This window comes from Pectobacterium sp. CHL-2024 (assembly GCF_044751765.1).
In the GTDB taxonomy this organism is placed as follows: domain Bacteria; phylum Pseudomonadota; class Gammaproteobacteria; order Enterobacterales; family Enterobacteriaceae; genus Pectobacterium; species Pectobacterium brasiliense.
Window position 1 is genome coordinate 1 of sequence record NZ_JBIXKO010000005.1, and the last position, 230686, is coordinate 230686.

General features: G+C 52.3%; 202 protein-coding genes and 3 pseudogenes. 119 read left to right on the top strand and 86 right to left on the bottom strand.

Translation table 11 applies throughout. The annotated features are described in order from the left end of the window. Positions 1-324: 324 nt before the first annotated feature. The 7 genes from rbsR to ACIPUG_RS09875 all read right to left on the bottom strand — a co-directional run bounded on the left by rbsR (position 325) and on the right by ACIPUG_RS09875 (position 6743). Entirely contained in the window at positions 325-1320 is a 996-nt protein-coding gene (rbsR, locus tag ACIPUG_RS09845; RefSeq protein ID WP_039281232.1) for a ribose operon transcriptional repressor RbsR, read from the bottom strand. A 3-nt stretch (positions 1321-1323) separates the two neighbouring features. Continuing rightward, entirely contained in the window at positions 1324-2250 is a 927-nt protein-coding gene (gene rbsK, locus ACIPUG_RS09850) for a ribokinase (protein WP_400338293.1), read from the bottom strand. A 71-nt stretch (positions 2251-2321) separates the two neighbouring features. Then, complete coding sequence (gene rbsB / locus ACIPUG_RS09855; protein WP_005976509.1) at positions 2322-3209, bottom strand: ribose ABC transporter substrate-binding protein RbsB; 888 nt, start codon at positions 3207-3209, stop codon at positions 2322-2324. A gap of 25 nt (positions 3210-3234) precedes the next feature. Continuing rightward, positions 3235-4203 (bottom strand): ribose ABC transporter permease, encoded by a 969-nt coding sequence (rbsC, locus tag ACIPUG_RS09860; RefSeq protein ID WP_014917165.1) that lies wholly within the window; start codon positions 4201-4203, stop codon positions 3235-3237. A gap of 7 nt (positions 4204-4210) precedes the next feature. Beyond that, complete coding sequence (rbsA, locus tag ACIPUG_RS09865; RefSeq protein WP_039465707.1) at positions 4211-5716, bottom strand: ribose ABC transporter ATP-binding protein RbsA; 1506 nt, start codon at positions 5714-5716, stop codon at positions 4211-4213. 7 nt (positions 5717-5723) lie between these two features. After that, positions 5724-6143, bottom strand: coding sequence for a D-ribose pyranase (rbsD, locus tag ACIPUG_RS09870; RefSeq protein ID WP_010300118.1), 420 nt, complete (start codon positions 6141-6143; stop codon positions 5724-5726). A gap of 204 nt (positions 6144-6347) precedes the next feature. Beyond that, positions 6348-6743 carry a YgiW/YdeI family stress tolerance OB fold protein gene (locus tag ACIPUG_RS09875; protein WP_400338295.1) on the bottom strand — a complete coding sequence of 132 codons (396 nt, stop codon included), beginning with the start codon at positions 6741-6743 and terminating at the stop codon, positions 6348-6350. A 243-nt stretch (positions 6744-6986) separates the two neighbouring features. Here ACIPUG_RS09875 and qseB point away from each other — a divergent pair, with 243 nt between their 5' ends. Both qseB and qseC read left to right on the top strand, forming a co-directional pair. Then, entirely contained in the window at positions 6987-7649 is a 663-nt protein-coding gene (gene qseB, locus ACIPUG_RS09880) for a quorum sensing response regulator transcription factor QseB (protein WP_400338296.1), read from the top strand. Then, on the top strand, positions 7646-9004 hold the full coding sequence (gene qseC / locus ACIPUG_RS09885; RefSeq protein WP_400338298.1) for a quorum sensing histidine kinase QseC: 1359 nt from the start codon (positions 7646-7648) through the stop codon (positions 9002-9004). Before qseB ends, qseC begins: the two co-directional genes overlap by 4 nt. A gap of 124 nt (positions 9005-9128) precedes the next feature. On the opposite strand, the gene kup is transcribed toward qseC, so the two are convergent. Next, the gene (kup, locus tag ACIPUG_RS09890) at positions 9129-10997 is read right to left on the bottom strand and encodes a low affinity potassium transporter Kup (RefSeq protein WP_039465695.1); all 1869 of its coding nucleotides are present in this window, start codon (positions 10995-10997) and stop codon (positions 9129-9131) included. A 352-nt stretch (positions 10998-11349) separates the two neighbouring features. On the opposite strand from kup, the gene ravA reads away from it, so the two are divergent. Together ravA and viaA are read left to right on the top strand one after the other, a co-directional pair. After that, positions 11350-12849 carry an ATPase RavA gene (gene ravA / locus ACIPUG_RS09895; protein WP_039281250.1) on the top strand — a complete coding sequence of 500 codons (1500 nt, stop codon included), beginning with the start codon at positions 11350-11352 and terminating at the stop codon, positions 12847-12849. A gap of 6 nt (positions 12850-12855) precedes the next feature. After that, on the top strand, positions 12856-14334 hold the full coding sequence (gene viaA, locus ACIPUG_RS09900) for an ATPase RavA stimulator ViaA (RefSeq protein WP_400338299.1): 1479 nt from the start codon (positions 12856-12858) through the stop codon (positions 14332-14334). On the opposite strand, the gene asnA is transcribed toward viaA, so the two are convergent. After that, on the bottom strand, positions 14331-15323 hold the full coding sequence (asnA, locus tag ACIPUG_RS09905; protein WP_400338300.1) for an aspartate--ammonia ligase: 993 nt from the start codon (positions 15321-15323) through the stop codon (positions 14331-14333). The two genes, viaA and asnA, sit on opposite strands and share 4 nt — an antisense overlap. Before the next feature lie 152 nt (positions 15324-15475). On the opposite strand from asnA, the gene asnC reads away from it, so the two are divergent. The 13 genes from asnC (at position 15476) to ACIPUG_RS09970 (ending at position 26978) form a co-directional block, all read left to right on the top strand. Beyond that, positions 15476-15937 (top strand): transcriptional regulator AsnC, encoded by a 462-nt coding sequence (asnC, locus tag ACIPUG_RS09910; protein ID WP_010300103.1) that lies wholly within the window; start codon positions 15476-15478, stop codon positions 15935-15937. A gap of 89 nt (positions 15938-16026) precedes the next feature. Beyond that, positions 16027-16470, top strand: coding sequence for an FMN-binding protein MioC (gene mioC, locus ACIPUG_RS09915; RefSeq protein WP_400338301.1), 444 nt, complete (start codon positions 16027-16029; stop codon positions 16468-16470). Positions 16471-16860: 390 nt separating this feature from the next. Beyond that, positions 16861-18750 carry a tRNA uridine-5-carboxymethylaminomethyl(34) synthesis enzyme MnmG gene (mnmG, locus tag ACIPUG_RS09920; protein ID WP_010681469.1) on the top strand — a complete coding sequence of 630 codons (1890 nt, stop codon included), beginning with the start codon at positions 16861-16863 and terminating at the stop codon, positions 18748-18750. 82 nt (positions 18751-18832) lie between these two features. After that, positions 18833-19453: a 16S rRNA (guanine(527)-N(7))-methyltransferase RsmG gene (gene rsmG, locus ACIPUG_RS09925; RefSeq protein ID WP_010681468.1), complete on the top strand. Its 621-nt coding sequence runs from the start codon at positions 18833-18835 to the stop codon at positions 19451-19453. Between the two features lie 623 nt (positions 19454-20076). After that, the gene (gene atpI / locus ACIPUG_RS09930) at positions 20077-20460 is read left to right on the top strand and encodes a F0F1 ATP synthase subunit I (RefSeq protein WP_014917154.1); all 384 of its coding nucleotides are present in this window, start codon (positions 20077-20079) and stop codon (positions 20458-20460) included. Positions 20461-20482: 22 nt separating this feature from the next. Further along, positions 20483-21283, top strand: a complete 801-nt coding sequence (gene atpB / locus ACIPUG_RS09935; protein WP_010681467.1) for a F0F1 ATP synthase subunit A — start codon at positions 20483-20485, stop codon at positions 21281-21283. Between the two features lie 49 nt (positions 21284-21332). Beyond that, on the top strand, positions 21333-21572 hold the full coding sequence (gene atpE / locus ACIPUG_RS09940; protein WP_005976545.1) for a F0F1 ATP synthase subunit C: 240 nt from the start codon (positions 21333-21335) through the stop codon (positions 21570-21572). Positions 21573-21635: 63 nt separating this feature from the next. After that, a complete protein-coding gene (atpF, locus tag ACIPUG_RS09945) occupies positions 21636-22106 on the top strand; it encodes a F0F1 ATP synthase subunit B (RefSeq protein WP_010681466.1) in 471 nt (156 codons plus the stop codon). 14 nt (positions 22107-22120) lie between these two features. Further along, positions 22121-22654, top strand: a complete 534-nt coding sequence (gene atpH / locus ACIPUG_RS09950; protein WP_039281270.1) for a F0F1 ATP synthase subunit delta — start codon at positions 22121-22123, stop codon at positions 22652-22654. A gap of 12 nt (positions 22655-22666) precedes the next feature. Next, positions 22667-24208 (top strand): F0F1 ATP synthase subunit alpha, encoded by a 1542-nt coding sequence (gene atpA / locus ACIPUG_RS09955; RefSeq protein WP_005976551.1) that lies wholly within the window; start codon positions 22667-22669, stop codon positions 24206-24208. A 52-nt stretch (positions 24209-24260) separates the two neighbouring features. Continuing rightward, positions 24261-25124: a F0F1 ATP synthase subunit gamma gene (gene atpG / locus ACIPUG_RS09960; RefSeq protein WP_005976554.1), complete on the top strand. Its 864-nt coding sequence runs from the start codon at positions 24261-24263 to the stop codon at positions 25122-25124. Positions 25125-25156: 32 nt separating this feature from the next. Then, entirely contained in the window at positions 25157-26539 is a 1383-nt protein-coding gene (gene atpD, locus ACIPUG_RS09965; RefSeq protein WP_014917152.1) for a F0F1 ATP synthase subunit beta, read from the top strand. Positions 26540-26558: 19 nt separating this feature from the next. Continuing rightward, positions 26559-26978, top strand: coding sequence for a F0F1 ATP synthase subunit epsilon (locus tag ACIPUG_RS09970; protein WP_010300077.1), 420 nt, complete (start codon positions 26559-26561; stop codon positions 26976-26978). A gap of 168 nt (positions 26979-27146) precedes the next feature. On the opposite strand, the gene pelX is transcribed toward ACIPUG_RS09970, so the two are convergent. Further along, the gene (pelX, locus tag ACIPUG_RS09975) at positions 27147-29381 is read right to left on the bottom strand and encodes a pectate disaccharide-lyase PelX (protein ID WP_400338303.1); all 2235 of its coding nucleotides are present in this window, start codon (positions 29379-29381) and stop codon (positions 27147-27149) included. A 324-nt stretch (positions 29382-29705) separates the two neighbouring features. On the opposite strand from pelX, the gene glmU reads away from it, so the two are divergent. The 8 genes from glmU (at position 29706) to phoU (ending at position 39556) form a co-directional block, all read left to right on the top strand. After that, complete coding sequence (glmU, locus tag ACIPUG_RS09980; RefSeq protein ID WP_400338305.1) at positions 29706-31076, top strand: bifunctional UDP-N-acetylglucosamine diphosphorylase/glucosamine-1-phosphate N-acetyltransferase GlmU; 1371 nt, start codon at positions 29706-29708, stop codon at positions 31074-31076. 188 nt (positions 31077-31264) lie between these two features. Beyond that, positions 31265-33097, top strand: coding sequence for a glutamine--fructose-6-phosphate transaminase (isomerizing) (gene glmS, locus ACIPUG_RS09985; RefSeq protein WP_014917149.1), 1833 nt, complete (start codon positions 31265-31267; stop codon positions 33095-33097). Between the two features lie 166 nt (positions 33098-33263). Continuing rightward, positions 33264-34691: a DUF4026 domain-containing protein gene (locus tag ACIPUG_RS09990; RefSeq protein WP_039320213.1), complete on the top strand. Its 1428-nt coding sequence runs from the start codon at positions 33264-33266 to the stop codon at positions 34689-34691. Positions 34692-34902: 211 nt separating this feature from the next. Further along, positions 34903-35943 (top strand): phosphate ABC transporter substrate-binding protein PstS, encoded by a 1041-nt coding sequence (gene pstS, locus ACIPUG_RS09995; RefSeq protein ID WP_039281335.1) that lies wholly within the window; start codon positions 34903-34905, stop codon positions 35941-35943. Between the two features lie 162 nt (positions 35944-36105). Beyond that, entirely contained in the window at positions 36106-37065 is a 960-nt protein-coding gene (gene pstC, locus ACIPUG_RS10000) for a phosphate ABC transporter permease PstC (RefSeq protein ID WP_010300064.1), read from the top strand. Continuing rightward, on the top strand, positions 37065-37952 hold the full coding sequence (gene pstA / locus ACIPUG_RS10005; protein WP_010681438.1) for a phosphate ABC transporter permease PstA: 888 nt from the start codon (positions 37065-37067) through the stop codon (positions 37950-37952). Before pstC ends, pstA begins: the two co-directional genes overlap by 1 nt. Before the next feature lie 86 nt (positions 37953-38038). Beyond that, entirely contained in the window at positions 38039-38812 is a 774-nt protein-coding gene (pstB, locus tag ACIPUG_RS10010) for a phosphate ABC transporter ATP-binding protein PstB (RefSeq protein ID WP_400338306.1), read from the top strand. 12 nt (positions 38813-38824) lie between these two features. Next, positions 38825-39556, top strand: coding sequence for a phosphate signaling complex protein PhoU (gene phoU / locus ACIPUG_RS10015; protein WP_039487837.1), 732 nt, complete (start codon positions 38825-38827; stop codon positions 39554-39556). 44 nt (positions 39557-39600) lie between these two features. Here the strand turns inward: phoU and ACIPUG_RS10020 are convergent, their stop codons facing one another. Beyond that, entirely contained in the window at positions 39601-40167 is a 567-nt protein-coding gene (locus tag ACIPUG_RS10020; RefSeq protein ID WP_400338307.1) for a helix-turn-helix domain-containing protein, read from the bottom strand. A gap of 91 nt (positions 40168-40258) precedes the next feature. Between ACIPUG_RS10020 and ACIPUG_RS10025 the strand changes: the two genes are divergently transcribed. The 4 genes from ACIPUG_RS10025 to ACIPUG_RS10040 all read left to right on the top strand — a co-directional run bounded on the left by ACIPUG_RS10025 (position 40259) and on the right by ACIPUG_RS10040 (position 43979). Then, positions 40259-41443, top strand: coding sequence for a benzoate/H(+) symporter BenE family transporter (locus ACIPUG_RS10025; protein ID WP_400338308.1), 1185 nt, complete (start codon positions 40259-40261; stop codon positions 41441-41443). Positions 41444-41570: 127 nt separating this feature from the next. Further along, entirely contained in the window at positions 41571-42407 is an 837-nt protein-coding gene (locus ACIPUG_RS10030) for an ABC transporter substrate-binding protein (protein WP_014917144.1), read from the top strand. 98 nt (positions 42408-42505) lie between these two features. Then, complete coding sequence (locus ACIPUG_RS10035) at positions 42506-43249, top strand: amino acid ABC transporter permease (protein ID WP_205534275.1); 744 nt, start codon at positions 42506-42508, stop codon at positions 43247-43249. A 1-nt stretch (position 43250) separates the two neighbouring features. Then, positions 43251-43979: an amino acid ABC transporter permease gene (locus tag ACIPUG_RS10040; protein ID WP_400338310.1), complete on the top strand. Its 729-nt coding sequence runs from the start codon at positions 43251-43253 to the stop codon at positions 43977-43979. Between the two features lie 78 nt (positions 43980-44057). On the opposite strand, the gene yieH is transcribed toward ACIPUG_RS10040, so the two are convergent. Continuing rightward, the gene (yieH, locus tag ACIPUG_RS10045) at positions 44058-44723 is read right to left on the bottom strand and encodes a 6-phosphogluconate phosphatase (RefSeq protein WP_010681428.1); all 666 of its coding nucleotides are present in this window, start codon (positions 44721-44723) and stop codon (positions 44058-44060) included. A gap of 245 nt (positions 44724-44968) precedes the next feature. Between yieH and ACIPUG_RS10050 the strand changes: the two genes are divergently transcribed. Beyond that, positions 44969-46306, top strand: a complete 1338-nt coding sequence (locus ACIPUG_RS10050; protein WP_400338311.1) for an NCS2 family permease — start codon at positions 44969-44971, stop codon at positions 46304-46306. 55 nt (positions 46307-46361) lie between these two features. On the opposite strand, the gene ACIPUG_RS10055 is transcribed toward ACIPUG_RS10050, so the two are convergent. The 3 genes from ACIPUG_RS10055 to aegA form a co-directional block, all read right to left on the bottom strand. Beyond that, the gene (locus ACIPUG_RS10055) at positions 46362-47105 is read right to left on the bottom strand and encodes a 4'-phosphopantetheinyl transferase superfamily protein (RefSeq protein WP_010681426.1); all 744 of its coding nucleotides are present in this window, start codon (positions 47103-47105) and stop codon (positions 46362-46364) included. A gap of 189 nt (positions 47106-47294) precedes the next feature. Further along, positions 47295-47816: a 4Fe-4S dicluster domain-containing protein gene (locus tag ACIPUG_RS10060; protein ID WP_039281361.1), complete on the bottom strand. Its 522-nt coding sequence runs from the start codon at positions 47814-47816 to the stop codon at positions 47295-47297. After that, positions 47813-49837 (bottom strand): formate-dependent uric acid utilization protein AegA, encoded by a 2025-nt coding sequence (gene aegA, locus ACIPUG_RS10065; protein ID WP_205534277.1) that lies wholly within the window; start codon positions 49835-49837, stop codon positions 47813-47815. The genes ACIPUG_RS10060 and aegA overlap by 4 nt, the downstream gene beginning before the upstream one ends. Positions 49838-50263: 426 nt before the next feature. On the opposite strand from aegA, the gene ACIPUG_RS10070 reads away from it, so the two are divergent. From ACIPUG_RS10070 to ACIPUG_RS10080, 3 genes are read left to right on the top strand one after another with little or no spacing between them, the layout of a single operon-like run. Next, positions 50264-50935, top strand: a complete 672-nt coding sequence (locus ACIPUG_RS10070) for a CsgG/HfaB family protein (RefSeq protein WP_014917138.1) — start codon at positions 50264-50266, stop codon at positions 50933-50935. Between the two features lie 18 nt (positions 50936-50953). Further along, positions 50954-51313 (top strand): DUF4810 domain-containing protein, encoded by a 360-nt coding sequence (locus tag ACIPUG_RS10075; protein WP_010281265.1) that lies wholly within the window; start codon positions 50954-50956, stop codon positions 51311-51313. Then, entirely contained in the window at positions 51310-51969 is a 660-nt protein-coding gene (locus tag ACIPUG_RS10080; protein WP_014917137.1) for a DUF799 domain-containing protein, read from the top strand. The genes ACIPUG_RS10075 and ACIPUG_RS10080 overlap by 4 nt, the downstream gene beginning before the upstream one ends. Before the next feature lie 122 nt (positions 51970-52091). On the opposite strand, the gene ACIPUG_RS10085 is transcribed toward ACIPUG_RS10080, so the two are convergent. Further along, complete coding sequence (locus ACIPUG_RS10085) at positions 52092-53594, bottom strand: MFS transporter (RefSeq protein WP_104209571.1); 1503 nt, start codon at positions 53592-53594, stop codon at positions 52092-52094. Positions 53595-53697: 103 nt separating this feature from the next. Here ACIPUG_RS10085 and ACIPUG_RS10090 point away from each other — a divergent pair, with 103 nt between their 5' ends. After that, positions 53698-54249, top strand: a complete 552-nt coding sequence (locus ACIPUG_RS10090; protein ID WP_180789441.1) for a TetR/AcrR family transcriptional regulator — start codon at positions 53698-53700, stop codon at positions 54247-54249. A 30-nt stretch (positions 54250-54279) separates the two neighbouring features. On the opposite strand, the gene ACIPUG_RS10095 is transcribed toward ACIPUG_RS10090, so the two are convergent. Then, positions 54280-54690, bottom strand: coding sequence for a helix-turn-helix domain-containing protein (locus ACIPUG_RS10095; RefSeq protein WP_164671217.1), 411 nt, complete (start codon positions 54688-54690; stop codon positions 54280-54282). A 127-nt stretch (positions 54691-54817) separates the two neighbouring features. Here ACIPUG_RS10095 and ACIPUG_RS10100 point away from each other — a divergent pair, with 127 nt between their 5' ends. From ACIPUG_RS10100 to ACIPUG_RS10115, 4 genes and pseudogenes are all read left to right on the top strand, one after another. After that, positions 54818-55669, top strand: a complete 852-nt coding sequence (locus ACIPUG_RS10100; RefSeq protein WP_400338313.1) for an SDR family oxidoreductase — start codon at positions 54818-54820, stop codon at positions 55667-55669. Between the two features lie 179 nt (positions 55670-55848). After that, positions 55849-56064, top strand: a pseudogene (locus tag ACIPUG_RS10105) (alpha/beta hydrolase); the annotation flags it as partial. 195 nt (positions 56065-56259) lie between these two features. After that, positions 56260-56526 carry a helix-turn-helix domain-containing protein gene (locus ACIPUG_RS10110; protein WP_014917131.1) on the top strand — a complete coding sequence of 89 codons (267 nt, stop codon included), beginning with the start codon at positions 56260-56262 and terminating at the stop codon, positions 56524-56526. Then, positions 56526-57845, top strand: a complete 1320-nt coding sequence (locus tag ACIPUG_RS10115; protein WP_400338314.1) for a type II toxin-antitoxin system HipA family toxin — start codon at positions 56526-56528, stop codon at positions 57843-57845. The genes ACIPUG_RS10110 and ACIPUG_RS10115 overlap by 1 nt, the downstream gene beginning before the upstream one ends. A gap of 32 nt (positions 57846-57877) precedes the next feature. Here the strand turns inward: ACIPUG_RS10115 and mnmE are convergent, their stop codons facing one another. From mnmE to rpmH, 5 genes are all read right to left on the bottom strand, one after another. Beyond that, a complete protein-coding gene (gene mnmE / locus ACIPUG_RS10120) occupies positions 57878-59242 on the bottom strand; it encodes a tRNA modification GTPase (protein WP_400338316.1) in 1365 nt (454 codons plus the stop codon). A gap of 129 nt (positions 59243-59371) precedes the next feature. Next, positions 59372-61006 carry a membrane protein insertase YidC gene (gene yidC / locus ACIPUG_RS10125; protein WP_039281389.1) on the bottom strand — a complete coding sequence of 545 codons (1635 nt, stop codon included), beginning with the start codon at positions 61004-61006 and terminating at the stop codon, positions 59372-59374. Between the two features lie 2 nt (positions 61007-61008). Further along, positions 61009-61266, bottom strand: coding sequence for a membrane protein insertion efficiency factor YidD (gene yidD / locus ACIPUG_RS10130; RefSeq protein ID WP_010281237.1), 258 nt, complete (start codon positions 61264-61266; stop codon positions 61009-61011). Next, positions 61230-61589 carry a ribonuclease P protein component gene (gene rnpA / locus ACIPUG_RS10135; protein WP_010281235.1) on the bottom strand — a complete coding sequence of 120 codons (360 nt, stop codon included), beginning with the start codon at positions 61587-61589 and terminating at the stop codon, positions 61230-61232. Before rnpA ends, yidD begins: the two co-directional genes overlap by 37 nt. 18 nt (positions 61590-61607) lie before the next feature. Further along, positions 61608-61748, bottom strand: a complete 141-nt coding sequence (gene rpmH / locus ACIPUG_RS10140) for a 50S ribosomal protein L34 (protein ID WP_005976668.1) — start codon at positions 61746-61748, stop codon at positions 61608-61610. Between the two features lie 675 nt (positions 61749-62423). Here rpmH and dnaA point away from each other — a divergent pair. The 4 genes from dnaA to gyrB are packed head-to-tail and all read left to right on the top strand — an operon-like array spanning position 62424 to position 68497. Continuing rightward, positions 62424-63821, top strand: a complete 1398-nt coding sequence (gene dnaA / locus ACIPUG_RS10145; protein ID WP_010281224.1) for a chromosomal replication initiator protein DnaA — start codon at positions 62424-62426, stop codon at positions 63819-63821. A gap of 4 nt (positions 63822-63825) precedes the next feature. Further along, the gene (gene dnaN, locus ACIPUG_RS10150) at positions 63826-64926 is read left to right on the top strand and encodes a DNA polymerase III subunit beta (RefSeq protein WP_005976672.1); all 1101 of its coding nucleotides are present in this window, start codon (positions 63826-63828) and stop codon (positions 64924-64926) included. A gap of 49 nt (positions 64927-64975) precedes the next feature. After that, positions 64976-66061, top strand: coding sequence for a DNA replication/repair protein RecF (gene recF, locus ACIPUG_RS10155; protein ID WP_014917126.1), 1086 nt, complete (start codon positions 64976-64978; stop codon positions 66059-66061). A gap of 18 nt (positions 66062-66079) precedes the next feature. Further along, positions 66080-68497, top strand: a complete 2418-nt coding sequence (gyrB, locus tag ACIPUG_RS10160) for a DNA topoisomerase (ATP-hydrolyzing) subunit B (protein WP_039502498.1) — start codon at positions 66080-66082, stop codon at positions 68495-68497. A gap of 266 nt (positions 68498-68763) precedes the next feature. Here the strand turns inward: gyrB and ACIPUG_RS10165 are convergent, their stop codons facing one another. After that, on the bottom strand, positions 68764-69954 hold the full coding sequence (locus ACIPUG_RS10165) for an MFS transporter (RefSeq protein ID WP_400338318.1): 1191 nt from the start codon (positions 69952-69954) through the stop codon (positions 68764-68766). 164 nt (positions 69955-70118) lie between these two features. Between ACIPUG_RS10165 and ACIPUG_RS10170 the strand changes: the two genes are divergently transcribed. Then, entirely contained in the window at positions 70119-70487 is a 369-nt protein-coding gene (locus ACIPUG_RS10170; protein WP_039281397.1) for a GFA family protein, read from the top strand. 50 nt (positions 70488-70537) lie between these two features. On the opposite strand, the gene ACIPUG_RS10175 is transcribed toward ACIPUG_RS10170, so the two are convergent. Together ACIPUG_RS10175 and ACIPUG_RS10180 are read right to left on the bottom strand one after the other, a co-directional pair. After that, positions 70538-72541 carry a methyl-accepting chemotaxis protein gene (locus ACIPUG_RS10175; protein ID WP_400338320.1) on the bottom strand — a complete coding sequence of 668 codons (2004 nt, stop codon included), beginning with the start codon at positions 72539-72541 and terminating at the stop codon, positions 70538-70540. 462 nt (positions 72542-73003) lie between these two features. Then, the gene (locus ACIPUG_RS10180; protein WP_400338407.1) at positions 73004-74017 is read right to left on the bottom strand and encodes a LacI family DNA-binding transcriptional regulator; all 1014 of its coding nucleotides are present in this window, start codon (positions 74015-74017) and stop codon (positions 73004-73006) included. 211 nt (positions 74018-74228) lie between these two features. Here ACIPUG_RS10180 and ACIPUG_RS10185 point away from each other — a divergent pair, with 211 nt between their 5' ends. The 5 genes from ACIPUG_RS10185 to yidA all read left to right on the top strand — a co-directional run bounded on the left by ACIPUG_RS10185 (position 74229) and on the right by yidA (position 78783). After that, entirely contained in the window at positions 74229-74534 is a 306-nt protein-coding gene (locus ACIPUG_RS10185) for a PTS sugar transporter subunit IIB (RefSeq protein ID WP_039281404.1), read from the top strand. A 16-nt stretch (positions 74535-74550) separates the two neighbouring features. Further along, positions 74551-75864: a PTS sugar transporter subunit IIC gene (locus ACIPUG_RS10190; protein WP_400338321.1), complete on the top strand. Its 1314-nt coding sequence runs from the start codon at positions 74551-74553 to the stop codon at positions 75862-75864. Continuing rightward, positions 75854-76195, top strand: a complete 342-nt coding sequence (locus ACIPUG_RS10195) for a PTS lactose/cellobiose transporter subunit IIA (protein WP_400338409.1) — start codon at positions 75854-75856, stop codon at positions 76193-76195. The genes ACIPUG_RS10190 and ACIPUG_RS10195 overlap by 11 nt, the downstream gene beginning before the upstream one ends. 49 nt (positions 76196-76244) lie before the next feature. Further along, positions 76245-77687 carry a 6-phospho-beta-glucosidase gene (locus tag ACIPUG_RS10200; RefSeq protein WP_400338322.1) on the top strand — a complete coding sequence of 481 codons (1443 nt, stop codon included), beginning with the start codon at positions 76245-76247 and terminating at the stop codon, positions 77685-77687. Between the two features lie 280 nt (positions 77688-77967). Next, positions 77968-78783, top strand: coding sequence for a sugar-phosphatase (yidA, locus tag ACIPUG_RS10205; protein ID WP_039281418.1), 816 nt, complete (start codon positions 77968-77970; stop codon positions 78781-78783). Positions 78784-78849: 66 nt separating this feature from the next. Here yidA and ACIPUG_RS10210 read toward each other — a convergent pair whose 3' ends face one another. Genes ACIPUG_RS10210 through ACIPUG_RS10220 form a run of 3 tightly spaced genes read right to left on the bottom strand, consistent with a single transcriptional unit; the run spans position 78850 to position 81997 of the window. Next, a complete protein-coding gene (locus ACIPUG_RS10210) occupies positions 78850-80091 on the bottom strand; it encodes a type II restriction endonuclease (protein ID WP_320743028.1) in 1242 nt (413 codons plus the stop codon). After that, positions 80084-80557: a very short patch repair endonuclease gene (locus tag ACIPUG_RS10215; RefSeq protein WP_039511574.1), complete on the bottom strand. Its 474-nt coding sequence runs from the start codon at positions 80555-80557 to the stop codon at positions 80084-80086. Before ACIPUG_RS10215 ends, ACIPUG_RS10210 begins: the two co-directional genes overlap by 8 nt. 9 nt (positions 80558-80566) lie before the next feature. Beyond that, the gene (locus ACIPUG_RS10220) at positions 80567-81997 is read right to left on the bottom strand and encodes a DNA cytosine methyltransferase (RefSeq protein WP_400338325.1); all 1431 of its coding nucleotides are present in this window, start codon (positions 81995-81997) and stop codon (positions 80567-80569) included. A 253-nt stretch (positions 81998-82250) separates the two neighbouring features. On the opposite strand from ACIPUG_RS10220, the gene ACIPUG_RS10225 reads away from it, so the two are divergent. Next, a complete protein-coding gene (locus ACIPUG_RS10225) occupies positions 82251-82646 on the top strand; it encodes a hypothetical protein (protein WP_039557604.1) in 396 nt (131 codons plus the stop codon). Between the two features lie 141 nt (positions 82647-82787). Here ACIPUG_RS10225 and ACIPUG_RS10230 read toward each other — a convergent pair whose 3' ends face one another. Beyond that, entirely contained in the window at positions 82788-83684 is an 897-nt protein-coding gene (locus ACIPUG_RS10230) for a LysR family transcriptional regulator (RefSeq protein ID WP_039502489.1), read from the bottom strand. 142 nt (positions 83685-83826) lie between these two features. On the opposite strand from ACIPUG_RS10230, the gene ACIPUG_RS10235 reads away from it, so the two are divergent. The 7 genes from ACIPUG_RS10235 (at position 83827) to ACIPUG_RS10265 (ending at position 92090) form a co-directional block, all read left to right on the top strand. Beyond that, positions 83827-85377, top strand: coding sequence for an ABC transporter substrate-binding protein (locus tag ACIPUG_RS10235; protein WP_014917115.1), 1551 nt, complete (start codon positions 83827-83829; stop codon positions 85375-85377). A gap of 71 nt (positions 85378-85448) precedes the next feature. After that, positions 85449-86333, top strand: coding sequence for a dihydrodipicolinate synthase family protein (locus tag ACIPUG_RS10240; RefSeq protein ID WP_400338327.1), 885 nt, complete (start codon positions 85449-85451; stop codon positions 86331-86333). A 103-nt stretch (positions 86334-86436) separates the two neighbouring features. Next, positions 86437-87390 (top strand): nucleoside hydrolase, encoded by a 954-nt coding sequence (locus ACIPUG_RS10245; protein ID WP_400338328.1) that lies wholly within the window; start codon positions 86437-86439, stop codon positions 87388-87390. A gap of 1 nt (position 87391) precedes the next feature. Next, entirely contained in the window at positions 87392-88369 is a 978-nt protein-coding gene (locus tag ACIPUG_RS10250; protein WP_039521338.1) for a nucleoside hydrolase, read from the top strand. Continuing rightward, positions 88369-89346 (top strand): ABC transporter permease, encoded by a 978-nt coding sequence (locus ACIPUG_RS10255; protein ID WP_010296900.1) that lies wholly within the window; start codon positions 88369-88371, stop codon positions 89344-89346. The genes ACIPUG_RS10250 and ACIPUG_RS10255 overlap by 1 nt, the downstream gene beginning before the upstream one ends. Beyond that, the gene (locus ACIPUG_RS10260; RefSeq protein ID WP_039275990.1) at positions 89343-90251 is read left to right on the top strand and encodes an ABC transporter permease; all 909 of its coding nucleotides are present in this window, start codon (positions 89343-89345) and stop codon (positions 90249-90251) included. The genes ACIPUG_RS10255 and ACIPUG_RS10260 overlap by 4 nt, the downstream gene beginning before the upstream one ends. A gap of 39 nt (positions 90252-90290) precedes the next feature. After that, positions 90291-92090: an ABC transporter ATP-binding protein gene (locus ACIPUG_RS10265; RefSeq protein WP_193397252.1), complete on the top strand. Its 1800-nt coding sequence runs from the start codon at positions 90291-90293 to the stop codon at positions 92088-92090. A gap of 36 nt (positions 92091-92126) precedes the next feature. Here the strand turns inward: ACIPUG_RS10265 and ACIPUG_RS10270 are convergent, their stop codons facing one another. Both ACIPUG_RS10270 and ACIPUG_RS10275 read right to left on the bottom strand, forming a co-directional pair. Further along, positions 92127-92426, bottom strand: coding sequence for a helix-turn-helix domain-containing protein (locus tag ACIPUG_RS10270; protein ID WP_010281167.1), 300 nt, complete (start codon positions 92424-92426; stop codon positions 92127-92129). Continuing rightward, the gene (locus ACIPUG_RS10275; protein WP_205534288.1) at positions 92413-92799 is read right to left on the bottom strand and encodes a type II toxin-antitoxin system RelE/ParE family toxin; all 387 of its coding nucleotides are present in this window, start codon (positions 92797-92799) and stop codon (positions 92413-92415) included. The genes ACIPUG_RS10270 and ACIPUG_RS10275 overlap by 14 nt, the downstream gene beginning before the upstream one ends. Positions 92800-93120: 321 nt before the next feature. On the opposite strand from ACIPUG_RS10275, the gene dgoR reads away from it, so the two are divergent. From dgoR to ACIPUG_RS10300, 5 genes are all read left to right on the top strand, one after another. Then, positions 93121-93819: a D-galactonate utilization transcriptional regulator DgoR gene (dgoR, locus tag ACIPUG_RS10280; protein WP_005976717.1), complete on the top strand. Its 699-nt coding sequence runs from the start codon at positions 93121-93123 to the stop codon at positions 93817-93819. Continuing rightward, positions 93816-94712 carry a 2-dehydro-3-deoxygalactonokinase gene (locus ACIPUG_RS10285; RefSeq protein WP_400338330.1) on the top strand — a complete coding sequence of 299 codons (897 nt, stop codon included), beginning with the start codon at positions 93816-93818 and terminating at the stop codon, positions 94710-94712. Before dgoR ends, ACIPUG_RS10285 begins: the two co-directional genes overlap by 4 nt. Next, a complete protein-coding gene (locus tag ACIPUG_RS10290; protein ID WP_400338331.1) occupies positions 94696-95313 on the top strand; it encodes a 2-dehydro-3-deoxy-6-phosphogalactonate aldolase in 618 nt (205 codons plus the stop codon). The genes ACIPUG_RS10285 and ACIPUG_RS10290 overlap by 17 nt, the downstream gene beginning before the upstream one ends. Then, the gene (dgoD, locus tag ACIPUG_RS10295) at positions 95310-96458 is read left to right on the top strand and encodes a galactonate dehydratase (protein WP_010281150.1); all 1149 of its coding nucleotides are present in this window, start codon (positions 95310-95312) and stop codon (positions 96456-96458) included. Before ACIPUG_RS10290 ends, dgoD begins: the two co-directional genes overlap by 4 nt. Positions 96459-96854: 396 nt before the next feature. Further along, positions 96855-98144, top strand: coding sequence for an MFS transporter (locus ACIPUG_RS10300; protein WP_039551726.1), 1290 nt, complete (start codon positions 96855-96857; stop codon positions 98142-98144). Between the two features lie 105 nt (positions 98145-98249). Here ACIPUG_RS10300 and ACIPUG_RS10305 read toward each other — a convergent pair whose 3' ends face one another. From ACIPUG_RS10305 to ACIPUG_RS10325, 5 genes are all read right to left on the bottom strand, one after another. After that, positions 98250-98507: a YdgH/BhsA/McbA-like domain containing protein gene (locus ACIPUG_RS10305; RefSeq protein WP_180789431.1), complete on the bottom strand. Its 258-nt coding sequence runs from the start codon at positions 98505-98507 to the stop codon at positions 98250-98252. Between the two features lie 172 nt (positions 98508-98679). Further along, entirely contained in the window at positions 98680-99480 is an 801-nt protein-coding gene (ssuB, locus tag ACIPUG_RS10310; protein WP_039281457.1) for an aliphatic sulfonates ABC transporter ATP-binding protein, read from the bottom strand. Further along, a complete protein-coding gene (gene ssuC, locus ACIPUG_RS10315; RefSeq protein ID WP_039281460.1) occupies positions 99477-100271 on the bottom strand; it encodes an aliphatic sulfonate ABC transporter permease SsuC in 795 nt (264 codons plus the stop codon). The genes ssuB and ssuC overlap by 4 nt, the downstream gene beginning before the upstream one ends. A gap of 10 nt (positions 100272-100281) precedes the next feature. Beyond that, positions 100282-101424 (bottom strand): FMNH2-dependent alkanesulfonate monooxygenase, encoded by a 1143-nt coding sequence (gene ssuD / locus ACIPUG_RS10320; RefSeq protein WP_400338333.1) that lies wholly within the window; start codon positions 101422-101424, stop codon positions 100282-100284. Positions 101425-101481: 57 nt separating this feature from the next. Continuing rightward, on the bottom strand, positions 101482-102504 hold the full coding sequence (locus ACIPUG_RS10325; RefSeq protein ID WP_014917103.1) for a sulfonate ABC transporter substrate-binding protein: 1023 nt from the start codon (positions 102502-102504) through the stop codon (positions 101482-101484). Positions 102505-102789: 285 nt separating this feature from the next. Between ACIPUG_RS10325 and ACIPUG_RS10330 the strand changes: the two genes are divergently transcribed. Genes ACIPUG_RS10330 through ACIPUG_RS10345 form a run of 4 tightly spaced genes read left to right on the top strand, consistent with a single transcriptional unit; the run spans position 102790 to position 106003 of the window. Beyond that, entirely contained in the window at positions 102790-103008 is a 219-nt protein-coding gene (locus ACIPUG_RS10330; RefSeq protein WP_010281133.1) for a hypothetical protein, read from the top strand. Next, positions 102923-103246 (top strand): PTS sugar transporter subunit IIB, encoded by a 324-nt coding sequence (locus ACIPUG_RS10335; protein WP_039320155.1) that lies wholly within the window; start codon positions 102923-102925, stop codon positions 103244-103246. Before ACIPUG_RS10330 ends, ACIPUG_RS10335 begins: the two co-directional genes overlap by 86 nt. Continuing rightward, positions 103243-104565: a PTS cellobiose transporter subunit IIC gene (locus ACIPUG_RS10340; RefSeq protein ID WP_014917101.1), complete on the top strand. Its 1323-nt coding sequence runs from the start codon at positions 103243-103245 to the stop codon at positions 104563-104565. The genes ACIPUG_RS10335 and ACIPUG_RS10340 overlap by 4 nt, the downstream gene beginning before the upstream one ends. A gap of 25 nt (positions 104566-104590) precedes the next feature. After that, entirely contained in the window at positions 104591-106003 is a 1413-nt protein-coding gene (locus ACIPUG_RS10345) for a glycoside hydrolase family 1 protein (protein ID WP_040043795.1), read from the top strand. Between the two features lie 185 nt (positions 106004-106188). Here ACIPUG_RS10345 and ACIPUG_RS10350 read toward each other — a convergent pair whose 3' ends face one another. After that, the gene (locus tag ACIPUG_RS10350) at positions 106189-106446 is read right to left on the bottom strand and encodes a YdgH/BhsA/McbA-like domain containing protein (protein WP_039281473.1); all 258 of its coding nucleotides are present in this window, start codon (positions 106444-106446) and stop codon (positions 106189-106191) included. A gap of 236 nt (positions 106447-106682) precedes the next feature. Here ACIPUG_RS10350 and ACIPUG_RS10355 point away from each other — a divergent pair, with 236 nt between their 5' ends. After that, positions 106683-107963 carry a DUF3748 domain-containing protein gene (locus ACIPUG_RS10355; RefSeq protein WP_400338336.1) on the top strand — a complete coding sequence of 427 codons (1281 nt, stop codon included), beginning with the start codon at positions 106683-106685 and terminating at the stop codon, positions 107961-107963. A 35-nt stretch (positions 107964-107998) separates the two neighbouring features. Here the strand turns inward: ACIPUG_RS10355 and ACIPUG_RS10360 are convergent, their stop codons facing one another. Further along, positions 107999-108355, bottom strand: coding sequence for a YceK/YidQ family lipoprotein (locus ACIPUG_RS10360; protein WP_014917098.1), 357 nt, complete (start codon positions 108353-108355; stop codon positions 107999-108001). 267 nt (positions 108356-108622) lie between these two features. Here ACIPUG_RS10360 and ibpA point away from each other — a divergent pair, with 267 nt between their 5' ends. The 3 genes from ibpA (at position 108623) to ACIPUG_RS10375 (ending at position 111489) form a co-directional block, all read left to right on the top strand. Beyond that, positions 108623-109036, top strand: coding sequence for a small heat shock chaperone IbpA (gene ibpA, locus ACIPUG_RS10365; RefSeq protein WP_014917097.1), 414 nt, complete (start codon positions 108623-108625; stop codon positions 109034-109036). A 166-nt stretch (positions 109037-109202) separates the two neighbouring features. Then, positions 109203-109655 (top strand): small heat shock chaperone IbpB, encoded by a 453-nt coding sequence (gene ibpB / locus ACIPUG_RS10370; protein ID WP_010281114.1) that lies wholly within the window; start codon positions 109203-109205, stop codon positions 109653-109655. A gap of 175 nt (positions 109656-109830) precedes the next feature. Next, positions 109831-111489: a putative transporter gene (locus tag ACIPUG_RS10375; RefSeq protein WP_400338338.1), complete on the top strand. Its 1659-nt coding sequence runs from the start codon at positions 109831-109833 to the stop codon at positions 111487-111489. Positions 111490-111808: 319 nt separating this feature from the next. On the opposite strand, the gene ACIPUG_RS10380 is transcribed toward ACIPUG_RS10375, so the two are convergent. Continuing rightward, positions 111809-111973 carry a hypothetical protein gene (locus ACIPUG_RS10380; RefSeq protein ID WP_014917094.1) on the bottom strand — a complete coding sequence of 55 codons (165 nt, stop codon included), beginning with the start codon at positions 111971-111973 and terminating at the stop codon, positions 111809-111811. Between the two features lie 88 nt (positions 111974-112061). On the opposite strand from ACIPUG_RS10380, the gene ACIPUG_RS10385 reads away from it, so the two are divergent. The 5 genes from ACIPUG_RS10385 (at position 112062) to ACIPUG_RS10405 (ending at position 117651) form a co-directional block, all read left to right on the top strand. Continuing rightward, complete coding sequence (locus ACIPUG_RS10385; RefSeq protein WP_039276019.1) at positions 112062-113474, top strand: anion permease; 1413 nt, start codon at positions 112062-112064, stop codon at positions 113472-113474. A 188-nt stretch (positions 113475-113662) separates the two neighbouring features. Continuing rightward, positions 113663-115291 (top strand): sensor histidine kinase, encoded by a 1629-nt coding sequence (locus ACIPUG_RS10390; RefSeq protein ID WP_039465534.1) that lies wholly within the window; start codon positions 113663-113665, stop codon positions 115289-115291. Next, the gene (gene dcuR / locus ACIPUG_RS10395; protein WP_010281107.1) at positions 115284-116006 is read left to right on the top strand and encodes a two-component system response regulator DcuR; all 723 of its coding nucleotides are present in this window, start codon (positions 115284-115286) and stop codon (positions 116004-116006) included. Before ACIPUG_RS10390 ends, dcuR begins: the two co-directional genes overlap by 8 nt. A gap of 77 nt (positions 116007-116083) precedes the next feature. Next, positions 116084-116389 (top strand): hypothetical protein, encoded by a 306-nt coding sequence (locus tag ACIPUG_RS10400; RefSeq protein WP_240478582.1) that lies wholly within the window; start codon positions 116084-116086, stop codon positions 116387-116389. Between the two features lie 368 nt (positions 116390-116757). Beyond that, positions 116758-117651: a hypothetical protein gene (locus ACIPUG_RS10405; RefSeq protein ID WP_400338339.1), complete on the top strand. Its 894-nt coding sequence runs from the start codon at positions 116758-116760 to the stop codon at positions 117649-117651. A 406-nt stretch (positions 117652-118057) separates the two neighbouring features. Here ACIPUG_RS10405 and ACIPUG_RS10410 read toward each other — a convergent pair whose 3' ends face one another. Together ACIPUG_RS10410 and ACIPUG_RS10415 are read right to left on the bottom strand one after the other, a co-directional pair. Beyond that, entirely contained in the window at positions 118058-119401 is a 1344-nt protein-coding gene (locus tag ACIPUG_RS10410) for a 2-hydroxycarboxylate transporter family protein (RefSeq protein ID WP_400338341.1), read from the bottom strand. A gap of 595 nt (positions 119402-119996) precedes the next feature. Beyond that, a complete protein-coding gene (locus ACIPUG_RS10415) occupies positions 119997-120680 on the bottom strand; it encodes a hypothetical protein (protein WP_131548443.1) in 684 nt (227 codons plus the stop codon). A 906-nt stretch (positions 120681-121586) separates the two neighbouring features. Between ACIPUG_RS10415 and dppA the strand changes: the two genes are divergently transcribed. The 5 genes from dppA (at position 121587) to dppF (ending at position 127362) form a co-directional block, all read left to right on the top strand. Continuing rightward, positions 121587-123194, top strand: coding sequence for a dipeptide ABC transporter periplasmic-binding protein DppA (gene dppA, locus ACIPUG_RS10420; RefSeq protein ID WP_400338342.1), 1608 nt, complete (start codon positions 121587-121589; stop codon positions 123192-123194). Positions 123195-123425: 231 nt separating this feature from the next. Then, positions 123426-124445, top strand: a complete 1020-nt coding sequence (dppB, locus tag ACIPUG_RS10425; protein ID WP_010281089.1) for a dipeptide ABC transporter permease DppB — start codon at positions 123426-123428, stop codon at positions 124443-124445. Between the two features lie 13 nt (positions 124446-124458). Continuing rightward, complete coding sequence (gene dppC / locus ACIPUG_RS10430; RefSeq protein WP_400314919.1) at positions 124459-125361, top strand: dipeptide ABC transporter permease DppC; 903 nt, start codon at positions 124459-124461, stop codon at positions 125359-125361. Positions 125362-125374: 13 nt separating this feature from the next. Further along, the gene (gene dppD, locus ACIPUG_RS10435) at positions 125375-126355 is read left to right on the top strand and encodes a dipeptide ABC transporter ATP-binding protein (protein WP_014917083.1); all 981 of its coding nucleotides are present in this window, start codon (positions 125375-125377) and stop codon (positions 126353-126355) included. Next, on the top strand, positions 126352-127362 hold the full coding sequence (dppF, locus tag ACIPUG_RS10440) for a dipeptide ABC transporter ATP-binding subunit DppF (protein ID WP_010281080.1): 1011 nt from the start codon (positions 126352-126354) through the stop codon (positions 127360-127362). The genes dppD and dppF overlap by 4 nt, the downstream gene beginning before the upstream one ends. A gap of 60 nt (positions 127363-127422) precedes the next feature. Here dppF and ACIPUG_RS10445 read toward each other — a convergent pair. From ACIPUG_RS10445 to ACIPUG_RS10485, 9 genes and pseudogenes are all read right to left on the bottom strand, one after another. After that, positions 127423-127632 (bottom strand): annotated as a pseudogene (locus tag ACIPUG_RS10445) (RHS repeat-associated core domain-containing protein); the annotation flags it as partial. Between the two features lie 38 nt (positions 127633-127670). Then, positions 127671-128660, bottom strand: a complete 990-nt coding sequence (locus ACIPUG_RS10450) for a hypothetical protein (RefSeq protein WP_248721366.1) — start codon at positions 128658-128660, stop codon at positions 127671-127673. After that, positions 128657-129155, bottom strand: a pseudogene (locus ACIPUG_RS10455) (type IV secretion protein Rhs); the annotation flags it as partial. The gene ACIPUG_RS10450 and the pseudogene ACIPUG_RS10455, both read right to left, overlap by 4 nt. Positions 129156-129303: 148 nt before the next feature. Continuing rightward, positions 129304-129588: a hypothetical protein gene (locus tag ACIPUG_RS10460; protein WP_014917082.1), complete on the bottom strand. Its 285-nt coding sequence runs from the start codon at positions 129586-129588 to the stop codon at positions 129304-129306. Next, positions 129588-133784: an RHS repeat-associated core domain-containing protein gene (locus ACIPUG_RS10465; protein WP_400338344.1), complete on the bottom strand. Its 4197-nt coding sequence runs from the start codon at positions 133782-133784 to the stop codon at positions 129588-129590. Before ACIPUG_RS10465 ends, ACIPUG_RS10460 begins: the two co-directional genes overlap by 1 nt. Before the next feature lie 17 nt (positions 133785-133801). Continuing rightward, positions 133802-134242 (bottom strand): DcrB-related protein, encoded by a 441-nt coding sequence (locus ACIPUG_RS10470; RefSeq protein WP_400338346.1) that lies wholly within the window; start codon positions 134240-134242, stop codon positions 133802-133804. Between the two features lie 76 nt (positions 134243-134318). Beyond that, positions 134319-136178 (bottom strand): type VI secretion system tip protein VgrG, encoded by a 1860-nt coding sequence (locus tag ACIPUG_RS10475; RefSeq protein WP_039516791.1) that lies wholly within the window; start codon positions 136176-136178, stop codon positions 134319-134321. A gap of 90 nt (positions 136179-136268) precedes the next feature. Beyond that, positions 136269-136787, bottom strand: coding sequence for an Hcp family type VI secretion system effector (locus ACIPUG_RS10480; protein WP_012822145.1), 519 nt, complete (start codon positions 136785-136787; stop codon positions 136269-136271). A 538-nt stretch (positions 136788-137325) separates the two neighbouring features. Continuing rightward, a complete protein-coding gene (locus ACIPUG_RS10485) occupies positions 137326-138576 on the bottom strand; it encodes a valine--pyruvate transaminase (RefSeq protein ID WP_014917074.1) in 1251 nt (416 codons plus the stop codon). A gap of 392 nt (positions 138577-138968) precedes the next feature. On the opposite strand from ACIPUG_RS10485, the gene ACIPUG_RS10490 reads away from it, so the two are divergent. The 3 genes from ACIPUG_RS10490 to ggt all read left to right on the top strand — a co-directional run bounded on the left by ACIPUG_RS10490 (position 138969) and on the right by ggt (position 143242). Further along, positions 138969-140177: an aldose 1-epimerase family protein gene (locus ACIPUG_RS10490; RefSeq protein ID WP_400338348.1), complete on the top strand. Its 1209-nt coding sequence runs from the start codon at positions 138969-138971 to the stop codon at positions 140175-140177. 162 nt (positions 140178-140339) lie between these two features. Next, the gene (locus ACIPUG_RS10495) at positions 140340-141251 is read left to right on the top strand and encodes an EamA family transporter (RefSeq protein WP_400338349.1); all 912 of its coding nucleotides are present in this window, start codon (positions 140340-140342) and stop codon (positions 141249-141251) included. Between the two features lie 212 nt (positions 141252-141463). Further along, on the top strand, positions 141464-143242 hold the full coding sequence (gene ggt, locus ACIPUG_RS10500) for a gamma-glutamyltransferase (RefSeq protein WP_400338350.1): 1779 nt from the start codon (positions 141464-141466) through the stop codon (positions 143240-143242). 48 nt (positions 143243-143290) lie between these two features. Here the strand turns inward: ggt and imm2 are convergent, their stop codons facing one another. The 9 genes from imm2 to bcsR all read right to left on the bottom strand — a co-directional run bounded on the left by imm2 (position 143291) and on the right by bcsR (position 162730). After that, positions 143291-143674, bottom strand: coding sequence for an Imm2 family immunity protein (imm2, locus tag ACIPUG_RS10505; protein ID WP_400338352.1), 384 nt, complete (start codon positions 143672-143674; stop codon positions 143291-143293). After that, positions 143671-149019, bottom strand: a complete 5349-nt coding sequence (locus ACIPUG_RS10510) for a DUF637 domain-containing protein (protein WP_400338354.1) — start codon at positions 149017-149019, stop codon at positions 143671-143673. Before ACIPUG_RS10510 ends, imm2 begins: the two co-directional genes overlap by 4 nt. Positions 149020-149057: 38 nt before the next feature. Then, positions 149058-150740 carry a ShlB/FhaC/HecB family hemolysin secretion/activation protein gene (locus ACIPUG_RS10515; RefSeq protein WP_400338355.1) on the bottom strand — a complete coding sequence of 561 codons (1683 nt, stop codon included), beginning with the start codon at positions 150738-150740 and terminating at the stop codon, positions 149058-149060. A 258-nt stretch (positions 150741-150998) separates the two neighbouring features. After that, on the bottom strand, positions 150999-154568 hold the full coding sequence (gene bcsC / locus ACIPUG_RS10520; protein WP_400338410.1) for a cellulose synthase complex outer membrane protein BcsC: 3570 nt from the start codon (positions 154566-154568) through the stop codon (positions 150999-151001). A gap of 992 nt (positions 154569-155560) precedes the next feature. Further along, on the bottom strand, positions 155561-156676 hold the full coding sequence (gene bcsZ / locus ACIPUG_RS10525; RefSeq protein WP_039465496.1) for a cellulose synthase complex periplasmic endoglucanase BcsZ: 1116 nt from the start codon (positions 156674-156676) through the stop codon (positions 155561-155563). Between the two features lie 6 nt (positions 156677-156682). Next, complete coding sequence (gene bcsB / locus ACIPUG_RS10530; protein WP_400338357.1) at positions 156683-159010, bottom strand: cellulose biosynthesis cyclic di-GMP-binding regulatory protein BcsB; 2328 nt, start codon at positions 159008-159010, stop codon at positions 156683-156685. A 74-nt stretch (positions 159011-159084) separates the two neighbouring features. After that, positions 159085-161784, bottom strand: a complete 2700-nt coding sequence (bcsA, locus tag ACIPUG_RS10535; protein ID WP_400338359.1) for a UDP-forming cellulose synthase catalytic subunit — start codon at positions 161782-161784, stop codon at positions 159085-159087. After that, positions 161781-162518: a cellulose biosynthesis protein BcsQ gene (gene bcsQ, locus ACIPUG_RS10540; RefSeq protein WP_014917066.1), complete on the bottom strand. Its 738-nt coding sequence runs from the start codon at positions 162516-162518 to the stop codon at positions 161781-161783. Before bcsQ ends, bcsA begins: the two co-directional genes overlap by 4 nt. A 2-nt stretch (positions 162519-162520) precedes the next feature. Next, entirely contained in the window at positions 162521-162730 is a 210-nt protein-coding gene (gene bcsR, locus ACIPUG_RS10545; RefSeq protein WP_014917065.1) for a cellulose biosynthesis protein BcsR, read from the bottom strand. A 340-nt stretch (positions 162731-163070) separates the two neighbouring features. On the opposite strand from bcsR, the gene bcsE reads away from it, so the two are divergent. The 6 genes from bcsE to ACIPUG_RS10575 all read left to right on the top strand — a co-directional run bounded on the left by bcsE (position 163071) and on the right by ACIPUG_RS10575 (position 171541). Further along, positions 163071-164675, top strand: a complete 1605-nt coding sequence (gene bcsE, locus ACIPUG_RS10550) for a cellulose biosynthesis protein BcsE (RefSeq protein WP_400338360.1) — start codon at positions 163071-163073, stop codon at positions 164673-164675. Next, positions 164672-164890, top strand: a complete 219-nt coding sequence (gene bcsF, locus ACIPUG_RS10555; RefSeq protein WP_039465487.1) for a cellulose biosynthesis protein BcsF — start codon at positions 164672-164674, stop codon at positions 164888-164890. The genes bcsE and bcsF overlap by 4 nt, the downstream gene beginning before the upstream one ends. A 1-nt stretch (position 164891) precedes the next feature. Next, complete coding sequence (bcsG, locus tag ACIPUG_RS10560) at positions 164892-166550, top strand: cellulose biosynthesis protein BcsG (protein WP_400338362.1); 1659 nt, start codon at positions 164892-164894, stop codon at positions 166548-166550. A 368-nt stretch (positions 166551-166918) separates the two neighbouring features. After that, positions 166919-168070, top strand: coding sequence for a diguanylate cyclase domain-containing protein (locus tag ACIPUG_RS10565; protein WP_400338363.1), 1152 nt, complete (start codon positions 166919-166921; stop codon positions 168068-168070). Between the two features lie 319 nt (positions 168071-168389). Next, positions 168390-169682 carry a dicarboxylate/amino acid:cation symporter gene (locus ACIPUG_RS10570; protein WP_100017926.1) on the top strand — a complete coding sequence of 431 codons (1293 nt, stop codon included), beginning with the start codon at positions 168390-168392 and terminating at the stop codon, positions 169680-169682. 341 nt (positions 169683-170023) lie between these two features. Further along, complete coding sequence (locus ACIPUG_RS10575) at positions 170024-171541, top strand: M16 family metallopeptidase (protein ID WP_400338365.1); 1518 nt, start codon at positions 170024-170026, stop codon at positions 171539-171541. Between the two features lie 82 nt (positions 171542-171623). On the opposite strand, the gene ACIPUG_RS10580 is transcribed toward ACIPUG_RS10575, so the two are convergent. Continuing rightward, a complete protein-coding gene (locus tag ACIPUG_RS10580; protein WP_010681401.1) occupies positions 171624-172556 on the bottom strand; it encodes a sugar kinase in 933 nt (310 codons plus the stop codon). Positions 172557-172701: 145 nt separating this feature from the next. Continuing rightward, the gene (gene yhjD / locus ACIPUG_RS10585; protein WP_400338366.1) at positions 172702-173718 is read right to left on the bottom strand and encodes an inner membrane protein YhjD; all 1017 of its coding nucleotides are present in this window, start codon (positions 173716-173718) and stop codon (positions 172702-172704) included. A 118-nt stretch (positions 173719-173836) separates the two neighbouring features. Between yhjD and ACIPUG_RS10590 the strand changes: the two genes are divergently transcribed. After that, positions 173837-175033, top strand: a complete 1197-nt coding sequence (locus tag ACIPUG_RS10590; protein ID WP_400338368.1) for an MFS transporter — start codon at positions 173837-173839, stop codon at positions 175031-175033. 218 nt (positions 175034-175251) lie between these two features. Here ACIPUG_RS10590 and ACIPUG_RS10595 read toward each other — a convergent pair whose 3' ends face one another. Both ACIPUG_RS10595 and ACIPUG_RS10600 read right to left on the bottom strand, forming a co-directional pair. Then, the gene (locus tag ACIPUG_RS10595) at positions 175252-175818 is read right to left on the bottom strand and encodes a DcrB family lipoprotein (RefSeq protein ID WP_014917056.1); all 567 of its coding nucleotides are present in this window, start codon (positions 175816-175818) and stop codon (positions 175252-175254) included. A gap of 187 nt (positions 175819-176005) precedes the next feature. Further along, positions 176006-176683 (bottom strand): 7-cyano-7-deazaguanine/7-aminomethyl-7-deazaguanine transporter, encoded by a 678-nt coding sequence (locus tag ACIPUG_RS10600; RefSeq protein ID WP_039281561.1) that lies wholly within the window; start codon positions 176681-176683, stop codon positions 176006-176008. 216 nt (positions 176684-176899) lie between these two features. Between ACIPUG_RS10600 and tusA the strand changes: the two genes are divergently transcribed. Beyond that, entirely contained in the window at positions 176900-177142 is a 243-nt protein-coding gene (gene tusA / locus ACIPUG_RS10605) for a sulfurtransferase TusA (RefSeq protein ID WP_012772835.1), read from the top strand. A gap of 59 nt (positions 177143-177201) precedes the next feature. Here tusA and ACIPUG_RS10610 read toward each other — a convergent pair whose 3' ends face one another. Both ACIPUG_RS10610 and ACIPUG_RS10615 read right to left on the bottom strand, forming a co-directional pair. Next, positions 177202-179565, bottom strand: coding sequence for a zinc/cadmium/mercury/lead-transporting ATPase (locus tag ACIPUG_RS10610; RefSeq protein ID WP_400338370.1), 2364 nt, complete (start codon positions 179563-179565; stop codon positions 177202-177204). Positions 179566-179659: 94 nt separating this feature from the next. Continuing rightward, positions 179660-180289, bottom strand: coding sequence for a lysoplasmalogenase (locus tag ACIPUG_RS10615; protein ID WP_400338371.1), 630 nt, complete (start codon positions 180287-180289; stop codon positions 179660-179662). Between the two features lie 191 nt (positions 180290-180480). Between ACIPUG_RS10615 and ACIPUG_RS10620 the strand changes: the two genes are divergently transcribed. Then, the gene (locus ACIPUG_RS10620; RefSeq protein WP_010681394.1) at positions 180481-180801 is read left to right on the top strand and encodes a DUF1820 family protein; all 321 of its coding nucleotides are present in this window, start codon (positions 180481-180483) and stop codon (positions 180799-180801) included. Then, positions 180801-181160, top strand: a complete 360-nt coding sequence (locus tag ACIPUG_RS10625) for a DUF2500 domain-containing protein (RefSeq protein WP_010681393.1) — start codon at positions 180801-180803, stop codon at positions 181158-181160. The genes ACIPUG_RS10620 and ACIPUG_RS10625 overlap by 1 nt, the downstream gene beginning before the upstream one ends. A gap of 3 nt (positions 181161-181163) precedes the next feature. Here the strand turns inward: ACIPUG_RS10625 and ACIPUG_RS10630 are convergent, their stop codons facing one another. Together ACIPUG_RS10630 and rsmD are read right to left on the bottom strand one after the other, a co-directional pair. Then, positions 181164-181439 (bottom strand): DUF1145 family protein, encoded by a 276-nt coding sequence (locus ACIPUG_RS10630; protein ID WP_164671853.1) that lies wholly within the window; start codon positions 181437-181439, stop codon positions 181164-181166. Between the two features lie 29 nt (positions 181440-181468). Next, on the bottom strand, positions 181469-182044 hold the full coding sequence (rsmD, locus tag ACIPUG_RS10635; RefSeq protein WP_010306568.1) for a 16S rRNA (guanine(966)-N(2))-methyltransferase: 576 nt from the start codon (positions 182042-182044) through the stop codon (positions 181469-181471). Positions 182045-182392: 348 nt separating this feature from the next. On the opposite strand from rsmD, the gene ftsY reads away from it, so the two are divergent. The 4 genes from ftsY to rpoH all read left to right on the top strand — a co-directional run bounded on the left by ftsY (position 182393) and on the right by rpoH (position 186698). Next, a complete protein-coding gene (gene ftsY / locus ACIPUG_RS10640) occupies positions 182393-183850 on the top strand; it encodes a signal recognition particle-docking protein FtsY (RefSeq protein WP_400338373.1) in 1458 nt (485 codons plus the stop codon). A 5-nt stretch (positions 183851-183855) separates the two neighbouring features. Beyond that, on the top strand, positions 183856-184527 hold the full coding sequence (gene ftsE, locus ACIPUG_RS10645; RefSeq protein WP_039281573.1) for a cell division ATP-binding protein FtsE: 672 nt from the start codon (positions 183856-183858) through the stop codon (positions 184525-184527). Continuing rightward, entirely contained in the window at positions 184517-185485 is a 969-nt protein-coding gene (ftsX, locus tag ACIPUG_RS10650) for a permease-like cell division protein FtsX (RefSeq protein WP_039281575.1), read from the top strand. Before ftsE ends, ftsX begins: the two co-directional genes overlap by 11 nt. A 355-nt stretch (positions 185486-185840) precedes the next feature. Continuing rightward, positions 185841-186698, top strand: coding sequence for an RNA polymerase sigma factor RpoH (gene rpoH, locus ACIPUG_RS10655; RefSeq protein WP_010681389.1), 858 nt, complete (start codon positions 185841-185843; stop codon positions 186696-186698). A 64-nt stretch (positions 186699-186762) separates the two neighbouring features. On the opposite strand, the gene panM is transcribed toward rpoH, so the two are convergent. After that, positions 186763-187212, bottom strand: a complete 450-nt coding sequence (gene panM / locus ACIPUG_RS10660; protein WP_400338375.1) for an aspartate 1-decarboxylase autocleavage activator PanM — start codon at positions 187210-187212, stop codon at positions 186763-186765. 404 nt (positions 187213-187616) lie between these two features. Here panM and ACIPUG_RS10665 point away from each other — a divergent pair, with 404 nt between their 5' ends. The 6 genes from ACIPUG_RS10665 (at position 187617) to ACIPUG_RS10690 (ending at position 193778) form a co-directional block, all read left to right on the top strand. Further along, positions 187617-188729 carry a branched-chain amino acid ABC transporter substrate-binding protein gene (locus ACIPUG_RS10665; protein ID WP_014917048.1) on the top strand — a complete coding sequence of 371 codons (1113 nt, stop codon included), beginning with the start codon at positions 187617-187619 and terminating at the stop codon, positions 188727-188729. 157 nt (positions 188730-188886) lie between these two features. Beyond that, a complete protein-coding gene (livH, locus tag ACIPUG_RS10670) occupies positions 188887-189813 on the top strand; it encodes a high-affinity branched-chain amino acid ABC transporter permease LivH (protein ID WP_400338377.1) in 927 nt (308 codons plus the stop codon). Beyond that, positions 189810-191084: a high-affinity branched-chain amino acid ABC transporter permease LivM gene (locus ACIPUG_RS10675; RefSeq protein ID WP_203449792.1), complete on the top strand. Its 1275-nt coding sequence runs from the start codon at positions 189810-189812 to the stop codon at positions 191082-191084. Before livH ends, ACIPUG_RS10675 begins: the two co-directional genes overlap by 4 nt. Continuing rightward, positions 191081-191851 carry a high-affinity branched-chain amino acid ABC transporter ATP-binding protein LivG gene (gene livG / locus ACIPUG_RS10680; RefSeq protein ID WP_014917046.1) on the top strand — a complete coding sequence of 257 codons (771 nt, stop codon included), beginning with the start codon at positions 191081-191083 and terminating at the stop codon, positions 191849-191851. The genes ACIPUG_RS10675 and livG overlap by 4 nt, the downstream gene beginning before the upstream one ends. A gap of 5 nt (positions 191852-191856) precedes the next feature. Beyond that, positions 191857-192558: a high-affinity branched-chain amino acid ABC transporter ATP-binding protein LivF gene (gene livF, locus ACIPUG_RS10685; RefSeq protein WP_010306529.1), complete on the top strand. Its 702-nt coding sequence runs from the start codon at positions 191857-191859 to the stop codon at positions 192556-192558. A 29-nt stretch (positions 192559-192587) separates the two neighbouring features. Continuing rightward, positions 192588-193778: a PLP-dependent aminotransferase family protein gene (locus tag ACIPUG_RS10690; protein WP_039275915.1), complete on the top strand. Its 1191-nt coding sequence runs from the start codon at positions 192588-192590 to the stop codon at positions 193776-193778. 90 nt (positions 193779-193868) lie between these two features. Here ACIPUG_RS10690 and ACIPUG_RS10695 read toward each other — a convergent pair whose 3' ends face one another. The 9 genes from ACIPUG_RS10695 to ltnD all read right to left on the bottom strand — a co-directional run bounded on the left by ACIPUG_RS10695 (position 193869) and on the right by ltnD (position 207673). After that, positions 193869-195515 (bottom strand): methyl-accepting chemotaxis protein, encoded by a 1647-nt coding sequence (locus tag ACIPUG_RS10695; protein ID WP_400338379.1) that lies wholly within the window; start codon positions 195513-195515, stop codon positions 193869-193871. A gap of 591 nt (positions 195516-196106) precedes the next feature. After that, complete coding sequence (locus tag ACIPUG_RS10700) at positions 196107-197777, bottom strand: methyl-accepting chemotaxis protein (RefSeq protein WP_075277752.1); 1671 nt, start codon at positions 197775-197777, stop codon at positions 196107-196109. Between the two features lie 758 nt (positions 197778-198535). Continuing rightward, entirely contained in the window at positions 198536-200206 is a 1671-nt protein-coding gene (locus tag ACIPUG_RS10705; protein ID WP_400338381.1) for a methyl-accepting chemotaxis protein, read from the bottom strand. Positions 200207-200484: 278 nt separating this feature from the next. Beyond that, positions 200485-202164, bottom strand: coding sequence for a methyl-accepting chemotaxis protein (locus ACIPUG_RS10710; RefSeq protein WP_205544348.1), 1680 nt, complete (start codon positions 202162-202164; stop codon positions 200485-200487). Positions 202165-202475: 311 nt separating this feature from the next. Then, a complete protein-coding gene (locus ACIPUG_RS10715) occupies positions 202476-203834 on the bottom strand; it encodes a GntP family transporter (protein ID WP_400338383.1) in 1359 nt (452 codons plus the stop codon). Positions 203835-204018: 184 nt separating this feature from the next. Continuing rightward, positions 204019-204807 (bottom strand): 2-oxo-tetronate isomerase, encoded by a 789-nt coding sequence (gene otnI, locus ACIPUG_RS10720; protein ID WP_400338384.1) that lies wholly within the window; start codon positions 204805-204807, stop codon positions 204019-204021. 24 nt (positions 204808-204831) lie between these two features. Beyond that, positions 204832-205491, bottom strand: coding sequence for a 3-oxo-tetronate 4-phosphate decarboxylase (gene otnC / locus ACIPUG_RS10725; protein WP_039557563.1), 660 nt, complete (start codon positions 205489-205491; stop codon positions 204832-204834). Further along, positions 205488-206762 carry a 3-oxo-tetronate kinase gene (otnK, locus tag ACIPUG_RS10730; protein WP_205543777.1) on the bottom strand — a complete coding sequence of 425 codons (1275 nt, stop codon included), beginning with the start codon at positions 206760-206762 and terminating at the stop codon, positions 205488-205490. Before otnK ends, otnC begins: the two co-directional genes overlap by 4 nt. Continuing rightward, positions 206759-207673 carry an L-threonate dehydrogenase gene (gene ltnD / locus ACIPUG_RS10735; RefSeq protein WP_039551660.1) on the bottom strand — a complete coding sequence of 305 codons (915 nt, stop codon included), beginning with the start codon at positions 207671-207673 and terminating at the stop codon, positions 206759-206761. The genes otnK and ltnD overlap by 4 nt, the downstream gene beginning before the upstream one ends. Before the next feature lie 338 nt (positions 207674-208011). Here ltnD and ygbI point away from each other — a divergent pair, with 338 nt between their 5' ends. Together ygbI and ACIPUG_RS10745 are read left to right on the top strand one after the other, a co-directional pair. After that, positions 208012-208770 carry a DNA-binding transcriptional repressor YgbI gene (gene ygbI / locus ACIPUG_RS10740; RefSeq protein WP_039465435.1) on the top strand — a complete coding sequence of 253 codons (759 nt, stop codon included), beginning with the start codon at positions 208012-208014 and terminating at the stop codon, positions 208768-208770. Positions 208771-208991: 221 nt separating this feature from the next. Next, positions 208992-209390, top strand: a complete 399-nt coding sequence (locus ACIPUG_RS10745) for a hypothetical protein (protein WP_131591699.1) — start codon at positions 208992-208994, stop codon at positions 209388-209390. Here the strand turns inward: ACIPUG_RS10745 and ACIPUG_RS10750 are convergent. Further along, positions 209387-210235, bottom strand: coding sequence for a DUF4225 domain-containing protein (locus ACIPUG_RS10750; protein WP_039498223.1), 849 nt, complete (start codon positions 210233-210235; stop codon positions 209387-209389). The two genes, ACIPUG_RS10745 and ACIPUG_RS10750, sit on opposite strands and share 4 nt — an antisense overlap. A gap of 1 nt (position 210236) precedes the next feature. Next, positions 210237-210716, bottom strand: coding sequence for an Hcp family type VI secretion system effector (locus tag ACIPUG_RS10755; RefSeq protein WP_039511462.1), 480 nt, complete (start codon positions 210714-210716; stop codon positions 210237-210239). Between the two features lie 359 nt (positions 210717-211075). Between ACIPUG_RS10755 and ACIPUG_RS10760 the strand changes: the two genes are divergently transcribed. Then, complete coding sequence (locus ACIPUG_RS10760) at positions 211076-211492, top strand: hypothetical protein (protein ID WP_039499853.1); 417 nt, start codon at positions 211076-211078, stop codon at positions 211490-211492. 110 nt (positions 211493-211602) lie between these two features. Next, the gene (locus tag ACIPUG_RS10765) at positions 211603-211881 is read left to right on the top strand and encodes a DUF1778 domain-containing protein (protein ID WP_039465422.1); all 279 of its coding nucleotides are present in this window, start codon (positions 211603-211605) and stop codon (positions 211879-211881) included. 75 nt (positions 211882-211956) lie between these two features. Here ACIPUG_RS10765 and ACIPUG_RS10770 read toward each other — a convergent pair whose 3' ends face one another. Further along, positions 211957-212250: a type II toxin-antitoxin system RelE/ParE family toxin gene (locus ACIPUG_RS10770; RefSeq protein WP_012772866.1), complete on the bottom strand. Its 294-nt coding sequence runs from the start codon at positions 212248-212250 to the stop codon at positions 211957-211959. Then, the gene (locus tag ACIPUG_RS10775) at positions 212243-212485 is read right to left on the bottom strand and encodes a type II toxin-antitoxin system ParD family antitoxin (RefSeq protein ID WP_012772867.1); all 243 of its coding nucleotides are present in this window, start codon (positions 212483-212485) and stop codon (positions 212243-212245) included. Before ACIPUG_RS10775 ends, ACIPUG_RS10770 begins: the two co-directional genes overlap by 8 nt. 196 nt (positions 212486-212681) lie before the next feature. Between ACIPUG_RS10775 and ugpB the strand changes: the two genes are divergently transcribed. From ugpB to ACIPUG_RS10805, 6 genes are all read left to right on the top strand, one after another. Further along, positions 212682-214016 carry a sn-glycerol-3-phosphate ABC transporter substrate-binding protein UgpB gene (ugpB, locus tag ACIPUG_RS10780; RefSeq protein WP_039275837.1) on the top strand — a complete coding sequence of 445 codons (1335 nt, stop codon included), beginning with the start codon at positions 212682-212684 and terminating at the stop codon, positions 214014-214016. Between the two features lie 72 nt (positions 214017-214088). Then, positions 214089-214976 (top strand): sn-glycerol-3-phosphate ABC transporter permease UgpA, encoded by an 888-nt coding sequence (gene ugpA, locus ACIPUG_RS10785; RefSeq protein ID WP_010281599.1) that lies wholly within the window; start codon positions 214089-214091, stop codon positions 214974-214976. A gap of 25 nt (positions 214977-215001) precedes the next feature. Beyond that, a complete protein-coding gene (gene ugpE / locus ACIPUG_RS10790; protein ID WP_010281598.1) occupies positions 215002-215847 on the top strand; it encodes a sn-glycerol-3-phosphate ABC transporter permease UgpE in 846 nt (281 codons plus the stop codon). A gap of 25 nt (positions 215848-215872) precedes the next feature. After that, positions 215873-216946 (top strand): sn-glycerol-3-phosphate import ATP-binding protein UgpC, encoded by a 1074-nt coding sequence (locus ACIPUG_RS10795; protein WP_104209594.1) that lies wholly within the window; start codon positions 215873-215875, stop codon positions 216944-216946. Next, positions 216946-217695 carry a glycerophosphodiester phosphodiesterase gene (gene ugpQ, locus ACIPUG_RS10800; protein ID WP_400338388.1) on the top strand — a complete coding sequence of 250 codons (750 nt, stop codon included), beginning with the start codon at positions 216946-216948 and terminating at the stop codon, positions 217693-217695. Before ACIPUG_RS10795 ends, ugpQ begins: the two co-directional genes overlap by 1 nt. A 192-nt stretch (positions 217696-217887) precedes the next feature. After that, entirely contained in the window at positions 217888-218844 is a 957-nt protein-coding gene (locus ACIPUG_RS10805; protein ID WP_010303205.1) for an AEC family transporter, read from the top strand. 13 nt (positions 218845-218857) lie between these two features. Here the strand turns inward: ACIPUG_RS10805 and ACIPUG_RS10810 are convergent, their stop codons facing one another. Beyond that, positions 218858-219154: a hypothetical protein gene (locus ACIPUG_RS10810; protein ID WP_039465404.1), complete on the bottom strand. Its 297-nt coding sequence runs from the start codon at positions 219152-219154 to the stop codon at positions 218858-218860. Between the two features lie 310 nt (positions 219155-219464). Here ACIPUG_RS10810 and ACIPUG_RS10815 point away from each other — a divergent pair, with 310 nt between their 5' ends. After that, positions 219465-219929, top strand: coding sequence for a tRNA (cytidine(34)-2'-O)-methyltransferase (locus tag ACIPUG_RS10815; RefSeq protein ID WP_039465401.1), 465 nt, complete (start codon positions 219465-219467; stop codon positions 219927-219929). A gap of 10 nt (positions 219930-219939) precedes the next feature. On the opposite strand, the gene ACIPUG_RS10820 is transcribed toward ACIPUG_RS10815, so the two are convergent. The 4 genes from ACIPUG_RS10820 to cpxR form a co-directional block, all read right to left on the bottom strand. Beyond that, positions 219940-220740, bottom strand: a complete 801-nt coding sequence (locus tag ACIPUG_RS10820; RefSeq protein ID WP_080162907.1) for a DUF3142 domain-containing protein — start codon at positions 220738-220740, stop codon at positions 219940-219942. Further along, entirely contained in the window at positions 220710-222884 is a 2175-nt protein-coding gene (locus tag ACIPUG_RS10825) for a hypothetical protein (protein ID WP_039502368.1), read from the bottom strand. Before ACIPUG_RS10825 ends, ACIPUG_RS10820 begins: the two co-directional genes overlap by 31 nt. Positions 222885-223077: 193 nt before the next feature. Then, a complete protein-coding gene (cpxA, locus tag ACIPUG_RS10830) occupies positions 223078-224448 on the bottom strand; it encodes an envelope stress sensor histidine kinase CpxA (protein ID WP_010281575.1) in 1371 nt (456 codons plus the stop codon). After that, on the bottom strand, positions 224445-225143 hold the full coding sequence (cpxR, locus tag ACIPUG_RS10835) for an envelope stress response regulator transcription factor CpxR (RefSeq protein WP_010308725.1): 699 nt from the start codon (positions 225141-225143) through the stop codon (positions 224445-224447). The genes cpxA and cpxR overlap by 4 nt, the downstream gene beginning before the upstream one ends. A gap of 153 nt (positions 225144-225296) precedes the next feature. On the opposite strand from cpxR, the gene cpxP reads away from it, so the two are divergent. The 6 genes from cpxP to pfkA all read left to right on the top strand — a co-directional run bounded on the left by cpxP (position 225297) and on the right by pfkA (position 230409). After that, complete coding sequence (gene cpxP / locus ACIPUG_RS10840; protein ID WP_400338390.1) at positions 225297-225821, top strand: cell-envelope stress modulator CpxP; 525 nt, start codon at positions 225297-225299, stop codon at positions 225819-225821. A gap of 236 nt (positions 225822-226057) precedes the next feature. Beyond that, entirely contained in the window at positions 226058-226333 is a 276-nt protein-coding gene (locus ACIPUG_RS10845) for a type II toxin-antitoxin system HicA family toxin (protein ID WP_014917023.1), read from the top strand. After that, entirely contained in the window at positions 226330-226692 is a 363-nt protein-coding gene (locus tag ACIPUG_RS10850) for a type II toxin-antitoxin system HicB family antitoxin (protein WP_014917022.1), read from the top strand. The genes ACIPUG_RS10845 and ACIPUG_RS10850 overlap by 4 nt, the downstream gene beginning before the upstream one ends. Before the next feature lie 374 nt (positions 226693-227066). Next, positions 227067-228254, top strand: a complete 1188-nt coding sequence (locus ACIPUG_RS10855) for a sugar transporter (protein ID WP_014917021.1) — start codon at positions 227067-227069, stop codon at positions 228252-228254. An 82-nt stretch (positions 228255-228336) separates the two neighbouring features. Beyond that, positions 228337-229239, top strand: coding sequence for a CDF family cation-efflux transporter FieF (fieF, locus tag ACIPUG_RS10860; protein ID WP_039281625.1), 903 nt, complete (start codon positions 228337-228339; stop codon positions 229237-229239). Positions 229240-229446: 207 nt separating this feature from the next. Beyond that, positions 229447-230409 (top strand): 6-phosphofructokinase, encoded by a 963-nt coding sequence (gene pfkA, locus ACIPUG_RS10865; protein ID WP_400338392.1) that lies wholly within the window; start codon positions 229447-229449, stop codon positions 230407-230409. Positions 230410-230686 lie beyond the last annotated feature (277 nt).

Consider the following 230686-nt stretch of genomic DNA (forward strand, 5'->3'; position numbering starts at 1 on the left):
GTTAAGATACGGTCTTGTGAGTGCCCACACAGATTGTCTGATTAAATTGTTAAAGAGCAGTGCCACTTCATCGGTGGCGCGGGCTGCATATACTATGCTTTTCCGCTGTGAAGTCAAGTCATTACTGACCGCCTTCGGTGAATCTTTTTCCTGTCACCGCAACCGCGTGTCGCTGTTGCCGTGTCAGTGGAGGCGCATTATAGGGACTTCTCGGCGGCTGACAAGCGCTAAATGCAAAAAAATTACCGAGTGGGGATTTTTTCAGCAAAGCGAATTAAAAGACGCCGTTATGCCGGATTTTTCGCCGCTAATTGAGAGAAAACCTCATCGGACAGACTGGCGTACCATCAATTCCGGCGTCAACACCAATGCATTAGGTTCAGTATTGGGATGTTCCAGACGATACAAAAGTGTATCCACCGCCAATTCGCCGAGTTCATCTTTAGGTTGGTGAACGGTAGTGAGAGGTGGTGACATATAGCGAGCCAGTTCAATGTCATCGTAACCAATAACCGCCATGTCTTGCGGAATAGAAAGGCCAGCCTGATAAAGCGCATGGTAAACACCAACGGCCATCGCATCGTTACTGGTGAACACCGCTTCAGGTTTATCTTCCAGCGCTAACAACTGCTGCATAGCGCGATAGCCCGCCTCAAACTCAAAATCGCCGAAAATTTCATAGTCAGCGGGAATGAATAGCCCAGCGAGCTGCATTGCCTGTCGATAACCTTCTAATCGGTTATAGGCGGTGGTCTTGTCTTTCGGACCCGCGATGCAGGCTATCTTTTTATAGCCACGAGAAATGAGGTAATTGGTCGCGATCTCCCCACCGAGCAGAGAGTTATCTTTAATGACGTCCATGACGCCTTCAAAAGGTGCCCAATCCATCATAACCATAGGTATAGAAGGATAGCGGCTCATCATTTCGGGCAAAGGGCGATGGCTTTCGGTGCACATCAACAGTACGCCGTCGACCCGCTTTTGCAGCAGCGTTTCGAGACTATGGCTCATTCTGTCGCGATCGCCTTCGGTATTGCACAGAATCAGGCTATAGCCTCGCTCATAACAGCAGCGTTCTACGCCACGAACCACTTCGGCATAAAACGGGTTATTACTGGCAGTCAGCAACATGCCGATGGTACGGGTCTGGTTTATTTTCAGACTTCTGGCCAGCGCAGACGGCGCATAGTTGAGATCCTCAACGGCCTTCATCACTTTTTCGCGAATGGTGTCGCTGACAAAGCGATTGTTATTAATGACGTGAGATACGGTAGAAGTAGAAACGCCCGCAAGACGGGCGACATCTTTCATGGTGGCCAAAGATCACCCCTGGGTTTGCAAAAATGCGTCGATCTCTTCACGCCACGGGACAGAGGGCTGAGCGCCTCGCCGAGTAACGGCTATCGCAGCTGCCGCATGGGCAAATCTTACTGCGGAGGACATGGGCTTATTTTCCAGCAATGCAGTCACTAACGCACCGTTAAACGTGTCTCCGGCGGCGATAGTATCCACGGCTTTTACACGATATCCCGGAATGCGCTGCCCCTGACCGTTTTCACTTAACCATACGCCACGGCTACCCAATGTGATGAGAACCGTTTCAATGCCTTTATCGTGCAGAACCTGTGCTGCGCGAGCCGCATCGTCTTCCGTCTCAACGGTAATTCCCGTCAGGAACTGCGCTTCGGTTTCATTCGGCGTGATCATATTGACCAGCGATAGCAGTTCATCGGGCAGTTCACGGGCAGGGGCGGGGTTAAGAATCACTTTCGTTTGGTGTTCATGCGCCAGTTTAGCGGCCGCAATGACCGTTTCCAGCGGCGACTCAAGCTGCATAAGCAATGCTGAAGCATCAATAATGTGTTGCTGATGACGATGAAGATAATCAGGCATCACAGCAGCATTCGCGCCGGCATTAATCGCGATCATGTTCTCAGCGTCGGCGTTAACAAAAATCAGTGCAACGCCGGTTGTTTCCCCGGAGATAGCCTCAACGGCGGAAACATCGATATTGTCCTTGGATAGCTGCTGGCAAATACGGGTGCCGATATCATCTTCTCCAACGCAGGCAATAAAGGCGATGTCTGCACCGCTTCGACCAGCGGCAACGGCCTGATTGGCACCTTTCCCACCGAAAGCAACGCTATATTGCTCACCGATCACCGTTTCGCCTGGACGGGGAAATTGCTCAAGATTGAGAATATGGTCAGCATTAATACTGCCCAGCACCACCAGCTTACCCGTTTTCATTATGTCGAATCCCGCTACGTTAATAATGCGCCACCACAAACGGGTGGCGCGAGCCCTGCTTTATTCTTTAATTATTTTGCTACCAGCTTCAGGTCAACCGGAATGATGGCCTGCGTTTTTTCGCCTTTCAGCACTTTCGCCGCCGTTTCGATACCGATCACACCGATCTGATCAGGACGCTGAGCAACCGTCGCAGCCAGCTTGCCTGACTCAACGGCCTTCACGCCATCCTGAGTGCCGTCAAAGCCGACAACCAGCACATCTGTTTTACCTGCGGTTTGCAGTGCACGCAGAGCACCCAACGCCATTTCATCGTTCTGAGCAAATACGGCCTGAACATCAGGGTGCGCGGTCAGCAGGTTCTGCATCACGTTCAGTCCTTTAGTACGGTCGAAGTCAGCGGGTTGGCTGGCCAGCATAGCGAATTTATTTTTCTCAGCAGATTTCATGAAACCGGCCCCACGCTCGCGCGCGGCAGACGTTCCGGCGATGCCTTCCAGCTGAATCACTTTAGCGCCTTCACCCAATTTCTTGGCAATGAAGTCACCGGCAACTTTACCGCCGAAGGCGTTATCAGAAGCCACGTGGCTCACAACTTCACCACTGCTCGCAACGCGGTCCAGCGTAATAACAGGGATCTTGGCCTGGTTAGCCATTTTAATCGCATTACCTACTGCATCAGAATCGGTCGGGTTGATCAGCAGAACTTTGGTTCCACGTACCGTCAAATCCTGAACGTTAGCCAGTTCTTTTGCTGGGTTATTCTGGGAATCCAGCACAATCAGCTCGTAACCCAGTTTGTCAGCTTCTTTCTGTGCACCCTCTTTCATTGAAACAAAGAACGGGTTATTCAGCGTAGAAACCACCAGAGCAACCGTATCTTTGGCCAAGGCATTAGCACTGACAGTCGCGCTCAGCGCAACAGCGGAAACCAGAGTAGCCAGCTTTTTCATATTCATAACTCAATTCCTGTGTGAATGAAGGTTATTTACTGCTTTTGTTATCTACCAGAACCGCCAGCAAGATGACGACTGCTTTAACGATCATTTGGTAGTAAGAAGAAACACCTAATAAATTCAGTCCGTTGTTGAGGAAACCAAGGATAAGTGCGCCGATCAACGTACCAACGATACGCCCTTTTCCTCCAGCCAGACTGGTGCCGCCCAATACTACAGCCGCGATAGCATCCAGCTCATACCCTGTACCCGCCGTCGGCTGTGCAGAGGACAAACGTGCGACTTCGATAATTCCCGCCAGGGCAGACAACAGCCCACACAGGGAATAGACAATAATTTTGACTTTATCAACGCTGATACCGGACAAACGGGTGGCAGACTCGTTGCCGCCCAGCGCATAGATATAGCGCCCCAGACGCGTATGGTGCAACATATACCAGGCTGCCGCGAACACGATAGCCATGATCCAGATTGGCGTCGGAATCCCCAGCGGACGACCGATACCAAACCAGCCAAACGCATCTGCTACGTCGGAAAAACCGGTATTAACCGGGCTGCCGTTGGTATAAACCATCGTCACACCACGAAGTAACAGCATCATGACCAACGTGGCGATAAACGCCTGCACTTTGCCTTTAGATACAATAACCCCCGTACCCGCACCAATCAGCGCCCCCAGCGCCAGTGCGCCAAACACCGCCACCAGCGCATTGACTTCAAGCCCGACGATGGAAGCCGCTACGGCACCGGTCAATGCCAGCAGGGAACCCACTGACAAATCGATGCCCGAGGTCAGAATCACCAGCGTCATGCCGACGGCCATGATGGCGTTCACCGACGTCTGCTGGAGAATATTGAACAGGTTGTTCAGGGTAAAAAAGTTAGGGCTCATGGCGGAAACAACCGCAATCAGGATCAGGAGCGCGATCAGCGATTTCTGCTCCAGTAACCACTCTTTGCTGAACCAGCGTTTTGCCGCGATAGATTGAGAACTCATGTCTGACTTACTCCTGCTTTGCGCCGTATTGCTTACCAACGGCCGCGGCCATCAGTGCTTCCTGGGTAGCTTGCTCAATAGGGAAATCACCGCTCAAGCGCCCTTCATGCATCACAATGATGCGATCGCTCATTCCCAAGACTTCGGGCATTTCGGATGACACCAATATGATGCTCAGCCCTTCTTCTTTGAATTGATTGATTAACTGATAAATCTCTTTCTTCGCCCCGACATCGACGCCACGCGTCGGTTCATCGAGGATCAGGACATTTGGGCGCGTCATCAGGCCACGGGCAATCGCCACTTTCTGCTGATTACCGCCGGAAAGCAGGCCGATAGGCTGCTCCATCGAAGGCGTTTTCACGTTGAACAGGCGAATAAAGTCGGCAACGGTCAGTTGCTCTTCGGCATGTTTCAGACGACCGCCCGCATGGCTGAAATAGCGCAGTGCGGTTAAGGACATGTTTTCTTTTACTGACATGCCCAGCACCAGACCATCACGTTTGCGGTCTTCGGAAATGTAAACGATGCCGTTTGCCAGGCCATCCTGCGGTTTACGGGTCACTACGTCGCGGCCATCCAGCGTCACATTACCGCCAGTTCGCGGCAGTGCTCCGTAGAGAATCTTCATCAGTTCGGTACGGCCTGCGCCCATCAGCCCTGCGACGCCCAGAATTTCGCCTTTCCGCACCGTAAAGCTGACACTGTCGACGCCCGGCCCAGACAGATTCTGTACCTTAAGGCGAACCTCTCCCGGCACTTTATTCGAACGTGGGTACTGATCTTCCAGCTTACGACCGACCATCATTTCAATCAGCGTATCTTCCTCTAAATCACTGACCGGACGCTCGCCGATAAACTGCCCATCGCGGAACACGGTAATGTCATCGCAGATTTCAAAGATTTCTTTCAGACGGTGGGAAATATAGACAATGCCGCATCCCTGAGATTGCAGCTCTTTGATCACGCTGAATAACGAAGCGGTTTCAGTATCTGTCAGGGCATCGGTCGGTTCATCCATGATGATGACTTTCGATTCAAAGCTCAGCACCTTGGCAATTTCTACCATTTGCTGATCGCCAATCGATAAATCCCCGACCATACGACGGCTGTCATAGCGCAGATTAAGGCGTTTCAGCAGCTTATCGGCTTCCGCATACATCTTGTTCCAGTCGATACGACCGAAGCGGTTGGTAAATTCACGACCAAGGAAGATATTCTCGGCAATCGTGAGTTGGGGAATCAGGTTAAGTTCCTGATGGATAATACCGATACCTGCTTCCTGGGACGCTTTCGGCCCGCTGAAATCGACCTCTTTCCCCAGAAAATGAATGCTGCCAGCATCTTTACGATAGATCCCGGTCAGAACTTTCATCATGGTGGACTTGCCCGCACCGTTCTCGCCCACCAGCGCCATCACTTTTCCCGGATAGACTTTGAGTGCCGCACCGGAAAGCGCTTTAACGCCGGGAAAAGATTTCGTGATGCCTTGCAGTTGCAGTAAAGGTTGCATTGATGCCTCAGAACGTTACGCCAGCACAAAGGATGACATTGGCATACGGAGAGCACTCTCCGCTGCGAATGATGGCCCGGCTTTTGCCGCTTTGGGTTTTAAATTCTTCATGGCTCACATAGTGCAATGCAATTGAGTTTCCCTGGTGTTGTTCAAGTTGCTTCAATTGATCGAGTAATGCGTCATGGACTGCGGGGTTCTTTTCAATAATTTCTTCCGCCAGAATAGCGGCCTCGACCTGCATTTCGCTGGTGACAACGCTAACCACCTGCAAAAACGTCGGCACGTTATGCGTCAACGCCAGATCGATACGGGTCGTCGTTTCAGGAATTGGTAAACCGGCATCGCCAATCACAAGGCTATCGGTATGCCCCAGTCGAGAAATCACGGAAGAAATATCTGAATTCAATAATGCTGCTTTTTTCATCTTATCACCCCACCAGCGAAACGTTTCGCTAATAACATTCTAGAAAAAGAAGCAAGAAAGGCAATGAAGAGATAAAAAAAATGTGATCACCATCGAAACGTTTCGCTAACAAAAAAAGAAAGGTAACGAGAGGTCGTTATAGGAGGTTGATAAATAGAGAAATGGCGGGACAAAGCCCGCCAATAGGGAACAGAGGATAATGCGTTAGAGTTTACGAATCTGCTTCACATCTACCCCAACAGCGTTGAATTCTTTATCCAACTCGCCTGAAATTTCCACTTTATCGGTAGGTGAAACCATCTGGCCATTCCAGCGTTTGTGATCGATCTCGACTTCCATCGTGCCCGTTGAATCGCGGAACAGGTAGTTTTCATCGCCGAGCCGTTTTTCAATATTCCCTCTCAGCGTCACCCAACTGTCATCACGCAAATCTTTAGCTTTATCTACCGTGGTGAGGGAACTCTGCGAATCGGTAAATCCCCCTTGATGTGTACCAACGGCTGGTGTTTCCGGATTGACAAAACCACCGCCACTTTGTGCAGCAAATGCTGGTGCAGAAACCAGAGCGGTAATGGCGAGTAACGCAGCTGCTTTTTTCATATTTACCTTCCTTATTTGCCTGTCGTTTCGCAGTCAACCTGCGGGAGTAATCGGTCTTCGATAAGGATTAAAGCAAATCGTTCTTAACAGAATCTTAAGGAAGCAACTTTCGCATTGTTGTTTTTTTATATTGCCGGATATTGCCCAGTTTCAGTGATTTGGCCTGTACACACCGGCTCTCTATTTCGTATAAAACCGGAAAAGGCATAAGCGCAACAGCAGCGCATTCTCTGCGAGGCAGCCATGAGAATATTGTTAATCGAAGACGATCGCCTGATTGGTGACGGCCTGAAAGCGGGGTTGAACAAACTGGGCTTTAATATCGACTGGTTTATGGAAGGTAAAGCGGGTGCTGCGGCATTGAAGGCGGCACCCTATGATGCGGTGGTGCTCGATCTCAGCCTGCCGGGCATGGACGGAATGGATATTCTGCGCCAGTGGCGTCAGGCTGGGCATGACGAACCGGTACTGATTCTGACCGCCCGCGATGCGCTGGAACAACGTGTGGAAGGGCTACAGAAAGGAGCTGATGATTATTTATGTAAGCCCTTTGCGCTGACAGAAGTGGCCGCTCGCCTGCAGGCGCTGATTCGCCGTCGTCACGGCCAACTTCAACCGGTATTAACGCACGGTGCAGTTTCCCTTGAGCCGGGGTCGCGGAGCGTTACGCTTAACAACGAACCGCTAATACTAAAATCTCGCGAACTGGCGTTACTGGAACTGTTTTTGCTCAATCCGAACCGCATACTCACGCGCGCACAGTTGGAAGAAAAGCTCTATGGGTGGGACGATGATGTCTCCAGTAATGCGGTAGAAGTGCATATCCATCACCTGCGTAAAAAGCTGGGTAGCGGGTTTATCCGTACCGTGCATGGCGTTGGCTATATTCTGGGAGATGCGCCATGAACCGGCTCAGCCTGCGTTTACGCCTAATTGCAGGTTTTACACTGCTGACATTGATTTGCTGGGGCGTAGCCAGTCTGCTTTCGTGGTATCAAACACGCCATAATATCAATGAGCTATTTGATACCCAGCAAATGCTGTTTGCCAAACACCTGGCCACCATGAATCCTGATGAATTGCGAATCCAGTCAGTTTCTCTGCCCAAAACCAAAAGTCTGGTACATGAGAATCAGGGAAAGCAGGAAGATGATGCGCTGGCCTTCGCCATTTTTACCCGCGATGGGAAAATGGTGCTGAACGATGGTGATAACGGCAAGGATTTCATTTTTAACTATACGCGCAACGGCTTCACCGACGGCAGGTTACGCGATGACAATGACGCCTGGCGCATCGTCTGGCTGACGACAGCGGATAATCGCTACGTGATTGCTGTCGGGCAGGAGTGGGAATATCGTCAGGACATGACGCTGGATATTGTAAAAACCAACCTGATGCCCTGGCTGTTTGCCCTGCCTATCATGCTGGCGCTGCTGTTTTGGCTGGTCACGCGTGAGCTCTCACCGCTAAAACGCATTACCGCCGAGCTTCAACAGCGTTCACCTGACGAAAGTACGCCGCTGGCGACGCAGCACATCCCGCAAGAAGTTCGCCCGTTGGTCAACGCATTAAACCACCTGTTTTCCCGCATCAGCGACATGCTGGTTCGTGAACGCCGTTTTACCTCCGATGCGGCTCACGAATTGCGTAGCCCGCTGGCAGCGTTGAAAGTCCAAACCGAAGTCGCACAGCTGGCGCATGATGATGAAGCCATGCGGCACCATGCGCTGGTCAATCTGGATAAAGGCATCGATCGGGCCACACGGCTGGTGGATCAGCTCCTGACGCTGTCGCGGTTGGATGCCGAATCGTCTCCCGAAGGGATGCAGCCCGTCCAGTTCAATGAACTCCTGCAACAGGCGGTGATCGCGCATTACCACACAGCGCAAACCGCAGGTATAGAACTGACGCTGGATTTACCGGACACCCCGGTTATTAGGCAGGGTCACCCGCTGCTGCTGACTCTGCTGGTGCGCAATCTGCTGGATAATGCTATTCGCTACAGCCATGAGGGAGGAACGGTAAGTTTGACGCTGACAGAGCGCTGCTTTCAGGTTGCCGATAACGGACCGGGCATTAGTGAAGAGGCACTGGCAAGAATTGGCGAACGCTTTTATCGCCCGCCGGGGCAGGAGAAATCCGGCAGCGGTCTTGGGATTTCTATCGTCAACAACATCGCAAAACTGCACCACATGCGGGTCACATTCACCAACCAGCCCGAAGGCGGGTTGATTGTGTCGGTTAACTGGCAAAATAGTTAACGTACTAGCAGCAACTCGCTGCCTGTTATTAGGGAAACACGAGGATGAGGTTCCCGCAGGGATGCCTCGTGGTCGACCGTATATCTCGATCTTATCCCAACATAAGATCATCTATTCGGTTTACTTAAATCTCGACCTGTATCCCCAGCTCAATCAGCCTGTTTGGCGGTATTTCAAACTGATCCGCCGCCCTCAGCGCATTGCGGCTGAGCATCATGAATAGCTTACCGCGCAAACGCAGATACCACGGGCGCTCACCGATAATCAGCGATTCATTGGACATAAAGAAAGACGTTTCCATCATTTGGCAGGTTAACCCATCCTGCCAGCAGCGCTGAAAGACCTCTTCTACATCCGGTGTCTCACGCCAGCCATAGTTGGCAATCACGCGCCAGAACGTCGGCGAAAGCTGTTCGACCGTCACGCGGCGCGCGTTAAGCACATAGGGCGCATCCTCCGTTCGCATGGTCAACAGCACCACGCGCTCGTGCAGGATCTTATTGTGCTTAAGGTTATGCAGCAGCGCGAACGGAATCACCCGAGTCGCGCGCGAGAAATACACGGCAGTCCCCGGCACGCGCGTCGGCGGCGTTTTCTCCAGCGAGGCAATCATGGCATCCAGTGAGTTACCATGCTCATGCAACCGGCGCAGCAACCTGAAACGCTCGCTTTTCCACGTCGTCATGATAATAAACATCACCATGCCCAGCGCCAGCGGCAGCCAGCCGCCGGAGAGGATCTTGACCACGTTGGCCAAAAACATCGGCACGTCGATAACCAGTAAACCCGCCAGCAACACCCACGCCAGATAGCGATTCCAGAGCCAATTCTTCACCGCCACCGTACAGAACAGAATACTGGTAATCACCATCGTGCCCGTTACCGCAATCCCATAAGCCGCAGCCAGATTGCTTGAATGCTCAAAGCTGACAATCACGATGACAACGGCGATATAGAGCATCCAGTTAATGGCGGGGATATAGATCTGACCAGATTCCATATCTGACGTGTGTACGATACGCATCGGCGGCAAGTAGCCCAGTCGCACCGCCTGACGGGTCAGGGAGAAAACACCGGAAATGACGGCCTGCGAGGCAATGATTGTCGCCAGCGTAGCCAATATCATCAGTGGAATCAGCGCCCAGTCTGGCGCCAGCAGGAAAAAGGGGTTCTTGATGGCTTCCGGGTCTTTTAACAGCAGCGCACCCTGCCCGAAGTAATTTAACACCAGCGATGGCAGCACTACCGTAAACCAAGCCAGACGAATAGGGAATTTACCGAAGTGGCCCATATCGGCATACAGCGCCTCGACCCCAGTAATCGCCAGCACCACCGCCCCCAGCGCGAAGAACGACACCGCTTTATATTCGATAAAGAAGCGCACGGCGTACATCGGGTTCAACGCCTGCAAGACTTCCGGGTTAGCAATAATGCTGCGCGCGCCCAGTACGCCAAGCGTCAAAAACCAGATCAGCATCACGGGTGCAAACAGCTTGCCGACACTACCCGTACCGTGTTTTTGAATGATAAACAGTAATGTCAGAACGACAATCGAGAGCGGAACGATATAGCTGTCCATTGAAGGTGCGGCAATTTCCAACCCTTCCATCGCCGACATCACCGAAATAGCGGGTGTGATGACCACTTCCCCATAGAAGAAGCTGCCGCCAATCAACCCCATGATGACCAACACGGACGTCATGCGATCGGAAGTATTGCGCCCGGCTAACGACATGAGGGTGAGAATCCCACCTTCGCCTGCGTTATCAGCACGCATCACATAGGTCAGATATTTCAGCGAAACAACGAGGACCAACAGCCAAAAGATCAGTGAAAGAAAGCCAAAGACCGAATCAGGTTCGACCCCAAAACCAAACTGCCCTGATAAACATTCCCTTAACGTATAAAGAGGGCTGGTTCCTATATCTCCATAAACCACCCCGATGGCCGCCAGCGTGACAGCCGGAAGCGAACGTTTATGTTCTGAGCTCATATCTATCTTCTGTTGTTAATCAGTTCGCGAATGTTAATCAGTCCGCGAAGCGCGTCATTCACAGCAACTCGTCCAAGAGCGCACAGTATGCACAAATCAGGGTAAAAACCCATTTTTATTATGCGGTCACCTGTATAAGAAACATCCTGTAAAAGGTGGTTTATTGCTTACTTACCCCGTTAGGGTGAATAATCCGTAAAAGTATTCTAATAAAAAACTGTGATCTGCCGTTTATTATTACTATTACCTTTCTGAAAGTAGGGATTTTCTGAGCGTCCGCTTTCAGCGGGATCAATCGGGTTCAGAAATAAACGATTTCGGTGCATCACATCATGGGACTAACGGATTAATTATGCGTCAAACTGCGGCATTGGCTGAAAGAATTTCTCGTCTCAGTCATGCGCTAGAACACGGACTCTACGAAAGACAGCACACCATTCGTCTCTGTCTGCTGGCCGCACTAAGCGGGGAAAGTGTTTTCCTGCTGGGGCCGCCAGGTATAGCCAAAAGTATGATCGCTCGGCGTCTTAAATTCGCTTTTCGTCATGCGAACGCGTTCGAGTACCTGATGACTCGCTTTTCCACCCCAGAAGAGGTATTCGGTCCCCTTTCCATTCAGGCGTTAAAAGACGAAGGGCGCTATCAGCGTCTGACCGCTGGCTATCTGCCGGAAGCTGAAATCGTGTTTCTGGATGAGATCTGGAAAGCGGGTCCCGCCATTTTGAATACCCTGCTGACGGCCATTAACGAGCGGCGTTTCCGTAATGGCAACAGCGAAGACACGATCCCGATGCGCCTGCTGGTCGCCGCGTCGAATGAATTGCCGGAAGCGGATGGCGGTCTGGAAGCGCTCTACGACCGAATGCTCATTCGTCTGTGGCTCGATCGCGTGCAGGAAAAACAGAATTTCCGTGCGCTGCTCGTGAATAACAGCAGCGAACGCGATAACCCTGTTCCGCCCGCTCTTAGCGTCAGCGATGAAGAGTACCAACAGTGGCAGAAGGATATTGAGCACGTCGCGTTGCCAGAATTTGGCTTTGAGCTGATTTACACGCTGCGTCAGCAGCTTGATGCGCTGGAACAGGCTCCTTACATTTCCGATCGACGCTGGAAAAAAGCCCTGCGCCTGCTTCAGGCCAGCGCGTTTTTCTGCGGACGGGATGCCATTACGCCGGTTGATATCATTCTGTTGAAAGACTGTCTCTGGCATGACCAAAGCACGTTAACGCTTATCGAGCACCAGCTTGAATTACTGATTACTGAGCACGCCTACCAGCAGAAAAGCCTGCTGTTCCGCTTGCAGCAGGTGAACACCAGACGTCAGCAATACCAGCGTGAACAAAGCGAGTTACAGGCCTTTTCGGTGGAGAAACAGGGGCACTTCCTCGGCCGCAAATTCCATTACACCTTGCCTGACACAATCGCCGCTGAAACACTGGATCTGGTGCTGCAACGCCCGCTGATTCTGCACGATATTGAAGTCAACCACCTGATCATTGAGAAAAATGCTCTGCAAGGCTGGCTGCAAAAAGGGGGAGAAATCCGGGGCAAGCTCAACGGTATCGGCTTTACCCAACGTCTCGATCTGCTGGTGGACGATCGCCAACATCTGACGGTTCGTGATATCAGCCTGCAATCCTCTATTCTTTCTCTGCCGGAAAAGCGCGACATTGCGCTTCCTGCCGACATTATCGATGAGTATGAAAAGCTGAACATGCAGTTGCGCGAACAGCGCCGCTTATTCAGCCAGCATCAGCCTTGCCTGTTTGTCCCCAGTGAGTGGTTGGCCAAAATAGAAGCCAGCCTGCAACAGGTCGCTGAGCAGATCCAGCAATCAGAGCAACAGGACTAACGCCCGATGATCACGCTGGAATCACTGGAAATGCTGCTGTCTATCGATGAAAACGAGCTGCTGGACGATCTTATCGTCACACTGCTGGCGACGCCTCAGCTCGCTTTCTTCTTTGAAAAGTATCCCAGCCTGAAGTCCGCGTTACTCAACGACCTGCCTCACTGGAAAGAAACCTTAAAACAGCGCCTGCGTGCCACACAGGTACCGCCGGAGCTGGAAAAAGAATTTAGCTGCTACCAGCGTTCACAATCGATCGACAATCAGACTTTTCAGGCACGCCTGCCTGCGATTATGGATACGCTGAACAACGTGGAATCCCCCTTTCTGACACAGGCCTCACAGCTCATGGCTTCTCCAGAGCGAACCTTAGGGCAGAAGGTTACGAGCGGGCTTCACGCACTCTTTCTTCAGCGCTGGCGGCTAAGCCTCACTCTGCAAACTGTTTCACTGCATCAGCAATTGATGGATCAGGAGCGGGAAATCCTGCTGGATGAACTGCAACAACGCCTGACCCTCAGCGGCAAACTCGAACCTATTCTGGCCGAAAACGAAAATGCGGCCGGGCGGCTCTGGGATCTCAGCGCCGCGCAGCGTATTCACACCGATCCCCGTCCGTTACTGGATTTCGGCGCTTTCCTGCAACGCCAGCCTGCATTACAAAAACTGGCGGAACGCTTAGGGCGCAGTCGCGAAACCAAATCCATCCTCACGCAGGAAGCACCGAAAGAAGCCTTCCGGGTCAGAGTACGGGAACCCGCCACCGTGCCTGAGCAGGTGAGCGGCGTGCACCAGAGCGATGACATTTTGCGTTTGATGCCGACGGAGCTGGTCACGCTGGGTATTAGCGAACTGGAATATGAATTCTATCGTCGCCTGCTGGAACATCGGCTGCTGACCTATCGCTTACAGGGTGAGAGCTGGAGAGAGAAAATCACCGAGCGCCCCGTGGTACATCAGCAAAACGAACAGCAGCCACGTGGCCCCTTTATCGTCTGCGTCGATACGTCAGGCTCGATGGGCGGCTTTAATGAACGCTGTGCCAAAGCCTTCTGTCTGGCATTGATGCGCATCGCGCTCGCCGACAACCGTCGTTGCTACATCATGCTGTTTTCTACTGGCGTGGTGAAATATGAACTCACGTCTGCGGACGGCTTAGAGCAGGCGATACGTTTTCTCAGCCAGTCGTTTCGCGGCGGCACGGATATGAGCGCCTGTCTGTCAGCACTGTTGGATAAGATGGACGACGCACTCTGGCATGATGCCGATGCGGTGGTGATTTCGGATTTTATCGCCCAGCGGTTGCCGGATGAGGTGGTAAATAAGGTGAAAAGCCGCCAGAAGCAGCTACAGCATCGTTTCCATGCTGTAGCGATGTCCGATCATGGCAAACCCGGCATCATGCACATCTTTGACCATATCTGGCGCTTTGATACCGGGTTAAAAAGCCGCTTAGTGCGCCGTTGGCAGCACGGCAAGGCTTATTAAAGCAGGCCGGAAACTGACTCGCGCAGCGGCTGTGGCCATACACCGCACTGAACCTGACCAATGTGCGACAATTGCAGCAGCAGCATGACCAGACGAGACTGACCGATTCCCCCGCCGATCGTTTGCGGCATCTCACCGCGCAGCAGCGCCTGATGCCATTCCAGCTTCAGACGTTCTTCATCCTGCGTCAGCGCCAGCTGGCGTGTTAACGCTTCCGCATCGACACGGATGCCCATTGATGAAATCTCAAATGCATCGTTCAGAACCGGGTTCCACACAACAATATCGCCGTTCAGACCCGCCAGTTCCTGCTCGCCCGGCGTCGTCCAGTCATCATAATCCGGCGCACGCACATCGTGAGAGTGCCCGCTGGACAGCTTACCGCCAATCCCAATCAGGAAGACCGCACCCAGTTCTTTAGCAATAGCGCGTTCACGCCCTTTGGCATCCAGATCGGGGTAGCGCTGCAGCAACGTTTCGGTATGCACAAAATGAATCTGCTCTGGCAGGAAAGGCTGAATGCCAAACGCCTGATGTACCGCAGCTTCCGTTGCTTTAATGCCTTGATAAATAAGCGTCACGGTCGATTTCAGATACTCCGCATTACGCTCGCCATCTCCCATCACGCGCTCCCAGTCCCACTGATCGACATAGACCGAGTGGATCGGGCTCAAACGATCTTCGTCCGGGCGCAGTGCCTTCATGTGGGTATAGATGCCTTCACCGAAGCTAAAATCATACGCACCCAGCGTTTTACGTTTCCATTTCGCCAACGAGTGAACCACTTCAAATGTGGCATCTGGCAGGGCTTTAACCTTAACCTGCACCGCTTTTTCCGTACCGGACAAGTTATCCTGAGTGCCGTCGCCGATACGGCTGAGAATCGGTGCCTGGACTTCAATCAATCCCAAAAGCTGCTCCAGTTGGCTGGAGAAGAAAGACTTAACGAAGCTGATTTGCTGTTGTTTTTCGATGTACTGCTTTTTCATTGCCGCGTCTCTTATTCATCGTATTTAGTTATTCATTAAGCAATAAAAACTGCCAGTCATTCAATAATCTTATGGATAAATTGCACTTGTGCTTTTAATCCGTCATTTTAGAGCGGTATAAAATCATTATTCGCTAAAATAGGGGGCTCAAAGTGGCAGAAATTTATCAGATCGATAATCTCGATCGCGGCATTCTTTCCGCCTTAATGGAAAATGCGCGCACGCCTTATGCCGAACTGGCAAAACAGTTTTCCGTTAGTCCGGGGACGATCCACGTTCGAGTGGAGAAAATGAAACAGGCGGGCATCATTGTCGGTACGCGTCTGGACGTGAACCCAAAGCAGCTGGGCTATGACGTATGCTGTTTTATCGGCATCATTCTGAAAAGCGCCAAAGATTATCCCTCTGCGCTGGAGAAGTTGAACAATCTGGAAGAAGTGGTCGAGGCCTACTACACCACCGGGCATTACAGCATCTTTATTAAGGTCATGTGCCGCTCGATCGAGGCGCTGCAACATGTGCTTATCAACAAGATCCAAACAATTGATGAAATTCAGTCCACTGAAACGCTAATCTCCCTGCAGAACCCCATCATGCGGACGATCGCGCCGTAATGCTTTTTTCCTATACCCATATTATCCACAGGTAGATCCCAGCCAGATCACAGCGTACAATGTCCCGTCTTTTATCGGATGGGATCGCTATGGCAGACATTACCTTAATCAGTGGCAGTACCCTTGGCAGTGCCGAATATGTTGCAGAGCATTTGGCTGAACTGCTGGAGAAGGATGATTTTTCCACTGAAATTCTGCATGGCCCTACGCTTGATGCACTACCTGAAAGCGGTATATGGCTGGTGGTGACGTCTACACATGGTGCAGGAGAATTCCCTGACAACCTGAAAGCACTGTTTGAACAACTGGAACAGCAAAAGCCCGATCTTTCTCAGGTGAGTTTCGGTGCGGTGGGGATCGGTAGTAAAGAGTACGACACGTTCTGTGGCGCGATCCAAACAGCGGATCGTGTATTGGCTCAATTAGGTGCCAAACGGATCGGTGAAATCCTCAAGATCGACATCACCCAGCATCAGATTCCAGAAGATCCAGCAGAAGAATGGCTAGGATCGTGGGTTAATTTACTCAAATAAGATGAAATATTCGGCAGTTGAATGTGGATAACTATGCTTAATTCAGGTGTAAAAGCCGTAGTTATCCCAATAACAACCCAAGTATGTTTTTTGTCCTGTGCATAAACCCGCATTAAGATCCCAGCTTATACTGTCCAGGATCACCGATCATTCACAGGTAAGGATCAACGCCATTCTCTTGATCTTTAATATGAATAATCACTTATCCACACAACATGACGATCCTAATAAGAGATCTAATAAAGAGATCTTTAAATAAAAAGATCTTTCTTTAATTAACGAGGATCCAACGGACTTGGTCGTTGGCTCAAAGTTGAGTAGAATCCCCATCCCAGGGCAAATAACGATCGTTCGCCACTCATCATTCGCGATAATGCGAGGAGCAGTACCATGTTTTATCCAGATCCATTTGACGTCATCGTGATCGGTGGCGGTCATGCCGGAACAGAAGCAGCCATGGCTTCTGCCCGAATGGGCCAACAGACGCTTTTGCTTACACACAATATTGATACGCTGGGACAAATGTCTTGTAACCCGGCGATTGGCGGTATTGGAAAAGGTCATCTGGTTAAAGAGATCGATGCCATGGGAGGCTTGATGGCGCGTGCCGTCGATCAGGCTGGTATACAGTTTAGGATACTAAACAGCAGTAAAGGTCCGGCAGTCAGAGCAACGCGCGCACAGGCGGATCGCGTGCTCTATCGTCAGGCGGTTCGCACCGCACTGGAGAATCAGCCAAACCTGACGATCTTCCAACAGGCTGTTGACGATCTGATTGTGGAAAACGATCGCGTCGTCGGTGCTGTTACCCAGATGGGACTAAAATTCCGTGCAAAAGCCGTGGTGTTGACGGTAGGCACTTTCCTTGATGGCAAAATTCATATCGGGCTGGATAACTACAGCGGTGGCCGTGCAGGCGACCCGCCTTCTATTCCACTCGCACGTCGCCTGCGTGAACTGCCTCTGCGCGTCAACCGCCTTAAAACCGGTACGCCGCCACGTATTGACGCCAGAACGATCGATTTTAGCGTGCTGGCTCAACAGCACGGTGACAACCCGATGCCGGTTTTCTCGTTCCTGGGTAATGCGAGCCAGCATCCGGCGCAAATGCCGTGCTACATCACGCATACCAATGAGAAGACCCACGATGTGATCCGTAATAATCTGGATCGTAGCCCGATGTATGCCGGGATCATCGAAGGGATCGGCCCACGCTATTGCCCGTCGATCGAAGACAAAGTCATGCGCTTTGCCGATCGAAATACGCATCAGATCTTTCTTGAACCTGAAGGCCTGACCAGCAACGAAATTTATCCTAACGGGATCTCTACCAGTTTGCCGTTTGACGTCCAGTGGCAGATTGTTCGTTCAATGGCAGGGATGGAGAATGCGCGCATTGTTCGTCCTGGCTATGCGATTGAGTACGATTTCTTCGATCCTCGCGATCTGAAACCTACGCTGGAAAACAAATTTGTTCATGGCCTGTTCTTCGCTGGACAGATCAACGGAACAACTGGTTATGAAGAAGCGGCCGCACAGGGCATGCTGGCAGGGCTGAATGCAGCTCGACTGGCTGCCGATAAGGAAGGCTGGTCTCCACGACGCGATCAAGCTTATCTCGGCGTGCTGGTTGACGATCTCTGCACGCTGGGGACGAAAGAACCCTACCGTATGTTTACCTCACGCGCTGAATATCGTCTGATGTTGCGCGAGGATAACGCCGATCTGCGTTTGACTGAAATGGGTCGCGAGCTGGGGATGGTCGACGATCACCGCTGGGCACGTTTCAACGAGAAGCTCGAAAATATTGAGAAAGAGCGCCAGCGTCTGCGCGACATTCACGTTCACCCGCAATCTGAGCAGCTAGATCAGGTCAACTCACTGCTGAAAACGCCGTTGTCCCGTGAAGCGAACGGTGAAGAACTGCTGCGTCGCCCGGAAGTGGATTACGTTCAGCTTACTGCGCTACCGCTGTTTGCCCCAGGATTAACCGACGAACAGGCCGCAGAACAGGTTGAAATTCAGGTCAAATACGAAGGGTATATTGCTCGCCAGCAGGATGAAATCGAGAAACAGCAGCGTAATGAAAATGCACTGCTGCCTGCCGATCTGGATTACAAACAGGTGAGTGGATTGTCCAATGAGGTGATTGCCAAGCTGAACGATCATAAACCGTCGTCGATCGGTCAGGCTTCACGGATTTCTGGCATTACGCCTGCGGCGATCTCCATTCTGCTGATCTGGCTTAAAAAACAGGGTCTGCTGCGCCGTAGCGCCTGATTTAAGGTAAACTTATCCCCTAAATAGCCGGTTATCCGGCTATTTTTATTATTAACCTCATATTTTTCATCGGGATCTTATTGTGCGCAACACACTCGATAATCTGCTAAACGCGGCTGGCATTGTGATTTCAGATAAGCAAAAAAATCTTCTGATACAGTATGTTGATATGCTGAATAAGTGGAACAAAGCTTACAACCTGACGTCGGTACGCGATCCGCAGCAAATGCTTGTCCGCCACATCATGGACAGTATCGTGGTTGAGCCACATTTACACGGACAGCGTTTTATCGATGTGGGTACCGGACCTGGGTTGCCGGGAATTCCATTGGCAATTGTTCGCCCTGATTCGCATTTCACTTTGCTGGATAGCCTGGGTAAGCGTGTGCGCTTCCTGCGTCAGGTTCAGCATGAACTACAGCTTGAAAACATCACGCCAGTGCAGAGTCGCGTTGAGGCGTTTCCAGCAGAACCCCCTTTTGATGGGGTGATCAGTCGGGCATTTGCCTCTTTGCAGGACATGATTAGCTGGTGCAGCCATCTTCCGGCCAGACCGACAGGGCGGTTTTATGCTCTAAAAGGCGTACTTCCAGAGGATGAATTGTCATCCTTGCCACAAGATGTCCTATTAGATCAGGTTGTTCGCTTATCTGTTCCCGATCTGGAAGGTGAGCGCCATTTGGTCGTGCTTAAACCAAACTAATTTTGTTTTTTATCAAAAAAATTATAACTAAATATTGCATGTCAGGATGCCACCTCGTCTATCGGTGACATTGTTCTGGAACGCATCGCGATCACTGAAATTTTACATCTTCGTTTTTTCAGCGTTGTCCTTTTGCTTTCGCACTGAATAATAACGAGCGAAAATAAATCATCGGCATCAAAATTTAGTTATTTTTGTGTTAATTGAGTAAAAAAACGATATCAATAATGTCAATAGGTGGTTGAAACGTTGTTTATTGCGATTTTTGGATGGCGTTTTTATTAACTTATTGAAATTAAATAAAATAAATACGTTTTATTGCTAAGGACAAAAAAAGATACATCCTGTTGTAAATATTCGTAAGCCCTTTTATGTGAGTCATATCACAGATTGGAGGCCTTTAGAAATTAATGACACCAGACATGAGTCGCGAGGATTGTTAGTAAAAACGGGGCTTCAGAAAGAAATTTAAATAATTGTTCACCTTTTCGCTACTTATCGATTGAATTCGCAGGTATGACCCGTATAATTTGCTCGTTTTTTGCTGCTTGACTCAGTGGTGTAAAGGCAGTTTTATACGTCATTCGGTATACCTCTGAAAAGGTACGGAGAGAGCAAACGTCATGCCTGTATCCCTTTACAGCGGAAAAGTAGCCTTAAGGCTGCTGTTGTTACAGTTAGTGACTTTTGCTTTGTTGAGTGCTGTTTTCAGCCTCAATAGCGTCAACGCTGCTGCTTCTGCATTAGGCGGAGGATTGGCAGCCTGGTTACCGAATGTGTTGTTTGTGCTGTTTGCCTTGCGTCATCAGTCACACAAGCCTGCTGACGGGCGTGTGGCCTGGTCATTCGCGATTGGCGAGGCGCTTAAGGTATTTATCACCATTGCACTGTTAGTGGTGGCGTTAGGCGTGTTTAAAGCGGCATTCTTTCCGCTTGGCCTGACTTATTTATCGGTGCTGGTTATGCAGATCGTGGCACCGGCCGTAATTAATCGTTGCCGTAATTAACAACAAAAGGGTAAGAGACATCATGGCTGCTGGAGAAATCTCTACTCCGCAAGAGTATATCGGTCACCACTTGCAGCATTTGCAGGTCGGGACGGGTTTTTGGGCGATCAACGTCGATTCGATGTTTTTCTCCATCGCTCTTGGGGTCCTCTTTCTGGTTATCTTTCACCGCGTAGCGAAACGTGCGACCAGCGGTGTGCCAGGTAAGCTGCAAACGGCTGTCGAACTGATTATCGGTTTCGTTGATGGCACCGTACGCGATATGTTCCATGGCAAAAGCAAACTGATTGCTCCTCTGGCGCTGACCATTTTCGTCTGGGTTTTCCTGATGAACCTGATGGACCTGCTGCCTATCGATCTGTTGCCGCAAGCCTGGGCGGGCATTTATAGCTTGCTGGGATACGATCCGGCGCATGCTTATCTGCGTGCTGTGCCGACGGCCGACGTGAACATCACGCTGTCTATGGCGCTTGGGGTGTTTATTCTGGTTCTGTTCTACAGCATCAAAATGAAGGGGCTCGGTGGTTTTGTTAAAGAACTGACCATGCAACCGTTCAACCATCCAGTATTTATTCCTATCAACCTGATTCTTGAAGGTGTCAGCCTGCTGTCCAAACCTATTTCCTTAGGCTTGCGACTGTTTGGCAATATGTATGCGGGTGAGTTGATCTTCATCCTGATTGCCGGTCTGTTGCCGTGGTGGTCACAATGGCTGTTAAATGTGCCTTGGGCTATTTTCCACATTTTGATTATTACGCTTCAGGCTTTTATTTTCATGGTTCTGACGGTTGTTTATCTCTCGATGGCATCTGAAGAGCATTGATTTTCTTTCAACAAATAACGTTTTTAACTGAAACAAACTGGAGACTGTCATGGAAAACCTGAGTGTGGATCTGCTGTACATGGCTGCCGCGTTAATGATGGGTTTGGCGGCAATCGGTGCTGCGATCGGTATCGGCATTCTGGGTGGTAAATTCTTGGAAGGTGCTGCTCGTCAGCCTGACCTGATTCCTTTACTGCGTACACAGTTCTTTATCGTCATGGGTCTGGTTGACGCCATCCCGATGATCGCTGTTGGTCTGGGGCTGTATGTGATGTTTGCGGTGGCCTAAGCAGAATGTTTTCTGCTGAGGTTAAAACATCAACTTATTTAACTTTGAAAGAGGCATTGTGCTGTGAATATTAATGCAACAATCCTCGGCCAGGCCATTGCGTTCGTCCTGTTTGTCTGGTTCTGCATGAAGTATGTATGGCCGCCTATGATGGCAGCCATCGAGAAACGTCAAAAAGAAATTGCTGACGGTCTGGCTTCTGCTGAACGTGCCAAAAAAGATTTGAACTTGGCTCAGGCCAATGCGACAGATCAACTGAAGAAAGCCAAAGCGGATGCTCAGGTTATCATCGAGCAGGCGAACAAACGCCGTGCTCAGATCCTGGATGAGGCGAAAGCTGAAGCGGAAGCTGAACGTAACAAGATTGTGGCGCAGGCGCAGGCTGAAATCGAAGCCGAACGTAAACGTGCTCGTGAAGAGCTGCGTAAGCAAGTTGCCGTATTGGCGATTGCCGGTGCCGAGAAAATTATTGAACGTTCCGTGGATGAAGCTGCTAACAGCGACATCGTTGATAAACTGGTCGCTGAACTGTAAGGAGGGAGGGGCTGATGTCTGAATTTGTCACGGTAGCTCGCCCCTACGCCAAAGCAGCTTTTGACTTTGCGGTTGAGAATCAGGCCTTAGATCGCTGGCAGAACATGCTGGCGTTTTCGGCCGAAGTGGCGCGCAATGAGCAGATTGCCGAGTTGCTTTCTGGTGCGGTTGCACCGATTGAGCTGGCGAAAACATTTATTGCCGTTTGTGGTGATCAACTTGATGAAGCCGGTCAGAACCTGATTAGGGTGATGGCCGAAAACGGACGTTTACCAGTGCTTCCTGAAGTACTGGAACAATTTATTCAACTGCGGGCAACTCTGGAATCGACGGTTGACGTCGATGTGATTTCTGCCAGCACGTTGAGTGAGCAGCAGCAATCAAAGATCGCTGCCGCTATGGAAAAACGTCTGTCACGCAAAGTGAAGCTGAATTGCAAAATTGATAAGTCTGTCATGGCCGGCGTGGTTATCCGCGCGGGCGATATGGTGATAGATGGCAGCATTCGCGGTCGTCTGGAACGTCTGGCAGACGTCTTGCAGTCTTAAGGGGACTGGAGCATGCAACTGAATTCCACCGAAATCAGCGAACTGATCAAGCAGCGCATTGCTCAGTTCAATGTGGTGAGCGAAGCTCACAATGAAGGTACTATTGTTTCCGTCAGCGACGGAATCATCCGCGTCCACGGTCTGGCAGACGTGATGCAGGGAGAGATGATCTCTCTGCCGGGTAACCGTTATGCGATCGCACTGAACCTGGAGCGCGACTCCGTTGGTGCGGTAGTCATGGGTCCGTATGCGGATCTGGCTGAAGGCATGAAAGTAAAATGCACCGGCCGTATTCTTGAAGTTCCAGTTGGTCGCGGCCTGCTGGGTCGTGTGGTCAACACGCTGGGCGCACCGATTGACGGTAAAGGCGCACTGGATCACGACGGTTTCTCTGCGGTTGAAGCGATTGCGCCTGGCGTTATCGAACGTCAGTCCGTTGATGAGCCGGTACAAACGGGCTATAAGTCCGTTGACGCCATGATTCCAATCGGTCGTGGTCAGCGTGAGCTGATTATCGGTGACCGTCAGACGGGTAAAACCGCACTGGCCATCGACGCCATCATCAATCAGCGTGATTCCGGCATCAAATGTGTGTACGTCGCTATCGGCCAGAAAGCGTCCACGATTTCTAACGTGGTACGTAAACTGGAAGAGCACGGCGCACTGGAAAACACCATTGTTGTTGTTGCTACCGCGTCTGAGTCTGCTGCTCTGCAATATCTGGCACCGTATGCCGGCTGTGCGATGGGCGAGTACTTCCGTGACCGCGGTGAAGATGCGCTGATTATTTATGATGACCTGTCTAAACAGGCCGTTGCTTATCGTCAGATTTCTCTGCTGCTCCGTCGTCCGCCAGGTCGTGAAGCTTATCCTGGTGACGTTTTCTATCTCCACTCCCGTTTGCTGGAGCGTGCATCGCGCGTTAACGCCGATTACGTTGAAGCATTCACCAAGGGTGAAGTGAAAGGGAAAACCGGTTCGTTGACCGCTCTGCCGATCATCGAAACGCAAGCGGGTGACGTTTCTGCGTTCGTTCCAACCAACGTAATTTCTATTACCGATGGTCAGATCTTCCTGGAATCCAACCTGTTTAACGCCGGTATTCGTCCTGCGGTTAACCCAGGGATCTCCGTATCCCGTGTGGGTGGTGCAGCACAGACCAAGATCATGAAGAAACTGTCCGGTGGTATTCGTACCGCTCTGGCACAGTACCGTGAGCTGGCTGCATTCTCTCAGTTCGCTTCCGATCTTGATGATGCAACCCGTAAGCAGTTGAGCCACGGTCAGAAAGTGACCGAGCTGTTGAAGCAGAAACAGTATGCGCCGATGTCTGTCGCACAGCAGTCTCTGGTTCTGTTTGCGGCGGAACGTGGTTATCTGGAAGATGTTGAGCTGTCGAAAGTCGGTAGCTTTGAAGCGGCACTGTTGGCTTATGCTGACCGTGAGCATGGCGAACTTCTGCAACAAATCGACCAGACTGGCGCTTATAACGATGAGATCGAGGGCAAGTTTAAAGGCATCCTCGATACTTTTAAGGCAACCCAGTCCTGGTAACGCCCGGTGGCCTGCTGTAAAGCAGGCCGCAAGGCTTTGAGGAGAAGCAAAGATGGCCGGCGCAAAAGAGATACGTAGTAAGATCGCAAGCGTCCAAAATACGCAGAAGATCACCAAAGCAATGGAAATGGTCGCCGCTTCCAAAATGCGTAAATCGCAGGATCGTATGGCGGCCAGCCGTCCTTATGCGGAAACCATACGCAATGTGATTGGTCACCTTGCGTTAGGAAATCTGGAATATAAACACCCGTACCTGGAAGAACGCGACGTTAAGCGCGTTGGGTATCTGGTTGTGTCTACTGACCGTGGCCTGTGTGGTGGTTTGAACATTAACCTGTTCAAGAAACTGCTGGCTGATATGAAATCCTGGAGCGACAAAGGCGTTGAAACTGATTTAGCGCTGATTGGTTCCAAAGCGGTATCTTTCTTCGGTTCGGTAGGCGGAAACATTGTTGCTCAGGTTACCGGTATGGGGGATAACCCTTCCGTATCAGAATTGATCGGCCCGGTTAAAGTTATGCTGCAAGCCTATGACGAAGGTCGTCTGGACAAGCTGTATATCGTAAGCAACAAGTTTATTAATACCATGTCTCAGGAACCGCTTGTTGTTCAAGTGTTACCGTTACCGCCTTCGGATGACGGTGAGTTGAAGAAGAAAGCCTGGGATTACCTGTATGAACCCGATCCTAAGTCGCTGCTGGATACCCTGCTGCGCCGTTATGTAGAATCTCAGGTTTATCAGGGCGTCGTAGAAAATCTGGCTAGTGAGCAGGCCGCGCGAATGGTTGCGATGAAAGCCGCGACCGATAACGGCGGTAGCCTGATCAAAGAGCTGCAGTTGGTATACAACAAAGCTCGTCAGGCCAGCATCACCCAGGAACTCACCGAAATCGTCGGGGGAGCCTCCGCGGTTTAAAGCAGGTTTACGAATTACGTAGAGGATTCAAGATGGCTACTGGAAAGATTATCCAGGTAATCGGCGCCGTGGTGGACGTCGAGTTCCCGCAAGATGCCGTACCGAAGGTGTACGATGCGCTTGAGGTAGAGAACGGCGCTGAAAAACTGGTGCTGGAAGTGCAGCAGCAGTTGGGCGGCGGCATTGTTCGTTGTATCGCAATGGGTTCTTCTGACGGCCTGCGTCGCGGGTTGAACGTGAATAACCTGGACCACCCGATCGAAGTACCGGTAGGTAAAGCAACGCTGGGTCGTATCATGAACGTGTTGGGTGATCCCATCGACATGAAAGGCGACATCGGCGAAGAAGAGCGTTGGGCTATCCACCGTTCAGCTCCTAGCTATGAAGAGCTGTCAAACTCACAGGAACTGCTGGAAACCGGCATCAAGGTTATCGACCTGATGTGTCCGTTTGCCAAGGGCGGTAAAGTGGGTCTGTTCGGTGGTGCGGGCGTAGGTAAAACCGTAAACATGATGGAGCTGATCCGTAACATCGCGATCGAGCACTCCGGTTACTCCGTGTTTGCAGGCGTAGGTGAGCGTACCCGTGAAGGTAACGACTTCTACCACGAAATGACCGACTCCAACGTAATCGATAAAGTATCACTGGTGTATGGCCAGATGAACGAGCCGCCGGGTAACCGTCTGCGCGTAGCATTGACCGGTCTGACCATGGCGGAAAAATTCCGTGATGAAGGCCGTGACGTACTGCTGTTCGTCGATAACATCTACCGTTATACCTTGGCCGGTACGGAAGTATCCGCACTGCTGGGTCGTATGCCTTCTGCGGTAGGTTATCAGCCGACGCTGGCGGAAGAGATGGGCGTTCTGCAAGAACGTATCACCTCAACCAAAACCGGTTCTATCACCTCCGTTCAGGCCGTTTACGTTCCTGCGGATGACTTGACTGACCCGTCACCAGCCACCACCTTTGCTCACTTGGATGCAACCGTGGTACTGAGCCGTCAGATCGCTTCTCTGGGTATCTACCCGGCCGTTGACCCGCTGGACTCCACCAGCCGTCAGCTGGATCCGCTGGTTGTTGGTCAGGAACACTATGATGTTGCTCGTGGCGTGCAGTCTATTCTGCAACGTTACCAGGAACTGAAAGACATCATCGCGATTCTGGGTATGGACGAGCTGTCTGAAGAAGACAAGCTGGTGGTATCCCGTGCGCGTAAGATTCAGCGCTTCCTGTCTCAGCCGTTCTTCGTAGCGGAAGTATTTACCGGTTCTCCGGGCAAATACGTTGCCCTGAAAGACACCATCCGTGGCTTTAAAGGGATTATGGAAGGCGAATACGACCACCTGCCAGAGCAGGCGTTCTACATGGTTGGTTCCATTGACGAAGTCGTGGAAAAAGCCAAGAAACTGTAACGCCTTGTAGGAGGGTGACATGGCTATGACTTACCATCTGGATGTCGTGAGTGCAGAGCAGCAAATGTTCTCCGGTCTGGTGCAGAAGATCCAGGTAACGGGGAGCGAAGGCGAACTGGGTATTTATCCGGGACATGCCCCTCTGCTCACTGCCATTAAGCCGGGTATGATTCGTATCGTTAAGCAGCACGGTGAGGAAGAGTATATCTATCTTTCTGGCGGCGTCCTTGAGGTGCAGCCGAATATTGTCACCGTACTGTCTGATACCGCTATCCGTGGGCAGGATCTGGATGAAGCACGTGCGCTGGAAGCGAAACGCAAAGCTGAAGATCATATCCGCAATTCGCATGGCGATGTGGACTATGCTCAGGCTTCCGCAGAGCTGACTAAAGCGATTGCGAAGCTGCGTGTTATCGAGCTGACCAGAAAAGCGATGTAACAGATAAGCTTGCAATAATTGAAGGCCAGTCAGTTCACACTGACTGGCCTTTTTGCATTTAAGTCTATGTTACATATAAAAATGCCTGCGAAAGCAGTCATTAAGATCGCGGATAAATCCATTTACGCTTTGTCAGCCCCTACCTTGTTAGGCGGGGGCTTGAAGCCCTTATTTTTTCTTCAGGAAGTCGCCAAGTACCAGATTGCCTTTGGCATCACGCGTAAACGTCTCAGGAATGGCTACTGACACGAAATTATTTACGGTGATTTCCTTACCTTGCGCGTTAACCGAACGGTCGCCTTTGATGAAGTAGTTGGTGTTATCGATATTGCCGACAACCGCATCATCATATTTACCCGCTTTGGTTTTCAGCGAAATGTTGTTCTTGAAGACGCCTTGTTTTTCCGGACCAGAGTAAGGGCTTGGGCGGAAAATGAAGTTAAAGCGTTCGTTATCTAACGCGATGTTGTCTTCAACGATCAAGGCACCAGGGTTGAAGTTGTCAGTGAAACCATCAAGTTTGTTGCCCACAGCAATGCTGTTTTTAACCTGATGCGCTACTGGCTGGCCTTCACCACCCATTTTGAAACCGTTGCTGGTGTTGTTCATGGCAATTGAATTCTCGATCACCACAACGCCGTTTGCGCCGTCTTCAATTTTGTTAAACAGGTCGAAGCCATCATCGATGTTGTTGTGCGAGAACGCGCCGCGAATCACGTTGCCTTCACCCACACGCATTTTCACCGCGAAACCGTCGGCGTTAATTTTGCCTGGGTCCTGATTACTGTGAGATTCTGAATTCAGAATCAGGTTATGGCTAGCCCACAGCGGTCTGCCTACATCGGCCGTCGAAGTCACCTGAATACCGGTATCGTCAGCGTGGTGCGCCAGAACGCGTTCGATGGTGTTGTAGCTCCCCTCGATACGGAACGGTTTCTCTGTGATTTCAATCCCTTTAACATGCCAATGGCTTGCTTTCAGCTGTAGGCCATGAATCACGGCTTTATTGCCGACAGCAAACAGGTTCTTGACGGTTTTTTGCTGGCCGCTGGCGCTGACAGGGATTTCAGTTGCGCTGTAATCACCATCGTTGAGCCAGATTGTGCCACCAGCTGGCAGAGCGGCGACGGCGCTGGCTAAATCGATCGGTGCATTTTTACTGCCGTCATTGCTGGCTGAACCTTGTGGCGAAACATACAGATTTTTAGCGTCTGCGTAGGCCACTCTTTCAACCTTGAACGTGCTCTCTTTTACTGCTTTATCATCGCCTTCCGTAGGCTGGTAGGCAATCTTGAACTCAGCGCTATTACCGGCAATTTTCGCTGGCAGAGATAAGGTTTCTCCCGCTTTTACCTGCTTCGCTTCACCCAGAGGCTGACCGTTTTGCGACACCGCGATCGTGCCGGCGTAGTTGGCTCTGGCCTGAACCACATAGTGTTCGCTGGTGGTTTTAGGCGATGACATCACCTGGAGCAAAGGATCATAGGCCTTAGCCTTGAACTCCGGTGACGCTTTGGTTTGCGCCGGCGTGGTAGTCAACTGTGCATTGCTAACGGTGATTTTGGCGTTACGGGAAGCAAAGAAACCGACGTAGTAGTGGTCTTTATCCAGCTTGGTGACGACGTCCGCGCCTTTGACTTCTTTTGATACCCAGTTATCCGTGCCTTTCGGCGCATAAGAGGTAATAAAGCCGTCATTGGTACGTTCCAGTTTCAGACGGAACGTCGGCGTTTGCTCCAGATTCACATTTTCCTGGTAGCTGGTCTTGGTAATTTTCGCACCGGCATTGCCCCACGGCTGTGTGACGCCATTACGCAAAATAGCCTGCAGCTTAATTTCGGTATGAGACTTCTTATCCTGCGTCATGATGGCGTTCATCACCATGTTGGATGCCGCAGGGAACTCCTCATACCCTTCTTTCAGCGGTTCCTGACGCGGCACGCCAATAATATCGCGCACCAGAATCCCGGCTCCTTCCTGAGCCGCCGGCTTGGCACCGTTTTCTGGCCCAAACTGTTCCACGGTAATGTCAGACTGAAGCGTAAAATTCACATTCGCAGGCAGCTGCGTATAGAAGAACGTCAGTCCGTCATGGGTGTTGGCAATCTTTCCGCCACGACTTTCGATCGTGATAGGGGCGGACAAATCAGCGTTATCCCCCGGTGCTAATTTCTTGCCATTAATGGTGACGTCGTTAACACCAATCTTTTCCGGCAGGACATTGGATGAGAAGTTTACGTCTGTTGATTGACCAAAGGCGATGCCGTGCCAGACAGGGGGTGATTCTGTCGTGGCGTGTGTACTAAAGCTAAAGAGTAATGCATTCGTCAACGCGACGGCTGCGAGGCGTGAAGAACGGTGTTTCCGTAATGAATCACATTTTGGTGAAGAACAACGTTTCATTGTATCTCCTTCGTTATTGAATTATTCGCCCGCGTATATTGCTATAAATGAAACGCTGTTTCTTTTGTGTGTGTCACAAATGGAAATACTTAAAAACAAAGTCTGTTTTTTATGAAACCCTGTGTCATTTCTGTTTAGGTTGAGAGTATGGTGCTTGTATCTTCTTCTCGTGAACATTCGTCGTTTTTAGCGGGATTTTCAGAAAAAACTCACCAAAAAGTATCCGCGTTACGCAGTAGTTTCGGTAAACTCTGGTTATTCATGCTGTAACAGGCTGGTCATTTTATTCTTGCGGAGCGGTGGCTCCGTACTGTCAGGATACTTATGTCAAATAGTGCGATGAGTGTGGTGATCCTTGCTGCGGGTAAAGGAACCCGTATGTATTCCGACCTTCCCAAGGTGCTGCATAAACTGGCGGGTAAGCCGATGGTTCAGCACGTTATTGACGCTGCCATGACGACAGGCGCACAGCACGTTCATCTGGTCTATGGCCACGGCGGCGATTTGCTAAAACGTGAATTGGCCGATCCGGCGTTGAACTGGGTATTGCAGGCGGAACAGTTGGGAACCGGGCATGCGATGCAGCAAGCCGCGCCCCATTTTGCTGATGATGAAGATATTTTGATGTTGTATGGCGATGTGCCGCTGATTTCATCACAAACGCTGGGGCGTTTACGTGAGGCTAAGCCGCAGGGCGGTATCGGCCTGTTGACGGTGAAGCTGGACGATCCAACGGGCTATGGGCGAATTGTGCGTGAAAACGGTGCCGTAGTCGGGATCGTCGAGCACAAAGATGCCAGCGAAGAACAGCGCCAGATTGGCGAGATCAATACCGGCATTCTGATCGCGAACGGCAAAGATCTGAAGCGTTGGTTAAGCCAGTTGAATAACAACAACGCACAGGGCGAGTTTTACATCACCGACATTATTGCGATGGCAGCGGAAGAAGGTCAGCGTGTTGAAGCGGTCCATCCCGAGCGACTGAGTGAGGTTGAGGGCGTCAATAACCGTCTGCAACTGTCGGCGCTGGAGCGCGTTTATCAGCGTGAACAGTCAGATAAGCTGCTGCTGGCCGGTGTGATGCTGCTCGATCCGGCACGATTTGATCTGCGTGGCGAGCTGGCTCATGGTCGCGATGTGGTGATTGATGTCAATGTTGTCGTGGAAGGCAATGTTAAGCTAGGCAACCGGGTGAAAATCGGTGCTGGCTGCGTGATCAAAAACTGCATCATTGGCGATGACTGTGAGATCAGCCCTTATTCCGTGTTGGAAGATGCAGTGTTAGAAGCAGAGTGTACCGTTGGTCCATTTGCCCGCCTGCGTCCAGGCTCGGAACTGGCTGAGGGCGCGCATGTCGGCAACTTTGTCGAATTGAAAAAGGCGCGCTTAGGTAAAGGATCAAAAGCGGGTCACCTTAGCTATTTGGGTGATGCGGATATCGGTTCCGGTGTTAATATTGGCGCGGGAACGATCACCTGTAATTATGACGGCGCAAATAAACACAAAACGATTATTGGCGACGATGTATTTGTCGGCTCGCATAGTCAACTGGTGGCGCCCGTTAGCGTAGCCAGCGGTGCGACTATCGGGGCGGGAACGACCGTCACGCACGATGTGGCGGAGAATGAGCTGGTGGTCGGTCGCGTGAAACAGCGGCATATTTCCGGCTGGCAACGTCCGGTGAAAAAGAAATAGTCGTTGAGTAATATACCTCCGCTTATGGCGGAGGTTGTTTTGTCCTGTGTTTTAGTATCCCAGAGCACAGAACAAAACATAATAATCCCCAACTCTCTACAAGGCTCGGGGAACCCGGAAAAACCGGAACAATCAGGTCTAAGACATCCCTGGTGACACAATATGTCACTTTTATAGGAATACCATCGATGTGTGGAATTGTAGGCGCAGTTGCGCAACGTGATGTTGCTGAAATTTTGTTGGAAGGTTTACGCCGTCTTGAGTACCGCGGCTATGACTCTGCGGGCCTGGCGGTTGTTGACAGCGAAGGAAATGTCGCCCGTTTACGCCGTCTGGGGAAAGTGCAGGTGCTGTCTCAGGCAGCTGAAGAGCATGAACTGCACGGCGGTACCGGCATCGCCCATACCCGTTGGGCAACGCACGGTGAACCTTCTGAAGAGAACGCACACCCGCATGTTTCTGAACATATCACTATCGTTCATAACGGCATTATCGAAAACCACGAGCCGCTGCGTGAACTGCTGATCGGTCGCGGCTATCGCTTTGTTTCTGAAACCGATACGGAAGTGGTTGCCCATCTGGTTCATTTCGAACAGCAGCAGAATGGCGGAACGCTGGTTGACGTGGTTAAGCGTGTGATCCCACAGCTGCGCGGCGCGTATGGCATGGTGGTGTTGGATAACCGCGACCCAAGCGTATTGGTTGCCGCACGTTCTGGTAGTCCGCTGGTGATTGGCCGTGGTGTTGGTGAAAATTTCATCGCCTCCGATCAGCTGGCGCTGCTGCCAGTGACTCGCCGTTTCATGTTCCTGGAAGAAGGCGACATCGCGGAAATCACCCGTCGTGATGTGCGCGTGTTTGATAAATCCGGCCAGCTTGCCGCACGCGAAGAAATTGAATCAAAAGTGAATTACGATGCTGGTGATAAAGGCGCGTATCGTCACTACATGCAGAAAGAGATCTACGAACAGCCGATGGCGATCAAGAACACCCTTGAAGGGCGTTTCAGCCACGGCGAGATCAATCTGTCTGAGTTAGGCCCGAAAGCGGATGAGCTGCTGGCGAAGGTTGAACACGTTCAGATCATTGCCTGCGGTACATCCTATAACTCCGGTATGGTTTCTCGTTACTGGTTTGAATCACTGGCCGGTATTCCGTGCGACGTAGAGATTGCTTCCGAATTCCGCTATCGCAAGCCTGCCGTGCGTAAGAACAGCCTGATGATTACCCTGTCTCAATCAGGTGAAACAGCGGATACGCTGGCAGCACTGCGTTTGTCCAAAGAACTGGGCTATCTGGGATCGCTGGCTATCTGTAACGTCGCCGGTTCCTCGCTGGTGCGTGAATCCGATCTGGCGCTGATGACCAAAGCGGGCGTAGAGATTGGCGTGGCCTCGACTAAAGCCTTCACCACTCAGCTTACCGTTCTGCTGATGCTGGTGGCGCGTGTTGGCCGTCTGCGCGGTATGGATGCACAGATTGAGCATGACATCGTTCATGGTTTGCAGGCGCTGCCAGCGCGTATTGAGCAGATGCTGTCTCAGGACAAGCTCATCGAATCTCTGGCAGAAGGTTTCTCTGACAAGCACCATGCGCTGTTCCTCGGCCGTGGCGATCAGTATCCGATCGCGATGGAAGGCGCGCTGAAGCTGAAAGAGATCTCTTACATCCACGCGGAAGCCTATGCAGCAGGTGAGCTGAAGCATGGCCCGCTGGCGCTGATTGATGCGGATATGCCGGTTGTTGTGGTGGCACCGAACAACGAACTGTTGGAAAAATTGAAATCCAACATCGAAGAAGTGCGGGCACGCGGCGGCGAGCTGTATGTCTTCGCTGATGAAGATGCCGGTTTCACCAGCAGCGAGAATATGAAGATTATTCCACTGCCGCATATCGAAGAAGTGATTGCGCCAATCTTCTATACGGTGCCGTTGCAACTGCTGTCTTATCACGTCGCGCTGATTAAAGGCACCGATGTCGATCAGCCACGTAACCTGGCGAAATCCGTTACGGTAGAGTAATTTTTAAAAATGAAGGTAAATAGCCATCGTGTTATTTACCTTCATTTCTTTTCCCATTCTACTGCTTGTTTTTTATACCCATTCTTTTTGCGTCCTCCGCACTCTCCTCATAAAAATTTATTGGGTATAGTGGTTTACCCATATTGAATACTGACTTGTTCTTAATATGAATAACAAACAACAATACCTGGATATCGCGGAAGGGAAGGGGGAAAAAGTACCTTCAACGATGGTGGCCTTTTCCTCACGAGAGATGAACTATCCGCTGCTGGAAAGCTTGCTAGAGGCGCAGTCATTTTTCACCGATGGCGAAGTAAGTTATACCGAGCAGGGACAGGGCGGATTCTTTTATACCTGTCGTCATCACGATCGCGAGCTGACCTTTTATCTTGAGGTATCGGAGCGCGATCCCGAAAATAGCATCACGCCGATACATTCAACCGACCCGATTTCACCCGAGCTGTTGGCGCAGGCTAATGCGGCGACGCAGGAAGTGATGGTTGAGTGTATTTTTGGGCCAAATCCGCTGGAAGACTACGTTCATCAGCTTCGTTTATTAAGCGCTGTGGTACCGGATTTTCTCCTGGGCATCGATATTTCCGCTGCTGGTAACGTGTTTACCCGTGAATGGCTGAATTTTCAGTTGGAAGATGATGTCCTGCCGGAAATTGAATCGCTGTATACCATTCATGCCGTGTACGACACCGAGAACGATCCGCCAACGACATTCTGGTTTCACTCGCATGGTCTGGCGCGATGCGGCCTGACAGAGGCTGAATTAGTTATTCCCGAGACGCTCAGTTCGTATTATGGCATCCCGGATTTATTCAGAAGTTTTGTCAATAATGCCATTCAAAATCAGCAGATTACCTTTAACGAACCGATTCTGTGCGGGCAAACGGACAGCGGCTATGAATATCTGGTGGCGTTGCCGTTTGAAGAAGGGCTGCGGCATGTGAATCAATCCACGCCGATTGATCAACTGCGGCCTCTGGAAGATATGCGCTACGATCTGGAAGGGACGCCGGAAGGCGTGTTTCTGGGCGATCGCGCCGATCGGGATGACGTGCATCAGGAGCCTTCCTGTATGCTGTTTCGTACCAACGAAGAAAATCCGGTACTGCAAACGTTCTTTAAAGGATTTGATGAGCAGAATGCCATCATGTTCTGGCGCACGAATGCGGAAACGGCAGAAATGTCACGTAAGGCACAGCTGCGCTGGCGTTATTTCGTCAACATGTTTAAAAACTACCACGTGAGTGACGAACCGGCTAAACCGGGTTTTTTAGCTAAGCTACTAAAAAAAGCACCTAAACCTGTCGAAAGTGAATGGCGCTTTATGGTGAAGTTTGGCATTCCTCATGGCGAAGAGGGGGAAGAGCGCGAGCACATGTGGTTTATACCCGAAAAAATCGACGACACTGTAGTGACGGGAACATTAATCAATCATCCGTTCTACGTTGAGGATATGCAGGAAGGTGGTGTGTATTCCGTTGATATATCGCGGGTAACTGACTGGGCGATTTATTATCAGGGCGATAGCTATAAGCCTGATACGATTTACAAATTACTTAGCCATAGCCAGACTCACTGACCGATCTCCTGCACCAGTCAGAACGCCTGTTCTGGCTGGTGATGCCTGAATTTTCCTGCATTCTGCGTCATTGTCATAAAACTGTCATATTACGTACATTTTACTGTCACCAAACTGTCCTATTTTTCCTCCTGCGAACTACACTCTGATTTGATAACTCTGATTGATAACGGCTCCATGTCGACACGTCGATTATCCCACAGGAGGGATTATGAAACTGATGCGTACCACTCTTGCCAGTGTTGTTGCGGCAACCTTTTCTCTGACGGCATTTTCTGCTTTAGCTGCTGCTAACCTCACCGGTGCCGGTGCGACATTCCCTGCGCCTGTTTATGCCAAATGGGCTGACTCCTATCAAAAAGAAACCGGTAATAAAGTTAACTATCAAGGCATCGGTTCTTCTGGTGGTGTAAAACAGATTATCGCGAAAACAGTTGATTTCGGTGCTTCTGACGCCCCTCTGGCTGACGACAAATTAGCACAGGATGGTTTATTCCAGTTCCCAACCGTTATCGGTGGTGTGGTGCTGGCAGTGAACGTTCCTGGCATCAAATCTGGCGAATTGACGCTGGATGGTAAAACGCTGGGTGATATCTACCTGGGCAACATCAAAAAATGGAATGACCCGGCAATCACCAAGCTGAACCCGAATGCCAAACTGCCGGATCAGGACATCGCTGTGGTTCGTCGTGCTGACGGTTCTGGTACGTCTTTCGTGTTCACCAGCTACCTGGCAAAAGTGAACCCAGAGTGGAAAGAGAAGATTGGCGCAGGTTCTACCGTGAACTGGCCAACCGGTCTGGGCGGTAAAGGTAACGATGGTATCGCGGCGTTCGTACAGCGTCTGCCTGGTTCTATCGGTTACGTAGAATATGCGTATGCCAAGCAAAACAATCTGGCTTACACCAAACTGATTTCTGCCGATGGCAAAGCGGTTAGCCCGACTGGCGCCAGCTTCAGCAACGCGGCTAAAGAGATCGATTGGAGCAAGTCTTTCGCTCAGGATCTGACGAACCAGAAAGGCGCGGATGCGTGGCCGATCACCTCAACCACCTTCATCCTGGTTCACACCAAGCAGGAAAAACCTGAGCAGGGCGCTGAAGTGTTGAAATTCTTCGACTGGGCGTTCAAGAAAGGCGGCGAGCAAGCTGAAGCGCTGGATTACGCCACACTGCCAAAAGAAGTGGTTGAGCAAATCCGTGCTGCCTGGAAAACTCAGGTCAAAGACAGCAGCGGTAAAGCACTGTACTAATTATTGTATCGACACATCGTGTTGATAACCGGAGCCTGATGAGGCTGTCAGGTTCTGGGAAATACGTAGTGGAATAACAAGTCGTATCGGGGCGGAGAGGTGATAGCAACCTCTCTGCCTTCAATAGCTTATCAAATGTAGTTAAAACGAGAAGAGAGACGTATGGCGGAGTACAAGCCAACTATCAAAGCCCCGGGAAAGTATGGCGATATCCTCTTCAGCACGCTGGTAAAACTGGCGGCGCTGGTCACGCTACTGCTATTGGGTGGCATCATTGTTTCCCTGATTGTGGCGTCCTGGCCTAGCATCGAGAAGTTCGGTTTTGCCTTCTTGTGGACGAAAGAGTGGGATGCGCCCGCAGAGCAGTTTGGTGCACTGGTTCCGATTTACGGCACCATCGTTACCTCACTGATTGCACTGATTATTGCGATTCCGATTAGCTTCGGTATTGCGCTATTTCTGACAGAACTGGCACCAGCCTGGTTGAAACGTCCGCTTGGCGTGGCGATTGAATTGCTGGCGGCCATACCGAGTATTGTTTACGGCATGTGGGGGCTGTTCATTTTCGCTCCGCTGTTTGCCAAATACTTCCAACAGCCGGTAGGCAACGTCCTGTCTGGTATTCCTATTGTTGGCTCGCTGTTCTCCGGCCCGGCATTCGGGATCGGGATTCTGGCGGCCGGCGTCATTCTGGCCATCATGATTATCCCGTACATTGCGGCGGTGATGCGTGACGTGTTTGAGCAAACGCCGGTGATGATGAAAGAGTCCGCTTACGGCATTGGCTGTACGACGTGGGAAGTGATCTGGCGCATTGTGCTGCCTTACACCAAAAACGGCGTGATCGGCGGGGTGATGTTGGGACTGGGGCGCGCGTTGGGGGAAACCATGGCGGTGACCTTTATCATCGGTAACACCTACCAGCTCGACAGCGCGTCGCTATATATGCCTGGCAACAGTATTACCTCTGCGCTGGCGAACGAATTCGCCGAAGCGGAATCCGGTCTGCACACGGCGGCGCTGATGGAGCTGGGGCTGATTCTGTTTGTTATTACCTTTATTGTTCTGGCGTGTTCAAAGCTGATGGTTATGCGTCTGGCAAAAAATGAGGGGGCGCGCTAATGGCTACATTAGGCATAGAGCAAGAAGCCGCACTGGCACGCTCGCGGCGTAAAATGCAGGCCTGGCGTCGCCAGAAAAACCGCATTGCGCTGTTCTTATCCATGTCCACGATGGCATTTGGCCTGTTCTGGCTGGTCTGGATTCTGTTTTCGACCGTGACCCGAGGCGTGGATGGCATGTCTCTGGCGTTATTTACCGAAATGACGCCGCCACCGAATACGGCGGGTGGCGGGCTGGCGAATGCCATCGTCGGGAGCGGATTGCTGATTCTGTGGGCAACGCTGCTGGGGACGCCGCTGGGGATTATGGCGGGCATCTATCTGGCGGAATACGGTCGTAAATCTTGGATCGCCGAAGTGATTCGTTTCATCAACGACATTCTGCTGTCAGCACCGTCGATTGTGGTGGGTCTGTTTGTCTACACGCTTGTCGTAGCAAAGATGCAGCACTTCTCCGGCTGGGCGGGTGTGATTGCGCTGGCGCTGTTGCAGGTGCCGATTGTGATTCGTACCACCGAGAACATGCTAAAACTGGTGCCGGATAGCCTGCGTGAAGCGGCTTATGCGCTAGGTACGCCGAAATGGAAAATGATTTCTGCGATTACGCTGAAGGCATCGGTATCGGGCATCATCACCGGGGTGCTGCTGGCTATCGCGCGTATTGCCGGGGAAACCGCGCCGCTGCTGTTTACATCGCTGTCGAATCAGTTCTGGAGCACGGATCTGATGCATCCGATTGCTAACCTGCCGGTCACCATATTCAAGTTCGCCATGAGCCCGTTTGTGGAGTGGCAACAGCTGGCCTGGGCGGGTGTACTGCTGATTACGCTGTGTGTGCTGCTGCTGAATATTCTGGCGCGCGTTATTTTCTCTGCCAAGAAGCACTAATTCGCTAAGAAATAGTCGTTTTCTGAGAAACATTAAATAAATTCAAGGCGTTGCCAGGCAGCGCCAGGAAAAAGAGAGAAGTCTTGATGAGTATGGCTACTGAGACATCCAAAAAAATCCAGGTACGCGATCTGAATTTCTATTACGGAAAATTCCATGCGTTGAAAAACATTACGCTGGATATTGCCGCGAATCAGGTTACCGCGTTTATCGGCCCGTCCGGCTGTGGTAAATCCACGCTGCTGCGTACGCTGAATAAAATGTATCAGCTCTATCCTGAGCAGCGCGCCGAAGGCGATATCCTGCTGGATGGCAATAACATCCTGACGGATAAGCAAGATATCGCGCTGCTGCGCGCCAAAGTCGGCATGGTGTTCCAGAAACCGACGCCGTTCCCGATGTCCATTTACGACAACATCGCGTTTGGTGTGCGCCTGTTTGAAAAGCTGTCTCGTGCCGATATGGATGAGCGTGTCCAGTGGGCGCTGACCAAAGCCGCGCTGTGGCAAGAGACGAAAGATAAGCTGCACCAGAGCGGCTATAGCCTGTCCGGTGGTCAACAGCAGCGTTTGTGTATTGCGCGCGGTATCGCCATTCGCCCGGATGTCCTGCTGCTGGATGAACCGTGCTCCGCTCTCGACCCGATTTCTACCGGCCGTATTGAAGAGCTGATCTCCGAGCTGAAAAAAGACTACACCGTGGTCATCGTGACGCACAACATGCAGCAGGCGGCGCGTTGTTCAGATCATACGGCGTTTATGTATTTGGGTGAGCTGATTGAGTTCAGCGATACTGATACCCTGTTTACTGCCCCACGGCAGAAACAGACTGAAGATTACATCACCGGCCGTTACGGTTGATTAGGAAGCATCATGGATAATCTGAATCTGAACAAACACATTTCCGGTCAGTTTAACGCCGAACTGGAACACATCCGCACGCAGGTCCTGACCATGGGCGGGCTGGTGGAGCAACAGCTGAGTGACGCGATTACCGCGATGCATAACCAGGATGCGGAGCTGGCTCAGCAGGTTATTGAAGGCGATGCCAAAGTTAATCTGATGGAAGTGGCGATTGATGAGGCCTGCGTGCGCATTATTGCGAAGCGCCAACCTACCGCCAGCGATCTGCGTCTGGTGATGGCGATCATCAAAACCATCTCCGAGCTGGAACGTATCGGTGACGTAGCGGATAAAATCTGCCGCACCGCGCTGGAGAAGTTCTCCCATCAGCATCAGCCGCTGCTGGTGAGTCTGGAATCATTAGGACGCCACACCGTGCAGATGCTGCATGACGTGCTGGATGCGTTTGCCCGTATGGATCTGGACGAAGCGATTCGTATTTATCGCGAAGACAAAAAAGTGGATAAAGAGTACGAAGGGATTGTGCGTCAACTGATGACCCACATGATGGAAGATCCTCGCACCATCCCAAGCGTACTGACGGCGTTGTTCTGTGCCCGTTCTATCGAGCGTATCGGTGACCGTTGCCAGAACATCTGTGAATTTATCTTCTACTTCGTCAAAGGTCAGGATTTCCGCCACCTCGGCGGCGATGCGCTGGAAAAGCTGCTGGCGCAGAAAGATAAGAAAGAAGAAGAGTAAGCCCGTTCTTACGCTTATCGTGATAACGCCCTGCTTGCAGGGCGTTATTTTTTATCAGGATAGTGAATCAAATCGTGGAAGCGCGCTGTGGTATCGGCAGGGTTGTGGTAGCGGTGTTCTCTGTCGGCGGCAAAGCGTAGAGCATCACCGGCGGACAGCAAATGCGTCTGTCCATCAACGGTCATCTCCAGTTGTCCCTCCAGCACAATAATATGCTCGATCACCCCGTTTTCATGCGCCGATGAGGTGCTGCTGGCACCCGCCGCCAGCTCAATAACCAACATATCAAAACGCAGTTTTTCGTCGAAGGGGAAGAGGGGAACCACGTGCATTCCCGCCTCATTCTCCCTGAATGCCGAACCTGCCCCTGAGCGATAGGTCACGTCTTCATCTGCGAGCGTCGGTTCAATAAAGGTAGAGAACGCCACATTCATGCCGGTCGCAATTTTCCACAGCGTGGCGACCGTCGGGCTGGATTCACCGCGCTCGATCTGGCCGAGCATTGCTTTGCTCACACCCGTCTCTTCTGCCGCACGTGTGAGGCTCCAACCTTTCTCTTGTCTTAACGTTTTCAACGTATTGCCAATACGGCGGCTTAGCTCATCAGACATCAATATTGGCTCCTGCTTGTGCGTTATAGCGCACGCTGTTATGTTAACGCTTTCTGTGCGTTATAGCGCACGACAAGAGTGAAGGTATACCATGCCTGCGTCATTTGCGCTAAAAGATGTCACCTTTTCGACCCTCATCGCTGGTTTCGTTGCGGTGCTGGTGGGCTACACCAGTTCAGCCGCCATCATTTTTCAGGCAGCGGAAGCGGCGGGTGCCAGTGCGGTGCAGATCGGCGGCTGGTTAACCATGTTAGGGATTGCCCAAGGGCTGGCGTCGATTAGCCTGTCGCTATACTACCGTGCGCCGATACTGGCGGCCTGGTCAACGCCGGGGGCCGCGCTGCTGGTCACCAGCCTGCCGGGTACGTCGCTCAATGAAGCAATCGGCGTGTTCCTGTTTGCCTCAGCGCTTATCTTTATCTGTGGGATCACGGGTCTTTTTGCCCGCCTGATGAATGTGATTCCGCAGGCTATTTCTGCCGCGATGCTGGCGGGGATTTTGTTGCGCTTTGGCGCGGATGCCTTTCTTTCCCTGCAACAGGATTTCTGGCTGGCTTTTGCGATGTGCGTAACCTATTTGCTCAGCCGTCGGCTGCTGCCGCGCTTTGCCATTGTGCTGACACTGCTTGCTGGCCTGCTACTGGCTCTATTTCGTGGGCAAATTGCGGTTTCTGATTCGCCGCTGGTGTTCGCTGTACCGGAACTCATTACACCGCATTTTTCGTGGGCGTCTCTGCTGGGCGTTGGTATTCCGTTTTTCATTGTCACCATGGCATCGCAGAACGCACCGGGCGTTGCCACGCTGAAAGCGGCGGGCTATCAGGTTCCTATCTCACCGCTGATTACCGTTACCGCATTAATCGCGCTGGTTTTGACGCCGTTCGGTGGTTTTTCCGTGTGTATCGCCGCGATTACCGCCGCGATCTGCATGGGATCGGATGTGCATCCCGATCCGAAGAAACGCTACCTTGCCGCCGTCGCTGCCGGTGGCTTTTATCTGCTGGCGGGCGTTTTTGGCGGATCAATCGGTCAGCTTTTCACGGCGCTGCCGCAGCCGCTGATTCACGCTATCGCCGGTTTGGCGCTGCTCAGCACGATTTCAGGCAGCCTGTACCGCGCGTTGCTGGATGAAAAGCAGCGCGATGCTGCGGTCGTTACTTTCCTGATCACCGCCTCTGGGCTGACGCTGTGGGGCATTGGTGCGGCATTCTGGGGGCTAATTGGGGGGATGATGACCTGGTTTATTCTGTCAGCATACGCTGACAAGGTGCGTTGAATCGTCAGGATAATCTGCCAGAATAGCGAAGTAACATAAGGTTATATTATAGCTATTTATGTTATTTCCCGCGTTTTCGCCCTGCTGATAGCCTGCTGTTAATACAGCAATAATTAAGGGGCAGGGAATGAAAAAGCAGATTTTGACAGTGACTTTATTGGCCGGATTGGCTTCCATTTCTGGTGCTGCACAGGCCGATAAATTAGATGATATTCAGAAGGCGGGCGTGGTAAAAATTGCCGTCTTCGACAGCAATCCGCCGTTTGGCTATGTCGATCCGCAGAGCAAAAAGCTGGTGGGTTATGACGTAGATATCGCCGAGGCGATTGGTAAGGCGTTGGGCGTGAAGGTGGAGCTGCGCGCGACGAACCCAGCGAATCGTATTCCCCTGTTAAGTTCGCAGAAAGTCGATCTGATCGCCGCGAACTTCACCATTACCGATGAGCGTGCCAAGCAGGTTAACTTTAGTATTCCTTACTTCGCGACCGGGCAAAAATTTATCGCCCGTAAAGGCGTGCTGAAAACGCCGGAAGACATCAAAACGCTGCGTATTGGCGCGGATAAAGGCACCGTGCAGGAAATTACCCTACGCGAGCATTACCCGACGGCTAAAGTGATTTCCTACGACGATACGCCGCTGGCCTTCGCCGCGCTGCGTAACGGCAACGTTCAGGCCATCACGCAGGATGATGCCAAGCTTGTCGGCCTGCTGGCTAACGTGCCCGATGCACAGAAGGCTGAGTTTGAAATCTCTCCGTTCAGCATTACCAAAGAGTATCAGGGTGTTGGGATTCCGAAGGGCGAAGAGCGTCTGACGGCGAAAATTAACGACACGCTGATTAATCTGGAAAAACAGGGTGAAGCGAAGACGATTTACGATCGCTGGTTTGGGCCGAGCACTAAGTCATCCCAGCCGCGCGGCGATTTCACCTTTGCCCCGTTGGATCAACAACCTAAATCCTGATAGCTGACGCCTGGTGCTATGATCCCAGCCCTCTGCAATACAATGCAGAGGGCATTTCTATTTGTACTTCGTAATAATGACAAAGAGAGATAAAACGCATGGATACGGCGCTACAATCGCTTGAATCGTGGCTGTTGGCTCCTCAATACCTCATCTGGCTGTGGCACGGTTTCCTGATCACGCTGGGTATTTCCCTGAGTACGATCGTTCTGTCTACGGTGCTGGGCTTTCTGTTGGCGGCGGCCAGAGACAGCCAGATTCGGCTGCTGCGCGGCGTTGTGGTGGCCTATAGCTCGCTATTTCGTAATACGCCGCTGCTGGTGCAGCTGTTTTTCTGGTATTTCGGGGCCGGGCAGCTTTTTCCCTCAGCGATGATGCAATGGCTGAACACGCCTCATGCCATTTCGCTGCTGGGCATGACGTTAGCGTGGCCTTCTTTTGAGTTTCTGGCAGGCCTGGCAGGGCTGACGCTCTACTCCAGCGCGTTTATTGCGGAGGAAATTCGCGCTGGTGTTCGCGGCGTAGCACGCGGGCAGAAGTACGCGGCGCATGCTCTGGGGTTAACCGGCTGGCAATCTATGCGTTATGTGGTATTGCCGCAGGCGCTAAAAATCGCCCTGCCGCCGCTGCTTGGGCAGTACATGAATATCGTTAAGAACTCGTCGTTGACGATGGCGATTGGCGTCGCTGAATTGTCCTACGCGTCGCGTCAGGTGGAGACGGAAACCTTGCGCACGTTTCAGGCATTTGGCGTAGCGACGGTGTTGTACATCGTCATTATTGCGTTGATGGAAGGCTGGGGCATGTGGCGTCAGCAGCGTAGTCTGGCGGAGAGACACTAAGATGGATTTTACCGTTATCACCGATAACATCGACTATTTGATGTGGGGTACGTTCCCAGATGGCCCGCTGGGTGGCGCTGCGCTGACGCTGGTGATGAGCCTGCTTGCTGGCGTAGCCTCTGCCATTTTGGGGACGATTTTGGGCGTGGCGCTGGCGATGTCCCGGGGATGGGGGAGTGCGTTGTTGGCGATGGTGCTGGGGTTCTTCCGGGCGATTCCCGTCATCATGCTGATTTTCTGGACCTACTTTCTGCTGCCGATCGTTTTTGGCGTCGATATCCCTGAAATTACGACCGTGGTGTGCGCGCTGGCGCTGATCGCCTCGGCGTATCTCGCGCATGGCGTGAAGGCGGGCATTGTTGCTATTGGGCGCGGTCAGTGGCAGGCCGGACTCTCATTGGGCTTAAGCCGCTGGCAGGTACTGTGGCAGATTGTCCTGCCGCAGGCGCTGCGGATGATGGTGCCCTCTTTCATCAACCAATGGATTTCCCTGATTAAAGACACCTCACTGGCCTACATTGTTGGCGTCGGTGAACTGACGTTTCTCGCTACGCAGGTCAATAACCGCAGCATGGTCTACCCGATGGAAGTTTTCCTGTTTGTCGCGCTGGTCTACTTTGTGTTTTGTCTGTCGCTGGAGCTGCTGGCGAACGGGGTTAATTCCCGTTTTAGCCAGCAGGAAAAGCAGCCGAAGCGTCGTTTGCTGTGGTGGCGGAATAAGCCAGCTTGAGGATGCAGATTATCGACAAACTTATTTGCAGAACGAAAACGCCGGTCTTTTTCAGCAACCTTAAGTTCGCCTTTGCTACTACGCCGTGATATTCCAGCCTTTTTCGCGCCAGATTTGCGGTAGTTCGCGCATATCGTCAAACATCGTGACCAGCGGGTGATGAATCGGCTGATTATGGGGATCGGCGCAGTAATAGAACACCGGAATGCCCGCCGCGATGCCAGCCTGTACGCCAGCGGCGGAATCTTCAACCAGAATGCAGTGCTCGATAGGAAGCTGTAACTGCTCGGCGGCGTGATACAGCACTGCTGGATCGGGCTTCCATTTTTTCAGATCGTAGCCGCTGTAGAGATGGTCACCAAACAGATCGAGCATATGCGTCAGGCCGAGCGAATGCTGCATCTTGCTGACCGGACCATTGGACACCACGGCCATCGGGACAGTAATCGACTGCACTAATTCACGTGCACCCTCGATAGGTTGCAGGAATTCATCGAACAGACGTTTCACCTCTTGCCGGAAATGACGCTCCGCATCGTCTACCGACACGGTTAAGCCATGCTGCTGGCTGATGCGGGCAATAATCTCGTACAGCTTCACGCCCTTGTAGGTTTTTATCACCTCCTCCAGCGATAAGTTCACCCCATACGGGATGAAGATATTCACATAAGCCTGGCAACACAGCACTTCGCTATCAACCAGCGTGCCATCACAGTCGAAGAAGACGCATTCAATACGGGGCATGACCAATCCTTATCGATGAAATAAAAGATGAAGTTCTTACTTTAACCAATTGACCCAATATTGCGACCTATAAAGCCATTTTTAGCGCTATCTTGCGTAAGATCGGGGGGATTTAACCGAGAGAAAACGATGACGTTAATAGGTTCTTCTTATTCGATGAAAAAAAACGTGGGATCAACGTAAAAACGCCGCGTTTTGTTATAGGATACCCGACGACAGTTATTCCCTTCTTTGGATTGTTACTCATGAATAAATCACAACCCGGTCTTGCTACCGAGCAAGGCCTGCTGGAGCGCGTGTTTAAACTTAAACAACACGGCACGACAGCACGTACGGAAACGATTGCCGGTTTCACGACGTTTTTGACGATGGTTTACATCGTTTTTGTTAACCCGCAGATTCTGGGTGTGGCGGGGATGGATACCAAAGCGGTCTTTGTGACCACCTGTCTGATTGCGGCATTCGGCAGCATTTTGATGGGGCTGCTGGCTAACCTGCCTGTGGCGCTGGCTCCAGCAATGGGGCTGAATGCGTTTTTCGCTTTTGTCGTCGTCGGTGCGATGGGTCTGCCATGGCAGGTTGCGATGGGTGCTATTTTCTGGGGCGCAATCGGTTTCCTGTTGCTGACTATCTTCCAGATTCGCTATTGGATGATCGCCAATATCCCGCTTAGCCTGCGTTTGGGTATCGCCAGCGGTATCGGGTTGTTCATTGCCATGATGGGCCTGAAAAACGCCGGTATTATCGTTCCTAACCCTGAAACACTGGTGACGATTGGTAATCTGACGTCACACAGCGTGCTGTTGGGCGCTCTGGGCTTTTTCATTATTGTCGCACTAGCTTCACGTAATATTCACGCCGCGGTACTGACCTCCATCGTCGTGACCACCTCGATTGGCCTGCTGCTGGGCGATGTGACGTATTCTGGCGTGTTCTCCATGCCGCCGAGCGTCATGTCGGTGGTGGGTCAGGTTGATCTGGCCGGAGCGCTGAACCTCGGGATGTCTGGCATTATTTTCTCCTTCATGCTGGTTAACCTGTTTGACTCCTCCGGTACGCTGATTGGCGTGACGGATAAAGCCGGTCTGGTTGATGCGCGCGGTAAATTCCCACGCATGAAGCAGGCGCTGTATGTCGATAGCGTTAGCTCTGTGGCCGGTTCATTTATCGGGACATCCTCCGTTACCGCATATATTGAAAGCTCTTCTGGCGTGTCCGTGGGCGGACGTACCGGCCTGACGGCCGTGATTGTGGGTCTGCTGTTCCTGCTGGTCATCTTCCTGTCGCCGCTGGCGGGGATGGTGCCTGCCTATGCTGCCGCTGGTGCACTGATTTACGTGGGCGTATTGATGACGTCCAGTCTGGCACGCGTGAAGTGGGATGACTTGACGGAAGCCGTTCCGGCCTTTATTACCGCGGTGATGATGCCGTTCAGCTTCTCTATTACTGAAGGGATCGCGCTGGGCTTCATTTCTTACTGCGTGATGAAGCTGGCGACGGGCCGCTGGCGTGAAATCAGCCCTTGCGTGGTCGTGGTTGCGCTGTTGTTCCTGCTGAAAATCGTGTTTATCGACGGGCATTAATCTGTTCGTGGCTCCGGGGTTTTCCCGGAGCCTCAGCCTGCGACAAGGCGGTTGGCTACTGTGAGGCGGTAGAGGTGGCTTTTTCTATCGTATGGCTGGTTAATTTCATATAGCGTACAGACTGGCGCTGCTGCTGTAGAATTTCCCCCGACTTTCTCATGCCCGTTGCCGACGTGTATTTCCACATGATCAATCGGTTAAGTGTGGGGATATGGGCACAGGCCCAGGCAAGGTAATCATCAACATCGCTCATCACTTCTACGGCGGGGGTGCAGGTTGAACGCAGCCTGCCAGAGGCGGGGTGGAGTTTCAGGTTATTGGGAGGGTGGCTGTTCACGCCAGGGATCTTCATCAATGACTGGCGGATGGTGCACAGCTGCGTTGCTGCTTCCAGCGGATCGCGCTGCGCGTCGATCCACGCCTGTTCGGCCTGTGTCTGCGCCTGCATCTGTGGGACGACCTGATTTGTTGGCCTGACATGAACGATTTCGATATCCATACCGACGCTGCCTTCTTCGCTCAGGAGGATGGCGATAGTGTTGCCTGCATAGCCGATGCTGAAATTGGGCATATTGGGATCGGCAAAGTAAGGGCGTCCTTCAGGGGACACGAGTAGCGTGGGCAACAGCGGATAGCCGAAAAAATAGAACATCATCTCAGCCAGCAGCACTCGACTCTTCAGATAACGCTCGCGGCGTTTGGCTGAAAAACCTTGTGTTGATGAGATGAGCCTATCGGGCAGTCTTTGTAAGTCAGGAAGCGCTTCCGTGCTTGTCCACCTGACAAAATGGCAGGTCATTGTTCACTCCGTGATCGTGATAAAAGATGGGAACCTATCAGGCATTACCAATGCATATTATCAGACTAATATGTGATCTAAAGAAAAATCGATGGATAAATCGGCGATAATTATTAATTAGGCACACCGAATTTTCTGCATCGTATGTTTTGTGGCGATCCTTCCCTGTTCGCCACCCGCCAGTCTGTTTTAATGGCTCGGCCATCCCAGTGCGGAACGCCGCTGTTTTTCCAGCGTCTGCTTGCGCAACTCATCCGCTGTCACTAATCGCAGCGCCGATGTCGGACACACGCTGACGCAGGAAGGGCTCTGGGCGACATCCACGCATAAATCACATTTGTGAACCTCGCTTTGCGTGAGGTGCGCTTCCTCTTCGTCATTCGACGCTTTTGTCACCACATTGATGGCCCCGAAAGGACAGGCGACGACGCAGCTTTTGCAGCCGATGCAGCGGGACTGAATAACCTGAATGCTATCCCGATCGCGCACCAGCGCGTCATTCGGGCATACGCTGGCACAGGGGGCGTTCTCACACTGACGGCAAAGAACGGGAACGCTGACGCTGGCGCTTTTAACGACCTTCAGGCGGGGAAAGAAGTGAGAAGGCCGCAGCTGTGCACTTTGACCCCCGCTATGGGCTACCGCGCAGGCGATCTCACAGGTCCGGCAGCCGATACATTTTTCTGCTTCGGCGATAACAAATTGATTCATGAGCGGATCTCCTCGCGGGTTGCGTTCATTTCAGGGCGCTGCGGGTGTGCGGGAATGGCTCCCGTGATGGCGGTCAGCCCCATTGTCGCAATCATGCCCAATGCGGCTTTGCGCCCGTCGGCAATCGCGGTAACGACCAGATCGGCACCGCGTACGGCATCACCCCCGGCAAAAATACGCGGGTGGTTGGTCTGGCAAGGTATCTGACTATCAAGCGGGGCGGTGATGTATCCCCAGTTATCCAGACCGATGTCGGCGTCTTCCAGCCACGGCATGCTGTGTGACTGAAAGCCAAATGCCGTTATCACGGCTTCCGCGGGCTGCACGAATTCTGAACCGGGAATCGGGCGCGGGCGACGACGGCCGCTGGCGTCAGGTTCGCCCAGTTCGGTGCGAATCAGACTAATGCCGCACACTTCGCCCTGTTCATTGAGGCAGATTTTTTGCGGCTGGACGTTAAACAGGAACTCAACGCCTTCTTCGCGGGAGTTTTTCACCTCTTTTTTCGAGCCGGGCATGTTGGCTTCATCACGGCGATACGCGCAGGTTACTGATACCGCGCCTTGCCGAACGGATGTACGCAGGCAGTCCATCGCGGTATCGCCACCGCCGAGCACCACGACGCGTTTGCCTGCCATCGAGATATAAGGCTCATCCTCTAATTCCGGTAGCCCCATGACGTGTTTGGTATTTGCGATCAGAAACGGTAGCGCATCGAAGACGCCGGGAGCCTCTTCATTGTCAATATTGGCCTTCATGGAGCGGTAGGTGCCTACACCGAGGAACACGGTGTCATAGTCGTCCAGCAGCTGAGCCAGAGAAATATCTTTCCCCACTTCGGTATTCAGCCGGAATTCGATTCCCATAGCGCTGAACACTTCACGACGATGGATCAGGACGTCTTTATCCAGCTTGAATGACGGAATCCCGAACGTGAGCAGCCCACCAATTTCCGGGTGACGATCGAACACCACGGCCTGCACACCATTGCGGGCTAGCACATCGGCACAGGCTAGCCCTGCTGGGCCAGCACCGACGATCGCCGCACGTTTGCCGCTGGGAACAACATGCGTCATATCGGGCGACCAGCCCATTTCTATTGCAGTGTCGGTAATGTAGCGTTCAACGTTACCGATGGTAATCGCCCCGTACTCCTTGCCCAGCGTACAGGCTCCTTCGCATAGCCGATCCTGCGGGCACACTCGGCCACAGATTTCCGGCAGGCTGCTGGTTTGGTGCGACAGCTCTACTGCTTCAAGAATGCGCCCCTGTTTGGCCAGACTCAGCAGTTCGGGAATATTGTTATGCAGTGGGCAGGTCCACTCGCAGATTGCGCGTTTGCCGCAAGAAAGGCAGCGATCGGCCTGATCTTCTGTCTGCTGCATGGAGAAGCCATGATAGATTTCATCAAACGTGGAGGTTCTCTGGGTCAGCGGCTTTTTCTCGGCATCCCGGCGCGGCCAGTTTTTTCTTTTGCTGAGCGGATGGGTTGTCAGCGTTTTCAGCACGGGCGTTTCACGCTGCCAGTGAGCGGAGGAACGCAGCGCCATTGCCTGCTGTTTCTCCTGACGGCGAGCTGCTAACGTTTGCTCGCTGACGAGTTGTAAGGCCTGAGTTGGACAGGCTTCTACGCACGCTTGCCCTTCTGGACGATCGGCGCAGAGATCGCATTTGTGGGCGATGGCGCTGTTGTCTACAGGGCTTGTCACCATGGACATCGCACCGAACGGGCACGCCAGCACACAGCTTTTACAGCCAATGCACTTTTCCTGAACGAGCTGAATGCTATTGTCTTTTCTGATCAAGGCCTGCGTTGGACACACGCTGGCGCAGGGGGCATCTTCACAATGACGGCAGGTCACGGCAGCCCGCAGCGTTGGCGTATTGAATGCTTTTATTCTGGGCTGAAACACCGCTGCACTATCTGGATAGCGCTCGTCATTGTGTGAAATGACACAGGCGATTTCGCATGCATGGCACCCCATACAGTCTTGAGTACTGGCAATAACAAATCGGTTCATTACCTTTTCCCACTCTGGATCCCTCGATCGTGGCCTTTATCCTAATAGTTGGATAACCCCCTGACTTTGATATAGAGCAGGTAAAAAGTCGGTTAATGTTAAATCTCACACGTGTTACTAATAAAATTATTGAATCGTTTCAGTAGGTTGTAATGTTATGCGAAAGTAATGGTCTGGTTGCATATAACCTTGCTTTTTGTCTGGTTTACAGTGGTTTATCTCGGGTAAAAATTCTGGTTTTCATTATTTTTGTTAATTTCCTCATGAAATAACTCGTTACTTTTCCTTACGCCCCTCATAATGTTGGTCGCTATTTGCATGCATCAAAACAATGTTGCAGCTAAATAACGCGTTTACGGCATTTTCATTATGAATCAATAACAGAGCGTTGCTCAGGTTAATGGATTGTCACTAAGGGATAGTGTTATGAATAAAAAAGTCGTTCTTTGTTCTGTATTCATGTCAGCTGCGCTATTGAGCGGATGTGCCACAGAGTCTTCCCGTACCGTAGAAGCACAAAAAGTGACTTCTTACAGTACGCCTTATCAGGGCGTTCGCAGCCCGATTTCTGTCGGAAAATTTGAAAACCGCTCTAACTACATGAACGGTATTTTTTCTGATGGTGTTGACCGCTTAGGTAATCAATCCAAGACCATTCTTGTTAGCCATCTTCAGCAGAGTGGCCGCTTTAACGTGTTGGATCGCACCAATATGGAAGAGCTGAAAGCAGAAGCGGGTATTAAAGGGCAAACTCAGACGCTGAAAGGCGCTACCTATGTTGTTACCGGCGATGTGACCGAGTTTGGTCGCAAAGAAGTGGGTGACCACCAGCTGTGGGGCATCCTGGGCCGCGGTAAAACACAGGTTGCTTACGCAAAAACCACGTTGAACATCGTGAACGTGCAAACGTCTGAAGTGGTGTATTCCGTACAGGGTGCGGGTGAGTACACCTTGTCCAACCGTGAAATTATCGGTTTTGGCGGCACGGCCAGCTATGACTCGACGCTGAACGGCAAAGTGCTGGATTTGGCGATTCGTGAAGCCGTCAATAATCTGGTTGCAGGAATTGAAAGCGGTGCCTGGCGCCCAGCGAACTAATGGAATAGGAATATAACCATGTTATCTCATAAGAAAATTGTCCTGCTACTGGCAGCGACAGTATTAGCAGGCTGTGCGTCCCAGCCAAAAACGATTTACAGCTGGGATAAATACCAGCCGGCTCTTTATGATTATTATCAACAGGATAAAGTCGGTCCAGAGCAGCAGATTCTTGCTTTGAATGAATCTATCGAAAAAGCGAAAGCCGCCAATAAACCTGTCCCGCCGGGACTCTATGCTCAACTTGGGTTGCTGTACGCCAACACTGGCCGTGATAGCGAAGCTCGCCAACAGTTTGAAACTGAAAAAGCGAAATTCCCTGAATCAGCACCTTTTATGGACTTCCTGTTGAGTAAAAATAAAGGGAGCATTAAATGAATCGTTTCTTAGGATTATGTGGTCTGGTTTTTGCGCTGGTGCTGACCGGCTGTGCTAAACCCGTGCCTTATGACTACACGGCATTTAAGCAGAGCAAGCCTAAGTCCATTCTGGTATTGCCGCCGGTTAACCATTCCCCGGATGTGAAAGCGAGCTATAGCCTGCTTTCTCAGGTCACGTATCCGCTGGCGGAGTCGGGTTATTACGTCTTGCCTGTCGCTGTAGTGGACGAAACGTTCAAACAGAATGGTCTGTCGACCGCGGCGGATATTCATGCGCTGAGTACGGCGAAGCTGCATCAAATCTTTGGTGCTGATGCTGCGCTGTATTTGGACGTAAAAGAGTACGGCACGTCATACATCGTGATTAATAGCGAAACCCGCGTTTCTGCGGATGCGCGTCTGGTGGATCTGCGTACCGGAAAACTGTTGTGGAGCGGAAGCGCAACGGCGTCCAGCAACGAACAGCAGTCAAATTCTAACGGCGGCATCATCGGTATTCTGGTGCAGGCTGCGGTGAATCAAATTGCGGACACGATCTCCGACAAAGGCCACGATGTTGCTGGCGTGACCAGCACGCGCCTGCTGGCAGCGGGCCATTCACGCGGTATGCTGTACGGGCCTCGTTCACTGCAATACGGTAAAGAAACCTACTAAGTTTCTTGGTAGTACATCGTTACCTTGCAGTACGTCGTTATAGTGTAAGACGTCGCTACATCATCAACGCCGTTCGTGATTGAACGGCGTTTTTTATTGTCTGAACCGATGAGTCGGTGGTGCTATACATCAGCGGCCTGATGACGATGCTGTTTATTATGGCGTGTTGTCCAGACGAAGGCCGCGGTCAGCAGCAGGATCAGCGTGGCTGCGGCCAGCACAATGGAAAAACCTGAATCAAAGGCAGAATGAGCCTGTGTGGTAAGCATCTGCCGCATATTTTCCGGTAAGGATTCGGCAAAAATTAACGCTTCGTCCAGACTGTCATACGCGGTGTCCGGTGCAGCAAACCCAGCGGGCAGCATAAACGTTGCGGAATAAGCGAAAGACAGCAAGCTGCCCATCAGCGTCACGCCCGTAGCGCCCCCTAATTCATACGACACCTCTTCGATTGACGCCGCCATACCTGCTTTTGACGCTGGTGCAACCTGCATAATGGTGCTCGATGCGGCCGTCATGGTGGAGCCCACGCCTGCGCCAATAACGGTTAGGCTGATGATTTGTATAATGGTAGGCGCATTGTGCAGCAGCAGGTAGCTTCCCATTCCCAGCCCCGAAATCAACAGGCCAGCGGCTAGCATTGTCCCGCTATTCACGCGCGGCAGTATCTTTCCGGTTAACGGGCCAGAGATAAAAGACGCCAGCGACAGAGGCAAAATAAACAGCCCTGCCTGTAGCGGAGACAGCCCGACGACGAGCTGCAAGCGCTGGGTGAAAGCCAGCTCCATGCCGATCAAGGCGGCTGCGGCTACGATAGCGGCGGCCACGGCCGCGCTGAAAGGCGGCAGGCGGAAGAGAGAAAAATCGACCAGAGGATGCTTGCTGTTACGCTGACGCCGAACGAACAGAGTAATGAAAGCTACGCCGATGAGCAGAGCGATTAGCGCATCCTCATAAGATGGAACCCGCTTGCCCAGCTCTTTTATGGCATAGGTTACACCAATTAAACCCACCATAATTAATAGGGAACCGATGAAATCCCAGCGGTGGGAGGCGTTGCCCGGACGGTGTGGAATCACGGTGATTCCCATGATGAGCGCAAGCAAAACGACCGGTACGTTAATGAGGAAAACCGATCCCCACCAGAAATACTCAAGCAGTATCCCGCCCATCACGGGGCCAAACGCCGCGCCACCGGATGCCACCGCAGCCCAGATACCGATCGCCAGTGCGCGTTCCCGTTCATCAGTAAATGTCAGACGAATAATCGACAGTGTGGCGGGCATCATCATTGCGGCACCGACCGCGAGCAGCGCACGAGCAGCGATAAGCATACTGGGTGTGGGCGAATAAGCGGCAAACAGTGACGCCGCACCAAAGACCACCAGCCCGGAAATAAATAGAGGTTTATGGCCCAGCTTATCGCCCAACGTGCCCATCCCCAGCAGTAAACCGGAGGCCACCAGCGCATAGATATTAACGATCCATAGCTTTTCTGATGCTGTCGCGTGCAGGTCGTGAGTCAGTGTCGGGAGTGCGGTGTACAGCACCGTCATGTCGATAACAATCAGGAACAGTGCGCTGGAAACAATGGCCAGGATCAGCCACTTCTTTGGTGATTGCATAGCAGGATCTCTACCTTGAACTTCTATTTTTCGTCTGTTGGATAGCGTTCTGATGATATAGAATTGCTTTTTAAATACAAACGTATTTTAAATCGAGGAAGACATGGGGCGTCATAAGAGCATTAATCGTGCGTGCGTGTTGGATGCGGCGGAGCAGATTGTCCGCACGCAGGGAACGGCTGCACTGACTATCGATGCGGTCGCTAAAGCTGCGGGCGTGACAAAAGGCGGTATTCAGTCGAGTTTCGGGACGAAAGGCGAGCTGATTCACGCGATGTATCAGCGCTGGGAAGATGAGTTTGATGAGATGGCCGCCGTGTGCATCGGTACGGATGATAGTCGGGAAGCCAGAGTGCGTGCACACGTTGATATTACTTATCGGACGGATGCCGCAGAAGGAGATCGAGCGGCGGGCATGATGGCCTCGTTGTTGAATACGCCTGAGCACCTTGCTAGATCGCAGGCGTGGTACGACAGCCAGTTGGCTGGGCTTGACCTGAATTCGCAGGAAGGGCGAGATGCCCGGCTGGCGTTTCTGGCATCCGAAGGGGCATTCCTGCTGCGCTATTTTGGCTTTATGGCGGTCGATGACGAGACCTGGAAAGCCATTTTCTCTGATATTTCCCGCCTTCTACCCGATCGCACTGCTTCCTGAGTCAGAATCTCTTTTCAGAAGGTGCATTGATTATGGTTCGATGGATGATTGTTCGTCTGACTGTTGCGTCGCCATAATCTTGTCCAGATTCCCTTCGACCCATATCGCCAGCTCTTTTACCCGCACACCTACCTCTTTGCCTAATGGGGTGAGGCTATACTCAACGTGTGGCGGGACAACCGGATAGGCCGTTCGCAGGACAAAACCATCACTTTCCAACCATTGCAGGGTCTGCGCCAGCATGCGCTCGCTCACGCCGCCAATCCGTCGACGCAGTTGACTGAAGCGATGCGTATCATCAAGTAATGCGATCAGAATCAGTACGCCCCAGCGGCTGGTGACGTGGTTAAGTATCTGGCGAGAAGGACATTTTTCCGCGAAGACATTGCCAGTTGGCAGAATGGGCGGCAATAAATCGATGGGTGTTTTGGGTTGACTCACTATACTTACCTTTATGTATGTACTTACTTAAAGTTAGCTTTGCCGATATTATGCCAGCCACTACCCGTTAATAAAAGACGGTTAATAAAAGACAGTTAATAAAGACAGTCAATAAAAGGAGCTCAAGATGATTGCTATTACTGGTGCATCCGGCCAACTGGGCCGTTTGGTTATCGCACAACTGTTAGAGAAGGTTCCGGCGAGCGACATCGTGGCGCTGGTGCGTGATGTCAATAAAGTTGCCGATCTGTCTGCAAAAGGCGTGCAGGTGAAAGCCGCGGATTACAATCAGCCAGAAGCGCTGGCTTCCGCGCTTCAAGGCGTGGATAAGGTGCTGCTGATCTCTTCAAGCGAAGTGGGTCAGCGTGCGGTACAACACCGCAATGTCATCGATGCGGCGGTGAAAGCCGGTGTGAAGCTAGTGGCGTACACCAGCCTGCTGCACGCGGATAAGTCCCCTCTGGCACTGGCGGAAGAACACCGTCAAACGGAGACGTTGCTGAAGGATTCTGGTTTACCGCACGTCCTGCTGCGCAACGGCTGGTATACCGAAAACTACGCGGCCAGCATCCCTGCGGCGCTGGAACACGGTGTGTTTATCGGTAGCGCGGGCGAAGGCAAAATTACGTCTGCAACCCGTGAAGACTTCGCTGCCGCTGCGGTCGCGGTGCTGACGCAGGAAGGGCAGGCTGGTAAGGTTTACGAACTGGCTGGTGATGAGCCTTACACGCTGGCAGAGCTGGCGGCTGAAGTCAGTAAACAGTCTGGCAAAAATATCGGTTATCAAAATCTGTCCGAAGCGGAGTTTGCCGCTGCACTGGTTTCCGCTGGGCTGCCCGATGTTTTCGCGCAGATTATTGCGGATTCGGACACTGGTGCATCCAAAGGTGGTCTGTTTGATGGCGGTAAGCAACTGAGCCGCCTGATCGGTCGCCCAACCACGCCGCTGTCAGCCGTCGTGAAAGCGACGTTGAAATAACACTTAAAAAGTAACGCTTAAAAATCGGCTCAGAGATCATTCTGGGCCGCCATCGCTGTGAGTGGGCCTTTTGGTGCAGTGAAAGAGCAATCAAGCGGTTTATATGCGCAAACGCTTTTATCACGCTGGCGTACTTGCAATACCTCAGCGAACAGCGTTGAAAAGATGCGAAAAGTGGTACCTATGCGAGCGAAATTACTATCCCGACATTGGTCGTCACTGGTGAACAAGCTCATTCGCGCTATTTTGCTGAAGATGCCTACAAATTAGTCGGCAGCAAGCGTAAAGAACTGGTAGTGATACCGGGTTCCAATCACGTGGACCTGTACGACAATCAGGCAGGAAAAATACCGTTTGATAAGTTTGAGCAATTTTTCAAAACAAGCCTGCGGTAAATACCATCGAGGGTGAGAAAGCGTTAGCGCCAATAATCTCACCCCGCTATACACCGTGTTTCCCTACGGTTCTGTTTGCTGCTTACACGCTTTAGCAGGTAAATACACAATTAACGGCTGTAGCGTGTAATTATTGTTTTACCGGCTAAAGCGTGTAATATTTATTCTACCGCCTATAACCGGTAGGATAAGATGATGAAGATCACCAACAGCAAGCAGCTTAGCAGCTATCTGAAAGATGTTCGTATCACGCAGAAGCTTTCACAAGGGAAAGTGGCCAGTAAAGTGGGTATTCGCCAGGATACGGTATCCAGTTTCGAGCAACATCCTGATTCCACTAAGCTGGAAACCTTCTTTAAAATCCTGTCGGCATTGAATTTAGAACTTACCGTTACGCCCAGGAATGTGGACACCACCAATAACGAAGCCTCTGTTGCATCATCCTGGAAGGAAGAATGGTAATGGCTGCGCTCGATGTTTACATGAACGGCTATCGGGTGGGGATTCTGACCAAAACGGGCAGTGGGGCACATCATTTTTCCTATGATGCGAACTGGCTCGGATTGCCGGGGAGTCGCCCCATTTCGCTTTCTATGCCGCTACGTCATCAGCCCTATCAGGGCGATGAAGTTTATAACTTTTTCGACAATCTGTTGCCGGATAACCCGGATATCAGAAGACGAATTGTCGCCAGGCATCATACGGATTCCACCCAACCGTTTGATCTGCTGGCTAAAGTGGGGCAAGACAGTGTCGGTGCGTTGCAATTAGTGCCGCAGGGTACACCTGTGCACGATATAAAAAAGATCGAATATAAAACCTTATCCGAGCAGCAGCTTGAAAACATACTGACTGGATATCTGTCCGATGCCCCGCTGGGTATGATTGATACTGAAGACGATTTTCGTATCTCTATCGCAGGTGCACAGGAAAAGACGGCGTTGCTGTATCTGGATGATCGCTGGTGCCTACCTCTCAATGCCACACCAACTACCCACATCATCAAGCTACCGATTGGTAAAATCGAGAGTCACTCTTACTCAATTGATATGTCTGACAGCGTTGAAAATGAGTATCTGTGTTTGCTCATTGCCAAGGCATTTGGGCTGCCAGTGCCGCACTGTTTTATGATCAACGCTGGCAATATAAAGGCGTTAGTGGTGGAGCGTTTTGATCGTAAATACGCCTCGGATGTCAGTTGGATTATGCGGCTACCACAAGAGGATTTTTGTCAGGTATTAAACGTTCCTTCCGCACTGAAATATGAAAATCATGGTGGACCGGGTATTTCCGCCATTATGTCGTTTCTATTGGGTTCGGTTTATCCAGAAAGGGATCGTTATCGCTTTATGCAGGCTCAGGTACTGTTTTGGCTATTGGCTGCAACAGATGGTCATGCGAAAAATTTTTCCCTGTTTATTGAATCTGAGGGACGATATCGACTCACGCCTTTCTATGACATTCTCTCTATGTATCCGGCGATGGGCGGACGGGGAATTGACCGCAGAGAGGCCAAAATGGCGATGGGATTAACTGGCTCAAGAGGCAAGAAATATGCGATTGAGCAGATCTTTCCCCGACATTTTTTCCAGACGGCGAAGGTCGTTGGGTTTGCCAGAGAATCGATGGAAAACATTCTGGCGGAGTTTGCCCAGACCGTTGATACCGTCATGACGACTGTTGGAAGTCAACTGCCTGTGGATTTTCCTACTCATATCAGTGAGGCAATTCTGGCCGGATTGCAGGCCAGATCGAGACGGCTCATGAGCGGATGGGCATAATTTCCCCGATGAGTAATATCGGGGAGAGCGAATCACTTCCCAATACAAAAACTCGAGAAAATACGGCCTAGCAGGTCGTCAGAGGTGAACTCGCCAGTGATTTCACTCAGGGACTGCTGCGCCAGCCGCAGTTCTTCTGCCAGCAATTCGCCCGCGTAGGCGCTCACCAGCTGTTCTTTCCCTTGAATCAGATGCTGTGCCGCCATTTCGAGTGCTTGCAGATGGCGACGTCGGGCCAGAAAACCGCCTTCCGTGTTGCTGGTGAATCCCATGCTTTGCTTGAGGTGGTCGCGCAGCGTATCGATGCCTTCACCTGTACGGGCGGACAGTCGGATAAGTGAGTGAGTATTCACCTCTTCGATGCCGAGCATTTCACCAGTCACGTCGGCTTTGTTGCGTACCACGGTAATCGGCAGCGTTTTTGGCAGGCGCGCCATAAATTCTGGCCAGATTTGCTCAGGCTCAGTCGCCTGCGTGGTGGTGCCGTCTACCATGAACAGCACGCGATCGGCCTGTTCGATTTCCTGCCAGGCGCGCTCAATACCAATGCGTTCGACTTCATCGCTGGCATCGCGCAACCCAGCGGTGTCGATGATATGCAGCGGCATGCCGTCGATATGGATGTGTTCACGTAGTACGTCGCGTGTCGTTCCCGCGATATCCGTCACAATGGCGGCTTCACGACCGGCTAACGCATTGAGTAAGCTGGATTTACCGGCATTAGGTCGACCCGCAATCACGACCTTCATCCCTTCACGTAGCAGGCTACCCTGATGCGCTTCAGCTCGGACGGCATCCAGATCGGCCATCACGCCATTGAGCTGTGCTTCAATTTTGCCATCGGAGAGGAAATCGATCTCTTCATCCGGGAAGTCGATGGCAGCTTCGACGTAGATTCGCAGGTGAGTGAGTGCTTCCACTAACTGATTTATACGGGTGGAAAATACGCCTTGCAGAGAGTTCAGCGCTGAGCGGGCGGCCTGTTCTGAACTGGCGTCAATCAGATCGGCGATGGCTTCCGCCTGCGCGAGATCGAGTTTATCGTTCAGGAAGGCGCGTTCAGAGAATTCGCCAGGACGCGCAATGCGCACGGTAGATAGCGTCAGAATACGTTGCAGGAGCAAATCAAGAATAACCGGACCGCCGTGACCCTGAAGCTCCAGCACATCTTCACCAGTAAAGGAGTTCGGGCCGGGAAACCAGAGTGCGATACCCTGATCGAGCGTGGTGCCGTTGGCATCACGGAACGGCAGATAATCGGCGTGGCGCGGCTTGGGAAGTTTACCCAGAACGGCATGCGCCACGTCTGCGGCCGCCTGTCCTGAAATGCGTAAAATACCCACGCCTCCGCGTCCCGGTGGCGTGGCTTGGGCGACGATGGTGTCGGTATTACTCATGATGTTCTCTCTGCATTGATGCCTGTCTGGCAGGCTATTTTACGTATCGTTGGCTGATAAAACAGCCATTAAAAAAATAAGGCGGTCAATGACCGCCTTACGCTTTCTATCGGTTAGCCATCAACCGGATTATTTTTTCTCGCGGCTATGCAAGCCACGTTTTTCCAGACCGCGGTAGATCAACTGCTGCTGGAGAATGGTAACCAGGTTGCTGACGATGTAGTACATAACCAGACCTGACGGGAACCACAGGAAGAAGACCGTAAAGATGACCGGCATGTAGGTCATGATCTTCTGCTGCATTGGGTCGGTCACGGTGGTTGGCGACATCTTCTGGATGAAGAACATCGTCACGCCCATCAGGATCGGCAGAATGTAGTACGGGTCTTGTGCAGACAGGTCATGAATCCACAGCGCGAACGGCGCGTGACGCAGTTCAACGGAGCCCATCAGCATGTAATACAGTGCCAGGAAGATTGGCATCTGAATCAGCAGCGGGAAGCAGCCGCCCAGCGGGTTCACTTTCTCTGACTTGTACAGCGCCATCATTTCCTGACTCATGCGCTGTTTGTCATCACCAATACGTTCACGCATCGCTTGCAGTTTAGGCTGCAGCAAACGCATTTTCGCCATAGAGGTGTATTGCGCTTTCGTCAGCGGGTACATGATACCGCGCACGATAAAGGTAATGGCAATGATGGAGAAGCCCCAGTTGCCGATAAAGCTGTGCAGGAATTTCAGCAGCTTAAACAGCGGCTGAGAAATAAACCACAGCCAGCCGTAATCGACAGTCAGATCCAGATGCGGTGCGACAGCAGCCATCTTGTCCTGAATTTCCGGGCCGACCCACAGCGTGGTTTTCAGATCCTGTTGGCTACCTGCAGCAACCACAACCGGAGCGGATTTGAAGCCAATAGCGGCCTGACCGTTCCCCAGCTTACTGGTATAGAAGGTGTTAGCGCCTGCCGTCGTTGGGATCCATGCGGTTGCGAAGTACTGTTGCAGCATCGCTACCCAGCCACCGTTGGTGGTGATGTTCAGGTTTTCGTCCATGTCGCTGAAGCTGTACTTTTTGTACTTGTCTTCACTGGAAGAGAACGCCGCGCCACGATAAGTGTGCAGTGCAAAGTTGCTGCTGCCGGTATCGCGGTGCTTAGGTAATTCGATAGATTGCTTTAACTGACCGAACAACGTGAGTTCCAGAGGCTGAGCGCTGGTGTTGTTGACGCTATAGTCAACGTTCAGTGCATAGTCGCCACGTTTCAGAACAAACGTTTTGGTGTAGGTTACGCCGTCAGCCGCAGTGTATGTCATCGGGATGCGCAGTTCGTTCTGACCATCCGCCAGCTCGAAGCTGTCTTGCGTGGTGGTAAACAGCGGACGCGGGCCGTTAGCCGGGTTGTCCGGGCCGTTTTTGCCAGTCAAACCGCTCTGAGCCTGATAGACAAACTCGGATGTGGTTTCCAGCAGGTGGAAAGGTTTATCTGAACCCAATGTGTCCGGGTAAGCCAGCAGATGCGCTTGCTCGATGTCACCGCCACGCGTGTTGATTGTCAGCGACAGCACATCGGTTTTCACCGTGATCAGTTTGCCTTGACCGCTGGCGGGTACGCCCTGGTTGGTAGCATCACCGGTCACTGCGTTCGTCGCCTGCTGTATGGCCTGCGTGGTCGCTGGCGGATTTTTATCCGTCTCCCAAGCCTGCCAAAGCATAAAGGTTACGAATAGCAGAGCGATGAGAAGAAGATTGCGTTGCGAATCCATCGTTAATGTTCTCTGTTATTGTCGGTTTTTGGCGGTACGGGATCATCACCACCAGGGTTCAAAGGATGGCATTTTAATACGCGTTTAAGCGTCAACCAACAGCCTTTTATCATGCCGAACCTGCGTATTGCTTCAATACCGTATTGCGAGCACGTTGGCCGGAACCGACAATGCGGTCCGAGCAACGGGCTGATAACGAGTTGATAACCGCGTATCAACCCGATCAGGAGTCGGGAGCCAAACGACAATGCCGACGCCATAGTTTTTCCAATGCTTCCGTCAGGGTACGGTTATCCAGTTCAGACACCCCTTTTTTCACAAGCACCACAAAGTCCATTGAAGGCAATGAATGTTGGTGCAGGCGAAAGCTTTCGCGCGTCAGGCGTTTAATCCGATTGCGTTCATGAGCACGTTTTACATGCTTTTTGGCGACGGTAAGACCGATGCGGGGATGCCCCAGCGAGTTCAGGCGGCCGAGAATGGTGATGTGCGGCGTGCCAGCCCGTTGCGGTTGCTGGAAGACGAAAGTGAAATGACTGGGAGTTAACAAACGTAACTCCCTGGGAAATGCTAGCTTAACCACTCGGTGGGTTAGCTTTTATTACTTAGAAACAGACAGACGAGTACGGCCTTTCGCACGACGGCGGGCCAGAACTTGACGACCATTTTTGGTGGCCATACGAGCACGGAAACCATGGCTACGGTTACGCTTCAATACGGACGGTTGGAAAGTGCGTTTCATGGCGATTTCTACCTAAACTTGGAAAATTATAACTTCACAGTAAACGCGTTTGGCTGTTCGGCGTGAAAAAATGACCGACGCCTCAATCGCATATCACAGCTATATAACGGAAAGAGGCAGGATTGTAATAATTGTACAGTCCTGAGTCAATTAACATCACACTTAACACGCCAGCCATTCCGATTATTTTTGGAATTTCTGCCTGCCAGAGCACAGAAAAGGCGTAGACGCGCGGGCAGGGAATTATACGGACTCTGCTGTAAAGCGCAAGGATCCTCCAACGATCTGTCCGACAAGATCATGATCGATGTCACCGTAACGATCGTGCCTCCGAGGGTATGCTTGGGTGCGCTTCATCGCAGGCGGATAAAATGTGTGCTAGCCGTCCCTCTGCCGTGTCGCGGGGTGTTGCGATAAGAATAGCCTGTGGATAAAAAGGATCGAAACTGTGCAGAAGGGGAAGATCTCTTCGGAAGATTAGGTTATGATCCGCGGTTCCGTTAGCGATCCTTTTGACGGGATCGTCGGAGTAAACCGCCGCGCTACGTGGTGTGTCTGCTGTCTGTATTGTGAATGAAACAATCGTGGATGACGCAGGCGCCAAAAAATCATGAGTCACATAAATAACGTCTTATTCTTTTCTTTTTGATCGTTCTTGTTCGAGTGGAGTCCGCCGTGTCACTTTCGCTTTGGCAGCAGTGTCTTGCCCGTTTGCAGGATGAGTTACCTGCCACAGAATTCAGTATGTGGATACGCCCGTTGCAGGCGGAGCTGAGTGATAACACTCTGGCGCTCTACGCCCCCAATCGCTTTGTGCTGGATTGGGTTCGTGATAAATACTTAAATAATATCAATGTCCTGCTGAATGATTTCTGCGGGATGGATGCCCCTTTACTGCGTTTCGAGGTGGGGAGCAAACCGTTGGTTCAGGCAGTAAGCCAGCCGGCGCAGTCGCACCACAATCCTGTCAGCGTTGCGCGGCAACAGCCGGTGCGTTCGGCTCCAGTACGACCAAGTTGGGATAACTCGCCTGTACAGGCAGAGCATACCTACCGTTCGAATGTGAACCCCAAGCATACGTTTGATAACTTCGTTGAGGGTAAATCGAACCAGCTAGCCCGCGCAGCGGCACGTCAGGTGGCTGATAACCCCGGCGGCGCGTATAACCCGCTGTTTCTGTATGGCGGCACTGGCTTAGGTAAAACGCACTTATTGCACGCGGTGGGGAATGGCATCATTGCCCGCAAACCCAATGCGAAAGTGGTTTACATGCACTCCGAGCGTTTCGTGCAGGATATGGTGAAAGCGTTGCAGAATAATGCGATTGAAGAATTCAAACGCTACTACCGTTCTGTTGATGCGTTGCTTATCGATGATATTCAATTCTTTGCTAATAAAGAGCGCTCGCAGGAAGAGTTCTTTCATACCTTTAATGCGTTGCTGGAAGGCAACCAGCAAATCATCCTGACGTCTGACCGCTACCCGAAAGAGATTAACGGCGTGGAAGATCGCCTGAAATCCCGCTTTGGTTGGGGGTTAACGGTCGCGATTGAACCGCCAGAGCTGGAAACCCGCGTGGCGATTCTGATGAAGAAAGCGGATGAAAACGACATCCGTCTGCCTGGTGAAGTGGCGTTCTTTATTGCCAAACGCCTGCGTTCTAACGTGCGTGAGCTGGAAGGGGCATTGAACCGTGTTATTGCAAATGCCAATTTTACCGGCCGCTCGATTACCATTGATTTTGTGCGTGAGGCGCTGCGCGATCTGCTGGCGTTGCAGGAAAAACTGGTTACTATCGACAATATTCAAAAGACCGTGGCGGAATACTATAAAATCAAGGTAGCCGACCTGTTGTCTAAACGTCGTTCCCGCTCGGTGGCGCGTCCGCGCCAGATGGCGATGGCGTTGGCGAAAGAACTGACGAATCACAGCCTGCCGGAAATCGGCGATGCCTTTGGCGGGCGTGACCATACGACGGTGTTGCATGCCTGCCGCAAGATTGAGCAGTTGCGTGAAGAAAGCCACGACATCAAAGAAGATTTTTCCAATTTAATCAGAACTCTATCGTCATAACACTATGAAATTTATTGTTGAACGCGAACGTCTGTTAAAGCCATTACAACAGGTCAGCAGCCCGCTGGGCGGCCGACCGACTTTACCGATTCTGGGCAACCTGCTGATTCAGGTGACGGAAGGCGCGCTGTCGCTGACCGGTACCGATCTGGAAATGGAAATGGTGGCGAAGGTTGCGCTGACGCAGCCGCATGAGCCGGGTGCCACGACCGTCCCTGCTCGCAAACTGTTTGATATTTGCCGGGGGTTGCCGGAAGGCGCGGAAATCACGATTATGCTGGATGGCGATCGTATGCTGGTGCGCTCTGGCCGCAGCCGTTTCTCGCTGTCCACACTGCCCGCCGCGGATTTCCCTAATCTGGACGACTGGCAGAGCGAGGTTGAATTCTCGCTGCCGCAGGCGACGATGAAGCGTTTGATCGAAGCGACGCAGTTTTCGATGGCGCATCAGGATGTCCGTTACTACCTCAACGGTATGCTGTTTGAAACCGAAGGCGAAGAGCTGCGCACGGTCGCGACCGATGGTCACCGTCTGGCGGTTTGCTCTATGCCAGTTGGGCAATCTTTGCCTTCACATTCGGTGATAGTGCCGCGTAAAGGCGTGATGGAGTTGGTGCGTCTGCTGGATGGCGGTGATACCCCGCTGCAACTGCAAATCGGCAGCAACAATATTCGCGCGCATGTCGGCGACTTCATTTTCACGTCAAAGCTGGTTGATGGTCGTTTCCCGGATTATCGCCGCGTATTGCCGAAGAACCCGGATAAAACGCTGGAAGCCAGCTGCGATCTGCTCAAGCAGGCCTTCTCCCGTGCGGCGATTCTATCGAATGAAAAATTCCGCGGTGTGCGTCTGCATCTGATTCAGAATCAGCTCAAAATTACTGCTAACAACCCGGAGCAGGAAGAAGCGGAAGAGATTCTGGATGTGCAGTACGACGGCACCGAGATGGAAATTGGCTTTAACGTGAGCTACGTGCTGGATGTGCTGAACGCGCTGAAGTGCGAAGGGGTGCGTTTACTGCTGACCGACTCCGTTTCCAGCGTGCAGATCGAAGATAGCGCCAGCCGGGCGGCGGCCTATGTCGTCATGCCAATGCGGTTGTAGAATTATCGGGCAAGTTTACTTGCCCTTTCATCATTAAGATAACTGCAACATGGCTCTTACTCGTCTTCTCATCAAAGATTTCCGTAACATCGAGGCGGCCGATCTGGCGCTGGTTCCCGGCTTTAATTTTTTAGTGGGTGCCAACGGCAGCGGTAAAACCAGCGTGCTGGAAGCGATTTATACGCTAGGGCACGGGCGGGCGTTTCGTAGCATTCAGGCAGGGCGCGTGATTCGTCACGATCAGCCAGAATTTGTACTGCATGGTCGTATTGATGGTACGGAAACGGAGCGATCCGTTGGGTTAAGCAAAAACCGTCAGGGCGACAGCAAGGTACGGATTGACGGCAGCGACGGCCATAAAGTCGCGGAACTGGCGCAACTGCTACCGATACAGCTGATTACCCCAGAAGGATTTACCCTGCTCAACGGCGGCCCGAAATTTCGTCGCGCCTTTCTCGACTGGGGCTGCTTCCATAATGAACCCGGCTTTTTTGCGGCCTGGAGCAACATGAAGCGTTTGTTGCGCCAGCGTAATGCGGCGCTGCGTCAGGTGAGTCACTATGGGCAGCTTAGAGCCTGGGATCAGGAACTGGTGCCGCTGGCGGAACGTATCAGCGAATGGCGTGCGCAATACGCTGAGGCGATTGCCAATGATATCGCCACGACCTGTACGCAATTTTTGCCTGAATTTTCTCTCAGTTTCTCTTTCCAGCGCGGCTGGGATAAAGAAAGTGAGTATGCCGAACTGCTGGAACGGCAGTTCGAACGCGACCGTATGTTAGGTTATACGGCGCTGGGGCCGCATAAAGCCGACTTCCGCATCCGCGCCAGCGGCGTGGCGGTTGAGGACATGCTGTCCCGTGGTCAGCTCAAGCTGCTGATGTGTGCGCTGAGGCTGGCTCAGGGTGAATTTCTCACCCGTCAGAACGGACTGCGCTGTCTGTATCTGATCGATGATTTTGCTTCCGAACTGGATAGTACCCGCCGCCGTTTGCTAGCCGAACGGTTAAAAGCCACCCATGCACAGGTTTTTGTTAGCGCCGTCAGCGCTGAACAGATAGAGGACATGGTTGGTGAAAAGGGCAAGATGTTCCGCGTAGAACAGGGTAAAATAACGGTTCAATCACAGGACTAAAATGAGCGAGAAACGTTGATGTCGAATTCTTATGACTCCTCAAGTATCAAGGTATTGAAAGGGCTGGATGCGGTACGTAAACGCCCAGGTATGTATATCGGCGATACGGACGACGGTACCGGCCTGCATCACATGGTATTCGAGGTTGTGGACAACGCTATCGACGAAGCACTCGCTGGCTATTGTAAAGACATTATCATCACCATCCATGCTGATAACTCGGTATCGGTGCAGGATGATGGCCGTGGTATTCCGACCGGCATTCACGAAGAAGAAGGTATCTCCGCGGCTGAAGTCATCATGACCGTGCTGCACGCGGGTGGTAAGTTCGATGATAACTCGTATAAAGTCTCTGGCGGCCTGCACGGCGTAGGGGTTTCCGTGGTTAACGCCCTGTCGGAAAAACTGACTCTGGTTATTCACCGCGACGGGAAACTTCACGAGCAAACCTATAAACACGGCGTGGCACAGGCACCGCTGGCTGTTACGGGTGAAACCAACAGAACGGGTACGACGGTGCGCTTCTGGCCGAGCCATGAGACGTTCACCAACGTGGTGGAATTCGAGTATGAGATTCTGGCCAAGCGTCTGCGCGAGCTGTCGTTCCTGAACTCTGGTGTCTCCATCCGCTTGATCGACGAGCGTGAGAAAGATAAAGCCGATCATTACCATTATGACGGCGGCATCAAGGCGTTTGTTGATTACCTGAACCGTAACAAGACGCCAATTCACCCGAACGTGTTTTATTTCTCGACGGTGAAAGATGACATCGGCGTGGAAGTGGCATTGCAGTGGAACGACGGTTTCCAGGAAAACATTTACTGCTTTACCAACAACATTCCGCAGCGTGACGGTGGTACGCACCTGGCCGGTTTCCGTGCCGCGATGACCCGTACGCTGAATACCTACATGGATAAAGAAGGCTACAGCAAGAAAGCTAAAGTCAGCGCCACCGGTGACGATGCGCGTGAAGGGCTGATTGCCGTGGTTTCCGTGAAAGTGCCGGATCCGAAATTCTCCTCGCAGACCAAAGACAAGCTGGTTTCTTCCGAAGTGAAAACGGCGGTTGAATCGCTGATGAACGAGAAGCTGGTGGATTATCTGATGGAAAACCCATCGGATGCCAAAATTGTGGTCGGTAAAATTATTGATGCCGCACGTGCCCGTGAAGCGGCGCGTAAAGCGCGTGATATGACACGCCGTAAAGGTGCGCTCGACTTGGCTGGTCTGCCGGGCAAACTGGCGGACTGTCAAGAACGTGACCCCGCGCTGTCTGAACTGTACCTGGTGGAAGGGGACTCAGCGGGCGGCTCTGCCAAGCAGGGGCGTAACCGTAAGAACCAGGCGATTCTGCCGCTGAAAGGTAAAATCCTGAACGTTGAGAAAGCCCGTTTTGACAAGATGCTTTCCTCACAGGAAGTCGCGACGCTGATCACCGCGCTGGGCTGCGGCATTGGCCGTGATGAATATAACCCGGACAAACTGCGCTACCACAACATCATCATCATGACCGATGCTGACGTGGATGGTTCGCACATCCGTACCCTGTTGTTGACCTTCTTCTATCGTCAACTGCCTGAAATCGTTGAGCGTGGTCACGTGTATATTGCGCAGCCGCCGCTGTACAAGGTGAAAAAAGGCAAGCAGGAACAGTACATCAAAGATGATGAAGCGATGGACCAGTACCAGATCGCACTGGCGCTAGACGGCGCGACGCTGCACACCAATGCACAGGCTCCTGCGCTGGCGGGTGAACCGCTGGAGAAACTGGTTTCTGAACATTACGCCGTACAGAAGATGATTGGCCGCATGGAACGTCGCTTCCCGCGTGCGTTCTTGAACCGCCTGATCTATCAACCAACGTTGGCTGAAGCTGATTTGGGCGAGCGTGAAAAAGTACAGGCGTGGGCGGAATCGCTGGTTAGCAGCCTGAACGAAAACGAGATTCACGGCAGCACATACAGCTTTGTCATTCACCATGATGAAGAGCGCAGCGTATTTGAACCTGCACTGCGCGTGCGTACGCACGGTGTGGATACCGATTATCCGCTGGGCGCAGGCTTCGTAGCGGGTAGCGAATACCGCAAGTTGAATCAGCTGGGTGAAAAACTGCGTGGCCTGATTGAAGAAGATGCGTACATCGAACGTGGCGAGCGTCGTCAGCCAGTGGCCAGCTTTGAACAGGCGTTGGAGTGGCTGGTGAAAGAGTCCCGCCGTGGCCTGACCGTACAGCGCTATAAAGGTCTGGGTGAAATGAACCCGGATCAGCTGTGGGAAACCACGATGGATCCGACCAGCCGCCGCATGCTGCGCGTGACGGTGAAAGACGCCATTGCTGCCGATGAGCTGTTCACAACGCTGATGGGCGATGCGGTTGAACCACGCCGTGCATTTATCGAAGAGAACGCCCTGAAAGCGATGAATATCGATATCTGATTTAGATAGATTCTGACCGCTGATAAGTCTTTCTGAAGAGTGAAAACGGTGATAATGGAATAGAAGAGTAAAGCGTTTGCGCCATGGATGGCGCAATCCGAGCGCACAGGGATGTGTTTACAGCGTCTTTACGATCTATCCATTATCACCGCTCGATCGGTTTATCAGCAACCTGAGCCAGCTCCCTGCGGAGCTGGCTTTTTTTATGGCGAGCTTCCTGCCCGCCACCCTTTGGGCCGTCGCGAGCGACGTTGAAAAACGTTTTATCAGGCTAGTACACGGCGTTTGGCGCTGCGCATTTCCTGTAGCAGGGTGATGAAAGACGTGATCAGCATAAAGATGACGGCAGACCAGAAAATGGCGTGAGGATGGCCGTGATCCAGCAGCCAGCCGAACAGCACCGGTCCTGCGGCACCGCCAATGTTGAAACCGGTGGAGACAATCCCAAATACCCGTCCTTCTGCGCCCGGTGGTGACGCGGCGCGCACCAGCATATCCCGAGAAGGGGCGATCATGCCGGAGAGGAAGCCCGCGGCTGCCAACAACGGCACGAGCACAACGGTGGGTAAAGAATACATGGCAACGATACTGACCAGCACAGCGGTGACGGCCAACGCCGCCGTCGCCACCAGCCCGTGGCGTTTAGTTTTATCTGCCAGTGAGCCGCCAGCTAATACGCCAAAGGCGCTGGCGAACAGGAATGCGGTCAGCGCCACGTTAGCCTGTGACAGCGACAAATCATAGCCCGTGACTAACGCCGTCACCGAGAAGTTCTGGATTGAACCCGTACTTAAATTCAGCAGCAGGAACAGAATGAGCAGCGCTAGAATCGGCAGCGTGAAAACGGGGGCGCGCGATTTGCTCGGCTGGGTGCCTGTTGCTGCCGCAGGTTTCACCCGGATGGGCTCATCGCGATCGGTCAGAAGCAGCGGTATCGTTAGCAAGCCGAGGACGCCGGAAACGATGAATGCGCTATTGATGCCGGAAAAGGCGGCAACGGACAGCAAAATACCGGGCGCAATGGCCGTGCCCAGAAAGCCGGAAAACGTATGCACCGAGAACGCGCGGCCCATGCGTTTCTCATCAATCCCGCGCGACAGCAAGGCGTAATCCGCCGGATGGTAAACCGCGTTCGCTACCCCAGCGAGCCCCATCGCGGCGACCAGCCAAACGTAGCTGCCTGAAAAACCGAGCGAGAGAAAACAGAGGCTCCCGAGCGTGATCCCGGCGGTTAACGTGCGGCGCGCGCCGATGCGGTCCACCATAAAACCAATCGGTGTCTGCACGCAGGCGGAGACAATGTTGAATACGCTGAGTGCAAACCCAAGCTCGACAAAGCTGATATCACGCTGGGCTGACAGCAGCGGAATGAGCGCGGGCAGCACCATCATATGGAAATGACTTACCAGATGCGCTGATGAGATTTGCGCCAGTAGCGGTAGTTTTATGAATTTCATGTTGTTTTTGCAGCTTACAGGTCTGTAGATTTTATTATCGTGAGAGCTGGCGCAGGAACAGGGCGTCACTCCCTGGCAAATGGATCATAAGGTTAGCATATTACTTATATCATCTATGGCGAATATTGATACCCGCCTTTTCGGCAGAATAGGGAGAGAACGGCATGACGAGTAAATCGTATTTGGGTGGGTGTTTATGTGGTCAGATTCGGTTCAGAGCGACGGGTGAACCGGGCAATCCGCATGCCTGTTCCTGCACCTACTGTCAGCAGCATTCCGGTGCGCCAACGCTACTGTGGGTTGAGTTTCCCCGATCGGCAGTTGAGTGGATCGGTGAAGGTGGAGAGCCTGCGCGCTATCGATCCTCCGACTATTCCAGCCGGGCTTTTTGTCCGCACTGCGGCAGCACGCTGGGAGCGATTGATGATGAGCCGACCATTGCGCTGACGATTGGGAATTTTGATGAGAAAAACAGCCCAGAGCTGAAGCCAACGTCGCATTCGTTCGAGGATTGCTGTCCACGTTGGGAATAACGCACAGGCCGTTTCCGGCCCGTGCGGGGGGAGTTGGTGAAGAAGGGTAATTACGAGAGCTTAAATACCAGCACCGTTTGCGCGAGTTGTCTGGCTTGTTCTTCCAATGACGCCGCTGCTGCCGTGGCTTCCTGAACCAGCGCGGCGTTCTGCTGGGTGACGCCGTCCATCTCGTGAACCGCCTGCGTCACCTGGCTGATTCCGCGCGATTGTTCATCCGATGCTGAGACAATCTCGTCCATGATGTCTTTTACCGACGTGACTGCACTCAGCATTTCCTGCATGGTCTCACCGGCGTTCTGAACCAGCGTGACGCCGCTATCGACGCGGCTGGCGGATTCTGTAATCAGCGCGGTGATGTCTTTTACGGCACTGGCGCTGCGCTGAGCGAGGTTGCGCACCTCATTGGCAACAACGGCAAAACCGCGCCCTTGTTCGCCCGCTCTGGCGGCTTCTACCGCCGCGTTGAGTGCCAGAATATTGGTCTGGAACGCGATACCGTTGATGATGCTGGTAATGTCGGCAATCTTCTTCGAACTGTCGTCGATTTCACTCATAATGTGAACAACCTGACCGACTATTTTGTCGCCTTTCTGAGCGATCTGCGCGGCATTCTGCGCCAGCGTTGTGGCGTTATGGGCGTTATCCGCATTCTGTTTCACCGTCGCCGTAATCTGTTCCATGCTGGCGGCGGTTTCTTCCAGCGCTGCCGCCTGTTGCTCGGTACGGGAAGCCAGATCGGTGTTGCCAGCTGCAATTTCCGTCGCACCGTGGCTGACTGATTCGCTGGTGCTAATTAGCTGCTCGGCGATATCTCTCAACTGCGTCTGCATGGCATTCATGGCGTAAAAAATACTGCTGTCGTCCTTTGGTTGCACAGGGATGGTCTGTGTTAAATCCCCTTGTGCCACGGACAGAGCAATCTGCGCCGCCTGAGCGGGTTCGCCACCGATAGGGCGTGCAACTTTGCGGTTAAAGATGATGCCCAGCACGCCGGAAACCACCACGATGCTCAGTATCATAAGCAGCAGGCCCACGTTGCGTTGCTGCACCGTTTCCGCCATCACCACATTGACGGGTGCGGACAGGCCGAGCATCCAGGGTGTACCGGTATTGCCGATGGTGACTGGCACATACACGTTAAACGCCGGCGTGTTTAGCACGGCATTGTCACGTTCGATCTGATAAGACTGACCTGTGGTGACATGCTCAAGCAGCGTTGGGTCGTTTTCAATTTTCTTGGTTATCCGGGCTTTGTCAGGATGAGAAATGTAGGCACCGGTGTGGGACAGCAATTGGGCGTAGCCCGTGCCTTCATAGGGTTTGATGTTGTTGGTGAGCTGTTGCAGCGTATCCAGCGAAAAATCCGCGGTGACGGAGCCGTAAAATTTGTTGTTGATGATAATAGGCACGGCAATGGAGGTCAGCAGAACATCGACGCCGTTGTAGGGATAGCTATACGGTTCCAGAATCACCTCTTTCTGGAGTTTCTTCGGCAGTAGATAGTAATCGCCACTGCCGGGCGTTTCATAATCCAACAGAGTATGCAGAGCAACGTTGCCTGCGGTGTCGCGGTCAACGTAGCGGACGAAGCGACCTTGCGGATCCTGATCGGGTTGACCCGCGTACTCCCGATCTTTGCCGTCGAACGCATCAGGTTCCCACGCCAGCGACATCGAAAGAAAATCAGGATGGCTCTTCAGTGCATTTTTCAGCAGTGTCTCCGCGGTTTTTCGATCGGCGTTACCTGCTTCTTGCAGGCTGACAACGCTCTGCACCAAATTACGTGCCGCATGTAGCGCGACATCCAGTTTTTGCTGAATCAGGTAGCTGTTGGTATACGCCGTTTGCTCAAGATACTGCTGTGCGATGGTCTTTTGCTGCTGGCCAGATTGCCAAATCAGCAGGCCGATAGTGAGAATAAAACCGAGTGCGATAGTGGTGACGCCCGCCAGGAGCATCAGCATCCGTGTGCTGAGCTTTCTTTTGGATGCGGTTGGCGAGGTGTGAATGGATGAGTTGCTGTGGTTAACCGGTAACAGTGTTGTAGACATATGCGTAATATCCCCTGGGATATAAGCGCCGATACCCGTCATACTTCAAGCTGCATGTGCGTTGGCTGCGTTCAGTCACCCGAATCACTTACTTGAGTAAGCTCATCGGGATTCCCTCTCTTGCCGCGTTACGAGGTCCATAAATGAACCTCGCCCTAGCGGGCCAACGCTTTGCGTTGTTCAAAACGATAACGTTTTGTCCTGCAACCTGAATTATTTAGGGTATATAGGTGCTTTTTTATAAAAAGAATCAATCGATTGTCTTCCTTTCTGTTTTATGGTCATTCCCTTGCGCGACTCGTCATTATTTGTGATGTAAGTCACAAATAAATTATCGGCGAGAAACAATATGTCTTTAGGTTATTCACGAAAATGTCACAAATCAGCGAGGCATAAATTGGTATCGCTGTGAACGGACAGAACAGTGAGGTGAGGCATGGTGCCTCACCGCGTGAGCGAGGATTAGGCGGCAGGACCTTTGCTGACGGAATCGCGGATAATCAATTCGCCCTTGAAGGCTGGCGTAGGCGCGATGGTTTCACCTTCCAGTCGGTACAGCAGTTTCTCAAGGGTATAGCTGATCATCTCGGCGACGGGCACATGCACGGTAGTGAGGGGCGGGTAGAACCATGATGCCATCGGTAAATCATCGAACCCCAGCAGCGAGACATCCTGCGGAATCGCGAGGCCGTGTTCGCGTAGCGCTTTGGCCGCGCCAATCGCCATATCGTCATTGCTGGCGACGAGTGCGCTGAAGGTGGCAGACCGCTGAAGCAGGATTTGTGCCGCCGTATAGCCGCTGTCATGGGTCCAGTCACCTGGCGCAACCAGCCCGTCATTATAGGGAACCCCGTTTTCCTCCAGCGCCTGCCGGTAGCCCGCCAGTCGGCTTGTACCCGTGGGTGAGTTCGCCGATCCACAGACAAAGGCGATATCACGGTGGCCCTGTGCAATCAGGTAATTGACGGCATCATGGCAGTGCTGCTGGTGATTGGCGCAGATGCCATTATCGCCATGCTGATGCAGTGTGCGGTTCACAACCATGATCGGCTGATCGTGCTGTTCGATAATCTCTTCCAGTTCATTCGTAGAGAGAAAACGCGGATAGATAATGACGGCATCGCAGCGTAAATCGAGCAGGAACTGGATCGCTTCACGCTCTTCTTCCGCGCTGTGCTTGCCATCCGCCATGATGAGCTGCCGCCCGTATTTCTCCGTCATGGTTGCCGTTTGGAACAGCAATTCGCTGAAATAGGGGCCGCTGTACAGCGTGTTGGTCACAACCAAACCAATAATTTGCGATTTGCTCGTGGCGAGCTGGCGCGCCAGCAGGTTGGGCCGGTAGCCAATCTCTTCAATCGCCTGGAATACCCGATCCCGCGTGGTTTTACTGACGTAATTATTTCCTGTCAGCACGCGTGATACGGTGGCTTTGGAGACACCGGCTTTTTTCGCTACATCGAGCATGGTTACCATCGTACTTTCCCGTTCTCCTGTACTGCCTGATGTCGTCATTATAGGGAAAAATCCTCCTTTTTTATCACCAATAACAAGTGTAGGGATAAAAATATTCCCCGATTGCGCTATTTATGATCGCCTTCAAAAAATAGTAAAAACAATATGAAACCGGTTGCATATTATTTTGTGTCTTGCTTGAATAATAAAAAAACGGACGGTGAGGTGCAGTATGAATAAGATTTTACTCTGTTGCGCAGCAGGAATGTCTACCAGCATGCTGGTACAGCGGATGGAAAAGGTCGCCGAGAAAAATGCGATCGCTGTTGAGATAAAAGCCGTGGGTTTTGAAGAGTTTAATGAGCTAATTGATGAATATGATTGCTGCCTTCTGGGGCCGCAGATTAAGTATAAACTGCCTGAATTCAAGGTGATAGCTGACGAGAAAGCGAAGCCGATTGCTGTCATTAATATGATCGATTACGGCATGATGAATGGGGAAAAAGTCCTCAATGATGCCCTGGCGATGATCAATTAGTATAACGGGAGGAATAATGAGTAAATTAAGCGAGTCATTATTCAGCGTTATCGAAAACCGTATTAGTCCAATTGCGGCAAAACTCTCTAGTCAGCGCCATGTTGTAGCAATTAAAGATGGCTTCATTGCCTCTATGCCGTTTTTAATTGTCGGCTCTTTTATGATGTTATTTGCTCATCCACCTTTTAGCCCGAATAGTGAATGGGCTTTTGCGCAGTGGTGGCTGGGGATGGTGGAACGCCACGGCGAACAAATCATGATGCCCTATAACATGACGATGGGCATTATGGCGGTGTATATCACCAGCGCCATCGCTTATAACCTGGCACAGAGCTATAAAATGAACGGTTTTATGGCGGCCAGCCTGGCGCTGATGTCGTTTATGGTCGTTGCGGCGCCGCAAATCGACAAAAGCCTGCCGGTCGGGTCGCTGGGCGGCGAGGGGATTTTCACCGCGATTATCGTGGCGATCTATTCGACGGAGCTGATGCACTTTTTGCAGAAGCGCAATATTGGTATCCGCCTGCCGGAACAGGTGCCGCCGAAAATCCGCCAGTCTTTCGATCTGCTGATCCCGATTCTTGCCATCTTCCTGACGCTCTTCCCGCTTAGCCTGTTTATGCAGAGCCAGTTCGGCATGCTGTTACCGCAGGCGATTATGGCCGTCTTCGCGCCGATTATCTCGGCATCTGACTCGCTCCCCGCCATCCTGATCGCGGTGCTGCTCTGCCATCTGCTGTGGTTTGCCGGGATTCACGGTGCGGTTATTGTCGGCGGCATTTTGCAGGCGTTTTGGCTGACCAACTTAGGGATCAATCAGGAAGCGTTTAACGCGGGCGCACCGATCACCAAAATTTTTATTGAACCCTTCTGGCAGTTCTTCATTACGGTGGGCGGCTCGGGCGCGACCATGGGGCTGGTCTTCCTCTATCTACGTAGCCGTTCTGCTCACCTGCGCTCCATCGGCAAGTTGGCCGTGGTGCCAAGCATGTTCAACATCAACGAACCGGTGATTTTTGGTTCACCTATCGTGATGAATCCGCTGCTGTTTATCCCGTTTATTACCGCGCCGTTGGTGAATGCCACCCTTGCTTATATCGCATTAAAAACCGATTTGGTGCACCGCGTCATTTCTCTTGCACCCTGGACAACGCCGGGACCGATTGGCGCAGCCTGGTCTACGGGGTGGGATTGGCGTGCGGTGGTGCTGGTGGGGGTACTGATTGTCGTCTCGTCCTTAATCTATTACCCCTTCTTCAAAATGTATGAACGTCAGCTGGTCGCACAAGAAGTGGGGACAGCAGAGGAGGCAGTGAGTGATGCGCGATGAAACCATGCTTGATGAAACGACAGTAATGGAACTGATTATCTATGCGGGAGAGGCGCGTTCCAGCTCGATGGAAGCGCTGAGCGCCGCCAGAAAATACGAGTGGGACAGGGCTGAGGAACTGCTGAACACGGCTTCTGTGGCGGCGCGCAAAGCCCATCAAATCCAGACGTCCCTGATTGGTGCCGATGAGGGCAGCGGAAAAATCCCGGTCAACCTGATTCTGGTTCACGCGCAAGATCACCTGATGAACGCGATGCTATGCCGTGAGCTGGTGGAGGAGCTGATTCAACTGCATCGGGAAGTCTCCACCCTGAAACAATCTATCCATTAAACCGTTTGTAAATGAATAACGTGTAAACCTGAAATAAGAAGGAAATAAGATGTCTGCTCAACAATTACCGAAAGACTTTCTGTGGGGCGGCGCGGTAGCGGCGCATCAAGTTGAAGGTGGTTGGAATCAAGGCGGCAAAGGCGTCAGCATTTGTGATGTCCTGTCCGGCGGTGCTCACGGCGTTGACCGTGTGATTACCGATGGCGTACAGCCTGGTGTCAGTTATCCAAACCATCAGGCGGTGGAATTCTATTCCCACTATAAGCAGGATATCGCCCTGTTCGCCGAAATGGGCTTCAAATGCTTCCGCACCTCGATTGCCTGGACGCGTATTTTCCCCAATGGCGATGAGCTGGAGCCAAATGAAGCAGGCCTGCAATTCTATGACGACCTGTTTGATGAGCTGTTGAAATACAACATCGAGCCAGTGATTACGCTGTCTCACTTTGAAATGCCGCATCATCTGGTTAAGCAATACGGTGGCTGGCTGAACCGTAAAGTGGTGGATTTCTTTGTTCGCTACAGCGAAGTGGTCATGAAGCGTTACCAGTCCAAAGTGAAATACTGGATGACTTTCAATGAGATCAACAACCAGCGTAACTGGCAGTATCCGCTGTTTGGCTACTGCTGTTCCGGCGTGATTTTTACCGATCACGACAAGCCAGAGCAGGCGCTGTACCAAACGCTGCATCACCAGTTTGTCGCCAGTGCGAAAGTGGTGAAGCTGGGTCATGAGATTAACCCGAACTTCAAAATTGGCTGCATGCTGGCGCTGGTGCCGATCTACCCGTGGTCATGCCACCCGGATGACGTGATGTTTGCACAGGAAGCGATGCGTGAGCGTCACCTGTTCGGCGACGTGCAACTGCGTGGTTACTACCCGTCTTACATCCTGAAAGAGTGGGCGCGCAAAGGCTATCAGATTGATATGCAGCCGGAAGACGAACAGACGCTGCGCGAAGGCTGCACGGACTATCTGGGCTTCAGCTACTACATGAGCAGCGCGGTGCAGCTGGCGGCAAAAGGCCAGAAAAAAGAAGATTCAATTACGGGCTTCGACGGCGGCGTGAAGAACCCGCATGTGAAGGCATCGGAGTGGGGCTGGCAGATTGACCCGGTTGGTCTGCGCTATACGCTGAACAGCTTCTACGAGCGTTATCAGAAACCGATGTTCATCGTCGAAAACGGCTTTGGCGCGGTAGACAAGGTGGAAGCCGACGGCAGCATTAACGATGATTACCGCATCGAATACCTCAAAGCGCATATCGATCAGATGAAGAAAGCAGTCGTGGAAGATGGCGTGGAGCTGATGGGCTATACCCCGTGGGGCTGCATCGACTGCGTGTCGTTCACCACCGGTCAGTACAGCAAACGCTACGGTTTCATCTATGTGGATAAACACGATGATGGCACCGGTACCTTCAAGCGCTCGAAGAAAAAGAGCTTTGACTGGTATAAGAAGGTGATTTCCAGCAACGGCGCCGAACTATAACGGCGATTGCAGGAAACGTTGGCCACAGAGCCGTGCTTAAGCGCACGGCTTTTTACGTTATACCCGTCATACTTCAAGTTGCATGTGCGTTGGCTTCATTCGGTCACCCGAATCACTTACTTGAGTAAGCTCATCGGGATTCTCTCATTCGCCGCCTTCCTGAAACTCGAATTATTTAGGGTATATATGTAATACGCCTGTCACCCGGCTGTATTTCACTAACGACTTCATCGCTGAATCGCGTTAGCATGAAAACAGATAACTTGATGCTGGAAAAACTATGTCTGTAAAACTGATCGCTATTGATATGGACGGGACGTTGCTGACGCCCCAAAATCAAATTTCACCTGCGGTAAAAGCCGCGATTGCCGCTGCCAGAGAGAAAGGCGTGCAGGTGGTGTTGGCTACAGGTCGCCCTTACATTGGCGTCGAGCGCTACCTGATGGAGCTGGATTTGCAGCAGGAAGGCTGTTACTGCATCACCAATAACGGTGCGCTGGTGCAGCGTACGGTCAATGGTGACTGTGTGGCGCAAACGGCGCTGAGCTTCGATGATTATCTCTATTTCGAAGCGCTGGCCTGCAAACTGGGCGTCCATTTCCATGCGTTGGACTTCAATTTCGTCTATACCGCCAATAAAGACATCAGCCCTTACACCATCCACGAATCTCACCTGACCGGGATGCCGTTGAAGTATCGTGCAGTTGAAGAAATGGATCGCAGCCTGACGTTCCCGAAAGTGATGATGATTGATGAGCCAGAGATCTTGGATCGCGCCATCAGTCAGCTGCCACCGGAAGCCTTTGAACGCTATACCATCATGAAGAGCGCCGAATACTATCTGGAAATTCTGGATAAACGCGTCAACAAAGGTGAAGGCGTGAAGATGCTGGCGGAGCACCTCGGCATTCCACGCGAAAGCGTCATGACGCTGGGTGACCAGCAGAACGATTTGGCGATGATTCGCTATGCGGGCATCGGCGTCGCGATGGGCAACGCTATCGACGAAGTGAAAGAAGCCAGCCAGTTCGTCACCAAAACCAACATGGAAGACGGCGTCGCTTATGCGATCGAGAAATTTGTGCTGAATTCTTAGAGGTGATAGGAATATCGAAGAACTATAAGGCTACTTTTAACGTAGCCTTATAGGATGGTTATTATTTCAATTCATTGCTTGAATGTTTTTTACTTCAGCAATGAAATCTACAACACTTTGCAAATCGCTAATGAATGACACTGGATATACTGACTGAACAGAATAAGGAACAACTAACTGAAGTGATTTATTCTTCATTTCTGTCAACTGTTGCTCACTAATTCCTGGTTGTATAGTAATTAGATGCTTACGTCCGATCTTATCTCCTTCGGCCAGAACTTGTCTCCATCTATCCTTGCATGTTGTTTTAGCGCCAAGCAGTCTTAGTTTTTCCTGAGGGAAAAGTGGATCATGGTAAGCAGAAAAATCAGGAAAGAGAAAGTCTGGTTTAGATTTATTTTCAGTCGTATTTTTTGACGAACCTTGCTGAAACTTTAACCCATGCAGACTAAATAAATAGTTCAAATGGTTTTCAAACGCAAAGCCAACACGGGACTTGCGTCTATTTTGTACACTTAGGGAAAAATCAATAAAATCATCAACATTATCGCCATTTTCACCAAACCCCTGAGCAAGTTTTTTAGCTACCTCAAAACGTTCGTATGTTCTGAACAATTTTTCTTCTTGCTCCAGCCATAACATTAAGGTTTCATCAGGTTCATATAATGGTTCTCCTGGCGTTTGCTCCCTTGCTAAAGAAGAGAATTCTTTTGATTTTGGAAAGCCATTAGGAAAACGTCTCAGCAATATTTCGAGTAAGTTATCATTCTTGCTTTCTGACTCTTCAAGCTCTATTCCCAAATCTTCAAATAGCATTCTTACTGGAAGAATAAGAGACTTGCCTTCGATAGACGATTGAGAAAATTCACTACTAATATTATTAATTCCAAATAAAGTTTTTAGCTGGAATTCTATAGCAGAACCTGACGGAGTAATAATTATTAACAAATCTCCGTTAATTTTTTTGATAATAAGAAAGAAGTCCCCTTCATTCATCATTGAAGATACGGGATTGGTTTTATAATACATTCTATATTCTGGTTTTCTATTCTTTTGATTATGGCGAGTATCATACCATGTCAGCGTATCCTCGTAAGAAATAGGATCGCTTTCTTCACCTGATATATAAATAAGGTTGGCATTAAATAATATCTTTTCACCATTTTGGGGAACGGGAAGGTACCTGGCAAACCCTGCTTTTACTAACCCACCAATTTCGTGCTGATTAGATTTTTTAGAGTCAACATCGACAGCAGAAAGGTATTTAGCAACAGCGACTTCAAAATGGTTAGATAATTTTTCAAGCATTTTTATTATGTATCCCTTTAGTATCGATTTCTACTGAGCCACTTCCAGCACAAACCCACTCTTCTATCCTTTCTGAGAGATCTTGAATAGACAGTCTGTGTTTACCTTTTATAGCACATTCCCAAATAGTCATAATATGCCAGTTTTCATTCTTGAGTTCTTTGTGGATATTATTATCTCTGGTAACATTTTTTCCAATTTTCCCCATCCAAAATTCAGTTCTCGTTGCCGGAATTTTGAAAAGATAACACTCATGATGATGCCAAAAACATCCATGCGTAAAGATAATTTTTTTATACTCATCAATAACAAAGTCAGGCCTTCCAGGTAAATCCTTTACCTGTTTTCGAAACTTTAAGCCTAAGTCTTCAAGGATTTTTTCCAGTTTAACTTCAATGGCTGTATCACAGTTGCGGATCGCCTTCATATTTTTACTACGAATCGCAGGGTTATGAACATCAGCCATTTTTATACCTTACGCGACTTTTTTGCTGTTTTTTGACTTAATTGCATTCACAATATAAGGCTTTAGCAGTTTTGCAACGGCTGAAAAAACAGGAACAACGACAGAATTCCCAAACTGCCGATATGCCTGGGTATCTGATACAGGAATACAGAATGATTTTTCACCAGGAGACTCGAATCCCATTAAGCGAGCACATTCACGAGGGGTTAACCTTCTTGGCCTATTTTCCAGATTTTTTTCATTATCGAAATCTTCTTCTCCTAGCTCCCGATCCCATCCGCGGTCTATCAGTATTTCTGAGCCATCTTTGTGGTAACGAGCTGACAAAGTACGGGCGACACTATCTGGATTACTTGGTGATACCAAGCCAAACCCAAATCCATTTCCCTTGGCCTGATGTTTTTTTGCGTAATTATATAAATATTTCCACAAAGTAGGAGTAAGGATATATTTTTTATCAACATTTTCGTCGAGTAATTCTTTGATAGTTAATTTTTTATCTGGAAAGAATTGGTTAATTTCTTTCAGAGAAAATCCTTTGTGAATGTTGAGATCACGTCTAAATCCTACAAGAACAATGCGTTCTCTATGTTGGGGTAAGAAGTTCTTACCATCAATAACTTTAGGATCACTCGCTCCCGAATGTTCAGCGTCAGCAACCACATATCCCAGTTCATCCAGTGTTTGCATGATGACCCGAAATGTTTTTCCCTTATCATGGCTTTTCAGGTTTTTCACATTTTCTAATAAGAAAATAGGGGGTTTTTTGGCCGCAATAATTCTTGCAACATCAAAGAATAAAGTCCCTTGTGTGTCACATTCAAATCCATGGGCACGGCCTAAAGCGTTTTTCTTTGATACACCAGCAAGCGAAAAAGGCTGGCAAGGGAAACCCGCCAGTAATACATCATGGTCTGGGATTTCTCTATCTATGTTTTCATATGCTTCTTTTTCACTGACTGAAGAAGCATTGCTCAGTGTAATGTCTCTGATATCAGAGTTAAAAATATGACTTTCTGGGTCACAGTACCAATTCGCTTTGTAAGTTCTGGCTGCATTTTTGTCCCATTCACTGGTAAAAACACATTGCCCGCCAATATCTTCAAATCCTTTTCTTATCCCGCCTATACCAGCAAATAGATCGATAAACTGGAACGAATAGTCAGGATGATGGGCTGGGGGGGATGGGAGCAAACTGTTAAGCATTTTTACTTCCAGATCGGTCAATGGCTTTTGTGGCATTTTCCCGTTCAGCCAGCGATTTAGGGTTTCACGAGTCCATTCACTGTGACTAATAGCACGAAGCGCTTCAGAGACATGTTTTTGATCATAAATATCAACAAGTTTTTTGACCAGGTCTTTATCTTCCTTTCTTTTATGAAGCTGATCTTGCTCATTATCTTTAATTAATTTTTGTGCAATCAGTTCAACATTTTTCATTTTTAACACCATTTAAAAGGGAGATACTAGTGATAGAATATCACTAAATGGCACCATTATGAATGAAAAGTTTAAAGAAAATTACATCATGGTTGAAACTAGCTTTGTGCCTTAAAGTCATTTTCGAGCTAAACTCAATGGCAGATCGCATTAATGAAAAATTATTCTATTATTTCTTGATGTTAGTTTATTCGCAGTTACTATAATTCCTTTTATTAATGCCAGTTTTTACGGATTTTATAAGAGGTTATATATGTCAAAATCCCCTTTTTCTCTTGAAAGATCGTGCATCAAAACATTGTCAGCAGTAGAAGCAGAAAGAAATCGCTCAAATCAGCATGAATTTAATGGTGTTAGAGCATTGAAGAATCTTTTTGGATTAGAAAAATTTAAGCAAGATGCTTATTTTTCTATCCGAGGGGAGCGTATAAGTTGTATTAAACCAATAACCTGGTATGATGCCAGAGAAGAACACAGTACAAGAACGGAACATCGATTATATTTTAGCGGAAACATTGTAATGAACGAGGCTCAGGAAGGGGATAACATTGTAATCGGTTTTGATAATAGTGATAAAATCCATATAGTATTAATTAAAAGAAATACTCCCGAGCATAAGGGATCTATATCCAATTGGGAAGGGAAATAACTTTCTCTTTTGAATTAATCAAATCTTATGGCGCTATTTCTATTTTAAATAGAAACGCCGCTTTTTATTTTTTATAAATCCACTCCCCAGCAGTCATTATTCAATAAATACATTAATAAAAATAACGGCTTTGGCTGGAAATTATTTTAATTCCAGACTGCTCGCTATTTTTTCTTTCATAACCTGAGTGATGTGATTCACCACCTGGCTGCGGGGAATTTGCGGGGGATAAACCGCGCAATACGCCATTTTTATATCAGGATTGAAAGGCTTAACGATAACCGGCGAAGGGCTGTTCAGGGCGGTAATAAAATCCACCACGCCGATGCCGACGTTTCTTGATGCCAGCACGCAGCAGTTAGCCATTGAGGTTTCGATGGGGTTATGCAAATAGGTCTGCTCTTTTCTGGAGGAGATATCGAGCTGCGCCCGCAGCGGTGTGGTTCTTCCCGGCAGAATAGCGCGCGTACCGGCCAGGTCGGCAAGCGTAATTTCATCCGCCGTGGCAAGAGGGTGATCCACCGCTAACACCGCGACAGCACTGGCGTCCGCCAGTGGTTCAGCTTCCAGCCCTTTGATGCCTGGCTGGCCAAAAATAAAGCCGACGTCATACTGATTTTCAGAAATGGCGCTCGTAATATGGCTGCTGCTTTCGATGTCTAAAAACAGGGAAAGATCGGGGTATTTCTTGAGTAAAGTAGGGAGAACCTGATCTGAACAAAGAAACGAGAGCGCTTGAACGGCGGCGATGCGTAGCACGCTGCCCTTGGCGTGGCGAATTTCATCCGCAATCATCCCGATGTGATCCAACCCCAGATAAAGACGCTCGACTTCGCGATACAGCTTCATCGCCTCTGCGCGTGGAATCAGGCCGCGCCCGTCCCTATCGAACAGCTTAAGATTCAGTGCGTCTTCAAAGTCCTTAATCAGCCTGCTGACCGCAGGCTGGGTGATGTACATCATGTTGGCGGCAGCGGTGATGCCTCCGGTGAGGATGACTTTATGAAAGGCTTCAACCTGGCGGGGATTGATACGCATGCTCGTCACCTTAAAACATAACATTTGGTTATCAATTTAACACAAAATGCAATTTTTCATTATCCAATCTAGCGCATAGACTCACAATCATAAGATTTAATACACTTCATCAGTACTCAATCATGGAATAGAGGATTAGTGAATGAAGAAATCGACTCTGGCGTTATTGTTTACTGTTTTATTTTCATCTTCACCTTTGGTTTATAGCGCGGACCTGAATATCGGTTTGGCTTCCTCCACCACATCAATGGATCCGCAGTTTTATGTGAGTGGGGCGAATAGCGCAATGGCGCGCAATATTTTTGACGGTTTGGTTGTACAGGATGAAAAACAGCAGATTGCACCTGCCCTGGCAACCAGTTGGAAAGTGATTGACGACAAGACGTGGGAGTTTGTATTGCGTCCTGGCGTTAAGTTTCACGACGGCAGTGATTTTACGGCTAAAGATGTGATTGCCAGCATTAAGCGTGTTGCGCTGGCATCGAAAAACAGCCCTAGCTCTTACGCACCCTACGTCAGCGACATTGCTGAAGTAATAGAAGTGAATCCATTAACGGTGCGGATTAAGACAAAAGAGGCTTCGCCGCTGCTGCTGAATAATTTAAGTCGGGTTTCCATTTTGCCCGCCCGACTTGAGAACGTCCCAACGGAAACGTTGAATTCAGGAAAAGATGTGATTGGTACAGGGCCATTCAAATTTGTTTCCTGGGTGCCGGATGACCGGGTAGTCCTTAGTCGTAATGACGATTACTGGGGAGGAAAAGCAGAGTGGGACAACGTTACTGTCCGTGTATTTAAAAACAGTAGTGCACGTGTAGCAGCAGTATTATCCGGTGATGTGGACATGATTGAAAACGTTCCAACAGCCGACAGCAGTAATATTGAAAAAAATTCGCAGTTAAAAACGATTTCAACACCAGGGAATCGTGTTATTTACCTTCACATGGACCAGCAGCGAGATGAATCACCGTTCGCCAAAGGTCCTGATGGTAAAAACCCATTACTAAAAAAAGAAGTACGCCAGGCGATGTCTTTAGCTATTAATCGTCAGGCAATCGTCGACCGTGTGATGGAGGGGCAGGCTGTTGTTGCCTCTCAGCTTGTACCGAAGGGGTACCCAGGCTATTCCGCTTCCATTCCTGCGCCGGTTTATAATCCGGAGAAAGCCAAACAGGAACTGGCGGCGGCGGGTTACCCCGACGGCTTCACGTTGACCTTCCACGCGTCGAACGATCGCTATCCTAATGATTCTAAAATTGCTCAGGCCATTGGCCAAATGTTCACCCGTGCTGGTATCAAAACCGAGGTTGTTACGATGCCCGGCAGTGTGTACTTCTCACGTGCGTCTCGTCTCGAATTCAGTTTGATTATGGGCGGGGCCGCGATTGAAACCGGGGAAGCTTCTGGAGTATTGGGGCCATTGTTAGAAACCTTTGGCCCCAATGCAGGACAGGGTAATCGTGGTCGCTATTCCAATCCTGTCTTTGATAAAACGCTGAACGAAGCACGTGTCACGCTGGATGAAACCAAACGTGATGCGCTGCTGGCTGAGGCGATGAACATTGGCATGAACGATCTGGGCGTGATTCCAGTGATGTTCCTGTCCAACACCTGGGCGATGAAAAAGCAGTATACCTACGTAGGCCGTTCCGATGCCTACACGCTGCCATACTTCGTCCGTTCTGCGAAATAGTCACCTGTCATTTATGATTCAAATAAGGGGTGAGTATTCACCCCTTATCTATCCGTAACAAGGAGAGCGGAGTGAATACATTTAGCGGTGTTTTTCCCTATCTGGTGTCACCCGTCAGGCCCGATGGTCAGGTTGATAAGCCCGTTCTGGCGCAGCTCACTGAACATCTGATTCAATGCGGTGTACATGGCGTCGTGCCGTTAGGCAGCACCGGTGAATTTGCCTATCTCTCTGCGGCTCAGCGTCTGGATGTTGTCAAAACGGTGATCGAAACGACGGCGGGCCGTGTGCCGGTTATCGCTGGTGTCGCGTCGACAACCATTCAGGATGCCGTTGAGCAAACGAAACGCTACGTCGAACTGGGTGCGGATGGCATTCTGGCGGTGCTGGAAGCCTATTTCCCCCTGAAAGACGAAGGCGTCGAACAGTATTTCCGCGCCATTGCCGAAGCCGCACAGGGCAAACCAGTGGTGCTTTATACCAATCCTCAGTTCCAGCGTTCCGATTTGAGTCTGCCCGTCATTGAACGCCTGAGCCATGTGAATAACATCCGCTATATCAAAGACGCCTCGACCAATACCGGGCGCTTGCTTTCCATCATCGAACGTACCCGTGGCCGAATGGATGTCTTCTCCGCGTCCGCCCATATTCCCGCCTGCGTCATGCTGATTGGCGGCGTGGGGTGGATGGCTGGCCCGGCGTGTATCGTTCCCAAACAGAGTATTGCTTTGTATGAAGCCGCCCGCGCGGGTGACTGGAACAAAGCAATGGAGCTTCAGCGTCCGCTGTGGCGCATCAATGAAATCTTTGCCCGTTATTCCATTGCCGGCTGTATTAAAGCGGCGCTGCAATTGCAGGGATTTGCGGTAGGCGATCCGTTGCCGCCTCAGCAATCGCTGGATGAAAAGGCGCGTAAGGAGATCGCGGATGTTTTAGCATCCGTCGATTCCCTCTAACGCAAAATACATTTTGTTATTTTTCACGCTGTAGAGGTGTGGGGTTTTCTGCACCTTGATGTTCGGCAGTACCTATTAAAAAGAGAAAAGGAATCATCGAAGGATGAGCGCTTTACCTATTATTATTGATTGTGATCCGGGGATAGATGACGCGATTGCGTTATTAAGTGCATTTGTGGCACCAGAGTTGGATATTCGCGGTATCTGCACGGTGTGCGGTAACCAGTCGCTGGACAAGACGGTGCGTAATGCGCTGCAAATTGTTGAACTGGGTCAGCGTACGGATATCCCCGTTTTCGCTGGCTGTCATCGGCCGCTGTTGCGTGACCCTATTCATGGCCAGTTTCACGGCGAAAGCGGACTGGGTCAGACGGTGCTGCCTGCGCCACAAAAACAGGCCGACGAGAAACATGCGGTGAATTTTATTATTGAGCAGTGTCGTCAGGCGATCGCTGACGGCACGCCGATCACGCTCTGTACGTTAGGGCCGTTAACCAACGTGGCGATGGCGCTGCGTATGGCACCCGAGATTGCCGACGGAATTGCACGCATCGTGATGATGGGCGGCGCGTACCGCGAAGCGGGTAACCGTAGCCTGACGTCTGAATTCAATATGATTGCCGACCCGCAGGCCGCCAAGGTGGTGTTTGACTCGTCGATTGCCATCGTCGCGCTACCGCTGGATGTCACGCATCAGGTGATTTTAACGCCGGAATTAGTGGCGCGTTTCATTGCGCTATCCGGACGCATCTCCGCGCCGTTGGGTGAAATGATGGCGTTTTGGGACCGCAATGATATCCGTCGCTACGGCTCACGCGGCGGCCCGCTACACGATCCGCTGGTCATCGCTTGGGTGCTGGCACCGCACTGCTTCACGACGGAAAAAGCCAGCGTTTACATTGAGCAGGAAAGCGAGCTGTGCATGGGGCAGACCGTTGCCGACTGGTACGGAAAAACCGATCGTCAGCCGAATGTCGATGTGGTGACGGGGGTTGATGCTAAACAGGTTGTCGAGCTGTTTGCTGACCTATTGAGCCGCTACAGAGAGGGTGTCTGACATGGTTCGAGAACGCATTATTATTGATACCGATCCCGGCGTCGACGATGCGATAGCCATCTGGCTGGCATTGGCGTCGCCCGAGCTGGACGTGCTTGGGATTACCGTAGTGGCAGGTAATGTACCGCTTGCTGCGACATTGCCGAACGCCTGCAACGTGGTGGGTGTGACGGGCAGAACCGATGTGCCGATTTTTGCGGGTGCTTCGCGCCCGCTCATCCGCGATCAGGTTTTCGGTAAATACGCCCATATCGGCAAGTTTTCCTCTGAGTGGGTGCCAGAAAGCACGCTGTCGCCGGAAGAGGAACACGCCGTTGATTTTCTGGTGCGGATGACGCGTCAGGCGGCTGCCGATAATAACCCGATCACCATTTGTTCACTTGGCCCGCTGACGAATCTGGCGTTGGCGCTGTGCTTCCATCCTGATGTCGCTCGCGGCATCAAACAGATTGTGTCCATGAGCTGTGCCTTTACCGCGATGGGGAATCGCGTGCCGTGGGCAGATTTCAACGTTTATGCCGATCCGCATGCGGCGGAGATCGTTTTTTCTTCCGGTGTTCCCATTGTCATCATGCCGCTGGATGTGACCTTTCAGGCGCTGATTCAGACGGAACAGGTTGATGCTATCGCACATAGCGGCGGTGCGCCGGGTAAGGCGATGGCCGCGCTGCTGCGCATGTTTGACCGTAGCGAAGTCGAGCGTTTTGGTCGTGAAGGTGGACCGATTCATGATGCGACCGTCATTGCGTGGCTGTTGAAGCCCGAGCTATTCAAGTCAAAACACGTTCGCGTCGGGGTAGAAGTTTCCGGTAAGACCATGGGTTACGTGTTTGCCGATTTTTATAACAAGCTGGGTGAGCCGGCGAATGCGCTGGTCATGCGAGAAATCGACGAACAAGGATTCCTCGGGCTGATTGCCGATCGTCTGCGTCGCTATGGCTCTGAAGCTGACGCAATCAATGGATCTGAGGAGCGCTGATGGTCGCCTACCTGCTTAGCCGAATCGGACAAACGCTGCTGACGCTGGCTGTGATGTCGGTGCTGGTGTTTGTGGGTGTTTATCTGGTCGGTAATCCGGTCGATATGCTATTGAGTGCGACGGCCACGCCAGCGGAGCGGCTGGCGGTGATTCAGTCCTTTGGTCTGGATAAGCCCGTCTGGGAACAGTACGGGCTGTTTGTCTGGAACGCCTTGCAGGGCGACATGGGCAACTCGTTTATCTTTAACCAACCCGCGCTGACGCTGATTTTTCAGCGCATGCCCGCCACGCTCGAACTGGCGATGGTGGCGTTCGTGATGGCGCTGGTTGTCGGTATTCCGCTGGGGATCTACGCTGGCCTGAAGCCGGACAGCGCGGTGTCCAAATCCATCATGACTTTTTCCATCCTCGGCTTTAGCCTGCCCACGTTCTGGATTGGACTGGTGATGATCATGCTGTTCAGCGTGAAGCTGGGCTGGCTGCCGTCCTCTGGCCGGGGCGATACGCATGAGTTATTCGGTATTCCATTCAGCTTTCTGACCCGCGATGGTCTCGAACATCTTCTCTTGCCTGCGTTTAACCTCGCGTTGTTTAAAATCTCGCTGGTTATCCGCCTGATGCGCGCGGGCGTGATGGAGTGTCTGCAACAGGACTATGTACAGTTTGCTCGTGCGAAAGGGCTGTCAGAAACCCGCATCGTACTGGTGCATGTGCTGCGCAACACGCTGATTCCACTGATTACCGTGCTGGGGCTGGAGCTGGGATCGCTGATCGCATTCGCCGTCGTCACGGAAACCATTTATGCCTGGCCGGGCATGGGCAAGCTGATTATCGACTCGATCGCTGTGCTCGACCGCCCTGTCATCCTGGCTTATCTGATGATTACCGTCGTGATGTTCAGCGTGATTAACCTGCTGGTCGATTTGCTGTATGTGCTGGTCGATCCGCGTGTGCGGCTCGGAGGAGATAAGGGATGACGGGAAATACGATACACCAGCCCGCTGCCGTGCAAAAAACCGCTCATCCGGTGATGCGCGTGATGATGGCGCTGATCGGCGATCGGCTGGCGCTGTGCGGGCTGATCATGCTGGCGATTTTCGTGCTGCTGGCGCTCCTTGCCCCGCTGCTGTCGCCGCAGAATCCCTACGATCTGATGCAGCTCGACATCATGGATGGCCGGCTTGCGCCGGGTGCGCAGAGCATGGCGGGCATGACGTATTGGCTGGGGACGGACGATCAAGGGCGTGACCTGTTCAGCGCCATTCTGTACGGCACCCGCATCAGCCTGATGGTGGGCTTCTCCAGTGCGGTGCTTGCGCTGCTGATTGGTGCCTCGTTGGGGCTGATTAGCGCCTACGTCGGTGGAAAAACGGATGCCACGATCATGCGCATCGTCGATATCCAGCTCAGCTTCCCGCCGATCCTGATTGCACTGATCCTACTGGCGGTGCTGGGGCAAGGAGTCGACAAGATCATCATGGCGCTGGTGGTAACGCAGTGGGCTTACTACGCGCGCACGATTCGCGGGTCGGCGCTGGTGGAGCGTCGCCGCAGCTACGTGGACGCGGCGCGCAGCATGGCGCTGTCCAACCGCCGCATCCTGTTTCGCCATATTTTACCCAACTGTCTGGCACCGCTGATCGTGGTAGCGACGATGCGCATCGCCTACGCCATCATGCTGGAAGCCACGCTCTCGTTTTTGGGGATCGGGCTGCCCGTGACGGAACCGTCGCTGGGGCTGCTGATCTCAAACGGTTTTGAATACCTGATGTCGGGCGACTACTGGATCAGCTTCTTTCCGGGGCTGACGCTGCTGCTGCTGATTGTGGCGATCAATCTGGTCGGGGATGCGCTGCGCGACATCCTCAATCCGCGGAATTAATCTGTGGGAACGCCCATAGGAATAAGGGGTAACGCACACATGACAGCGCCGATTATGTCCGTTTCGCATTTGACCACTGCCTTTCAGGTGAACGGCGAGTGGATGAACGTGGTGCGGGATTTGTCCTTCACGATTGGCGAGAAAGAAACGGTCGCCGTGGTGGGGGAATCCGGTTCAGGGAAAAGCGTGATGGCGAAATCCATCATGCGCTTGCTGCCGCCCGGCCAAAGCCGGGTTGAGGGGCAGATTCATTTCGGTGATACCGAGCTACTGTCGCTCCCTAATAAGGCGATGCAGGACGTGCGCGGGAACCGCATCGGCATGATTTTCCAGGAGCCGATGACCAGCCTGAATCCGGTCTTGCCGATTGGCTACCAGATTACGGAAGTGCTGCGACGCCATCGCGGCATGGGGAAAGCCGAAGCGCGTGCCGAAGCGGTGCGCCTGCTGGAAAAAGTCCGTATTCCGGCGGCTAAATCACGGCTGAACGAATATCCGCAGAGCTTCTCCGGCGGGATGCGCCAGCGCGTGGTGATTGCGATTGCGCTGGCCTGCCACCCGAAGCTGCTGATTGCCGACGAACCGACGACGGCGCTGGACGTTACGATTCAGGCACAGATTCTGACGTTGATAAAAACCCTTCAGGAAGAAGAAGGGATGTCGGTGCTGTTTATTACCCATGACATGGGCGTGGTGGCGGAAGTGTCCGACCGCACGCTGGTGATGTATCAGGGCGAAATGGTGGAAAACGCCGTCACGCGGGAGATCTTTCATCACCCGCAGCAGCCTTACACTCGTATGCTGCTGTCCGCCGTGCCCAAATTAGGCTCGATGTCCGGTAGCGCATGGCCGCAGCGCTTTCCGCTGGTCGATCTCAAAACGGGCGAGCGCCAGCCGGTGCCGGAGGCGGTGAACACCGTGTCGGGCGAGGAGCCGGTGCTGACGGTAAAAAACCTGGTTACTCGATTTGATATCCGATCAGGCTTTTTCCGTCGGCTGTCTGGGCGCGTTCACGCGGTGGAGAATGTCTCGTTCGATCTCTGGCCGGGAGAAACGCTCGCGCTGGTCGGGGAATCGGGCTGCGGTAAATCGACCACGGGTCGGTCGATTATTCGTCTCAACGATGCCGTCAGCGGTGACATTCAGCTGCTGGGAAAAAATATCCTGACGGCGGATAAGCGTGAGCTGACGGATTCGCGGCGACAGATTCAGATGGTATTTCAGGATCCGTATGAAAGCCTGAATCCGCGCATGCGGATAGGAGAAGCCATCGCCGAGCCGATGCTGTTGCACGGTCTGGCGACCCGACAGAATGTGAATGCGCGAGTGAGCGAACTGCTGGAACAGGTGGGATTATCCGGCGATATGGCTTCGCGTTTCCCGCATCAGTTCTCCGGCGGGCAGCGGCAGCGCGTCTGTATTGCCCGCGCGCTGGCGCTGGAGCCGAAAGTGATTATTGCCGATGAATCGGTGTCGGCGCTGGATGTGTCCGTCAAGGCGCAGGTCATCAACCTGATGCTGGATCTCCAGCAGAAGCTGGGGCTCTCATTCCTGTTTATCTCGCACGATATGGCCGTTGTCGAACGAATCAGCCACCGCGTAGCGGTGATGTATCTCGGTGAAATCGTGGAGATCGGGCCACGTTCGGCGATCTTCGACAATCCGCAGCATGACTATACCCGGCGTCTGATTTCCGCGGTGCCCGTGCCGGATCCTGACACCCGCCCGGTGCGCAATATCACCAATGATGAACTGCGCAGTCCGGTACGCGCCCCTGATTTCCATCCTCCCGCACGCCGCTATAAGCAAGTCGGAGAGGGGCATTTCGTTCTGGAGTGAACGAATTGCGCTTACTGAAAATCCAGAACGACTTAATTACAAAGTAAGCGCGATACGCTTACCATCAGGCAAGGTCACATCTAGCGTAAGCTTGCCGCCTAGGGCAGTGACATAGCGTTTCAGCGTTGACAGTTTTGGGTCATTTTCGACCTTCTCCATCTTAACAATAGATGGCTGCTTGACGCCCAATGCTAACGCAAGCTGAGTCTGCGACATGTTCAGCTCCTCGCGTAGTTTCGCTAAAGTGATTTCCTGACGGATCTCAGCCGTGCGCGCTTCAATGCGGGCGCGGCTCTCCGGTGAACGTTTAGCCATCATTTCTTTAAGCGTCGCCATCTTCTTTTACCTCCGGTGATATCAGATGCGATGCAAACTCAGCGTCTGCGATCTTAATCATACGTTCGTAGAACAATTTTTCATCTTCGCCTTTCTTATCTCCCGCACATAAAACAATCGCTTTACGTGTCCGGTCAAACGCGAAGAATGTTCGGAATGGGTGGCCGCCAACCTGAACTCGAAGCTCCTTCATATTTTTGTATTTTGAGCCTTTAATCTGATCAACTTGTGGTCGCCCTAGCTGTGGGCCATCCTCTTCGAGTATAACGAGGTGTGCCAAAACCTCTTCCTGTACCGTTTCGGTTTGCTCATCAAACCATGTATCAAATAGCGCCCGTGTGACTATTTCCCATGCCAATCTGTAAACCTCCATGTCCTACACGCCGTAAATACATTATAACCCACAGGCTATATTAGCAAGCAATCCTTGTTAGGAATAATGGAGCCTCCTTCCACTTTCGCTCGATCCAATCCCTCTGGATGTTGAAATCCGGTAACGCGGGATGTTGCTAAATTGTATTGATTGTCCGTTTTGTGATCCAGATTGTAGTACAACACATATAAATGGTACTACAATCAAGCCAGAAAAAGAGGGAAGGATGCGGTTATTGTGCAACAGTTCGACGACGTCAGGCGGCATGGCGGGTAAAGTAAGTGCAGTGATATCAATCCGTTTTGTCTCGTTGAGGTGATGATGAATAAGCAAGAATTAAGCAAAACCGACCGCATCATTCTGGATATTGGCCAACAGATCGTCGGCGGGAAATATGCCCCGGGTACGCCGTTACCCGCAGAAGCTGAGCTGTGTGAAGAATTTCAGACCTCGCGCAACATCATTCGCGAAGTGTTCAGAGCGCTGATGGCGAAAAGGCTGGTGGAAGTGAAACGGTATCGCGGCGCGTTTGTGGCCGCGCGTAACCAGTGGAATTACCTGGATACCGACGTTCTGCAATGGGTTCTGGCAAGCGATTACGACCCACGGCTGATCAGCGCGATGAGCGAAGTACGTAATCTGGTGGAGCCGACGATTGCCCGCTGGGCTGCCGAACGGGCGACCTCAAGCGAGCTGGCGGTAATTGAAGCGGCGCTGAATGACATGATTTCCAATCACCAGAATCGTGACGCATTTAATGAAGCGGATATTCGCTTCCATGAGGCGGTATTAGCGGCGGTGCATAACCCGGTACTACAGCAGTTGAGCGTCGCGATCAGTTCCTTGCAGCGTGCGGTGTTTGAGCGCACCTATATGCCAGACGAAGACAACATGCCACGGACATTGCGTGAGCATCAGGATCTCTACGATGCCATTCGGCATCAGGATATTGAAGCAGCAGAGCGGGCGGCGTTGACCATGATCGCCAGCTCGACCAAACGGTTAAAGGACATTACATGAGTGAAAGCTATATCGCCATTGACTGGGGGTCGACCAACCTGCGGGCGTGGCTGTATCTGGACGGCGTCTGTATCGACAGCGTGAAGTCTGAAGCGGGCGTCACGCGTTTGAACGGTCAGACACCGCAGCAGGTTTTTCAGCAGATCGTTGCGCCGTGGCAGCAGCACAACGTGCCTGTCGTGATGGCGGGCATGATTGGCAGCAATGCGGGCTGGCTTTCCGTGCCGTATCTGTCATGCCCGACTCGCCTGACGGACGTCGCCCATCGCCTGACGCGTGTGGAAGAAGCTCAGCCGCTGGTCACCTGGATCGTGCCGGGACTGAGTATTGCGAAGGACGATAACTGCAATGTGATTCGCGGTGAAGAAACCCAGCTGATTGGCGCATATAGCGAATGTCCTTCCTCTCTTTATTTAATGCCGGGAACCCACTCGAAATGGGTGCGGGCTGATGACAGCAACGTGCTGGATTTTCGCACGGTGATGACCGGTGAACTGCATCACCTGCTGATGACACAGTCGCTCATTGGTGTGGGACTGACCGAGCAGCAGCCATCCTCTACCGCTTTCCAGCAAGGGCTGGAACTGGGCTTTGCCGACGACAATATCATCCGCTGCCTGTTTGAAACCCGCGCGGCGCATGTGCTGGGGCGTCTGGAGAAAAGTGCCGTGAGCGACTGGTTATCCGGGCTGTTGATTGGCAACGAAGTCTCGCAAATGCAGCGCCACTATCAGGTGGCAGCCGGAGACAGCATTACACTCATCGGCTCCCCTGCGCTGACCACGCGCTACGAAAAAGCATTACAACAAGCTGGATTGCGCTGGCAGCAGCTGGATGGCGATCGGGCTTTTCAGGCAGGAATAAGGAGCATTGTTAATGAGCTGGAATACTAATCTTCCCTTGATTGCGATTCTGCGCGGTATCACGCCGGACGAGGTGCTGGAACATGTCGCAGCGCTGCTGGATGCCGGATTCGATGCGGTAGAGATCCCGCTGAATTCGCCGAACCCGTATGAAAGTATTCAACTGGCGGTAGAGCATTTTGGCGATCGTGCCCTGATTGGTGCTGGCACGGTACTGAAAGCCGACTATGTCGACAAATTACAGGAAATTGGTAGCAAGTTAGTGGTTACGCCCAACATTTCCCCCGAAGTGATTCGTCGGGCAGTGGGTTACGGCATGATGGTGTGCCCTGGCTGTGCTACTGCGACGGAGGTCTTCACGGCGCTGGATGCGGGTGCGCAATCGCTGAAAATTTTCCCGTCATCCGCGTTTGGGCCTGACTACATCAAGGCATTGAAAGCGGTATTGCCAAAGGACGTTCCCGTCTTTGCCGTCGGTGGCGTCACGCCTGAAAACCTGAAGGATTACCTTAGTGCGGGCTGCATCGGTGCCGGGTTAGGCAGCGATCTGTATCGAGCCGGTCAGTCGGTTGACGTTACCGCGCAAAAAGCACATGCATTTGTTAACGCCTATAAGGACGCTGTTCAATGAAAATTACCAAAATCACCACGTACCGGCTGCCGCCACGCTGGATGTTCCTGAAGATTGAAACCGATGAAGGCATTGTCGGCTGGGGCGAACCAGTGATCGAAGGTCGTGCACGTACGGTTGAAGCTGCCGTTCACGAGCTGTCTGACTATCTGATTGGGCAAGATCCGGCACGCATCAACGATATCTGGCAGGTGCTTTACCGCGCGGGCTTCTACCGCGGCGGCCCGATTCTGATGAGCGCCATCGCGGGTATCGATCAGGCATTGTGGGACATCAAAGGCAAGGCGCTGGGTGTACCGGTTTATCAGTTACTGGGTGGACTGGTGCGCGATAAGATCAAAGCCTACAGCTGGGTGGGCGGCGATCGTCCTTCCGAAGTGATCGCAGGCATCAAGAAGCTGACCGACATTGGCTTCGATACCTTCAAGCTGAACGGCTGTGAAGAGATGGGCATCATTGATAACTCGCGCAAAGTGGATGCGGCGGTGGCCGTGGTCGCGGAAATTCGCGAAGCCTTTGGTAACAGCATCGAGTTCGGTCTGGATTTCCACGGTCGTGTGGATGCGCCGATGGCGAAAATCCTGATCAAAGAGCTGGAGCCGTACCGTCCGCTGTTTATTGAAGAACCCGTGCTGGCTGAACAGGCGGAATACTATCCTCGTCTGGCAGCGCAAACCCACCTGCCGATTGCGGCGGGCGAGCGTATGTTCTCACGCTTTGATTTCAAACGCGTGCTGGCAGACGGCGGACTGGCTATTATTCAGCCTGACCTGTCTCACGCAGGCGGTATTACCGAGTGCTTTAAAATTGCTGCCATGGCGGAAGCCTATGATGTCGCGCTGGCACCACACTGCCCATTAGGTCCAATTGCACTGGCTTCCTGTTTGCACCTCGACTTTGTGGCACGTAATGCCGTATTGCAGGAGCAAAGTATGGGCATCCATTATAATAAAGGTGCCGAGCTGTTGGATTACGTCATTAATAAAGAAGACTTTGCCATGACCGACGGCCATTTCTATCCGTTGAATAAGCCTGGCCTCGGTGTGGAAATTAATGAAGAACTGGTTATTGAACGTAGTAAAAATGCGCCAGACTGGCGTAACCCGGTGTGGCGTTATCCTGATGGTGCCGTCGCCGAGTGGTAACACCCGTCATTCGCGTTGGCTTGCCTGCAACTCGAATTATTTTAGGGTATAACGAAAACAATAGGTTAGGTGTTGAATAACGAGTAATACATAACGCATTTCCCCGGCACGACGGAATAGAGCAATCATGGATTATCACGAAATACATTATTTCGTGAGGGATTACTGTTTTATTTTATTAGCGTCGGGGAAAGTAATCTTCCATTTATCATGAGTACGCCACCACCGGGATTATTAAAAATAAAACGCCATTATAAATAGGGAAATATAGTGAGCGTGCGCGGTTATTTATTTCATTAGAAAAAATAAAGTATACCAACTGCTGGTGTTGTTGAACGTTCAAAAATAGCGGGCGATAAATATCGCAGCCCGTTTAATAAATAACAGGAACATAAGATGGATATGACATTAACTACCCGTCCTACAAAACGGCGTTATTTCACCTTGCTGATGATTTTTATTACGGTCGTCATCTGCTATGTGGATCGCGCCAACCTGGCTGTGGCGTCGGCACATATTCAGGAAGAGTTCGGCATTACAAAAACACAAATGGGCTATATCTTTTCTGCGTTTGCCTGGACCTATACGTTATGCCAAATACCCGGCGGCTGGTTCCTTGACCGCGTCGGTTCAAAGGTCACCTATTTTATCGCCATCATGGGGTGGTCGATTGCCACGTTGCTGCAAGGTTTCGCCACGGGTCTGGCGTCATTGATTGGTTTGCGTGCGGTGACCGGGCTGTTTGAAGCGCCTGCGTTTCCGACGAATAACCGCATGGTGACCAGTTGGTTCCCTGAGCAAGAACGTGCTTCTGCCGTTGGATTCTATACGTCAGGGCAGTTTGTTGGTCTGGCATTTCTTACGCCATTGCTCATCTGGTTGCAGGAAATCCTGAGCTGGCACTGGGTGTTCATTGTTACCGGCGGCGTCGGCATTGTCTGGGCAATTATCTGGCACTTTGTTTATCAGCCACCGAAGAAAAGCAAAGGGATCAATCAGGCTGAGCTGGATTACATTGCTGAAGGCGGCGGTATCGTTGATGGTGATGCCCCGACTGAGAAAAAAGCGCGTACGCCATTAACGGCAGCCGACTGGAAACTGGTGTTTAACCGCAAGCTGGTCGGCGTGTATATCGGGCAGTTTGCTGTGACCTCTACGCTGTGGTTCTTCCTGACGTGGTTCCCGAACTACCTGACGCAGGAAAAACAAATTAGTGCACTGACGGCAGGCTTTATGACGACGGTACCTTTCCTGGCGGCATTCGTTGGCGTACTGCTGTCTGGGTTTGTGGCGGACCGTCTGGTACGTAGCGGAAAATCGATTGGTCTGGCGCGTAAAACGCCGATTATCTGTGGGCTGCTAATTTCAACCTGCATAATGGGGGCGAACTACACCAACGATCCGGTATGGATTATGGTGTTGATGGCGCTGGCATTCTTTGGCAATGGCTTTGCTTCCATTACCTGGTCGCTGGTGTCGTCGCTGGCACCGATTCGCCTGATTGGTCTGACGGGCGGGGTATTCAACTTTGTCGGCGGTCTGGGCGGTATCACTGTGCCATTGATTATTGGCTATCTGGCGCAGGATTATGGTTTTGCTCCGGCGCTGACCTATATTGCTGGCGTAGCGCTGGTCGGCGCACTGTCTTACATCTTACTGGTGGGTGAAGTGAAGCGTGTAGGCTAACGCTCGTTACTCGCGTGCGGTAGGTTCTGGAAAAACCATAAAAAACGGACTTTCCTCTTGGTTGAGGAAAGTCCGTTTAATTTTTTGACTGTTTATCAGCAGCCATTATTTGTAGATAACGGCGACGCCGCGCAGTTGGTTGTCACCCGTTGCAGACGTAATGGTGAAGGCGCTGGCACCGGCTTTTTCTGCTTTCTGAGCCAGCTGTGCTTGCAGTGAATCCAGGCTGTGTGCGGTAGCACTAACGACACCCACTTTTTCCAGGCTCTGAGCCTGTTGTGAAGAGACCTGATCGGCAGCGAAAGTACCAAAAGACAGGGCAGACAGTACGGCAGCAGCGGCGAAGAGTTTTACGTTTTTCATGTGATGTATCCTATTCAATGTTGTTTGGAGTGAAAGGTCATTTCCTTTCGATGAAGAGGATATTACGCCGATGCAGGTAGAAGGGAAAACGGAGTGTTTTGAGAATATCTGTCAATATTTTTGATGTTAAATCTGGCGATAAGATGCACAGTCTCGATCGCCAGAATGAAGGCTATATTGCCGCCTGCTGAGGCAACGGCGGTGAGGTGGGTGCCAGCACACGTTCCAGCACGCGGGCTTCCAGTTCCGCCAGCTTAGCCGATCCACGACGTCGTGGTCGTGGCAAATCAACCGTGATGTCCAGTCCTACGCGGCCTTCTTCGATCAGAATAACCCGGTCGGCCAGCGCAATAGCTTCGGAGACATCGTGCGTCACCAGCAGTACGGTGAACCCGTGTTGGAGCCACAGATTTTCGATCAGGCTTTGCATCTCGATGCGGGTCAAGGCATCCAGCGCCCCCAGCGGTTCATCCAACAGCAGCAAACGTGGATGGTGAATGAGCGCGCGTGCCAGCGCGACGCGCTGTTTCTGACCACCGGACAGCGCGGCTGGCCAGTCATTCGCGCGATCTGCCAGCCCGACGGAGGATAGCGCCTCCTGCGCTTTTTCACGCCAGTTGCCGTGCAGTCCCAGCGCGACATTATCGATCACCTTTCTCCACGGTAGCAGCCGTGCTTCCTGAAACATCAGTCGTGTGTCGTCTTTCGCACTGCTGAGCGGCGCGGTGCCGGTCAGCAGCTCACCGCTGCTGGCTGCTTCCAAACCCGCGAGCAGGCGAAGCAGGGTGCTTTTACCGCAGCCGCTGCGACCGACGATGGCAACAAATTGCCCGGACGGAATGCGTAGTTGCACATCATTCAGTACGGTGCGGTGGCCGTAGTGCTTGGTGATAGCATCCAGAGCCAGCGGCGTCCCCTTGGTGAGCGGCGACGGTGAATGCGCGTGCGTTGCAGAATCGGTAAAAGCGGTCATGATGCGTCCCCCGATGAGGTTTGATAAGCCGGATTCCAGCGCAGCCAAATGCGCTCCAGCCCTTGAGCGCTGACATCGGCCAGCTTGCCGAGCAGCGCGTAAAGAATGATGGCGACCACGACCACGTCCGTTTGCAGGAACTCACGGGCGTTCATGGCGAGGTAGCCGATGCCGGAGTTGGCAGAGATAGTTTCCGCGACGATCAGCGTCAGCCACATAAAGCCCAGCGCAAAGCGGATGCCGACCATGATGGACGGCAGCGCGCCGGGCAACACCACCTGAGAGAATAGGCTCAAGCCGGACAGTCCATAGCTGCGCGCCATCTCCAGCAGGCCGCGATCGATGTTTTTAATGCCGTGATAGGTGTTGAGATAAATCGGGAACAGCGTGCCCAGCGCCACCAGAAAGATCTTGGCCGCTTCATCAATGCCGAACCACAGAATGACCAGCGGGATCAGCGCCAGATGGGGAACGTTGCGGATCATCTGCACGGAACTGTCCAGCAGACGCTCGCCCCAGCGTGACAGCCCGGTGATAAAGCCAAGCACCAATCCGATGCTGCCGCCGATAGCAAACCCGATCAGGGCGCGCCAACCGCTGATCGCCAGATGCTGCCACAGTTCGCCGCTAGAGATGAGCGACCAGCCTGCGGTAATCACCGAACTGGGCGCAGGCAGAATCCGGTTAGATAGCCAACCGAACTCGACGGATACCTGCCACGCAACCAGCAGCGTTACGGGGAGCAGGAAAGGTGCAAAGCGCTGTGCCAGTGAAGAGAGCGTTCTTGCCATGATCGATTCCTCAGCTTTGCGAGACTTTACGCGGCACATAGCGGTTAGCAATCAGCTCTCCCGCGGTGTTCACCGTATGCAGCGGCGTAGGTTGCTGCGCCAGATCGAGGTGCGGGAACAGCAGTTCACCCACGCGATACGCCTCTTCCAGATGTGGATAGCCGGACAGAATAAAGGTATCAATGCCAAGATCGGCGTATTCCTGAATGCGCTCGGCCACCGTCGGGCCATCGCCAACCAGCGCCGTGCCCGCACCGCCGCGTACCAGACCAATGCCCGCCCACAGATTCGGGCTGATCTCCAGCTTGTCCTTTTTGCCGCCGTGCAGGGCGGCCATGCGCTGCTGACCGACGGAGTCGAAACGCGCCAGCGCCGCCTGTGCATCGGCGATGGTTTTTTCATCCAGATGAGAAATCAGCCGATCGGCGGCCTGCCAGGCTTCCTCGGTGGTTTCCCGCACGATGACGTGCAGGCGAATACCGAAGCGAACCTCACGCCCCTGTGCCGCCGCTTTGGCGCGGACTTCCTCCAGCTTTTCTTTAACCTGCTCAGGCGGTTCGCCCCACGTCAGGTAGAGATCGACCTGTTCTGCCGCCAGATTCTGTGCCGCATCGGAAGAGCCACCAAAGTAGAGCGGTGGACGCGGCTGCTGCACGGGCGGGTAAAGCAGTTTGGCGTCTTTGACCTGAATGTGTTTCCCTGCGAAATCGACGGTTTCGCCTTCCAGCAGCCTGCGCCAGATGTGGGTAAATTCCGCCGAGGCTTCGTAGCGCTCTTCGTGGCTGAGGAACAGCCCTTCGGCGGCCAGTTCTTCCGGGTCGCCGCCGGTCACCAGATTGAACAGCGCGCGTCCGTTAGACAGCCTGTCCAGCGTGGCGGCCTGACGTGCGGCGATGGTAGGGGAAATCACGCCGGGGCGTAGGGCGACGAGAAATTTCAGCCGCTGCGTCACCGGAATGAGCGATGCCGCAACCAGCCAGGAATCCTCGCAGGAGCGGCCCGTCGGCAGCAGCACGCCGCCAAATCCTTGCCGCTCGGCGGCTTGCGCCACCTGTTGCAGATAGCTGTGGTCAACATGACGTGCGCCCTCGGTGCTACCAAGATAGCGACCGTCTCCGTGGGTGGGCAGAAACCAGAATACGTTAAGACTCATGGTGTGAACTCCTTGAACAGTCTTGTTTGGGTAAACAAAAGGTGTGTGACAGACGAATTAGTTCGCCTGAGGACGCCAGACGCGCTCTGCGATATTGACCTTCACCGGCACCAGACGATTTTCATAAAACAGGTCGGCCGTGGATTGCTGGGCCTTGATCGTGGCGGCATCCAGCGGTTCGACGGTAGTCGGTGGACGATGGTCGAGCGCCGTTTCAATCACTTTTTCCGGCAGCCCTACCGCGTTTGCCAGCAGCGTGACGCTTTGCGCCCGGTCGCTGATTGTTAAGGCATCCGCTTTGGTCAGCACGTCCAGAACCTGACGAATAAAGGTGCCGTGCGCCTCAGCGTAAGGGCGGCCAGCCAGATAGAAGGAACCGGTTTTCTCCAGCCCGCTACTGTCGATCAGCACGCGAACGCCGCCTTCCAGCAGCGCGGCGGAATAGTAGGGATCCCAGATTGCCCATGCATCGACGTTGCCTTGCTGGAAGGCCGCGCGGGCGTCAGCCGGGGTCAGGTAGGTCGGTTTGATATCGGTGAATTTCAGCCCGTCGCGTTGCAGTGCTCGCAACAGCGTGTTGTGTGCGCTGGAGCCTTTCTGGAAGGCGACTTTGCGGCCTTTTAAGTCAGCAACGGTTTTCACCGGGCTGTCTTCCCGCACCAAAATCACTTCGGCCTGAGGCTTAGGCGGTTCCACGCCGACATACAGCAGGTCAGCGCCAGCGGCCTGCGCAAAAATAGGGGGGATATCACCGGTGCCGCCCAGATCGATGCTGCCCACATTGAGCGCTTCCAGCATCTGCGGGCCGGCGGGGAATTCAACCCAGCTGATTTTGGTGTTGGGGAACTGTTTTTCCAGCAACTGGTGTGATTTTGCCAGCACCAGACTGACCGAACCTTTCTGATAGCCAACGCGCAGCTGCGTTGGCACGCTGTCCTGTGCATCGGCGGCGGATACGAGCAGCAGGGCGCTGGCGGCCAGAATAGCGGGGAGCCGGCGTAGCCGCGCTGTCAGGTTGCTCCACAATGGCGCGTTTTCTCCACGTCCTTCCGTGACCGATTTTTTCATCATCAATGACATGCTTATGACCCCTCCCTTATAACTAAAAATTAAAATACAGCGAGAAAATGCAACATCAGGTGATAAACATAGCAGGGGGAGGACGGGCTTTTTAAATCTCAATTTGTCGTTTTTATAGTCAAAAGTAGAAAATGCCTGAAATCAGCACACTTAGCGTAATAAGCGCGGCAATAGTGAGTTTTACCCGTCCTTCACGTCTGAAACACGTTTTCCATGACCTGCCTCACATTGTTTCCCGCAATGTCTATCATTTCGTGAACCTATTCTCATATATTGATTTTTTTCATGGAAAACGGTTTCCGTTGTGTTTCCATGATGATGTTTCCAATGGACGTGTTTATTCACGATGCTTTTATTGATGACGTTTTTTTATTCGTAACGCTTTTTATTCATAACGTAATACGACGGGGTATTGAAAATGAAAAGGATCATGCTTTGTTGTTCCGCTGGGATGTCTACCAGCCTTTTGATGAGAAAGATGAAGGAGGCGGCCAGCGCACGTAGTCTGGACGTCGAGATTGCCGCCTACGCCGCCCATGAATTTGATGAGCAGGTCGGGAAGTATGACGTTGTGCTGCTGGGGCCACAGGTGAAATATATGCTGGCGTCCTTTCAGGAGAAAGCCGAGGGAAAAGGCGTGCCCGTGGCAGCGATAGATATGATGGATTACGGTATGCAGCGCGGTGACAACGTGCTGGATTTTGCCTTTTCACTGATCGAAAAATCAGGACAACCGCTATGAGTGGCCTCTATCAGTCGATGGTTAATATCATCGAGCAAAAAATTACCCCGCTGGCTGGTGTGGTGGGACAACAGCGCCACATCATCGCGATTCGTGATGGGTTTATCGCCGCGCTGCCTTTCATGATCATCGGTTCATTTATGCTGGTGTTCATCTTCCCGCCGTTTGCACCGGATACCACGCTGGGATTTGCCCGCGCGTGGCTCGATTTCTCCGTTGCTTATCGTGAACAACTGATGCTGCCGTACTACCTCAGTATGGGGGTCATGACCTTCTTTATCTCGGTGGGGATTGGAGCCAGCCTTGGCAAGCACTACAAGCTGGATCCGATCATGACCGGCCTGCTGGCGCTGATGGCATTCTTGCTGGTGGCTGCGCCTTATCAGGATAAACAAATTTCCACCCAGTACTTCTCTGGGGAAGGGATTTTTACCGCGATTCTGACCGCGATTTATGCGGGTGAAGTGTATGCCTGGCTGAAGAAACGCAACATCACGATTCGCCTGCCGAAAGAGGTGCCGACTGGCGTGGCGCGTTCGTTTGAAATTCTTATTCCCGTACTGGTCATCGTCGCGACGCTGCATCCGTTTAACCTGTTCATCCAGTCTGCGACCGGCATGATTATCCCTGAAGCCATCATGCACCTGTTGGCACCGCTGATTTCGGCGTCGGATTCGCTGCCTGCGATTCTGATTTCGGTATTTATTTGCCAGATTCTGTGGTTTGCCGGGATTCACGGCGCGCTGATCGTCACCGGGATTATGAACCCGTTCTGGATGACCAATCTGGCGCTGAATCAGGCTGCGCTTTCGGCCGGTGCGCCGCTACCGCATATTTATTTGCAGGGATTCTGGGATCACTACCTGCTGATCGGTGGGGTCGGTTCCACGTTGCCGCTGGCCTTTTTGTTACTGCGTAGCCGCGCGATTCACCTGCGCACCATTGGCCGCATGGGCGTGGTGCCGAGCTTCTTCAACATCAATGAACCGATTCTGTTTGGTGCGCCTATCATCATGAATCCGCTGCTGTTCCTGCCGTTTATATTCGTGCCGATGGTCAATGCCGTCATTGCCTATACGGCGACGAAGCTCGGCTGGATTGCGCAGGTCGTTTCCCTGACGCCGTGGACGACGCCTGCGCCGATTGGGGCATCATGGGCGGCGAACTGGGCATTCAGCCCAGTGATCATGTGTCTGCTCTGCATGGTGATGTCGGCCGCGATGTATTACCCGTTCCTGAAAGTCTATGAGCGCACGCTGCTTAAACAGGAGCAGGAGAAACAACAGCAGGCCGCGGGCGAAGCCAGCGCCAGCGCATAAACACGAGTGAAGCAGAGAGGAACGTATGCACGATCATCTTCAGAACGATTTTCGCTTTCCCGCGAATTTTTGGTGGGGTAGCGCCAGTTCGGCACCGCAAACGGAAGGCGAAAGCCTCAACTATGGTAAAAGCGCCACCGTGTGGGACGAATGGTTTGCCACGCAGCCCGGCCGTTTTCATCAGCAGGTTGGGCCGGCAGAGACTTCCACGTTTTATCAGCACTGGCGTGAAGATATCGCGCTGCTGAAGACGCTGAATCACAACACGTTCCGCACGTCGATCTCGTGGGCGCGGCTGATTCCCGATGGCGTCGGTGAACCGAATCCGCAGGCGGTCGCGTTTTATAATCAGGTCATTGATGAAATGCTGGCGCAGGGCATCACGCCGTTTATCAATCTGTTCCATTTTGATATGCCGATGGTGATGCAGCGGCTGGGCGGTTGGGAAAATCGGGCGGTGGTGGTGGCCTATGCGGGCTATGCGGCGACCTGCTTCCGCCTGTTTGGCGACAGGGTAAAACACTGGTTTACGTTCAATGAGCCGGTGGTGCCGGTGGAAGGCGGGTATCTGTATGATTTCCACTACCCGAACGTGGTGGATTTCAAGCGTGCTGCGACAGTGGCGTACCATACGATGCTGGCGCATTCGCTGGCGGTGAAGGCATATCGCGAGCAGTCTCAGGGTGGGGAAATTGGCATTATCCTCAATCTGACGCCTTCCTACCCGCGTTCCCAGCATCCGGCCGATGTTAAAGCCGCTAACATCGCCGATCTGATGTTTAACCGCAGCTTCCTCGATCCTGCATTGAGGGGCGAATATCCGCAGGAACTGGTCGATCTGCTGCATCGATACGGTCAACTGCCGCATTGCCAGCCTGACGATCGTGCGCTGCTGGCCGATGGGATTGTCGATCTGCTGGGGATTAACTACTACCAGCCGCGCCGTATTCAGTGCCGCGACAGTCTGGTTAACCCTGATAGTCCGTTTATGCCTGAGTGGTTCTTCTCCAGCTATGAGATGCCAGGGCGAAAAATGAATCCCTATCGCGGCTGGGAAATTTACGAACCGGGCATCTATGACATTCTGACCAACCTACGAGTGAATTATGGCAATCCGCGCTGCTTTATTTCGGAAAATGGCATGGGTGTTGAGAACGAACAGCGTTTCGACGCTAACGGCCAGATTCAGGATGATTACCGCATCGATTTTGTCCGTGAGCACCTGAAGTATGTACACAAAGGGATCGCAGAAGGCAGCAACTGCCTCGGCTACCATATGTGGACGTTTATCGATAACTGGTCGTGGTCGAATGCCTACAAGAATCGCTATGGCTTTGTGCAACTGGATTTGGCGACGCAAAAGCGCACGGTGAAGAAAAGCGGGGAATGGTTCGCGGCGACAGCGGCCGAGAATGGCTTTCAAGGTTCAACATTGTAAGTCCTTATCCACGTCGGTGTGGCACTCTGCCACACCACATTCACCACCCTTCTTGCTTTCCCACGAACCCCTTTCGCATAAATAAAAAAACCGGCTTGCCCTGATGAGGAGGCAAGCCGGAAAGAGGGTAATACGTGATGCTTACAGGATGGCTAACTGGGATAAAAACTCAGGGTAAACAACAATTAGTTGAAGATTACCGCAGAGCCACGCAGCTGATCGTTACCGGTCGCAGACGTGATGGTATAAGCTTTAGCGCCTGCTTTTTCTGCTTTCGCCGCGAGCTGAGCCTGTAGTGAGCTGAGGTCTTGAGCGGTAGCGGTAACGACGCCTGCTTTTTCCAGATTCTGTGTCTGTGAAGGCGCAACATATTCAGCAGCAGAAGCACCGAAAGTCATGGTAGCGAGAACAACAGCAGCGGCGATGGTTTTTACGTTTTTCATGGTGTCTTATCCTTTTCTGATTTGATAGGTGAAAGGGGGCTGCCCTTTCGATATGAAGAATGTTACGCCGATGCTAATAAATTAAAAAACGGATGTTATTGAGGTAGTCTTTCTATTTTTTTGAATGATATTTATCGATGTTGTTTGTTTTTTTTAAATTAAAAACAATAAGTTATACATAAAGCTGAAATTGATTTACAAAAAATTGACTGATATTGAATAAGTGGGGTGATGTCTTGTCTGTTGAGGTTCAACTAACGTTTAATGCTGCTGGTCATCAACTTACCAATATTAATTGCTGGTCATGTGATGGGAATTGGCTGGTCTATGACATAAGACCCTATGGATCTTCATTCACAGGGCTGACCATTGAGCGCATACACCTGAAAAGCCGGGAAACCGAGGTGATTTATCGGGCGACGGCGGGGGCGCACGTGGGCGTGGTGACCTGTAGCCCGCAGGAACCGCTGCGCTATGTCTTTATCCACGGGCCAGAAAACCCAGATGGCGGGTGGCAGTATGATTTTCACCATCGGCGTGGAACGATAGTGGCGGATCGCCAGCGCGATGAGGCCATCACGCTCGATGCTTTCTCCATTACGCCGCCTTATCAGGCCGGTGCGCTGCGCGGCGGTACGCATGTCCATGTCTTCAGCCCGGATGCCAGCCGCCTGAGCTTTACCTATAACGACCATGTGCTGCATGAGCGCGATCCAGCATTGAATTTGCGCAACGTGGGCGTGGCCGTGCCGCTACAGGCCGTCACCGTTGAAAAACACCATCCGCGTGAATATGACGGTAGCCACTATTGTGTGTTGGTTAGCAGAACGACGCCTCAGCCGCAGCCCGGCAGCGATGAGATCAATCGCGCCTATGAAGAAGGTTGGGTAGGAGCGGCGGGCTATATCAGACAGGATGGTTCGCGGCAGCGCTGGGCGCTGGCGTTTATCGGTGATACGCGTGCGGCGGACGGGGCAACGGTGCCTGAGATTTTTATTGTCGACTTGCCGGATGCGCTGGAAGAGTACGCCAAAGCGGGTGATGCGCCACTGGCGGGGACGTCAACGTCAATGCCTGCGCCGCCAGCAGGCGTGCAGCAGCGGCGTTTAACGTTTACGCACTCGCGTCGTTATCCTGGTCTGGTGAACCAGCCGCGCCACTGGCTGCGAGCCTCGCCCGACGGCAGTGAGATTGCTTTCCTGATGCGGGATGAGGCAGGCGTGGTGCAGCTGTGGACGCTTTCCCCGAACGGCGGTGAGCCAAGACAGGTAACGCGCACGGAACACGGCGTACAGTCGGCCTTTAACTGGCACCCGGATGGACATTCTCTGGCGTTTGTGTCTGACAACAGCATCATGCTGTGTGAGGCGAAAAGCGGTGAGCTTGTTCGGCTAACGGCGCGGACGGACAGCGCACCGAGTGCGGATGCCGTGGTCTTTTCCCCTGATGGGAAACACATTGCGTATATGCGAGAGATTGACGGCTTTAATCAGCTTTTTGTTGTGGCGACGGCATAACCTGCACACGCTGATTCAAGGTGAATGCAGGGCTATCAAAGCTGATTATGAGGCATGGTGGCAAGCTGTGAGCTGGCGGTCTGATTTTGCTCTTCGCTGTGTGAAATACGTTCGCGCGTCGACAGTTTGTTCTTATCGCTGCCTGCACGATAGTAGTCGTAGGGCAGCAGTAGGGTGTCGGCTACTGCCGAGAACGGCAGGTCGATAGCGACCAGCGGCATCATCGCCCAACTGGTGTCGTCGTCGCGCAGCATATCCACACCGGCGCGCGTGCCGGAATAGTATCCCTGATCGCCTCCGGTATGCGTCATCACGCTGGAGCAACCGCTGGTTGCCACCGCGCCGCTGCCGGTGATGATGAAAGAGAACAACGCACTTTTCAGTAAGGTCATATTATCTGTCCATTAAGAACCTGCTGCCAGAGTGGGTTCCAGAGCCTGCCTATCTTGAGTGTATGTGATAACGCCCGCAGTGTGAGTGAATATTGCATGAAACCCAGCGATTTTTCCTTTTTGCCTCTTGAAAGTCTGAGGGGGGTCACCATATTGATAATAAGCCGGAAGAAAACGATACGCCGTCAGGGTATCTGTCCCGGCTGTGAGCCTGTCCCTAGGGAAGGTAAAAAATAAATCCTCGCTGCATGTTTAGGAGGCTGTTTTATGCGTAACCCCGATTTTTCCCCACTGTACCGTTCCGCTATTGGTTTTGATCGCCTGTTTAATCTCTTAGAAACCGGGCAGACCCAGAGTAACGGCGGCTACCCTCCCTACAACGTCGAACTGGTTGACGAGAACCAATACCGCATTGCGATTGCCGTAGCTGGCTTCGCGGAGCAGGAACTGGACATCACCGCGCACGACAACGTATTGATTGTAAAAGGTGCCCACGCCGGTGAACAGGTGGCTCGTAACTACCTGTACCAGGGGATTGCCGAGCGCAACTTCGAGCGTAAATTCCAGCTGGCCGAACATATTCAGGTAAAAGGTGCCAATCTGGAAAACGGGCTGCTGTACGTCGATCTCGAACGTATCGTGCCGGAAGCGATGAAGCCGCGTCGGATTGAAATCAAGTAAACCAACATCACGTTATTTGCACGAATCGCGCATTGCCTGAAACGGCAGTGCGGTGAATGAATGCTTCGTCTGCCGAATGGGGACGACGCCAGCTATAGAACTGTGGCTGGCATAGGGCATGCCCGTATGGGCACGATTAATCTCGCTTCTTAGAAGGAGTCATATTATGCGTAACTACGATTTATCACCTTTACTGCGTCAGTGGATCGGTTTTGACAAATTAGCCAGCTCAATGCAGGGCGGTCAGGAACCGATTGATTTTCCTCCGTATAATATCGAGAAGAAAGACGACAACCACTACCGCATCACGCTCGCGCTGGCAGGGTTCCGGCAGAGCGATCTGGATATCGAAGTAGAAGGCCCGCGCCTGACCGTGAAAGGCAGCCCGGCACCGTCCCAGAAAGCCGTGGAATATCTGCATCAGGGGCTGGTGTTTAAGCCTTTCACGCTAAGCTTCACGCTGGCCGAGCATCTGCATGTGTCCGATGCCCATTTTGAAAATGGCCTGCTGCATATCGATCTGGTGCGTGACGTGCCGGAAGCCTTGCAGCCTCAGCGTATCGCCATCAATAGTGACCGTCCGGCATTGAACCAGCAGCCTGCTGAAGATGCCTCATAACGCGATATCCGCATTATTTGTTTGATGATTTCCCGCGCTCGTATCATTACGGGCGCGGTTTTGTGTTGCCCGCCACGTTTCCTTTTCCAGCACTCTGCCAGAATCAAAATATACTCATTATAGAGTATAGCGTCAGTGGCATTTCCCAATAAAAACGTCCGCAAAGGATACGGGTATGAGTGATATCGCACTTACCGTGAGTATGCTGGCGCTGGTTGCGGTTCTGGGGTTATGGATCGGCAACTGGCGGATTTATGGCGTCGGTTTAGGGATTGGCGGGGTCCTGTTCGGTGGGATCATCGTCGGGCATGTTGCCCATCAGTACCAGATTCAACTGAATGATGACATGTTGCACGTCATTCAGGAGTTCGGGCTGATCTTGTTTGTCTATACCATTGGCATTCAGGTCGGGCCGGGTTTCTTTTCCTCTCTGCGGGTATCTGGCCTGCGCCTCAATGCGTTTGCTTTGCTGACGGTGTTCCTCGGCTGCGTGGTGACTGTCCTGCTGCACAAACTGCTTAATATTCCTTTGCCCATTATCCTCGGTATTTTCTCCGGTGCGGTGACCAACACGCCGTCGCTGGGTGCGGGTCAGCAGATTCTGACCGATCTCGGGTCGAGTTCCGCATTGGTGAACCAGATGGGGACGGGCTACGCCATGGCGTATCCGCTGGGGATCTGTGGCATTTTGCTGGTGATGTGGCTAATGCGCGTGCTGTTCCGTGTCGCGGTGGAGAACGAGGCTAAGCAGTTTGAAGCCAGCAACGGTCTGCATCATGAGCAACTGCACACCATGAATGTGTCGGTGACGAATAGCAATCTGCAAGGATTGGCGATTCAGGCTGTGCCGATTCTGAACCGCGACACCATCGTCTGCTCCCGCCTGAAACGCGGTGATGAACTGATGGTGCCGTCGCCGCAGACGCTTATCCAACTGGGCGATTATCTGCATCTGGTTGGGGCGAAAAACGATCTGGAGCAGGCGCGTCTGGTCATTGGTAATGAAGTGGAGGCATCGCTCTCAACGCGTGGCACGGATCTGCACGTTGAGCGCGTGGTGGTGACGAATGAGAAGGTATTGGGACGCAAGATTCGCGAGCTCAATCTGAAGCAAAACTACGATGTCGTGATTTCGCGCCTGAACCGTGCGGGCGTCGAGCTGGTTGCCAGCAATCAGGCTAGCCTGCAATTTGGCGACATTCTGAATCTGGTCGGGCGAAAAGCGGCGATCGATGCCGTCGCGGATATCGTGGGAAACGCGCAGCAAAAACTCCAGCAGGTACAGATGCTGCCCGTCTTTATCGGAATCGGGCTGGGCGTACTGCTGGGTTCGGTACCGCTGATGATTCCCGGCTTTCCCGTCGCGCTGCGGCTCGGTCTGGCGGGTGGGCCGCTGGTGGTGGCGCTGGTGCTGGGGCGCATCGGCGGGATCGGTAAACTTCACTGGTTTATGCCACCCAGTGCAAACCTGGCGCTGCGCGAACTCGGCATTGTGCTGTTCTTATCGGTCGTAGGGCTGAAATCTGGCGGCGACTTCGTCGATACGTTATTGAACGGCGATGGTGTGTGGTGGATTGGCTATGGCGCGTTGATTACGATTGTGCCGCTGCTGCTTGTCGGCGTACTGGCGCGGACGCTGGGTAAGATGAACTACCTGACGCTGTGCGGCATGTTGGCGGGCTCCATGACCGATCCGCCTGCGCTGGCGTTTGCCAATGGGCTACACCCGACCAGCGGTGCGGCGGCGCTGTCTTATGCGACGGTTTATCCGCTGGCGATGTTTCTGCGCATTATGTCACCGCAGCTGTTAGCCGTACTTTTTCTTACCCTCTAAATGTTATCAGCTGGATAAAAAATAATATTTTCTCGCCGAATAATGGCGATTTATTTCTTTATTTTTTAATAGAGGAATACCTGAGTGAATAAATAAGGAATGGATAACTGACTGTCTGGAAAAGAATTATATTACCACTGTTAGCTATAAGGTTTTTTTATCATTGCGTTGTCGTTAACTTCGTTAATTTTATGTTCTTTAAATGTCAATTATTATTGAATCTTAAGGGTTTTTTATCAGGAAATTAAAACCACGATGGTTTCTTAAATAAATTAATGAACCACTTTAGTAACTAAAGTTACGCTATTTTATAGGCGCATTATAATACTATCTCTTCATTAATCACTTGATTTGATAAGACGAGAGAAGCACCCTGAACCCTTGTTTTCTCGTCTTTTTTTTCCGCAGATGATTCCTGTTGCGTTGTTTTCAGCAGGGTGACGAAGGAAGAATAACGAAATACCCACTCCTCCGCACGGGACATCCGTCGTGAATATCTCCTGAATAATTTGAGTGTGACTCGAAGTATGACGGGGAATACAGAATCCGTTTTAATGAAGAGTGGTGTTCTTATGTCTGCGAATAACAGCAGGTTGATAAAGCTTCTAGTTATCCTTTGTATTGCCGGTGGCTTATGGTTATTGCCGGTTCCTGACGGGGTTAAACCCGATGCCTGGCATCTGATGGCGATTTTTATTGCCACCGTTGTCGGTCTGATTCTTTCTCCTTACCCGCTTGGCGCGATGGCGATGTTCAGCCTGACCTCGGTCGCCATATTAGGGTTATTACCCATTAAAGATGTGCTGACGGGCTTTAGCGATCCCACCATTTGGATGATCGCCTGCGCCTTCTTTATCTCTCGCGGCTTTATCAAAACCGGCTTTGGCCGACGCATTGGTCTGCTGTTCATCAGCAAGCTGGGGAATAGCTCACTCGGTCTGGCGTATGGTCTGGTGTTTACCGACCTGATGTTCGCTCCGGCCATGCCTTCCACGTCTGCACGCTGCGGCGGGATCATCACTCCGCTGTTCCGGTCAATTGCCGAAGCTTATGACTCCACGCCGGAAAAAGGCACGCAGCGTCGTATTGGTGCGTTTCTGGTGCAGTCCATTTTCCAGTGTAACGCCGTGACTTCCGCGATGTTCATGACCTCCATGGCGGGTAACCCGATGGTGGCGAAGCTGGCTTCTCAGTTTGGTATTCACATCAGTTGGACGGATTGGGCGTTGGCGACACTGCTGCCGGGCTTCCTGTCTTTGGCGCTGATTCCTTACCTGATCTACCGTTTCTATCCGCCTGAACTGAAGAAAACCTCAGAAATGCGTGCAATCGCCGTCGAAAGACTGCGTGAAATGGGCAAAATGACCCGCGACGAATGGGTGGTGCTGGGTGTGTTCCTGGGTCTGGTGACCTTCTGGGTGCTGGGTTCTACGCTGAATATCGATGCAACCCTGACCGCGCTGGCGGGCCTGAGCGTGCTGTTGCTCAGCCGTGCGCTGACCTGGGACGATGTCGTCAGCGAGAAAGAAGCCTGGCATACCGTGGTGTGGTTTGCCGTACTGATGACGCTGGCTGGCCAGCTCAACAAGATGGGTCTGATTGCCTGGCTGGGCGGGTTGGCCGGTAATGCCGTGAGTGGGATGCACTGGCTGCCAATGCTGGGTCTGCTGCTGCTGGTGTACTACTACAGCCACTACCTGATGGCGAGCGCGATTGCCCACATCAGCGCCATGTATGCGATTTTTGTCTCTATCGCGCTGGCCGCCGGTGCGCCGCCGATGCTGACCGTACTGGTATTCGGTATCTTCAGTAACCTGTTTATGTCCACGACCCACTACTCCAGTGGCCCGGCACCGATTTTGTTCGGCACTGGCTACGTGCCGCTGGGAACCTGGTGGAAGATCGGTTTCTTGGTCAGTCTGGTCATCATCCCTATCTGGCTGGGTGTTGGCGGAATGTGGTGGAAACTGCTCGGTTTCTGGTAAACGCAGGTACTGCTGGCTTTCCAGATGCGAAACATTCCTGACACAAAAATGTACCGCAACGTTAAGCCTGATTTCCTTTCTTCAAGCCTACGCCCTGTCCTTGTGACGGGGCGTATGCATCACGGCACGCGAAACGCGACGAAACAGTATAAGATAACGGTGTGATGATGGTGGTTTCGGAGAGTGACATGGGCAAGAAAAAGGCACCGCTAAAGCTGGGAACATCGGTGTTTCTGATGGTGTCGGTTGTGCTTGGGGCGGTGTTGCTGGTGGTCTATTCCTTGCTGTTTTTTCGCATTAATCAGCTTTCAGAAGATCATCTGCGAGAAAAAGCCTTTGCCATTGCTCGCACATTTGCCGCCTCTCCCGTGGTGATTGATGAACTTAAAGGGATTGGTCGGCCTGAGGAAGTGCAGGCGGCGGCGGAGACGATCCGACTGCGTAATCAACTGCTCTTTGTCACGGTCACAGATATGGACACGGTGCGCCATAGCCACCCTGAACCGGAAAGAATCGGTGAGCATTTTGCTGGTCGGGATATCTACCCGGCGCTGTTGGGTATGGAAAATACCGCCATCAACCGGGGAACGCTCGATCCCGCGCTGCGGGTCTTTACACCGGTTTTCGACAGCAACCATAAGCAGGTTGGCGTTGTCGCGTTGGGGATTGCCTTAACCAGCGTGCAGAAGGTGATCAGCGATAACCGCTGGATGATTCCCTGGACGCTATTGGCGGGGGCGCTGGTCGGCTGGCTGGGCACGCTGATTTTGGTGAAGGTGCTCAAGCGCATTATGCTGGGATTCGAGCCGTTTGAGATCTCAAACCTGTTTGAACAGCGTAACGCGATGCTCAAACACATCAAAGAAGGCGTTATCGCGGTCGATCAGCATGGCCGGATTACGGTCATCAATGATGAGGCGCGACGGCTTTTCCGGCAGAATAAGCCGCAGGGTAGTGAAACGCCGGCTCCGAAGCCTGCTGAACGCGTCAGCGACCAGTGGCTTGAACATCTGCACCTGAAACAAGTGCTGGAGAGCGGTACGCCGCGGCGTGATGAAGAGATTAACTTTAACGGCCACCTGCTGCTGACTAACACCGTTCCGGTTTTTGTGAAGGGCGACATTATCGGCGCGATTGCGACATTCCGTGATAAAACGGAGATCAGCCAACTGCTGCAACGGTTGAGCGGGATGTCCTACTATGCGGATGCGCTGCGTGCGCAGTCGCACGAGTTTATGAACAAGCTGCACGTGATTCTGGGGATGCTGCACTTAAAATATTACTCGCAGCTGGAAGATTATATCCTGAAGACCGCCAATAATTATCAGGCGGAAATTGGTTCGATTATTCGTAAAGTGAAATCGCCAGTGATTGCCGGCTTCCTGTTGGGTAAAATCAACCGCGCGCGCGATCTTGGCATTACGCTCTCCATCAGTGAGGAGAGTCTGCTGCCGGATACTGATGATGTCGATGCCACCAATGAATTGATTACCGTATTGGGTAATCTGATCGAGAATGCGATGGACGCGATTGATCGGCAGGAAAACTGCGAAATCAGCGTGAGTTTCCATCATCAGAATGGCCGCCTTCACTGTACCGTGGGGGATGACGGCCCCGGCATTTCGCCGGAGAGTCAGGCGCGCATTTATGAACAGGGATTCTCTACCAAAGGCAGCGGGCGCGGTATCGGCCTGTACCTGACCAAGCAGAGTCTGGAGAAGATTGGCGGCACTATCGAGTTTGAATCAGAACCTGAGGTGTACACCCAGTTTTTCGTTACTATTCCTTATCAAGCAAGGCTGTTTGACCATGATTAATGTACTGATTGTTGATGACGATGCCATGGTTGCAGAGCTTAACAAATCTTATCTGAACCAGGTTTCTGGATTTAGCTGCTATGCGACCGTCCCCACATTGCAGCAGGCGCGCAACCTGCTGATGCAACCTGACTCGGAAATCGATTTGGTACTGCTGGATATTTATATGCAGCAGGATAATGGACTGGACCTGCTGCCGACTATCCGTGAATTCAGCGAAAAAACGGACGTCATCATCATCTCGTCTGCCAGCGATGTGTACACCATCAAGAAAGCGCTGCATTACGGTGTGGTGGACTATCTGATTAAGCCTTTCCAGTTCTCGCGTTTCGAACAGGCGCTGACCGCCTATCGCGAAGAGGCGAACTTGTTCAAACACCGCGATTTTGTTGGGCAGTCGGATATTGATAACCTGATTCGTCGTACCAGCAGTAGCACGGTTAGTGAACGTAAGAAATTGCCGAAAGGGCTGACCAGCCTGACGCTGCGTACCGTCTGCGAGTGGATTGAAGGTAATCAGGGCATCGAGTTCTCTACCGAGATGCTGGCGAATGCGATTGGTATCTCCCGCGTCTCCTGCCGTAAGTATCTGATCTACCTGTCTGACACCGGTATTTTGACCACCAATATCCTGTACGGCTCAACTGGCCGACCGGTGTATCTGTATCGTCTGCTGCCAGAAAAACAGGACTCGCTGCGCCAATACTGTGAATAAAAGGCTATGAATAAAAAGCGGTAAATAAATCGCGCTGAATAAGGTAAACAGAGACAAGGCGGGAGCGATCCCGCCTTGTGCTATATACCACTCACTCTCAGATACGAATTGATTACGAAGAAGATTTTGCCGTGCCGGTATCGCTACAGCGGTATTTAGAACGAAAAAGCGCTGAGTCATCGATGCTTGTTGTTGATATGACGAGTGAGTTTAGAAAGCAGTACCCGAATACCGATAACTACACACCGATAAGTAAAAAAAACCTTGAGATGATTGTAAATAGAGGCGTTTCTGAAATTGCCTCTGGTGTTGGCAGGATGTCGCCTTATTCTGGTGGTACTATCGATGGCTTATTAGGCGGGATGCATGATGTTAACAAGTAAGTGCAAGTCATTTATTCGATGGGTCAGTATTGCCCTTGTCTCTCTATTTTATTATCTACTGGTAGGGGGTGTTGGTGCGATTTCCTTTGATAAAGATATTATGTATTTTTCAGAAAAAACTATATCTGTTGAATATCACAGGGCTAGCCTGGAGATTATGCAGCAACATACTAATTCGGTGTATTTAGCTGCGTTCATAGCTTTTCCCATCTGCGTGGCTCTGATTCTGATCATTTTCAAGAAGGTTAGATAGTTGTGGTCAGCAAATGGAACTGAATGTCATATGTGGAATGAGATAACAAGGCGGGAGCGATCCCGCCTTGTGCTATCACAATTCAGTGACGATGAAACCAAATGGAGTTGGTTTAGTGGAACACGATAAATTTATGCAGCACGGCCGCGGGTTAGGGCTGTGGCGTAACCCACGGGAAAATATTAAGCCTGAACCAATAAATTACTTCAGGGATGACCCGATTTACCTCACGCCCTCAAAAGGGGAATGGATTAATCAGAGCCAAGAATGCAAAAAAGAAAATAACCCATTAGAAAACGGTGTATTCATCTGGACGGAAACTAAGGGGACAGGTCACGCCTTTGTCTCTGTTCATGAGGGTAATAGTGCTTCTGTTTTCACTTATGGTCGATTCGGTAGACGATCTGGTGTTGCTGGGACTGTCGGTGATGGCATCTTAAATTTTTTGCAGTTTGAAGATGCCAGAACATATTACCGAGAAGAGCTGTACCAAACAGAAGCTAAGGTTTTTCTCATTACAGATGCGAATCCTGCGATTGCTCGATTGTACTTTGAAAAGCTATGGCATTCAGGGGGCAAAGTGAAAGAAACAATCAAGATGGGAGAAAGCACTAAAAGAAACGGTCGTACAGTCGATCAATATGATGTGACAGGCGTGAACTGTACAACCCATGCAACAAAAGGCGTGAAGATTGCGGGATCACAGATATTTGAGGGAGGATATACCACTCACTCTCAGATACGGATTAATTACGAAGAAGATTTTGCTGTACCGGTATCGCTACAGCGGTATTTAGAAAGAAAAAGCGGTGAGTCATCGATGCTTGTTGTTGATATGACCAGTGAGTTTAGAAATCAGTACCCGAATACTGATAACTACACACCGATAAGTGAAGATACCACTTTAAGAGTCGTGTCCGAGGTTGTTTCTGGTATAGGTAAAATTTCACCTTATTCTGGTGGTTCTGTCGGTGGGTTATTAGAAGGGATGCATGATGTTAACAAGTAAGTGCAAGACTTTTATTCGATGGTTCAGTATTTGCTTTGTCTCTTTTTTTTATTTGATAAGCATTGCTCTTTTTTCTTTTGGACATGTTCAAGATAAGGAAAGAATGGTTTTTTTATCTGATAAAACAGTGCCAGTTGAATACCATTTTGCGATATTAGCTGATATGCGAGAATCTATGGATTCCATGTATTCGGCCGTATTAATTGGTTTCCCCATCTGCGTGGCTCTGATTCTCATCATTTTCAAAAAGGTTAGATAAGAACGCAGTTGATGGGGTAGCGGAGCGCAGTTCTGAACCTGTGACACAGATAACGGCATAGCTGGAACGCTGTGTATACGGGCTTAAATGGTTTTTCTCATTCAGAATAAGGTTTCCCCCTGATTGAGGGAAACCATGATACTGAGATTAAACAACCCAGCCCAGCAGCAGCGTTGCGGCGATGACGGTAGATGCGCCGCCGATACGGGTAGCGATCTGTGCGAACGGCATCAGAGACATACGGTTAGAAGCAGACAGAATCGCGACGTCGCCCGTACCGCCCAGCCCGCTGTGGCACGTGGTTACGATAGAAGCCTCAATCGGGTACATGTTCAGGTAAGGTGCAATCAGGAAGCTCACCAGCGCCATGGACAGCACCACAGAACCACAGACGATGACATAACCCACAGAGAATACCGCGACGACGCTTTCCAGCGGGATATACAGCATGCCAAGCCCGATCATCAGCGGCCACACCAGAGAACTGGATACGAATTTGTAAACACTGTGCGCTCCAGTTTCCATAATCGCTGGAATCACGCGTCCGTATTTACAGAACACGGCGATCAGAATCATCAGCACTGGGCCTGGGATGTGTACCAGTTTCTCAAACAGGCCACCGACGATGAAGAAGGCGCAAATCATCAACAGTCCGCCGCCCATCAGATGAAAATCAACCGGTTTTGGTGCTTCATTGACGGCAAACATCGCGTTGTCTTCATCGCTGCGAACCAGACGGCCCTCGCCGTTCAGATCTTTGCGGCGCATCCCCAGACGAGACAGCACGCCGGCACACAGAATCGCGAAGATGTTACCGACGACGGCAGCAGGCGCTAACTGAGCCACATACACATCTGGGGTTTGTCCCAGAATGGCAGAGTAGGCGAGAGATAATGGCAGGATGCCTTCACCAATACCGCCGCCGATGATTGGCACGATAATGAAGAAGAAGGTGTGATAGAAGCTATAGCCGCACAGTTTACCAACCAGTAAACCGGTTGCCAGTGCGGTTGCTGTGCCGATGACCAGCGGGACGAACATGCGCACCATCCCCTGAATCAGGATCTTGCGGTTCATACCCAGAATACTGCCGACCACCAGACAGGCGATGACGAAATACAGGAAGTTCGCCTCTTTCATCAGCAGGTGGACGGTTTTCATGGTGTTGTCGTTGAACAACTCAAAATACACCATAACGGATGGCACCATCAGGCACAGAATGGCCGGGCCACCGATATCTTTGAACACGGGAATGTTGCTGCCAATGTGTGCCAGTAAAAAACCCATCGTCATGATGACGGCGAAACCGCCAATCATATTTTTAGGCAAATATCCTTCGTAGGCCGCGATAGCGACAATGGCGGCAATCGCCACAAAAAGCGCAACGGGAACGGAGCCGATTTTCTTTTTAAAAAATCCCCCGATAAGCGATTCTTGTGTTTCCAGAGCGAGATCGTTCTCACATAAAATATCAGTTTCAATTTTTTTCATTATATTCACCCTGCTAGGACAGTTGGTACAGAAAGAAATGACATACCTGCCGTGTAATATCGTTGAGATATTGGTAACGCATCGTTATCGACGCATCTTATTGGCTTTTTGCTTGCCGATATCGGTGTGGATATCGAGTCTTGCTAATGCCAATGGCGGCGGGATGTTTATTATCAAAAAGCAGAAAAATACGTTTTTTTGTTTTTTATCAGTTAGTAACAAAAAGATAAGGAATGGTTGATGTTATTTAACAATGAATCCTGTTGGAGGGTAATCTAGCATGAGGGAATGTTAAAAATAATACGTTAATTACGTATTTGTGAACTTATCAGCAACTCTATTTTAAATAACTTATATTGTTTTTTTGTAATTAAAATAATTTATCGAGGGAATGTGAGGGGTTAAAACAGAAGGAGAGGTAACTCACTGAGTGAAAAATACCACTTTATGAGAATAAGTAAATAGCGTGTTTTCATTTTAGTGAAAATATTTATTTAACTAAAATAGCCAATTAATTATTGAGCAATATCATTTTCTGCCAGTAGATACCCTGCCACGGGGATAACCCGAGAGGGCAGGGTCTCTGGCTGACATATTACCTTTTCAAACGATAAATGCCGTTAAAACGAACATTCATTCCGCCACAATTACCATTATCTTCCACGATCAAATTGCCGTTAATCAGCTGCATCACGCCCTTGCATTCAAACTCCTCAAGCGAATCACCCCATTGGAGCCTATTGCCGTTTGGTATTGCCGAGGCAGACATACCTCCGTAATGGACAATTCGTTCACCATAACTTGATACGCCACCATGCCAGGTCGCCTTACCTTTTAGATGAAGCGTGCCGTTTTTCCCACGGGTAATTTTTATGCTATTACCATACTCATGCCATGAACCGAGCCAGGCATTGATATCTGCCGTTTTGATGGGCTGTTTTTTAAGATAGGCCGGCTCCACCCAACCGACGAATTCGGATTTTTTGCCAAAATGCCACACGCAGGACCAACCGTCTTTTTCCTGTGCCACTATCACGTTGTCACCCGCTTTCAGATGGGTTTCATACTGGCAAATTGCCTTATTATCCGGGCATCCATTCCTGACATCATCATCGTAAAAGTGGACTTTATCGCCATGCACCGCCGTGATTTTGGCGACAGAGTATTGGTCTGGATAATCAGGAAACGCGCCATTACGGCACATCGTCATCTCATAACCCCAGGCTGCAAAACAGGGAAATGAAGTACATAACAACACAACGCTCACTATTCCTTTCATCGAGCTATTTTCCTTGTCAGCAATACAACCGATACAACAATAATTGTTGCGGCATGGATTAATTCTATCCCGATCTAATTGGATACGCAGCATCAAAAAGTGAAAGCGATATTGGCGAAAAATGGGATGGAAAATCTGGCGGAATAAGGGGGGGTTTGTGGTCAGTTAAAAGGGCAGAGATAAGTTTTTTTATGTAGCGTAGATAGTCATTTGCCTACTTATGGTGCCGTGGTAAATATCAGAATTTCTTATTATCCGTCAGGATTTTCACCTGCTGTTAACGTTTTTAACAAAAAATAGTGCTCAAATCTTGGACATGTAAGACCAGATGACTATAGTTTTTTTAATGGTGATAATTTCTTTATGTCCGCAAGCTATCGGTTTTTATCGCTGTTTTTTACTAAAAAGGCAAAACATCCACCTTTGGTAAGGTGATGAGCTTGTATTTTCTCTTTTAAGAAAATGTAAGGAAATTTTGTAAATCCTTACTGCTTATATTGACGTCACCGCCATCTGTTGAGAAATTGAGGGCGTCATAGGGATATAAGGAGGAAAGCAGCGGCTTGTCTGAATGATTCTACGTCTTCATCCAGCATCCGTGAGCGGGTTGTGGCGCGTCAAGGTATACGTTGTAGTTATTATGACTATATCCAACAGCGTGGCGGCCATCGGTTTTGGTAACCCCTTTCCTCTTCCTCATTATTTTAATTTTGCCTTCGGGCGACAGGGTACAGACCACAGTTCGTAAAAATACAGGTCTGGCCAACCATACCCAATTGATTTCGAGATGCAGGACGGAATATCAGCGCTGTTAACCACTGTGCGTTTAACGACAGAATTAACGCGTATGCAGCTTGGAGTATGGCGGGTATAGCACACAACATCATCCACAATGGAGCACAAGTAATGGAAAAATCCCTAGTTAAATCAAGGGTGTTTAAGTTCGGCCTTGGCTTGCTCGCCCTGTCCGTCGCTGCAGGCGTTCAGGCAAAGACGCTGGTGTACTGCTCAGAAGGCTCCCCGGAAGGTTTTAACCCACAGCTGTTTACCTCCGGTACAACGTTTGATGCCAGCTCTATTCCTATTTATAACCGCCTGGTGGAATTTAAAGACGGTACCACGGACACCGGTCCGGGTCTGGCTGAAAAATGGGATATCAGCGAAGACGGCAAAACCTATACTTTCCATCTGCGCAAAGGCGTGAAATGGCAAGACAGCAAGGATTTCAAACCTTCTCGTGAATTCAATGCCGATGACGTGATTTTCTCCTTCATGCGTCAGCAGGATGCCAACCATCCGTACCACAAAGTATCTGGCGGCAGCTATGAATACTATCAGGGTATGGGTATGCCGGAACTGGTCAGCAAAATCGAAAAAGTAGACGACTATACCGTCCGCTTTGTGCTGAACCGCCCTGAAGCGCCATTCCTGGCAAACCTGGCGATGGACTTTGCTTCCATCCTGTCAGCGGAATACGCGGATAAGATGCTGAAAGCCGGTACGCCAGAGAAGATTGACCTGAACCCAATCGGTACAGGCCCGTTCCAGCTGCAGCAGTACCAGAAAGACTCCCGTATTCTGTACAAAGCCTTTGAAGGCTTCTGGGGTACTAAGCCGGGTGTTGACCGTCTGGTCTTCTCTATCACGCCAGATGCGTCTGTACGTTATGCCAAGCTGCAAAAAGACGAATGCCAGATCATGCCGTATCCAAACCCGGCCGATCTCGCGAAGATGAAAGAAGATAAAAACATCACGTTGATGGAACAGCCTGGCCTGAACGTTGGCTATTTGGCTTACAACGTTGAGAAAAAACCGCTGGATAACGTCAAGATTCGCCAGGCTTTGAACTATGCGGTGAACAAGTCTGCCATTATCGAAGCGGTCTATCAGGGAGCCGGCCAGGCCGCAACTAACCTGATCCCGCCGACCATGTGGGGCTACAACAACGACGTTAAAGACTACAGCTACGATCCTGAGAAAGCGAAAGCGCTGCTGAAAGAAGCGGGTATGGCTGACGGTTTCTCTATCGACCTGTGGGCAATGCCGGTACAGCGTCCGTACAACCCGAACGCGCGTCGTATGGCGGAAATGATTCAGTCCGACTGGGCGAAAGTGGGCGTGAAAGCCAAGATTGTCACCTACGAGTGGGGCGAGTATCTGAAGCGTGCGAAAGACGGCGAGCACCAGACCGTACTGATGGGCTGGACTGGCGACAATGGGGATCCAGATAACTTCTTCGCGACCCTGTTCAGCTGCGATGCGGCTAAAAATGGCTCCAACTACTCCAAGTGGTGCTACAAGCCGTTTGAAGACTTGATCCAACCGGCGCGCGCCGTTTCCGATCACGAAAAACGTATTGAGCTGTACAAACAAGCGCAGGTTGTGATGCACGATCAGGCTCCGGCGCTGATTGTTGCGCACTCCACCGTGTACGAACCTGTACGTAAAAACGTGAAAGGTTATGTGGTTCAGCCGCGTGGTGTGCATAGCTTCAACAACGTGACGTTGGATTAAATCAGCCACTAGATTTCACGGACACTAAAAACCCCGACCTTGCGGTTTCTCGTTAGAGGAACCGTGGAGGCGGGGTTTCTTGCCCGTTAAATTTATGGTTGTCTTCCCTGCCCGCTATCCTGCGGGCCGTCGCACACGACGTTTAAAATCGCACCTGGCGATTTTTTAGCTGTGAGCAATGATAAGCCTGATGGCCAATGAGCCAACGGGCATGAATAGAGAGTTCGGGATATGTTGCAGTTCATACTCCGGCGTTTGGGGTTAGTTATCCCAACGTTTATTGGTATCACCCTATTAACCTTCGCGTTCGTGCACATGATTCCGGGCGACCCGGTGATGATCATGGCGGGGGAACGGGGTATTTCCGCCGAGCGTCATGCGCAGTTGCTGGCTGAAATGGGGCTGGATAAGCCGCTTTGGCAGCAATACCTCCACTATATTGGCGGTGTGATGCAGGGCGATCTGGGGATCTCCCTCAAGAGTCGTATCCCCGTGTGGGAAGAATTTGTGCCTCGCTTCAAAGCGACGCTGGAACTGGGTATCTGTGCGATGATGTTTGCTATCGCAGTGGGGATTCCGGTTGGTGTGCTGGCTGCGGTCAAACGCGGTTCCATTTTCGATCATACCTCTGTTGGCCTGGCGCTGACGGGCTACTCCATGCCTATCTTCTGGTGGGGCATGATGCTGATTATGCTGGTCTCCGTTCAGCTTGACCTTACCCCCGTTTCGGGGCGCATCAGCGACACGATTTTCCTTGATGACAGCATGCCGCTAACCGGCTTTATGCTGATCGATACCCTGTTCTGGGGCGAGGAAGGCGACTTTATCGACGCGGTTGAACACATGATCCTGCCTGCCATCGTGCTGGGCACCATTCCACTGGCGGTGATTGTGCGTATGACGCGCTCCGCGATGCTGGAAGTGCTGGGTGAGGATTACATTCGTACCGCCCGTGCCAAAGGGCTGAGCCGTCTGCGTGTGATTGTCGTGCACGCGTTGCGTAATGCGATGCTGCCGGTGGTAACGGTAATTGGTTTACAGGTCGGTACCATGCTGGCCGGGGCGATCCTGACGGAAACCATTTTCTCCTGGCCGGGGCTGGGACGGTGGTTAATCGATGCGTTGCAGCGTCGTGACTATCCGGTGGTTCAGGGCGGCGTACTGCTGGTGGCAACCATGATCATTCTGGTGAACCTGCTGGTAGATGTGCTCTACGGCGTGGTTAACCCACGCATCCGTCACAAGAAATAAGGGGAAGGCTAAGATGACACACGTCACTGAACCTGTTGTAAATAGCGCACCGAAGCCGATGACCCCGCTACAGGAATTCTGGCACTATTTTAAACGTAACAAAGGGGCGGTCGTTGGCATGGTGTATGTCGTGCTGATGCTAATTATCGCCATTGGTGCCAACGTGTTGGCTCCGCATGCGCCCGCCGAGCAGTTCCGCGATGCGCTGCTTCGTCCGCCGGTCTGGCAAGAGGGCGGAAGCTGGCAGTTTATTCTGGGAACGGATGACGTCGGGCGTGATGTCCTGTCCCGTCTGATGTACGGCGCGCGTCTGTCGCTGCTGGTTGGCTGTCTGGTCGTCGTACTGTCGCTGGTGCTGGGGGTGATCTTCGGCCTGCTGGCCGGGTATTTCGGCGGTGTGGTCGATGCGCTCATCATGCGTATCGTCGATATCATGCTGGCGCTGCCGAGCCTGCTGCTGGCGCTGGTGCTGGTGGCCGTCTTCGGACCTTCGATTGTGAATGCCTCGCTGGCGCTGACCTTCGTGGCATTACCGCACTATGTCCGTTTGACCCGCGCGGCGGTGCTGGTGGAAGTCAATCGCGATTACGTCACGGCTTCACGCGTGGCGGGAGCCAGTTCGGCGCGTCAGATGTTCGTCAACATTCTGCCTAACTGCCTGGCACCGTTGATTGTGCAGGCTTCTCTCGGCTTTTCTAACGCCATTCTCGATATGGCTGCTTTGGGTTTCCTCGGTATGGGCGCACAGCCGCCAACGCCAGAGTGGGGCACCATGCTGTCGGACGTTTTGCAGTTTGCGCAAAGCGCCTGGTGGGTGGTGACGTTCCCCGGTCTGGCAATCTTACTGACGGTATTGGCGTTTAACCTGATGGGGGACGGCTTGCGTGACGCTCTCGACCCCAAACTCAAGCAGTAGTAGAGGTAGAGAGATGGCGTTGCTCAATGTAGATAAACTGTCGGTTCACTTTGGTGATGAGGATCTGCCGTTTCGTGCGGTCGATCGTATCAGCTACCAGGTTGAACAAGGTCAGGTCGTCGGTATCGTCGGGGAATCCGGCTCCGGTAAGTCCGTCAGCTCGCTGGCGATTATGGGGCTGATTGATTACCCCGGCAAAGTGATGGCCGACAAGCTGGAATTTAACCAGCGTGATTTAACAAAAATTTCTGAAAAAGAACGGCGTAATCTGGTGGGTTCTGAAGTCGCGATGATTTTCCAGGACCCGATGACCAGCCTGAACCCGTGCTACACAGTGGGCTACCAGATCATGGAAGCCATCAAGGTGCATCAGGGCGGTAACCGCAAAACCCGTCGTCAGCGTGCGATTGACCTGCTGACGCTGGTTGGGATTCCCGATCCGGGTTCGCGTCTTGACGTGTATCCGCACCAGCTTTCCGGCGGGATGAGTCAGCGCGTGATGATCGCGATGGCGATTGCCTGTCGGCCGAAGCTGCTGATTGCCGATGAGCCGACCACGGCGCTCGACGTGACTATTCAGGCGCAGATCATCGAACTGCTGCTCGAATTGCAGCAGCGAGAAAACATGGCGCTGATCCTGATTACCCATGATTTGGCGCTGGTGGCTGAAGCGGCACACCACATCATCGTGATGTATGCCGGGCAGGTCGTGGAATCAGGCAAAGCGGCGGATATTTTCAGCGCGCCCCGTCATCCGTATACCCAGGCGCTGTTACGTGCGCTACCAGAGTTTGCGGCGGATAAATCCCGACTGGCATCGTTGCCGGGCGTGGTACCGGGTAAATATGACCGCCCGAACGGCTGTCTGTTAAACCCGCGTTGCCCCTATGCGCAAGACCGCTGCCGTCAGGAAGAACCTGTTCTGCGCGATATTCCTGGTCGTCAGGTGAAATGTCATACACCGCTGGATGATGCGGGGAGGCCAACCCTATGAGTGAACTGAACGCACCATCGCAGCCGTATTTGCTGCATGCGATTGATTTGAAAAAACACTATCCGGTGAAAAAGGGCTTTTTTGCGCCAGAGCGGATGGTGAAAGCACTGGACGGCGTTTCCTTTACGCTGGAACGCGGTAAAACGCTGGCGGTGGTCGGAGAGTCCGGTTGTGGAAAATCCACGCTGGGTCGCCTGCTGACGATGATCGAAACCCCGTCTGATGGCGAACTGTACTATCAGGGACAGGATCTGCTGAAGCACGATCCTGAAGCACAGAAGCTGCGTCGGCAGAAGATCCAGATCGTTTTCCAGAATCCGTACGGATCGCTGAACCCGCGTAAGAAAGTCGGCCAGATCCTGGAGGAACCACTCCAGATCAACACGGAACTGTCAAAAGCTGAACGTCGTGAAAAAGCGTTGGCGATGATGGCAAAAGTGGGGCTGAAAACAGAGCATTACGACCGTTATCCGCATATGTTCTCTGGCGGTCAGCGTCAACGTATCGCTATCGCCCGTGGATTGATGCTGGACCCAGACGTGGTGATTGCCGATGAGCCGGTTTCGGCGCTGGACGTGTCGGTTCGCGCACAGGTGCTGAACCTGATGATGGATTTGCAGCAGGACTTGGGGCTGTCTTACGTCTTCATCTCGCACGATCTGTCCGTGGTCGAACATATCGCTGATGAAGTGATGGTGATGTATCTGGGCCGCTGTGTGGAGAAGGGCAGTAAAGATGCCATTTTCAACAATCCGCGCCACCCGTATACGCAGGCGTTACTTTCCGCGACGCCGCGCCTGAACCCGGATTTACGCCGCGAACGCATCAAGCTGACGGGTGAACTGCCCAGCCCGCTGAACCCACCGCCGGGCTGCGCGTTCAACGCTCGCTGCCAGCGCTGCTTCAGTACCTGTACACAGTTCCAACCGCAGTTGAAAACCTACGGCGAACAGCAGGTCGCTTGCTTCGCCGTCGATCAAGACGAACAGGGCACCGCTGTAGCCTAGTTTGCCTTCGATGCCCCCACGCCGCTTTGCCAGAGCGTGGGGCGTTGATTGTGTGCTTATTCCATTGGTATTCGGCGCATAAGCATACAAATTTTCCCCGTCTGCCAGCCCAATTGGATCCTGAGTGGTGAAGCGTCCGACGATGGGGTCATAGTAGCGTAACGGCTGGGATTCCACCGGTTTGCCGTTGCGGAACCCTTCGCTGTCCTGCGTCTGCCCGTTGACGGCGCCGAAGCTGCTGTAGTCTCCGCTCCAGCGGACCGAGCCGTTCTTAATTCATAGCGATATAATCGTATATTTTAAATATATCATATAGAGTATATAAGATTATATAGAGTAGTTTCTTCCCTATCAGGTAAATTCAAATATTCACCAAGCCCCATGTTAATGAAAAAACCTTCATTAACTGCAATCCCCCTGAATGCTATAGACGATATTATTGAAGAGAAAATAGTATCATCGCCAACGTATTTTTTAAGTGACATTATTTTTCTTTTATTGTTTTTTAATATGTAGTAAGAATAATTCATCAATATAGAGTTTGAAATAAATAAATTTTCACTTGATTGATATTTATTAAAGCAATCAATTAACGAATCAAATATTATTTTTTTTGATTTTTTATAACTTAATAAAAAAAACTCAGGATTAATAAGATCTTTGTTAATATCATTAATAGGTATTTCTTTTATTTTGTGTTTTTTGGAAAATAATAACTCAATGACGGAAAGTTGAAATAATTTTATATTTTCAATGATATCCGTTTTTTTAATTCTATCATAAAATTCAATAATATATTCATAAAAATCAATATCACCTAAATTTTCTGATTTCATAAATAATTTGTTATCATGAACATAAAACTTATCGTATACATCATCACCAATACCAAGCTCAAAGCATAAAAATTTGAAAAAATAATTTATATCTGTCTCATTTTTTGTTTTTTTCTTTAGAAAAATCAATTGAAAAACATAGAAAATAATATGAATATCTTTGTTTATTCGTTGTCTGTTATCTATTTGAAATAAATACCCAAATCTGGAAAGCATTATTTTCATAGCATAACAATCGTTTTCACTAAAGCCTAGGCTATGTATTATCTTATCCACTTTACCTTTTGGGAAAATATCATACCATCTTGTCAAAGGATACAGTCTGCCATTTACTCCTTTAACAGAAATTAAATGAAGATCTCTTTCATCCTCTTTGTAAGAATAGGGGAGGAAATCTTTTCTGTAACATCTTGGATTGATGAAGTTTTCAAGCTTATAAAAAAAAACATCAATAATGTTCATGTGACTTTCTTTCCGCACGATTTCCATTTTCCGTCCTTACCCTTTTTCTCAATCCTAAAGGATTTTATCGAATTATTAAATTTATCAATCACATTTCGCCCAATACCTCTAGCTTTGGGCTCATTCTGCTTAGAAAGCACACCATCTTTTAATCCTGTTTCTTTATAATTTACAGCAGAAATATCTTGATGCTTATTAAGCATATCGACGCCATTTTTATCCACTGTCATTACAGCTCTATATTTCTCATTACCCGGATTGAATCCAGGTTTACTGTCATGGTTGACCCAAACAGCCTTATCTCCACGATTATTAGGAACTAGTCCCCCTAGGCCATTACGTTCAGCAACGGAAGATATTGCCTCATCTTTCCCCATGTAACGAATAACTTCGTCTGGAGTCAACCCCAGCTGATCAATCCACCCCAACGGATTAGGCGCATACTGATAAAGATTTATCCCCCGCCAGCCCTATCGGGTCAAGGTGATGAAATTTACTCGATCACGGATCATACTGATGGTTTGGTTCATACATAAATAATACTACTGGATCGTAGTTCATATATCACAACCAGAACTTGATAAATTCGTTTATCTACACAATTCTTATCTTCCTATTAATATAATGTGTATAAATCATACTATTATTTCTCGCCAACCACCTGTATCAGCTTCTTTAATCTTTCTATTTCATCAAGTAATCTAGGTATATCCTGTTTTGCATGAGCTATGAAATCTTGATCTTCTATCGTAGCGCCAATAAGCTCAAGATCTTCACCTCTATTCTCTCCCTCTCCTGTCATAATAAAATTAGAACCACTAGTATGATCCCTCCCTTCAACATAAGAAATCCATGGTCCCGGTGTCGTTTTAACACAACGCTCTTTTATCAAATTTAATTCTTCATCCAAAATTTTATCGTACTGCATTAGCAACTTCCCCCACCTTTCAATTTTGGCTTCGCTGACGGATTTTTTTGAGTTGGCGTCATTAAATCCTGTGCCTGATCTGCTGTAATGCCAGATAAGGTGGCATGATTGGGATTATTTCTCGTAGGAGACGAAACAACATCTCCTCCTTTAGCCCGAATATCCCCAACTGTTGTAACTCCTACTTTATTATGAGGTATGCCTTCTGTTAGTTGGTCTAATGTCTTACCCGCTGCACTATTAACCGAAACACCATCCAACTTACCACCGCCATCTACAATAACACCACTACCATTCTTAAACGAATCGGCAAGACATGCACCACCTCGGCAAACTATAGCTTCATCCGGTAATACTTTAGGAGATAGCCCCAGTGGATCAACCCACCCCAGCGGATTCGGCGCATACTGATATAAGTTTAACCCGCCGTTTAGCCCAATCGGGTCCTGCGTGGTGAAGCGTCCGACGGTGGGATCATAGTAGCGGAACAGGTTGTAGTGCAAACCGGTTTCGTCATCGGCGAATTGTCCGGCGTAGCGTAACGGCTGGGATTCCACCGGTTTGCCGTTGCGGAACCTTTCGCTGTCCTGCGTCTGCCCGTTGAGGGCTCCGAAGCTGCCGTAGTCGCCGCTCCAGCGGACCGCGCCGTCCGCATCGGTCATCTCCAGCGGTGCGCCGTTCAGGTCCGTGTTGAACCAGCGGATATCGCCTTCGTTATCACCTGGGCGCTGGGTGATACGCGCTAACGGTGACCACCAGACGTTCGGGTCATAAATATAACTTTCTGTTCGGTCAGCGTGTCTGGCCTGCAACAATCGGAAGCCTTCCCACAGGAAACGTGTTTCTTCCTGCTTTCCGTCTTCGCCCCAAATAACGGTTTTACGAGTGCGTCTACCCAGGGCGTCATAGTTATAGCAGGCGACAAACTCGCCCTGCAGACCTCGGCCTCGTGCTTCCAGCAGTCGATTATCAGCATCGTACTTGTAAAATTGCTCTGTTTCGCCGTCACGCCGCCGCGTCAGGTTGCCTTGACTGTCATACTGATTCCACAGGTTACGCCAGTTCAGCAGGCGGTTGTCCGGCAGCGGAAGCGGGGCTGAACGTGAGTGGCCCGCATCCTGTATATTGTCCGCCGCATCGTAGCCGTAGGCCCGGTGATGCACCTGCCAGTGCACGTCAATGCGCTTCAGCAGACGGCCTTCTGCATCGTAATCGTACTGCACGTCCCCGCGCAGACTGTCATTGACCGAGGCCAGTTCACCGGATGCGGTGTAGCTTAGGGCCCGCGATAATATTTGCTGCTCCGGCTCTGCGACATCCCAAAGCCCGCTGCGTTGTGAAGTCAGGCGGCCTAAACGGTCATAGTCCCGTCGCTGTTCGCGCCGTCCCTGAGTGCGGGTGATTTCCCGGTGCAAGCGGTCACGGGTAAACTCGCTGATGACCTGATGATTGAATTTTACTGCGCTGACATGCCCGGAACCGTAGCGCAGCCAGTGCAACGCGTCGCCATCCGGCAGAGACAGGGTACTCACATTCCCCAGTACGTCCCGCGCATAGCAAATGTCTCCCTCACTGCCGTACTCTCCCGACAGATAGCCTGCGGCATCATAGGTCAATCTGACCTCATCGGCGATGAGTCCCAGCGCGAGGCCTTCCTCGGTAGGCTCGCGTTTTAGCGCAACCAGCCGCCCTCTGTCACTGTGCTGGTAGTGAAACTCGGCGTGTGCATGTGCTCGACGCACCAGTTGCCCGGCCGCATCATGCTGATAAATGTGCGTGATGGCTGCATCATTCGCCGCATTTCCGCGTTGTGCTCTCTGACACAGATGGCCTGCGTCGTCGTAGCAGAAGGTTAGCTCGACGCCATCTACGCGCCGTTCTTTAACCAGTCGGCCGACGGCATCATAGCCAAATTGGTATTCCGCGCCGTTGCCATTCTCTAACCGCAACAACAGCCCGCGCGTGTCATAGTGCCAGCGTTTTGTCCGGCGGAGGCGGTCTGTCACACTGACGGGCTGGCCCAATACGTTATACTGCCAGCGTACTTCGCTGTTCTGGGCATCACGCCATGTCTGTAACTGACCTCGGGTATTCCAGCGTAGCGTTTCCCGGCGACCATCCGGGTAGATAACGCCAGTCAGTTGCCCGCAGGCATCCCATTCCCGGCGGGTAGTGTGGCCTTCTGCATCGACAGAAGCCAGCAGTTGTCCGTAATGGTCATACTCAAAGGTGCTGCATTGCCCCGAACAGTCAGTACGTGCCGTCAGCAGCCCCTGGTGATTCCAGGCGAGTGTCACGGTGCCGCCCAGAGCGTCGATCACGCTGTCCGGTAAACGCTCCTGTGTATTGGGATAATGATAACGTGTTGAATTCCCCAGTGCATCGACCTCCTCAACCAACCGGTTGAAGTCGTCATACTGCATTCGCTCCTGGCTACCGTCGGCATACGTCACCAGCGCAACGTTATCCGTCAGTCGATACCACTGGTAGTGTGTTTCCCGACCTAGCGGGTCAATTTCACTGAGTAAACGACCATAGCTGTCCCATATGGTCTTGCGACTTGCTCCGCCGGGAAGGATGACTTCACACAGCTCGCCGTCGGTATAATTCAGGTTGGTTTCGCGACCGTCGTAATCGATAAAGCGAACGACGTGGTCATCACCGTCAAGCGCCCACTGTGCAACGAGGCCATCCTCCCGGCGGGCGGTTCTCCGCTGGCCAGCAAAGTCGTACTCCAGCGTGAGTTGTTCACCCGCGCTATTCCGGTATGCCACCACGCGAGGTAAATCGGCAATCTCCTGCCACTGATATTCGCTGAGCAGACCGTTAGCATCTTCATGGCTGGCCATCAGCCCGTCATCCTGCCAGGTAAAACGACGGCGCACGCTACCGCCCCGCCCGGTGACGGTGACAAGCTGCTTTTGCGTATTGTAGGTATAGTGCACGAGACAGGTCGATTCATCCAGCCAGACGCTTTCCAGCCGCCCATCAAGATATCGACATGTGATGTGCCGCCCGGCGCTGTCCGTCAGTGCGTTAAGCGTGTCGTCATCGTTCCAGAAAAGGAGCATGTCATTGCCACATGACTCGGCAACGCGTGCCAGCACCGCTTTTCCCTGCGAAGACAGCGCAGTGTAATACCACACTTCACCGTCTGGCCCATAAACCGACCAGCTCTCATCCTGATGGTGCTCCAGCCAGCGTTTTTCCGCCGGGCAGTAGGTGCGCTGGCCGATGGGAACGAAAGGGAAGGAAATCAGATCGCCTGACGGCGCGCGCCAAACCAGACCGTCCTGATAGCGCGTTAGCGTCGTTTCCCAGAACAGGCTCCATCCTTTTCCCAGTACGCTATCGCTGGGGTTACCGCTACGCCAGTAGCGTTGCCAATAAACGGATAAGCGAGAGGGAAGGATAAAATCCAGCTCATCTTCATCTGACAGAAATTTTTGGCCGCTCACGATGTCTATCGGACGGGCGATAATGCCCCCAGCCGCGACACCGGTCACGAGCACACCAAAGCGGCAGGCAATGCGTTGGATCTTATTGATACCGGGGAGTTTTTGTAAAAGCTGACCCAGTTTTCCGAGCTTGCTCGCTGCGCCGCCGACGCCACCAATCAGTCCGGCGAAAAGCAGCGTTAAATCAGAGACTTTATAGAGCCACTCAGGAACTTCCGGTTTGATGGGTAATGTGGATTTGGCTTTCCCACCGATGAAAACATTGGAAGAACCTTCCGTGATAGTGGCGCTACAGTTCACTTTATCGCCAAGGCGGGATGCGGGCTGGTTGTTGATGTATACCGTTTCCGAGCCCTGCGCCACCTGCATGGAAGGCCCATCTTTGCTACAGCTGGCCACACTCAGGGTGGCGAGGGCGGCCTTCATACCGTTGATGAACACATTGCGTGAGCCTGTATCAATGGTTCCGGCTTTTGACATGCTGCTGGCACCCGCCTCGGCAATGCCATCACGCGCTTTTTCTGCCAGCACGCCAGTCGCCCAACCCACAGCAAAACTGAGGCCAATCAACAGCACGCCAACGCCCAGGCAAGAGGAGGCGAGACCCGCCACAAATAAGGCACCGGCAGCAATGCCACCGACTGCGGCAATCAACCCACCGACAATGGTGCCCGCAATCATGCCTGCTAACGCACCTGAATGCCCGATCCCATCGCCAACGCGTGCGGCTTCAAACATAACAATATTCCTTATCGTTATTGGTTAAACGTAAAGCTCCCGAGCAGGGCGTTGAATCGAGATTCATCGGCAGCAGAAGGCGCGGCGGTTTTCGATAGGGTGAAAACCAGAATCTGTACGCTATCTAATGCGAATACCGCCTGCTGCTGCCAAATGCGTTGACCATCACGTATATAACTCGCCTGGAGGCTTTCACCTTCCAGGGTGTTATTGCCTAACCAAATTGCTTCACGGGCCTGTGTTTTCCAGCCTTTAAAATGCTGGGTCATCAGGTCCAACTGTCTATCGATGTAGCCGCTCAATACTTCTCCGTCGTTCAGTACATCGCGTGAAACCGTAAAAGCAGGTTCGCCTTCCTGACTGGGCGTAAATGCATTCACAGTGCGATCGCGGTAGCTGTCGGGCAACGTGATACGGCCTTCAGTGAAGATGCAGTGGGAAGAAGATGTCGTCGTCACGATAAAATGTCTCGAGTAATGGTGTGGTTGTAAGCCCTAAGCCACCACACCTGTAGCATGGTGACTCATTCTCTGATTATTTATTTAAATCAATACGTTCACTGCCAACCACGTTGACCTTCACGCCCTTGATGTCGATATTGCCATTCTGATAAATGGTCAGCGATCCTGCTCCCGTCGTCAGTTCGATATTGCCGCCGGTCGAGGTGATGGTGATATTTCCCGTTACCGTCAGCTTCTCGTTCATCGTGACCTCGGTTTCTCGGCCTGCCCCGATGATGACTTTCTGGGCACCCTGAATCTCCGTTCCCTGATTCTCGACGACGTTAAGAATTTGATGGCGGCCTATGACACTGATCTGATCTCGTCCGACGTTCTCTGCATGGTCGACGCCTACACCCGTACTGCGGTTATTCAGCACCACGGTGTTCATGTCTTTCTGAGCATGGATAAACACTTCTTCCTGACCGGCCTGATCCTCAAAACGCAGCTCGTTGAACCCAGCGCCTTTGTGGGTTGTGGTGCGCAGCGTGGTGCGTGTTTTGTTGGCGGGCAGCGGGTAGGGCGATGGATTGGTCGCGTGGAAGGTTCTGCCCGTCACGATGGGCTGATCCGGGTCGCCTTCGAGGAAACTCACAATGACTTCATGGCCGATGCGCGGAATAGCGATCAGGCCGTACTGACCACCGGCCCAGCCTTGGCTGACGCGCACCCAGCAGGAACTTTGGTCATCGCTCGCGCCGTAGCGATCCCACGGGAATTGCAGTTTCACCCGGCCGTACTGGTCGCAGTAAATCTCTTCACCCGCCGGGCCGACAACGGTGGCGATTTGCGGGCCGTCTACCATCGGCTTGTACGGCAGATCGGCACGCCAGGTGGTGCTGGCTTTCACGACCTCGAAGCTGTTGCTGTAGGTGGTCGGTTCGCCGCCGCTTTCTTCTTCCAGCGCCTGCGGCTGCTGTCCGCTGTGGGTGATGGCAACCAACTGCCAGGCGATATTGAGTGCCAGATTGGGGTGTTCAGTTAAGGTAAAACTGCTGCCCGGCATCAGTTCGGCGGCATTGGATTCGCCCGAGCCGGTCATCGCCCCTGCTCGCAGTGCGTCCAGCCGATAGCCGGTAAAGGCTTTGCCGCTCGGATCTTGTTTAAAACGACCGGGGTAGTCGAAGTGTTGATAGCTTTCGCGCTGGTGCTCCAGCTCACCACTCATCTTGTTGTGCAACAATCCGTAAGCTGGGGTTTTGAAGCTGTAATCCTTCAGCGCCACCTCGGCAGTTCGCACGGCCTCGGCATAGCGGAAACGGCGTACATACGCCCCTTCGCTCAGCCCCTGTGTGGCAAGGTTGAAAAACAGCTCAGGGCCTTTGGCCAGCGCGCCGGCATCGTCGGCAAAAACCAGCCGATGTTTGCCTTCCTCAAATTCATGGAAGAAGTACAGACCTTCCTCTGCGGCCAGCCGGGTAATAAAGGCTAAATCGCTTTCCCGATACTGCACGCAGTATTCCCGCACCGCGTGCTCGTTACGCAGCGCAAAGGCGTAGTCGGTGATGCCGGATTCTTCGAGCAGCGCACCAATAATGGCTTCTGGTTTCTGTGCCTGAAAAATACGGGCGTTAGTGCGTAGCCCTAAACGCCACAGCGCCGGACGGACTTCCGCCTGATAGCGCGTGCGGCGAAAGCCGGTGTCGCCCTGCGCGAACGCGCTGACAATGCCGCTCACGCGTCTTTGGAGTTCGCCTTCGTACCACACCAGGAGTTCACAGGGCTGGTCGAGAACAGCACCAAAATCGATCCCCGGTAAGGGGCTGGCCAGATTCAGCGACAGGGCAAACGGCTGGTTAAGCGCCTCGCTGAGCTGAAAATCCACCACGGCAAAGGTCGATGCAGGTAATGCGCCGACCTTAACGGTGAACTGTAATCCTGTACTGTTTGCCATCCGTCCTCCTGATGCTGTCATCCACACTCAGGCATGGCGTGGGCCATGGCTCAATGCAGAAAACCCGGGCAAGCCCGGGTTAAATAGGAATTACGCTTCGACCGGCGCACGCCAGTCATCGGAACCAGAGGTTCCTGCAACGGTGTGTTCCCAATCGATTTTGCGGTAGGCCAGCGATACTTCGATCAGCTGGGTGTAGTCCAGCTTCGCCGGATCCTGGCAGTGTGGCATCTGGCAGTTAACGTCAACGATGGTGGCATCGGTCAGCACGGTAGAGAAGAAGTGCTCTTGCTTACCTTCAACCGACGTGCGGTACCATTTCAGGGTCACGGTCGGCAGCATTTCGCCAGACGCCAGGGCGTTGTACATCAGCGGAACCGCTTTGTTCAGCGCGACGGTGAATTTGAACGGCTTGTGCACACGTTGGCCAGACGGCTGACCAGACTGTGGGTCGGTCGGTACGGTGACGATGTGTTTGAATTCCTGAACCAGCATTTCGTCTTCGTGGCCTTCCACATAGATGTTGCCGACAGAATCAGAAGTGAAAGCACCCGCGGTGATGTTGCCCTGCGTTTTACCTTCGATGCTGATATAGCATGGAGTTGGCATAGTCTTGCTCCTTGTTGTTAAACGGAATGAGTTGTTGAACGGGGTTAGTACTTCGCCGTTCACATAGCAATTCATGTGCCAAATTTCATCTGTTTGTTTTATAAGGAAATTTACCTAATTCAAATTTTTACTAAACAAAATTTGAGCAAGAAGTTGCGCAGACTTCCTGAATCGTTTGCAGACATTGCGCAAAAAGTGATTTACACCAGAAAGTGAGCAAGAAATTGCGCAGAATGCGCAGTTATGCTGAAAGTTTTTGTTAGATCTATGAGATGGCCGTCTTTTTGGAATGAATTAGCTATTGATTGGGTGATAATCAATGTTATTGCCGATTAAAAATGCAGAAAATAATTCAATCAGCTAATCGTTAGTCATCTGATGTTGTGGGTGGTAAGAACGGGATGACAGAAACGGGAGAGTGAATAACAAAGAGGAGAATGCCTGCCCTTAGCATGCTGCAAGTGGTCGGTAAAAATAGTGGGGCGGTGCGTTGCCCCAACCATATTTCGTTCAATGACGCATCTATTCTTGCGGTGAGTTAGCCTTCCTGCATCGCCTTTTCCACTTCTTCAGCCAGAATCGCAATACCGCGTTCGATTTTTTCCGGCTCTGGCACATAGTTCATGCGCATGCACTGGTGAGCGTGCGGCCAGTCCTGATCTAAGCCAGGGAAGAAATAGTGACCCGGCACCATGAGGACGCCGCGTTTTTTCAGGCGTTGGTACAGAATTTCTGTCGTGATAGGCAGATCCTTGAACCACAGCCACAGGAAGATCGCACCTTCCGGCTTATGAATCAGGCACTGCTCGGGTGACAGGTAGCGGCGAATAATTGCGATGGTTTCCGTTACGCGTTGCTGGTAGAACGGGCGTACGACGTCATTAGATAAGCGCAGCAGATCGCCACGCTGAATCATCTCGTGCGCCAGCGCTGGGCCGATTGCGCCTGGAGACAAGCTAATGATGCCGTTCATGTTACCGATTGCCGAGATCACCTTTTCATCCGCGATTACGATACCGCAGCGTGAGCCGGGCAGACCGAGCTTGGACAGGCTCATGCACAGGATGATATTCGGGTTCCACAGCGGTGTGGCATCGCTGAAGATGATGCCAGGGAAAGGCACGCCGTAGGCGTTATCAATCAGCAGGGGAATGTTGTGCTGCTGCGCCAGAATATCCAGACGCATCAGCTCGTCGTCGGTCAGCACGTTACCGGTCGGATTGGTCGGGCGGGATACGCACACCAGCCCGATCTCATCGGTAATCGACAGGTGATCGAAATCGACGTGATATTTAAATTGCCCTTCGGGTAGCAGCTCGATCTGTGGACGAACAGAGACAAACATATTGTCGTCCAGCCCGGAATCCGAATAGCCGATATATTCCGGCGCGAGCGGGAACAGCACCTTCTTCAGGCTGCCATCGCTGTGGCGACCAGCAAACAGGTTAAATAAGTAGAAAAACGCACTCTGACTGCCATTTGTCAGCGCAATGTTCTGTGGTCCAATCTGCCAGCCTAATTCATTACTCAGCAGCTCGGCCAGCGCCTTAAGCAGCGTATCCTTACCTTGCGGGCCGTCGTAGTTGCATAGCGCTTCCGTTAATTTCCCTTGTTCCAGCATATCCTGACACAGCTGTTTGAAGTAGCTGTCCATCTCCGGAATATGCGCCGGATTGCCGCCGCCCAGCATGATTGCGCCTGGCGTACGCAGCCCTTCGTTCAGGTCGTCCATTAATTGGGTGATGCCAGCGTGGCGCGTGAATTTCTTGCCGAAAAGAGAAAAGTTCATAGTTTATTTATCAGTGGTCTTACACAGGTTACCGGCAACCATAGCGCTTGCGCCAATAGGGTGCAATGTGGTCAAAAAACAGACTGGTAATTTTTTATCCCGCGTAGCGTTTAATATTCAGAATAACTTGCTGACTCTAACCTGAGCGTGGAAATGATTTCAGACAATCGGTTTTATTTTGCTGAAACGTTTTCAGCTTTTACCGATCGATATCTCAATAATTCTGCAATCATAGATGCTATTCATAGTGAATTAGTGATGCTAATTGGATAAATAACGCGACAATGCCGAATTTTTCCATCTGGTGATAGCTATCACATTCTGACCATTCGCTGATTTGTAGTCTTTAGCTCGCATTAGCTAAAACAATTCAGCAGAGAGGGATGGTTAACATGAAAAAATTACTGGCTATAGGCATTACACTGGCGCTGACATCATGGCAACTATCGGCGCAGACGTTTGTGCTGACAGATGCTGAAAGCAGTGTAGAAAAGGGAAACTGGCAAATTGGCAGTGATGCCCTGAAGATAAAAAATCAGCATTTCAGCATTGAGCAAAAAGTCCTGCACGGCGGACGTCAGGAAGGCAGTAAAGTGATCACGATTACCAGTCAAGACGGCCTGAAAATTGCCCTCAGCCCGACGCGAGGGATGAACTTGCTGCATGTGACGGGAAAAAACATCCGTTTGGGGTGGGATTCGCCGGTTGATGAGGTCGTCAACCCGAATACCATCAATCTGGAAAGCCGTAACGGGCTGGGCTGGCTGGAAGGTTTCAATGAGATGATGGTGCGCTGCGGCTTTGAATGGACGGGGCACCCGGTCGTCAGCGATGGCATGATCTATACCCTGCACGGCCGCGCGGGCAACACGCCAGCGTCAAAAGTGGTGGTGGAAGTCAGCGATATAGCACCGCACACCATTACGGTGCGCGGCCTGCTGAAGGAAAACAGCTTCAAGAAGTCGAATCTGGAAACCTGGACCGAGCTGCGCTACGTTCCCGGCAGCGAGTCGTTTACCGTGCACGATGTGCTGACCAACAAAGCCGACTACGCGCGCGACTATCAGATTATCTACCACAGTAATTTCGGTACGCCGATTCTGGAAGAAGGCGCGCGTTTCATTGCGCCGGTAAAAGACATTTCTCCGTTTAATGACCATGCCAAAGCAGGTCTGGCAACCTGGCAAACCTACAAAGGGCCGACAAAAGACTTCGATGAAATGGTGTTCAACATCACGCCATATACGGATGCACAGGGCAAAACGCTGGCGGCGCTGGTGAACAAGGCGGGAGATAAGGGCGTGTCGATTGCCTTTGACACCCATCAACTGCCGCTGCTGACGCTGTGGAAAAACACGGATACGGAAAAACAGGGCTACGTCACGGGGATCGAGCCCGGTACTAACTACGCCTATCCGGTTACGATTGAACGTGAACAAGGACGGGTCAAAAAGCTACAGCCCGGCCAGAGCACGACATTTGAGCTGACATACAGCCTATTGAGTAGCACTGATGCGGTACAGCAAACGGAGCAGAAAGTGAAAGCCATTCAGGGTGGCAACAAAACCACGCTGACGGAAAAACCCATCGCCATCGAGTAACGCTATCTATGCCGGCCACAGAATCTGGTGGTCGGCCATCTCACGTCATGGTTACGCTGAGTCATTGTCACGTAACGCCATAATTATCTTTTCTTATCCGTTTCTTCATTTTACGCGTACCTTGAGGAAGGTATTTGTTACGTATTTGATCAGGGGATGAGGATGTCGTTGAAAGATGCGCTGCTTGCGCTTTGTGTTGTCGTGCTATGGGGCGTGAACTTCGTGGTGATCAAAGTTGGGCTGAACGACATGCCGCCTTTCTTACTGGCAGGGCTGCGTTTTTCGCTGGTGGCGCTCCCGGCAATTTTCTTTGTTCCTTTCCCACGTATTCCCCTGAAATGGCTGCTCGCCTATGGCATGACAATCAGCTTCGGTCAGTTTGGTTTCTTGTTCCTCGCCATTAAGCTGGGCATGCCTGCGGGGATTGCCTCGCTGGTGTTACAGGCGCAGGCCTTTTTTACACTGCTGGTTGGCGCAGTCTTGCTGTCGGAAAAGCTACGTTGGAATCACGTTGTCGGCATTCTGGTGGCGGCGCTAGGGATGGTGGTGCTGGCAGAAGGTCGTACAGCGCTGCAAATGTCGTCCGGAATGACTACCACCACGCTGCTACTGACGCTTGCGGCGGCGCTGTCATGGGCGGTGGGCAACATTATCAATAGAGTCATCATGAGCCAAAACAGCGACGTGCGCATCATGTCACTGGTGGTGTGGGGGGCGCTGGTGCCTGTCGTGCCGTTTTTCATCAGCTCCTGGCTGTTTGAAGGTCGGGACGCGATTGTCCATAGTTTAACGACCATCCAACTGCCGACGATATTATCTCTGGTTTATCTGGCATTTGCGGCAACCATCATCGGCTACGGGATTTGGGGAAGCCTGCTGGCGCGCTATGAAACCTGGCGTGTGGCCCCCCTGTCGCTGCTGGTGCCGGTGGTTGGGCTGGTCAGCGCCGCCGCGTTCCTCGGTGAATCTCTTTCACTATTGCAGGTCGTGGGCGCGGTACTGATTATGGTCGGCCTGCTGGTGAATGTGTTTGGCGCGCGGTTACGTTCATGGCTACCCGTGCGGCAGTCGTAAACCCTATGTCTCGTTATGGGGCGTATTTATCGTGCAGCGTCGCAAAGATAAGCGGCTATTTTCGCAATTTTTCATGCCTTTCCTACGCTTCTTACTGCTGCTGGTGAATCCGTTAAGCCGTGTCTGTTTATTGGCGTGGACTTTGCAAGTTAGCCAGGCAAGAGGGTAGACATAAAAGCAGTGAGTGAAATCAACGGGATAAAGGGGTCGGCATGAGAATAAAAAACACAACATCGGGAAAATGGTTGTTGTCACTGAGCGTGACGGCGCTGCTAGTGAGTGGAACCGTCCAGGCGGCGTCTGCCCCTGCAGTGGAAGCGAAAAACGGTATGGTGGTCAGTTCGCAATATCTGGCTTCGCAGATTGGCGTCGATATCCTGAAAATGGGCGGCAATGCGATTGATGCCGCCGTGGCCGTGGGTTACGCGCAGGCGGTGGTAAACCCCTGCTGTGGCAATATCGGCGGCGGTGGATTTATGACGCTGCACCTGGCCGATGGGAAAGACACCTTTATCAACTTCCGTGAAACCGCACCCGCGGCGGCCAGCGCCAACATGTATCTGAATGCTGATGGGAGCGTGAAAAAAGACGCGAGCCTGTACGGCTATCTGGCCGCTGGCGTACCGGGAACGGTGCTGGGGCTGGATACTGCGCTGCAAAAATACGGCAAATTGACGCGTGAACAGGTGATGGCACCGGCGATTAAACTGGCGCGTGAAGGCTTTGAGCTTACGCGAGCGGATACCGATATTCTGGACACCACCGTCAAGCGCTTCAAAGCCGATCCTGAGGCGGCGCGTATTTTCCTGCGCTCTGACGGCAGCGCGTTGCAGCCCGGCGATAAGCTGGTGCAAACCGATCTGGCGAATACGCTGGCGGCGATTGCCGCGAAAGGGCCGGATGCTTTCTACAAGGGCACGATCCCACAGGCGGTGGAGAAGGCGGCAAAGCAGGGCGGCGGCATTCTAACGGCGGCTGATTTTGCCGATTACCGTATTACCGAAACGGCACCGGTAACCTGTAACTATCGTGGCTATCAGTTTGTCTCTTCACCCCCGCCCAGCTCCGGTGGCGTCACGATGTGTGAAATTCTCAATATTGTCGAAGGTTACGACATTAAATCGACAGGCTTCAATTCGGCCGCCACCGTGCATGTGCTGACGGAAGCGATGCGCCATGCGTACATGGATCGCAACACCTATCTCGGCGATCCGGCGTTTGTGAGCAACCCCGTCGAGCGCTTGTTGAGTAAGGACTACGCTGCTGAAATTCGCAAACAAATCGAACCAGAGAACGCGACGCCGTCCAAAAACGTACAGCCGGGGATTGGCCCGCACGAGCGACCGGAAACCACGCACTACTCCATCGTGGATAATCAGGGCAATGCGGTGTCCACCACGTATACCGTGAACGGGCGTTTTGGTTCGGTGGTGATCGCGCCGGGTACGGGCTTCTTCCTCAATAACGAAATGGATGACTTTACCGTGAAGGTTGGCGAGAAAAACCTGTACGGACTGGTGCAAGGGGAACGTAATTCGATCGCCCCCGGTAAGCGCCCACTTTCGTCCATGAGTCCGTCACTGGTGACGAAAGACGGCAAAGTCTTCATGGTGCTCGGTTCACCCGGCGGTTCGCGTATTATCACCATCACGCTGCAAACGGCGCTGAATATCATCGATCACGGCATGGCGCCGCAGGAAGCGGTGGACGCACCGCGCATCCATCATCAGTGGCTGCCGGACGAGGTATATTACGAACAGCGTGGGCTGTCTGCCGATACGCTGAACCTGTTGAAGCAGCGTGGCTACAAGATGGTGGAACAGACCCCTTGGGGTGCAGCGGAGCTGATTCTGGTCGGCTTGCCGGGTGCGGCGGGCGTGACGCCTGCGGATTCGGGCAATGACTCGGCGGTATCTGGCAAAGTGCGTGAGGGTTACCTGTACGGCGCAAATGATATCCGCCGCCCGGCCGGAGCAGCGATAGGGTATTGATTTTGTTTTCCTATAAGTTAGCAGCCCGAAAGGGCTGCTCTGTCTGCGTTATTCTGATTTTTTATCAACTAATCCTAATAAAGACATATCATAGAGAAGGTCTGATTTTTCTTCCTCGGTGATCTCCTCTAACAACTGTTCAAGAGGATGTTCAACGAGAATTTTTTCTATCATATCTCTATGGTATTTTTCGGCTATATCTGGCCCTCTCCCTGCGATCATAATTAAAGATAAGACCTCAAGCATTAGATTTTCAATGGGGAAATCATAAGCTCCCTCTGCTTGTTCATAGGCGTAACCACCTTCCGATTCATTTTCAATCCATACATTTCCAGTCATATTGTAAGAGTGAATTTTGTGTCTACAATATATGTAATAGCACTCTAAAAAGCTTTCCCTAATCTCATTATAGCTAATACGTTCTTCGTTCACTTTCTTCCTCCTGGTTTCAATATAATTCCATTGTTATCTAATACATTTATTTCTATATTAGGATATTTTTGCTTAAATTGGTCAATGACACCTAGACAACTTTCACAGGCTGCCCGTTCTGTGAATATGGTTACACTGCCTTTTGCTGAGATATTGCTTCCTAATCTATCGGCTAAATTATCTAGTATTTTGTATTCTGAATCAGTATTTCTCGATATCTTTGTGCCCTCACTGTTCTCTATCACCTGATAGGTGAAATTCTGTTTTCCTGAGCCGACAAAACCCTGCTCAGCTTTGTCTATACGGCTATGCCCTGCTAAGGTTTTCGGCATCCCTAGTATATTAATTTCTGCGATAGCTACATTTCCACTAGTTCTAGGATTGCGAGGTAATGTTGCTCTCAAATCTATAATCTGCTGCCTAAAGCCAGCCGCTTGCTGTATGGTCTTCTCATTAACCAGATAACTTTTCCAGCCTGCGGTTGGCGTCACGAGGCTTTTTGACAGGTACTGATTACCGACGCCTGCCTTCCCGATGCCCGCGAATGTACTCGCTATCGAAATACCAAAACCTAAAGCTTCTACTGTGTCCTTAGACCAGCCCGTCATCTGGCTAAAATTTTCAATCCATTGGTTTCTGGCAAACATCTGACCATCAGAAATGCTGTCGCCTGTAGTATAGGTAAACAGCTGTTCCATGTCATAGCCAACATAAAGTGGGTAATTGCTTGTACGTTGCCGATCTTTCTGTACCCAATAATTGGCGAGTATTCCATCCTCTTCGCGTGTTGTAGGGTACAGTGCCATCAACGCCTCATATTGCTGGCGTTCTTCTGAATTTAATGATTCCTGTGCCACACAGTTAACTTTGCGGCAGGATGCTGCCAACAGGCGCATTTCCTTCTCTTTGTCACCTTTGGCAATCTCTTTGATGGCCTGAATTTCATCAAGGTGTAATTGTCGATTAAAGCGTTCAACAATTTCAGCGGCGTTGGCACCGCTGTTAACGCCACTGGCTTTGCCTGTGGCGACTGCGCCCAGAACTGCACCCGCGAAGCGGCTAATTTGAGCCTGTTTTTCTTGCCATCCTTCTGATTTAACAAGGTTATCGTTAATGATGATGCCAGCCAGCTCTGCCGCTAATGCACCAGCCGCAGCGCCTTTAACGTCACCACCACTGATTTCAGCAGCGATACCTGCGACAACAGCATGGCTGAGGGCTTTGCCCGGTACGTCAAGGACTGTACCGTTATCCCCAATAAATTTTGCCCCTTCAGCATTAATCTGGCTGCCGACGTTGCTCAAGAGTGCCGTGGTGAAATTATCTTTGAAGCTACCGCCGTTAATCGCGGTACCGATGCTGGAGCTGATCACTGACTGTCCGGCGACGCGTTGCGCCACCTTACTCCAGTCACCGTTGCTGAGCATGGGGAGCTTAGCCTTAGCGGGGTCGATGACGGTTGCGCCGTTAGCAGCCTTGCTAAATTGCATGACTTCATCGAAGCCTGCTAGTGCGCCGCCGATCACCATTGAGGTAACCAGTGATTTGACCGAGTCACTGCTGCTCATGGCCTGGAACGTTTTGGACAGGTTGCCTTTGTTATCCACCAGCGCGACTGCTGCCTGCGAGGTCAGTGCCGTCATTCCTGAATAAGCTGCACCGTTTACGACAGCAATTGTTGTCGCGCTGGCTCCCGTTCCCACAGCACCAACTGCCATGTTACCTGCAGCAGCAGCCAGGCCTGCTCCTGCGGTTACCGCCGCAACGGCAATGGCAATCACTGCCCCCACAACGGGGTTCAGGCTTTGTGTGGTGTGGTTCCAGGTGCTATAGGCATCTTGTACTGTGTTCCACTGCACATCAGTGCGGCTGTTTAAATCCTTAAGCCAGGCTGTGCCGGGGTTATTACTCAACACCAAAAGAGCATTTTGCAGGGACTGCGCATTCTGGGTTTTTGCATCAGCGGTAATGCCAGTAGCGGCATCAATAGTCAGTTGGCCGCCAGAGTAAATGCTTGGAAGCAACCAGGTGTCTTTGGTATAGCCTTTGTCATTGCTCTTGATGAAGAACCCTTTTGAGGTGGTGATCGTCTGCTCGAATGCAGTGTCTTTGACCGCCTTGAAGTTAATGCTTCCTTGTGTGCTGGTCAGCTTGGCATTCTTGCCCGCGTTGATTTTGCTGGCTTCATAGGTGCTGTCATCACGGCTGAGCAGATTGATATCACCGCCTGCGGTGAATTCTGTCACTTTGTTTGTGACATTGTGGCTGGTTTGCCGAATGGTGGTTTTCTTGCCGTACCATTTGCGTGTGGTGGTGGTTTTTTCGTAATGGCTACTTTCTTCCGCCGCTTGTGCGTAGAGGAAACCGCCTTTGGCTGCCGCATCTAATGCACCTTTAGCAATAAGCTGGGTCGCCTGGAAGAGAATGCTGCCGTTAGATAACAGCGTGAGTATTCCGCCGCTGTTCAAAACGGCATTTTTCTGAGTCACGGACTCGCTATATTCGTTGCCTCCTTCCCGATAGATATGATTAGCCACTGCGTTAAATTCCATTTTTCCGCCGGAACTTAATGCCATATCACCACCGGAAGAGAAATCGGTTCCGGTGGCAATAAGAGAGCCATTCGCCGAGAGCGTTAATTCTTTATCGGTATGAAGTGAGGCTACAGATTGGCGATCATCTTTATTGTTATCATTTAAATCATCAATGAATGAGTATGCTAATGCGGGAAGAGTGAAATCGCGCCCAGCGACTAGTGTAGCTCTTCCTTTACTTTTTACTTTCATTCCTTGAGCTTCAATATCCCGTCCTGCGCTAATTTGTAGGTTATTGCCGCTATATAGTTGACTGACGCTCTCTGGGGCACGACTTGGTAGAAAATCGAGAGAATATCCTTTTGTTTTACTCTTCGGATTGATTATTACATCCAATGCACCGCTGAGGTTGATATCTTTTCCTGCATTAAGGCGTTTTCCTTGCAACAGAAGACTGCCACCAGCATTCATTAAAATATCGTTCGTGGCGTTAACTTCGCTGGTTCTTAGTAAGGCATCGTTGTAAAGAGGCTGACGTTGCTCCGAAGATGGAGAAAGATCTGGCGATTGTTGTAAGAAATTGTCAGAATGGATAAATAATATATCTTTATTCGCTGTAAGGGCTATGTTTTTGCTTTGTGATATCTCTATATCAGATAGATGTATATTACCACCCGAGTTAATGTCTAGATTATCAGAAGCAGAGAGTGTGGAGAATTTTTGACGTTTTTCTGGTGTATAATAAAGCCCTGTTAAATAATTTTCATCTTTGGGCTGACTGTGTATCGTAATGTCACCCGTACGGCTTGTGAGCATAGCGTTTTGACTGATGAAATTTCCCTGAAAAGCAGAAATATTATTACCCGCTATGGCTGATAAATTTTTTTCAGCCTGAAGTTTTGCATCGGAGATAGAAATATTTTCTTCTGCTATCGCCGTTATGTTTCCTGTTGCTTGTAACGTATCGTTGATGAAAATGTTCTTTCCATTTAGTACGATGTTTTTTGCGGTAATAGCTGGCTGAGATGTAATAGTGAAAACTGTATCTGGGGTTTTGATATCGTAAGGTGCTTTTTTATCAAAGCTTAATGTGTCTATGAAATCAACAACCAGATCACTTCCAGCCGTAATGCGAGAAGATAATGGTAGGCTCTCACGCCAGTTGTAAAAAGAGTCTAATATTTTAACCCATGAGGAATCTTTTCTATTTGGGTCAAAAAAATTGGGGGCTGGTGGTGGGGTCCGTAAATTCTCCTCAATATCATAAATATAATCAGACTGTATATCCATTGTCCCCAGTCGATGGCTTAACGAGGTGAAGTTTTTCCCGGTAAGCATGATGTTGTTTGATGCTGAGATCAAACTGGCATTGTTATTCAATTGAGTTGCATTAATATAAATATTTTTACCAGAAAGAATTGTAGCTTCAGGCGTTTCCTGAGACAGGAGATACTGCGTCTTCGCCTCATTAATTGTCAGTGCGACACCGTTATCAATAGCATCCCCAAACCATTTCTTATTTTTATTATCTTTAAAATGAGGTTGATGTGTTATCTCTGCACCTTCTTCTGAAGGTTTGATGGATGTTGAGGTTGGAACGATGTCATTATCTTCTATTGTGAACTGGTGACGTAAGTTATCCAACTGCTCCGTCCGAATCACCAAATCCCCGGTATTGGTTTTAATCGTCCCTGAGCGGTTTTCGACTTTAACGCCTTTGTTCCCCGTCGCGTCTTTTTGGATCCACAGGTTGTTGTTGGCCTGAATGGTGGCCTGTGTGTTGGTCAGGCTATCGTTGAACAGGCGCATATCTTCGCCCGCGATGATATTCCCTCGGTTATTCAATACGGTACTGGCAAGCGTGATATCGCGGTCGCTTTTCACCGTATTGCCTGCGGCAATATCGACCTGCTGTGCATTCAGATTAAGGTCGGTTTTCGCGTTTACATTACCGAGCTGGATTTTACCTTTGCTGTCCAGCGTAATGCCTTGCTGAGAGCTGGTCAGGTTAGCGACGTTAGCGCCGACTCCGTCCTCGGTTGCCACGAGTCGGATGCGTTCTGCATACATGCCGCCGAGCGCTTTGGTGTCGACTGCCAGCAGTGGTTTGGCACCTTCTCCGGCGATGGGGGCGATCGTGCTGGTTTTGAAATCGACCCGATTGCTGCCTTGAGTCAGTGTCAGGTTTTTCGCGTTGATTTTGCCGTTCAGTTCGGTTGCCCGGCTGAGGATATCGACATAATCCGTTGCTGAACCGTCCAGGCCTTTGCCACCAATGGTGATGCTGCCTTTTTTCACTTCCAACGCTTCAAGTGCGCCTTGCTGATCCAACACCGGTTTACCGGTTGTCAGCGTGGCTGAAGGCGTATTGATGAACCCACATCCGTCACAGGTGATGCCGTTCGGGTTGGCAATCAATACGTTGGCTTTATTCCCGAAGACTTCGATCTTCCCTTGCAGGTCTGAGCGGGTGGAGCCCGTTACCTCGTTGATAATCAAATCGGCCGCTTTGCCATTGAGGTTGGCGTTAGCGTTTAACTGCCCAGCCAACTGCGATTGCCCCGCGGCAATGCTGTTGTTTAGCACAGCACCGGGTGTCCCGACGCTGAAATCTTTATAGGTATTGTGAGAAACACCCGCTGCGTTTGGCGTCGCGATATTGATGACCGGGACGGCACCCGCGTTGTTGACTTGCGTGCGTGGGCCGTCTGGCGTGAGTGCCGCGAACGCGGGGTGTAACGGTTGAATTGCGGTCAGGTAGATCAGCAGATAGCTAAGTCCACGAGTGGTACGGTTATTGAATTTTTCCATGTGACTTTCCTTGTTTTCCTTTTGCTTGAATAAAACGCTTAATCAAAAAACGCTGTAACGGGGAGGGAGACTTGCCAGTAAACGACGGCGTTGTCGGGATGGAGATCGTCCGGGAAGTGCAGCGGCACACCGAGTGACACTGACTGGCTGACCCAACGTGAAGATGCAGACAGGCCGACGGAAGCGCCGGTCATATTGCCACCATCGACTTTGCCGGCTTTCCCCGCAATCCACCCGCTATCCAGCGCGGTGGTTAATGCGATATCTCCCAAAAATGGCAGCGTGGTGAATTGCCAATTCAGTTCATTACGCCAGTAGAAACCCCGATTGCCAGTTAGTGTCTGTTCCTTAAATCCCCGGACGGAATACTCGCCGCCGAGCGAGACGCGTTCGCTGGTATACAGGTTGTCCGGCGTGGTTTGGCCGTAAAGGGAAGTCAGAAAGTACAACGAGGGTGTAAGTGGGTAGAAGTAGCTGCTGCTGACGCTAAATTTGCGGAACTCGCTGCGTGGCAGGCCACTATTTTCCTTTGTATCATTTGTCGCGCCCCAACTCCTTACGCCATGGCTTAACATCGGGTTGAGCGTAAAATATCCCCCGACCAGCGTGGTGCTATAGCTGAGCCCAAGGTTGGCGCTACTGACCGTAGGGCTGCTGACCTCAAGGCGCTCGCCCGCCATGCGGTTCTCGGTGCGTCGGCGGGAGAGCGCGCCATCCAGCGCCAGCTTCTGTTTCCCATCCCGATAGAGCGTTCTGTTGAGGCTGAGCCGATGAGTGTTGCTTTGTCCTTCATAGCGATACGCGCTGCTGCCAATCGGGATCGGTTGGAAAAAGTCATTCCAGGCGTATTGGTAGCCGAGCGTCCAGTAGCCATAAGGCAAAGACATCCCGCCCGATAAGGCTTTGCTGCCGTAGCTATGGCTGAATGCGCTATCACGGCTGGCGGTGAGCCACCAGCGGTCAGCGAGTCGCAGCGGGTTATCGAGCGTTAGGTGGGTAGAAAGCTGTTCGCGGCCCGTGCTTTTTTGTCCGCTGTTGTCTGTGCTGAGAGACAGGGTGACAGGGTGGGAGTGCGTGGTGCGTTTGAGATAAACAATCGAACTTCCGGCTTGTTTTCCCGGCTGAATATCAATTGCAACCTGCCGTGAAGGCAGACGATTCAACTGTTCCATCCCTTGTTCGATGTCGCGCAGATTAAGAATATGTCCTTCCAGCCCGGGGAAGGCCATCTTGATTGCGAGTGGCGTTTCCCCTTCCATACGAATGGCTTCTATTTTTCCCTCGCTGACGCTGATGATGAGCGTGCCGTCGGAGAGATCTTGTTCCTGCAAATAGGCTTGGCTGGTGACAAAGCCGCGATTTAGGTAGGTGTTGGTGGTTTCCCTCACGACGTTATGGACTGTGGCTAAATCAAGGCAGCGGTTTTGGTAGCGTCCCTGAATGGCGGTCCGATCTTTTGTCGAAAGCGCATCTGCATTGTGAAAGGTAATCCTTTGGATAGGGAAGCAGACAGCATCCTTTGCTGTTGGTGCAGTGACCGTGGGTATCGTTAAGGTGGTGCTGTTTTCCAGCGATAAACGCTGCTGTTTGGCCTGCTCCAGTAATGACTTTTGCTGGAGCTCTAGCGCATCGCGATCTGTTGGGCTGATGGCGGTGGCGGCAAAGGTTGAGCTGCTGAGACTCAAAAAAATAAGGCTTATAAAAGAAAGGGTTTTACACAAAATGAACGTGTTCCTTACGTTGATTTACATTTTGCGCTTATATACACAAATGCTTCATTTCGTGACTAGGTAAAATCGATAGCCAATAGAAATTCGACAGAATACGTTGAGAAATTTAATTTTTGAGAATAAAAATGATAGTCATTATCATTTTTATATAGATAGGCAGGTAACTATATCGTAAGTCAGAGTAATTTTTATATTTATCATTGGGTTTCCGCTGCGATGGAAACCCAATGAGGTCTGAAGTGGGGACGGTTACTTAAAGTCCGCGTACGGCGTGAGCGGCTGCGGTGGGCTGTCGAGATCGCCCTGCCAGCCGGAGGCGGAGTAGCGCAGGTAGATGAGGCCGTGGCTTGGGGTGTAGTCCTTCGCTTGCTGGATGTCGATACCGACGCCCAGCGTCCAGTGTGAGCTTAGGCGGCGTTCGACAAGTGCGCGCGCCGTATAGCCGAAGCCGGAACTGCTGCTGCCCTGTTCGATGGCGTCTCGGTCGGTGATCGCAGCGTTGCCCAGCAGGCCGGTCAACGGATAGCGACGCTGGTCTTTGGTAGAAGAACGTGACCACGACAGCGATCCGCCGAGTTCCCACGACCAGTTTTCCGTCCGCTGCCGGTAGTTCACCGGCACGCCTAGCGAGAAGTATTGCTGCGGGCTGTAGTAACCGCCCTGACCAAGCGAATAACCGCTTAAATCTTTCTGGTAGCGCCACCACATACTGTTCAGACCGACTGTGACGCGTCGGTTATCCTCATTAATCAGCTTGTAGTAATAACCTGCCATAGCGCGAGCGCGGTCATTATTGGCCACGTTTTTACCCGTAATTTGATGGACGCTGAAATCACTCCAGACGCCGTGCGCTTCGCCCCGATCGTAGCTCAGCCCGAGACTGACGCCCGTGGCACGCACGCCGCCCCAGGTAACGCCGGTGCCCGGGTCTTTGGTGCCGCCGAAGGCGAGTAATGAGCTGGAGATTGGGCGGCGCGATGCTGTCGCGGTCCAGCCGATTTGCCGCCAGTCACCGCTGTAGCTTGCGCCACCGACGATATCGACCACGTCGAAGCCGAGCGGCGTGGTGCCGATATCCGCCGACCAGCGATCGTTCTTCCAGCCTGCGGCTACGCTGGTGCCGGTGGCTTTCTGTGATTTACCGTCGAAACAGTCCCGCGTAGCACAGGTGCCGAAGGTTTCCCGATAGGCACCGTTGCTGTCCGTAGAGAAGGAGCCAGCGTCCATCTGTACGGTATCGGTGCGGAAGAAGGCGCGACCGTCGTACAGCGGCATATCCACTTGCAGCATGGTGTTGTGGGCGCTGAGGTCGGAAATTCCGCCTGTACCGCTCGAACTCCCGTAATCGTGGTCAAGCGTGACGGTAATATCCTGTTTGCGATACAGGTTTGCGGCATCGGCGCGGATGCTGCGTTGCAGCCAGTCGTCGCTGCTTTTATTGCGCGTCAGTCGGGTATAGTCATCATCGCTTTGCGGCAGAGCGGGTGTGATGCCGCTAGCAACCATCGCCTGTTTATAGTCCTGCTGCGCCTGTTCAGGTTGAGACTGCTGTTGTTCAACGCGTGCCGCATCGCGATAGACCAACGCTTTGCCCTGACCGACGGGTTCTTTCTGCGCGTCGATTTTTAGCTGACGGAAAAGCGCCGTCGATTTTTGCGGATTTCCTACCGCTTGCCAGGCGTTGGCGACGCGCCGCTGCGCATTGAGGGTATCAGCCGCCTGCGCCGGGAGCTGGTTCAGACGCTGACGTGCGTCATCTTGCCGACCCTGCGCGATAAACGCGTCGATCTCACCCAATTGTGCGTCGGGGTTCTGCGGTTCCCGTGTGCGAATGCGTTGATAATCCGCCAGCGCTGTCGCGTATTCGCCCCGTGCCAGCGCCCAGTCTGCTAGCAGCAGATCGATACGGGTATCGGTCGGTTGCTGACGCAGGAACGCAATGGCGGCGGATTCATCCCCCGCATCGCGCATGGCTTCTGCTTTTGCCAGCGTGGTCTGCATCGTCAGACGCTGAGATAAATCGCGCATGTCGTCGCTCCACTGCGCTGCGGGAAGCGTGTTCAAGTGAGCGAGTGCTTGCTCATCGCGATTGGTCGATGACAGGTAAAGTGAGTAAACGTAGTTCTTCTGCGCGTCGGCGGGTGGCACGGCCGTCGCACGTTGTACCACGCTGTCGGCCTGCTGCATTTGCCCCAACTGGCGCAGCGTCTGGGCATAGCGATAGGCAAACCAGATATCGTTCGGATCCTGCTGGCTCGCCTGACGATACTTCTCTTCCGCCTGCGTCCACTGCTGCTGTTCCGCAAGTTGGTCTGCCTGTTGTTTTAGGATATTGAGTTGTAGCGCAGTAAGCGTCTCCCGCATCGTGTTCTGCTGGCTGCGCGACAGGCTGTTGAGGTAAGTGAGTGCTTTCTCCGGCGACTGCCGCTGATAAATCCCGACCAAGCCGCGCAGGGCGTTATCGTTGCCGGGCTCAAGGTGTAAAGCCTGCTGATAGAGCGGCTGGGCGGCGGTATCGTTTTGGCTGGCAACGGCGACATCGCCCAGACCAATTAGCGCATAGGGATTGGTGTTATCCATCTGGCGTGCCTGTTGATACTTCTGGCGTGCCAGCGAGAGGTTATTGGCTTTTAGCGCGTTGTCGCCTTCCGCAATGGTGGTCCAATATTGCGTACTTTGAATCAGCCCTTCCCATTTGCCGCTGTTCAGGCGATTCACATCCGCCTGTAGTGCCTTCTGGAACTGTGCCAGCGCTTTTACCCGATCGCCAGCGCGCAGGTAAACCAGGCCAATCGCGCCGATCAGTTCGGGGTCGTTGGGTGTGGTAGCCAGCGCCTTATTCAACTCGCCAAGCGTGGCGCTATTGCCGCCGCCGTCTTCAATCTGTGCCAGTGCGCGCAGCCGACCCTGATAAACGGGATCGGCTAATATTCCCTGCTGGCGGCTGAGCTCTTTACGTGCCGTATCCGCCTGTTCGCCTTCATCAAACACGGTCAGGAAACGATTGAGTTCCGCCACACTTTGTGGCGTGACCAACATCCGGCCAATAATTTCCAGCCACAGCGACGCCGCCTGACTACGCCCAACGGGGTCATTAGAAAGCTGTTTCAGTAAGGGATAGGCTTGTTCGTTACGATTCTGGCTGAACAGCAGCCGCGCCAACACCATACGCAGCGGTACATTATTCGGATAGGCCTGATCTAACGTCTCCAGTTGTTTAATCGCCAGAGGTTGCTGGTTGGGTAAGCGTGAGACCAACCGCCAATACTCCACGGCGAGATCGAGCGTGGGTGGCTCGCCGTGAAAGAGCGAGTCATACTGTGCTTTGGCTTCCGCATAACGTCCGGCGGTAGACAGCAAACGCGCCTGCTGTAATTGCTGACGTGCGGCTTCCTGCGTCAGCGCCAGCGTCATCTCTGCCTGCCGATAGAGGGCGGAATCGGGTGCCACGGCTTTCAGTTTGTCCAACTGCTGGCGCGCCTGTGCCTGATCGCCTTGACGCAGCGCCAGCCGCAGTCGGGCGGCTATAACCTCTGGGTTATCCGGGTTAATCAGCTCCAGTCGATGGAGCGACTGACGCACAATATCGTCTTTGTTGCTGGCTTCTCCCAAACGCACCTGCTCCATCAGGAACTGCTCTGGCGACGTAGTTTCTGCGCTGTATGCCTGCGGCGCAGTAACCAGCAATAACGGGAGCAGGCGCAGCCAGTTCAGCGCCAGATTGTTGGCTTTCAATGCGTTGTCACCTTTCGCGATCGTGGTCCAATCTTGCGTATTTTGGATGAGCCCTTCCCATCTACCGCTGTGAAGACGGCTCATATCCACCTGTAATGCCTTCTGGAGCTGTTCCAGTGCTTTTTTCCGATCGCCTTCGCGCAGGTAAACCAGAGCGACCGCGCCGATCAGTTCGGGGGTATTTGGCGTGGCAGCCAGCGCGTTATTCAGTTCATTGAGCATGGCGCTATTGCCACCGCGGCTTTCACCCTGTGCCAGGCTACGGAGACGTGCCTGATAGGCGGGATCGGCTAACATTTTCTGCTGGCGGTTAAGCTCTTTGCGGACGGTTTCTGCTCGTTTGCCTTCGTTAAATAGGGTCAGAAAGCGATTTAACTCTGCTACGCTCTGTGGCGTGACGGGCATCCGCCGAATGATCGCTAGCCATAGCGATGCCGCCTGACTGCGTCCGACGGGTGCGTTAGCCAACTGTTTCAGCAAAGGAACGGTCTGCTCGTTACTACCCTGACGGAAGAGCAAGTATGACAGCGCAAGGCGCAGAGGAACGTTGTCAGGGTATACCTGATCCAGCACTGCCAGTTGCTTAAGCGCGACCAGCTCCTGATTCGGTAAGTGGGAAACCAGACGCCAGTATTCAACGGCCAGATCGAGCGTTGGGGGTTCGCCGTGAAAGAGCGCGTCATACTGCGCTTTGGCTTCCGCATATTGCCCGGCGGTAGATAGCGAGCGAGCCTTCTGTAATTGTTGGCGCGTCTCTTCCTGCGTCAGTGCCAGTATCATGCTTGCATGACGATAGGCAGCGGAATCGGGTGCCAGCGTTTTCAGTTTTTCCAACAGCTGACGCGCCTGCGTTTGATCGCCCTGACGCATCGCCAGCCGCAATTTGGCGGCAATTGCTTCGGGGTTATTTGGCGCGATAAGCTCCAGCCGATAGAGAGACTGACGCACGAGATCGTCTTTGTTGCTGGCTTCTCCCAGGCGCACCTGTTCCATCAGGAATTGCTCTGGCGATGCGGTTTCCGCGCTGTATGCCTGCGGTGCAGCAACCAGCAATAACGGGAGGACGCGCAGCCAATTTAAGGTGTCGTTGCGCATTGGCTGCCCCGATACGGTAAAAGTTGGCCTTGTGAAGTGAAGCGATAGCGCTTCTGATCCCATCCCTGACCAAAAAGCGTCAGAGAAGCAGAGAAATAAGCATCGTCACCCGGTGGATTGGCAGCGAGCCGCTGTCGCTGGGTGGCCAGTGCGTCCGGCTGACGAGAGAGCATCGGAAGCAGCGAGGCGGAAAAGCCTACCGATCCTTGTCCGGTGACGGTGCCTGTCGCGGTGTCCGCTTTTTCGGGCGGTAGCCCTTGCTGGATCGTCTGCTGAACCATCGGCTGAAACTGTTTGAGCAAATCGGTTTTCCCTCTACTGCTGTCGGCCATCATCCCCGCCCACAGATAGACGCGGATGGCGTCATAGCTGCCGACATTAGGTTTGGTGGTATCGGACTGCCAGCCTTTGCCGTTTTGCCAGATAACCCAATCAGGCGAAAACCCTTTCGGTGCGGTTTCCAACAGCAGGCGCTGCGTGGTGCGCTGCATGGCTTTCCACTTCTCGTCCAGCGGCGCAAATCGTGCCAGTAGCTGCGGCGGCAGGTAGCTGGGGTTCAAGCGCCAGCTCTCTTTCTCTGCGAAGCCCACTTTGCCGGGCAATAGCATCACGCCCAGCCCCGGAATCGTCACCACCTCTTCTTTGGCGATGCGCGCAAGCAGCGCGGTGCCTAGCGTCTGATAGCGTGCCTCTTTCCACAGCCGGCCAGCTTCAAGCAGACTATAGGCAATCCACAGATCGGCATCGGAAGCGGAGTTCGGATCCAGTACCGTCCACTGTTTATCCGTGTTCTCTCCCCACAGCCAGGCGGGCAGATTCGCGCGCAAATCGCCTGCGGACAGGTTGTCCTCTGTCCATTTCAGCAGCCGATCAAACATCACGCGATCGTTGGCGACCAGCGCAAAGAACAGGGCGTAGCTTTGCCCTTCGGACGTGGTGATTTTATTGGGCGTTGAGGTATCAATCACCCTTCCTTGTTCGCTGATGTAATACTGCTTGTACTGCTCCCAAGCTGGCCAGTCGCAGACGGCGGCGGTGGTCAGGGAAGCCCATAGCCACAGCAGCGTGGGAGTCAGGTAGCGCAGCACGCGTGGCATGGTGCGTTAATCCCTTTCATCCGGCGACAGGCGACGGCGGCTGAAGAGTCTCAGACCTCGCCACAGCAGCCAGGCAATAATAATGACGCTGACGGTGGACATGATCGCCAGCCAGACGGGATGTTGCGCCAGTACGTGCCAGATACGTTCCCACCACGGCAGGTGGCCGACGTAATAAACATCGCCGACGCGCAGATTATTGATGCCCGATTCGCGGATGACGGAAACGGAACCGAACAGCGAGGCTCTTTTTTCACTGTCGATCAGCGCGTTGTTGAGCAGCGTATAACCCTGCGGACTATCGGCTAGCAGCGCGACAACGCTGCGCTGGTCGTGATACGGGGACTGGAAGCCGATAATCGCCGACATCGCTCCGTCACTGCTGACGGTGGTTTTACTGTCTGGCTTCGCGTCAGATTCGGGGGAGCCCATGTCCGGCATTGCGGTCTGGCGTAGCGGCTGTTTGATCCAGCTTTTTGTTTGTTCGACCAGTAGGTTAATTTTACTACTGTCGTGCAGTTCAGGCGGGATAGCACCGATCATCAAAATATCGCGGTCCTGCTTGTCTACCTGCGTCCAGTCATCGCTGAGCTGCATCGCTAACGCCGGATAGCCGGTTTGCGCCCCAATGTTACCGATGGCGTTCAGCATAGCGCTGAGCTGAGCCGGTTGTGGCTGTTTGTTCACCAGCACCAAGGTTTGTGACAGGTCAGCTAGTCGGCTGAACGGATAGCCGGCATTGGCAAAAGCACGTAGATCCGGCATTGCCATAAAGTGGCGATAGCCAGAGAAGTTAACCGTCGAGCTGCCGTCGATGACGGCGTGATTCACGACTGGCGTATAAGTTTCGCAGCGGTCGGCGGTGCCGCTGGAGAGCAACGTAGTGTAGTTGAAATCAAAGCGCAGCTCGTTGGTCGTGCCCAGTTTCAGCGCCGGAATAGACAGGGTCTTGTCGGAATCCCGTAGCCCCTGCGTGAGCGGCAGGCGCATCAACAGGGAGTTCTGGTCCTGTTCTGGCGCCAGCGAGAAGGCCTGTACAAACTGGTTGTTCAGGTTGATGCTCAGGCGCGAGCCGTCCTGAATCTGTGGCGCGGTGTAGCGATATTTCAGGCGCATATCGATGCCCTGACTGCGGATCAGGAACAGGTCGGGCGGCAGATTCATGGTCAGCGAAATCGGTCGGGGCACGATACCGTCGGTTTGCAGCTGTTCGTTATATTGCTGTAGTTCGGCGAAGGTCATCGGGCGGTCGGTGCGAACCCAGTTTGGCGCATCATACGGCTGACGTGGGGCGAGCTGTTCGACCTTATCGATGGTGACGCTTTGCCCACGGAACAGCGCATTCCCCTGTGCGATGCCCTGCACGGCGGTGAGCAGTTCATTGTCATCACGTCCCTGAACCAGCAGTAGTTTCACATGAGGATCGTTAGGGTGGCTGATGATCGATACCGTTGGCCCGTTCACGGCGGGAGTATCGCGCAGGAAATCCGGCCGCTTATCGTTGGTAGCGAACACAATACCGTGGCTATTCGGCAGTTGGTTGAAGAGGGCAGGGAAAGACTGCCCGCGCCATTGTGCTTTGCTGCCAAACCACGAGGCGAGCACCGCAGCGGCACGCTGTTGCACCAGATCCGGCTGGTCGGCAAAGACGATAGGCAGCGTCAGTGGGCGGGTATCGCGGCTGTCAAAAAACGGTGCTGGGAACGGCGACAGATCGTCTTTCAGCGTCAATTTCTGGAATTGTAGATTGAGCGCACTGGCTTTGCTGATATCCAGCCACAGACTGGTGCTGGCTGGGTTTTCGCAGATGTTCTGATAATGGCCGACGAACACCAACTGCATACGGTTAAAGTCCGTGATGTAGCGCGGATCGATAGGAATGCGAACGCGGTTGGATTTCCCCATCTGCTCTTTGCTAATCGTGGTGACGCCCATGAGCTCATTGTTCAGGTAAACCTTGATATGCGACTCGGTGGGGATCAGCGCCGGTGACGGGGTAAACTCGAGATCGAGGGAAGCCTGCGTGACCACTTCATCGCTGCGAACGCCAAACTCAATCTGTCCGTCGGGATTGATACCGCGTAGCGCAAAGGCGCCCGGCGCAGGCGCGATTTGCGCAAAGGGCATCACCACGTTGCGCACGGCGGTGTTGGTTGCCGGTTGCGCCAGAGGAATCGCTGGCATCGTCATCGCTGGCGCTACGGTAGCCGCGTTGGCGGGCGGCAGGGGCGCGTCCCCCGTGGCCGGTGTTTGGGCGTGCGGTGCGGTGACAGCTTGAGATAATGAGCTGACGCCTAAAGCCAATGCGGTGAACCAGATTATTTTTTTCGTCATCGTGTCATCATCAATGTTAAGGGTCTTTCTCGTTGTCAGGAGAAAGACCGTTGATCACGGCCTGTGAATGGCAATCAAGCCACTGTCTTTTCTGTAAACAGGTTCTCTTGTGCAAATCGCGTTTCATGGGCAGACGGCGTTTTGCCCTGATGTAAGGCTTTTTCCGGCAGCGCAGCACCCGACGGGGTTGTGACGGTGCGTTTCCCTACATAGCGTGGGATGAATGACACCACCCACACCACGATGTTGAGGAAGGCCAGGATAATGTTGCGTATGACAGGCGGCGCGTAATCGGCCAGACGCAGGTAGCCGCGAAAGCCGAGTGCCAGCACATCAACCAGGCTTTCGACCGGTTTATCCTGCGGGAAGCTGTCTTGCCAGAGTGCCCAGGTGTCAGCGCGGGCAAACGTACACTGAATGAAATCAATATGCTGGCGGATGGTCAGGTTGGTCATGCGCAGGCCAATCTTGTTGTCGAACGCGCGGGTGACGCTGAACGGAAAGGCGTACTCCTGCTGACCGCGTTTTAGCAACAAAGAGACGCTGTCCCCGACCTGAAGAATGCCCGACTCGCGGGCTTCAACGCCGACGCCGCCATCGGAATAGTCGCGCAGGACACAGGGGAAAAGATGACCATCGGCACGGAGGATGGCGGCGGACATCGACATTTCCACCCGGTGGGCCTGACGTACCTGCTTGGCTTCTACGGCAACCGCGACGGCTCCGCCTAAAATGGTCATGTTGTACACGACCCACAGCAGGCTGATGAGCACCGTCATGATCTCTTCCGGCGGCCCGTAAATCAGACGCCAGAGGCCATACACGATCCCTGCGATATTCAGCAGCACCAGCACCAGATAAGGCCGCGTAATCACCCAATCGACATGCTGTTCTTCCACCAGTCCGCCTTTGGCCGTCACGTTGAATTTCCCTTTGTGTGGGTTAAACAGCGCGACGGTAGTCGGGCGGGCGATGTACCACGCCAGCACGGTTTCATAGATCTCACTCCAGAACGAGTGACGGTAGCGCCCCTGAATACGCGAGTTGGTCAGGCTGGCGTGTACCATGTGCGGCAGCACGTAGAGCGCGATGGCCAGCGCCGGGGCGAAGATGATGTAGGCATGCAGCAGGAGGAACGCCAGCGGCGCAGTCAGGAAGATCAGCCGCGGAATACCGGACAGAAAGTGCATCATGGCGTTGGCATAACATAGCCGTTGCCCCAGTTTCAGCCCCTTGCCGAACAGCGGATTATCCAGCCGGAAGATTTGCACCATGCCGCGCGCCCAGCGAATACGTTGCCCGATATGAGCCGAGAGGCTCTCGGTTGCCAGTCCGGCGGCCTGTGGAATGCGGATATACGCCGAGCTGTAGCCAAGGCGATGCAGGCGCAGTGAGGTGTGGGCATCTTCCGTCACCGTTTCAACCGCAATCCCGCCAATCTCATCCAGCGGTTTACGCCGCAGGATGGCGCAGGATCCGCAGAAGAACGTGGCGTCCCACATATCGTTACCGTCCTGAACCAGACCGTAGAACAGCGTGCCTTCATTGGGCGTACGGCGGAAGCGTCCCAGATTGCGTTCGAATGGATCGGGCGAGAAGAAATGGTGCGGCGTTTGCAGCATCGCCAGCTTTTTGTCTTTGAAGAACCAGCCCATGGTTAATTGCAGGAAAGAGCGGGTAGGGACGTGGTCGCAGTCGAAAATGGCAACGAACTCGCCTTTCGCCTGTTTCAGGGCGTTGTTGATGTTCCCGGCTTTGGCATGTTCGTGTGTGACGCGGGCGATGTAATGGACGCCGACGTCTTCTGCGAAGGCCTTAAATTCGGCGCGCCCGCCGTCATCCAGAATATAGATGTTGAGCTTATCTTTAGGCCAGTCGATACCTAACGCGGCATACACCGTTGGTTTCACGACGCTCAACGGTTCATTGTAGGTCGGGATCATCAGATCGACGGTTGGCCACGTTTTGCTGTCTTCCGGCAGTGAAACCGGGTGGCGGTTCAGCGGCCAGATCGTCTGGAAATAGCCCAGAACCAACACGACCCAGGCATAGGTTTCCGCTGCCAGCAGCAGCATGCCGCAGATCAGACTCAGCGGATCGTCCCAGTTCAGCGTTTCAGTGTAGCGCCACCACAGGTAACGGCAGGAAACCGTGAAAGAAAGGGCGATCATCATGAGCGTTGGCATGCGTCCCGGCATGTTGCGAACGAGCATGGCGATGCACCACAGCAGCGTCATGAAAATAAACTGTGACAGTAAATCAAACGGTTGCGTGATGCATAGCAGCGCCAGCGCCGCACACAGCAGGCTCAGCGCGACCGTCACTAGCCTCTGAAGGCGGCTCGTCTTGGTGGAGCCTGATTCATGGTCTTCGCGATCGTCAGTATTCGTGTGGCTAAAGCGGGTAAACAGCGCTTGCTGCGCGTTCATGTAGCGTTGCCGCCAGCGCGGCAGCGCGGAGAAGTAATTGCGGCGCGATGTCGGCAACTGGCCGTTTTTGATGGTCAGCAGCCAAATACCCTGTGTCAGATAGCGAAGAATATCGGCCGGACGCGGGCGTTGAGGCGAAATGTGTGGGAACCAATAGGTTCGCTGCGCGCGAATCTGTTGCCAGCCCTCAGACTCCAGCCGCAGGAAGATCCAGCCGAGTATCGCAAACAGCGTGGCGAAAAAGGCGGCAAAGGCGGAGGCACCCTGCTGACGATAGCCGCGGTAGCGCTGCTGTATCGCCTGTCTGGCGGGCGGAACAAGGAACAAGCGCAGGATTCCACTCATACGCCGCTTTCCTTAACGTGAATCAGGCACCAGTTTGCCAGCGTCATGATCTCTTCCGCTGCCACGCTGTCCGGGCGACATTCGCCCAGTGGCTGCTTCAGCATCAGCGATTCTGCCAGGGCTTCGTCACGGTGTACCACTAGCGGCAGCAGATGTGAGAGCGTGTGCAGCCAGAGCTGGTGTAAATCCTGCTGGAGCGTGCTGAGAGTAGAAAATTGATTCACCAGAAAATGGCACTGACGCGGCAACGCCTGCTGATGTAAGCGCGAATGGCAGTTTGCATCGGCTACCACCACCTGAAACACGGTATTCGCGGTGGCTAACGCCTGCCGCGTGAGCGGGCTGTTGTCTGCCGGTACATCGATCAGTATCCAGCGATGGCGACCCGCCGCGCTGAGCTGTGCCAGATTGTTTTGCCAGAGTGCGGGGTGCTGGTGGTAATGCTGTTGGAGCGTCGCGATCTCCTGTGTATTCAGGCGACCAAACGGCAGGAAATCCAGTCCGGGGAGATATTGCATGGCACCCGTTTGCCACGGCGCGCCATCGGCTTCCGCTCGCGCCCAGCCGCGGCGCTGTTCAAACGGCATATTAAAATTAATGCGCAGCAAGTTGTCCGGCGAAAAATCAATCACCAGCGCGGATTCGCCCAGCCGTTGGAAGGCCCAACCCAGCGCGGCGGCGATTGAGGTGGTGCCTACGCCTCCACGGATCCCCTGCAAAGCAATCACAGGCATCGTCAGTCGCTCCCGGCCGGTTCTTTTAATTCATCCAGCAGCGGCCAGCGAGCCATCATTTGGCTGAGACGCGCCTGACGGGCGATATCGATATAGTTTATTTCAGGTAAAGAAAAAGCCTGACTGAGAACCCGTAGATCGTCGTCGGTTCTTGCATTTTCAGTTAAATCGGCGCGTGCGCTGGTATCTATACGAGTCGGTTCGTTATTCATCCCATGCCTCTGAAATAGGCTATCCATTATCATTGATATCGATAAAGGGAAAACATCCAAATAGCAGATGTGGTGCGTCTTTTACTGCACCCATAACAGACAGTCTGGCAGATGAAGGATTACGCCTCTGCTGTCTTTAATAAGGAGTCAGGTGTGCCCGTTAACTATAGCAATGAATTGATGATTGCAATGTGAATAGGAAAAAATAGTAACGGGTGATTTATCAAGGGATAGGAATAATTTATAGCGCAAAGTTGTGATCCTTCGGGGGGCTGCTAGAGTTTATTTTGACTGTGTTATTAAGGTGGAACGCTGCCATTAACGGAAAAGAAATCAGTCTATGAAGCAGAACTTTTCATTAGGTATTCGTGACCTTTGGGATGAGCTGGTTACGCTCCAGCAGGCGGGCTTTTATTGGGTGAATATTGATCGGCAGGTTGATGCCGCCTTATTTTGCCAGCAAATCATGCACGGCCAAAATAACGACGCGAGAGTGGCGTTAATAGGCTGTGGGGAACGCTCTGATTCTCTTTTGACGGCATTGTTTACGACAGAAAATAATAACGCCGGAAAGAAACAATTATCCTGCTATGCATTGCCGGAAAATAAAGCCGCGTTGCTGAATTTAACCGATGACTTAATGCGCGCATTGCGCCCCAAAAATCGTCTGTTAGTGCTTTATGCCCCAGCCAGCCTGTGGCGGGATATCTCGCCAGAAAGGCTACAGCGCTGGATCGATGACACCGCGGCATGGCTGCATCAGCGCCAGTGTACGCTGGTGGTGATCAGCCACAGCAGCGGCGTAACCCGCCTGAGGAATATGCTGATTTCTCAACATCGTGGACTCTATGGTTTAGCCAGTCTGCAATGGCAGCAGGATCGCGCGCAGTATCTGGTGTCATGGTGGGCAACGGAAAGGGGCGTGCGGGCGAATAAGGTGCAGATGCTGCAATCCGACAGTGACGGGTGGTACATGCTGAAGGAAGAGGAGCCGATCCTCACGCCGTCTCTGGATGATGATGGGCTCTTCCTGATGGAAAAGAGCGTAATGGAAGGCGCACCTGCGCTGTCAGAAAACTGGCAGCTACTGGATGATAACGCCATTTTGGTACAAACCGGCATGCTGACCCATGCGGCTACCCTCGTTTTTGCGCTCAATCAAACCAGTCAGGTGGATACGCTCGTCAAACAGGTGCATAGCCTGCGGCGGCAGCGTGGTGAATTGCTGAAGATTGTGGTGCGGGAAATGAAGCCTTGTCTGCGTGCCAGCGACGAGCGTCTGCTATTGGCATGTGGCGCGAATATTATTGTCTCTCATTCAGAACCGCTATCCCGTTTCCTGACCCGGATTGAAAGCGTGCAAGGGCAGCGCTTTACCAAACACGTTCCTGTCGATGTTGAAGTCTTGCTGACCACCATGCGGCCGCTACAGATTAAGGGCTACCAGCCCCCTGATATCTTTCGGCAGTCTGTGCAGATGTTGATTGATAGCACGCTGATGCCGGAAGGCAGCAAAGGCGTACTGGTCGCATTGCGCCCCGTACCGGGCGTGCGGGCGGCGCAGGCGTTGACGCTGTGCACGCTGCGACGCTTTGGTGATGTCGTCACGATCGCGCAGGGTCGCCTGTTTTTGTTCCTGTCCAATTGCCGCCTGAATGAGCTGGATATCGCGCTGAAATCCATTTTCCGCCTGCCGGTAGATGAAGCGTTCAGTAATCGGATTGTCTGGTCGCAAGACTTACAGATTCTGGCAGAAGTTAAATCGCTGGTGCAGGGCGATACGCTGGAGCAAGAGCGGCAGATTAACGACTATGTGCAATTGCAGCAGACCGAATCTGCACCGCGCAGCCAGACGACGCGGCGTGAACCTATTGCTATCGATCTATTGGCGCCCGATCTATTGGGTTCCAATTTACGGGCCCGCGCACCGGGAGAGCCGTCATGAACCTGATTGATATCGTGCAACTGGTGTTATTGAGCGCGGTCGTTTTCTTTACGCTTGGCTATCTGGCGCACCGTGTGATTCCCCACTGGCTTCAGTATTGGAAAAACAGGCTGTTGTCACCGCGTTACCTGAAACCTGCGAGTGTCTGGATGCGCAGCTCTTCTTCAACAAAGACGGTCTCAACCAAGCCGACTTCAGCAGAGACTAAAAAATAAAATGGACGAAAAAAAACCTACGCAGCAACAGGATACGCAAAAACAGCAAAATACATGGCGCTACTGGCGTGGGCTCGGTGCCTGGAATGTGTATTTTTTGCTGAAATTTGCTCTGTTATGGTTTGGCTACCTGAATTTTCATCCGCTGCTTAATCTGGTCTTTCTGGCGTTTCTGCTGTTTCCGATCCCCAATGTCACGCTGCACCGCTGGCGTCATATTATTGCCATCCCGCTCGGTATCGGGCTGTTTTACCACGACACCTGGCTGCCGGGCATTAACAGTATTATCAGTCAGGGATCGCAGGTTGCGGGCTTTAGCGGAGCCTATTTGCTGGAGCTGTTAAACCGCTTCATTAACTGGCAAATGGTCGGTGCGGCGGCGGTGATTACCGTCGCCTACCTATTCTTCGCACAGTGGATTCGTATTACGGTGTTTACCGTGGCGGCGTTGGCGTGGTTAAACCTTGTCAATCTGGCGGGCCCAGCGGTGTCGTTGATGCCAGCGGTATCGACGGCGTCTGCTCCCTCGGCGGCGTCCCCGGCTGGCGGAGACGCTGCGCTGCCTGAGGCCACATTACCGCCAACAAACGCCAATCTAACGGCTTATCTGAACCAGTTTTACACACGAGAAAAAGCGCGAGCCACGGCGTTCCCCGCTGCGCTGCCGCAGGATGCTCAGCCTTTTGATCTCCTGATTATCAATATCTGTTCGCTGTCGTGGTCGGATCTGGAAGTGGCGCAGCTAGAGAATCATCCGCTGTGGAAGAAGTTCGATATCCTGTTCAGCCAGTTTAACTCTGCCGCCGCTTACAGTGGGCCTGCGTCAATTCGCCTGCTACGGGCAAGCTGTGGTCAACAGTCTCATATTGATTTGTATCAGCCGGTGAACCAACAGTGTTACTTGTTCAGTAATTTGGTGGCGCTGGGTTTTGAAGAGCAATTGATGCTCGATCATTCCGGCGTCTTTGGTAATTACCTGCGTGAGGTGCGTGAAGAGGGAGATATTCAGATCCCGATGCTGTCGCAGGAGGGCATTAGTCACCAGATTACCTCATTCGACGGCGAGCCGATTTATAACGATCTGGAATTGTTGAATCGCTGGCTGGGCGAGCGGGAGAAAGCGACGACGACGCGTAACGCGACCTTCTTTAACCTGCTTCCGCTGCACGATGGTAATCGCTTTGTGGGAAGCAAGCAGTCGGCGGACTATGCGCCACGCGCGAAGATTCTGTTTGACCAACTGGATGCGTTTTTTGACGTGTTGCAAAAGTCCGGCCGTAAAGTCATGGTGATTGTGGTGCCAGAGCACGGCGCAGCGCTGGCTGGGGATAAGATGCAAATGTCCGGGCTGCGCGATATTCCCAGTCCGAGCATCACGCATGTTCCCGTCGGCGTGAAACTGTTTGGCCTACAGGCACCGCATCAGGGCAATGCGCTGGAGATTGCGTCGCCGAGCAGCTATCTGGCAATTTCAGAACTGGTGGCGCGCATGGTCGACGGCAAAGTGTTCACCGCGCCGTCTGTTGACTGGCAAACGCTGACGAGCGCACTGCCGCAAACGGAAGCGATCTCGGAAAATGAGAACGCTATCGTGATGCAATATCAGGGAAAACCTTACATTCGTCTGAACGGCGGAGACTGGGTGCCTTACCCGCAATAATCTCACCCCATCACTTGATCGGGCAGGCGAGAATCCTGCCCGATTCCTCAGTCTGCTCCCCGAATAGCGATACTGGCTTATGCAGGGGATATCCCCTATTCTGAGGCCGCGTTATCGCTGTTGCCAAAGGTCGCCTAGGATTAAGATGAAATCCCCCGAACATCAGCAGAAAACAGCGTTAAGGCGGCGATAAGCTGCCTTATACTATTTGCCGCGTGTAAATCGTGTTGCTGTGTGTAACGCGTGCGCATTTTTCGCGTTGTATATTGCTCACCTATTTGTTGTTTGGTGGGCCAGGTATTCAGGTCTGCATAAAAGGTTGACGGAGAAAGCGCTTGCGGCTCAGACGTTCATTAACGATTAAACAGATGACAGCCGTGTCTGCCGTGGCACTGGTGACGATCAGCCTGTTTATCGTCATACAGCTTTTTCACTTTGTGCATCAGCGCCGTGAAGATTATGCCAAGCAGTTGGAGAGCATCGCCTATTCCGTGCGTCAACCGCTGACGGATGCGGTGTTACAAGGGGAAGTGCAGCGTGCGGGCAATATTCTGGACAGCTTATTACCCGTTGCCTTTCTGAGCCGGGCCGATGTGCTGCTGCCGGATGATTTCCAGACGCTGCACGCGAATTTCCCGAAAGAGCGTCCGGTGCCAGACTGGATCGCACGGGTCTTTAAGCTGCCTATCCGCATCTCTATTCCGCTCTATTCGCCGCCACAGACGCAGTATTCGGCTCCACTGGCACATCTGGTGTTGCAGGCGGATTCCTACCGGATGTATCAATTTATCGTCAGCACCTTTTCAACCATGCTGGCGACGTATCTGCTGCTGGCGCTGATTATGTCGATCGCCATTACCTGGTGTATTAACCGCCTGCTGATACACCCGCTGCGTGGGATTATTGTCGAGTTACAGAATCTCCCGCCGGATGACATGCTCCACCGCCAACTTACGCTGCCGCCCTGGCATCAGGACGATGAGCTGGGCGCGCTGGTGCGCAGCTATAACCGCAATCAACAGCTGCTGGCGCAGTCGCTGTCTGTCGGAACGGAAGGCGCGGAGCTGCCGGACAAAGCGCACTTCATGCGACGCCTTGAACAGCGTCTGGCCGATGCCACACCGTTCAGCCTGCTGGTTTTCGGGCTTGATTCGTCTGCCAGCAAGCAGGGCAAGGTAGATATGCTGGCGCAGCAGCTCAGTGCGGCGATTGAAGAACAGAACGAGGCTGGGCTCATCTATCTGGCGCGTCTCGACTGTGATGAGTTCGCTATCATCGGGAAGCAGCTGCAATCCGCCGGACAGGCGCAAGATTGGGCGCAAAACGTGATGCTGGCGATTAATTCTCCCTTTTTACCGGCGGGCTCCCAGCCTGCGCGGGCTGTCAGCGCCGGAATCCTTACCATTACCGATCCTCGACCCGAGGATGCGGCACTGCTTTTATCACAGGCACGTTTTGCTATGCAGCTGGCGCGGCGTGATAAAAAATCCGGGATTCATCCTCTCACGGTGCCTTCCTGAGTATTTACAGGTAACGCAAATGTTACTTTTCATAGAAATGTTTCCTGAACGGCACATTCCCCGTATGACGGGGGTTTGAAGGCTTTTCAAGGCAACATTGCTGCCGAAAAAATGTGCATCTGTTACAAGTAAATTGCACTGATGTTTCTTTATAATTCCTGCTGACGTGATTCAGCTCTTGTTTTTAACCTGTCGTTCACAAACTAAACTTATAAAACATTCTCAGCTTGTTATTGCAATGTTACTTTCCGGCGCAATCACAGGCGGCATTTTCGTACCCTATTCCCCTCCTGTGTTTTCCCCACCATAGGACGTATGTATGAAAACATCAATTTTTAAAAGTCTTTATTTTCAAGTTCTTGCCGCCATTACAATAGGGATACTGTTGGGGCATTTCTACCCCCAGCTTGGCGAGCAAATGAAGCCGCTGGGCGATGGGTTTGTTAAATTAATTAAAATGATTATTGCGCCGGTTATCTTCTGTACGGTAGTCACCGGTATCGCAGGCATGGAAAGTATGAAGTCGGTCGGTCGTACTGGTGCGGTCGCCCTGCTGTATTTTGAAATCGTGAGTACGATTGCGCTGATTATCGGCCTGGTCGTGGTTAACGTGGTGCAACCTGGCGTGGGCATGAACATCGACCCAAGTACGCTTGATGCGTCTGCGGTGGCGGTTTATACCCAACAGGCTTCGCAACAGGGTCTGATTCCGTTCCTGATGGACGTGATTCCGGCGAGTGTGGTCGGTGCGTTTGCCAGCGGTAACATCTTGCAGGTTCTGCTGTTTGCTGTGATGTTCGGCTTTGCGCTGCACCGCTTAGGGCCAAAAGGCAAAGTGATTTTTGACGTGATCGACAGCTTCTCCAAGGTCATTTTCGGCGTCATTAACATGATCATGAAACTGGCTCCGCTGGGTGCGTTCGGTGCAATGGCCTTCACCATCGGTAAATATGGTGTCGGTACGCTGATACAGCTGGGACAGCTGATCGCTTGCTTCTACATCACCTGTGTTCTGTTCGTGTTCCTGGTGTTGGGCAGTATTGCCAGAGCGACAGGCTTCAGTATCTTCAAATTCATTCGCTACATCCGTGAAGAACTGCTGATCGTACTGGGCACATCTTCTTCTGAATCCGTGCTGCCACGTATGCTGGAGAAGATGGAGAAGGTCGGTTGTAAAAAATCGGTCGTTGGTCTGGTTATTCCTACCGGCTACTCGTTCAACCTGGATGGCACCTCCATCTATCTGACAATGGCCGCGGTATTTATCGCTCAGGCGACCAATAGCCACATGGATATCTGGCATCAGATTACCCTGCTGGTGGTGCTGCTGCTGTCCTCTAAAGGTGCAGCGGGCGTGACGGGAAGTGGATTCATCGTGCTGGCGGCAACGCTGTCTGCCGTGGGCCACCTGCCTGTTGCCGGTCTGGCGTTGATTCTGGGTATTGACCGCTTTATGTCAGAAGCCCGTGCGCTGACCAACCTGATTGGTAACGGTGTGGCGACCATCGTGGTAGCAAAATACTGCCGCGAGCTGGACGAGAAGAAACTGGATGCTGAGCTGTCTGGCACCAACAAGAGCGATAATGGGATTACACCGACTGCACAGTCATAATTCCGATACGGTTTTCTAAATCAGTTCCCCACGGCGTTAACGCTCCGTGGGGAATTTTTTTGTCTGCCAACACGTCGAACCAAACCGTTTCCCTTCCTTTTCTTACCCGTCCTGAAACGTAAAAATATTGTTAAATATGACTATTTTTACCTTTTTTGCAGATTATTTCGTCTTCTGGAGTGACATAGACAAAAGCGCGCTGTCCAAGGGAATGGTACACTTCGCGTCTTTAATTTTTTCCGTGATATATCCACGAGAGTGTGCGGTGGCAGACGCAAGGCCACCATAATGATCAACAATAACCACATTATTATGTTGGATAGCTATGAGTAGGGGTTCACATGCAGGGCACCAAAAAGGCGCTTTTCGTTGGTGGTTTGTTGCTGGCTGTGGTCAGCAGCGGCGTGCAGGCTGAAGCACTACAGCCCGATCCTGCCTGGCAGCAGGGTAAGCTTGATAATGGTTTTACCTGGCAGTTATTAACCACACCACAGCGCCCCGGCGATCGGGTTGAGCTGCGTCTGGTTGTGAATGCCGGGTCGCTGCTGGAAAACGCTCAGCAGGTTGGTTTTGCCCATTTTCTTCCCCGTCTGGCCTTAGCGCCCGGCGATAAGCTGTCTGCCGCCCAGCAGCCTTCTATGTGGATGCGGGATGCTAACAGCTCACGCGTCCTGCCTCCGGTCATTGTCTCGTATGACTTCACGTCGTATAACCTGAGTTTGCCGAATAATCGCCCCGAACTGCTGAAAGAAGCGCTGGCGTGGCTTGCGGAAAGCGCAGGGCAGATGACGTTCGACGAAAAAAGCCTACAGGCCGCGCTGAAGGTGCCCGATCAGGTGGCAACCTTTCCGATTAACCCACAGGATCCGAGCTGGCGCTATCGCCTGAAAGGCTCACCCCTGCTGGCGCACGATCCTGCTCAGGACGTCAAACCGCCGTTGAATGGCGAGCAGCTCCAGCAGTTTTATAAAACCTGGTACACGCCAGATGCGATGACGCTCTACATCGTCGGTCATGTGGATAACCGCAGCGTGATCGAGCAGATCGGGAAAGCCTTCTCCCCGCTGGAAGGGAAGCGTGAAGCGCCCGCGCCGTTGCCGACGCTGAGCCCGCTACCGCCGCAGGCGATCAGCCTGATGAATAACAACGTCCAGCAGGATACGCTGTCGCTGATGTGGGATGCCCCGTGGCACCCGATTCGTGAATCGCAGGCGCTGGTTCGCTACTGGCTGGGCGATATGACGCGGGAAGCGATGTTCTGGCACCTGCAGCAGGCGCTGGAGAAGAGCACGCTGAAGAGCAACAATCTCCGCTTCGACTGTAATGTGTTTTATACCCGTTCTCAGTGCGCGATTCATATGGATGTCCCGAATAGTGAGGGCGTGGAGCCGGGCGTGACGTTTATGGCGCGTGAGCTGGCGACGCTGCGTGAAAAAGGGCTGACGCAGCAAGAGTTTGATGCGCTGATTGCGCGCAAGACGGACGAGCTGAACAAGCTGTTTGCGACCTATGCGCGGACCAGCACGGACATCCTGATGGATCAGCGACTGCGCTCCCAGCAGAATGGCGTCGTAGATATTTCTCCCGAGCAGTATCAGAAACTGCGCCAGACCTATCTGTCCGCGTTGACGCTCGATATGCTGAATCAGGAACTGCACCAGCAACTGGTACAGGATACGACGCTGATGTTGATCCAACAGCCCGGTGAACCGGAAGCGAATATGAAAGCGTTGCAGGAAGCCTACGACCGGATTATGACACCGGCGACCGAGCCGGTTGCCAGCACCGCGGCGGCTGCGTCGGAAGGGGCCATTCCTGAAGGAACGAAACCGCAGGAAACGGCACCCGCCGCACAGTAATTCGTTAATCAGTAACTCATTAATCAGTAAATAGAAAAGGCCGCGATTGCGGCCTTTTACTTATTATCACGCGACAGCCTGTTTATGCAGGCATTGCCTCTAGCGGGATAATTGCGCCACGGTATTGAATGACCGTGCTGGCCGTCAGGTGACCGCGCTGTGCGGCTTCCTGCGTGCTGCCGCCGTTCAGACGTACTGCCAGATAACCTGCGCTGAAAGAGTCGCCTGCGGCGGTGGTATCGACCACTTTCTCTTTTGGCAATTTGATCGCCGGGACATCAACCAGCTCTTGTCCGCGTTCAGACACGATGCAGGAATCGGCACCGCGTTTGATGACCACTTCGTTAACGCCCAAACCGTGCGTCCGATCCAGCACCGCTTCCAGCGGCTTCGTGCCCCACAGCATGTCTTCGTCATCTAGTGTCAGGAAAGCGATATCAGTACAGGACAGAATGTCGGTGTAAGCCTGCTGCGTTTCTTCTTTGCTCTGCCACAGACGTGGGCGGTAGTTGTTATCAAAAATCACTTTACCGCCGTTGGCGCGGCAGGCGCGCAGCAGGGCGAGAAGACGTTGACGGCTTTCTGGGTTCAGAATCGCCAGACTGATACCGCTCAGGTAGAGATAGTCAAACTGTGCCAGCGACTGACCGATTTTTTCTGCTTCCGGGCTGTCCAGCCAGTAGCGAGCCGCGGCATCATTACGCCAATAGTAGAATGTACGCTCGCCGCTATCGTCGGTTTCAATGAAGTATAAACCGGGCAGCTTGTTGTCCAGTCGCTGAATCAGGTCGGTTTTCACCCCTTCTTTCTGCCAGGCGGCAACCATCTCGGTACTGAAGCTATCGGTGCCGAGCGCGGTCACGTAATGCACGCCCAGCTTATCAGCGTTTACCTGACGGGCAATGTAAACGGCAGTGTTCAGCGTATCGCCGCCAAATCCACGGTTAAGATCCGTGCCCTTCTGCGACAGTTCGATCATGCATTCGCCGATTACGGCAATGTTAGTAGTTGTCATCACTTTTGGCCTGTTTGAAAAGCTGGGTATAAAATGCGGAAATTAACGTCAGTCTCAACATTACGCGAGACTGAGTCAATAGCCTTGAAACGATGTTTTATTTTTTCATGACACAGATCGGAAAACCAGTGCTTTCACGCTGCTTTTAGCGAGGTGAGGGCGGTTCTTTTTCCTGCTCATTCTTATCCGTCGAGGTGTCGCCTTTGTAGTTCGCCGTGGCGATCCAGGCGGCGCAGAAGAGCGTCAGACGCGCGAAGAAATAGAAGAACGCCATCAGGCCAATGACCGAACCGAACGCGGCACCGGAAGGTGAGCTGGCCAGTTTAGGCAGCGCGACGGTCATCGCGAATTTGATCACTTCAAAGCCCACGGCGGCGATCAGCGTGCCGCGAAAGAGCGCTTTGCGTTTGGGTTTATGGCGCGGTAAAACGAAAAATATCCACAGGAATAACAGATAGTTGGCGAAGATGGAGATGGACAGAGCAATCAGCGTCAACGCGGGGCGCAACCACTCGATGCCATCCAGCCCCAGCGCGGTCACAATCATGTTTTGCGCGGTGCCAGCAACGGAAGTCAGGAAAAGCGTAATGATCAGCGCAATGACCAAACCGGTCAGCGACAGGAAATCCCGCGTGTACTGAAAATAAATCTTCTCTTCATCTTTCGGGTTCCGTTCCCACACGTCGCGCGACTGGGCGCGAATCGCCTCACGCAGGTTTCCCATCCAACTGATGCCGGAATAGAGTGCGATCAGCAAACCGGTAATCCCCACGGTAGTACGCTGCTGTACGGCGGTGTTAACGGTACTTTTCAACGTATTGGCCAGATTAGGATCGCTGATACTGTTGACGATACGGTTAATCAGCCCCGTCAGCAGGTCAGGGTTGGAGGCCAGCACGAAACCCACGGCGGCAAAAGACACCATGAGAATCGGGATCAGCGACAGAAAGGAAAAATAGGTAATGGCCGCGCCAAACTGGTTGCCCATCCGATCGTTGAAACGTTCGCCCGCGCGAATCAGGTGCGCCACGCTGGGGATCGCCTGAATACGGGCGACCAGACGCTTACTTTTGCCCAGAAACGAGAGGGGTTTCTGTGGTGATTTATCCCCTTCAGGGGTTGACGATGTTGACTGGCGCTCCGGGTCTGCCGGTACAGGCATTGCGTTTCTCCTGTGTTCGGGATTATAAGATTGATTATAACCAACAATATAAGAATGTTACTTTTCGATGTTTTTCTGAACGTACGTCATACACGGACGTTAAGCGAGTGAATTTTCCATGCCAACACCTTCCCCATCCGAACCGGCGCTGAGCGGTCTGCGCCTTAATCTGCGCATCGTTTCGATTGTGGCGTTCAACTTCGCCAGCTATCTGAATATCGGCCTGCCGTTGGCGGTGCTGCCGGGGTATGTGCACGATCACCTTGGCTACAGTGCATTCTGGGCTGGGTTGGTGATCAGCCTGCAATACTTCTCCACGCTACTGAGCCGGCCACATGCGGGCCGCAGCGCCGACGAAAAAGGGCCGAAGAAAATCGTCGTCTGGGGGCTGGCTGGCGTCATGCTGAGCGGGGTGTTCTACCTGATGGCCGCCTTTAGCGATGCCTCGCCTGCAATCACGCTGCTGTTGTTGTGTCTCGGGCGTATCGTGCTGGGAGCCGGACAGAGCTTTGCCGGTACAGGCGCAACGCTCTGGGGCGTCGGCGTGGTCGGTTCCCGACACATCGGGCGCGTGATTTCATGGAATGGCATTGCCACCTATGGTGCGATGGCGATTGGCGCACCGCTCGGCGTCTGGCTCAACCATATCGGTGGGCTAAAACTGCTTTCCGTATGCATTATCCTGATCGCAGCCGTGGCGATTGTCCTCGCGCTGCCGCGTCCGGCGGTGCAGGTCGCACCGGGGAAAAAGATTCCTTTCCGCGAAGTGCTGGGGAAAGTCTGGGTTTACGGCATTATTCTGGCGATCGCCTCTGCGGGTTTTGGTGTGATCGCCACCTTCATCACGCTGTTTTATGCTGACCGGAATTGGGAAGGTGCGGCGCTGACGCTAACCATTTTCAGCTGTGCCTTTGTCGGTGCACGATTGGTGTTTCCTAACAGTATTCAACGGTTTGGCGGACTGCGCGTAGCGATGGCGTGCTTCGTGGTTGAGATCGTCGGGTTGTTGCTGGTCTGGGGAGCGACGCAGCCGCTGATGGCGGAAGTTGGTGCGTTCCTCGCGGGGGCGGGTTTCTCTCTGGTGTTCCCGGCATTGGGTGTTGTCGCCGTTAAGGCGGTATCGCCGCAGAATCAGGGTAGCGCGCTGGCAACCTATACGATATTTCTCGATTTATCGCTGGGCATCGTCGGACCGGTGGCGGGTGTGCTGATGGCCTATACCGGCATCGCCTCTATTTATCTGGCGGCGGCGCTGCTAGGGCTATGCGGTCTGGCACTGACGTGGCGGCTGGCTCAGCGGATCGTTAACGTATAGAGAATTGCAATGCGGGCCGTAGACAATCCTAATCCACGAAATGAAAACGGTGATAATGGAATAGAAGAGTAAAGCGTCCGCGCCAGGGATGGCGCGGCTCGAGCGTACACGGATGTATTTACCGCGTCTTTACGATCTATCCATTATCACCGCTCTGCGTACTTTGCTATATCATTCGAATAACCACCTTGGTGGCTACTGTCCGACGATAACACCGATTATTTCAGCTTCAGGGTGTGGATGATGCCTTCGGCTTCGCTCTGTGCCTGCTGTTGATTGCTGGCTGGCAGTGTGATCTGTAGGGTCAGCAGTTGGTTTTCCACTTTGCCCAGTACGACAGAGGAATAAGCCTGTTGTCCGCTGCTAGTGATAATGCTGTCGAGCTGTTGCAGTTTCTTGCCGTCAACGTCGATGGTTTTGTTGGTGACAACCTGGAGGTTGGCGTCACGCGTGCGCTGTTGATCTTCCAGACGCTGCGTCAGCACGGTCAACTCTTCTGTGGTGTTGTCGCCCAGAATCACGATGACCGCTTTCTGCCCATTGTCATTGGCGTAAACGTGCATGTTGTTCGCCTGCGTTCCCACTTTACCACTCTGGTCACGCATGTCGGCTGGCAGAGTAAACGCAATCTTGCCTTCCATTAATTCAATATTCTGACCTGCGCTGGCTTCTGCGGCAGGTTTATCTTGTGCGCCCGCTTTTGCAGCGTCATCCGTTTTGCCATCACAGGCAGCAAGCAGGCCGACAAGCAAGCCGACACCGAGGTATTTGATTACATTCGACATGGGATCCCTTTCTCTCGTTTTTGAAACAGATAATCGTTTTAAACAGGTAATAACAGTATGGCACCCTATTCAGATAGCAAAAACAAGCATTTTGTTGTTGCAAACCGTTGTTAGTACCTGCGTTATTTTTACAAAACGATGAGTGACTTGATGAGAAAAGGCGGCGCAAATGGCCGCCTGACTGGCATTAATGGTGGCTGCTGACGGAGTGATAGTCGGGTGTGCCTTTCTGCTCGCTCAGACGTTTGAGCACCATGTTCAGCATGACGCCGTACATCGGCAGGAAGAAGGCAAGGCTGATCAGTAACTTGAAGGCATAATCCACCATCGCGATTTCAACCCAGTTTGCTGCCATGAAGGCATCGGTGCTGCGGTAAAACGCAATGAAGAAAAAGGCCAGCGTATCGCTGAAATTACCAAATACGGTCGACACAGCCGGCGCGACCCACCACGCGCGTTTCTGGCGCAGGCGGTTGAAGACGTGAACATCCAGAATCTGGCCGAGAACATAAGCCATGAAGCTGGCGCAGGCGATGCGCGCCACGACGATATTCACCTGACTTAATGCCTCGAACGACTGCCACGATCCCTGATAAAACAGGCTCGACACCAGATAGGAAATGACCAGAGCGGGCACCATCACGGTCAGAATGATACGACGCGCCAGCGGCGCACCGAAAACCCGTACCGTCAGGTCAGTTGCCAGAAAAATAAACGGGAAGGTAAACGCGCCCCAGGTGGTATGAAAACCGAAAATCAATACCGGGAGCTGGACCAGATAATTACTCGACGTAATGATCAGGACATGGAACAACGATAGCCAGATCAGCGCCGTAAGCCGCTGCTGGGGAGTAAAACGATACATAATGTGACCTTTTTGGTTATTGGGGTTAGGGAACCCAAGAGATAACGTGCAGATTTATGCTGCAACGCGGCGGCATAATACGCAATTGCTTCGTTAATGCAATGTGTTTTGCCAGGAAAAGATGGTTGTTTTCTGCGCAAACGTTGTCGTCGCTTGCGTCGGGAAATCCTCAGCGTAAACTAAGGCGGTTTTTTGATTTCTGTACTGAGAACGTTGATGACCGATCCCTTTACCAACCCGGATAAAACCCTTGATGCACAGGGACTGCGCTGCCCTGAACCTGTAATGATGGTGCGTAAGACGGTACGCCAGATGGAAACCGGGCAAACGCTGCTGATTATTGCCGACGATCCGGCCACCACCCGCGATATTCCCGGTTTTTGCGTGTTCATGGAGCATGAGCTTCTGGCACAGGAGACTGAACAGCTTCCCTATCGGTATCTGCTGCGCAAAGGGTAATACTCGTCATACTTCCAGCCGCAGGTGCGCGGCGTTGCACCGCGCACCGTAGACTACGATTAGTCCTGTTTTCTCAAGAGCCGCAACGCGTTAGCGGTGACCAGCGCGGTTGCGCCGGAATCCGCCAGCACGGCGAGCCACAGCCCGGTAATGCCAAGAATACTAGTGACCAGAAATACCGCTTTCAACCCCAGTGCGATGGTAATGTTCTGGCGAATATTGCGTTGCGTCGCCCGCGACAGGCTAATCATTGCCGCCAGCCCGGTCAGACGGCTGTGCGTTAAGGCTGCATCGGCCGTCTCCAGTGCCACATCCGTACCGCTTCCCATCGCAATCCCGATCGTTGCGGCTTTCATCGCTGGTGCGTCGTTGATGCCGTCGCCGACCATCGCCACGGGATGCTGCTGACTCAATTCGCTGACCGCCGTGACCTTATCGGCGGGGAGCAGGCTGGCGCGGTAATCGATCCCTAATGTCGCCGCAATCGCCGCCGCCGCGCGGGGATTATCGCCCGTGAGCATCACGCCACGAATCCCCAACTGCTGTAAGGCATCCAGCGCTTCACGCGCATCGTGACGTAGCGTATCGCTCAACGCCAGCACGCCGAGCAGGTTATCGTCCTCTTGCACCACTACGACGGTTTTCCCTTCGTTTTCCAGCGCCTCAACCCGTTGCAACCAGTCGGCATCAAGCAGATCGGACGCGACACGAGTCGGCGCGCTGACCTGAATCCGCTTGCCGCCAATCGTGCCTTCCACGCCGACCCCCGCCAGTGCTTTGCGGTTTTCCGCCATTGGCAGGAACGTGCTGCTGGATCGCGCATGCTGGACGATCGCTTTGGCAAGCGGATGGTGCGAACCGGACTCCACGGCAGCGGTGCGCATCAGCAGCGCCGTTGCGCTCACGCCCTCGGCGGGCAATACGTCCGTCACCTGCGGCTTGCCTTCCGTCAGCGTGCCCGTTTTATCGAACGCGATAGTCTTGATGCTGCCCAGCGATTCCAGCGCCGCGCCACCTTTAATCAGCGCTCCACGGCGCGTTGCGGCGGCTAGCCCGGACGTAATCGCCGCAGGCGTTGAGATCACCAGCGCACACGGACAGCCGATTAACAACAGCGTCAGGCCGCGATAAATCCACTCTTGCCACGGCTGCGCCAGCAGCAACGGCGGCACCAGAATCACCAGCAGCGACAGCAGCATGATGGCTGGCGTGTAATAGCGGCTAAATTTATCGAGGAAGCGCTCTATCGGCGCACGGCGCTCTTCCGCTTCTTCGATCAGTTGCAGAATGCGGTCGATCGCGCTGTTGCCAGGCTGTGACACCACCCGCAGCTGCACGACCCGATCGACGCACAGGCTGCCTGCGGCAATTTTCTCACCGGGCGTACGTTCAACGGGGACTGATTCACCGGTCAGCGCGCTTTCATCAAAGCTGGCGTCGCTGTTCAAAAGCTCCGCATCGGCAGGGAGTCGCCCGCCGGGCGCGACTTCAATCACGTCACCGGGAACCAGACTGGCGACGGGAACGAGGCGGCGCTGCCCGTTGCCGACGACCGTGGCATCTTCGGGAAGCAGCGCCATCAGCGCCGTTACGCCCCGTCGTGCGCGGTTTGCCGCGTAAGATTCCAGATGTTCGCCCAGCATAAACAGCAGCAGGATGACGGTGGCTTCGGTGGTGGCGCCAATCAAGAGCGCCCCGATGGAAGCCACGCTCATCAGCGTTTCAATCGCGAAGGGGGTACCCGTGCGAATGAGCTGCACCGTTTTCTTCAGTATCGGAATCAGCCCGATAATGGTGGTCGCGATAAACGCGATCTGCCCGCCGCGCTCGCTTAGCAGGGAAAGTCCCCAGCTTGCAGCAGCCAGCAGAGTGAAAAGTATTAAGAAACCATATTCATGTACGAAACGACGTACGGTCGAGGTGTCGGGTGGAGCGAGTGGGAGTGCGGTGTCCTGCAAGGTGAAGCCCGCTTGCTGAACGGCATGTTGAACCTGAAATCGAATATCGGTGTTGGCATCAACAACCAATTTTTCGGTGGCGAACAGCACTTTGGCCTGTTCAATTCCGGTGAGATTTTTTACTGCATTTTCGATTTTACGTGCGCAGCTGGGACAATCCATCCCGCTGATTTTCCAACTGAAACGCTGGTGGGATCGGGGCCTGTCGCTGTCTCCGCCGTCGGGGTCGTCTGAATCTGCGCTACCGCCGCTGTCTGACGACGACTGATCTGTGCCACACGCGCTCTGCGCTGCGGCGTCAGACGTGTGTTTGGTTGAACAGCAGCTGTGGTCGGCGTGGTTTGAATGCTGCGTGTGCTCGTTGCAGCAGCTTTTCGTACGGGGTGCAGCACTGCGTGGCGCGTGGTGCACGCTGTTATTGCAGCAGGCTGATTTCTCAGTGCTGTGGTGCTGATGAGAGTGCATGTCTTCCTCCTGGGTTATTAGTGATAGCCATTCTCATCAGGAACTTTACACCGCCGCTCAATGCTTAGCCAGATTTTCGTGAGCGCCGCGAACGTCAGAAATAGAGGGAGCGAACGATCAGGAAATGGCCGCCAAAATAGCCCGCTGCCACAATCGCCTGATGGGCGCGGAATGGAAAACGGTAATGGTGAATCAGCCAGACCGCATGGGCGATAAACAGCAGCACGGTGCCCGTCAGCAGGGAGAAATTCGCGTTTGTCCCCAGCGCAAAATACCGCTCGCCAGCAATCCAGACCATTAACGTCGTCATGATGATGAATGCGCAGGCGGGCCAACGCTGTGCTTCTAATCGCCCCCAGATAATAGCGATCAGGATCGCGGCCAGAATGACGAGCGTTAATGCCAGCGGCCAAAAGAACGTGAGTGAAATCTGCCCGGTAAAAAAGCTAATGGTGTACAGCAGATGGGAGAGGAAATAAGCACCAAACGCGTAAAGCAGGCGCTGAGTCGGCAGCAACAGCAGGGTGTCTGCGACCAGCGTTGCCAGTAGCCCCAGTACAATCAGATAGCCCGGCACACCAAGCAGCGGCGTCTGCCAGGCCAGAGCCAGCAGCAGTAGCATCGTGACCGGTTTGAATAACCAACGTTGCCACGTTGGACCACGGTAGCTGGCGTCCACATACAACCAGCCAGAAAAAAGCACAGCAATAAATGACCAAAGCATAGCGTGTCCTTTTTGTGTTTTTGTTTGTGTCAGGATAAAAATAAACCGTTCTTTATTCAGTGTAGGGGATTGTGGGGAAGTTAAACAACACAGGGCGAGACGGATGCGACTTCTGTGAGCTTCATGGTATGTTATCGCCTGTTTTTATTGTAAATGGGCGCCGTGAAGTCTCGAAGGGAGCATTGTGTTGAATGAGTAATGAATCCGCGCTTTATCGTATTCAATTTATAAATAACGGTAAGAATTACCAGCTTTACGTGCGTGAGTTGGTGCAGAGCAGCCTTTTCGGTTTTATTGAAATTGCCGACTTCGTGTTTGATAGCCAGTCTACGGTGCTGGTTGACCCGTCAACCGAGAAACTGAAAACGGAATTCTCCGGCGTTAGCCGCAGCTTCATTCCTCTACAGGCGATCATTCGCATTGATGCCGTGACGGAAAAAGGCAGCGCGCGCATTTCTGATTTAGGCGACAACGTTACCGCATTCCCTTATCTTCCCGGCAAGAAACCCTGATGGGTGATTTTCCCTGGCTATTGGTTTTCGCTGTTGGCGCAATTCTGCTGCTGGCAGCGCGACAATACCGACGCCAACGTTATCGGGAAGCGCAGAATGATGCGGCTCCGCTGCGTATTGTGAGCGCAGAGGTGAAACACAAACGCGAATTTCCCCGCACTCGTCGGCGTGCGCGTGAGCATCAGGTGATGGTCATGGAGGACATGCTTTATGAAGCTACATTTAGGCCGATTGCTGGCAGCGGGGATATTACATTGCGCCTCGAAAGCGCGGATTATCACCAGCTTGATACCGGTATGCAGGGATCGTTGCAGCTAAAGGGCACGCGTTTTATTCGCTTTGTGCCCCAGCAGAGGTAGCGATTACGACTTCGGTGGCTTAGGCTGTTTTTTCTGCCACGCCAGCAGTTCAAACACGCCAAAAAGAAAAATGCGTGCCTGAAACGCGCGACTCAGCGCGGGGCTGTCTTTCGGCTGGCTGGATTTTAACAGCAGCAGTTGAAAACCATGCATCAGGATCATAAACACCATCGCCACGGTCATGAAAATATTCAACGGCTTGGGGAACGGCTGAATCAGGTTAAGCAACAAAAATCCCCACACGCCCAGCATCAATAGCCTGCCAAGGTTAATCAAAATCATCTCTTACCCTTACGTTGCTGCGAAGATTATTGACGAATGTATAAACGGTAGGCGACCTGACCCGCAATTTTCTCACGGTGCAGTTGCCAATTTTCCGGGATAGTCAGCTGCGCATTTTCCGCCTCGGTTTCTACGTAAATCCATGCGTCGGGTGCCAGCCAACCTTGCTGTTCCAGCAACGCGAGCGTGTTGTTCAGTAGCTCTTTGCGAAACGGTGGATCGAGAAACACGACGTCAAACGGCGTGCCCGGCTTCGCCAGCCAGCTCAGGGCATCCGTATTGACCACCTCGGCGTTTTCCGCCCGAAGCAGTGCCAGATTTTGCGTTAACTGCTGCGCGACTGCACGCTCCATCTCCAATAATGTGGCGTGTGCGGCATAACGGGATAAGGCTTCCAGCCCGAGTGCGCCGCTGCCGGCAAAGCAGTCTAGGCAGCGTGCCTGTTGAATGACGGGAGCCAGCCAGTTAAACAGCGTTTCCCGCACGCGATCGGTGGTGGGTCGTAAACCGGGGCTATCAGGAACCGGAAGTTTTCTGCCGCGCCATTGACCACCGATGATTCGGATTTGTCCGGCGGCTGACGATGCATTTTTTTTAGCCATAGCTCACAGGGTTATTGTTGTGCCGCATCATCGTGGTGTGGATACGGGCAGGAAATTTCTGGCGCTATTCTAGCGGCGGTTACGTGTAGAGGGAATGTTAAGATGGACGTTAAAGCGCTTAAGCCAAAATTTTGTGCTATCTACGGCTTTCGATAACGCGCAGCGTTTGACACACTTCGTTACGGACATTGCCTTTCGTTACGAAGATTGTCGACAGCGCCGAGAATTGTCCGTCATTGCCCCCGTTGGCTGCGTGTTGCTGTCGGCAGGAAAGTGTTAAACTTATTGTTTAAATATGATTTTCATTGATTGATTCGCTGCGGTGAGCAGCGTGGAGCGCGATCGCACATGTCAAAAGAAAAGAAGCGCGGTTTTTTTTCCTGGCTGGGATTAGGGAAACAGGAAGAGAAACAACAAGAGCAGCCGCAAGAGACGCCGGTTGTGGAAGAACAGCCGTCAGCGGCGGAGTCGGATACCGCTGCATCGGCTCACCAGACCGTTGAGCACGCGCCGGAGCAGGTAGAGAAACCGCTGCCGGAAGCGCCTGTCGTTGAAGAAGAGATCAAGGTTGAAGCGGAAGAGCTGATCCAACCTGCCGCCGAGCGTGACGTTACCGCAGCGGCTGACGAACCGACCGTCGCTGTGCCTGAACCAGCCGTATCGGCCCCCATTATTTCTGAAACAGACGATCGTGACGCGATCGAACATGACGTTCTCGATCGGGATGTCGTCGATCCGATCGTACCGGCCGAGATCGCCGACAGCGCGACGGTGGCTAATGCTGAGCCGGACGTTGCGCAGCAGGAAGAGCAAGAATACGAAGAACCAGAACCTGCGCAGCCAGATGATGTGCCTGCTGTGGCGCAAGAGCAGGAACGTCCGACGAAAGAAGGTTTCTTCGCTCGCCTGAAACGCAGTCTGGTAAAAACGCGCCAGAACCTCGGTTCAGGATTTATCGGATTGTTTCGCGGTAAGAAAATTGACGACGATCTGTTTGATGAACTGGAAGAACAACTGCTGGTTGCGGATGTCGGGGTCGAGACGACTCGTAAGATCATCGGCAGCCTGACAGAGCACGCCAGCCGCCGCCAACTGAAAGATGCTGATACGCTTTTTGTGAAGCTGAAAGAAGAAATGGCGGAGATTCTTGCTAAGGTGGACGCCCCGCTGAATATCGAAGGCAAAACGCCGTATGTCATTCTGATGGTTGGCGTTAATGGCGTGGGTAAAACCACCACCATCGGGAAAATGGCACGTCAGTTCCAGGCGCAGGGCAAATCCGTGATGCTGGCAGCGGGGGATACCTTCCGTGCGGCGGCGGTCGAGCAGCTTCAGGTCTGGGGACAGCGCAATAACGTGGCGGTGGTCGCACAGCATACGGGTGCGGATTCGGCCTCAGTGATTTTCGATGCGATTCAGGCAGCGAAAGCGCGCGGCGTTGATGTCCTGATCGCGGACACCGCCGGTCGCTTGCAGAACAAAGCGCACCTGATGGAAGAGCTGAAAAAGATAGTGCGCGTGATGAAGAAGCTGGACGAAGACGCGCCGCATGAAGTGATGCTGACGCTGGATGCGAGCACCGGGCAGAACGCAGTGAGTCAGGCCAAGCTGTTTAATGAAGCGGTTGGGCTGACGGGTATTACCTTAACTAAGCTGGACGGTACCGCGAAAGGCGGGGTGATTTTCGCCATTGCCGACCAGTTCGCTATTCCTATCCGCTATATTGGGGTAGGTGAAGGTATTGAAGATTTACGGCCATTCAAGGCCGACGATTTTATTGAGGCACTTTTTGCCCGAGAGGATTAAAACGGATGATTCGTTTTGAACAGGTCAGTAAAGCTTACCTCGGTGGGCGTCAGGCATTACAAGGGGTGGATTTCCATCTGCGCCCCGCGGAAATGGCGTTCCTGACCGGCCATTCCGGCGCAGGGAAAAGTACCCTGCTGAAACTGATTTGTGGCATTGAACGTCCCAGCGCGGGTCAGATTTTTTTTGGCGGCCACAATATTAGCCGCCTGAAAAAACGCGAAGTTCCGTTCCTGCGGCGCCAGATCGGCATGATCTTTCAGGATCACCACCTGCTGATGGAACGCACGGTCTATGACAACGTCGCGATGCCGCTCATCATCGCGGGTGCCAGCAGTGAGGATATCCGTCGTCGGGTATCCGCCGCGCTGGACAAGGTTGGCCTGCTGGATAAAGCGAAAAACTACCCTATCCAGCTGTCCGGTGGTGAGCAGCAGCGCGTTGGCATTGCGCGCGCGGTGGTGAACAAACCCGCCGTATTGCTGGCGGATGAACCGACCGGCAACCTGGACGAAGCGCTGTCAGAAGGCATTTTGCGCCTGTTTGAAGAATTCAATCGCGTTGGCGTTACCGTTCTGATGGCGACGCATGACACTGGGCTGATCGCCCGCCGTAATTACCGTGTGCTGACGCTGTCGGATGGCCGCATGGTGGGGGGAAACCACAATGGCGAATAACGTCCGCAACGCGAAAAAGCCTGTCGCAAAAGCCAAAGCGCTGCGCGGCGGCTGGCAGGAACAGTGGCGCTATGCCTGGATGAATACGCTGGCTGATATGCTGCGCCAGCCGCTGGCGACCTTTCTGACTATCATGGTCATCGCTATTTCGTTGGCGTTGCCCAGCATCTGCTATCTGGTATGGAAAAACGTCAGTCAGGCGGCCACACAGTGGTATCCCTCGCCGCAGCTGACGGTGTATCTGGATAAATCGCTGGATGACAACGCGGCGCAGGCGGTGATCACGCAGCTTCAATCTGAAGAGGGCGTTGATAAAGTCAATTACCTGTCGCGCAATGAAGCGATGGGCGAATTCCGCAACTGGTCCGGTTTTGGCGGCGCGCTCGATATGCTGGAAGAGAATCCGCTGCCAGCCGTAGCGATTATCACGCCGAAAATGAGTTTTCAGGATTCCACCACGCTGACGACGCTGCGCGACCGAGTGGCGGCGACGCAGGGCGTGGATGAAGTACGGATGGATGACAGCTGGTTTGCGCGGTTGGTGGCATTGACCAATCTGGTTGGGCAAATTTCCGTGACGATTGGCGTCCTGATGGTGGTTGCTGTCTTTTTGGTGATCGGCAACAGCGTGCGCCTGAGTATTTTCAGCCGCCGTGAAACCATTAACGTGATGAAGCTGATTGGGGCGACAGACGGCTTTATTCTGCGTCCGTTCCTGAATGGCGGGGCAGCGATGGGCGTAGGCGGCGCGGTGCTGTCGCTGATTTTATCGCAAGCGCTGGTCTGGAAGCTGGGTGCCGTGGTGGCGCAGGTGGCGTCCGTCTTCGGTACGACGTTTGCCGTCAAAGGATTAAGCTGGGATGAATCCCTGCTGCTGCTGTTAATCGCCGGTATGATTGGGTGGTTGGCCGCCTGGCTGGCAACGGTGCAACATTTACGCCGTTTTACACCACAGTAAGCGTTTTCTGGTATAATTATCCCCTGTAATTCAGACCGTATTGCAGGGGAAATCTCCTCAGCGACATCTCTTCTTTGTTCTCCCCGCTGTGTTTTCCCCTTGGTTTCTCGTGTGTGAGTGACGCGTTTTTCTCCTGCTTGATCTCTGGCATGAGGTGAATAAAATGAGAGGAACTTGCGAGCGAAATCACAGTCTGAATAGACAGATTTTAGGATTTAATTAATCTGGTTTTAGGGTTTTTCATAAAATAAGCGTTAAGGTGCCGTGTTTTGCCATCTTCGCGCAAAACGATGCGGTGAAGCAGTGCTAAGATAGCCAACTGCAATATGACGAGTAGAGCAACTGAGAGGGTTGAATGACCAAAGATATGCAAACTTTCACCTTAGTTCCCCAGGGCAGTCTGGAAGGGTATATTCGTGCCGCCAATGCCTATCCGATGCTGACGGCGGAGGAAGAGCGGGCGCTGGCTGAACGGCTGCATTATCAGGGCGATCTGGAGGCTGCTAAGCACCTGATTCTGTCACACCTGCGTTTTGTTATTCATGTTGCCCGTAACTATTCCGGCTACGGCCTGCCGCAGGCGGACCTAATTCAGGAAGGGAACATCGGCCTGATGAAAGCGGTACGTCGCTTTAACCCTGAAGTTGGCGTGCGTCTGGTTTCTTTCGCCGTGCATTGGATCAAAGCCGAAATTCATGAATACGTGCTGCGTAACTGGCGTATCGTGAAAGTTGCGACCACTAAAGCACAGCGTAAGCTGTTCTTTAACCTGCGTAAGTCGAAAACGCGCCTCGGCTGGTTTAATCAGGATGAAGTCGAACTGGTTGCGCGTGAGCTTGGCGTGACGAGCAAAGACGTGCGCGAGATGGAATCCCGCATGGCGGCGCAGGACATGACGTTCGATCCGACGCCGGAAGAAGATTCGCACGACGGCAAGGCGATGTCGCCGATGCTTTACCTACAGGATAAATCGTCTGACTTTGCCGATGGCATTGAAGAAGATAACTGGGAAACGCATGCGGCCGATAAGCTCACCTACGCGCTGGAAGGGCTGGATGAACGTAGCCAGCACATTATTCGCGCCCGCTGGTTGGATGATGACAACAAATCCACTTTGCAGGAGCTAGCCGATCAATACGGTGTTTCCGCCGAGCGTGTGCGTCAGTTAGAAAAGAATGCGATGAAAAAACTGCGAGCGGCGATAGAAGCCTAATCGCTCTCATCGTCTCTTTCTGTAGCGACCGGGTAATGCCCGGTCGTTTTGTTTTTGTCTGGGGTCAGTCCGGCTTATCTGGGTTGAGTTCGTCAAGAATCAGCGTCGTTTCTTTTCTGCGAATATAGCGCCAGCCGCCGGATACGGGTGAGAATCCGCAGGACACCATAAACCGTGCCAGCACGTCCTCTTTGATCGCGGCATGATTCGCTGTGGCCAACCACCACTCATTCACTTCAGGAAGCTGACGGCGCGCCTCATCAACCAAAAGTTGTCCTACTCCCCGGCGGCGCGTCACTTCACGTACCATCAGATCGCTCAGCTCTGCATAGTCCCCCGCAATTTCGACCAGCATTCCTCCGAGTAACCGATCGTTAAAACGCGCGGCAAAGAGTCGTCGAGTCGGTTTTAGTCCCGCTTCTAATAAATCAATGTTCTGATGTGGCCAGATTTTTGCCAGATCAATTTTATCCTGAGGGTTGAATTGGGTGAGGCATTCAACGGTGAGTTTCATTTTTATCGGCACTCCATCATATGAGTGAAGAATAATGTAGTTGTTTTGTAGTGGATCAGTTGTGTAATTTGAGCGTTATGGTTAATAGGGCAAATGTTTTTCTCATTCTTTGTTTTTCGAGTAATCCATCAACAATTAATGCACAAAGTAGAATATCTGACTATATATAAATTGAATGCTGGTTTTTGCATCTGGTGTTTTGTGCTGTTTGCTCCGCTTGTTTCTGACAGTGTGAGTTGATTTGCAGCATAAAATTCCTGTTTAATAATATGAAAAATAAAGCCTTATTAGAAAAGATTACTAATAATAACCTAAGCCTTTCTTACTTATAAGAAAATAGCAGGTTATGGCAGAAGGCGGTCAGGTTTTCGGCAATATCCATAATGACAGATGGGGTAAAAAGAATGAAATTCAGTAAAGGTAAAGTATTGCTGATGGGTTGTATGGCTGCGGCGTTGAGTCACGCAGTCAGCGCTGCCGATATTAAGGTTGCGGTTGTGGGTGCAATGTCTGGCCCGGTTGCACAGTATGGCGATATGGAGTTCATTGGCGCGCGTCAGGCCATTGAAGACATTAACGCAAAAGGCGGCGTAAACGGTAACAAACTGGTTGGCGTTGAATATGATGACGCGTGCGACCCTAAGCAGGCGGTTGCCGTCGCGAACAAAGTCATCAATGACGGTATCCGTTATGTGATTGGTCATCTGTGTTCCTCCTCCACGCAGCCTGCGTCTGATATCTATGAAGAAGAAGGCGTGATCATGATTACGCCTGCGGCAACCAACGCCGACTTGACCACGCGCGGCTACAAAATGGTGCTGCGCACGACGGGGCTGGATTCCGATCAGGGACCAACCTCAGCAAAATACATTGTCGAAACCATCAAACCGCAGCGTATCGCCGTGGTTCATGACAAACAGCAATATGGTGAAGGCCTGGCCCGCTCTGTTCAGGATAGCCTGAAAAAAGCCGGTGCGAATGTTGTGCTGTTTGAAGGTGTGACGGCGGGTGATAAAGATTTCTCCACGCTGGTTGCGCGTCTGAAGAAAGAGAACGTCGATTTCGTCTATTTCGGCGGTTACTACCCGGAAATGGGGCAGATTCTGCGTCAGGCACGTCAGGCTGGCATGACCACCAAATTCATGGGTCCAGAAGGCGTGGGTAACTCATCGCTGTCCAACATCGCAGGCGATGCGTCTGAAGGCATGCTGGTAACGTTGCCGAAGCGTTACGATCAGGTTCCTGCTAACCAGCCGATTGTCGATGCGCTGAAAGCCAAGAAACTGGATCCAACCGGTCCGTTCGTCTGGACGACCTACGCAGCACTGCAATCGCTGACCACCGCGATGGCACGTACCAATAGCGATGAACCGGAAAAACTGGTCGCAGATCTGAAAGCGAACCCTGTGGAGACGGTAATGGGACCATTAAGCTGGGATGCAAAAGGCGACCTGAAAGGGTTTGAATTTGGCGTATTTGAGTGGCACAAAGACGGTACTTCCAGCGCAGTGAAATAATCATCATGCCCGAGGCGGGAAACGGTTGAAGACACCGTTGTCTGCCTCTTCGGCGTGGAGAGTATTCTCCACACGCTGAGTGTGTACCAATAATAATCCCTCAATACCGAAGCCCCCGTTGCCGCAAGGCGCGGGGGCAGCATTTAAGGTTTAAGGTATGTCCGAGCAGTTCCTTTACTTTTTTCAGCAGATGTTCAACGGCCTGACGTTGGGCAGCACCTATGCGCTGATCGCCATTGGCTACACCATGGTTTACGGCATTATCGGCATGATTAACTTCGCACACGGCGAAGTGTATATGATCGGTAGCTACGTCTCCTTTATTGTGATTGCGGCCCTGATGATGATGGGCATCGATGCTGGCTGGCTCCTGATTTGTGCCGCCTTCATTGCCGCCGTGGTCATTTCCAGCGCCTACGGCTGGAGTATCGAACGGGTGGCCTACCGACCGGTTCGAACGTCAAAGCGCCTGATTGCACTGATTTCTGCCATCGGGATGTCAATTTTCCTGCAAAACTACGTCAGCCTGAATCAGGGCTCGCGTGATGTTGCGCTGCCGAGTCTGGTGACTGGTCAGTGGGTGTTGGGTGAAAGCAATGGCTTTGCCGCGACGATTAGCACCATGCAGTTGACCATCTGGATCGTGACGTTCCTCGCCATGCTGGCGCTGACGTTATTTATTCGCTATTCCCGTATGGGGCGCGCCTGTCGCGCCTGTGCAGAAGACCTGAAAATGGCAAGCCTGCTGGGTATCAGCACCGATCGTGTGATCTCCCTGACCTTCGTCATTGGCGCGCTCATGGCTGCTGTGGCTGGCGTGCTGTTGGGGCAATTCTACGGCGTCATCAACCCCTATATCGGCTTTATGGCCGGGATGAAAGCCTTTACGGCGGCGGTGCTGGGCGGAATCGGCAGCATCCCTGGTGCGATGATCGGTGGGCTGATTTTGGGCGTAGCCGAAGCGCTGACGTCCGCTTACCTGAGCACGGAATACAAAGATGCGGTGTCGTTTGCGCTGCTGATTGTGGTGCTGCTGGTGATGCCAACCGGTATTCTGGGTCGTCCGGAGGTTGAGAAAGTATGAAACAGCTCAACCTGTTTAATGCGTTGGTTTCCGCGCTCATGCTGCTGGTGCTGGCCTCGTTCTTAATGGGCATGCAGCTGGCGCTGGATGGCACCAAACTGGTGGTGCGCGGTGCTGATGAAGTCCGTTGGTACTGGATTGGCGCGGGCTGCATTGTGGTGTTTTTCTTCCAGTTGATTCGCCCGTTCTTCCAGCAAAGCATCAAGAAATTCTCTGCACCGTCGCTGGTGCTGCCAAGCTTTGATGGCAGTACGCCACGGCAGAAGATAGTAGCGGCGGCATTGATTATCGCCGCTATCGCCTGGCCGTTTCTGGTGTCGCGAGGTACGGTGGATATCGCCACCCTCACGCTGATTTACGTGATGCTGGGTTTGGGCCTGAACGTCGTGGTTGGCTTGTCCGGTCTGCTGGTATTGGGCTACGGCGGGTTTTACGCCATTGGTGCGTATACCTATGCGCTGCTGAATCACTATTACGGATTGGGCTTCTGGGAGAGTCTGCCGCTGGCGGGCATGGCGGCGGCGCTGTCCGGCTTCCTGCTGGGGTTCCCGGTGCTGCGTTTGCGCGGTGATTATCTGGCGATTGTGACGCTCGGATTCGGCGAGATTGTCCGTATCCTGCTGCTGAACAACACCGAAATTACCGGTGGTCCGAACGGCATCAGCCAGATCCCTAAACCGACCTTCTTTGGTCTGGAATTTGGCCGCAGTGCGCGCGATGGCGGTTGGGATACGTTCCACAATTTCTTCGGTCTGCAATACGACCCGAGTGACCGTATTATCTTCCTGTATCTGGTCGCGCTGCTGCTGGTCGTGTTGACCCTGTTTGTGATTAATCGTCTGCTGCGGATGCCGTTGGGACGTGCCTGGGAAGCGCTGCGCGATGATGAAATTGCTTGCCGATCTCTGGGGCTGAGCCCAACTCGCATCAAGCTGACCGCTTTCACTATCAGCGCAGCATTCGCGGGTTTTGCCGGTACGCTGTTTGCCGCGCGTCAGGGCTTCGTCAGCCCGGAATCATTCACGTTCGCTGAGTCTGCCTTTGTGCTGGCCATCGTCGTACTGGGCGGAATGGGCTCGCAGTTTGCGGTTATTCTCGCAGCAATCCTGCTGGTTGTGTCCCGCGAGCTGATGCGCGATCTGAATGAATACAGCATGCTGCTGCTGGGTGCGTTGATGGTTCTGATGATGATTTGGCGTCCGCAAGGCCTGCTGCCGATGAAGCGTCCTGAGATGAAGTTGAAAGTCGCGAAGAAGGAAGAGCAAGCATGAGCACGCAGCCACTATTATCAGTCAGAGGTCTGATGATGCGTTTTGGCGGCCTGCTGGCGGTCAACAACGTTGAAATGGATATTCATGCGGGCGAAATTGTCTCGCTGATCGGCCCGAACGGGGCGGGGAAAACCACAGTCTTTAACTGCCTGACCGGTTTTTATCGCCCAAGCGGCGGCACCATCATGCTGCGCGATCGTCATCTGGAAGGGTTACCCGGACAGGCTATTGCCCGTATGGGCGTGGTGCGCACATTCCAGCACGTTCGTCTGTTCCGTGAAATGACGGTGATCGAGAACCTGCTGGTCGCGCAGCATCAGCACCTGAAAAGTGGCGTATTTGCCGGGCTGTTGAAAACGCCGGGCTTTCGTCGTGCGGAAGCCGATGCGCAAGAGCGCGCTGCGGTGTGGCTGGAGCGTATCGGTCTGTTAGATTTAGCGAACCGTCAGGCGGGGAATCTGGCTTACGGCCAGCAGCGCCGTCTGGAAATTGCCCGCTGCATGGTGACGCGCCCTGAGCTGCTGATGCTGGATGAGCCTGCGGCTGGTCTGAACCCGAAAGAAACTGACGAGTTAAATCAGCTGATTGCGGAACTGCGCGATAGCCATCAGGTGTCTGTGTTGTTGATTGAACATGATATGAAGCTGGTCATGGGTATTTCTGACCGGATTTATGTCGTCAATCAGGGAACGCCGCTGGCACAAGGCACCCCAGCTGAAATTCGTAACAACCCGGATGTCATCCGTGCATATCTGGGTGAAGGATAACGTTTATGCTGTCATTACATCAGGTTTCGGCCCACTACGGAAAAATTCAGGCGCTGCATCAGGTGAGCCTGCATATTAATCAGGGCGAGATTGTTACGCTGATCGGCGCGAACGGTGCCGGTAAAACCACGCTGCTGGGCACGCTATGCGGTGACCCGCGCGCGACGGAAGGCACCATCACGTTTGACGGTAAGGACATCACAAACTGGCAGACCGCGCAGATTATGCGTGAAGCTATCGCGATTGTGCCGGAAGGGCGTCGCGTCTTTTCCCGCATGACGGTAGAAGAAAATCTGGCGATGGGCGGGTTCTTTGCCGAGCGCGATCAGTATCAGGAGCGCATTGCACGCGTTTACGATCTGTTCCCGCGTCTGTATGAGCGACGCGCCCAGCGTTCCGGCACGATGTCCGGTGGTGAGCAGCAGATGCTGGCGATTGGCCGTGCGCTGATGAGCCAGCCGCGTTTACTGCTGCTGGACGAACCGTCGCTGGGTCTGGCACCGATCATCATTCTGCAAATTTTCGACACGATCCAGCAACTACGCGAAGAGGGCATGACCATCTTCCTGGTGGAGCAAAACGCCAATCAGGCGCTGAAATTGGCAGACCGGGGTTATGTACTTGAAAACGGCCATGTCGTGTTGGAAGATACCGGTGCGGCATTGTTAGCTAATGAAGCGGTACGTTCGGCCTATCTGGGCGGATAATTAAAGTTTTGTTGAAAGGTTAAGAAGATATGGCCATTGAAGGGTTGTTAGCGCACCGCATCGCTCAGTTAAAAAGTTCCGCCATCCGTGAACTGCTGAAACACAGCAAGATGGAAAATATTATCTCGCTGGCTGGCGGGATTCCGTCAGATGCATTATTTGATTTCGAAGGGCTAAGTCAGGCCACGCAGTTAGCGATTACCGAACAGCCGAAAACGGCATTCCAGTATGGCTTGACCGAAGGCAGCGGCGTGCTGCGCGATCGCATTGCCGAGCTGTGTGCTGTGCGCGGCGTAAAAACGCGCGGTGACGATATTGTCGTCACCGCCGGTTCGCAGCAGGCGCTGGACTTGATCATGCGCTCGATGGTCGATCCGGGCGACGTGTTCGTCGTTGAACGTCCGACCTATCTGGCAGCGCTGCAAACGCTGGAACTGGCGCAGGCGCAGGTGATGTCTGTGTCATCCGATGCCGACGGCATGGTCGTCGACGAGCTGGAAGAACTGCTGACGAAACAGCGTATCAAAGGCGTTTATATCGTTCCGAACTTCGGTAACCCGAGCGGTGTGACGCTGAGCTATGAACGTCGCCTGAAATTGATTCAACTGGCAGAGCGCTACGGTTTTGTCATTATCGAAGACGATCCCTATGGCGAGCTGCGCTTCACCGAAGAGCGCAACCCGACGCTGTTCCAACTGGCGCAAGAGCAACTGGGTAGCACGGAATACGTGCTGTATACCTCTACGTTCTCGAAGGTGCTGGCTCCGGGATTACGTCTCGGCTGGGCGATTCTGCCGGATTGGCTGTTGCACAAAGTAGCGATTATCAAACAGGCCGCTGACCTGCACGCCAGCGCATTGTCGCAGACCGTCGCGGAATGCTATCTGGGGCTGGGACGTCTGGATACGCAGATCGAGAAAATTCGCCACGCGTATAAGCACAAAGGCGAACTGCTGGCACAGCTGGTCGAGAAGGAACTGGGTGATGTGATCACCTTCAACCAGCCGAAAGGTGGGATGTTCCTGTGGGCGAAGTTCCGTCAGGACGATTTCAACACGACGGAATGGCTGAAGAAGACGCTGGATCAGGGCGTGGTCTTCGTGCCGGGCGAGTTCTTCTTCCCAGACAATATCGATTACTCAACGCTGCGTCTGTCCTTTGCGACGGCAACGGATGAGCAAATGCATGAAGCGGTGGCTCGCTTGCGTCGGGCGCTGTAATCGCCAATAATGCATTGCCCGTTAATGTGAAAAAACCGCTGATATCTCAGCGGTTTTTCTTTTTTAACGTCGCGTTAATCGCTTGTGTGTTTAAAAGGTTTCCCAGTTTGTGTTACTCGAACTACCGGCCAGCGCCAGTTTGGGTCTGGACAGTCTCGCCGCTGGTTGTGCAGCACGCTGTGGCTGGATGCCGTCGATTTTGAACACGCTCATCAACTCAACCAGATGTTTGGCCTGTTGACTCAGGCTGTCTGCGGCGGAAGCCGACTCTTCAACCAGTGCGGCGTTCTGCTGGGTGACCTGATCGAGCTGATTGACCGCATCGTTCACCTGAGAAACGCCTTGTTCCTGTTCGTGGGTGGTCAGGCCGATCTCATTGATAAGATTGGCGACACGCTGCGACTGCTCCACGACTTCCTCAATGGTTACGCCCGCTTCGTTAACCAGCAGTTCTCCGGCTTCCACTTTTCCGACACTGATGCTAATCAGATCCTTGATTTCACGTGCTGCGGAAGCGGAACGTTGAGCCAGTGAGCGAACTTCCCCAGCTACTACCGCGAATCCGCGTCCTTGTTCTCCAGCGCGGGCGGCTTCGACAGCGGCGTTGAGCGCGAGAATGTTGGTTTGGAAAGCAATCCCGTCAATCACGCCGATAATATCGCCAATTTTACGCGAACTGGCGGTGATCTCTTCCATTGTCCGCACGACGTTGTTAACGACATCTCCGCCTTTGCGGGCCGCCGCGCTGGCCGAGTTGGCAAGCTGTGCCGCGCTACGCACGGTGTCGGCGTTCTGTTTCACTGTGATATTCATCTCTTCCATGGAGGCGGCGGTTTCCTGTAGGTTCGCGGCCTGTTCTTCCGTGCGCTGGCTCAGATCGGTATTGCCGATGGCAATCTGGCTGGCACCGGTGGCGATAGACTCGCTGCTTTGATGAACTTGTCCGACGATATTGCTCAGGCTTTGGCGCATCTCTTCCATCGCAGCCAGAATGCTGGTGGTGTCTCCGGCACGCCGTTCAATGGCGATGGCAAGATTCCCCTGGGCGACCTGACGCGTGATTTCCAGCGTATAGGCTGGTTCTCCACCAAGCTGACGCTTAATTTTCCGAGTGATCCACCAGGCGACAACCCCACCTAGGAGCGAGGCGCACAGCGTGAGAATCAGCATTAAGCTGCCAGACTTGAACGCGTCTTTCTCGGACTGGTTGGCGATATCTATCGTGAGGGATTTCTGTCTCTCAGCCATTTTATCCAGTGCGGTGAAGACGTTTGCCTGCGCGGTGCGTACCTCCGTCAGCAGAAAGTTGCGAAACGCGTCGTGCTGACTGGTCATCGCCAGTTCAGTGGCTTTTCTCATGTTGCTGATATAGGCGGGGAGTGCCTGTTCCAGAGCGGCAACCAGCGCTTTAGTCTCGCTGCTCACCGCGTTGTTACGTATTTTCGCCAGCAACTCGTTGTTACGTACGATGGATTTCTCAATGCGATCCTTTTCCGTCTTCATCTGCTGTTGATCGTTTAGGAGTGCAATATTTCTGATGGCGCGTGCGGTGTCGTTAACGTTGTCTTTAAATTCCTGCATTAATAGAAGATTGGTAATACGGACTTGTGACAGAATCTGAATGTTTCCCCCGAGTTTTTCTAACTGGGTGCGACCCAGTATGGCGACTAAAAACCCAATGACGATAATTAGCGTAAAACCCGTTCCTAACATTTTTCCCAAGCTTATATTCTTCATGATGTACCTTTTTTAATTATTGAAATTTGACACTGCAGGTGTCGTTATTTTAAGGGTGATGGTACAGATGCGATTCACCCTGCGAATTTTATGGCTTTCATCATTCCATTTATCCCATAGTGCACTTTCTCATACGGGTGTGTTGGCGACGCTGATACTCCAGTCGCTGCGTTGGCGGAGGAATAAGATCGTCACTTTCATGCACGTAGGGAATGCCTGTTGGGAATATTTACAGGCCAAAAGAATGACAAATAAAGTGTAGACAAGAATGTGACAGATTGATGGCAGAATAAACGTAACAAAAACCCCTGATTTATTCGTCGGTCAGGAAATTAATATTATTTTCTTATCGCGGTCAGAATAGATAATAAATATTAATGAATGGTGATCTAACTAATAAGAGTAAGATCTTTTTCTTATCGATATTTATTTTGTAACTTTTAACTTTCAATTATGATAATTATTAATTATCGCGGTTTTTTTAACCGTATTACTTATTCTTGTTATCGTGGAAAATAAAAAGCCGCTGAAGAGTCAGCGGCTTTATGTTGGTGCTAAGTGGCCGGGGAATCCATCGCCTGGCCGCGTTCGTTAAAAGGTTTCCCAGTTATCACGGTTTGTGCTGCCTGACTGACCAGCCAGAGCCAGCCTCGGTGCCGTCGGCTGCTTCACTTTTGACGTCAGCCGTGGTGCTGGCGTCTGAACGCCGCTGATTTTAAACACGCCCATTAATTCCAGCAGCGTTCTGGCCTGCTCACTCAGGCTGTCGGCGGCAGAGGCGGATTCTTCAACCAGCGCGGCGTTCTGTTGGGTCACCTGATCGAGCTGATTCACCGCATCATTCACCTGAGAAACGCCCTGTTCCTGCTCGTGGGTGGTCAGGCCGATCTCATTGAGCAGGTTGGCAACCTGCTGAGATTTCTCGACAATGTCTTTGATGGTGATGCCCGCGTCGTTAACCAGCTTCTCACCCATTTCCACGTTAGCCACGCTTACGCTAATCAGATCTTTGATTTCACGCGCGGCGGAAGCGGAACGCTGTGCCAGAGAACGCACTTCACCGGCGACCACGGCGAAGCCACGGCCTTGTTCACCGGCTCTGGCGGCTTCAACGGCAGCATTGAGCGCCAGGATGTTGGTCTGGAAAGCAATGCTATCGATTACGCCGATAATATCGCCGATCTTACGCGAGCTGGTGGTGATATCTTCCATGGTGCGCACCACGTTATTGACCGCATCGCCACCTTTTTGCGCCGTCGTGCTGGCAGAATGGGCCAGTTCTGTTGCGGTGCGCACGGTCGCAGCGTTCTGCTTCACCGTGGTATTCATTTGTTCCATTGAGGCAGCAGTTTCCTGAAGATTCGCGGCCTGTTCTTCCGTGCGCTGGCTCAGATCGGTGTTGCCCATCGCAATCTGCGTCGCGCCCGTAGCGATAGATTCGCTACTCTGATGCACCTGACCGACGAGATTGCTCAGGTTTTGACGCATATCTTCCATCGCGGCCAGCACACTGGTGGTATCGCCGTCGCGCAGTTCAATCGCGACAGCCAGATTCCCTTGCGCAACCTGACGCGTGACTTCCAACGTGTAGGCTGGCTCTCCCCCGAGCTGACGTTTAATGGCTCGAGTAATCCACCATGAGATCATTGCTCCCAGCACAACAGAAAGCAGGGCGATAATAACCATCAGCGTACCTGCGCTGGTGGCATTCTTTAACGACTGGTCGGCGATTTCCACCGTAAGCTTCTCTTGCCAGTTAACCATGTCATTCAGCGCCTGGAAGACGGCATCCTGCTTGGCCCGCACATCGGTTAATAACAGATGTTGAGCCTCGCTGTTCTTGTTCGCCATTGCCAATGCGATGGCGTCCGTATAGCTACGGCTATAGGCCGGGCGCACGCGCTCCAGTACCGCGACCAGTTCCTGAGCACGTTTATCGACGGCGCTGTCGTGTATTTTCGAGAGTAACGCGTTATTGCGGGAGATCATCGCCTCAATACGCGCTTTCTCTTCCTGCAGCTGCCGACTGTCTTCCAGCATCGTCAGGTTTCTGATGGCAAGGGCATTCGTGTTTATGTTGTCTTTAAACTCCTGCATTATCAGGAGATTGGTAATGCGGACCTGCGATAGCAGCTGGATGTTTTCCCCGAGCTTGTCGAGCTGGATGCGGCCAAATATCGCCACCAGAAATCCGATAGCGATGACCAGGGTAAAGCTGGTCCCTAGCATTTTACCCAGGCTACTATTTTTGATGAGATTCATTGTGTCCCTTATTATAGATTGAGAACGAATATGGTTGGTGCCGGCGTGCTTTAAATGTGAAGTAGGCGTTGCGCAAATGTATTTATTTTGCCAATACCATCACGTTGATACCCTAAAGACTCGTGTCGCAGAAAGATGAATAAACATGCGGCTTGAAGAATGACAGGTATATCCTTTCCCGTAATCGTTGCCTGTTTTCCTTGGCTAATAAACTTATCCTAAGTTTACTTTTTCCTGTCACGCTTTCCGGTAAACGGTCTTCGTGTCTGGTGCGGTGGAACATATACAAATAAGGGTAAATGATGGCGCAGGAGTATAAAAGGTGGCGGTAAAAGCCGCAATATCTCTATGGGTTAGAGAAAAAATAAACTGGAGTCATGCTGTAATGCTAAATTGACAATCATGTTAATAAACGTTGCGGTTATGATTCTTTTGCTTATTTATTCAACGCTAAAAGAGGCTTATTTTTCATTCCTTCTTTTTTTTCGAACGACATGATGTTTTTAGCATCATATATTTGATGTTTTTATAATCGAAAATAGCTATTCCTCGTTTTATTGATGTTATTCCCTCGTACTTAATATAAAACGCATTGTTAGTTTTTCTCTTTATTCATTGTTTTTCCCTATTGAAAAAATTTCGCGCGTTTCTTGATGTGTGGTGGATAGGGGAGGCGTGGTAACGTGAGACGTTCAGGCCATAAAGGGATAAAAAAACCGCCGATCGCTCAGCGGTTTTGGGGGACTTTTGGCTGGCTGTTAAAAGGTTTCCCAGTTTTGCTTATCGCTTCCCGCGTTGCTTTTAGGATTGGCGAGAGAGAGTTTGGCGCTGGTCGGTCTTTTCAGCTGTGGTGCAATGCGCGGTGACGACCCGCCCTCTACGGTGAAGGTTTTCATCAGCTCGACCAGATGGGCCGCTTGATCGCTCAGGCTATCGGCAGCGGAAGCGGATTGCTCAACGAGCGCGGCATTCTGCTGCGTCACCTTATCAAGCTGGTTAATCGCATCATGAATCTGCGAGACGCCGGATTCTTGTTCCTGCGTCGTCACGCCAATTTCGTTAATCAAATCGGCAACGTGGCGCGCCTGACGCACCAGTTCTTCGATTGTCGTTCCCGCATCGCTGACCAGTCTGGAGCCAACCTCGACTTTCTCGACGCTGTGGCCGATCAGTTCTTTAATCTCTTTGGCCGCCGTTGCAGAACGCTGTGCCAGCGAGCGAACTTCGCCTGCTACTACGGCAAAGCCACGACCTTGCTCACCCGCGCGTGCGGCTTCTACCGCGGCGTTAAGCGCCAGAATGTTGGTCTGGAAGGCAATACCGTCAATGACGCTAATGATGTCGCCAATTTTGTGCGAGCTGTCGGTAATCTCTTTCATGGTGATAACGATATTGCCGACGGCTTCACCGCCTTTCGCCGCGGTATTGCTGGCGGCCTGCGCCAGTTGAGCGGCATTGCGCACCGTATCGGCATTCTGACGCACGGTCTGGCTCATTTCTTCCGTTGAGGCGGCGGTTTGTTGCAGATTCGCCGCCTGCTCTTCCGTACGCTGGCTGAGATCGGTGCTGCCTGCGGCAATCTGGCTAGCACCGGTTGCGATCGATTCGCTGCTCTCACGCACTTGCTCAACAATGCTGCTTAAGCTTTTGCGCATGTTATTCATTGCGAACAGCAGGCTGGTATTGTCGCCTGACGCCAGATCGACCGGCATCGCGAGATTACCTTGTGCGATTTCCTGTGTGACCTGCGTGGCATAGGCGGGTTCGCCCCCCAGTTGCTTCTTGATATGGCGGGTAATCAGCCAGGCGATGCCTGCACCAAACAATGAAGCGATGACGGCCAGAACCAGCAGTGAATTGCCATCATAGTAGGACTCTTCAATGGCGTTGGTTGCCGTTTGCGTGGTGTAGCCTTTTTGCAGCTGAATCATGTTGTTCAGATTGTTAAAAAGCCGGGTTTGTATGGGTTCAAGCTGGGTTTTCACCAGTTCGATAGATTCGGCCTGCCTGTTGCTGAGTGACAACGCGACGGCTTGGCGGCCTACGGTGGCAAATTCAGTGCGATTTTGCTGCAGCTCACCCAGAATATTGCGGACTTCGGTTGCCCGTAAATTTTCTTCCAACTGAGTGACGAGTTTCGTGTTTTTGGCGCTCGTGGCTTCAATCAGTTTTTGATTGTCTTCCAGAACCTTTTGTTCGGTTGCGATAAGCATACGCAACGTGGCTTTGATCGTGACGTTAAGATTATCTTTCAATTCCTGTAGCACGATGAGGTTGGCGAGGTGGTGTTTGGCCAGCCTGTCAGTGGTATTACCGAGGCCAACCAGATGCATTCTGCCGAAAATGGCCACTAATAGGCCGATAACAATAACAATGGCAAAACCCGAACCGACCTGAGTACCCAGTTTCATTTTTCTTTTATTCTGCATGTTATCCTCATGACTTATTGACACTGTTTATTGTTATTAAGCGGATTTTCTTTTGCACGACGGGAGCGATGTACGACTGCAGTTTCTAAATCCTTCTGATGAATAACTAAGCAGTCCACTCTAGAATATCGGCATGACCAGCGAAAACATTGATTTTAATTGTCGATATTGCCGCATGCGGATGAGGAAAAAACAGGAAACGCAGAGAATGGATGCTGCTGGCGGTGAAGGGATGTGAAAGTAGAGAGGGGGATGTGCGATCCATCCCCCGCGTAGAATTAGAACTGCTCCCAGTTTTGGCTATCGCTTCCCGTGCTGCTTTTAGGGTTGGCGAGAGAGAGTTTGGCGCTGTCAGGCCGTTTCAACGGCGGTGCAATACGCTGTGACGATCCACCTTCAACGACGAACACTTTCATCAGCTCGACCAGACGGGCAGCCTGATCGCTCAGGCTATCGGCGGCGGAAGCGGATTGCTCAACGAGTGCGGCGTTCTGCTGCGTGACCTGATCAAGCTGGTTAACGGCATCATGAATCTGCGAGACGCCGGATTCTTGTTCCTGCGTGGTGACGCCAATTTCGTTAAGCAGACCAGCAACATTGTGTGCCTGACGCACCAGCTCTTCAATCGTTGCGCCAGCGCTGTCTACCATGGCGGAACCGGCTTCCACCTTCTCGACGCTGTGGCCGATCAGCTCTTTGATTTCTTTCGCCGCAGAAGCGGAGCGTTGCGCCAGAGAACGCACTTCACCCGCAACCACCGCAAAACCACGGCCTTGTTCGCCAGCCCGTGCGGCTTCCACCGCAGCGTTGAGCGCCAGGATGTTGGTCTGGAAGGCAATGCCGTCAATGACGCTAATGATGTCGCCAATTTTGTGCGAGCTGTCGGTAATCTCTTTCATGGTGACAACGATATTGTTGACGGCTTCGCCCCCTTTGGCGGCGGTATCGCTGGTGGCCTGTGCCAGCTGCGTGGCATTACGTACCGTCTCAGTGTTTTGGCGCACGGTCTGGCTTATTTCTTCCATTGAAGCGGCGGTTTGTTGCAGATTCGCCGCCTGCTCTTCCGTGCGCTGGCTGAGATCGGTACTGCCTGCGGCAATCTCGCTGGCACCGGTTGCGATAGATTCGCTGCTCTCACGCACCTGTTCAACAATCCCACTCAGGCTTTTGCGCATACCGTTCATGGCAGCCAGCACGCTGTGGCTGTCGCCGGGGCGCAGATCGACGCTGACGGCCAGATTTCCCTGTGCAACCTCTTGCGCGATGTGTGCCGCATAAGCGACTTCGCCACCCAGCAGATTTTTTATCGTGCGGGTGATCAGGATGGAGATAAAAATACCGATGAAGACCGCGAACGCAGCGAACAGCAGCAGCGTATTGCCATCCTCTCTGGCTTTATTCATGGCGTTGGTCGTCGTTTCCATCGTCTGTTCTTTCTGTAACGCTGTCAGCCCGTCCAGCGCCGCGAAAACCGCTGCCTGTGCAGGGGGCATTTCATTGACCATGACTAACGCGGCCTGCATTTTTTCTTCCGGCACCCTGGAGAGGCTTAATTCAATGGCTTTATTCACCGCTTTTAGGTAAGTCGGGCGTGCCTGCGCGAGCTGTTCCAGCAAGGCTCTAGCCTCCGGTTCGGCAAGCTGTTTATAGACTTTCGCCAGTGCTTCGTTATTGCGGATAATTTGCTGATCGAACAGGCGTTTTTCTTCCTGGATACGCGCGTTATCTTGTGAGAGCCCGATATTACGGACAACACGGGCGACAACCTCAAACCCGCTCTTGGTATCCTGAATCAGAAGCAGGTTGGCCAGATTTTTTTCAGAGAGTGATTCAATATCTTTACCCAGATTGGCGAGATGGACGCGTCCCAGAATGGCAACCATCAGACCGATAATGATGACAGAGGCGAAACCTGCGCCCAGCATGGCACCAAGTTTCATTTTTGATAGAAAATTCATAATGTTCCTTTATTATTTTTCATTGATTGATGCAGGCTTTGCCTTATAGATTGGGCATCCTTTACGACAGGTCAGGAATTGGGTGCACTTCTGATTACATAATGTGTGCGGTATGCCAATTTGCGAGAGTAGGCAGGAAAACGCGTTGTTTCTTACCCAAGCGATATTATAAAGGCAGAATAAAAACGGGTAGATGTGGAATATGGGAGTAAAAAGGGCGCATTTTTCAGCATAAAGGAGGTATGTACATGCCGTATTCAGTTGATACCAATGGGGAAGCCGCAGCCTCCCCATTGTGAAATTTCACGCTATTACAGCACCAGCCACAATGCCCAGGTGAAGAGGAAACCGGCCAGCCCGAGGATCGTCGTCAGCACCGTCCAGGTGCGCAGGCCGTCGGCGACGGACAGCCCAAGATATTTGGTGACAATCCAGAAGCCGGAGTCATTGACGTGCGACAGGCCCAGTCCACCAAAGCAGGCAGAGAGCGTCACCAGCACCAGCTGCATCTGGTTCAGGCTGCTGACAGCTTCGCTTAGCAGGCCGCAGGTGGTGAGAATAGCGACGGTAGCCGAACCTTGCGAGGCACGCAGCGCCAGCGACAGAATAAATGCGGCAGGCACCAGCGGCAGGTGAATGCTGGTTAGCGTATCCGCCAGCGCTTTACCAATGCCTGATTCGACCAGCACTTTACCGAACACGCCACCGGCACCGGTCACCATAATGACCATTGCGGCTGCAGGCATGGCATCGCCCATCACGCCGCTGGCTTTCTCCAGCGACCAACCGCGACGCAGGGCAATCAGCCAGAACGCTAATCCCAGAGCAATCAGCAGCGCGACGGCGGGAGAACCGACCAGCGACATCACGTTACGCACCGGGTGTCCGGCAGGCAGAATGGTCGCAGACACGGTGCCAAGCATGATGATGGCGATAGGAATCGCGATCAGCGCGGCAATCAGCCCAGCCGAAGGGGCGGATACGGGAGCCGTGTTCGGCGTCGAATCTTCCGGCTTTGCCATCTGTAATTGCTCTAACACTTCAACGGAAAGCGCGTATTTGCGGCGGTTCATAGCCTTGGCCGCCCAGTAGCTGATGATGCCGACAGGAATCGACACCAGCAGGCCAATGATGGTCAGCCAGCCGATATCTGCATTCAACAGACCAGCAGCGGCAACCGGGCCGGGGTGGGGCGGCAGCGCGACGTGCACGGTCAGCATCACGCCCGCGACGGGCAAGCCGAATTTAATCGGGGAAACTTTAGCGACTTTCGCAAAGCCGTAAATAATCGGGGCAAGGATAATAAAGCCGACATCGAAAAAGACCGGAATACCCAGAATAAACGCGGCGATGGTTAATGCCGCCACCATTAATCCCGGCCCCATTAGTTGAGCGAAGCGGTGTGCTAAGGATTCCGCGCCGCCGGACACTTCGATCATTCTACCCAGCATGGCGCCGAGGCCGATAATAATCGCCACCGAGCCGAGAATACCGCCCATACCGGAGGTAATGACTTTCATCACTTCGCCAGTCGGAATACCCGTTGCCAGGGCAACGAGTAAACTGACAACCAGCAGGGCGACAAAGGGCTGAATTTTAAATTTAATGACCATCAGCAGCAGGAGTAATACCCCGGCGATAGCGATGCAGAGTAAGAGCGAGGTGGCCATGTTCTTATCCTCATTGACCCATTTTTCAATTCAGAGGCTGAAAAGGTAGTGGGTTATTGTTTTATTTGAATAAAGGGATGCCTCGACTCCTGTAATACATACAGGAGTCTGACCTATTCTTTTTTATTTATTCGCGTCTAACGACGATGTCTCTGGTGTTGACATTATTTCCTGGATAAGTGAATTAGTGTTTTTTCTCCAGCCAAGGTTTAGCCCATCCCAATCCGTCTTCCGTTTTACCGCGTGGGTTATATTCACAGCCAACCCAGCCGGAATAATTCACGCGATCCAATTCGGCAAAGATGAACGGATAATTAATTTCCCCTTCATCGGGTTCATGTCGCGCAGGAACTGAAGCAATTTGAATATGTCCGATACGGCCAGCCAAATCGTGAATAATTTGCGTCAGGTTGCCATCGACAATCTGCGCGTGGAAGAAATCCAGCTGGATATAAACGTTTGGACGATCGATCAGATTGGCTAATTCCAGCGCCTGATACTGACTGGCGAACAGATAATTCGGTTTCACCTTCGCACTCAGCGCCTCAATCATGATGTTGATGCCGTGTGGTGCAAATTTATCGGCGGCGTAGCGTAGGTTATCGATGAAGGTTTGCTGATAGGCTGCACGGTCTTTACCGGGCGGCACGACGCCCCCCATTACCAGCACCGAAGGACAGTTGAGCGCCAGCGCATATTCCAGCGCGTTATCGATATCCCGGCGGGCATCTTCAATACGGTCGGGCAGCGCAGAAACGCCCCATTCACCCGCCGCAATATTGCCGGGCGCGGTATTGAATAACACCTGCTTCAGGCCATTTTCCCGCAGTTTTTCCGCCAGCAGCGGTGCCGGATATTCATAAGGAAACAGGTACTCAACCGAGGTGAAACCCGCATCGGCAGCGGCTTTAAAACGGTCGAGAAACGGCACATCGGTAAACAGCATAGAAAGATTGGCAGCAAACTTAGGCATGGTTAACTCCTCGGTAAACATGTCTCATGAAGATAGCTCTGCAATATCGTCAGCGGTGAGGTAGCGAATTTTTCGGTCACCGAGAATAAAAATCAGCTTGGCGGTTTCTTCCAGCTCTTCCATGTTGTCCGCCGCCGCTCGCAGATCTTTACCAGTGACGACCGGGCCGTGGTTAGCCAATAAGAATGCCTTGTAGCGCGAAGCCAGCTTCGCCAGATCTTCACCGAGCCGAGCATCGCCGGGGCGGTAATAAGGGACGACGGGCACTTTACCGACGCGCATGACCACATAAGGTGTGAACGGCTTGATGGCATCCTGCGTGTCCAACCCTTCCAGACACGAGAGCGCCGTCAGGTAAGTGCTGTGCAGGTGGACAATCGCCTTACAGTCGGGATCGTTACGGTAAATCGACAGGTGAAAGCTGACCTCTTTCGACGGCTTATCCCCAGAGATCCACTCGCCGCCCAGACTGACTTTGGACAGCCGCTCGGCATCCAGTTCGCCAAGGCAGGAGCCGGTCGGCGTTGCCAACAGCGTGCCGTCATCCAATAGCAGCGAGAGATTGCCCGCGGAGCCGGTGGCGTAGCCGCGCTGGAAAAAGGACGCGCCCAGCTTGACCATTTCCGCGCGTGCGCGTTGTTCGCTGTTTAGCGCCGCCTCTGTGCTGTGGTGTTTTTCACTCATGCGGCAAACTCCTTTTGGGCGCGGGCAAAAAAGTCTTCATCACCGAAATTGCCGGATTTCAACGCCAGCGAGAGTGGATGATTGGTCGAACGCACCCACGGCACGCCGGGAGAAATGGACGGCCCGATATGGAACGCGTGAATGCCCAGCGTTTGCACCACGATGCTGGAAGTTTCACCACCCGCGATGATGAAGCGCTGGAAGCCGTCCTGCTGAAGCTGGCGGGCGACGGCGGCAAACAGTTTCTCCACCGCCTGACTGCTGGCTTCTGCGCCCCAGCGCTGCTGAATCTGCGCCAGTTCGTCGGGTGATGACGTGGCGTATAGCAGCGGAGCGAGTGCGTCACCACGATGTGCCTTCACCCAGTCGGCCAGTTCCTGCACGTAGACTTGCTGAGCATCATCGCTTTCCAGACAGCGAGCGACGTCAATCGCGCGCCCCGCTGCCTGTTTCAGGTAGTGAGCGACCTGTTTGTTGGTCATCACTGAGCAGGAACCGGACAGTACAACGCCTGCGCCGGATTGCGGCTTGCCCGCCTCGGTGGCGGAACCAGTTTGTGCCGCAGGCTCTGCCAATTGACGTGCCAGGCCAATCGCCAGGCCGGAACCACCGGTGACCAGTTTCATATCGCGCAGCGTCTCGCCCTGCGTTAACAGATGCTGTTCGTTCAGTGTATCCAGCACCACATAGCGTATGCCTTGTTCTTTCAACTGCGTCAGCCGCTGCTTAACGGCCTCTGCACCCTGATCCATCACCGCATACGGCACCAGCCCGCAGCGTCCGGCTGCCTGCTGTTCCATGACGCGCATCAGGTTGCTGTCCGTCATCGGCGTGACGGGATGGTGGCGCATCCCGGATTCAGACAGCAGCTGATCCATCACGAATAAATGACCCTGATAGACGGTTCTGCCGTTCACCGGCAGCGCCGGAGAAATGATGGTTTGCGTTTCGCCAAGCTGTGCTAACAGCGCATCGGTCACCGGACCGATGTTACCTTTCGCGGTGCTGTCGAAGGTGGAGCAATATTTAAAGTAAAACTGCTGGCAGCCCTGCTGTTGCAGCCACGCCAGCGCCTTGAGTGAATCCGCCACGGCCTGTTCCGCCGGGCAAGAACGTGACTTCAGGCTAATCACCACGGCCTGCGTGTCGACCTTAAAATCGGACGGCGGTACGCCGTTGAGCTGCACGGTCGGCAGCCCGTTGTTCACCAGAAAGCTGGCGATATCCGTGGCACCGGTAAAATCGTCGGCAATCACACCTAGCTTGATCATGGCGCCTCCTTCTTTTCCGGCAGCGTAATGCCGTTAAAAATCTTGATGACCGCGCTATCGTCTTCTTTACCGAATCCGGCGTTGCTGGCGGCGGTAAACATGTTGAACGCGGTGGAGGCCAGCGGTAGTGGGAAATGGAGCGATTTGGCGGTGTCGGTGACCAGTCCCAGATCTTTCACGAAAATATCAACGGCGGATTTTGGCGTGTAGTCGCCATCGACAACGTGACGCATGCGGTTTTCAAACATCCAGGAATTCCCGGCAGCGTTGGTCACCACGTCGTACATGATATCCAGCGGGATATCGGCTCGCGCGGCCAGCGCCATCGCTTCTGCGCCGGCGGCGATGTGTACGCCTGCCAACAGCTGGTGGATAATTTTAACGGTCGCACCCAACCCGATCTCTTCACCGATGCGATAGACCTTGCCTGCGACGGCGTCGAGCACGGGTTTCAGTTTCTCAAAAGCCAGATCGGAGCCGGATGCCATCACCGTCATGTCACCTGCGGCGGCTTTCACTGCACCGCCAGATACCGGTGCATCCAGCATGATGAGCTGATGCTCAGTCAGACGTTGTTCAATGTTTTTGGCATCCTGCGCGGAGATCGTGGAGGATACCATAACCACAGTGCCGGGCTTGAGTTTCGCTGCGACCTGCGGCTCACCGAACAGAATCCCGTTAACCTGCGCTGCGTTCACCACCAGCAGCACGACGGCATCCAGCTTGTCAGCGAAGGCATCAATACGTGTGTCAGCCTGCGCCGCACCCGCCTGACGTAAGCGTTCCAGTGCTTGCGGATTGATATCGACACCGTATGTCGTCAGGCCAGCGTTGATGCAGGACGCCGCAGCGCCAAAGCCCATGGAACCCAGACCGATAACGGCGACAGCATAATCAGAAGTCTTTTTCATCGTGGTTGCCTTGTTAAAATTAGTGATTTTTTGTTCTCTGGTGTTAAATATAAGGACTATCAGAACAAATTGTGGTGATTTTTATCACATAAATTAACATTGAGATCGTGATGATTCAGTGTAGCTGAACCTCGCTGGGAAGGTGATTTCCATTATTATCTTTATATATCAGATAATTATTTCTATTTTGGCATTGAGCGATGAGAAAGGTTGTTATGTCTGGCGTGGTTTATGACGTGAATTTATGATAATTATCGTCATCGAACGGGGTGTTTCTCACAATATTTATCAGCCACCCTATTTATCAGACCAGCACAACCAAACAGGGAACGGACAGCGTGATTCCAGTAGAACGTCATCAACAGATTCTGGCGCTGATCGCCGAGCGCGGCGCGGTAAGCATTAACGAACTGACCGAGCGACTGGGCGTGTCGCACATGACGGTACGGCGCGATGTGCAAAAGCTGGAGCAGGACGGCCTGCTGCTGAGTGTCTCCGGCGGCGTGCGTTCGCCTGAACGGCTGGCGATTGAGCCGTCGCATCAGGATAAATCGGTGATGTTCAGCCAGCAGAAAGAAGCAATTGGCAAACTGGCGGCGCAGCATATCCCGTTCAATAGCTGCATTTATCTGGATGCGGGCACTACCACGCTATCGCTGGCGCGCGAACTGGCCGATCGTGACGATCTGCTGATTGTCACTAACGATTTTGTGATTGCGGCTTTTCTGATTGAGTCGAGCCAGTGCCGCATGATCCACACGGGCGGCACGCTGTGTCGGGAAAATCGCTCCTGCATTGGCGAAGCAGTGGCACAGGCGCTGCGCAACCTGTTTATCGATATTGCGTTTATTTCCGCGTCTTCCTGGAGCCTGCGCGGGCTGTCCACGCCGAATGAAGACAAAGTGGTCGTGAAACGCGCGGCGGTGGATGCCAGCAGCAAATGCGTCCTGTTGTGCGACACCTCAAAATACGGCCGCATCGCCACCCATCTCGCCACGCCGCTCAGCGTCTTCGACAGCATCATCACCGACGACGGCCTGCCCGCCGCCGCCAAAGACGCGCTGGGCAAAATGGGGGTTGAGGTGCTGGTGGCGTGAAGGGGGGTTATCTCGGTGTCGTGTTGTGAGGACGGAGTGTGTCGTGAGAGTGCAGATTCCTGGCAGCTAACTGCTCTTTAACGCTGGTTGCTGTATAGGATGTGTAAATAAATCAGCGATTATGGCCCCCGGTGTTATGGCGGTTGCATATGCAAAATGGTAATAGAAGGGATAAATATGGTATATTATTGACGTGTATAATACGAATGGACTCGAGAAGTATGAAAGCAAAAGAGCTAGTGCTGAATTCATTTTTTTCTTACAAAGAACTGCTGGTCATAAAGAAAAAATATAAGGAAAAACGCCAGGAATTTCATAGTGAGAGAAAAGACTCGAAAAGTAATGAGTCATTATGTAATTACGTGTTGTTATTATCGGAAATGTGTAGTGGCGGCGCTTCGATTATTTTTATCATTTTTACGGTAAGTACATTAATCACTTATTTTCAATATGGTGGTGTCCGCGGGTGGTTGACTATGTTAACTATTGGGGTCTTTGTTTTTCTCGGTAATGCATACATTCATGGAAAGGTTTCTGGATTTGGCCTCATTATTGTTATCAAGCTAACAATAATGAGACTAAAGATTTATATATATGGAGTTAAAGAAGTAGATCATTAGTTTCCATATACTCCATCGTGATAAATATAGCCATCGTCAACAAATGTTGCTTTAAATTTGTATAATGAATTCCCTACTTGGAATATTCTTAAGGGAGTAGTTTTAGTTTTCCATCGGGTCGTATAATCTTTTGGTATATGTCTAAATAATCTGCCTGTTCCTGGTTTTTCAAACCAGCCTTTAGGTATAAGCCGATTTGGATTCTGTTGTAAAACTAACCCTTTATAAGCTGAGTATGCCGTAACAGAGAAATCAACCGCGCTGTATGCAAAATCGGCATCAAAGTTATCATACCCCAACACTTTAGCGAATTCCCGATAAATAAATCTAATCGGTCCTACGCTCTGGTTTTCAAATAATATTGGTGATATTGATTCAAAAATGTTATTTCCACCATGTGAGGCTAGAACTATACCTATTGATGATACGCCAGTCATATTTAGCTTTTTGGCTGTGTATGCCATTGTTATTCCACTAATAGCTTGGACACCGCCAGCAACAACACCCACTGTTATCTTTGCATACTTCAAGGCACCTTGATCTTCAAATATATCTGTTATTAAATATTTTGTGTAATCTCCCTGCCTTAATATCTGATATTCTTTTTCTGTTATGTCATACTCTGATTTTATTTCATTTATTATCCTTATTTTTTCGTTTGGATTTAATGTGTTTTTGAATTTAAAATTCGCTTCTCTAATATAATCATCGACTTCTTTTAAATAAGACATTCTGACAATGGCATCTTTTATAAAAAAAGAGGATGCTAAATTCGCAACACGATGAAGAGATAATGAGTAGTTATCAATGTCGTATTTCAAATGACTAATTGTTGATGCCGCCATTTTAGTAGATTACCTCATTCCATAAAAGATAAGAGCTTGTTCTTGCAGTTACATGTTCTAACGTTATTGTGGCGAATTTAAATGAGATACTTTCCTGTGGCTGTGTTTCATTATGAGTTAATGAGTTTGGATAGAAAAATCTGATGTCATTTATAATGGCATCCTTCAGTGATATTTTGAAATAAAGTTCATTTCCACCTGATTGAGATGTCCTGTAGAAAAGAAACTCACATTCAATTTTTTCGTTGTCGCTTAGCGACTGTGCTAAAAGTGGAGTCGATTTGTCTATTGGCTTTCTTATCTCGATGGGATGAATAGATACGTTATCTGCTCTCGTTATTTGATTTGTGAGTTCATAAACGAATATTTCATCTTCGTGTGATGATTGATATTTGTTTCCAATGGATTCAAGTGTGGAACATCCAGACGATATAAGTCCTTGTTTTTCACCTGTCATTTTTAGATAAATAATATTAGCCATGGAATAATTCCTTTTGATATATTTTAATTAATATGTTTCATGTTTTTAAAAATAATGTCAATGAAAGATATAGTTGATTAATTATTAAGTTTTTTTATATTGGATTTTTTTGTTAGGACAGATTATAGATCTTTGTTTTTTACTTAAAACATATATTGAAATAGCTAATTACTCATCCAGAAACTCATTTTGGTTTGCATTGGTAAAGTATCTGAACTAAATAGTTTATATTCAGACTGATCCTGATAGGGGCTATCTTATTAGTGCACCATTAGGTAAGTTATATTGTTAGCTTATGGAAAGCATAGGCATCGCATCCTACGATGGCACTGAAATCACAACAAATTTCTTTAAATAACATGAAAAAAAAGATAATTATACCACTCGTCATATCGCTCCTCATTGCCTTGCCGCTTATCTATTATTGGCCTGCCATGGTTATTCTGATGGAGGGGAGTTCTCGCTACACGGAACAGGACACCCGACGATATGAAATGCTGACGGACGAGATCATTAAAAATTGCCCGCGTATTTCTTCTCTCTATGATTTTGGCTATGCAACCGTTGATGGCCCTGCATTGGAAGTCAGCAATATTACGTTTCAAAATACCAATGACGCGACAAATATACGCAGTTATCTAGCGTCGCTTGGTTTTACGCTGAGCTACACAGACACAACGGGTGAGTATTGGAAGTCTACGGATTCAGATAAAACGATACATATAGGAATCATCAACGATCCTAACACTGTCATCGTTGATGTCATTCGAAAATAGCCCTGAGTAGGGTAGTCAGAGTGTTTGAATGTATGGGTGATGTTCTCATGTGTAGCATTTTTGTACACGTCATGTAGGGTTGTAGAGAGATTCACTACACAGGCATGATGATGAAACCTGAAACTAAAGAAGCACGAATCACTATTCGGGCCAAAGCCTCCCAGCGGAATTTGATCGATATGGCTGCAAACCTTGTGTCAAAATCACGTACCGACTTTATGCTTGAAGCAGCCTGCCGCGAGGCGCAGGACATCTTGTTGGATCAACGTTTGTTTATTCTGGACAACGAACAGTTTGATGGATTGTTGGCCGAGTTGGATGCGCCTATCACCGCAGAGAGTCATGCCCGCATTAACGATCTTATGTGTCGTCAATCGCCATGGGAATAACAGCACCAGAGCCATTACTGATAATTGTTCTTGGTGGCATGCTATTGATTGAATACATCCTTATTTAGCCACTTTTTAAATATCAAAAAAGTGGCACATAGGTTCCATTTGCTGATGCAGGATTCGGATGATAAGAAGATCTTCTTCTCGTATGCGGTAGAAAATAGCGTGTTGCCTATGATCGAATCGGCGCACACCCTGGCTAATTTCAGGGTACTCTTGGCCTATATAAGGGGATTCTGCTAGCAGAATCAGCGTATTCTCTAGCGACTCTGTATAATTGTCAGCCTGACTGATGCCGTAGTTGATCAATGTGTACTCAAAGATGCCTGCGAAATCTTCTGCTGCAAGATTAGAGAGTTTATACATTCCGTTCGCGCTTCTTTTTTGCCGCAATTTCACGCAGCGTCAACGAACTTTCTCCACTTTGCTCCCCTGCATAAATCGCTTTTTTCAGAGCCTCTGTTTTGGATTCTTGTTGTTCAAGAAGACGAAGCGCTGACCTGATGACTTCACTGGTAGAACTATAGCGACCGCTATCTATTAATTTGGAGACAAAATCATCCAGTTGTTCGCCGATCGTAATACTTGTCGTTCTAGGCATAAAAACCTCCTGTGTTATCTATTAACACAGATGGTAGCACAGAACAGCCTACTTAGTAGCCAATAAGAAGACCTCCTTCCTCTGTCACTTTCCCGTCATCTTCCAGTTATTTTTCTGTCATGCGCTCATGTCATGTTTACCTTCGCATAAAAAACGCCGTGATGATGGCGCATTTAATTGATTGCAGGAGACAGGCATGTTCAACAACACAATTCGTAAAACACATGCTATTCGCACCGCCGCGGCGTGTGTGGCATTAGCGCTGATGAGCGCCAGTGCGCAGGCCGCGACAGAAATTCCTTTCTGGCACTCCATGGAAGGCGAATTAGGGAAAGAAGTGAATTCTCTGGCTGACCGTTTTAACAAAGCGCACAGCGATGTAAAAATTGTTCCGGTCTATAAAGGCAACTACGAACAAAACCTGGCTGCCGGGATTGCGGCCTATCGCGCTGGGAATGCGCCCGCTATTTTGCAGGTCTATGAAGTCGGTACGGCGACCATGATGGCAAGTAAAGCCATCAAACCTGTCTATGAAGTCTTCAAAGAGTCAGGCATTAATTTCGATGAGTCGGTGTTTGTGCCGACTGTCTCCGGTTATTACACCGATGCGAAGAGCGGCCACCTGCTGTCGCAGCCGTTTAACAGCTCCACGCCTGTGCTGTACTACAACAAAGATGCCTTCAAGAAGGCAGGGTTAGATCCAGAACAGCCGCCGAAAACCTGGCAGCAGATGGCCGAGTACACCGCCAAACTGCGTGCAGCTGGGATGAAGTGCGGCTACGCCAGCGGCTGGCAAGGTTGGATTCAGATTGAAAACTTCAGTGCCTGGCACGGTCTGCCAGTTGCGAGCAAAAACAACGGCTTTGACGGCACCGATGCCGTGTTGGAATTCAACAAACCAACGCAGGTTAAGCACATCCAGCTGTTGCAGGACATGAACAAGAAGGGTGATTTCACCTATTTCGGGCGTAAGGATGAGCCGACCGAGAAATTCTATAACGGCGACTGCGCTATTACGACCGCCTCTTCCGGTTCGCTGGCGAACATTCGGGAACACGCCAAGTTCAACTACGGTGTTGGCATGATGCCGTATGATGCCGATGCGAAAGGTGCACCGCAGAACGCCATTATCGGTGGTGCCAGCCTGTGGGTGATGGGCGGTAAAGATGCCGCGACCTACAAAGGCGTTGCTGAGTTTATGAAGTTCCTGGCCGAGCCGGAAAATGCCGCTGAATGGCACCAGAAAACCGGTTACCTGCCAATCACTACTGCGGCGTACGAACTGACGCAGAAGCAGGGCTTCTACGAGAAAAACCCAGGTGCGGATATCGCCACGCGTCAGATGCTGAACAAGCCACCGTTGCCGTTCACCAAAGGCCTGCGTTTGGGCAACATGCCGCAGATTCGTACCGTTGTGGATGAAGAATTAGAAAGCGTATGGACAAATAAGAAGACGCCACAACAGGCGTTGGATAGCGCAGTAGAACGCGGTAACGCGCTGCTGCGTCGCTTTGAACAATCGACGAAGTAATACGCTTCTGTTGAGCAATATCGGGCCGAAGGGAATCGGCCTGTTTCTTTTCTGTTTGCAATGAGTTACCGCATGACATCATCCCGCCCCGTTTTTCGCAGCAGCTGGTTGCCCTACGTGCTGGTGTTGCCTCAACTGCTGATTACCGTGATTTTCTTTATCTGGCCTGCCGGTCAGGCGCTGTGGTATTCGGTGCAGAATCTGGATCCATTTGGGTTATCCAGCGAATTTGTCGGCATGGAAAACTTCAGACAGCTGTTCAATAACCCTTACTACCTTGATTCGTTTTACACCACGCTGATATTCAGCTTTCTGGTGGCAGGGTTTGGCATGCTGATTTCACTCTTTCTGGCCGCGCTGGTGGACTACGTGATCCGTGCCAGCCGCCTGTACCAGACGTTGATCATCCTGCCGTATGCCGTGGCACCCGCCGTCGCTGCCGTGCTGTGGATGTTCTTGTTTAACCCCGGTCTGGGGCTGATCACCCACTTTCTCGGGCTGCTGGGCTATACGTGGAACCACGCACAGAACAGCGGTCAGGCGATGTTTTTAGTCGTGCTGGCGTCGGTCTGGAAACAGATTAGCTATAACTTCTTGTTCTTCCTTGCCGCGCTGCAATCAATCCCCCGTTCGCTGGTGGAAGCGGGCGCGATTGATGGTGCTGGCCCCGTTCGGCGCTTCTTCAATCTGGTGCTGCCGATGATTTCTCCGGTGAGCTTCTTCCTGCTGGTGGTCAATCTGGTGTACGCCTTTTTCGATACCTTCCCGATTATCGATGCCGCAACGGCCGGTGGGCCGGTGCAGTCGACGACCACGCTGATCTACAAAATTTATCGTGAAGGCTTCGCAGGGCTGGATCTGTCCAGTTCGGCAGCGCAGTCGGTGGTACTGATGATACTGGTTATCGGGCTGACCGTGATTCAGTTCCGTTTTGTTGAGCGGAAGGTGAATTACCAATGAAGATAAATCTACAAGGTCAATGCCAATGATTGAGAATCGTCGCGGGTTAGATATTTTCAGCCACGTCATGCTGATTGTCGGCATTCTCGCCGTACTGTTTCCGCTGTACGTGGGGTTTGTGGCCGCCACGCTGGATAATCAGGAAGTCTTTCAGGCTCCGATGACGCTCATCCCCGGTTCTCACCTGTGGGAAAACCTGCGTTATATCTGGCTGCACGGCGCGGGCAATAACACCACGCCGTTCGGACTGATGCTGCTTAACAGCTTCGTGATGGCGCTGGCGATTACGATAGGCAAAATCACCGTATCGATCCTGTCCGCTTACGCCATCGTCTATTTCCGCTTTCCGCTGCGCAACCTGTTCTTCTGGATGATTTTTCTGACGCTGATGCTGCCGGTGGAAGTGCGTATTTTCCCGACGGTGGAAGTGATCGCGCGGCTGGACATGATGGACAGCTACACCGGTTTAACGCTGCCGCTGATGGCTTCGGCGACCGCGACCTTCCTGTTCCGCCAGTTCTTTATGACGCTGCCGGATGAGCTGATGGAAGCGGCGCGTATCGACGGTGCCAGCCCGATGCGTTTCTTCTTCGACATGGTGTTACCGCTGTCGAAGACCAATCTGGCGGCGCTGTTCGTGATCACGTTCATCTACGGCTGGAACCAATACCTGTGGCCGCTGCTGATTGTCAGCGATGCCGATCTGGGCACCGCAGTCGCCGGGATTAAAAGCATGATTGCCTCCGGCGATGGGGCCACCCAGTGGAATCAGGTGATGGCGGCCATGCTGCTGACCATGTTGCCACCGCTGCTGGTCGTGCTACTGATGCAGCGCTGGTTCGTTCGCGGTCTGGTCGACAGCGAAAAATAAATCGAGACGAATTTCGGAAACGCTTATGGCATGTTTAAAACTTCAGGCCGTCACCAAGTCTTACGATGGCAAAACACAGATTATCCAACCCATCGATCTGGACGTCGCGGACGGCGAGTTCGTCGTGATGGTTGGGCCGTCAGGCTGTGGTAAATCGACGCTCCTGCGCATGGTGGCAGGCCTCGAACGCACCACCAGCGGTGATATCTACATTGATAACCAGCGGGTCACCAATCTGGAACCAAAAGATCGCGGTATTGCGATGGTGTTCCAGAACTATGCGCTTTATCCCCATATGAACGTGTTCGACAATATGGCTTACGGCCTGAAAATTCGTGGCTTCGGCAAGGCGCAGATCCGCGAGCGCGTGGAAGATGCGGCGCGAATTCTGGAACTGATGCCGCTGCTGCAACGCAAACCGCGTGAGCTATCGGGCGGTCAGCGTCAGCGCGTGGCGATGGGGCGTGCGATTGTACGTGAACCAGCGGTATTCCTGTTCGACGAACCGTTGTCGAATCTGGATGCCAAACTGCGCGTACAGATGCGGCTCGAATTACAGCAACTGCACCAGCGCCTGAAAACCACCAGCCTGTACGTCACGCACGATCAGGTTGAAGCGATGACACTGGCACAGCGCGTTATCGTCATGAACAAAGGGATCGCCGAACAAATCGGTGCGCCGGCTGAGATTTATCGCCGCCCGGCATCGCTGTTTGTGGCCAGCTTTATTGGTTCACCGGCCATGAACCTGTGGTCAGGTCGCATTAGCGATGACGGTTGTCGCTTTGAAATCGATGGCGACATCGCGCTGGCGCTGCCTGAACCGAAGCCGCAATGGCGCGGTAAAGCATTGACGCTGGGGGTTCGACCAGAGCATATTCAGCTGGCGACGAGTGAAACTGGCGGTATCCCGTTGCAGATTTCAACACTCGAACTGCTGGGCGCGGACAATTTAGCGCACGGTAAGTGGGGCGGGCAGAATGTGATAGCGCGGCTCTCTTATGAGCACTGCCCCGCGATCGGCTCGACGCTTTGGCTACACTTACCGACGTCATCATGGCACCTGTTTGATTCGCAAAGCGGATTACGGATGGAATAATGGAAACAATCTGGCCTTACCCGAGCATTGTCGCCCATCGCGGCGGCGGTTCACTGGCACCGGAAAACACGCTGGCGGCGATTGATGTTGGTGCCAGCCTCGGTCACAAGATGATCGAGTTTGACGCCAAGCTGTCGCAGGACGGCCAGATTTTCCTTTTACACGACGACACGCTTGAGCGCACCAGCAACGGCTGGGGCATTGCAGGTGAACTGCCGTGGGACAAGCTGGTCGGGCTGGATGTCGGCGGCTGGTACGGTCATAAATTTGTCGGTGAACGCCTACCGCTGCTATCGGAAGTGGCAAAACGTTGTGTGCAGTACGGCATGGCGGCCAACATCGAAATTAAACCCACCACCGGATATGAAACAGAAACCGGGCGGGTGATTGCGCTGGCGGCGCGCCAGCTGTGGGCCGATCATCCGGTCGAACCGCTGCTGTCATCGTTCTCTATCGAAGCCCTGGAAGCGGCGCAGCAGGCGGTGCCAGAACTGCCGCGTGGGCTGCTGCTGGATGAGTGGGAAGAGGACTGGCTGTCGTTAACGCAGCGTCTGGATTGTGTGTCCATCCACCTGAATCACAAACTGCTGACGGCAGAACGCGTTGCGGCGCTGAAAGCTGCAGGTTTGCGCATTCTGGTTTATACCGTCAACCAACCTGATCGCGCGCAAACTTTGCTGGATTGGGGCGTTGACTGTATCTGTACTGACCGGATAGATTTAATCGGGGCAAGCTTCGCGACCGGCTGAGGTCTGCCTTATACCCGTCATACTTCAAGCTGCTTGTGCGTTGGCTGCCTTTGCTCACCCCAGTCACTTACCTGAGTAAGCTCTGGGGATTCTCGCAGTTGCCGCCTTCACGCAACTCGAATTATTTAGGGTATATCTCCGTAATAACGGATCCCCTTTCTGACTCGGTGCCGGTAATAAGGAAGTGGCGTCATGCCCGCATTTATTGTTTCGCTTTGGCACCAGATTTTTCTGTCGTTACCCCTCTTTGTTCTTATCGCACTCGGCTATAGCCTGATTCGCTATGGTAAATGGCCGACCACCGTGACCGACGGCATGACACGCTTTGTCTTCTCCGTCGCCATGCCCGCGATGCTGTTCCGCCTGATGTCGGATTTTTCCAAACGTCCGGTGGTGGATGCCCGGCTGCTGATCGCCTTTTTTGGCGGCTGCCTGCTGGTGTTTGTCTTAGGCCGCATCGTGGCGCGCAAGGTCTTTCATCTTGATGGCGTCTCTGGCTCGCTGTTTGCGCTGAGCGGCATCTTCTCCAACAACGTGATGCTGGGGCTGCCGATTGCCACGCTGATGCTGGGCGAAGAGGCGATTCCGTCTGTCGCGCTGGTCGTCGTGTTCAACGGGCTTATTTTGTGGACGCTGGTGACGGTGTCGGTGGAATGGGCGCGTAACGGGGCGTTGTCGCTACAGGGTTTTACCAAAACCGCGCTGGGTGTGCTGAAGAACCCGCTGATTATCGGCATTCTGTCCGGGACCTTATTCAGCCTGACGGGCCTGCCGCTGCCGTCGTATGTCGATCAGCCGCTTGCCATGCTGGGACAGATTGCCGCGCCGCTGTCGCTGGTGGCTCTGGGAATGGGGCTGGCGGAATATCGGGTGCGTGATGGCTGGCAGATCAGTACGGCGATTTGCACGATCAAACTGCTGGTTCAGCCGCTGGTGATCTGGGGGATTGCGATTGCACTCGGCCTGCCGGAAATGGAAACGCGTGCGGTCGTGCTGCTGGGGTCGATGGCGGTGGGCGTCAACGTCTATCTGATGTCGCGCCAGTTCGATGTATTGGGCGGCCCGGTGGCCTCCAGCCTGCTGCTATCAACGGCGATGGCGGCATTAACCACGCCGTTGATTCTGACGCTGATGGGTGTGCGGCTATAAGGCCGCAGTAGCCTCAGGGGTTCTGTTTAATCGGCGGTGGCGGTGTGGTTCTCTGCGAGCGCTCTAAATCCTTCTGTAGCTGCTGCTGGCGCTGTTGCTGCAACTGCTGATTACGCTGCTGGAGCTGCTGATTCAACTGCTGTTGCTGCAATTTCTGGCTCTGCTGCATATTCTGCTGCAACTGTTTCTGGCTGCTGATACCACTTTCAAACTGCTGCTGAGGTGTGGGCGCTTGCGGCGTGTTAGCGCTTGCCAGAAGCGGCAGACCGAGCAGGGCGGCACAGGCCAATAGTGTCTTAGGGTGTTTCATTAAACCTCCACACAAGCCTTCGGCCTGTCGATAAGCCATTTGCGAAACGAAAACGGCAATAATGGGATAGAAGAGTAAAGCGTTTGCGCCATGGATGGCGCAATCCGAGCGTACAGGGATGTATTTACAGCGTCTTTACGATCTATCCATTATCGCCGCTCGAATGCCTTTATCTGTAAGATCAAGTGTAATCGCTGTGGAGGAAAACGTCGTGCAGAGTAATCCGCAATCCTGTGCGCGCAGGTTTTGGGCACGTGATGTGAATGCGCTATACTGCGGCGGAATTTTTCTTCGTGGTTGACGCTATCTTATGTTCCATATCGCGCTCTATGAGCCTCAAATTGCACCGAACACCGGCAATATTATCCGACTGGCGGCCAACAACGGCTGTACGCTTCATTTGATTGAACCGCTGGGGTTTGATTTTGAAGAGAAAAAGCTGCGCCGCGCGGGGTTGGATTATCACGATCTGGCGAACGTCAGCCGTCATAAAAACTATCAGGACTTTCTGGCTGTGGTTCCCGGTAAACGCATCTTCGCGTGTACCACCAAAGGCAGCCGTCCCTACGATCAGCCGACCTATCAGCCAGATGATGTGCTGCTGTTTGGATCGGAAACGTCCGGCCTGCCAGACGAGATTCGCAACGGCTTTGCGTCGGATTTCCGTATCCGCATCCCCATGCAGTCTAATAACCGCAGCCTGAATCTGTCGAATGCCGTGGCGATCATCAGCTATGAAGCCTGGCGGCAAAATGGTTTCGGCGGTTGCCTGTAGCTATGGCTTGCTACAGTCTGCCGTTGGCGGATTTTTTCAGTGGCGGATTCACCAGAAATACCACCTCCCCGCGATAATACGGTGAAGTGGCAAGGCGCTGCTGCCACTGCGGTTCCCACTTGCCGTGTTGTACCAGTCCGACCCGGAAAGGCAGGGTCAGCTTCATCAGCGCGGGCAGGTACTCGGCGTAATTGGTAATGGTGCTGCGCCCCTGATAAGTCTGTACCACCACTTCATCCAGCTTGCCCTGTAAGCGGTTCAACGCCGACACATCACCGGTTTTCGACCAGTCGAGCAGCCCCGTAATACTGAGCTGACAATCTTCGGGTAAACGCGCGCGCAGCTGCGTCAGAAATTCGACATAGCCTGCCAACTGATAGCTTTTCGCGTCAAAATCGATCTGAATCCCAACCACTTGATTGCCCTGACGCCGCCACTTTTCCCGTAACTTTAGTATCCGGTTCAGGTGGCGATCGGAAAGCTCCAGCGTGGTCATGCGGAAAGCCAGCCAGACGCGGTTAACGCGCAATTGGCTGGGCGGAATCCCCTGACGCAGGAACACGACTTTACCCTGACGGCGTGCCACTTCGCCTTGATGCAGGTATAGCGTCTGCGCCTGATGCAGAATCGGCTGGGGCCGCACCGCCGCCCATAGCCAGAAGTCCTGATAGCGTGTCGCGTCGACGATGGCGGGCACCGCGTTGATGGCTGAAGGCGCAACGTTAACGGAAGCGGCCTGCGTACAGAACGAGAGCAGGCCAGCCAGCATGATTAACGGCGTTACCAGTAATAATCGAGCTTGTCTGCCCACACGCTGCCTTTGTACTTGGTTTTTAGTTGGGTAAACCAGGCTTTGCGGGTTGCCTTGCTGATGTCCTGTGGGCCGCAGTCGTTATAGCCACTCGGCGCGTAGCAGTAGACCGCGCGATACAGGGCATAGGTTTTGTCTTCCGGTGGCGCTTTCGGATCGGCAATCACCCGCATATAACCATCCAGACGATTATATTCGGTACCGACGAACTGTGTTGGCGCGTTGGTGAGTCCGCTCAACATGCTGCCTTCACCCCAGTCGAAGCCCACGCTGTTATTGGTGCGCAGGAAAAATTCGCCGAGACAGTTAATCGAGCGGGCGTCATTAGGGCGTTGGTTCAGCGTCGTGACCACGTCATTCAGCGCCGGACATTGGTAGTCTTCTTCGGTATCGCTGCCGTCCCAGTCAAATGCCGTCAAATCTTCCTGATTCCAGCTTTGATTTTCGCTGCTGACCAGCGGCGCGATATCTTTCCTCAACTGAACATCTTTGAGATAGCTGGCGTAATCACCGTGGGTCAGCGACTTGGTTAACAGCGTATGCAGCGCGATAGCCCGCTCTTCATGGGTTTGCTGTGGACCTGTTTGCTGACGCAGCAGGTCGGCGTTGGCGCTAACTTTCAGTACGGCGGAACGGAAACGCAGGTTTTTTACCGGGCTGTCGGCGGCAAAGATCCGCTCCGGATGACCGGCCTTGACCAGCGTTTCCGCCAGTGCCAGTTGCAGGAACTGATTTTGCGTGTACCCCATATTGCGCGTTAACAGCTGACGCCAGTGCGCTTCCGCCTCATCCCAGCGCTCCAGACGCACCAGCGCCCGACCGCGTAAGACTTGCAGGCTGAAACGTACGGTATCGGTCAGATCGTTTGCCTGTGTCGCGGGAACGCTGTTAACCACGGCGGCGTAATCTTTTTGACCATAAAACAGCTGCGCGGCCTGAAGGTAGCTAAACGCTTCCTGCATGTTGTCTTTCTCGAACAGCGGCTTCTGCGCGGCCAGTTCGTCAACGGATAAGGCGGGTAATGCCAGCCAGCCTTCATCTGAACGCAAGCGCTTGAGATCTTGCACCATCGTCAACGGTGGGCTGCCCGATGCGCTGGTGAATTGCCGATTTTCCAGCAGCTTGTTGTCGATCTCGTCGCTCAATTCAAGGAGTGCTTCGACGTCAGTGGTGTTGTCCAACTCGTGTTGGTACGTTGTCGCTAAGGCATTCACATCGTCCATAATCCAGTAAGCGCGGCGGTACAGCCCGTTAGCGGACTCGATGTAGTGCCCGTCTGGATACTGTTTCAGATAGTCGCCAATCTGCTGAATGGCCAGCTGTGCAGCCACTTTATCGGCTTTACTGGCATCAAACATGTTGTATTCATCAAGCGCGTTTTCCATCGCTTTATTGATCGCTACGCGAATCAACATATAGCGCGAGGTTTCTGCGACCCACGGCTGTGGTGAAGACGTTAACGCCTGAAAGCCGCTTTCCGCCTCATCAAAGTGACCCTGATAGAACGCCAGCGCCGCGAACAGATATTGCATGAGAGCGCCGGCATGTCCTTCGTCCGGTAGGCTTATAAGACCTTCGTTCAGCGCCTCTTTGGTGTACAGCGGGTTGAGGAGATTTACCCGCTGATGTGCCAGCACCGTGCGCTGTTCTTCGGTGAGCTGTTTGTCTGCCAACAGGACGTCAAAAAACGCTTCCAGCGTGGAAAGCTCATTGGAAATATGGCGTCCTTCGTTATCGTCAGGCGAAAACGTGGAGATCGTGCCCTGAACGCTTAAAGGGAGGTTAAGCTGCTTCGCTTTATTCAGCGTTGAAAGGTAGGGCGCATCTGCCGTGACATCCTCTTCTGAGTCAGAAGTCGGAGCCCCTTCCGTGGCGGCAATCCCCATGACCCGGTAGGCGGTAAAAGGGTCGATACGTGAACGTGTTTGATCGGGTAAAGGATGGGGTAACGGAAGCGACATGCTGTGGAGACGGCTTTGCAGCAGCATCAGGTTAGCACGTGTGTCGTTTCCCGGCTGCAAATAGGGCAGGGCAGACATGCCACATTCCGAGTCGGAAAAGCCGCACACTCCATCGCTGGAACTGAATGCCTGACTGCTCATTAACGCGGTCAGTACGCCAGCCAGCAGCGTTACTCCTTTCATGGTTTGTATCCTTCATTCAACACGGGTCTTGCCTGTTTTCGGCATGAGTGGCGATCACTCTACGCAATCGCCTAAAAAACTCAATGCAGTATAACCTTGAGAAGATAAACAGAAAGTGACAGGTGCCCATGTCGGGCACCTGAGAGCGTGTTATAGAAGGGAACGTCGGTGGTGGGGGAAGTGTCTGCCTGATTTACCGTTGATGCAACGGCAGCCAGATGATCAGACGCAAGCCGCCCAGTGGACTGTCTTCCGCTTTTACCCAGCCTTTGTGCTGCGTAATGGCAGTTTCCACGATGGCGAGTCCTAAACCGCTGCCGCCGGATTCGCGGTCACGCGCTTCATCCGTACGGTAGAAGGGGCGGAAAATCTGTTCGCGATCTTCCGGACTCACACCGGGGCCATCGTCATCCACTTTGATGGTGATGCCCTGATTATCCACCGAGAAGGCCACTTCGATGTGGTTGTGAGAATAACGCAGCGCGTTGCGCACGATATTTTCCAGCGCACTGTCGAGCGAGGCAGGGTTGCCAAAGAGCGTCCAGGGCCCCGGAGGATAGGGCACTTCCAGCGTTTTCCCCATCTGCTCGGCTTCAAAGGCGGCATCGTCTAGCACATTGCCCCACAGTTCATCGGCACGCAGGAACTCACGGGTCAGTTCGTTCTTGTGCTGATTGCGTGAGAGTACCAGCAGATCGTTAATCATGCTGTCGAGCCGCTGCGTTTCTGTCTCGATACGGTTCAGTTCATTGCCTTCACCCTGACGCCGACGCAGTAGCGCTGTCGCCAGTTGCAAGCGTGTCAGCGGCGTACGCAGTTCATGGGAGATATCCGACAGCAGGCGTTGCTGTGCGGTAACCATCCGCTCCAGTGCGCTGACCATCTGGTTAAAGCTGACGCCCGTCGCCTGAAACTCCTGCGGACCGGACTCCAGCTCCGGGTGCTGGCGTAAGTTGCCTTTGGCGACTTCATCGGCCGCGTGTTTTAGCTTACGTGCGGGTTTCGCCAGACTCCAGGCAAGCCAGAGCAGCAGCGGTGAACTGATCAGCATGGTGAAGATCAGCAGCAGCAAAGGACGGTCAAACAGCAGACTAATGAAATCGGACTGCGGACTGCTGGCAGGGCGAATCAGATAAAGCTGGTAGTTGTCATCACCATCGCGGATCGCAAAAGGACCGAGAAGCTCAATGCGGCCGTAATTTTTCTTTTGCGGATGATCGGCGTTATCCGACAGCCCGATAAAATTACGCACAATCGGGGTTTCATGCTTCTCTACGCCGAAGATCCGGCCTTCACTAGTGACCAGAAAAAGGCGCTGTCCCGGCGGAGCCCACTTCTCCAGTACCCAGAACAGCCGTAGCCACCAGCGCAGATCGTTGGCTGGCGTGTTGGCGAGGTCTGCTTCAATGTGCTGTTCCAGCATGATGCCCTGCCGCTGCTCGTTTTCCAGCAAGGCGGTAAGCTGGCGCGAGTCCAGCTTGGGCACCATCAGAACCAGCATGAGTACCAGCGCCAGCGTTAACCAAAAAATGGCAAAAATACGAGCGGTCAAACTATTGATCATGCAGCCGATACCATCAAATAGCCTCGTCCACGCAGCGTTTTAAACCAGGGCAGACCGTCCTTGCGTTCTGGCAACTTACGTCGCAGGTTCGAGATATGCATATCGATCGCGCGGTCAAACGGTGTCAGCCGTTTCCCCAGCACTTCCTGACTTAAATGTTCGCGTGAAACCACCTGTCCCAGCCGCTGAGCCAGCAGATAGAGCAGCGTGAATTCTGTACCTGTCAGATCCAGCACGATATCGTCAAAGCTGGCTTCCTGCCGTCCGGGGTTCAGACGCAAGCCGTCGACTTCCAGCGTCGGGGCGCTGTTATCACCCGCCTGCTGTTGATCGGTCCAGTTGGAACGGCGGAGAATCGCGCGAATTCGCGCCACCAGCTCTCGGTCATTAAAGGGCTTCGGCAGATAATCATCGGCACCCAGTTCCAGACCAAGAACGCGGTCTAATTCGCTGCCGCGGGCGGTCAGCATAATGACCGGTGTTTGATGCTGCTGTCGTAGTTCTTTTAATGTATCGATACCGTTTTTCTTCGGCATCATCACATCCAGTAATAACAGGTCAATGGTGTTATCTAATATCTGTAACGCCTGCTCGCCGTCGTAGGCGACAACGACGTTAAAACCTTCCATTTCGAGCAATTCTTTCAGTAAAGCGGTCAGCTCTCTATCGTCATCAACCAGCAGAATTTTATTCATGTTTTCTCTACCTCCAAGGGCAAAATACGACATAGATTAGCGCTATTCCATGACTTTACGTAGTTTTACATCCTCTGACGCATGTTTGCAGCAAGATGCGTAGACTCCTGTTCATTGATTCACAAAATGACGTACCGCTCTGGAGAGTTATTGATGCAACAGTTCGCAACCTTATCTCTTGCTTCACTGCTTATGTTAGGCACTTTTACCGCCTTTGCAGCAGAAAGTGGAGACGCCCCGGCGAGCGGCTGGCATATCGATGATTCCGTCACAAAAGGCGCATCCGGCCAGCAAGGTATGTTCGATGGCGTGAGGCTGACTGAGCAACAGCGTCAGCAAATGCGTGATTTGATGCACCAGAGTCGTCAGGACAAACCGGCGTTTAATGCCGAAGATGTTAAAGCCATGCATAAGCTGGTGACGGCAGAAACGTTTGATGAAGCGGCGGTGCGAGCGCAGATAACCCGAATGATGAGTGTGCAGCTTGAGCGTCAGATTCAGATGACCCGAGTGCGCAACCAAATGTATAACCTGCTGACGCCAGCGCAGAAAGAGATATTAGAGCTGAAGCATAAGCAACGTATGAAAGAGATGCAGCAGCAGATATCCCTGTTTAACCAGATGGCTGCGCCGGCACCAGGTATGACAAGCCATGCCGAGACAAAGAATCCCGAGTAGTAGTGCGAGTGTAGTAAGTAGCTTGTAGTAAGCGTAGTGCAGTCCGAGTAGTAATGTGTAGTAGGTACACACCCTGTTTTTCCTTGCCATAGACACCATCCCTGTCTTTTTGCCCTCCATGATGGAGGGCTTTTTTTTGGTTTTTTTAAGGCATATAGCGTGTTTTGACTTCATGATTTGACTTCATGTTAGCGGCGTCTATACTGACTTCAGTAAATGACATCATGGAATCAGTAATGCAGGGAAAAATAGCCAGCCTACGAAAGAAGCAGCGGGAAACGCTGATCCAAATTTTCAAAACACCAGTACTTTCAGGTGTTAAATGGTCGAATATTGAGTCACTCGTTACTGCGTTAGGCGGTGAAATTAAGGAAGGTAGCGGATCACGAGTGCGATTTTTATTGAACGGGAGTATCGCCCGATTCCATCGTCCTCATCCGTCACCGGATACTGATAAAGGCGCACTGGTTAGCCTGCGTGAATGGCTGGAAAGTATAGGAGTAAAACCATGACGAAAGCACTCAACACACCAAATACGATGGTTGTTTCTGGACAACCGGCCATTATCAGTTACGTACCGGAAATGGGTATGTTTCGCGGTAAGTTTATTGGTTTATCTGGCTACTGTGATTTTGTCGCCGACAGTATTAATGGCTTGAGAAGCGAGGGTGAAATTTCGCTACGCGAATATCTGGAAGACTGTCAGGAAAATGGCATTGAACCTTACGAGCGTGAAGAGAAGGTGAAAACATTCACCCTCCGCTACCCTGAATCATTCGGGGAACGACTGACCATTGCGGCCGCTGAACGCCAAATTTCAGTGAATACGTTTATTGTTGAAACGCTTAGCGAACACCTGAAACAGGCTTAATAGTATCCCGCTTCGGCGGTTTTGTTGCATAAAAACGACAGTGAAAGCCCATATTTCACTATGAAACCTCGTAATGCAGTCACTCTTCTCCGCTAGAGAAAGCATATAAAGCTGAGATAAGAAGAGCACGAAAAAAGACAGCGTAAGGGAGCGGTAAAGCGTAGAATGTGAGCACCAAAAATGATGCTCATGAATGTTCCCTTACCTGTTTTCAGGCTTTTGGCTGACATCCTCATAAAAGCACGCTGAAATACCCTTGGCCGCTCGCCGATTACACGGCGATGTCATACTTTCCCTGTACCATTGCTTCATCGCGTTAGCCTCTGCCATGACAGGGGGCGCATTCTTTTATTTTAACTTTTGATATCAATACCATGACCCGTTCTTCCCGTTCGACCGCCTGGTTACGCGTCGTCAGCCTTTCTCTGGCGGCCTTCATTTTTAACACCGCTGAATTTGCCCCCGTTGCGCTCCTGTCAGACATCGCTGCCAGCTTTTCCATGAGCGCCGCGCAGGTCGGGCTGATCATTACGATCTATGCCTGGGTGGTCGGGCTGATGTCGCTGCCTTGCATGCTGATGTCCAGCGATATGGAGCGACGCAGCCTGCTGATCAAAATCTTTATCCTGTTTGCCGTCAGCAATGTGTTGTCCGGTCTGGCCTGGAACTATTGGGTGCTGGTGATCGCTCGTATCGGCGTGGCGCTGGCTCACGCGGTGTTCTGGTCGATTACGGCATCGCTAGTGGTACGTCTGGCCCCTGCGGACAAAAAAGCGCAGGCGTTAAGTTTGCTGGCGACCGGCACGGCGCTGGCGCTGGTGCTGGGGTTACCGCTGGGGCGTGTGGTCGGGCAGTATCTGGGCTGGCGTGTGACGTTTGTCCTTATTGGTCTGCTCGCCGCGGGGATTATGGTTGGTCTGATGAAACTGCTGCCTGTGCTGCCGAGCAGTAATTCCGGTTCGTTGAAGAGTTTGCCTCTCCTGCTTAAACGTCCGGCACTGCTGTGCGTGTACGGCCTGACCGTGATGATCGTAACCGCACACTTTACCGCCTACAGTTATATCGAGCCTTTTATCCAGAAAGTGGCGTTGTTGAGTGAAAACTTCACCACCATCTTGCTGTTGATTTTTGGCGGTGCTGGCATCATTGGCAGCATGCTGTTCAGCCGCTACAGCAGCAAATATCCGGCAGGCTTCCTGATTGTCTCGTTCGCGTTTCTGGCGGTGTGTTTACTACTGCTGCTGCCTTTGTCATTCAGCGGCTGGAGCCTGTCGACGCTGTGTGTCGTCTGGGGAATCGCTATTATGGCGCTGAGCCTGGGGATGCAGGTCAAGGTGTTGACGCTGGCATCGGATGCTACCGACGTAGCGATGGCGCTCTACTCAGGGATTTATAACATTGGGATCGGCGGCGGTGCGCTGCTTGGCAATCAGGTGATTGTCCATTTGGGCCTGCCCGACATCGGTTTCATGGGGGCGGCGATGGCGATACTGGCAACCGTGTGCTGTATTTTTACGTTTGTCCGCTATTCCCGTGTGTTAAAAACGTCATTGGCAAACTGAATACGGGTAATGACCCAAGCGACCCTTTTTTCCGTCAAGGTCTCCGTTTTCTGTAAGGGCATCCGTTTTACGTGAGGGTATGATGAGTCCACACTATGCGCGTTTGGTGACGCTGGCAGCCGTGAGCGCAACGGCCGTGGCGCTGGTGCTGTTCGTAATGAAAGTGTTTGCCTGGTGGCACACTGGCTCCGTGAGCCTGCTGGCATCGCTGGTTGATTCGCTGGTGGATATCGCCGCGTCGCTGGTGAACTTGCTGGTGGTGCGCTACTCGTTGCAGCCGGCGGATACGGAACACGCATTCGGCCACGGCAAAGCGGAATCACTGGCTGCGTTGGCGCAGAGCATGTTTATCTCCGGCTCGGCGCTGTTCCTGATCCTGACGGGGCTGCAACATTCGCTGGAGCCGCAGACGCTGCACGCGCCGGAAGTGGGTATGTGGGTGACGTTCATTGCGCTGGTGGCTACGCTGCTGCTGGTATCGTTCCAGCGCTGGGTGGTGAAGCGCACGCACAGTCAGGCGGTACGTGCGGATATGCTGCATTATCAGTCCGACCTGTTGATGAACGGCGCGATTCTGGTGGCGTTGGCGCTCAGTTGGAAAGGCATTACGCGCGCTGACTCCCTGTTTGCATTGGGTATTGGCGGCTATATTTTATATAGCGCCTTACGCATGGGGTATGACGCCGTGCAGTCGCTGTTGGATCGCGCGCTGCCGGAGGACGAGCATCGCGCTATTGCTGAGGTGATTGTGAACTGGCCGGGCATTCGCGGCGCACATGCGTTGCGTACCCGACGTTCTGGTCCAACGCGCTTTATTCAACTGCATCTGGAGATGGATGACACGCTACCGCTGGTTCAGGCACATCAAATCGCAGACGATCTGGAGCAGGCATTGCGTGAACAGTTTCCGGGTGCCGATATTATTATCCATCAGGATCCGGTTTCTGCTGTGCCGGAAAATCAGCGTGGCAGATTGACGGCGTAGTCGGCCAGGTTTCAGCATTTTATGTTAAAAACGTGATACGCCATGAAAATTTATGCACAATTTAGCCTGACCTGAATCAATTCAGCTTCGGGTGTTTGTTATAATATGCTAATAAAAGAATAAGGCGTTGCTGCCGTGTTTCACGGCGGCGGTGAGTTTACGATAGAAGAATCCTGCAAAATTACATCTACAAGTCCAGAGGTTGTCATGATTAGAAGAATCGGAGTGTTGACGAGCGGTGGCGATGCACCAGGTATGAATGCCGCAATTCGTGGTGTGGTTCGCGCTGCACTAACGGAAGGGCTGGAAATTTTCGGCATTTATGATGGTTATCAGGGCTTGTACGAAGATCGCATGGAGCAGTTGGATCGCTACAGCGTATCGGATGTGATTAACCGTGGCGGTACATTTCTGGGCTCCGCGCGTTTCCCGCAGTTCCGTGATGAAGCGGTGCGCCAGGTCTGCGTAGAAAACATGAAGAAACGCGGTCTGGATGCGCTGGTCGTTATCGGTGGTGACGGTTCCTATATGGGTGCCAAGCGCCTGACCGAAATGGGTTTCCCTTGTATCGGCTTACCCGGCACGATCGATAACGACGTCGCGGGTACGGACTACACTATCGGTTACTTTACCGCGTTGGAAACCGTGCTGGAAGCGATTGACCGCCTGCGCGACACCTCCTCTTCACACCAGCGTATTTCCATTGTTGAAGTCATGGGACGCCACTGCGGCGACCTGACGCTGGCGGCGGCGATTGCCGGCGGCTGTGAGTTCATCGTTCTGCCAGAAGTGCCGTTCAGCCCGGAAGATCTGGTCTGCGAAATCAAAGCGGGCATCGAGAAAGGCAAGAAACACGCGATTGTGGCGATCACCGAACTGGTGTGCGATGTCGATGAACTCGCGAAATACATTGAGAAAGAAACGGGACGCGAAACCCGTGCGACCGTACTGGGTCACATTCAACGCGGCGGCTCACCGGTTGCCTACGACCGTATTCTGGCTTCACGCATGGGCGCCTACTCTATTGAGCTGCTACAGCAGGGCTACGGCGGCCGCTGTGTCGGTATCCAGAATGAAAAAATGGTGCACCACGACATCGTTGATGCCATTGAGAACATGAAGCGTCCTTTCAAAGGCGACTGGCTGGATACAGCGAAAAAACTGTTCTAACCCTAGCGTTCTTTGGCCTATAGAAGTGCTATCAATCCCGCTGTTAAGGCGGGATTTTTTATGATTCTCGTTAGGTCATTAACTGGCATAATGCGCATGTCATTTTCGGTCAATACCTTAACAGGATATTCCTATTGGGCATGCGTAGGTGTGTTGTCCTACACTCGTTAAGGCCGCGCCGGTTAGTGCCGATGCGTAATTGTGACCGAGAGAAACACTTATTGCCGATACTTGCCGGTAAGAAAGGGCGGGTATATATCGTTATTATTGAGGTTTT

Bases quoted from the DNA above. Each gene is read 5' to 3' on its own strand.
- yidA (WP_039281418.1), top strand. From the start codon at position 77,968: ATGTCTGTAAAACTGATCGCTATTGATATGGACGGGACGTTGCTGACG.
- ftsE (WP_039281573.1), top strand. From the start codon at position 183,856: ATGATTCGTTTTGAACAGGTCAGTAAAGCTTACCTCGGTGGGCGTCAG.
- cpxR (WP_010308725.1), bottom strand. From the start codon at position 225,143: ATGAATAAAATTCTGCTGGTTGATGACGATAGAGAGCTGACCGCTTTA.
- ACIPUG_RS10495 (WP_400338349.1), top strand. From the start codon at position 140,340: ATGTCGTTGAAAGATGCGCTGCTTGCGCTTTGTGTTGTCGTGCTATGG.
- dppF (WP_010281080.1), top strand. From the start codon at position 126,352: ATGAGTGAACTGAACGCACCATCGCAGCCGTATTTGCTGCATGCGATT.
- ACIPUG_RS10570 (WP_100017926.1), top strand. From the start codon at position 168,390: ATGAAAACATCAATTTTTAAAAGTCTTTATTTTCAAGTTCTTGCCGCC.
- ACIPUG_RS10480 (WP_012822145.1), bottom strand. From the start codon at position 136,787: ATGCCAACTCCATGCTATATCAGCATCGAAGGTAAAACGCAGGGCAAC.
- dnaN (WP_005976672.1), top strand. From the start codon at position 63,826: ATGAAATTTATTGTTGAACGCGAACGTCTGTTAAAGCCATTACAACAG.
- dppB (WP_010281089.1), top strand. From the start codon at position 123,426: ATGTTGCAGTTCATACTCCGGCGTTTGGGGTTAGTTATCCCAACGTTT.
- ACIPUG_RS10715 (WP_400338383.1), bottom strand. From the start codon at position 203,834: ATGGCCACCTCGCTCTTACTCTGCATCGCTATCGCCGGGGTATTACTC.
- ACIPUG_RS10285 (WP_400338330.1), top strand. From the start codon at position 93,816: ATGAGTGAAAGCTATATCGCCATTGACTGGGGGTCGACCAACCTGCGG.
- bcsA (WP_400338359.1), bottom strand. From the start codon at position 161,784: ATGAGTGGAATCCTGCGCTTGTTCCTTGTTCCGCCCGCCAGACAGGCG.
- ACIPUG_RS10575 (WP_400338365.1), top strand. From the start codon at position 170,024: ATGCAGGGCACCAAAAAGGCGCTTTTCGTTGGTGGTTTGTTGCTGGCT.
- ACIPUG_RS10030 (WP_014917144.1), top strand. From the start codon at position 41,571: ATGAAAAAGCAGATTTTGACAGTGACTTTATTGGCCGGATTGGCTTCC.
- ACIPUG_RS10380 (WP_014917094.1), bottom strand. From the start codon at position 111,973: ATGTCCCGTGCGGAGGAGTGGGTATTTCGTTATTCTTCCTTCGTCACC.
- ACIPUG_RS10360 (WP_014917098.1), bottom strand. From the start codon at position 108,355: ATGACCTTACTGAAAAGTGCGTTGTTCTCTTTCATCATCACCGGCAGC.
- ACIPUG_RS10110 (WP_014917131.1), top strand. From the start codon at position 56,260: ATGAAGATCACCAACAGCAAGCAGCTTAGCAGCTATCTGAAAGATGTT.
- atpG (WP_005976554.1), top strand. From the start codon at position 24,261: ATGGCCGGCGCAAAAGAGATACGTAGTAAGATCGCAAGCGTCCAAAAT.
- ACIPUG_RS10060 (WP_039281361.1), bottom strand. From the start codon at position 47,816: ATGAATCAATTTGTTATCGCCGAAGCAGAAAAATGTATCGGCTGCCGG.
- ACIPUG_RS10415 (WP_131548443.1), bottom strand. From the start codon at position 120,680: ATGAAAGGAATAGTGAGCGTTGTGTTGTTATGTACTTCATTTCCCTGT.
- ACIPUG_RS10165 (WP_400338318.1), bottom strand. From the start codon at position 69,954: ATGAAATTCATAAAACTACCGCTACTGGCGCAAATCTCATCAGCGCAT.
- ACIPUG_RS10710 (WP_205544348.1), bottom strand. From the start codon at position 202,164: ATGAATTTTCTATCAAAAATGAAACTTGGTGCCATGCTGGGCGCAGGT.
- ACIPUG_RS10700 (WP_075277752.1), bottom strand. From the start codon at position 197,777: ATGAATCTCATCAAAAATAGTAGCCTGGGTAAAATGCTAGGGACCAGC.
- ftsX (WP_039281575.1), top strand. From the start codon at position 184,517: ATGGCGAATAACGTCCGCAACGCGAAAAAGCCTGTCGCAAAAGCCAAA.
- panM (WP_400338375.1), bottom strand. From the start codon at position 187,212: ATGAAACTCACCGTTGAATGCCTCACCCAATTCAACCCTCAGGATAAA.
- yidD (WP_010281237.1), bottom strand. From the start codon at position 61,266: ATGGCGTCGGCATTGTCGTTTGGCTCCCGACTCCTGATCGGGTTGATA.
- gyrB (WP_039502498.1), top strand. From the start codon at position 66,080: ATGTCGAATTCTTATGACTCCTCAAGTATCAAGGTATTGAAAGGGCTG.
- asnA (WP_400338300.1), bottom strand. From the start codon at position 15,323: ATGAAAAAGCAGTACATCGAAAAACAACAGCAAATCAGCTTCGTTAAG.
- ACIPUG_RS10855 (WP_014917021.1), top strand. From the start codon at position 227,067: ATGACCCGTTCTTCCCGTTCGACCGCCTGGTTACGCGTCGTCAGCCTT.
- ACIPUG_RS10225 (WP_039557604.1), top strand. From the start codon at position 82,251: ATGTCAAAATCCCCTTTTTCTCTTGAAAGATCGTGCATCAAAACATTG.
- ltnD (WP_039551660.1), bottom strand. From the start codon at position 207,673: ATGAAAAAGACTTCTGATTATGCTGTCGCCGTTATCGGTCTGGGTTCC.
- otnK (WP_205543777.1), bottom strand. From the start codon at position 206,762: ATGATCAAGCTAGGTGTGATTGCCGACGATTTTACCGGTGCCACGGAT.
- dcuR (WP_010281107.1), top strand. From the start codon at position 115,284: ATGATTAATGTACTGATTGTTGATGACGATGCCATGGTTGCAGAGCTT.
- ACIPUG_RS10825 (WP_039502368.1), bottom strand. From the start codon at position 222,884: ATGAAAGGAGTAACGCTGCTGGCTGGCGTACTGACCGCGTTAATGAGC.
- ACIPUG_RS10020 (WP_400338307.1), bottom strand. From the start codon at position 40,167: ATGTCTGATGAGCTAAGCCGCCGTATTGGCAATACGTTGAAAACGTTA.
- atpI (WP_014917154.1), top strand. From the start codon at position 20,077: ATGCCTGTATCCCTTTACAGCGGAAAAGTAGCCTTAAGGCTGCTGTTG.
- ssuB (WP_039281457.1), bottom strand. From the start codon at position 99,480: ATGACCGCTTTTACCGATTCTGCAACGCACGCGCATTCACCGTCGCCG.
- bcsE (WP_400338360.1), top strand. From the start codon at position 163,071: ATGAAGCAGAACTTTTCATTAGGTATTCGTGACCTTTGGGATGAGCTG.
- qseB (WP_400338296.1), top strand. From the start codon at position 6,987: ATGAGAATATTGTTAATCGAAGACGATCGCCTGATTGGTGACGGCCTG.
- ACIPUG_RS10745 (WP_131591699.1), top strand. From the start codon at position 208,992: ATGAAAGCAAAAGAGCTAGTGCTGAATTCATTTTTTTCTTACAAAGAA.
- ACIPUG_RS10665 (WP_014917048.1), top strand. From the start codon at position 187,617: ATGAAATTCAGTAAAGGTAAAGTATTGCTGATGGGTTGTATGGCTGCG.
- ACIPUG_RS10695 (WP_400338379.1), bottom strand. From the start codon at position 195,515: ATGAAGAATATAAGCTTGGGAAAAATGTTAGGAACGGGTTTTACGCTA.
- ACIPUG_RS10050 (WP_400338311.1), top strand. From the start codon at position 44,969: ATGAATAAATCACAACCCGGTCTTGCTACCGAGCAAGGCCTGCTGGAG.
- atpE (WP_005976545.1), top strand. From the start codon at position 21,333: ATGGAAAACCTGAGTGTGGATCTGCTGTACATGGCTGCCGCGTTAATG.
- rbsA (WP_039465707.1), bottom strand. From the start codon at position 5,716: ATGCAACCTTTACTGCAACTGCAAGGCATCACGAAATCTTTTCCCGGC.
- ACIPUG_RS10475 (WP_039516791.1), bottom strand. From the start codon at position 136,178: ATGGCAAACAGTACAGGATTACAGTTCACCGTTAAGGTCGGCGCATTA.
- ACIPUG_RS10115 (WP_400338314.1), top strand. From the start codon at position 56,526: ATGGCTGCGCTCGATGTTTACATGAACGGCTATCGGGTGGGGATTCTG.
- ACIPUG_RS10390 (WP_039465534.1), top strand. From the start codon at position 113,663: ATGGGCAAGAAAAAGGCACCGCTAAAGCTGGGAACATCGGTGTTTCTG.
- ACIPUG_RS10100 (WP_400338313.1), top strand. From the start codon at position 54,818: ATGATTGCTATTACTGGTGCATCCGGCCAACTGGGCCGTTTGGTTATC.
- mioC (WP_400338301.1), top strand. From the start codon at position 16,027: ATGGCAGACATTACCTTAATCAGTGGCAGTACCCTTGGCAGTGCCGAA.
- otnC (WP_039557563.1), bottom strand. From the start codon at position 205,491: ATGAGTGAAAAACACCACAGCACAGAGGCGGCGCTAAACAGCGAACAA.
- ACIPUG_RS10195 (WP_400338409.1), top strand. From the start codon at position 75,854: ATGCGCGATGAAACCATGCTTGATGAAACGACAGTAATGGAACTGATT.
- ACIPUG_RS10510 (WP_400338354.1), bottom strand. From the start codon at position 149,019: ATGGAAAAATTCAATAACCGTACCACTCGTGGACTTAGCTATCTGCTG.
- ugpE (WP_010281598.1), top strand. From the start codon at position 215,002: ATGATTGAGAATCGTCGCGGGTTAGATATTTTCAGCCACGTCATGCTG.
- pstC (WP_010300064.1), top strand. From the start codon at position 36,106: ATGGCGGAGTACAAGCCAACTATCAAAGCCCCGGGAAAGTATGGCGAT.
- bcsB (WP_400338357.1), bottom strand. From the start codon at position 159,010: ATGACGAAAAAAATAATCTGGTTCACCGCATTGGCTTTAGGCGTCAGC.
- ACIPUG_RS10795 (WP_104209594.1), top strand. From the start codon at position 215,873: ATGGCATGTTTAAAACTTCAGGCCGTCACCAAGTCTTACGATGGCAAA.
- pstA (WP_010681438.1), top strand. From the start codon at position 37,065: ATGGCTACATTAGGCATAGAGCAAGAAGCCGCACTGGCACGCTCGCGG.
- qseC (WP_400338298.1), top strand. From the start codon at position 7,646: ATGAACCGGCTCAGCCTGCGTTTACGCCTAATTGCAGGTTTTACACTG.
- ACIPUG_RS10770 (WP_012772866.1), bottom strand. From the start codon at position 212,250: ATGTATAAACTCTCTAATCTTGCAGCAGAAGATTTCGCAGGCATCTTT.
- bcsZ (WP_039465496.1), bottom strand. From the start codon at position 156,676: ATGCCACGCGTGCTGCGCTACCTGACTCCCACGCTGCTGTGGCTATGG.
- ACIPUG_RS10230 (WP_039502489.1), bottom strand. From the start codon at position 83,684: ATGCGTATCAATCCCCGCCAGGTTGAAGCCTTTCATAAAGTCATCCTC.
- ACIPUG_RS10765 (WP_039465422.1), top strand. From the start codon at position 211,603: ATGAAACCTGAAACTAAAGAAGCACGAATCACTATTCGGGCCAAAGCC.
- ACIPUG_RS10775 (WP_012772867.1), bottom strand. From the start codon at position 212,485: ATGCCTAGAACGACAAGTATTACGATCGGCGAACAACTGGATGATTTT.
- livF (WP_010306529.1), top strand. From the start codon at position 191,857: ATGCTGTCATTACATCAGGTTTCGGCCCACTACGGAAAAATTCAGGCG.
- aegA (WP_205534277.1), bottom strand. From the start codon at position 49,837: ATGAACCGATTTGTTATTGCCAGTACTCAAGACTGTATGGGGTGCCAT.
- ACIPUG_RS10580 (WP_010681401.1), bottom strand. From the start codon at position 172,556: ATGACAACTACTAACATTGCCGTAATCGGCGAATGCATGATCGAACTG.
- ACIPUG_RS10350 (WP_039281473.1), bottom strand. From the start codon at position 106,446: ATGAAAAACGTAAAAACCATCGCCGCTGCTGTTGTTCTCGCTACCATG.
- bcsG (WP_400338362.1), top strand. From the start codon at position 164,892: ATGGACGAAAAAAAACCTACGCAGCAACAGGATACGCAAAAACAGCAA.
- glmS (WP_014917149.1), top strand. From the start codon at position 31,265: ATGTGTGGAATTGTAGGCGCAGTTGCGCAACGTGATGTTGCTGAAATT.
- atpA (WP_005976551.1), top strand. From the start codon at position 22,667: ATGCAACTGAATTCCACCGAAATCAGCGAACTGATCAAGCAGCGCATT.
- atpB (WP_010681467.1), top strand. From the start codon at position 20,483: ATGGCTGCTGGAGAAATCTCTACTCCGCAAGAGTATATCGGTCACCAC.
- ssuC (WP_039281460.1), bottom strand. From the start codon at position 100,271: ATGGCAAGAACGCTCTCTTCACTGGCACAGCGCTTTGCACCTTTCCTG.
- yidC (WP_039281389.1), bottom strand. From the start codon at position 61,006: ATGGATTCGCAACGCAATCTTCTTCTCATCGCTCTGCTATTCGTAACC.
- ibpA (WP_014917097.1), top strand. From the start codon at position 108,623: ATGCGTAACCCCGATTTTTCCCCACTGTACCGTTCCGCTATTGGTTTT.
- ACIPUG_RS10200 (WP_400338322.1), top strand. From the start codon at position 76,245: ATGTCTGCTCAACAATTACCGAAAGACTTTCTGTGGGGCGGCGCGGTA.
- rpoH (WP_010681389.1), top strand. From the start codon at position 185,841: ATGACCAAAGATATGCAAACTTTCACCTTAGTTCCCCAGGGCAGTCTG.
- ggt (WP_400338350.1), top strand. From the start codon at position 141,464: ATGAGAATAAAAAACACAACATCGGGAAAATGGTTGTTGTCACTGAGC.
- ACIPUG_RS10070 (WP_014917138.1), top strand. From the start codon at position 50,264: ATGAATAAAAAAGTCGTTCTTTGTTCTGTATTCATGTCAGCTGCGCTA.
- ACIPUG_RS10690 (WP_039275915.1), top strand. From the start codon at position 192,588: ATGGCCATTGAAGGGTTGTTAGCGCACCGCATCGCTCAGTTAAAAAGT.
- atpH (WP_039281270.1), top strand. From the start codon at position 22,121: ATGTCTGAATTTGTCACGGTAGCTCGCCCCTACGCCAAAGCAGCTTTT.
- ACIPUG_RS09875 (WP_400338295.1), bottom strand. From the start codon at position 6,743: ATGAAAAAAGCAGCTGCGTTACTCGCCATTACCGCTCTGGTTTCTGCA.
- ACIPUG_RS10215 (WP_039511574.1), bottom strand. From the start codon at position 80,557: ATGGCTGATGTTCATAACCCTGCGATTCGTAGTAAAAATATGAAGGCG.
- dppA (WP_400338342.1), top strand. From the start codon at position 121,587: ATGGAAAAATCCCTAGTTAAATCAAGGGTGTTTAAGTTCGGCCTTGGC.
- ravA (WP_039281250.1), top strand. From the start codon at position 11,350: ATGCGTCAAACTGCGGCATTGGCTGAAAGAATTTCTCGTCTCAGTCAT.
- dppC (WP_400314919.1), top strand. From the start codon at position 124,459: ATGACACACGTCACTGAACCTGTTGTAAATAGCGCACCGAAGCCGATG.
- ACIPUG_RS10085 (WP_104209571.1), bottom strand. From the start codon at position 53,594: ATGCAATCACCAAAGAAGTGGCTGATCCTGGCCATTGTTTCCAGCGCA.
- ACIPUG_RS10675 (WP_203449792.1), top strand. From the start codon at position 189,810: ATGAAACAGCTCAACCTGTTTAATGCGTTGGTTTCCGCGCTCATGCTG.
- ACIPUG_RS10275 (WP_205534288.1), bottom strand. From the start codon at position 92,799: ATGGAGGTTTACAGATTGGCATGGGAAATAGTCACACGGGCGCTATTT.
- ACIPUG_RS09990 (WP_039320213.1), top strand. From the start codon at position 33,264: ATGAATAACAAACAACAATACCTGGATATCGCGGAAGGGAAGGGGGAA.
- ACIPUG_RS10290 (WP_400338331.1), top strand. From the start codon at position 94,696: ATGAGCTGGAATACTAATCTTCCCTTGATTGCGATTCTGCGCGGTATC.
- tusA (WP_012772835.1), top strand. From the start codon at position 176,900: ATGACCGATCCCTTTACCAACCCGGATAAAACCCTTGATGCACAGGGA.
- rbsD (WP_010300118.1), bottom strand. From the start codon at position 6,143: ATGAAAAAAGCAGCATTATTGAATTCAGATATTTCTTCCGTGATTTCT.
- ibpB (WP_010281114.1), top strand. From the start codon at position 109,203: ATGCGTAACTACGATTTATCACCTTTACTGCGTCAGTGGATCGGTTTT.
- ACIPUG_RS10190 (WP_400338321.1), top strand. From the start codon at position 74,551: ATGAGTAAATTAAGCGAGTCATTATTCAGCGTTATCGAAAACCGTATT.
- ACIPUG_RS10040 (WP_400338310.1), top strand. From the start codon at position 43,251: ATGGATTTTACCGTTATCACCGATAACATCGACTATTTGATGTGGGGT.
- pelX (WP_400338303.1), bottom strand. From the start codon at position 29,381: ATGAAACGTTGTTCTTCACCAAAATGTGATTCATTACGGAAACACCGT.
- ACIPUG_RS10345 (WP_040043795.1), top strand. From the start codon at position 104,591: ATGCACGATCATCTTCAGAACGATTTTCGCTTTCCCGCGAATTTTTGG.
- ACIPUG_RS10590 (WP_400338368.1), top strand. From the start codon at position 173,837: ATGCCAACACCTTCCCCATCCGAACCGGCGCTGAGCGGTCTGCGCCTT.
- ACIPUG_RS10705 (WP_400338381.1), bottom strand. From the start codon at position 200,206: ATGCAGAATAAAAGAAAAATGAAACTGGGTACTCAGGTCGGTTCGGGT.
- bcsR (WP_014917065.1), bottom strand. From the start codon at position 162,730: ATGAATAACGAACCGACTCGTATAGATACCAGCGCACGCGCCGATTTA.
- ACIPUG_RS10170 (WP_039281397.1), top strand. From the start codon at position 70,119: ATGACGAGTAAATCGTATTTGGGTGGGTGTTTATGTGGTCAGATTCGG.
- bcsF (WP_039465487.1), top strand. From the start codon at position 164,672: ATGAACCTGATTGATATCGTGCAACTGGTGTTATTGAGCGCGGTCGTT.
- ugpA (WP_010281599.1), top strand. From the start codon at position 214,089: ATGACATCATCCCGCCCCGTTTTTCGCAGCAGCTGGTTGCCCTACGTG.
- ACIPUG_RS10025 (WP_400338308.1), top strand. From the start codon at position 40,259: ATGCCTGCGTCATTTGCGCTAAAAGATGTCACCTTTTCGACCCTCATC.
- ACIPUG_RS10330 (WP_010281133.1), top strand. From the start codon at position 102,790: ATGGAAAACGGTTTCCGTTGTGTTTCCATGATGATGTTTCCAATGGAC.
- ACIPUG_RS10375 (WP_400338338.1), top strand. From the start codon at position 109,831: ATGAGTGATATCGCACTTACCGTGAGTATGCTGGCGCTGGTTGCGGTT.
- ACIPUG_RS10610 (WP_400338370.1), bottom strand. From the start codon at position 179,565: ATGCACTCTCATCAGCACCACAGCACTGAGAAATCAGCCTGCTGCAAT.
- rbsC (WP_014917165.1), bottom strand. From the start codon at position 4,203: ATGAGTTCTCAATCTATCGCGGCAAAACGCTGGTTCAGCAAAGAGTGG.
- cpxP (WP_400338390.1), top strand. From the start codon at position 225,297: ATGCAACAGTTCGCAACCTTATCTCTTGCTTCACTGCTTATGTTAGGC.
- cpxA (WP_010281575.1), bottom strand. From the start codon at position 224,448: ATGATCAATAGTTTGACCGCTCGTATTTTTGCCATTTTTTGGTTAACG.
- rbsK (WP_400338293.1), bottom strand. From the start codon at position 2,250: ATGAAAACGGGTAAGCTGGTGGTGCTGGGCAGTATTAATGCTGACCAT.
- bcsQ (WP_014917066.1), bottom strand. From the start codon at position 162,518: ATGCCTGTGATTGCTTTGCAGGGGATCCGTGGAGGCGTAGGCACCACC.
- fieF (WP_039281625.1), top strand. From the start codon at position 228,337: ATGAGTCCACACTATGCGCGTTTGGTGACGCTGGCAGCCGTGAGCGCA.
- ACIPUG_RS10755 (WP_039511462.1), bottom strand. From the start codon at position 210,716: ATGGCTAATATTATTTATCTAAAAATGACAGGTGAAAAACAAGGACTT.
- otnI (WP_400338384.1), bottom strand. From the start codon at position 204,807: ATGCCTAAGTTTGCTGCCAATCTTTCTATGCTGTTTACCGATGTGCCG.
- ACIPUG_RS10220 (WP_400338325.1), bottom strand. From the start codon at position 81,997: ATGAAAAATGTTGAACTGATTGCACAAAAATTAATTAAAGATAATGAG.
- ACIPUG_RS10175 (WP_400338320.1), bottom strand. From the start codon at position 72,541: ATGTCTACAACACTGTTACCGGTTAACCACAGCAACTCATCCATTCAC.
- dppD (WP_014917083.1), top strand. From the start codon at position 125,375: ATGGCGTTGCTCAATGTAGATAAACTGTCGGTTCACTTTGGTGATGAG.
- ACIPUG_RS10845 (WP_014917023.1), top strand. From the start codon at position 226,058: ATGCAGGGAAAAATAGCCAGCCTACGAAAGAAGCAGCGGGAAACGCTG.
- ACIPUG_RS10035 (WP_205534275.1), top strand. From the start codon at position 42,506: ATGGATACGGCGCTACAATCGCTTGAATCGTGGCTGTTGGCTCCTCAA.
- livH (WP_400338377.1), top strand. From the start codon at position 188,887: ATGTCCGAGCAGTTCCTTTACTTTTTTCAGCAGATGTTCAACGGCCTG.
- ACIPUG_RS10270 (WP_010281167.1), bottom strand. From the start codon at position 92,426: ATGGCGACGCTTAAAGAAATGATGGCTAAACGTTCACCGGAGAGCCGC.
- ACIPUG_RS10485 (WP_014917074.1), bottom strand. From the start codon at position 138,576: ATGAACTTTTCTCTTTTCGGCAAGAAATTCACGCGCCACGCTGGCATC.
- ACIPUG_RS10325 (WP_014917103.1), bottom strand. From the start codon at position 102,504: ATGTCATTGATGATGAAAAAATCGGTCACGGAAGGACGTGGAGAAAAC.
- ACIPUG_RS10300 (WP_039551726.1), top strand. From the start codon at position 96,855: ATGGATATGACATTAACTACCCGTCCTACAAAACGGCGTTATTTCACC.
- glmU (WP_400338305.1), top strand. From the start codon at position 29,706: ATGTCAAATAGTGCGATGAGTGTGGTGATCCTTGCTGCGGGTAAAGGA.
- pstS (WP_039281335.1), top strand. From the start codon at position 34,903: ATGAAACTGATGCGTACCACTCTTGCCAGTGTTGTTGCGGCAACCTTT.
- ACIPUG_RS10055 (WP_010681426.1), bottom strand. From the start codon at position 47,105: ATGACCTGCCATTTTGTCAGGTGGACAAGCACGGAAGCGCTTCCTGAC.
- ACIPUG_RS10250 (WP_039521338.1), top strand. From the start codon at position 87,392: ATGGTTCGAGAACGCATTATTATTGATACCGATCCCGGCGTCGACGAT.
- yieH (WP_010681428.1), bottom strand. From the start codon at position 44,723: ATGCCCCGTATTGAATGCGTCTTCTTCGACTGTGATGGCACGCTGGTT.
- ACIPUG_RS10815 (WP_039465401.1), top strand. From the start codon at position 219,465: ATGTTCCATATCGCGCTCTATGAGCCTCAAATTGCACCGAACACCGGC.
- ACIPUG_RS10255 (WP_010296900.1), top strand. From the start codon at position 88,369: ATGGTCGCCTACCTGCTTAGCCGAATCGGACAAACGCTGCTGACGCTG.
- mnmG (WP_010681469.1), top strand. From the start codon at position 16,861: ATGTTTTATCCAGATCCATTTGACGTCATCGTGATCGGTGGCGGTCAT.
- ACIPUG_RS10600 (WP_039281561.1), bottom strand. From the start codon at position 176,683: ATGTATCGTTTTACTCCCCAGCAGCGGCTTACGGCGCTGATCTGGCTA.
- dgoR (WP_005976717.1), top strand. From the start codon at position 93,121: ATGAATAAGCAAGAATTAAGCAAAACCGACCGCATCATTCTGGATATT.
- ACIPUG_RS09970 (WP_010300077.1), top strand. From the start codon at position 26,559: ATGGCTATGACTTACCATCTGGATGTCGTGAGTGCAGAGCAGCAAATG.
- atpD (WP_014917152.1), top strand. From the start codon at position 25,157: ATGGCTACTGGAAAGATTATCCAGGTAATCGGCGCCGTGGTGGACGTC.
- ACIPUG_RS10810 (WP_039465404.1), bottom strand. From the start codon at position 219,154: ATGAAACACCCTAAGACACTATTGGCCTGTGCCGCCCTGCTCGGTCTG.
- kup (WP_039465695.1), bottom strand. From the start codon at position 10,997: ATGAGCTCAGAACATAAACGTTCGCTTCCGGCTGTCACGCTGGCGGCC.
- ACIPUG_RS10260 (WP_039275990.1), top strand. From the start codon at position 89,343: ATGACGGGAAATACGATACACCAGCCCGCTGCCGTGCAAAAAACCGCT.
- ACIPUG_RS10460 (WP_014917082.1), bottom strand. From the start codon at position 129,588: ATGCAGTACGATAAAATTTTGGATGAAGAATTAAATTTGATAAAAGAG.
- ACIPUG_RS10615 (WP_400338371.1), bottom strand. From the start codon at position 180,289: ATGCTTTGGTCATTTATTGCTGTGCTTTTTTCTGGCTGGTTGTATGTG.
- ACIPUG_RS10625 (WP_010681393.1), top strand. From the start codon at position 180,801: ATGGGTGATTTTCCCTGGCTATTGGTTTTCGCTGTTGGCGCAATTCTG.
- ACIPUG_RS10090 (WP_180789441.1), top strand. From the start codon at position 53,698: ATGGGGCGTCATAAGAGCATTAATCGTGCGTGCGTGTTGGATGCGGCG.
- mnmE (WP_400338316.1), bottom strand. From the start codon at position 59,242: ATGAGTAATACCGACACCATCGTCGCCCAAGCCACGCCACCGGGACGC.
- ACIPUG_RS10465 (WP_400338344.1), bottom strand. From the start codon at position 133,784: ATGTTTGAAGCCGCACGCGTTGGCGATGGGATCGGGCATTCAGGTGCG.
- bcsC (WP_400338410.1), bottom strand. From the start codon at position 154,568: ATGAGCCGTCTTCACAGCGGTAGATGGGAAGGGCTCATCCAAAATACG.
- pfkA (WP_400338392.1), top strand. From the start codon at position 229,447: ATGATTAGAAGAATCGGAGTGTTGACGAGCGGTGGCGATGCACCAGGT.
- ACIPUG_RS10760 (WP_039499853.1), top strand. From the start codon at position 211,076: ATGAAAAAAAAGATAATTATACCACTCGTCATATCGCTCCTCATTGCC.
- pstB (WP_400338306.1), top strand. From the start codon at position 38,039: ATGAGTATGGCTACTGAGACATCCAAAAAAATCCAGGTACGCGATCTG.
- ACIPUG_RS10075 (WP_010281265.1), top strand. From the start codon at position 50,954: ATGTTATCTCATAAGAAAATTGTCCTGCTACTGGCAGCGACAGTATTA.
- ACIPUG_RS10805 (WP_010303205.1), top strand. From the start codon at position 217,888: ATGCCCGCATTTATTGTTTCGCTTTGGCACCAGATTTTTCTGTCGTTA.
- ACIPUG_RS10335 (WP_039320155.1), top strand. From the start codon at position 102,923: ATGAAAAGGATCATGCTTTGTTGTTCCGCTGGGATGTCTACCAGCCTT.
- ACIPUG_RS10180 (WP_400338407.1), bottom strand. From the start codon at position 74,017: ATGGTAACCATGCTCGATGTAGCGAAAAAAGCCGGTGTCTCCAAAGCC.
- ACIPUG_RS10620 (WP_010681394.1), top strand. From the start codon at position 180,481: ATGAGTAATGAATCCGCGCTTTATCGTATTCAATTTATAAATAACGGT.
- ACIPUG_RS10265 (WP_193397252.1), top strand. From the start codon at position 90,291: ATGACAGCGCCGATTATGTCCGTTTCGCATTTGACCACTGCCTTTCAG.
- ACIPUG_RS10490 (WP_400338348.1), top strand. From the start codon at position 138,969: ATGAAAAAATTACTGGCTATAGGCATTACACTGGCGCTGACATCATGG.
- dgoD (WP_010281150.1), top strand. From the start codon at position 95,310: ATGAAAATTACCAAAATCACCACGTACCGGCTGCCGCCACGCTGGATG.
- ACIPUG_RS10305 (WP_180789431.1), bottom strand. From the start codon at position 98,507: ATGAAAAACGTAAAACTCTTCGCCGCTGCTGCCGTACTGTCTGCCCTG.
- ssuD (WP_400338333.1), bottom strand. From the start codon at position 101,424: ATGAGTCTTAACGTATTCTGGTTTCTGCCCACCCACGGAGACGGTCGC.
- rpmH (WP_005976668.1), bottom strand. From the start codon at position 61,748: ATGAAACGCACTTTCCAACCGTCCGTATTGAAGCGTAACCGTAGCCAT.
- rsmD (WP_010306568.1), bottom strand. From the start codon at position 182,044: ATGGCTAAAAAAAATGCATCGTCAGCCGCCGGACAAATCCGAATCATC.
- ACIPUG_RS10410 (WP_400338341.1), bottom strand. From the start codon at position 119,401: ATGAAAAAAATTGAAACTGATATTTTATGTGAGAACGATCTCGCTCTG.
- ACIPUG_RS10385 (WP_039276019.1), top strand. From the start codon at position 112,062: ATGTCTGCGAATAACAGCAGGTTGATAAAGCTTCTAGTTATCCTTTGT.
- ACIPUG_RS10080 (WP_014917137.1), top strand. From the start codon at position 51,310: ATGAATCGTTTCTTAGGATTATGTGGTCTGGTTTTTGCGCTGGTGCTG.
- ACIPUG_RS10850 (WP_014917022.1), top strand. From the start codon at position 226,330: ATGACGAAAGCACTCAACACACCAAATACGATGGTTGTTTCTGGACAA.
- livG (WP_014917046.1), top strand. From the start codon at position 191,081: ATGAGCACGCAGCCACTATTATCAGTCAGAGGTCTGATGATGCGTTTT.
- ftsY (WP_400338373.1), top strand. From the start codon at position 182,393: ATGTCAAAAGAAAAGAAGCGCGGTTTTTTTTCCTGGCTGGGATTAGGG.
- ACIPUG_RS10750 (WP_039498223.1), bottom strand. From the start codon at position 210,235: ATGGCGGCATCAACAATTAGTCATTTGAAATACGACATTGATAACTAC.
- ACIPUG_RS10340 (WP_014917101.1), top strand. From the start codon at position 103,243: ATGAGTGGCCTCTATCAGTCGATGGTTAATATCATCGAGCAAAAAATT.
- recF (WP_014917126.1), top strand. From the start codon at position 64,976: ATGGCTCTTACTCGTCTTCTCATCAAAGATTTCCGTAACATCGAGGCG.
- ugpQ (WP_400338388.1), top strand. From the start codon at position 216,946: ATGGAAACAATCTGGCCTTACCCGAGCATTGTCGCCCATCGCGGCGGC.
- phoU (WP_039487837.1), top strand. From the start codon at position 38,825: ATGGATAATCTGAATCTGAACAAACACATTTCCGGTCAGTTTAACGCC.
- rbsB (WP_005976509.1), bottom strand. From the start codon at position 3,209: ATGAATATGAAAAAGCTGGCTACTCTGGTTTCCGCTGTTGCGCTGAGC.
- ACIPUG_RS10245 (WP_400338328.1), top strand. From the start codon at position 86,437: ATGAGCGCTTTACCTATTATTATTGATTGTGATCCGGGGATAGATGAC.
- ACIPUG_RS10235 (WP_014917115.1), top strand. From the start codon at position 83,827: ATGAAGAAATCGACTCTGGCGTTATTGTTTACTGTTTTATTTTCATCT.
- yhjD (WP_400338366.1), bottom strand. From the start codon at position 173,718: ATGCCTGTACCGGCAGACCCGGAGCGCCAGTCAACATCGTCAACCCCT.
- ACIPUG_RS10450 (WP_248721366.1), bottom strand. From the start codon at position 128,660: ATGAACATTATTGATGTTTTTTTTTATAAGCTTGAAAACTTCATCAAT.
- viaA (WP_400338299.1), top strand. From the start codon at position 12,856: ATGATCACGCTGGAATCACTGGAAATGCTGCTGTCTATCGATGAAAAC.
- ugpB (WP_039275837.1), top strand. From the start codon at position 212,682: ATGTTCAACAACACAATTCGTAAAACACATGCTATTCGCACCGCCGCG.
- ACIPUG_RS10565 (WP_400338363.1), top strand. From the start codon at position 166,919: ATGACAGCCGTGTCTGCCGTGGCACTGGTGACGATCAGCCTGTTTATC.
- ACIPUG_RS10210 (WP_320743028.1), bottom strand. From the start codon at position 80,091: ATGCTTGAAAAATTATCTAACCATTTTGAAGTCGCTGTTGCTAAATAC.
- ACIPUG_RS10595 (WP_014917056.1), bottom strand. From the start codon at position 175,818: ATGTCGAATGTAATCAAATACCTCGGTGTCGGCTTGCTTGTCGGCCTG.
- ACIPUG_RS10185 (WP_039281404.1), top strand. From the start codon at position 74,229: ATGAATAAGATTTTACTCTGTTGCGCAGCAGGAATGTCTACCAGCATG.